This window comes from Pseudomonas oryzae, from assembly GCF_900104805.1.
Lineage (GTDB): Bacteria > Pseudomonadota > Gammaproteobacteria > Pseudomonadales > Pseudomonadaceae > Geopseudomonas > Geopseudomonas oryzae.
The window spans coordinates 3742501-3969014 of record NZ_LT629751.1; the positions used below are offsets into that span (position 1 = coordinate 3742501).

Here is a 226514-nt window from a genome sequence, read left to right on the forward strand (position 1 = left end):
TGCTCCCCACGCTTTCGCACCTCAGTGTCAGTATCAGTCCAGGTGGTCGCCTTCGCCACTGGTGTTCCTTCCTATATCTACGCATTTCACCGCTACACAGGAAATTCCACCACCCTCTACCGTACTCTAGCCCAGTAGTTTTGGATGCAGTTCCCAGGTTGAGCCCGGGGCTTTCACATCCAACTTGCTGAACCACCTACGCGCGCTTTACGCCCAGTAATTCCGATTAACGCTTGCACCCTTCGTATTACCGCGGCTGCTGGCACGAAGTTAGCCGGTGCTTATTCTGTTGGTAACGTCAAAACTGCAGGGTATTAACCGGCAGCCCTTCCTCCCAACTTAAAGTGCTTTACAATCCGAAGACCTTCTTCACACACGCGGCATGGCTGGATCAGGCTTTCGCCCATTGTCCAATATTCCCCACTGCTGCCTCCCGTAGGAGTCTGGACCGTGTCTCAGTTCCAGTGTGACTGATCATCCTCTCAGACCAGTTACGGATCGTCGCCTTGGTGAGCCATTACCCCACCAACTAGCTAATCCGACCTAGGCTCATCCGATAGCGTGAGGTCCGAAGATCCCCCACTTTCTCCCGTAGGACGTATGCGGTATTAGCGTTCCTTTCGAAACGTTGTCCCCCACTATCGGGCAGATTCCTAGGCATTACTCACCCGTCCGCCGCTGAATCAGGAAGCAAGCTCCCCTCATCCGCTCGACTTGCATGTGTTAGGCCTGCCGCCAGCGTTCAATCTGAGCCATGATCAAACTCTTCAGTTCAAATCAATCCGGGTTTTGAGAAAACCCTAAACTTGGCTCAGCAATCGCAAAAAACTCTCGAATTCACGAGTGTTGCTTGTGATGCTGATAATCTTGCGATCACCAGTCTTACCCCACAAGCACCCACACGAATTGCTTGATTCAACTTGTTAAAGAGCGTTTCGGTCAGACCCAGCGGAAGCTTTCGTCTCAACCGAGGCCGCGCATTCTACAGCAGCCTTTCAACCTGTCAAGCGACTTTCGAAAATTTTCTTTTCGATTCAACCGCTTGCGCTTCAGCGAACAACCAGGCCACCGAAGCGAGGGAGATGAATCATACAGCAACCGGAGCCACTGTCAACCTCACCTCTGCGGCGCCATCCGCTTCGCGGAACAGCGCCGACAAGACCGAAGCCTTGCCACTCCCGACCACAACCTGAATACAACTCCTTGATTTTCAAGGATTTTCAGCTCACCGCCGGGAGTGGCGCGCATTATAGGGCGGCAAATCTGGGCGTCAACGCTTTTTTCATCAAGTGCCAGTTACAGCAGCGGATAGCCGCCACGAACAGCCAACCAATGAATAACTATTAAGGAAGCCAAAGGCGATCCCAGGAAGCACGGCCATGAAACAAAAAGGGCCTGCGCAACGCGCAGGCCCTTTCTTTGTATATGGCGCATCCGGCGGGATTCGAACCCACGACCCCTGCCTTCGGAGGGCAGTACTCTATCCAGCTGAGCTACGGATGCTTGTCGCCTGCTGTCGACCGAGAGGAGCGTCGCAACAGTGCGGGCGCCATCATACGCATCTTGCCCAGAGTCGTCCATGGCGCCGGATCCTGTTCGCGATCCCACACACAGCAGGGATCGACAAGGCGCATGACCTTGAAAAATTTACGATCCTCCCCGCTATCGTTGTTTTTTCTGCACACCCTATTGCGCGCGAGCTCAGTCGACCATAGGATTGTTTGACATTTCGAACATCTAGCCGGAGACCGCGATGGAACTGAAAGACCCCAGCCTGTTCCGCCAGCAGGCCTATGTGAACGGTCACTGGTGCGAAGCCGACAGCGGCGAACGCACCGACATCTTCAACCCGGCCACCGGTGAGAAGCTGGGCAGCGTGCCGAATATGGGCCGCGCGGAAACCCGCCGCGCCATCGAGGCGGCACGCCTGGCCCAGCCGGCCTGGCGCAAGCTGACCGCCAAGGAGCGCGCAGCCAAGCTGCGCAAGTGGTACGAGCTGATCCTGGCCAACCAGGAAGACCTGGCGCAAATCATGACCGCCGAGCAGGGCAAGCCGCTGGCCGAAGCCCGTGGCGAAGTGGCCTACGCCGCCTCCTTCATCGAGTGGTTCGCCGAGGAAGCCAAGCGCGCCTACGGTGACGTGATCCCGGCCCATGCCGCCGACAAGCGCATCCTGGTACAGAAGGAGCCGGTCGGCGTGACCGCGGCGATCACCCCGTGGAACTTCCCCAGCGCAATGATCACCCGCAAGGCCGGCCCGGCGCTGGCGGTGGGCTGCGCAATGGTGCTCAAGCCGGCACCGCAGACGCCCTTCTCCGCCCTGGCCCTCGCCGAGCTGGCCGAACGCGCCGGCATTCCGGCCGGCCTGCTCAGCGTGCTGCCGGCGGACGTCGCCACCAGTCGCGAGGTGGGCGCCGAGCTGTGCGAGAACCCGGTGGTGCGCAAACTGTCGTTCACCGGCTCGACCGGCGTCGGCATCAAGCTGATGGAGCAGTGCGCGCCGACCCTGAAGAAGCTGTCCCTGGAGCTGGGCGGCAACGCCCCCTTCATCGTCTTCGACGACGCCGATCTGGATGCCGCGGTCGAAGGCGCGATGATCTCCAAGTATCGCAACGCCGGGCAGACCTGCGTCTGCGCCAACCGCATCTATGTGCAGGACAAGGTCTACGACGCCTTCGCCGCCAAGCTGGCCGCCGCGGTGGCCAAGCTCAAGGTGGGCAACGGCGCCGAGGCCGGGGTAACCACCGGCCCGCTGATCGACGCCAATGCGGTGAACAAGGTGCGCCAGCATCTCGACGACGCGCTGGGCAAGGGCGCGCGGGTGATCGCCGGCGGCAACGGCCTGGGCGGCAACTTCTTCGAGCCGACTATTCTGGTCGATGTACCGACCAGCGCGCGAGTCGCCAAGGAGGAAACCTTCGGTCCGCTGGCCCCACTGTTCCGCTTCCGCGACGAGGAAGACGTGATCGCCCAGGCCAACGACACCGAGTTCGGCCTGGCCGCCTACTTCTATGCCCGCGATCTCGGCCGCGTGTTCCGCGTCGCCGATGCACTGGAGTACGGCATGGTCGGCATCAACACCGGCCTGATCTCCACCGAGGTGGCGCCGTTCGGTGGCATGAAGGCCTCCGGCCTCGGCCGCGAGGGCTCCAAGTACGGTCTCGATGAATATCTCGAGATCAAGTACCTGTGCCTCGGCGGCATCTGATTCGTACGAACTCCGGGCCACGGCCCGGGGTGGGTGAGGGCCGTGTTTTGTCGGCGACGGTCCTTCACCCTTCTTTTCCGGCCGACCTGCCGCATTGGCAGGCCGGCCCCGACCGCCGCTCCGACTGTCCTGCGTGAGAATGCCATGAGCCAGACCAACGCCTCCCTGCTGCAACGCCGCCAAGCTGCCGTCGCCCGCGGCGTCAGCCAGATCCATCCGATCGTCGCCGAGCGCGCCGAGAACGCCACCGTGTGGGACGTCGAGGGCCGCGAGTACATCGACTTCGCCGGCGGCATCGCCGTGCTCAACACCGGCCATCTGCATCCGAAGGTGGTGGCCGCCGTGCAGGAGCAGCTGACCAAGCTGACCCACACCTGCTTCCAGGTGCTGGCCTACGAACCCTACATCGCCCTGTGCGAGGAAATCGCCAAGCGCGTCCCCGGTGACTTCGCCAAGAAGACCCTGCTGGTCACCACCGGCTCCGAGGCCGTCGAGAACGCGGTGAAGATCGCTCGCGCCGCCACCGGCCGCGCCGGGGTGATCGCCTTCACCGGCGCCTACCACGGCCGCACCATGATGACCCTGTCGCTGACCGGCAAGGTGGTGCCCTACTCCGCCGGCATGGGCCTGATGCCGGGCGGCGTGTTCCGCGCCCTGGCGCCGTGCGAACTGCACGGCATCAGCGAGGACGACGCCATCGCCAGCATCGAGCGCATCTTCAAGAACGATGCCCAGCCGCAGGACATCGCCGCGATCATCATCGAGCCGGTACAGGGCGAAGGCGGCTTCTACGTCAACTCCAAGCCGTTCATGCAGCGCCTGCGCGCCCTGTGCGACCAGCACGGCATCCTGCTGATCTGCGACGAGGTGCAGACCGGCGCCGGCCGTACCGGCACCTTCTTCGCCACCGAGCAGCTGGGCATCGTCCCGGACCTGACCACCTTCGCCAAGTCGGTCGGCGGCGGCTTCCCGATCGCCGGCGTGTGCGGCAAGGCGGAAATCATGGACGCCATCGCCCCCGGCGGCCTCGGCGGCACCTACGCCGGCAGCCCGATCGCCTGCGCCGCGGCCCTGGCCGTGCTCGAAGTGTTCAAGGAAGAGAACCTGCTGGAGCGCAGCCAGGCCGTCGGCGAGCGCCTGAAGGCCGGCCTGCGCGAGATCCAGGCCAAGCACAAGGTCATCGGTGACGTGCGCGGCCTGGGCTCGATGGTCGCCATCGAACTGTTCGAGGACGGCGACGTGCACCAGCCGGCCGCCGAACTGGTCGGCAAGATCGTCGCCCGCGCCCGCGACAAGGGCCTGATCCTGCTGTCCTGCGGCACCTACTACAACGTGATCCGCTTCCTGATGCCGATCACCATCCCGGACGCCCAGCTGGACCAGGGCCTGGCGATCCTCGCCGAGTGCTTCGACGAACTGGCCTGATCCGCCATCGGGCCGGCACTCCAGCCGGCCCACCTATGCAACGCCAAGCCCGCGACCTCGTTCGCGGGCTTGGCGTTTCTGCGTGCAGGCCAGCGCAACGGTCGACGGCTGTGCTACAACTGGCGCCAGCCGGACAGGGCGTCGCCGCCACGAGCCGGCATCGATTCGTCGCAAGGAGCCGCACCGATGACCGTTTCCCCCCTCGCCCGCCGAGGCGCCGATGCCCAATCCTGATCTGCTGCTGGTCGGCGCCGGACACAGCCACCTCGGCGTGCTGCGGCGCTGGGCGCGCGGCGAACGGCCGCCGGGGCGCCTGCTGCTGCTCAGCGACTCGCCGCACGCCTGGTACGCCGGCCGGGTGCCGGCCCTGCTCGCCGGCCGGCTGCGCGCGAGCGACTGCCGCATCGACCTCGCGCCACTGTGCCGCGCCGCCGGCGTCGAGCTGCTGCAGGGGACGGTGACAGCGCTGGACGCCGACCGTCGCGAACTGCAACTGGCCGACGGCAGCCGCCTGCAGGCCGGCTGGCTGTCCCTCGACGTCGGCGCCGCACCACCGCTGCCGCAGCAGCACGGCGCGGGCATGCAGGTGGTGGCGGTGAAGCCGTTCGCCGGCTTGCTCGAATGCTGGCGGCAGTGGCAGGCGGATCCGCAGCCACTGGCCTTGGTCGGTGGCGGCGTCGCCGGTGTCGAACTGGCCCTGGCGCTGGCCGGCCAGGTGCCGCAACTCAGTCTGTTCAGCGCCGGGCCGTTGCTCGACGGCCATTCGCCAGGGCTGCGCATGCGCGCCCACGGCCTGCTGCGCCAGCTCGGCGTGCACTGCCGCGAGCACTGCCCGATCAGCCACATCGACGGCGACACCCTGTACAGCGAGGCCGGCGCCGTCTGGCACGGCCCGCGCCTGCTGCTGGCCAGCGGCAACCAACCGCTGCCCTGGCTGGCGGACAGTGGCCTGGCCTGCGCCGAGGATGGTTTCATCGAGGTCGACGCCACCCTGCAGAGCCGCAGCCACCCGCGGATCTTCGCCAGCGGCGACTGCGCCAGTCTGACCGGCGCCGAGCGCAATGCCTGGCAGGCCATGCGTCAGGCGCCCCGCCTGGCCGCCAACCTCGCCGCGAGCCTGCAGCAGCGCCCCCTGCAACGCTACCGGGCGCCGCGCCAGTCGCTGCTGCTGCTCACCACCGGCGATGGCGGGGCGCTGCTCGACTGGCGCGGCTGGTCCGCCGGCGGTCGCCTGTGCGGCTGGTGGCGCGAGCAGCGCGATCGCCAGTTCATGCTGCGCCACCAACTCTGAGCCGGCTCAGGCCTCCTGCGCCGCGAACTCTCCCTCGGCGAGCGGCGCCAGCACGCAGCGATCGCGGCCACTGCGCTTGGCCACCAGCAGGGCCGCGTCGGCACGATTGAGCACCTGCGAATAGCCCTCCCCCGGCCGGCACTCGGCCACCCCGAGGCTGACGGTGAGCGTCACCTCCGCCTCGCCGTGCAGTACCCGCAGGTTGCGCACCGCCGCACGCAGGCGTTCGATCAGCGGACTCACCTCGACCAGCGCCGTCTCGGTGAGCAGCAGCAGGAACTCCTCGCCGCCCCAGCGTCCGCACAGGTCGCAACCGCGCACGCTGTCCTGCAGGGTGCGGGCGATCTGGCTCAGCGCGTGGTCGCCGACGTCATGCCCCCAGCGGTCGTTGATCTGCTTGAAGTAATCGACGTCGACCATCGCCAGCACGAACGGCCGGCCGCTGCGCTGGCTACGCAGCTCCTCTTCGCGCAAGCGCTCCATCAACATGCGCCGGTTGGCCAGGCCGGTGAGCACGTCGCGCTGCGAGGCATCGCGCAACGCCTGATTGAGATCGCGCAGCATGTCCTGGTAGCGGTCGGAGATGCGCGCCACCTTCTCCAGCTGGCGCAGCTGACGATGGTAGCGCTCGGACAGCGACAGGTTCTGCTCGCGCGCCAACGCTTGGTAGCCGTCGGAAATGCGCGCGATGCGCTCGAGCCGCGACAGCTGCTCGAGGTTCTGCTGCTGCAGGCGCGCCAGCGCCTCGCGCAGCGGGTGACCATAGTAGGCCGGATCGCTCAGCAGGCTTTCCACCAGCTGGTCCAGCTCACGCTCGCCGCTCATGGCGCGCTCACTCGCCAAACGGCAGGATGGCGAAGGGGAAACTGCAGTCCTCGCGGAACTCCTCGGCCAGCTCGGCGACCCTCTCGTTGCGGCTGTCGTAGTGCCAGCTGACACTGACCGGCAGGCCGTCGCGGTGGGCCTCCTCGAGCAGGTCGAAGATGTCCATCAGCGCCTTGATCGAGCTGGTGTTGAGGTACAGCAGGCGCAGCTCCAGCGCCAGCGGCCGGGACTCCTCGCGCAGGAAGCGCTCGACCCAGTCGATCACCTGGCCGAACAGTTCGAAGGAATTTTCCGGATAGGAGTCGCCCTGCATGGCCAGCACGCCGGCTGCCCAGTCGCCGCGGATGGTCGGCGTGGACTGGGTACCGGGAATGTTCAGTTCAGTCATGATGGTACTCGTGCAAAGTGGTTCAGATCACGGCGCGCAGGCTGAAGAAGGCGCGCCCGTCGGCTTGTTCCTTGAGGCTGGCGAGCAGCGGCGCGCTCGACTTGCGGGCGATATCGAGCAGGCCGAGACCAGCGCCGCTGGCCCGCTCGTCGCTGCGCGGCTTGCGCAGCTGCTCCTTGTAGGCCGCCTTGAGCTGGACCTTGTCCAGCCCGGCGAGGCCCTCGACCCAGTCGACCAGCTGGCGGCCGTCCTCGACTTCCACCAGGTTGCCGGCCGCCACCACGTAGCGACCCTCGTCGTCGCGGGAAATCGACACCGTGGCCGCCGCGTCCTGCTCGGGATAGTTCATCCGCGTGGCGTAGTGACGGATGTTCTGGGTCATCTCGATGTACACGGCGAACACGTCCATCGCCGCCGAGGGCTGCGCCTGTTCGGCGGCCAGGTAGTTGCGCAGGGCGTTGCCGATCTCCTCGATCAGGCTGCGCGAGATCGGCCCGTTGAAGCAGAGCATGATGCGCTGGCGATTGTAGTGCTCGCGCATCGCCAGCAGGTCGTAGTTATCCATCGGCACTCCTGTATCCAGCTAGTCGAAACGAAAGGACAGCACGGTGATGTCGTCGAGCTGCGGCCGCTCGCCGCGGTAGGCGGCCAGGCGGGCGACGAAGCGCTCGGCCTGCTCGGCCAGCGGCCGCCGCGCGTGGCTGCGCAGCAGGTCGCCGAAGCGCCGGTTGCCGAAACCGAACCCCAGCTCGCCGCCGGTCTGATCGAGGAAACCGTCGGTGCACAGGTAGAAGGTCCAGCCCGGCTCCAGCTCGATGTCGAGATCGGCGTATTCGCCGCGGCGCTTGTCGGCCAGGGCGCGACGCCCGCCCTTGTACTCGCGCACCTCGACGCCGTCACTGGCGAACAGGGCGATGCGCGCGCCGGCGAAGCGCAGACGACGACTGGCTTGGTCGAACCAGACCAGGCCGGCATCCATGTTGGTGGCCAGCGCTCCCTGCTGCTCGCCCAGCATGCCACGGACAGTGGCGTCGGTCTCGTGCAGGATCGCCGCAGGGTCGCTGGCCCCGGCCACGCCGATCGCATGGTCGATCGCGGCGCGCGCCAGCATGGTCATCAGCGCGCCCGGCACGCCGTGGCCGGCACAGTCGACCACGCCGAGCAGGCAGCCGCCGGCACCCTCGCGGTACAGGTAGAAGTCGCCGCCAACCACATCGCGCGGCAGCCACAACGCGTGCTGGCGCTCGCCGAGCGCCGCGGCCAGCTCGCGGTCGGGGAGGATGGCGCGCTGGATCAGGCTGGCGTAGTCGATGGAGTCGTCGATCTGCTTGTGCGCGGCGGCCATCTCGCGGTTGGCGCGCTCCAGTGCCTCGGTGCGCTCGCGCACCTTGCCCTCCAGTTCGCTGGTGTGCCGGCGTACCTGCTCGGCCATGCTGGCGAAGGCCGCCGACAGCTCGCCGATCTCGTCGCGGCGCGGCGGCGGCAAACGGGTGGCGTAATCGCCGGCGGCGATGGCCTTGGCGGTCTGCTGCAGGCTGCGCAGCGGCAGCAGCAGCAGGCGATCCACCACGTAGGCGAACCCCAGCAGCAGGCTGCCGAGCAGCGCGGCGAGGGTGCCGACCAGCGGCCACAGCCAGCGCTCGTCGAGCACCCGCGCGGCGTGCAGATCGATGGCGGTGAGCAGGTGCCAGCGCAGTGGCGCGATGTAGCTGAGCGCCAGCAGCTGCTCGCGGCCGTCCAGCCGCGCACGCAGGATCTGCACGCCGTCGCTGGCGATCTCGGCGCGGCGCATAGCGGCCTGCAGCGCCTCGGGCGCAGCGGGCTCGGCGAGCAGGTCGAAGACCCGTGAGCCGCTGCCGCCGCCGGTGACCCCGGAGTTGTAGGCGATGCGCGCCGGATCCGGGTGCGCCTGGATGGCACCGTCGGCGGCGAGGATCATCGGCGTCACGCCGGGCTCGCGGGACACCACGAACTGCTCGAGGAAGGCGCTGAGGTCCATGCCGGTACCGGCCAGGCCGAGCACGCGACCACCGTCGCGCACCAGCATGTTGATCCAGACCTTGGTGACCCTGAGCTTCTCATCGACGTTAACGTTGAGGTTGAGGTCGGCGCTGCCGCGGATGCTGGCGAAGAACCAGGCGTCCGCGGGATCGGCGGGGTCGAGCCGGTAGCGCGGCCGCTCACTGACCGGCTGGCTGGCGTCGTTGAAGTAGTAGTGCCGCGAGTCGGCGGGAATGACGAACCAGGAGTGGTCGCGGAAGTCGCGCTGGTAGCCGGCGGCTTCGGCGAAGAACTGCCCACGGCGCTCGGCATCGTCCTCGGCCTGCAGCCAGCGGCGGGTCAGCTCGGCGTCGGCGAAGCGCCGCGCCAGCGCCAGCTCGCGCGTCAGCGGGGCGAGGATGCGCTCGCGCTGCAGCAGGGTGAAGTTGCGCGCATAGGCCTCGCCGAAATGCTCGCGAATCTCGTCCATGGCGCGCCAGCCGAGCCAGGCCGCCGGAATCAGCGCCACCGCACACGCCAGCAGCAAGGCCAGTACCGACTTGCTGCGCAGCCCCCAACTCACCGCCATCCCAAACTCCCTGTCGCGTGGCCGCCGCTGGCCCCATGGCAAGCCGGCATTGTGCTATGCCGCCGAATTGACCGGCAACAGGAGCGTTGACCGAGGGCGCTGCCGCGCGCCGGCACCGGGCCCCGGCTGGCGGGCGACAAACCGCGGGCCAGAGCCATCACGCTCGTGCCGGCCGGGGCCGGACGTGTCAGTGGCGCCCCTCCTATACTGCTGTAAAGGACGTGCAGTGACCGCCGTAGCGACGAGCTGCCAGACCCTCACCCGCCGTGACGGCACTGGTGCCCTGTGCGCCAGCGCGTCCCTGCCCTTCCCCCGTAGCAGACGAGGTCAGCATGCACCTGCCGACGACAGACATCGGTGCTTCCCCCTCGGACTCGCGCGCCAGCCTCGCGCCGGGGGCATGAGGCATGGCGCCCGGCCCATCGCAACTCTCCACCATCGCCTGGCTGAGCGGGCAACTGTGGCCGGTGATCTGCGCCTACTGGCGCAGCGGCCACAAGTGGCGGGTACGTGGCGCCGTGCTGCTGCTGATCCTGCTCACCGAGGCGCAGGTCGGCCTGGCGATCTGGCTGAGCTACTGGAACCGCGAGCTGTTCGACGCCCTCGAGGCGCGTTCGCTGAGCGCCCTGCTGCTGCAGGTCAGCACCTTCGTAGTGATCTTCGTGCTGACCATGCTGGTCACCGCCGTGCACCTGCACGTCAAGCGCTGGCTGCAGCTGGACTGGCGGCGCTGGCTGACCCGGCGCCTGCTCAACCAGTGGCTGCCGCATGCCCACCACTACCAGCTGCAGTTCACCAGCGGCGAGCATGACAACCCCGACGGGCGCATCGCCGAGGACATCCGCATCGCCACCGAGACGGCGGTCGGTCTGGCGCTGTCGCTGCTCTATTCGCTGCTGATCCTCGGCAGCTTCATCGACATCCTGCTCAGCGTCTCCGGCAGCGCGCAGCTGCCCGGCAGCGACCTGGTGGTGCCCGGCTACCTGGTGCTGCTGGCCTTCCTCTACGCCGGCGCCGGCACCGCCTTCGGCCTGCTGCTCGGCCGCCCGCTGGTCAACGCCACCAACCGCCTGCAGGCGATGGAGGCCAACCTGCGCTTCGGCCTGGCGCGGGCGCGGGAGAACGCCGAGTCGATCGCCCTGATGCACGGCGAAGGCATCGAACAGCAGCAGGCGGCGCGACTGTTCGCCGACGTCGGGCGCGGCTGGAACCGGCAGACCCTCGGCTACCTCGGCATCGTCGCCTTCTCCACCGGCTACGGCACCCTGCTGCCGGTGTTCCCGCTGCTGGCCGCCGCGCCGCAGTACATCGCCGGGACCATGACCCTCGGCATCCTGATGCAGGCGGCGCAGGCCTTCCAGCGCCTGACCTCGGCACTGTCCTGGCCGATCGACAACCTCGGCGAGCTGGCCAGGTGCCGCGCTTCGGCCGACCGCGTGGCCAGCCTGTACCACGACCTGCGCGAGCTCGAGGAGCTCGCCAGCGCGCCGGTCGAGCACCGCATCGACCGCCATCCCGGCAGCGGCGACGAACTGGTGCTGCGCGATCTCAGCCTGGCCGGGCCGGACGGGCGCGTGCTGGTCGAGCACCTCGACGAGGTCTTCCGGCGCGGCGAACGGGTGCTGATCGACGGCGACGCCAGCGCCGCCAGCAGCCTGTTCAAGGCGGTGGCCGGACTGTGGCCGTGGGGCAGCGGTGAGATCCTCCTGCCCGCCAACGAGGACATCATGTTCCTGCCGCAGCGGCCGTTCCTGCCGGACGGCAGCCTGCAGGCGGTGCTCAACTATCCGCATCCTCCAGGGCATTTCCCCGTCGCCGCCCTCGAGCATGCGTTGCACTGCGCCGGCCTGGACTGGCTAGCGCCGCGCCTGAACGACAGTGACCGCTGGGACACCGTGCTGCCACTGCGCGCTCAGCAGCGCCTAGGCATCGCCCGCCTGCTGCTGCAGCGCCCGGCCTGGGTGTTCATCGAGGAAGGCACCGACGCCTTCGACCCGCGCACCGAGGATTGCATGACCGGCATCCTGCAGCGCGAGCTGCTCGATTCCACGCTGCTCACGGTCAGCCTGCACGGCAGCCTGGAGCGCTACTTCACCCGCCGCCTGAGCCTCGCACGGGTGCCCGAGGAACGCTACCTGGCCTGCGCCGAGCAGGCGCCGGTTCCCTGCGCGCTACGCAAAGCGTGACGGCAGCCAGCCGCGCTCCACGCATTCGCGCAAGCTCCAGGCCGGAGTGGTCTCGGTCTTGTAGTTCCAGAAGAACCAGCCCCGATACTTCTCGAAGGTGGCCAGCTGCGCGGCGGCATAGCCACGGTAGGCGACCGCCTCCTGGAAGGCGTCCATGTGTTCGAGGGCATGGTTGAACGGCCCTTCGGCCCACAGCGACACCACCTTGAGGTCCAGGCCGAGGCTCCACTCGCCGCAGAAGGTCGGCAGGCCCAGCTCGGTGATGATGGCGTCGGCCTCCGCCTTCCACTCGCCGGCGGCCTTGCGCAGGTGGCCGTAGATGTCCATGTCGATGTCGCCGCGCTCGAAGCACTGGTAGCGGTGGATGTCGAACATCACGTTGCGGTACTCCGCACCCTGCATGAAGCCCAGGTACTCGCGGAAATCACGGAAGCCGTCGTGGAACACCACCGCGACGCGCTCGGCCGGGCAGTGCCGGCGGATGCGCGCGTAGGCGGCCAGGTAGTAGGCCTTCAGGTAGGCGGTGGGCACGTCCCAGCGCGGCTCGTTGAGCACCTCGATGGCGTGCAGCGCCGGATGCTCGCGGTAGCGTTCGGCCAGGCGCTCCAGCACGTTCAGCGAATGCTCGAGGTACTCGGGCCGGGTGTGCCACTCGCAGACGTCCTTGATGCCGCCGTTGTCGAAGCCGTTCTGGCAGCCCGGCGCGGCGTGCAGGTCGAGCACCACGTGCAGGCCGAACTCCGCGGCCCAGGCCATGGCGCGGTCGAGCACGGCGATGCCGCCCTCGACGAAGGGATAGCGGTGGGCGCCGTAGCTGCGGTGGTGCGGGTAGTCCGGACCGAAGATCCAATGGCCCAGCGGGATGCGCACCGCATTGAGGCCGCGCTCGGCGAGCCAGGCGAAGTCCGCGCGGGTGATGAAGCTGTCCCAGTGGCGGCGCAACCGCGCGCCGGCCGCCGGGCCCAGCTCGGCGCACCAGGTGGTCTCGTCGGTGGCGGCCAGCCCGGCGAACAGGCTCGGCACCATCCACTTCTCCAGCACCAGCCAGCTGCCCAGGTTGACCCCGCGCAGCTTCAGGTCAGCGTTGCTCATCGTCGCCCTCCTCGTTCCGTGGCCGTGCGACTCAAGCTAGCAGATCCGCGCCGGCAGCGAGCCTGCAGCGGCGACATCCGTGTCGTCTGGCCGGCTCAGCCGGACCGGACGCCTCAGGGCGCCGGGTTGGGCTGCTCGGTGTGGATCCGCTCGATGCCGGCGAGCAGTTCCGCGCTGAGCGGCAGGTCGAGGCTGGCGATGTTGCTGTCCAGCTGCTCCAGCGTGGTGGCGCCGATGATGTTGCTGGTCACGAACGGCCGGCTGGTGACATAGGCCAGCGCCAGCTGCGCCGGATCGACACCGTGCTCGCGGGCCAGGGCGACATAGGCGCTGGCGGCGCGGCGGGCGCGCGGGTTGTTGTAGCGCTGGAAGCGCTCGAACAGGGTCAGCCGGGCATTGGCCGGCCGGGCGCCGTCCTCGTACTTGCCGGAGAGCAGGCCGAAGGCCAGCGGCGAGTAGGCCAGGAGGCCGACCTGCTCGCGAATGGCCATCTCCGCCAGGCCCACCTCGAAGCTGCGGTTGAGAAGGTTGTAGGGGTTCTGGATCGACACCGCCCGCGGCCAGCCGCGGCTCTCGGCCAGCTGCAGGAAGCGGTGCAGGCCCCAGGGCGTCTCGTTGGACAGACCGATGTGACGGATCTTGCCGTCCTGCACCAGCTCGGCGAGCACCTCCAGCGACTCCTCGATGGGGGTGATGTGGGCAGCCGGATCGTGCTGGTAGCCGAGTTGACCGAAGTAGTTGGTCTGCCGGTCCGGCCAGTGCAGCTGGTAGAGGTCGATGTAGTCGGTCTGCAGGCGGCGCAGACTGCCGTCCACCGCGGCGATCAGGTTGGCGCGGTCGTGGTGCGGACGACCGCCGCGGATGTGGCTGATGCCGTTGCCCGGCGCCGCCGCCTTGCTGGCGATGATCCACTGGTCGCGACCGCCGTGACGCCTGAGGTAGTTGCCGATCACCGTCTCGGTGGCGCCGCAGGTTTCCGCCCGCGGCGGCACCGGGTACATCTCGGCGGTATCGATGAAGTTGATCCCGGCGGCGCCGGCACGCTCGATCTGCGCGAAGCCCTCGGCCTCGCTGTTCTGCTCGCCCCAGGTCATGCTGCCGAGCGCCAGCGCGCTGACGCGGATGTCGGTCTTGCCCAGTGAACGGTAAAGCATCGCAAACTCCTCTCGATGGCAGGCCAGGTCGGCAAGGGTACTACCAAACGGCGCCGCGGATGAGCGCCGGCCGCCCAGGCGCAGCCGCGTGGCGTTGTAGACAAGGCTACACAGGCGCTCGTCGTTATAGTGTCTGCTACACAGCCAGGCAGACCGTCAGCCGCCCCGGGCAGACCGGCAGAGCATTGCTCGGCAATGACTCAGTGTCATGACGCGGCGACTGGCAATCTTTTTGCTGATACACCAGCGCAGCGCGATCGCTCTGCCAGCCGAGGCCAGCACGACAGAATCGCACCGCCCCTCGCCCCCGACCGCCCCATGGAGACCGTCATGTCCAATCCCCTGCCACGCCTGCTCGGCCCCCTGCTGCTCGCCCTGGCGCCCTTCGGCCTCGCCCACGCCGGCGAGGTACAGGTGGCGGTGGCCGCCAACTTCGCCGCGCCGATGGAGGCGCTGGCCAGGGACTTCGCGCAGAGCAGCGGCCACCAGGCCAAGCTGGCGTTCGGCGCCACCGGCAAGTTCTACGCGCAGATCAGCCACGGGGCGCCCTTCGAGGTCTTCCTCAGCGCCGACAGCAAGACGCCGGCCAGGCTGGCCGGCGAAGGCTACGCCGTCGCCGGCAGCCAGTTCACCTACGCCACCGGCCAACTGGTGCTGTGGTCGGCCCGGGCGGACCTGGTGGATGGCGAAGGCGCCGTGCTCCGGCAGGGCCGCTTCGCCCACCTGGCCATCGCCAACCCGAACACCGCGCCCTACGGTGCCGCCGCGCTGCAAACCCTGCAGGCCCTCGACCTGCAAGACGCGCTCAAGGGCAAGCTGGTGCAGGGCGAAAGCATCGCCCAGGCCCATCAGTTCGTCGCCAGCGGCAACGCCGAGCTGGGCTTCGTCGCCCTGTCGCAGGTCTACCAGGACGGCAGGATCACCGCTGGCTCGGCCTGGCAGGTGCCGGCGCGGCTGCACGCCCCGCTCACCCAGGACGCCGTGCTGCTCAAGGCTGGCGCCAGCAACCCGGCGGCGCGGGAGCTGCTCGACTACCTGCGGACGCCGCAGGCCAGAACCGTGATCGCCCGCTACGGCTACGTCGTGGACTGAGGCGATCAGCCGGCCGCGGCGGCCTCGGGCGGCTCGAGCGGAGCGGCCGGCCGCGCCTGCAGGTGTTCGGCGACGAAGGCGTCGAAGTCGAACGGCGCCATGGGGCGACCGAACAGGTAGCCCTGCACCTCGTCGCAGCCCAGGCGCTCCAGCTCGGCGAGCTGAGCGACGCCCTCCACCCCCTCGGCGATGGTGCGCATGCCCAGGCTCTTGGTCATGCGGATGATCGCCCGCACGATGGTCTGGTCGTGGCCGTCCTGGTTGATATGGCGGACGAAGGACTGGTCGATCTTCAGCTTGTGCACCTCGAACTGCTTCAGGTAGCTCAGCGAGGAGTAGCCGGTGCCGAAGTCGTCGATGGCCAGCAGCACGCCCAGCGCGCGCAGGCGGCGCACCACGGCGATGGCCGCCGCCGGATCGTGCATCGCCACGCTCTCGGTCAGCTCCAGCTCCAGGCAGTGTGCCGGCAGGCCGCTTTCCGCCAGCACCTCAGCGACCAGCTCGACCAGTCCGGGGTGGCGGAACTGCGCCAGCGACAGGTTGACCGATACCGTCATCCCCGGCGGATAGCCCTGCTCCAGCCAGGCCTTCATCTGCCGTACCGCGCCGCGCAGCACCCACTCGCCGAGCGCGACTATCTGGCCGCTGCCCTCGGCGATGGGGATGAATTCGGCCGGGCTGATCGGCCCCAGCTGCGGATGGGTCCAGCGCAGCAGCGCCTCGGCACCGACCAGACGCAGCTGGCCGAGCGCCACCTGGGCCTGGAAGCACAGGTGCAGCTCGCCGTTGGCCTGCGCCCGGCGCAGGGCGCTTTCCAGCTGCAGGATGCGCGCCGACTGGCGCTGCATCTCGGCGGTGAAGAAGCGGTAGCCGTTGCGCTCCTCCTGCTTGACGCGATGCATGGCGATATCAGCGCGCTGGGCCAGGGTGTCGAAGTCGTGGCCATCCTCGGGGAACACGGCGATGCCGATCGAGGCGGTGACCACCAGGCTGTGCTCGCGTACCTGGCAGGGCGCGGCGATCAGCGCCCGCAGGCGCTCGGCGGCATGCGCCGCCTCCTTGGCGCCGGCGTAGGGCAGCACCAGCACGAACTCGTCGCCGCCCTGGCGCGACAGGGTGTCGCCGTCGCGCAGCGCACCCTTGAGGCGCTGGGCGATCTCGACCAGCAGCGCATCGCCATTGCGATAGCCGAGCGAGTCGTTGATGTGCTTGAAGTGATCGAGGCCCAGATACAGCACCGCCAGCGGCTGGCCGCTGCGCTCGGCGAGGCCCAGCGCCTGCTCGAAGCGTGCGGCGAACAGCTTGCGGTTGGGCAGATCGGTCAGCGCATCGAAGTGCGCCAGACGCTCGATACGCTGCTCGTCCAGCTTGCGCTGGGTGATGTCCTCCTTGATCGCCAGGTACTGCACCGGCTGGCCGGCGGCGTCCAGCACCGGCGAGATCAGCACCGCCTCGATGTACTCGCTGCCGTCCTTGCGCCGGTTGACGAACTCGCCGCGCCAGGAGTGGCCGCCGAGCAGGTGCTGCCACATGTCGGCGTACACCGCCGGCGGGGTCTTGCCCGAGCCCAGCAGGCGCGGATTGCGGCCGAGGGCCTCCTCCAGGCTGTAGCCGGTGCTGCGGGTGAACGCCTGGTTGGCGTAGACGATGCGCGACTCGAGGTCGGTGATCAGGATGGTGCTCGGGCTCTGCTCCACCGCCTGACTCAGCCGGCGCAGCATGGCCTGATCCTGGGTGCGCGCGGTGATGTCGCGCGACAGCATGACGAATCGCGGCGCGACACCGGCCTCGGCCGGCATGGCCGACACCGACAGCTCGAACCAGCGCGGACCGTCGGCCAGCGGGATGCACACCTGACGGCCGGCGCAATGGCCCTGCAGGCGGGCATCATGCAGTGCCGCCAGGCACACCTGCGCCGCCTCGGCCGGCAGCGCCTCGTGCAGGGTACGGCCGAGCAACTGGTTGCGGCTGGCGACCAGCAGCTCGGGACTCGGTGCATGCACCTGCAGGTAGCGGCCGTCGCCGTCGAGCTCGAACAGCAGGTCGGGAATCGCGTCGAGGATCGCCTGGGAATGGCGGCGGGTGGTGCTGAGGGCACGATAGGGGGCGGTGATCATCTCGACGAACACCGCCCGGTAGAGCAGCAGGTAGGCCAGTACCTTGTACAGGTGACCGAGCAGATTGAACAGGTCGGTGGCCGAGGCGTAGAGGGTGAAGAACACCTCGCTGAAGATCATCGCCGCCACCGCGCCGAGCAGCAGCGCGACGTTGCAACCGCTGGGCTGGCGCAGACGACGCAGCAGCACCGCGAGGGTCAGCAGGTGCACGCCGATCACACCGTACTCGGCGCCGAGCTTGAAGGCGGTGAGGCCCTGGCCGGGGACGAAGGTGGCCGGCAGCCAGTGCGGATGATAGAGGAATACCCAGTGCGCCAGCGCCACCAGCAGGAGGACACAGGACAGCGGCACGAAACGGCTGGCGCGCGGGCGCGGCACCGGCTCGCCGGCCACCGGCGGCCAGGGCAGCCAGACCGCCACCAGCAGAGCGGCGGCGGCCACGTAGCGGGCCACCAGCCAGAAGTGGATGGCCTTCTCCACCCCGCTGGGCGTGACGTAGTCGGGCATGCCGCGGTACGACAGCATGTGGGAGAAGTCCAGCAGGGCCACGCCGAGGAAGGCGCAGGAGAGGAACAGCACGTTGCGCTGCGGATGCAGGCTGTGGGTGTTCCAGCCAACGGCGAACACCAGGATCGCCACCGCGATGGCAGTGGTTTCCAGCAGCATGTGCCAGGCCAGGTACTCCCCCACCGGCGGCACCGCCGTGGCGATCCGGCCGATCAGCAGCAAACCGGCCAGCAGGCCCAGCACGACCGCCAGGGGCAGGCGGAGTGAATCCCGGTGTTGCGGATGAACCCACTGCAAACCCAATCGCACGCCTGGTGCCCCTTTTCTTGCCGGTTTCGTTTGTCGTTATCGCTGCGGAGCGATCCGGCACCAACCTGGCAGGACCCCGAGCACTTTTGCGAGCGGCGAATGTGCCTGTCCGCACCGCGCGCGTCAACGATTGGTCAACCAAGGTCTGAAGGTGCGAAAGCAGCCCGCCACCGGCGAGAATGAGCCGTTTTTTTGACGCCTGTTAGTCATGCGTTGACCGCTGCAGGGCGGGGGCACATGCCCCCGCGCATCAGGGCCGGTACAGGTCGGCGCGACTCCAGGGCAGATCGTGGGAGCCATCGGCACGCGGGCGCACGGCGAGGATCTGGTGCAGGTTGATCCATTCGCGCTCGAAGCCGTAGGCGCAGCCGGCGAGGTACAGGCGCCAGATGCGCAGTGCCCGCTCGGGCACCAGCTGGCGCGCCTCGTCGAGACGCTGCTCGAGGCGCTCGCTCCAGAAGTGCAGGGTACGCGCGTAGTGCAGGCGCAGGCTCTCCACGTCGACCACCTCCAGCCCGGCCTCGCTCATCCCCGCCACCGCGGTGGCCAGGTGCGGCAGTTCGCCATGGGGGAACACGTAGCGGTCGATGAACTCGCCGCCTCCCCGTCCGACCGGGCGGCCGTCGGTGTGCTTGGCGGTGATGCCGTGGTTCAGCACCAGACCACCGGGCTTCACCGCCCGGGACAGGGTGGCGAAGTACAGCGGCAGGTTGGCATGGCCGACATGCTCGAACATGCCGACGCTCACCACCTTGTCGAAACGGCCGTCGGCCGGCAGATCGCGGTAGTCGAGGTAGTCCAGCCGCACGCGGTCCTGCAGGCCCTCGGCGGCCACCCGCTCGCGCGCCAGCCTGAGCTGCTCGCGGCTGAGGGTGATGCCGTAGACCTCGACGCCGAACTCGCGCGCGGCGAAGCGTGCCAGCCCGCCCCAGCCGCAGCCGACGTCGAGCAGGCGCTCGCCGGGCTCGAGACGCAGCTTGCGGCACAGATGGCGCAGCTTGGCCTGCTGGGCGGTGTCGAGGTCCTCGCTGCCTGTTGCGTAGTAGGCGCAGGAATAGACCATGTCACGGTCCAGCCACAGCCGGTAGAAGTCGTTGGACAGGTCGTAGTGGTAGTGGATGTCCTCGGCGTCGGTGGCCTTGTCGTGGGCCGGGCGGCTAGGCGCGCAGGCACTGTCGGCGCCCAGCAGCGCGGTACTCAGCTCGTCGGCCAGCCGGATCACCGCCCGGATGGGGCCCTGGATGTCCATCGCGCCCTCGACGTAGGCGCTGCCCAGCAGGTCGAGGCTGGGCTGGCCGAGACCGAGCAGCAGCTTGGGATCGCGCACCACCAGGGTCACCTCGGGCTCGGGGCCGAGATCCAGTTGAAAACCGTCCCACAGTCGCACCCGCAACGGCAGTTGCAGACTGCGCAGGGCCGACGGAAGCAGCGCCAGCATGTCCTATCCCCCGTTCGATGGAAGCCTTTCCAAGGGTAGACCAGTCTCGGCGGGTTGGCGGAACCGCCCGGGACAAATGTTCCACGTGGAACACATTGCGACGCGCGGGCCATGAACGCCGATGCCCGGCAAGGCCGGGCATCGGGGTAACGCATGCAGCTGCGAGGATTTACTCGACGGTCACGCTCTTGGCCAGGTTGCGCGGCTGGTCGACGTCGGTGCCCTTGAGCACGGCGACGTGGTAGGACAGCAGCTGCAGCGGGATGGTGTAGAGGATCGGCGCCAGCAGGTCGTGGATGTGCGGCATGGCCACCACGTGGGTGCCCTCGCCGTTGCCCATCCCCGCCTGGCGGTCGGCGAAGACGATCAGTTCGCCACCGCGGGCGCGCACTTCCTGCAGGTTGGACTTGAGCTTCTCCAGCAGCTCGTTGTTCGGCGCCACGGTGACCACCGGCATGTCGCTGTCGACCAGCGCCAGCGGGCCGTGCTTGAGCTCGCCGGCCGGATAGGCCTCGGCGTGGATGTAGGAGATCTCCTTGAGCTTGAGCGCGCCCTCCATGGCCACCGGATACTGGGCGCCGCGGCCGAGGAACAGGGTGTGGTGCTTCTCGGCGAACAGCGCCGACACCTGCTCCACGGTGCGGTCCATGGCCAGGGCGTCCTGCAGGTTGCCCGGCAGGCCGCGCAGCGCGGAAACCAGCTCGGCCTCGACGCCGGCGGTCAGGCTGCCCCTGACCTGACCGAGCGCCAGGGTCAGCAGCAGCAGGCCGACCAGCTGGGTGGTGAACGCCTTGGTCGAAGCCACTCCGATCTCCGGGCCGGCATTGGTCAGCAGCACCAGGTCGGATTCGCGCACCAGCGAGCTGGTGCCGACGTTGCAGATCGCCAGGCTGGCCAGATAGCCGAGCTGCTTGGCGTTGCGCAGCGCGGCCAGGGTGTCGGCGGTCTCGCCGGACTGGGAGATGGTGACGAACAGCGAGTCGGGTTGCACCGCGACCTTGCGGTAGCGGAACTCGCTGGCCACCTCGACCTGGCAGGGCAGTCCGGTCAGCTCCTCCAGCCAGTAACGGGCGACCATGCCGGCGTGGTAGCTGGTGCCGCAGGCGACGATCTGCACGTTGCGCACCTTGGCGAACAGCTCGGCGGCCTGCGGACCGAAGGCCTGCACCATGACATGATCGCTGCCCAGGCGGCCTTCCAGGGTGCGTTGCACCACCTTGGGCTGCTCGTGGATTTCCTTGAGCATGTAGTGACGGTACTCGCCCTTCTCCGCCGCCTCGGCACCTTCGTGGAACTGCACGGTCTCGCGCTGTACCGCGCCGCCCGCGGCGTCCCAGATCTGCACGCGATCCTGGCGGATCTCGGCGATGTCGCCCTCCTCCAGGTAGACGAAGCGATCGGTGACCTGGCGCAGCGCCAGCGGGTCGGAGGCGAGGAAGTTCTCGCCCAGGCCCAGACCGATCACCAGCGGGCTGCCACTGCGCGCGGCGAGGATGCGGTCCGGCTGCGCGGCCGAGATCACCGCCAGACCGTAGGCGCCGTGCAGCTCCTTGACCGCGGCCTTGAGCGCATCGCCAAGGTCCGGCAGGGTCTTCAGGGTATGGTGCAGCAGATGGACGATGGTCTCGGTGTCGGTCTGCGAGCTGAACACGTAGCCGAGGCCCTGCAGGCGCTCGCGCAGCTGTTCGTGGTTCTCGATGATGCCGTTGTGCACCACTGCCAGCTCCTCGCCGGAGAAGTGCGGGTGGGCGTTGGCCTCGCTGGGCACGCCGTGGGTGGCCCAGCGGGTATGCGCGATGCCCAGGCGGCCGAGCAGCGGCTCCTCGGCCAGCGCCTGCTCCAGCGCGGCAACCTTGCCGATGCGCCGGCTGCGGCGCAGCTGGCCATCATTGGTGTAGAGCGCCACCCCGGCACTGTCGTAGCCGCGGTATTCCAGGCGCTTGAGGCCTTCGATGAGGATGGCGGCGACATTGCGCTCGGCAACGGCTCCTACGATTCCGCACATGGGCAAATCTCCTTAGCTGGGCTCGACGGCGGCACACACCAGTTTGATGCCGCGCGCCAGGATCTGTTCGCGCGCCCCGCTGTCGAGGCGCTCGTCGGTAATCAGGGTGTGGATGCTGCTCCACGGCAGCTCCAGATTGGGCATGCGCCGGCCGACCTTGTCGGCCTCGGCCATGACGATCACCTCGCGCGCCACCTCGGCCATCACCCGCGACAGGCCGAGCAGCTCGTTGAAGGTGGTGGTGCCACGCGCCTGGTCGATGCCGTCGGCACCGATGAACAGCTGGTCGAAGTCGTAGGAGCGCAGCACCTGCTCGGCGACCTGGCCCTGGAACGATTCGGAGTGCGGGTCCCAGGTGCCACCGGTCATCAGCAGCACCGGCTCATTCTCCAGCTCGCGCAGGGCGTTGGCCACCTCCAGCGAGTTGGTCATCACCACCAGGCCGGCGGTGCGGCCCAGTTCGGGGATCAGCGCGGCGGTAGTACTGCCGCTGTCGATGATGATCCGCGCATGCTCGCGGATGCAGGCGGCGGCGGCACGGGCGATCGCCTGCTTGTACGGCGACACCGCCTGCGCCGGCTCGGCGACCAGCTCATGGGGCACCGGCACCGCGCCGCCGTAGCGGCGCAGCAGCAGACCGTTGCTCTCCAGCGCGGCGAGATCCTTGCGGATGGTCACTTCCGAGGTTTCGAAACTGCGGGCCAAGGCCTCGACGTGCACTTCACCCTGCTCGGCGAGCAGGGCGAGGATGGCGTGGCGCCGCTGCGGCGTATTGCGCTTGGACATGCAGAAGTTTCGATTCGAAAGTTTCAGGGAGCGAATCAAAACCCAGCAGGCCACGGCAGTCAAGTGTCGGCGGACGAAACCATCCACAGGCAGGACGCCGGTGGGCAAAACCGGCTGTGGACAACGCACACCAAGCATTATCCACAGCGCGCCCCATCCCCGGACGGCAACGCCCTGTGGAAAACCGCAGCATGCAGTTGTCCACAGCGCGTGGGCAGAACGTCATCCACATTCCGCCGGCGGGGTTCAGGCCTTGGGCTTCTTCACCGGTCGCTGCCAGCCGTCGATGTTGCGCTGGCGCGCGCGACCGACGGCCAGCGCCGCCGCCGGTACCTCGCTGGTGATCACCGAGCCGGCAGCGGTGGTGGCGCCGGCGCCGATGGTCAGCGGCGCCACCAGCGAATTGTTGGTGCCGATGAAGGCATCCTCGCCGATCACCGTGCGGTGCTTGTTGGCGCCGTCGTAGTTGCAGGTGATGGTGCCGGCGCCGATGTTGCTCGCCGCACCGATCTCGGCGTCGCCCAGATAGGCCAGGTGGCCGGCCTTGGCGCCCGCGCCCAGCACGGCGTTCTTCAGCTCGACGAAGTTGCCGACGTGGGCGCCGGCGCCCAGCACGCTGCCCGGACGTAGACGGGCGAACGGCCCGCAGTCGGCGCCCTCGCCCAGCTCGGCGCCGTCCAGGTGGCTGTTGGCCTTGACCACCGCGCCGCGGCGCAGTGTGCTGTTGCGGATCACGCAGTTGGCGCCGATCTCGACCCCGTCCTCGATGACCACCCGGCCCTCGAGGATCACGTTGACGTCGATCAGTACATCGCGGCCGACCGTCACCTCGCCGCGCACATCGAAGCGCGCCGGGTCGAGCAGGGTCACGCCCTGGGCCATCAGCCGCCGCGCGGCACGCTGCTGGTAGTGGCGCTCGAGCTGGGAGAGCTGCAGGCGGTCGTTGGCACCCTGCACCTCCATGGCGTCCTCCGGCTGCGCGGTGGCCACCGTCAGGCCGTCGGCCACCGCCATGGCGATCACGTCGGTCAGGTAGTACTCGCCCTGGGCGTTGTCGCTGGACAGCCGGCCCATCCAGTCGGCCATGCGCGCCGCCGGCATGGCGAGGATGCCGGTGTTGCCCTCGCGGATGGCGCGCTGCGCGGCCGTCGCGTCCTTCTGCTCGACGATGGCGGTGACCCGGCCGTCGGCGTCGCGGATGATCCGCCCGTAACCGGTCGGGTCCTCGAGCAGCACGGTGAGCAGCGCCAGCTGCGCCGGGCCGGCGTGAGCCAGCAGGCGTTGCAGGGTCGGCGCCTCGATCAGCGGCACGTCGCCGTACAGCACCAGCACCTGTTCGGCCTGGATGAACGGCAGCGCCTGGGCCACCGCGTGGCCGGTACCCAGCTGTTGCTCCTGCAGCACGAAGTTCAGATCGTCGGCTGCCAGGCGCTCGCGCACCGCTTCGGCGCCATGACCGATCACCACGTGGATGCGCTGCGGCTGCAGCGCCCGCGCGGTGTCGATGACGTGGCCGAGCATCGGTTTGCCAGCCACCGGGTGCAGCACCTTGGGCAGCGCCGAGCGCATGCGGGTGCCCTGACCGGCGGCGAGAATGACGATTTCCAGACTCATGGGTGTACTTCCCTATGCGGCCCCAGACCCGGGCTGGAGCGGAATGGACAGAAACAGGTGGACGGTCGCGCAGGCATGCCGCAGTGCCGCCGAAAATAAAAAAAGGGGATAGCCAAGGCTACCCCCCTTTGTCGTGAACCTGATGACCGGACCGCGAGGCGGCTCAGTGCATCGGACCACCGTACTTCTTGCGCAGTTCCTGAATGGTCCGCAGCTGCGCGGCAGCTTCGGCCAGACGGGCGGAGGCGGTCGAGTAGTCGAACTCGGCGCCCTTCTCGCTGAGGGCCTTCTCGGCAGCCTTCTGGGCTTCGATGGCGGCGGCCTCGTCGAGGTCGGCTGCGCGGATCGCGGTATCGGCCAGGACCTTCACCATGTTCGGCTGCACTTCCAGGAAGCCGCCAGAGATGTAGAAGACTTCCTGCTCGCCACCCTGCTTGATCACTCGCACCGGACCCGGCTTGAGATCGGTCAGCAGCGGCGCGTGGCCCATCAGGATACCCAGATCGCCCTGGTTACCGTGAGCAACGACCATTTCCACCAGGCCCGAGAACAGCTGTTCTTCTGCGCTGACGATGTCGCAGTGGACTGTCATAGCCATATTCATGCCTCGGTTGACAGGTCAGGCGGGGAGCGGACCCCCCGCACCGCCCTGATTGTGCCCGCGAACGGGCACGCCAGTTACAGTTTCTTGGCCTTCTCGATGGCTTCGTCGATGCTGCCGACCATGTAGAACGCCTGCTCCGGCAGGTGGTCGTAGTCGCCATTGAGGATGCCGGAGAAGCCGCGGATGGTTTCCTTCAGCGGCACGTACTTGCCCGGCGAACCGGTGAACACTTCGGCCACGAAGAACGGCTGGGACAGGAAGCGCTGGATCTTACGGGCGCGGGACACCAGCTGCTTGTCGGCTTCGGACAGTTCGTCCATGCCGAGGATCGCGATGATGTCCTTCAGCTCCTTGTAGCGCTGCAGCACGTACTGCACGCCGCGGGCGGTGTCGTAGTGCTCCTGGCCGATCACCAGCGGATCCAGCTGGCGGGAGGTGGAGTCCAGCGGATCGACGGCCGGGTAGATACCCAGGGAGGCGATGTCACGGGACAGTACCACGGTGGCGTCGAGGTGGGCGAAGGTGGTCGCCGGGCTCGGGTCGGTCAGGTCGTCCGCGGGAACGTAGACGGCCTGCACCGAGGTGATCGAGCCGTTCTTGGTGGAGGTGATGCGCTCCTGCAGAACGCCCATTTCCTCGGCCAGGGTCGGCTGGTAACCCACCGCGGACGGCATACGGCCCAGCAGCGCGGACACTTCGGTACCGGCCAGGGTGTAGCGGTAGATGTTGTCGACGAACAGCAGAACGTCGCGGCCTTCGTCACGGAACTTCTCGGCCATGGTCAGGCCGGTCAGGGCGACGCGCAGACGGTTGCCCGGCGGCTCGTTCATCTGGCCGTAGACCAGGGCGACCTTGTCCAGAACGTTGGAGTCCTTCATCTCGTGATAGAAGTCGTTACCTTCACGAGTACGCTCACCCACGCCGGCGAACACGGAGTAACCGCTGTGCTCCATGGCGATGTTGCGGATCAGCTCCATCATGTTCACGGTCTTGCCCACGCCGGCGCCGCCGAACAGGCCGACCTTGCCGCCCTTGGCGAACGGGCAGACCAGGTCGATCACCTTGATGCCGGTTTCCAGCAGCTCGTTGCCGCCAGCCTGCTCGGCATAGGACGGGGCAGCGCGGTGGATGGTCCAGCGCTCTTCCTCACCGATGGGGCCCGCTTCGTCGATCGGGTTGCCCAGCACGTCCATGATGCGGCCCAGGGTGGCCTTGCCGACCGGCACGGCGATGCCGGCGCCGGTGTTGCTCACGCTCAGGCCACGCTTGAGGCCTTCGGTGGAACCCATCGCAATGGAACGAACCACGCCGTCGCCCAGCTGCTGCTGGACTTCCAGGGTGGTGGCCGCGCCTTCTACCTTCAGCGCGTCATAGACGTTCGGCACCTGATCGCGCGGGAATTCCACGTCGATAACGGCGCCGATGATTTGAACGATACGTCCGCTACTCATATCTGGTTCCTCTGAATATTTGAACCTGTTTAAACCGCGGCAGCGCCGCCGACGATTTCCGAGATCTCTTGCGTGATCGCAGCCTGACGTGCCTTGTTGTAGATCAGCTGCAGATCCTTGATCAGCTGACCGGCGTTGTCGGTGGCGTTCTTCATGGCGATCATTCGAGCCGCCTGCTCGCAGGCGTTGTTCTCGACCACAGCCTGGTACACCTGGGATTCGACATAGCGAACCAGCAGGGCATCCAGCAGTTGCTGGGCGTCGGGCTCGTACAGGTAATCCCACAGCCCCTTCTTCGCGCCGTCGTCGGCCTCGGAAGTGGGAGCCAGGGGGAGCAATTGCTCAACCGTGGGCTTCTGGGTCATGGTGTTCACGAACTTGTTGGACACCAGGTACAGGCGGTCCAGATTGCCTTCGTTGAACCGATCCAGCATGACCTTGACGCTGCCGATCAGGTCGTTGACCGACGGCGCTTCGCCCAGATGGCTGATCGCAGCGATGACGTTGCCGCCGTAGCTGCGGAAGAAACTGGCACCCTTGCTGCCGATGACGCAGAAATCCGCCTCGACGCCAGCATCACGCCAGTCCTTCATGTTTTTGATCAGGGCCTTGAACAGGTTGATGTTCAGGCCACCGCAGAGACCACGATCACTGGACACCAGGATGTAGCCGACGCGCTTGACCGGACGCTCCACCATGTACGGGTGGCGGTATTCCGGGTTCGCCTTGGCCAGGTGACCGATCACCGCGCGGATATGCTCCGCGTAGGGACGGCTGGCAGCCATGCGCAGCTGAGCCTTGCGCATCTTGCTGACCGCCACTTTTTCCATGGCGCTGGTGATCTTCTGCGTGCTTTTGATGCTCGCAATCTTGCTGCGAATCTCTTTTGCGCCTGCCATTTGACACCTTTCGGGTTAGCAGGCGGGGGCCTCGCGGCCCCCGCTGCGGCTTACCAGCTCTGAGTGGCCTTGAACTTCTCGATACCGGCCTTGAGGCCTGCGTCGATTTCGTCGTTGAAGTCGCCCTTCACGTTGATCTTCGCCATCAGGTCGGCGTAGTCGCGGTTGAAGAAGGCGATCAGGGCCTGCTCGAAGGCGCCGACTTTCTTCACGTCGACGTCGGTCAGGAAGCCACGCTCGGCAGCGTACAGGGACACCGACATGTCGGCGATGGACATCGGCGCGTACTGCTTCTGCTTCATCAGCTCGGTGACGCGCTGACCGTGCTCGAGCTGCTTGCGGGTAGCCTCGTCGAGGTCCGAAGCGAACTGGGCGAAGGCCGCCAGTTCACGGTACTGGGCCAGAGCGGTACGGATGCCACCGGACAGCTTCTTGATGATCTTGGTCTGGGCCGCGCCACCGACGCGGGATACCGAGATACCGGCGTTGACGGCCGGACGGATACCCGAGTTGAACATGGCGGATTCCAGGAAGATCTGACCGTCGGTGATCGAGATCACGTTGGTCGGAACGAACGCAGATACGTCGCCGGCCTGGGTTTCGATGATCGGCAGTGCGGTCAGCGAACCGGTCTTGCCCTTCACTTCGCCCTTGGTGAACTGCTCCACGTACTCCTCGGAAACGCGGGAAGCGCGCTCCAGCAGACGGCTGTGGAGATAGAACACGTCGCCCGGGTAGGCTTCGCGGCCCGGCGGACGGCGCAGCAGCAGAGAGATCTGGCGGTAGGCGACAGCCTGCTTGGACAGGTCGTCGTACACGATCAGGGCGTCTTCACCGCGATCGCGGAAGTATTCGCCCATGGTGCAGCCGGAGTACGGCGCCAGGTACTGCAGGGCAGCGGATTCGGAAGCGGAAGCGGCCACCACGATGGTGTTGGCCAGCGCGCCGTGCTCTTCCAGCTTGCGCACCACGTTGGCGATGGTCGACTGCTTCTGACCGATGGCCACGTAGACGCAGCGGATGCCGCTGTTCTTCTGGTTGATGATGGCGTCGATGGCCATCGCGGTCTTGCCGATCTGGCGGTCGCCGATGATCAGCTCGCGCTGGCCACGGCCGACCGGGATCATGGCGTCGACCGACTTGTAGCCAGTCTGCACCGGCTGGTCGACCGACTTACGCCAGATCACGCCCGGAGCGACCTTCTCGACCGCGTCGGTGGCCTTGGCGTTGACCGGGCCCTTGCCATCGATCGGGTTGCCGAGGGCGTCGACCACGCGACCCAGCAGTTCCGGACCGACCGGAACTTCGAGGATGCGGCCGGTGCACTTGGCGCTCATGCCCTCTTTCAGACCCTGGTAGCTGCCCAGGATCACGGCGCCGACGGAGTCCTGCTCCAGGTTCAGCGCCATACCGTAGACGCCACCCGGGAACTCGATCATTTCGCCGTACATTACATCGGCCAGGCCGAAGATGCGCACGATGCCGTCGGAAACGCTGACGACGGTGCCTTCGTTACGGGCCTGAGCGGAGACATCAAGCTTAGCGATGCGCTGCTTGATGATTTCGCTAATTTCGGAAGGATTCAGTTGCTGCATGCCATGCCCCTCAAATCAGGATTTCAACGCTTCGGCCAACTGGTTCAGTTTGCCGCGGACCGAACCGTCGATTACCAGGTCACCCGCACGAATGATCAAACCGCCGATGAGGGCGGGATTGACGATCGGGGTAGGCTGGACGGTGCGATCTAGCCGCTTCGACAAGGCGGCAGCCAGAGTCTGGAGTTGTTCAGCGCTCAGTTCGTGCGCGGTTTCGACCTCGACGTCGAGCGAACGCTCGGCTTCCGCCTTGAGCATCTCGAACTGGTCACGCACGGTCGGCAGCAGTTCCAGGCGATCGTTCTCGCCCAGCGCCACCACGAAATTGCGGAACGACTCGTCGATGCCTTCAGCGCACAGCTGAACCAGAACCTCGGCCTTGCGGTCGCGGGTCAGGGCCGGATTGCGCAGCTGGGCGATGACTTCGGGGGACTCCACGAAGGCGGCGCTCAGCGCCAGCATGTTCGACCAGGCATCGTTCTGTTTGGCTGCGGAAGCGAACTCGAAGGCGGCTTTCGCATAAGGCCGAGCAAGCGTATTGATAGTTGCCATCGCTCGCCTCGCTTAGAGTTGGGAGGCCAGTTTTGCGACCAGATCGTTGTGTGCCTTGGCGTCCACGGAGGACTCCAGGATCTTCTCGGCACCAGCGACGGCGAGAGCCGCTACCTGGGCGCGCAGTTGATCCTTGGCGCGATTCACTTCAACCTCGATTTCAGCCTTGGCGCTGGCAAGCAGGCGCTCGCCTTCGCCACGGGCCTGCTGCTTGGCTTCTTCGACGATCGCGTTGGCGGTCTTGTTCGCCTTGTCGAGAATCTCGGCAGCCTGCTCCTTGGTTTCACGGAGCGTCTGGGCAGCTTTTTCCTGGGCCATCTGCAGGTCGCGCTGAGCACGGCCGGCGGCATCCAGACCTTCGGCAATTTTCTTCTGGCGGGCTTGCATGGCGGCGGTGATCGGCGGCCATACAAACTTCATGGTGAACCAGACGAAAATAGCGAAGGCAATCGTTTGACCGAACAGCGTCAAGTTAATGTTCACAGCGATTTACCTCGTGCTATCTCGTGGGTCCGGGTAGTCAGAGCCTCGGCAGGCCGGACCGCGCACGGCGCAGCCCAGCCTGGAATCCGCGGATGCCTGAACTTAGCCGGCAACAACGAAGATGAGGTACATCGCGATACCAACGCCGATCATCGGCACGGCGTCGAGCAGACCAGCCATCAGGAAGGTCTTGGTTTGCAGCTGGGCGCCCAGCTCCGGCTGACGGGCGGTGGATTCCAGCAGCTTGCCGCCCAGCAGGGCGAAGCCGATGCCGGTGCCCAGAGCACCCAGACCGATCATGATGGCGGCGGCGATGTAGACGAGTTCCATAACAGCTCCTGAGGTTTTCTAAAGGTTAAGGTTTCTTGGTTAAAGCTAGGGTTGGTCCACTGTTCAGTGGTGGTCTTCGTGGGCGGCGCTCAGGTAGACCACCGTCAGCACCATGAAGATGAAGGCCTGCAGCGGGATCACCAGGATGTGGAAGATCGCCCACGGCACATTCAGGGCCCACTGTGCCCAGAACGGCAGCAGGGCGATGAGGATGAACACCACCTCACCGGCGTACATGTTGCCGAACAGACGCAGGGCGAGACTCAGCGGCTTGGTCAGCAGGCCGAGGATCTCGAGGAACAGGTTGAACGGAACCAGCGACCAGTGGTTGAACGGGGTGAACGCCAGCTCCTTGGTGAAGCCACCGAAACCCTTGACCTTGACGCTGTAGAACAGGATCAGGATGAACACGCCGAGGGACAGACCGAAGGTGCCGTTCGGATCGGCGGTCGGCACGATCTTGAAGTAGGGCACGCCGAGCAGGCTGGCCAGACCCGGGATGTAGTCGACCGGGATCCACTTCAGGCTGTTCATCAGGAACACCCAGACGAAGATGGTCAGCGCCAGCGGGGCGATCACCGGGTTGCGGCCGTGGAAGGTGTCCTTGACCACGCCCTCGACGAACTCGAAGCACATTTCCACCAGGTTCTGCAGCCCGGTGGGCACGCCGGCGTTGGCCTTCTTGGCCACGCTGCGGAACAGGAACAGGAACACCAGGCCCATCAGAACCGACCAGCCGAGGGTATCGACGTGGATGGCCCAGAAGCCCATTTCCTTGACTTCTTCGTGGTTCTGGGCAAAGACCCAGCCCTTCTCCGGATGGGATCCGAAGACCAGGTTCTGCAGGTGGTGCTGAATATACTCAGCCGGTGTGTTAGCCATAGTCGCCTCAATGCTCAATGCTTCGGAAAGCCTTTCACCAGCAGGAGCGAGCAGGCGGCGGTGCCCAGCACCAGTGCGTAACCGGCAAACAGCGCCGCCACGTTCAACCGCTCAACCCCTGCGAACACCAGCGCAAACAACGCTGCCGTCAGAAACAGTTTGCCCATCTCGCCCGACCAGAAGGACTGGACGATGGCCTTGACCGAACGGGCACCAAAGTAGCGGAACGCCTTCATCGCGAAGTACACGTTCGGCACCCAGGCGATCAGGCCGCCGAGCAGTGCGGAATATCCGGCTACCGGATCCTTCCACCCCCAGCCCGCGACACCGGCCAGCACGGCCATCCCCAGCTCGACGAGGAGCAGCGGAAACACCGGCAGGCGATGCAGGGGGGTCTTGTTGCGGATCTTCACCACGCTGCCCCACCTGTCCGTTGCTCGGTAACCGGACGCGCCGGCCTGGAACCGGCCAAAATTGCGGCGGGAGTATAGGTGGCTAAGCCCCCCCATTCAACTGCCGGGTAGTCGAAATTGCTCATTCGCTACAAGGTCGGTGCATCAGCGGATATGCGCCAGCACACCCTGCAGCTCGTCCAGCGAGCCGTAGCGGATCACCAGCTGGCCCTTGCCCTTGTCGCCGTGACGGATCTCCACCTGGGCGCCAAGCCGCTCGGCGAGGCGCTGTTCGAGGCGGGCGATGTCCGGGTCGGCCTTGGCCGGCGCGGTCTCGGGCTTGTCGCTGAGCCACTGGCGCACCAGCGCCTCGGTCTGACGAACGGTCAGGCCGCGTGCGACAACGTGCCGCGCCCCTTCCGCCTGGCGCGCCGCCGGCAGACCGAGCAGCGCACGGGCATGGCCCATCTCCAGATCGCCGTGGGCGAGCAGGGTCTTCACCTCCTCGGGCAGGGCCATCAGGCGCAGCAGGTTGGCGATGGTGACGCGCGACTTGCCGACCGCATCGGCGACCTGCTGCTGGGTGAGCTGGAAGTCCTGCTGCAGCCGCTGCAGCGCCGCGGCCTCCTCGATCGGATTGAGGTCCTCGCGCTGGATGTTCTCGATCAGCGCCATGGCGATCGCCGCCTCGTCGCTGACCTCGCGCACCAGCGCCGGGATGCGCTCCAGGCCGGCCAGCTGGCAGGCGCGCCAGCGCCGTTCGCCGGCGATGATCTCGTAGCGCTCCTCGTCGAGCGGACGCACCACCACCGGCTGCATCAGGCCCTGGCGGCGGATCGACTGCGCCAGCTCATCCAGCGCCTGCGGATCCATGTCGCGGCGCGGCTGGTACTTGCCGCGCTGCAGCAGTTCCACCGGCAACTGTTGCAGCTCCTCACGCGGCACCCGGGTCGCCTGCTCCTGCAGGGCGCTGACGCTGGTGCCGCCGAGCAGCGCGTCCAGGCCGCGGCCCAGGCCTCGTTTCTTCACAGCCATGTGCGGCTCCTCAAGCGGGGGTGGCGGCGCGCTTGGCGCGGCGCTGACGGGCGACCAGTTCCTTGGCCAGTTCCAGGTAGGCCTTGGCGCCGCGCGAGCCCTTGTCGTAGGCCAGCGCCGGCATGCCGTGGCTGGGCGCCTCGGCCAGGCGCACGTTGCGCGGAATGGTGGTCTCGTAGAGGGCATCGCCGAAGTGCGCCTGCAGCTGGGCGGTGACCTCGTTGGTCAGACCGATGCGGCCGTCGTACATGGTGCGCAGGATGCCCTCGATGCGCAGGCTCGGGTTGAGCAGCGCACCGATGCGCTGGATGCTGTTGACCAGGTCGGAGACCCCCTCCAGCGCGTAGTACTCGCACTGCATGGGGATGATCACCGCGTCGGCGGCGACCAGTGCGTTGACGGTCAGCATCGACAGCGCAGGCGGGCAGTCGATCAGGATGTAGTCGTAGTTGTCACGGATCGGCGCCAGCGCCTGGCGCAGGCGCTGCTCCTTGTTCGGCAGGTCGAGCAGGGTGACTTCCGCGGCGGTCAGGTCGCGGTTGGCCGGCAGCAGCTGGTAGCCGCCGTGTTCGGACGTCTGCATGGCCTGGGCCAGGTCGCACTGGCCGACCAGCACGTCGTACACGGAATGCTCGAGGGCGAGCTTGTCCACCCCGCTGCCGGAGGTGGCGTTGCCCTGCGGATCGAGGTCGATCAGCAGCACGCGGCGCTGGGTGGCCACCAGCGATGCGGCCAGGTTGACGCAACTGGTGGTCTTGCCCACCCCGCCCTTCTGATTGGCGATCGCAAATACTTTAGCCATGCTTGGCAGTCCCCCTCATGCGCTGCGGCGCAGTATCAGCAGATGGCGCTGGCCCTGGCAACCCGGCACCTGCAGCAGGTGCTCGGCTTCGACGCGGAAATCCGCCGGCAGGGCGGCCAGTTCGTCGTGCGGATACTGACCCTTCATCGCCAGCCAGCGGGTCTCGCCGTCGCCGAGGTGACGGGTCCACTCGGCGAAGTCGGCCAGCGAACTGAACGCCCGCGAGACGATGCCGGCAAACGGCTGCTCCGGGCGGAAGTTTTCCACACGACTGTGGACAACCTCGAGGTTGGCCAGCTTGAGTTCGAGCTTCACCTGGGTCTGGAAGCGGGTCTTCTTGCCGTTGGAATCCAGGGTGGTGAAACGTCGCTCGGGAAACAGGATGGCCAGCGGGATGCCGGGCATGCCGCCGCCGCTGCCGACGTCCAGCCAGTCATCCCCGCCCGCGGCGACGTGGGACACGATGCTCAGGCTGTCGAGCAGGTGGCGCGAGACCATCTCGTCCGGGTTGCGCACCGCGGTGAGGTTGTAGGCCTGGTTCCACTTGATCAGCAGGGCCAGGTAGGCCAGCAGCTGTTCCTGCTGGCTGGCGGTGAGCTCTACCCCGAGCTCGGCGGCGCCACGCGCCAGTTCGGCGGCGTGGGCCGGGGTTACGGCGGACATCAGGCGTTCTGCTCCAGCTGGCGGCCGGCGCCGCGCTTCTTCAGGTGAATCAACAACAGGGACACTGCAGCCGGCGTGACCCCAGGGATGCGCGAGGCCTGGCCGAGGGTCTGCGGTCGGGCGGAGGACAGCTTGCCCTGGATTTCCTTGGACAGGCCGCCGATCGCGGCGTAATCGATGTCGTCCGGCAGCACGGTGTTCTCACTCGCGCGCAGGCGCTCGATCTCCTCCTGCTGGCGGTCGATGTAGCCGGCGTACTTGATGCGGATCTCCACCTGCTCGGCGACCTGCGGGTTATCCACAGCCTCGCCGGTGATCTCGGTGAGCGCCGCGTAGTCGATCTCCGGACGCGCCAGCAGGTTGTGCAGGTTGTACTCGTGGGCCAGCGGGGTGCCGAAACGCGCAGCGATCGCCTCGCCCTGGGCGGTGCCCGGACGCACCCAGGTGCTCTTCAGACGCTGCTCCTCGCGCTCGATGCCCTCGCGTTTTTCACAGAACGCCGCCCAGCGACGCTCGTCGACCAGACCCAGTTCGCGGCCCTTCTCGGTCAGGCGCAGGTCGGCGTTGTCCTCGCGCAGGATCAGCCGGTACTCGGCGCGCGAGGTGAACATGCGATACGGCTCCTGGGTGCCGAGGGTGATCAGGTCGTCGACCAGCACGCCGATGTATGCCTCGTCGCGGCGCGGGCACCAGGCCTCGCGGCCCTGCGCGCGCAGCGCGGCGTTGGCGCCGGCGAGCAGGCCCTGCGCGCCGGCTTCCTCGTAGCCGGTGGTGCCGTTGATCTGCCCGGCGAAGAACAGGCCGCCGATCACCTTGGTCTCCAGCGAGTACTTGAGATCGCGCGGATCGAAGAAGTCGTACTCGATGGCGTAGCCCGGGCGCACGATATGCGCGTTCTCCATGCCGCGGATCGAGCGGACGATGGCCAGCTGCACGTCGAACGGCAGCGAGGTGGAGATGCCGTTGGGATAGATCTCGTGGGTCGACAGGCCTTCCGGTTCGAGGAACACCTGATGGCTGTCCTTGTCGGCGAAGCGATGGATCTTGTCCTCGATCGACGGGCAGTAGCGCGGGCCGACGCCCTCGATGATCCCCGAGTACATCGGCGAACGGTCGAGGTTACCGGCGATGATCTCGTGGGTGCGCGCGTTGGTATGGGTGATCCAGCAGCTGACCTGAGGCGGATGCTGCGCACGCGAACCGAGGAACGACATCACCGGAGTAGGCGTGTCGCCCGGCTGTTCGCTCATCACCGAGAAGTCGATGGAACGGCCGTCGAGGCGTGGCGGTGTGCCGGTCTTCAGCCGACCGACGCGCAACGGCAGCTCGCGCAGACGCCGCGCCAGGGCCAGCGCCGGCGGATCGCCGGCCCGACCGCCGGAGTAGTTCTCCAGGCCGATGTGGATAAGTCCGCCGAGGAAGGTGCCGGCGGTCAGCACCACGTTGTCGGCGTGGAATTTCAGGCCCATCTGGGTGACCACGCCGCGCACCTGTTCGCCCTCGACGATCAGGTCGTCGGCGGACTGCTGGAATATCCACAGGTTCGGCTGGTTTTCCAGGATGCGGCGGATCTCCGCCTTGTACAGCGCGCGGTCGGCCTGGGCGCGCGTGGCGCGTACCGCCGGCCCCTTGCGGCTGTTCAGCACGCGGAACTGGATGCCGGCGACATCGGTGGCTTCGGCCATGGCGCCGCCCAGGGCATCGATTTCCTTGACCAGATGGCTCTTGCCGATACCGCCGATGGCCGGGTTGCAGCTCATGTGGCCGAGGGTTTCCACGTTATGCGAGAGCAGCAGGGTCTTCACCCCCATGCGTGCGGCTGCCAGTGCCGCCTCGGTACCGGCATGGCCGCCACCGATGACGATCACATCAAAACGGGAAGGGAAATCCACCACGCACCTCGTGCCTGTTCGGGAAGGGAATTCGGAGAGCCGCGCAGTATAGAGGCTTCTCCGGGGTGAATGAAGCAGTGTGGCCAAAAAATAGCCAACTGGCAGCCGGCTGACCGGTCAACAGAAAAAATAGATAGAACGGATTTTTAAAAAGACTGTTTTAGAGCTTGTTTTAGGTGTGCACAAATTCTGTGGATAAGCCTTCTTAACCCTTAGAGATCAATGATTTATACACTGAATAACCGTGTACACAGGTCCGCCTGAGGTCTCTGGACAACCTTGCAGTAGCTGTGTGTGGACAAGTCGTTTATCCACAGGCGGAGTTATCCCCAGGCGGACGACGGTCTTATCGAAAGAGCTGCGCCGCGGTTATCCACATGGCTCAGCCGCGGCTGGCCGGCTGTGTGGACAAGCGTGGTTGAGGCGCCGCGCAGGCAGGACTGACGGTGCGCACGAGGCGCCCGGGGAGGTGGGGTATGCGAGGGGCAGGGGGAACAGCGACCAGGCGGGCTTGCGCCTGGCCGCCGGAGCTTACTTGCCGATGCAGAAGCTGGAGAAGATCCGCCCGAGCAGGTCGTCGGGGGTGAACGCGCCGGTGATCTCGCCGAGGGCCTGGTGGGCCATGCGCAGGTCCTCGGCGAGCAGTTCGCCGGCACCCAGCACGGTCAGCTGCTGGCGACCGTGGTCGAGGCAGGCGCCGGCCTGGCGCAGGGCGTCGAGGTGGCGGCGCCGTGCGCTGAAGCTGCTCTCGGTGGTCTGCTGGTAGCCCATGCAGGTCTTCAGATGCTCGCGCAGCAGCTCGAGGCCGTCGCCGCAGCGCGCCGACAGACTGAGGGTGACGTGGCCGTCGGCGCAGGTTTCCAGTCCCACCGCCTCGCCGGACAGGTCGGCCTTGTTGCGGATCAGGGTGACCCGTGCCGGATCGGGACGCTGGTCGAGGAATTCCGGCCACAGGGCGAACGGGTCGGCGGCCTCGGGCGCGGTGGCGTCGACCACCAGCAGCACGCGGTCGGCCTCGCCGATGGCCTTGAGCGCGCGCTCGACGCCGATGCGCTCGACCAGGTCGGAGGTCGCGCGCAGGCCGGCGGTGTCGACCACGTGCAGCGGCATGCCGTCGATGTGGATATGTTCGCGCAGCACGTCGCGGGTGGTGCCGGCGATGTCGGTGACGATCGCCGCCTCGCGCCCGGCCAGGGCGTTGAGCAGGCTCGACTTGCCGGCGTTGGGCCGGCCGGCGATCACCACGGTCATGCCGTCGCGCAGCAGGGCGCCCTGCCCCGCTTCGCGCTGCACCGCCAGCAGCTCGGCGCGCACGCCGTCGAGCTGGCCGAGCACGTGGCCGTCGGCAAGGAAGTCGATCTCCTCCTCGGGGAAGTCGATGGCCGCCTCGACGTACATGCGCAGCTCGATCAGCCGGTCGGCCAGACGCTGCACCTTGCGCGAGAACTCGCCCTGCAGCGAGCGCACGGCGTTGCGCGCCGCCTGCTCGCTGCTGGCCTCGATCAGGTCGGCGATCGCCTCGGCCTGGGCGAGGTCGAGCTTGTCGTTGAGGAAGGCGCGCTCGCTGAACTCGCCGGGGCGCGCCAGGCGTGCACCCAGCTCCAGGCAACGGCGCAGCAGCATGTCGAGCACCACCGGGCCGCCGTGGCCCTGCAGTTCGAGGACGTCCTCGCCGGTGAACGAGTTGGGCCCGCGGAAGTACAGCAGCAGGCCCTGGTCGATCACCTCGCCGTCGTCGGCGAAGAACTCGCAGTAGTAGGCGTGGCGCGCTTCCGGCTCGCGGCCGCTGAGGCTGATGGCGATCGGCCGGGCGCGCGGCCCGGAGACGCGGACGATGCCCACGCCGCCCCGGCCCTGGGCGGTGGCGACGGCGGCGATGGTGTCACGGACAGGTTGCATGGCGGCCTCCGGAAGGCGGATAGCAAGACGCCCCACGAGGGGGCGTCTGCGTCTGGAACATCAGGCGGGGCGGGCGCTTCAGGCCTTGTTCATGGCCCCTTCGATCTGCCGGGTAATGTACCACTGCTGGGCGATGGACAGGACGTTGTTGACCACCCAGTACAGCACCAGACCGGCCGGGAACCACAGGAAGAAGAAGGTGAAGATGATCGGCATCAGCTTCATCACGCGGGCCTGCATGGGGTCCGGCGGGGTCGGGTTCAGGCTGGTCTGCACGAACATGCTGACGCCCATGATGATCGGCAGGATGAAGTAGGGATCCTTGATCGACAGGTCGGCGATCCAGCCCAACCACGGTGCCTGGCGCATTTCCACGCTTTCCAGCAGCACCCAGTAGAGGGCGAGGAACACCGGCATCTGCACCAGGATCGGCAGGCAACCGCCCAGCGGGTTGATCTTCTCCTTCTTGTACAGCTCCATCATCGCCTGGGACATCTTCTGGCGATCTTCGCCGAACTGCTCCTTGAGCGCCTGCAGCTTGGGAGCCACCGCACGCATGCGCGCCATGGACTTGTAGCTGGCCGCCGACAGCGGGAAGAACGCGAGCTTGATCACCACGGTGAGGGCGATGATCGACCAGCCCCAGTTGCCGAGCAGGCTGTGGATAAGTTGCAGCAGCCAGAAGATCGGCTGGGCGATGAACCACAGGAAGCCATAGTCGACGGTCAGCTCCAGACCCGGCGACAGCTCCTCGAGGATGCCCTGCGACTTGGGACCGGCGTACAGGGTGGCGCTGGTCTCGGCGCTGGCGCCGGCCGGCACGTTGAGCACCGGGCCGGTGAAGCCGATGATGTAGTTGCCCTGGCTGTCCTTGCGGGTGGTGACCAGGTTGCTGTCGTCCTTGTTCGGCACCCAGGCGGTGACGAAGTAGTGCTGCAGCCAGGCGATCCAGCCACCCTGCACGGTTTCGCGCAGGTTCTTGTCGTCCATGTCCTTCATGGCGACCTTCTTGTACGGCTCGTCCTGGGTCCACAGGGCGGCGCCCAGGTAGGTGGCCATGCTGGCGCCGCTGGTCGCCGACGGGTCGGCGCTGGCATCGCGCTTGAGCTGGGCGAACAGGTTGCCGCTCCACGGTGCAGCGCTCTGGTTGTCGATGCGATGGCTGACGGCGAAGTCGTACTGGCCGCGCTTGAAGGTGAAGCGCTTGAGGTAGTCGACGCCGGCCTCGCTGAACTTCAGCTCGACCACCAGTTCGTCCTGGCCGTCGGCCAGCTGGTAGCTGCTCTTGTCGCTGGCGTACAGCGGGCGGCCGCTGGCGCGCGCATCGGGACCATTGGCGCCGGTCAGGCCGCTCTGCGCCACGTAGTTGCGCTCGGCGCCGTTGTCGAACAGGGTGAAGGGCACGTCGCGGTTCTGCAGGCTGCGCGGATATCCCGGCAGGGCCAGCTGCACCACGTCACCGCCCTGCGGATCGATGGCCAGCTTGAGCACGTCGGTCTGCACCTGGATCAGCTGCTTGCTCGGCGCGGCGGCGACCGCCGGCTGGCTGGCCTGCTCGCCGGCCACCGGCACATCGGCCTGGCTGGTCTGGGTCGGCACGTTGTCGTTCGGCAGCGCCGCAGTGGCCGCACCGGCCACGGCCTGCGGCGGCAGCTGCGGCTGGCCGTAGTCCTGGTTCCACTGCAGAACCATCAGGTAAGACACGATTGCCAGAGCGACGATCAGTATCGAGCGTTGAATGTCCATGATTTTATTCGGCCATCGATGAGGGTCGGGACGTGCGGGACTGTGGCACCGGGTCATAACCACCGGCATGCCAGGGGTGGCAGCGGGACAGCCGACGCAGGGTCAGCCAGCCACCGCGGGCGAGGCCATGCGTAGTGATGGCTTCGTGAGCGTAGCAGGAACAGCTGGGGTAGAAGCGACAGCGACTGGCCATCAGGGGACTGATGGCGTAGCGATAGAACTGGATCAGGGCGAGGGCCAGTTTACGCATGGGATCCGTCGGCCAGCGGTTGTTCGGGACGGGCTTGCGGCCGTGGCCGGCTGCGCGCCAGGCGTTTCCAGAGCTTGGCGAACTGCTGGTGCAGCTCGGGATTGTCCGGATCGCCGAGACCTTTGCGCGCCACCACCACGATATCCAGACCACCGAGCATCTCCTGATGCAGGCGGAAGGAATCGCGGATGATGCGCTTCAGTCGATTGCGCTCGACGGCAAGCTTGGCGCTCTTCTTGCCGATCACCAGGCCGAGGCGGGGGTGATCGAGCCCGTTGTCACGGGCCAGCAACAGGACGCTCCTGCCGGGAGCCTTGGCGGTGGGGGAGTCGAAGACTGCCGCGAACTGTCGGGACGTCAGCAGTCGCTTGTCCCGGCCGAAACTCCGACTCACCACCCGTACCGGGCAATCAAACGGTGGTCAGACGCTTGCGGCCCTTGGCGCGGCGACGCGACAGGACGGCGCGGCCGTTCTTGGTGGCCATACGGGCACGGAAACCGTGGGTGCGGGCGCGCTTCAGATTGCTGGGCTGAAAAGTACGTTTCATGAGTCGGTTACCTGGTAATCGCAGGGCTCCGTGAGGGGGCCCCAGTTAAAGAGACCGGCGATTCTAGTGAAAGCCTCGGCACAGGTCAATTTCCAACCAGCCCTCTTCTCCGGTAATCCACAGGCCGCTCGCCATCTTTCCGTTGGCCACTGACGACTTGTCCGCATGGGCGGTTGCCTACCGCACTTTCCGTCAGCCGAGGAGCGTCGTCATCCACCGTCCACAATCAACATAAAAGGACAAAGGTTTAAAAGATCGTGTTGGTAATGATGTATGGGGCACCCCGTTTCTGTGGATAACCTGCGCCAGGCCTTTATCCACAAGCCTTGCCGGGAATGACAAGCCTGTCGAGAATGGGTGCGGGGGATGTGCGGCTGCTTGGGGCAAGCTGGGGATGGAAGCGGGTTTTATCCACAGGCGGATTGTCAACCGGCTTTTCCCGAGGGTTGCGGCCGGGTTTGCGACGCGGTTATCCACACCGCTCGTCAGCGCATGGAAAATCCGTGGCGGCCCGTTCGCCGTCGGCATGTGGATAACTCCAGGCCGCGTCGCTACAATGTGCGCTTTGCCTCGTCGTTCGGGGCACCTTTCCAAGCGAGGGAAACCGAGTGTCCGTGGAACTGTGGCAGCAGTGCGTGGAGGTCCTGCGCGACGAGCTGCCTTCCCAGCAATTCAACACCTGGATCCGTCCGCTGCAGGTCGAGACGCATGGCGACGAGCTGCGCGTGTACGCCCCCAACCGTTTCGTGCTCGACTGGGTCAACGAGAAGTACATCAGTCGCCTGCTCGAGTTGATGAATGAACGCAGTGACGGTCAGGTGCCGGCGCTGGCGCTGCTGATCGGCAGCAAGCGTCCCACCCCGCCGCGTCCGGCGCCCGCCCCGGCACCGGTGGTCGCGCCTGCGCCGGTGGTCGAGGCACCCGCGCCGTCCACCGCGCCGCTGGTGCTCGACCAGGAGCCGGCCATCGAGGTCGCGGAAGTCGCCGAGCTGCCGCGCACCGAGCGCAGCGTGCAGGTCGAGGGCGGCCTCAAGCACACCAGCTACCTGAACCGCAACTTCACCTTCGAGAACTTCGTCGAGGGCAAGTCCAACCAGCTGGCGCGCGCCGCCGCCTGGCAGGTGGCCGACAATCCCAAGCACGGCTACAACCCGCTGTTCCTGTATGGCGGCGTGGGCCTGGGCAAGACCCACCTGATGCACGCGGTGGGCAACCACCTGCTGAAGAAGAACCCGAATGCCAAGGTGGTCTACCTGCATTCCGAGCGCTTCGTCGCCGACATGGTCAAGGCGCTGCAGCTCAACGCGATCAACGACTTCAAGCGCTTCTACCGCTCGGTGGACGCCCTGCTGATCGACGACATCCAGTTCTTCGCCCGCAAGGAGCGTTCCCAGGAGGAGTTCTTCCACACCTTCAACGCCCTGCTAGAGGGCGGCCAGCAGGTGATCCTCACCAGCGACCGCTATCCCAAGGAGATCGAGGGCCTGGAGGAGCGCCTGAAGTCGCGCTTCGGCTGGGGCCTGACCGTGGCGGTCGAACCGCCGGAGCTGGAGACCCGGGTGGCGATCCTGATGAAGAAGGCCGAGCAGGCGCGGGTCGACCTGCCGCACGACGCCGCCTTCTTCATCGCCCAGCGCATCCGTTCCAACGTGCGCGAACTGGAAGGCTCGCTGAAGCGGGTGATCGCCCACGCCCACTTCACCGGCAGCGACATCAGCATCGAGCTGGTGCGCGAGTCGCTGAAGGATCTGCTCGCCCTGCAGGACAAGCTGGTCAGCATCGACAACATCCAGCGCACCGTGGCCGAGTACTACAAGATCAAGATCGCCGATCTGTTGTCCAAGCGCCGCTCGCGCTCGGTGGCGCGTCCGCGCCAGGTGGCCATGGCCCTGTCCAAGGAGCTGACCAACCACAGCCTGCCGGAGATCGGCGACGCCTTCGGCGGTCGTGATCACACCACCGTACTGCACGCCTGCCGCAAGATCGCCGAACTTCGCGAGGAAGACGCCGACATTCGCGAAGACTACAAGAACCTGCTGCGCACCCTGACCACCTGACGGATGCGCCCCGGAAGCCGAGACTGAAGATGCATTTCACCATTCAACGCGAAGCCCTGCTCAAGCCGCTGCAACTGGTCGCCGGTGTCGTCGAACGCCGGCAGACCCTGCCGGTGCTGTCCAACGTGCTGCTGGTGGTGCAGGGCCAGCAGCTGTCGCTGACCGGTACCGACCTCGAGGTCGAGCTGGTCGGCCGCGTCGCCCTCGAGGAGCCGGCCGAGGCCGGCGAGATCACCGTGCCGGCGCGCAAGCTGATGGACATCTGCAAGAGCCTGCCGGCCGACGCGCTGATCGACATCCGCGTCGACGAACAGAAACTGCTGGTCAAGGCCGGGCGCAGCCGCTTCAGCCTGTCCACCCTGCCGGCCAACGACTTCCCCTCGGTGGAGGAAAGCCAGGGCTCGCTGACCTTCGCCGTGGCGCAGAGCAAGCTGCGCCGGCTGATCGAGCGCACCAGCTTCGCCATGGCCCAGCAGGACGTGCGCTACTACCTCAACGGCATGCTGCTGGAGGTCAACGCCGGGCGCCTCAGCGCGGTCGCCACCGACGGCCACCGCCTGGCGCTGTGCGCGCTGGACGCCGGCCTCGAGGCGCCGGACAAGCACCAGGTCATCGTGCCGCGCAAGGGCATCCTCGAGCTGGCGCGCCTGCTCACCGAGCCGGACGAGCCGGTCAGCATCGTTCTCGGTCAGCACCACATCCGCGCCACCACCGGCGACTTCACCTTCACTTCCAAGCTGGTCGACGGCAAGTTCCCCGACTACCAGCGCGTGCTGCCGCGCAACGGCGACAAGATGGTGCTCGGCGACCGTCAGGCGCTGCGCGAGGCGTTCAGCCGCACGGCGATCCTCTCCAACGAGAAGTACCGTGGCATCCGCCTGCAGCTGGCCAGCGGCCTGTTGAAGATCCAGGCCAACAACCCCGAGCAGGAGGAGGCCGAGGAAGAGGTGCAGGTCGACTACTTCGGCGACGCCCTGGAAGTCGGCTTCAACGTCAGCTATCTGCTCGACGTGCTCGGCGTGATGACCGCCGACCAGGTGCGCATCACCCTGGCCGATGCCAACAGCAGCGCCCTGCTGCAGGAAGCCGACAACGACGATTCCGCCTACGTCGTGATGCCGATGCGCCTGTGACCTGCCTGGGCGGATCCTGTGGATAAGATGTCGATGACCCTGCCACAGGGTCTGCCCTGCCGCGGATTTCGCGTGCTACACGCCGAACGACCTGTGGATAACACTGTGCGCAAGTCCCCGGGAGCCTTTGTCCACAGCGGTCCGATACCATGTCCCTCGTGCGTCTGAACGTCAGCGCCATCCGCAACCTGCAGCCGCTGGAGCTCTCGCCCTCGCCGCGCATCAACCTGCTGCACGGCGCCAACGGCAGCGGCAAGACCAGCGTGCTGGAGGCGATCCACCTGCTCGGTCTGGCCCGCTCGTTCCGCAGCACGCGGCTGACCCCGGTGATCCAGCACGAGCAGGAGCGCGCCCTGGTGTTCGGCCAGGTGCGCCTGGCCGACGGTCGGCTGAGCCAGCTGGGCATCGCCCGCGAGCGCAGCGGCGACTGCCAGATCCGCATCGACGGGCAGAACGCGCGCAGCGCCGCCCAGCTCGCCGAGCTGCTGCCGCTGCAGCTGATCAACCCGGACAGCTTCCGCCTGCTCGAGGGCGCGCCGAAGATCCGCCGGCAGTTCCTCGACTGGGGGGTGTTCCACGTCGAGCCGCGCTTCCTCGGCGCCTGGCAGCGCCTGCAGGGCGCCCTGCGGCAGCGGAACTCCTGGCTGCGCCATGGTAGAATCGACGCCGCTGCGCAGGCCGCCTGGGACCGCGAACTGACGCTGGCCAGCGAGGCCATCGACGAGTATCGGCGTGCCTACATCCAGGCGCTCAAGCCGGTGTTCGAGCGCACCCTGGCGCAACTGGTCGAACTGCCGGAACTGACCCTCAGCTACTACCGCGGCTGGGACCGCGAGCGCAGCCTCGACGAGGTGCTGCAGGCGGGCCTGGCGCGCGACCAGCAGCTCGGCCACACCCAGGCCGGACCGCAGCGCGCCGACCTGCGCCTGCGCATCGCCAGCCACAACGCCGCCGACATCCTCTCGCGCGGCCAGCAGAAGCTGGTGGTCTGCGCCCTGCGCATCGCCCAGGGCCACCTGGTCAACCAGGCCAAACACGGGCAGTGCGTCTACCTGGTGGACGACCTGCCCTCGGAACTCGACGAACAGCATCGTCACGCGCTGTGCCGCTTGCTGGAAGACCTCGACTGCCAGGTGTTCATCACCGGCGTCGACGGCGAAACCCTCAAAGACGGCTGGCGCACGGATACGCCGGTCGCCATGTTCCAGGTGGAGCATGGCCGTATTGAATCCTCGGGAGTGAAGGCATGAGCGAGAACAACACGTACGACTCCTCCAGCATCAAGGTGCTGAAAGGTCTGGACGCCGTACGCAAGCGCCCCGGCATGTACATCGGCGACACCGACGATGGCACCGGTCTGCACCACATGGTCTTCGAGGTTGTGGATAACTCCATCGACGAGGCGCTGGCCGGCCACTGCTCGGACATCAGCATCACCATCCACACCGATGAATCGATCACCGTGCGCGACAACGGCCGCGGCATCCCGGTGGATATCCACAAGGAAGAAGGCGTCTCCGCCGCCGAGGTCATCATGACCGTGCTGCACGCCGGCGGTAAGTTCGACGACAACAGCTACAAGGTCTCCGGCGGCCTGCACGGCGTCGGCGTGTCGGTGGTCAACGCGCTGTCCGAGCAGCTGGTGCTGACCATCCGCCGCAGCGGCAAGGTCTGGGAGCAGACCTACGTGCACGGCGTGCCGCAGGCGCCGCTGGCCGCGGTCGGCGACACCGAGGGCACCGGCACGCAGATCCACTTCAAGCCGTCGGCCGAGACCTTCCACAACATCCACTTCAGCTGGGACATCCTCGCCAAGCGCCTGCGCGAACTGTCGTTCCTCAACTCCGGGGTCGGCATCGTCCTCAAGGACGAGCGCAGCGGCAAGGAAGAGGAGTTCCGCTACGAGGGCGGCCTCAAGGCCTTCGTCGAGTACCTCAACAACCACAAGACCGCGGTCAACCAGGTGTTCCACTTCAACGTGCAGCGCGAGGAAGACGGCGTCGGCGTGGAAGTGGCGCTGCAGTGGAACGACAGCTTCAACGAGAACATCCTCTGCTTCACCAACAACATCCCGCAGCGTGATGGCGGCACCCACCTGGCCGGCTTCCGCTCGGCGCTGACCCGCCACCTGAACAACTACATCGAACAGGAAGGCCTGGCCAAGAAGTTCAAGGTCGCCACCACCGGCGACGACGCCCGCGAAGGCCTCACCGCGATCATCTCGGTCAAGGTGCCGGACCCCAAGTTCAGCTCGCAGACCAAGGACAAGCTGGTCTCTTCCGAGGTGAAGACCGCGGTCGAGCAGGAGATGGGCAAGTTCTTCGGCGACTACCTGCTGGAGAACCCCAACGAGGCCAAGGCGGTGGTCGGCAAGATGCTCGACGCCGCGCGCGCCCGCGAGGCCGCGCGCAAGGCCCGCGAGATGACCCGCCGCAAGGGCGCGCTGGACATCGCCGGCCTGCCCGGCAAGCTGGCCGACTGCCAGGAGAAGGACCCGGCGCTGTCCGAACTGTACATCGTCGAGGGTGACTCCGCCGGCGGCTCGGCCAAGCAGGGGCGCAATCGTCGCACCCAGGCGATCCTGCCGCTCAAGGGCAAGATCCTCAACGTCGAGAAGGCGCGCTTCGACAAGATGCTCTCCTCCCAGGAGGTCGGCACCCTGATCACCGCGCTGGGCTGCGGGATCGGCCGCGAGGAGTACAACATCGACAAGCTGCGCTACCACAACATCATCATCATGACCGATGCCGATGTCGACGGTTCGCACATCCGCACCCTGCTGCTGACCTTCTTCTTCCGCCAGCTACCCGAGCTGATCGAGCGCGGCTACGTCTACATCGCCCAGCCGCCGCTGTACAAGGTCAAGAAGGGCAAGCAGGAGCAGTACATCAAGGACGACGAGGCCATGGAGGAATACATGACCCAGTCGGCCCTCGAGGATGCCAGCCTGCACGTCAACGACAGCGCTCCGGGCCTGTCCGGTGCGGCGCTGGAGAAGCTGGTCGGCGACTACCGCGCGGTGATGAAGACCCTCGCCCGCCTGTCGCGCCTGTATCCGCAGGACATCACCGAGCACTTCGTCTACCTGCCGCGCGTCGGCGTCGAGCAGCTCGCCGACCAGGCCGCCATGCAGGGCTGGATCGCCGCCCTCGGCGAGCGTCTCAAGGCGGTGGAGAAGTCCGGGCAGAGCTACCAGGTCAGCCTGCGCGAGGATCGCGAGCGCCACCTGTGGCTGCCCGAGGTGCAGATGGTCGCCCACGGCCTGTCCAGCTACGTCACCTTCAACCGCGACTTCTTCGCCAGCAACGACTACCGCACCGTCACCGACCTCGGCAGCCAGCTCAACAGCCTGCTCGAGGAAGGCGCCTATGTGCAGCGCGGCGAGCGCAAGAAGCCGGTGGCGACCTTCAAGGAGGCGCTCGACTGGCTGATGACGGAAAGCACCAAGCGCCACAGCATCCAGCGCTACAAGGGCCTCGGCGAAATGAACCCCGAGCAGCTGTGGGAAACCACCATGGACCCGGCGGTGCGCCGCATGCTCAAGGTGACCATCGAGGACGCCATCGCCGCCGACCAGATCTTCAACACCCTGATGGGCGATGCGGTGGAACCGCGCCGCGATTTCATCGAGAGCAACGCGCTGGCGGTATCGAACCTGGACGTGTGATCGCGGCCTGTGGGTAACCCGGTTATCCACAGCAGTGCCGACAAGACCCCCGGCCGACAGCTGTCGCCGGGGGTTTTTGTTGGTCCCGACCAGCCAGTTGCCGGGAACCGGGCGCGCTTAACATCTGTCCAACCGCGAAGATTGCGACAATATCACCACGTCTTTCTTCGAGGTTGGCACCATGCGTAAGGCACTTTCCGTTCTCACCCTCAGCCTGCTGTTCGCCCAGGGCGCGATGGCCGGCGGTACCACCCAGGCGGCCCTCGGCGGCGGCGTCGGCGGCGCGCTGGGCAGCGTGCTCGGTCAGCAGCTCGGCGGCAGCACCGGCGCGGTGGTCGGTGCCGGCCTGGGTGGCGCTGCGGGTGGCGCCGCCACCGCCAAGAGCGGCAGCAAGACCAAGGCCGCGGTCGGCGGTGGCCTGGGCGCCGCCGGTGGTTCGCTGCTCGGCAAGACCCTGGGCGGCAGCACCGGTTCGGCGATCGGCGCCGGCCTCGGCGGCGCGGCGGGTGCGGCGATCGGCAGCAAGTAAGGCCGCCATGACGGAGGGTTGTCCGACTGTGGATAACCTTCCCGGCGCAGATGCACAGCCCCGGCTCAGTCCGGGGCTGTTCGTTTGTGGATAACTGCAGCGTCGCGAGCGGATGAAACTGTCCACAGGGCGCGCTGCCGCGGCGGGCGAAACCCGAAGATCGAGTTGTCCACAGGACTAGGGCGTCCTGAACCGGTAGGAGTGCTGCGAGGGGCTGACCAGGCGGTTGTTGGCGCTCGGCTGGCTGGCGCTCCACTCGGTGACCCGCTCGCGGCCGTCGAGGGTGAAGCGGGCGCGCACGCTCCAGAAGTAGTGGCGGCGCGGGCTCAGGGGGCTGAGCAGGGTGTGGCTCGGCTCGTCGAGTCCTTCGCTGCGATAGACGATGCGTGCCGGGGCGAGATGGCGCTCCTCGGCGATGAGCAGGTCGTAGCGCACGCCGTCGATCCGCTGCATGTCCGCCGCGGCCGCGCGGACGTCGCCCGGCCGCGGGAAGGCCTGCCAGCGCAAGGTGGGGCGCAGCGAGGCGACCTGGCTCCAGTCGCGCTGCCGGCTGCGGCGGTCTTCGCTGGGCTGGCGGTCGGAACTGGGCGGCGCGACGGGGGCGAGACCGAAGGCCGCCGGGCTACCGTCGCTGGCGAGTACCCGGCGATCGGGGAACGGATAGAGCATGAACACGTGCTCGTGGATGTGCGTGCCGAGCGCCGCGTAACCGGCCTGCAGGGCCTGCACCAGGCGCGTGCCGCCGCCGGCGGCCCACTGCGCCTGCAGGTTGCGCTCGCCCTGGTAGAGGAACTCGTCCGCGCGCAGCTCGCGATTGTCGGCCGTGCGGATCAGGCGCACCCGGGCCTGCATCAGCAGCTGCAAGGGCTGGTCGATGGCGGGGCCGAGGGTGGTCACCTCGCTCAGCGCCACCTCGAGCACGCTGTCCACCCCGCTGTCGGCCAGCGGCCGGTAGTCGCCTTCACGCGCGGCGGCGCGAGCGACCGGCGCCTCGACGCTGACCGCCGCGTCGCCATGCGCCACCGCGGCCTGCTCCACCTGGCGGCGCAGCGCCTCCTGGATTTCGCCCGCCTCGACCGCCTTGTGCAGGTCTCCCTCCGCCTGGTGCACGGAGCGGCCGCTTGGCGCCTTGACCGCGCCGACCACGCCGCCGACCATCCCGGCGACGCCGCAGACCCCGAACCAGAGAATCAGCACCGCACCGCAGAAGTCGCCGCTGCAGTGCGACTGGCCGATCGGTTCCAGGCAGTGGACGAAGGTGCTGCCGGCGCTGCTGGCGGCGCCGGAGAGCTTGTTGCGGGCGAAGCCCTCGAGATGGATGTCCGGCTGGTGCCCGGCGGCGATCACCGCGACCCTGCCGAGATCGGCTTGCCGGCGCGTGTCCGGCGCGGCCGCCATCTGCTGCAGCCCGGCGCAACCGCTCTGCAGCGACAGGGCGAGACACAGCCCGGCACAGAGCAGGCGTCGGGCGGGAGGCGATGCGGGGTCGGGGATGCTCCGGAGCATGTGCCGCACCTGACGGCAAGAGAGGTGGTTACCAGTCTTGGTCAGGTGGGCGGGTTTTGCACGCAGGCGCTGGTCGGGGACTCAGCGCAGCACGGCGCGCAGGTCGAGGCGGCCGTCGCGCACGGGCGGGCACCAGTAGTAGCCGCCGCTGGTCGGTCGACTGAAGCGGAACAGCGCGTCGACGATGCCGTCTTCCAGGCCGGCCATGCGCCGCAGCTGCACCTCGAAGGCGTCCAGGCTGTGGCCGAAGGCGAGGAACAGCAGGCCGGCCTGTTCGCCGTCGCTGAACGGCATCGAGCGGCGCACCACGAAGGCCTCCGGCTCGAAGCTCTCCTGGGCGGTGCGCTTGACGTGGGCGGATGCGGGGGCGTCTGCCAGCTCCTCGTTGTCGCTCTTGCGCCGGCCGATGATGTCGTCCTGCTCGCCCTGCGGCAGGGCGGCGAAGTGATCGAGGTCGTGCACCCAGTGCTGCACGGCGGCGAAGCTGCCGCCCTGCAGGCCTTCGCCGCCGCCGTTGACGATGGCGGCGGCGACCGCCTCCGCGTCCACCGGGTTCTCGGTGCCGTCCTCGTAGCCGGTCAGGTCGCGGCCATCGCGGTAGCGGAAGGCGTCGCTGGCCTGCACCAGGCGCAGCGCCGGGGCCAGTGCGGCGACCAGCTCGCGGCTGCGCAGCAGCAGCTCGCCGCGATCCGCGCCGCGCAGCCAGCACCACAGCGCGTGCTGGGTGGACGGCACGTCGACGCCGGCGCCGCTCAGCGCCGGGAAGGTGCGCAGGCCGGCGAGCGGCTGGTCGAGGGCCTGCAGCAGCGACTCGCCGAGACCGGCGACGATGGCTTCGCCGTCGGCCAGTTCGGCCAGGCTGGTCAACGCCTGCGGCAGGCCGGCGGGATTGTCCAGGGCGAAGAACAGGTGGCGGGCCTGCGGCGGAACGGGGCTCGCGAGGATGCCGGGCTGGCAGGGCGTCATGGGCAACTCCTGTAGACGGAAAGCCCTCATCTTAACCGCTGGTCGGCGTGCTGGGGTGGCTGTCGGCCGCCGCGCCGCAGTGCACCGCCAGCCACACGGTCGGCTGGTCGGCGGCGGTGGCCTCGACGCGGTGGCGCTCGCCGGCGGGGATCAGCAGGTGGTCGCCGGGCGCGAGGGTCACGGGCGCGGTCCGCGAGGCCAGGCGCAGCACGGCGTGGCCGGCGAGCAGCAGCACCCATTCGTCCCAGGCCTGGTCGTACCAGAAGCCCGGCGGGCTGGCCTGGCCGTGGGAGACGATGCGCTCCACCCGGCAGCCGGGGCGGCGCAGCAGGTCGTCGAAGCATTCGCCGGTGCGGGCGTCCGGCAGCGGCTGGAACAGGTTGGCGAGGGGGGCGGACATCGGCGGCTCCGGTCGGGCATGGCGGCAACCGCGATCTTACCCCGCCCGGCCGTCTTCACCAGTCCAGCTGCAGGCGGCTGGCGAACCGGCGCGGCGCGCCGCTCAGCGGATCGTCGAAGGCCAGACTCTGCGCCAGCAGCTTGAGCGGGCGGGCATGGTCGTCGGCGGCGTCGGCGGGCTGCGCCAGCGGGTAGAAGGGATCGTTGCAGATCGGTGCGCCGAGCGCGGCCAGGTGCACGCGCAGCTGGTGCTGGCGGCCGGTGACCGGGAACAGCGCGTAGCGCCACAGCGCGCCGTTGCGCTCGACGACCTGCATCAGCGTCTCGCTGTTCGGTGTGCCGGGCGCTTCGCGCATGCGGAAGAACGGCTCGCCGCGCACCATCCGGCTCGTGTGCCGGTAGGGAAAGTCGAGCTGCGGCAGCGCCGGGGCGATCGCCTCGTAGCGCTTGTCGATCTGCCGCTCGCGGAACAGCGCGTGGTAGCGGTCGCGGCTGGCCGGGTTGGTGGAGAACAGCACCAGTCCGGCGGTGTGGCGGTCTATGCGGTGCAGCGGCACCAGTTGCGGATTGCCGAGGCGCCGGGTGAGGCGCGCCAGCAGGGTTTCCTCGACGTAGCCGCCCGAGGGAATCACCGGCAGGAAGTGCGGTTTGTCGACCACCAGCAGGTGTTCGTCGTGGTGGAGGATCTGCTCGACGAAGGGGATCGGCGTTTCCTGCGCCACCTCGCGGAAGTAGTGCACGCGCAGGCCCTCGCGGTACGGATGCGCGGCGTCCAGGGCACGGCCGTCGCCATCCAGCACCTTGCCGCGCTGCATGCGCGACAGCCAGGTGGCGCGGTCGATGGCCGGGAAGCGCGCGCACAGGCAGTCGAGCACGGTCGCCCAGTCGCCCGGCGGTAGGTGCAGGGTGCTCGGGCGCGGCAGGGATGGCGGCGGCTGGGACATGGCGGCTCGGCGGGGATGACGGCAGCGCATTAGGCCGCAGATGCCGCCTGCTCGTCAAAACGCCGCGCGCGGCGGGCGACGAACGCGGCCGTCCGGCCGGATACCGGCGCCGTGCTAGGCTCAAGGAACCAGAGCAGCCAGGGAGATCTGCCATGCGTATCGGGGTACCCAAGGAAATCAAGAACCACGAATATCGCGTCGGCCTGACCCCGCAGTCGGTGGCCGAACTGCGCGCGCTCGGCCACGAGATCTGGGTGGAAACCCAGGCCGGCGCCGCCATCGGTTTCAGCGACGCCGACTACATGAAGGCCGGTGCCCACATCGCCCTGGAGGCGGTGAAGGTCTTCGCGGAGGCCGAGCTGATCGTCAAGGTAAAGGAGCCGCTGGCCTCGGAGCGGATGCGTCTGCATCCGGGGCACACGCTATTCACCTACCTGCACCTGGCGCCTGACCGCGCGCAGACCGACGAGCTGCTGGCCAGCGGCGCCACCTGCATCGCCTACGAGACGGTCACCGACGCCCAGGGCCGCCTGCCGCTGCTGGCGCCGATGTCCGAGGTGGCCGGGCGCATGTCCATCCAGGTCGGCGCCAGCTGCCTGGAGAAGGTGCATGGCGGGCGCGGCGTGCTGCTCGGCGGCGTGCCGGGCGTGGCGCCGGGCAAGGTGGTGATCCTCGGCGGCGGCGTGGTCGGCAGCCAGGCGGCGGCCATGGCCATCGGCCTGGGCGCCGACGTCAGCATCCTCGACAAGAACATGGACACCCTGCGGCGCCTGGACGCCCAGTACGGCAACCGCATCACCACCCTGTACTCGACCGGCGCGGCGGTGCGCGAGCAGGTGCTGGCCGCCGACCTGGTGATCGGCAGCGTGCTGATTCCCGGCGCCACCGCGCCCAAGCTGGTCAGCGCGGCCATGGTCCGGCAGATGAAGCCCGGCGCGGTGCTGGTCGACGTCGCCATCGACCAGGGCGGCTGCGCCGAGACCTCGCGGCCGACCACCCACACCCACCCGACCTACGTGGTCGACGAGGTGGTGCACTACTGCGTGGCCAACATGCCCGGCGGCGTGGCGCGCACCTCGACCCTGGCGCTGAACAACGCCACCCTGCCCTTCGTCATCGCCCTGGCGGACAAGGGCACGCGCCGCGCCCTCGAGGCGGACCTGCACCTGCGCCACGGCCTCAACGTGGCGGCCGGCGCGGTCACCAACCCCGGCGTGGCGGCGGCGCACCAGCTGCCCTGTGTGCCGGCGGAGGAGGTGCTGGCGCGTCTGTAGTGCCGCTCGGCGGCTCGCGGACCTGGTAGGGTGGCGCGGAGACTGGTTTGCCCCTGGCAAGCACAGCCTCGGCGCCACCCTTTGCTTGTCTGCCTTACTGTCGCCTGGCTGCCTGTACGGAATCTTGAGCGCCGGCATGTTCCACGTGGAACAACCGGGCGTCAGCCGTCGAGCTTCTTCAGCCGGTAGGCCAGCGCCGGACGGGTCAGGCCGAGCAGGCGCGCGGCGCGCGACACGTTGTCCTTGCTGCGGCGCATGGCCTCGCGCATCAGGTCGGCCTCCACCGCGTCCAGGCTGATGCCCGCGGCGAGGATCTGCTCCAGCCAGTGCTGTGCCGGCGCGGGCGTGCCGTGCACCAGCGCGCCGGCGCTGGACAGCCGCTCGCCGCTGTCCTCGCCCTCCAGCGGCAGGCCGGGGAACAGCGCCTCGACGCTGACGCTCTCGTTGCTTTCGGTGAGGATCACCCCGCGCTCGATGACGTTCTCCAGCTCGCGGATGTTGCCCGGCCAGGCGTAGTGCTGGCAGGCCTCCAGGGCGCGGTCGGAGAGGCCGAGGGTCTTCTTGCCGTACTGGGCGTGGAACTTCTTGAGGAAATGTTCGGCGAGCAGCGGGATGTCCTCGCGGCGCGCGCGCAGCGGCGGGATCTGCACGGTGAACACGTTGAGCCGGTAGAACAGATCGGCGCGGAAGCGCCCGGCCTGCACCGCCTGGGCCAGGTCCTCGTTGGTCGCGGCGATCACCCGCACGTCGATCTGCCGCGTGCGGTCGCCGCCGACCCGCTCCAGCTCGCCCTCCTGCAGCACGCGCAGCAGGGTGGCCTGGGCGCGCGGCGACAGCTCGACCACCTCGTCGAGGAAGATGGTGCCGCCGTGGGCGCGCTCGAAGCGCCCGGCGCGCGACTGCTGGGCGCCGGTGTAGGCGCCCTTGTCGACGCCGAACAGCTCGGCCTCGATCAGGTCGGGGGGGATGGCCGCGCAGTTGACCGCGACGAACGGCTGCTCGGCGCGCGCGCTGCGCAGGTGCACGCTGCGCGCGATCACCTCCTTGCCCACCCCGGTCTCGCCCTGCAGCAGCACCGAGACCTTGCCGCGCGCCGCCTTGTCGATGGTCTGGCAGATGCGCTGGTAGGCCGGCGACTGGCCGATGCCGTAGTACTGGCCGTCCTGGGTGTGCAGGCGGCTGCGCAGGGTGGCGACCTGCGACTGCAGTTCGTAGAGCTCCTCGATCACCGGGTCGCTCTTGAAGTAGGCCTTGAACTCGGCGGCGTCGTCCCACTCCTCGGCCGGCTTGCCGATCACCCGGCAGCGGTCGTCGCCGCAGCCGCGGCAGCTCACCTCGCGGAAGATGATCTCGCGGCCCATGAACGCCGAGGTGTAGCTGCAGGCGTAGCCGAGCAGGGTCCAGCAGGCCGGCTGGTCGATCAGGCCCAGCTCGGTCTGGCAGATCTCCACCTCGAAGGAGTCCTGCCACTCGATCTCGGCGTAGAAGCGCCCCTTGTCGATGTCGATGTCGACCTCGATCGGCCGCGAGCGCAGCATGCCCTTGAGCATGTGCAGCTGCGGCCCGGCGAGGAAGATGTCCAGCTCGCTGGCGTCCGGGCGCAGTTTGCGCGCCAGCTCGGCGTCCTTCAGGCCGGACTGGTAGCCCAGGCGCAGGAAGAAGCCCTTGGCCCGCTCGATGCCGAGCAGGTCGATCATCTCGCGGCGGAAGTTGGCCAGCGCCGACAGCGGCATCAGCAGCATGCGCTGCTCGCCGAGCCAGATCTTGCCCTCCTGGCTGACGAAGCGGATCTGGTTACTCAGGTCCTGCAGGTCGGGGTAGCGCAACTGGGGCTTGTAGGTGATGGCCATCGGGGGGGTCCGCTGTTGTTGTTATCGGCGCCGGCGCGGCGCTCATGCCTGCATGGAAGCCGCTCGCCAGGAAAAATTCAACCAAATGATCAAAAAATCCGCCACTTGAGCATTTGCTCAACTGCCCGCCGGCACCCGGCAGGGCTCTGCGGCGCACTCCGGGCGTCGGGCCCGCCGCTGGAATTGATCATATGGTGAAAATCTCCCGCCGGTCGGCGCTCGTCCGCGCCGGCAGTGGCGTCCAGGCAGCTCCGGCGGCACCTGGCATCATCATAAAAATCCTTTTGAATCAGTAACTTGCAATAAATCCCGGATTGTCATGCGGGGCTTTGGCACAGCCGTTGCTGAAGCACTGCCACCAGGCATGCCGGTCGCTGCTGTCACGACCGCGCTGCCCGGGCCAGCCGCAGACAATAACAACGACGGTACGCTCGCCATGCCCATCGCCATCCTGCCGCGCCCCGCGCGTCATCCCTCCCCGCCCGCCGCCGCCGTGTCGGGTGCCGTCCTGCCCCTTCCCTACCGTTCGCAGCGCGTGCCGCGCTGAGCTGCGTCATGGCCCGCGGATCCGCGCGCGGATCCAAACCCGTTTGATCCGACAACAAAGACAAGAGGTGTCGAGATGAAGAAAGGAGTGATGCGCCCCGGGCACATCCAGCTGCGCGTGCTGGACATGGCCCAGGCCCTGGAACACTACGTCGAGCTGCTCGGCCTGATCGAGGTCGACCGCGACGACAAGGGCCGCGTCTATCTCAAGGGCTGGACCGAGGTCGACAAGTTCTCGGTGGTGCTGCGCGAGGCCGACGAGGCCGGCATGGACTTCATGGCCTTCAAGGTGCTCGACGACGCCACCCTCGGCCGCCTGACCGAGGAGCTGGTGGCCTTCGGCTGCGCCGTGGAGAGCATCCCCGCCGGCGAGCTGAAGGGCTGCGGCCGGCGCATCCGCTTCAGCGCGCCGACTGGCCACCGCTTCGAGCTGTTCGCCGAGAAGGAGCAGACCGGCAAGTGGGGCCTCTCCGAGGTCAACCCGGAAGCCTGGCCGCGCGGCCTCAAGGGCATGAAGGCGACCCGCTTCGACCACGCCCTGCTCTACGGCGGCCACCTCGACGAGACCCTGCGCCTGTTCACCGAGGTGCTCGGCTTCGACCTGGCCGAGCAGGTGGTCGACCCCGAGGGCAAGCGCGTCGCCCAGTTCCTCAGCGTCGGCATGAAGGCCCACGACGTGGCGTTCATCCTGCATCCGGAGCAGGGCAAGCTGCACCACGCCTCGTTCTTCCTCGAGACCTGGGACGACGTGCTGCGCGCCGCCGACCTGATCAGCATGACCAACACCTCGATCGACATCGGCCCGACCCGCCACGGCCTGACCCACGGCAAGACCATCTACTTCTTCGACCCGTCCGGCAACCGCAACGAGGTGTTCTGCGGCGGCGACTACCACTACCCGGACCACCCGCCGGTGACCTGGACCGCCGACCAGCTGGGCAAGGCGATCTTCTACCACGACCGCGAGCTCAACGAGCGCTTCCTCACCGTCCTGACCTGATCCCGAGACTGCATCCATGAAAGAGATCAAGCACTTCATCAACGGCGAATACGTCGGCTCCGCCAGCGGCAAGCTGTTCGACAACGTCAACCCGGTCAATGGCCAGGTGATCGCCAAGATCCACGAGGCCGGCGAGGCCGAGGTCGACGCCGCGGTCAAGGCCGCCCGCGCCGCGCTCAAGGGCCCGTGGGGCAAGATGAGCGTGGCCGAGCGCACCGAGATCCTGCATCGGGTCGCCGACGGCATCACCGCGCGCTTCGACGAGTTCCTCGAGGCCGAGTGCCTGGACACCGGCAAGCCGAAGTCGCTGGCCTCGCACATCGACATCCCGCGCGGTGCCGCCAACTTCAAGGTGTTCGCCGACCTGGTGAAGAACGTGCCGACCGAGGCCTTCGAGATGGCCACCCCGGACGGCACCGGCGCGCTCAACTACGGCGTGCGCCGCCCCAAGGGCGTGATCGGCGTGATCAGCCCGTGGAACCTGCCGCTGCTGCTGATGACCTGGAAGGTCGGCCCGGCGCTGGCCTGCGGCAACACCGTGGTGGTCAAGCCCTCGGAAGAGACCCCCACCACCACCGCCCTGCTCGGCGAGGTGATGAACGCCGCCGGCGTGCCGGCCGGCGTGTACAACGTGGTGCACGGCTTCGGCGGCAACTCGGCCGGTGCCTTCCTCACCGCCCACCCGGACGTCGACGCCATCACCTTCACCGGCGAGACCGGCACCGGCGAGACCATCATGCGCGCCGCCGCCAAGGGCGTGCGCCAGGTGTCGCTGGAGCTGGGCGGCAAGAATGCCGGCATCGTGTTCGCCGACTGCGACATGGACAAGGCCATCGAGGGCACCCTGCGCTCGGCCTTCGCCAACTGCGGCCAGGTCTGCCTGGGCACCGAGCGCGTCTACGTCGAGCGGCCGATCTTCGACGAGTTCGTCGCCCGCCTGAAGGCCGGCGCCGAGGCGCTGAAGATCGGCGAGCCGAACGACCCGAGCGCCAACTTCGGCTCGCTGGTCAGCCACAAGCACCGCGAGAAGGTCCTCAGCTACTACCAGAAGGCCAAGGACGAGGGCGCCACCGTCGTCACCGGCGGCGGCGTGCCGGACATGCCGGCGCACCTGGCCGGCGGCGCCTGGGTGCAGCCGACCATCTGGACCGGCCTGCCCGACGACTCGGCGGTGGTCACCGAGGAAATCTTCGGCCCGTGCTGCCACATCCGTCCGTTCGACACCGAGGAGGAAGCCATCGAGCTGGCCAACAGCCTGCCCTACGGCCTGGCCTCGGCGATCTGGACCGAGAACAGCTCGCGCGCCCACCGCGTCGCCGGGCAGATCGAGGCCGGCATCGTCTGGGTCAACAGCTGGTTCCTGCGCGACCTGCGCACCGCCTTCGGCGGCAGCAAGCAGTCGGGCATCGGCCGCGAAGGCGGGGTGCACTCGCTGGAGTTCTACACCGAGCTGAAGAACATCTGCGTGAAGCTGTAAGTCAGCCATGAACCGCGGCGGCGAGGCGCGGGCGATTGCGCCCGGCCTCGCCGCCGCCGCCAACCTTCAGGAACAATGCGCATGAACCAAGAACTGATCAACCAGCTCGGCGACGAGCTCTACCAGGCCATGCAGAGCCGCGAGGCCGTGGCCCCGCTGACCAGCCGCTATGACCTGACCATCGACGACGCCTACCAGATCTCCCTGCGCATGCTCGAGCGCCGCCTGGCCGCCGGCGAGCGGATCATCGGCAAGAAGATCGGCCTGACCAGCAAGGCCGTGCAGACCATGCTCGGCGTCAACCAGCCGGACTTCGGCTACCTGACCGACGCCATGGTGTTCAGCAGCGGCGCGGTGATGCCGATCAGCGACCGCCTGATCCAGCCCAAGGCCGAGGGCGAGATCGCCTTCATCCTCAAGAAGGACCTGATGGGCCCCGGCATCACCAACGCCGACGTGCTGGCCGCCACCGAGTGCGTGATCCCCTGCTTCGAGGTGGTCGATTCGCGCATCCAGGACTGGAAGATCAAAATCCAGGACACCGTCGCCGACAACGCCTCCTGCGGCCTGTTCATCCTCGGCGACCAGGCCGTCTCCCCGCGCCAGGTCGACCTGGTCACCTGCGGCATGGTGGTGGAGAAGAACGGCCAGCAGATCAGCACCGGCGCCGGCGCCGCCGCGCTGGGCTCGCCGGTCAACTGCGTGGCCTGGCTGGCCAACACCCTCGGCCATTTCGGCATCGGCCTGAAGGCCGGCGAAGTGATCCTCTCCGGTTCCCTGGTGCCGCTGGAGCCGGTCAAGGCCGGCGACTTCATGCGCGTCGAGATCGGTGGCATCGGCAGCGCCAGCGTGCGTTTCACCTGACCGAACAAGAACAGGGGAAAGACCCATGAGCAAGAAACTGAAAGCGGCGATCATCGGCCCGGGCAACATCGGTACCGACCTGGTGATGAAGATGCTGCGCTCCGAGTGGATCGAGCCGGTGTGGATGGTCGGCATCGACCCCGAGTCCGACGGCCTCAAGCGCGCCCGCGAGTTCGGCCTGAAGACCACCGCCGAGGGCGTCGACGGCCTGCTGCCGCACGTCATCGCCGACGACATCCGCGTCGCCTTCGACGCCACCAGCGCCTACGCCCATGCCGAGAACAGCCGCAAGCTCAACGAGCTGGGCGTGCTGATGATCGACCTGACCCCGGCCGCCATCGGTCCGTTCTGCGTGCCGCCGGTGAACCTCAAGGAGCACGTCGGCAAGCTGGAGATGAACGTCAACATGGTCACCTGCGGCGGCCAGGCGACCATCCCGATGGTCGCCGCGGTGTCGCGCGTGCAGCCGGTGGCCTACGGCGAGATCGTCGCCACCGTGTCCTCGCGCTCGGTCGGCCCAGGCACCCGCAAGAACATCGACGAGTTCACCCGCACCACCGCCGGCGCCATCGAGAAGGTTGGCGGGGCGAAGGAAGGCAAGGCGATCATCATCATCAACCCGGCCGAGCCGCCGCTGATGATGCGCGACACCATCCACTGCCTGACCGAGAGCGAGCCGGACCGCGATGCCATCACCGCATCCGTGCACGCCATGCTCGCCGAGGTGCAGAAGTACGTGCCGGGCTACCGCCTGAAGAACGGCCCGGTGTTCGACGGCAACCGCGTGTCGATCTTCATGGAGGTCGAGGGCCTGGGCGACTACCTGCCCAAGTACGCCGGCAACCTGGACATCATGACCGCCGCCGGTCTGCGCACCGCCGAGATGTTCGCCGAGGAAATCGCCGCCGGCACCATCCAACTGCCGAGCCGCGAAGCTGCACTGGCCTGAGGGGAATAGCACGATGAATCTGCAAGGCAAGCAAGTCACCCTGCACGACATGAGCCTGCGCGACGGCATGCACGCCAAGCGCCACCAGATCAGCCTCGAGCAGATGGTCGCCGTGGCCACCGGCCTCGACGCCGCCGGCATGCCGCTGATCGAGATCACCCACGGCGACGGCCTCGGCGGGCGCTCGATCAACTACGGCTTCCCGGCGCACAGCGACGAGGAGTACCTCAGCACGGTGATCCCGCAGCTCAAGCAGGCCAAGGTCTCCGCCCTGCTGCTGCCGGGCATCGGTACCGTCGACCACCTGAAGATGGCGGTGGACTGCGGCGTGTCGACCATCCGCGTCGCCACCCACTGCACGGAAGCGGACGTCTCCGAGCAGCATATCGGCATGGCGGCGAAGATGGGCGTCGACACCGTCGGCTTCCTGATGATGGCGCACATGGCCAGCCCGGAGAAGGTGCTGGAGCAGGCCCGCCTGATGGAAAGCTACGGCGCCAACTGCATCTACTGCACCGACTCGGCCGGCTACATGCTGCCCGACGAGGTCAGCCAGAAGATCGGCCTGCTGCGCGCCGAACTGAACCCGGCCACCCAGATCGGCTTCCACGGCCACCACAACATGGGCATGGCCATCGCCAACTCGCTGGCCGCCATCGAGGCCGGTGCGGTGCGCATCGACGGCTCGGTGGCGGGCCTCGGCGCCGGCGCCGGCAACACCCCGCTGGAGGTGCTGTGCGCGGTGCTCAAGCGCATGGGCGCCGAGACCGGTATCGACCTGTACAAGATCATGGACGTCGCCGAGGACCTGGTGGTGCCGCTGATGGACCAGCCGATCCGCGTCGACCGCGATGCCCTGACCCTGGGCTACGCCGGCGTGTACAGCTCGTTCCTGCTGTTCGCCCAGCGCGCCGAGAAGAAGTACGGCGTGCCGGCCCGCGACATCCTCGTAGAACTCGGCCGCCGCGGTACCGTCGGCGGCCAGGAAGACATGATCGAAGACCTGGCCCTCGACATGGCCAAGGCCCGCCAGACCCAGAAGGTGACCGCATGAACCGTACCCTGACCCGCGAACAGGTGCTGGCCCTGGCCGAGCACGTCGAAGGCGCCGAGCTGAATGTCCACGACATTCCGAAGATCACCAACGACTATCCGGCGATGACCTTCGCCGACGCCTACGACATCCAGTGGGAGATCCGTCGCCGCAAGGAAGCCCGCGGCAACAAGACCGTCGGCCTGAAGATGGGCCTTACCTCCTGGGCGAAGATGGCGCAGATGGGCGTGGAGACGCCGATCTACGGCTTCCTCTCCGACTACTTCAGCGTGCCGGACGGCGGCGTGGTCGACTGCTCCAAGCTGATCCACCCGAAGATCGAGGCGGAAATCTCCGTGGTCACCAAGGCGCCGCTGCACGGCCCGGGTTGCCACATCGGCGACGTGATCGCGGCGATCGACTACGTGATCCCCACCGTCGAGGTGATCGACTCGCGCTACGAGAACTTCAAGTTCGACCTGATCAGCGTGGTGGCCGACAACGCCTCCTCGACCCGCTACATCACCGGCGGCCAGATGGCCAACCTGGCGGACGTCGACCTGCGCACCCTCGGCGTGGTGATGGAGAAGAACGGCGAGGTAGTGGAAGTCGGCGCCGGTGCTGCGGTGCTCGGCCATCCGCTGTCCAGCGTGGCCATGCTGGCCAACCTGCTGGCCGAGCGCGGCGAGCACATCCCGGCCGGCACCTTCATCATGACCGGCGGCATCACCGCCGCCGTGGCGGTTGCGCCGGGCGACAACGTCACCGTGCGCTACCAGGGCCTGGGCAGCGTCTCCGCGCGCTTCGTCTGAGTTAACCCCTATTGCCCCGGCCGCCGGCCGGGGACTTTTTCGCGAGGAACCGTCTCATGCCGATTGCCCATGTGCACATCATGGAAGGCCGCAGCGCCGAGCAGAAGGAAGCGATGATCCGCGAGGTCAGCGAGGCGCTGGCGCGCACCCTCGACTCGCCGCTGGACCGCGTGCGGGTGCTGATCAGCGAGGTGCCCAAGGATCACTGGGGCATCGGCGGCGAGCCGGCCAGCAAGGTGCGCCGCTGAGTGCGCCCCTGCCGGGCCTGTTCCACGTGGAACAGATGCAGCAGTGGACCTGCCGCTAGCGGATGTTCCACGTGGAACCATTCAAGCCGGGCGCAGGAACAGGGCGCGCCGCGCCAGCGCCGGCAGGTAGCAGAGAGAGACGACGTCCAGCCACAGCCACCATGCACCGCCACAGGCGAAGAGCCGTCCGCGATCATCCGGGGTGATCTGCAGCGGCGGGCTGGAAAACATGCCCATTGTCACCTGCAGCACGGCGCCCTGCTCGGGCAGCTCCAGGTGACAGCGCTGGCCGCCGCACAGCGTGGCAAGCTTGCGGCCATCGGCGAGGACGTCCAGTGCCATCGAGCTTGCGAAGTAACCGCGCTGGCGGTGGAGTTCGATCTGCATGGCTAGAAGTAGCGCAGCACCAGGTAAGCGATTGCCGTGATGCAGACGAGGATGCCCGGCACGGCGATCCGGGTGATCGCGCTCTGGCGCTGCAGGGCCAGCTTCTGCAGGCCGATGGACTCCTCGACTTTCTCCCGCGAGCGGGCGAGCTGTTCCTCGGCCAATGCGCGCTGGGCAGCGAGCTGGGCGAGGATCTCGCGCTGGCCGTCGCGGATCTCGCGCAGCACGGCGAGGGAGGCGTGGCGGTACTCTTCGTCGGTCATGGGATGCGTCCCTGGCGGTGAGTGGCGGGCTGGGAAGATGTGTCTCGGGAGTGCCCGGGCAGTTCGCGAAGGTAATCCCGGGCGACATGCATGTGCAAACGGCGCCGATGCCTTGTCCAGTTGTAGTAGTTCAGCGGCGCCGAAATCAGCAGCGGAAGAGCGTTGATGAATGGGTTGCCGTGGCCGCTGACGATGAGTGCGGCTGGAATCAGTCCGCCGAGGAACAGCAGCAGGTGCTGCCACCATCCGCTTAATGCGACGCCGATGATGTTGCGCTGACTGAAGTGTATGAGGCGGCGGGTTGTCCACCAGGCCAGGAGCAGTACCGGCAGGCAGGCGATTGGCCAGAGGATCAGCAGGCCGGCAATGAAACCGAGCAGCCAGGGCACCGCATGGATACCGGAGATCAGTTCGTAGCGGCGCACGGTCTGTCGCTGGATTTCTGCCCGGTGCATGTCGCGGAAGCGGGGATTCATGGCGTGTTCTGTGCTGGTGTCTCCTGAGCGTTCGGCTCAGGTTGCCAGTGGTTCACGGGTGACTGGCGGGGGGAGCTGGAGAGTCGCACAGCGATGCCGCGCCGGCTGGTCGGCGGCGTCCTGATCTCGCGAGCATCACAGCGGATGACCAGCCGGTCTGCCGCCTGCCAAGCGATGGCCGCCTCGCCTTGGCAGTAGCTGGCAAAGACCAATTCGCCGAAGCGCTGTGGCAGCGGCAGCCACGCCGGGGCGAGGAACACATGCAGACCGTAGGGTGCATGGCCTGGCTTGCTGCTCTCGCTGTTCAGGCTCATCAGGTGGGCGGTGGTGTCGCCGGCCGGGGATTGGCTGCTGGCCCGGTTCCCCCAGATGGCGAAGTTCTCGAGCCAAAACAGGAAGGCGAACCAGGCGAGCGGCAGCAGACCCAGGCGGACCAGCGGATGCTTCGGCAGCATGGCTGTTGCTCGTTCAGCGCAGCTGCTGGCGCGCCTGCGCCACCAGCTCGCGGTTGTCCGGATGCACCGTGATGGCGTTGTTCAGATCGACCACCGGCAGCAGGTAGCGGCGCACCTCGAGCCCGGCGTTCTGCATGCGCCGGTGCAGCAGGTCGGACACCGCCGGCTCGTCCACCGAGTGGTACCGGTAGCGGATACCGGCCTGGTTGAGCTGGCGCAGGGTGGCCTGGGTGTAGCCGCAGGCGTCACGGCCGTAGACGGCCAGGTAGGGCCCGGCGTGCAGCGGGACGTTGCTCTCGCGGGAGAAGTGTTCCCAGGCCTGGTAGCCGCCACCACACAGGGCGAGCAGCAGGAGAAGGTTGCGCATGGACAATTCCGTTTGTCGAAGGCGAGCGCTCACTCTAGCAGAGCCAGGCGGCGCGGGTTGCGCGCTGCCTGGCAGAGTGCGGCTCAGGCCGCCGCGAGCGGCAGACGCAGGTGGATCAGCATGATCGGCTGCTGCTGGCCATCCAGTCGCTCCTCCAGGGCGAACGGCGTGTAGCCGAGGCGAGCGTACAGGCGCAGGGCGGCGGTGTTGGGGTTGAAGCAGGACACCCGCAGCTCGCCGGCGGCGTGGCGCTCACGGGCCAGCTGGGCCATGCGCTGCATCAGGAAGCCCGCCACGCCCTGGCGGCGCGCCTCGGGTGCCACCGCGACGTTGCCGACCCAGCAGGCGCCCGCCTCGCGCTTGTAGATGTTGGCGAAGCCCAGCACCGCATCGCCGCGGCACACCACGCTGGAGTCGCTGCGCTGGGCGATGCTGGTCGCCAACTGCTCGACGGTGAGCGGGAAGCTGGCGCGCGGGGCGAGGTAGTAGAGCTCCTCGGCGCTGCGCGCGAAGGCGCAGATGGCGGCGAGGTCGGTGTCGCGCACGGGGCGGAAAGCGAGGGCGGTGTTCATCCTGAACTCCTGGGGTTGTGCTTGGGGAGGCGGCGGAGCACGGGCGCCGCCGCCGTCGACCATAGCACGGCCGGTTCAGCCGCGCGCCTCCTCCCTGCCCCGCCACTGCGCGAGCCGGCGCGTCACCCCCGGCAGGCGCAGCGCCAGCAGGAGCAGGGCCCAGGCGCAGTACAGGCTCCACGCGCCGAGGTCCGCGCGCACCACCCAGAGCATGTGCAGCAGCGCCAGGGCGAGGGCCGCATAGGCCAGCCGGTGCAGCGGTTTCCAGCGCCTGCCGAGGCGGCGCATGCTGAAGCGGTTGGAGGTCAGCGCCAGCGGCAGCAGGGCGCACCAGGTCAGCGCGCCGAGCAGGATGTAGGGGCGCTCGCCGAGCTCCTCGCCGAGGCGGGCGAACTCCAGGCCGAGGACGAACAGCAGGTAGCTGGCCAGATGGCCGCAGGCGTAGGCGAAGCTCCACAGGCCGAGCTGGCGGCGCACCGCCGCCCAGCCGCTCCAGTGCGTCGCGCGCTGCAGCGGGGTGAGGCTGAGGGTGAGCAGCAGGAGGATCAGGCTGCCCTGGCCGAGGCGCTCGAGCAGCACCTTGCCCGGGTCGGGGCCGAGGGCGAAGGTCCATGCCTGGTAGAACCACAGCGGCGGCGGCAGCAGCGCGGCGGCGAACACGGCGGCGCGCCAGAGCGGATGCTTCATGGTCAGTAGTCCTTGCGCAGGTCCATGCCGGCATACAGGCCGGCGACCTCCTCGGCGTAGCCGTTGAACGGCAGGGTATCGCGCAGGTTGGGGCTGAACAGGCCGCTCGGCAGGCGCCGTTCGCGCTTCTGGCTCCAGCGCGGGTGGTCGACGGCGGGATTGACGTTGGCGTAGAAGCCGTACTCCTCGGGGGCCATGCGGTTCCAGGTGGTGGCCGGCGGCTGTTCGCTGAGGCTGATGCGCACGATCGACTTGATGCTCTTGAAGCCGTACTTCCACGGCACCACCAGGCGCAGCGGTGCGCCGTTCTGCTTGGCCAGCACGCGGCCGTACATGCCCACGGCGAGGATGGTCAGCGGGTGCATGGCCTCGTCGAGGCGCAGGCCCTCGCGGTACGGCCAGTCGAGCAGGGCGAAGGCCGAGCGCTGGCCGGGCATGTGCTCAGGGTCGACCAGCGTCTCGAAGGCCACATAGCGGGCGCTGCCAGCGGGCTCGGCGCGCCTGAGCAGCTCGCCGAGGGGAAAGCCCAGCCAGGGGATGACCATCGACCAGCCCTCGACACAGCGCAGGCGGTAGATGCGCTCCTCCAGCGCGTGCGGGCGGACCAGGCTTTCCAGGTCGTAGCGTCCCGGCTTGCCCACCGCGCCGTCGATCAGCACGCTCCACGGCTCGGTGGGCAGCTGGCCGGCGTGGGCCGCCGGGTCGCCCTTGTCCGGGCCGAACTCGTAGAAGTTGTTGTAGGCGGTGGCGTCGCGGAACGGCGTCAGGCTCTCGCCGGGCGCCTCGACCGCCCGCCAGCGGGTGGTCGCCAGCTTGTCGGTGAACCAGGCCGGCGCCGTGGCCGGCTCGACCCCGGCGTAGTCCTCGGCCGCGGTCCACGCCCAGGCGGGCAAGGCGGCGGCGCCGAGGGCCGCAGCGCTGGCGCCGAGGAAGCGGCGGCGCGACAGGTAGATGGCCTCCGGAGTGATCTCGGAGGACAGGCACTGCGAACGGGGCGGTAGCTTGATCAGCATGAGGGGCTCTCGGCTCGGTCTGCGGCGGTTGGCTGGGATTGGATCGCGCCAGGTGGGAAAAGTTACTCCGCCCGGCACGCGCATGCAGCACGCCGCGGCCAGTCGCGCGCGGCAACTAGCGAGCGTCCGGCGAACGGCGGCGCCGGCTCAGCCAGTAGCCGAAACCGCCGATGGCGCCGATCACGAAGCCCAGCGGGCCGGTGATGAAGAAGCCGAGCAGCGGCCCCTGGTTGGCCTCGGGGGCGAGCAGCAGCGGGCCGAAGAAACCGGCGCAGAAGCCGATGCCGCCGAGCGCCAGGGCGCCGTAAGCCATCGCCACCAGCGGGCTGCGCCCGGGATCGGCGCTGCGGGTCCAGACGAAGCGTCCGGCCAGCACGGCGCACAGCAGCGCCACCAGGCTGGCGACCCACTGGCGCTGCTCCTGCGGCACGAAGGCGAACGGCAGCCAGTAGACGAAGCAGTAGACCGCGGCAACCACCACGAGCAGCAGCAGGATACGGGCGAGGTGGTGCATGGCGGACTCCCGGCGAGAGGTGGAACGGGGCCTGGCCGACCCCGTGTCAGAGCCTAGCCCAGCCGGCGCTCCCCTGCCCTACAGCAGCTCGGCGTCGCGCATCACCTTGAGTTCGGCCTCGTCGGCGTGGAAGCCGCGCGCCAGCTTGCTGCGCAGGGTCAGGTCGGTGCGCGAGTCGGCGTGGCGCAGCGCCTCGTCGAGGCTGATGCGCCCGGCCTGGACCAGGGTGTAGAGGTGCTGGTCGAAGGTCTGCAGGCCGAGTTCCTGGCCGCGGCCGAGGGCGGTCTTGATCTCGTCGAGCTGGTCGCGCTGGATCAGGTCGGCGATGTACGGGGTCTTCAGCAGCAGCTCGACGGCGGCGACGCGCCGCTCCTCGCGGCCCGGCACCAGGCGCTGGCCGACGATCGCCTGCAGGTTGAGCGCCAGGTCGCCGAGCACCTGCGCCCGCGCTTCCTTGGGGAAGAAGTTGCAGATGCGCTCGATGGCCTGGGTGGTGTTGGTGGCGTGCAGAGTGGCCAGGCACAGGTGGCCGGTCTCGCTGTAGCGCAGGGCGTGCTGCATGGTGGCGAGGTCGCGGATCTCGCCGATCATGATCACGTCCGGCGACTCGCGCAGCACGTTGAGCAGCGCCTGCTCGAAGCTGCGGGTGTCCAGGCCGACCTCGCGCTGGTCGATGATCGCGCGCTGGTGGCTGTGGATGAATTCGATCGGGTCCTCGATGCACACGATGTGCCCGCCGCGCGAGCGGTTGCGCAGGTCGAGCATCGACGCCAGGGTGGTCGACTTGCCGGAACCGGCGGCGCCGACCACCAGGATCAGGCCGCGGTCGAGCAGCGCCAGCTCGCTGAGCTTGCTCGGCAGGCCGAGTTCCTCGATGCCGGGGATCTGGCTCCTGATGTGGCGCACCACCATGGCCACGTCGCCGCGCTGGTAGTAGACGTTGACGCGGAAACGCCCGGCGCCGTCGAGGCCGATGGCCAGGTTCATCTCCAGGTCGCGCTCGAACTCGGCGATCTGCTTCTGGTTCATCATCTGGTAGGCCAGCTGCTGCACCGATCCGGGCGGCAGCGGGGTCTTGCCGATCGGCAGGCTCTGGCCCTCGCGCTTGAGCTGCGGCGGCGCGCCGACGCTGAAGAACAGGTCCGAACCGCCCTGCTCGACCATCAGATGCAGGTAGCGAAACACATCCATGCCGTTCACCTCCGCGCGGGAATGTCCGCCCTCCCCCACCGGCGGGAGAGGGCGCGGGTGTTCAGTTTGCCTGCTCGGCGCGTGCCGTGCCGTTGATTCGCTGCATGGTTTCGGCGATCCACGCCTCGGCACGCGCGCTGAGCTCGGCGACCGCGCGCGGACCCTCGCCCTCGGCCTGCAGTGGCTGGCCGATCACCACCTTGATGGTGCCCGGGTATTTGGCCCAGCCGTCGCGCGGCCAGCACTCGCCGGCGTTGTGGGCGATCGGCAGCACCGGCAGGTTGGCGCCGACCGCCAGCGACGCGCCGCTGCGCGAGAACTTGCCCATCTCGCCGGCCGGTACGCGGGTGCCTTCGGGGAACACCAGCAGCCAGAAGCCCTGGCCGAGGCGTTCGTGGCCGATGCTGGCGACCTGCTTGAGCGCCTGCTTGGGGTTGTCGCGGTCGATGGCGATCGGCTTGATCAGCGCCATCGCCCAGCCGAAGAACGGGATGCGCAGCAGCTCGCGCTTGAGCACCAGGGCCAGCGGGGCGAACAGCCCGGTGAGGTAGAAGGTCTCCCAGGTGCTCTGGTGCTTGGCCAGCACCACGCAGGGTTGGGCGGGGATGTTGTCCAGGCCCTCGACCTCGTAGCGGATGCCGAGCACCATGCGGGTCAGCCCCACGGCGAAGCGGCACCAGCTGCGCGCGATCAGCACGTAGCGGGCGTGCAGCGGCAGGAACGGGGCGATCGGCAGGCACAGCAGACACCAGATCACCGCGCTGAGGCCGAGCAGAACATAGAAGACGACGGTACGCAGACCCTGCATGGTCGGTTCAGGCCTCCTCGGCCAGCAGATGGGCGGCCACCGCCGCCAGGTTGTCGAAGACCTTGACGCCGTCCGGCAGGCCCTTGGCCAGGGTGCGCTCACCCTTGCCGCTGCGCACCAGCACCGGCTGGCAGGCCACCGCCCGGGCGGCGGCGAGGTCGCCGGGGCTGTCGCCGACGAACCAGACGCCGTCGAGGGCGACGTCGTAGTGGCGGGCGATCTGCACCAGCAGGCCGGGCAGCGGCTTGCGGCAGGCGCAGCCCTCGTCCGGGCCGTGCGGGCAGTGGACGATCAGGCCGAGCTCGCCGCCCTGTTCCGCCACCAGCTGGCGCAGGCGCGCGTGCATGGCCGCGAGGGTGGCCTCGTCGTAGTAGCCGCGCGCCAGACCGGACTGGTTGGTGGCCACCGCCACGGTCCAGCCGGCGCGGCTCAGGCGGGCGATGGCCTCCACCGAGCCGGGGATCGGAATCCACTCGGCGAGCGACTTGATGTAGGCGTCGGAATCCTCGTTGATGACCCCGTCGCGGTCCAGAATCAGCAGTTTCATAACGGCAGCCCCGAGCTGCGGAGGATGGAGCGGAGCGTAGGGTGGGTCAGGCCGCAGGCCGTAACCCACCAACCGGCCGCCAGGCCGGCGTCGTCCAATGGATGCCTGACGGCATCCTTGGTGGATTACGCCGCGGGGCGGCTAACCCACCCTACGTGACTACGTTCTGGCCCTATGGATAAGATCCGGAAGAAATATCCACAATGCCGACAATCCAGTATCTGTGGATAACGGCCTGGGCCGTTATCCACAGGCACTTGGCCTCAGCCGAGCAGCGAGATGTCCGCCACGCCGAGGAACAGGCCGCGCAGCTGGGCGAGCAGCGCGTAGCGGTTGGCGCGCACGGCGGCGTCTTCGGCGTTGACCAGCACTTCCTCGAAGAAGGCGTCCACCGGCGCGCGCAGCGCGGCCAGGCGTTCCAGCACGGCGCGGTAGTTGCGCGCCGCGGCCAGCGGGGCGACCGCCTCGGCGGCCTGGCTGATCGCCAGGGCCAGGGTCTGCTCGGCGCTCTCGACCAGCAGGGCGCTGGTGACCTGCGCCGGCACCTCGCCTTCGGCCTTGGCCAGCAGATTGGATACCCGCTTGTTGGCGGCGGCCAGGCTGGCGGCCTCGGCCAGCTGGCGGAAGGCCTGCACGGCCTGCACGCGCTGGTCGAAGTCCAGCGGCGCGCTCGGCGCCAGGGCGCGCACCGCCTGGTACACGGCGACCTCGACGCCCTCGTCCTCGTAGCGCGCACGCAGGCGGTCGAACACGAAGTCGAGCACCTGGGCGGCCAGGCCCTCGGCCTTGACCTTGTCGCCGTACTGCTCGACGGCAAAGGCCACCGCGGCGGCCAGATCCAGGTCCAGCTGCTTCTCGATCAGGATCCGCAGCACGCCGAGGGCGGCGCGGCGCAGGGCGTAGGGGTCCTTGGAGCCGGTCGGCAGCATGCCGATGCCGAAGATGCCGACCAGGGTGTCCAGCTTGTCGGCCACCGCCACGGCGGCGCCGGTCAGGGTGGACGGCAGCTCGGCGCCGGCGCCGCGCGGCATGTACTGCTCGTTGAGCGCCAGGGCCACGTCGGCCGGCTCGCCGTCGTGCAGCGCGTAGTAGTAGCCGGCGATGCCCTGCATCTCCGGGAACTCGCCGACCATCTCGCTGGCCAGGTCGCACTTGCAGAGGATGCCGGCACGCGCGGCGCGCTCGGCGTCGCCACCGATGCGCGCGGCGATGAACGCGGCCAGCGCGGACACCCGCTCGGCCTTGTCGAACACGCTGCCCAGCTGGGCCTGGAACACCACGTTGGCCAGGCGCTGGTTGTTGTCTTCGAGGGCGTGCTTCTTGTCCTGCTTGAAGAAGAACTCGGCGTCGGTCAGGCGCGGGCGTACCACCTTCTCGTTGCCTTCGATGATCTGCGTCGGGTCCTTGGACTCGACGTTGGCCACGGTGATGAAGCGCGGCAGCAGCTTGCCGCCTTCGTCGACCAGGCAGAAGTACTTCTGGTTGTCCTGCATGGTGGCGATCAGCGCCTCCTGCGGCACCTCGAGGAAGCGTTCCTCGAACGAGCAGACCAGCGGCACCGGCCACTCGACCAGCGCGGTGACCTCGTCGAGCAGGTCGGCCGGGACGATGGCGCGGCCGTTCTGCGCGCTGGCCAGTTCGGCGACACGGGCGTCGATCAGCGCGCGGCGCTCGGCGAAGTCGGCGAGCACGTAGGCGCTGCGCAGATCCTCGGCGTAGCTGGCCGGGGTGGAGATGCGCACCACGCCGTCGTGGTGGAAGCGGTGGCCGCGCGAGGTGCGGCCGGCTTTGCGGGTGAGGATCTCGCAGTCGATGACGCTGTCACCGAACAGCATCACCAGCCACTGGGTGGGGCGGACGAACTCCTCGCGGCGGGCGGCCCAGCGCATGCGCTTGGGGATCGGCAGCTCGTTCAGCGAAGCCTCGACGATGCCCGGCAGCAGGCCGGCGGCCGGCTGGCCGGGGATGCTCTGCACGAACTTGAGCTTGGGGCCGCTCTTGTCGATCTGCTCGAGGTCGACGCCGCACTTGCGGGCGAAGCCCAGCGCGGCCTGGGTCGGGTTGCCGTCCTTGTCGAAGGCGGCCTGCAGCGGCGGGCCGTCGAGGTTGACGGTGCGGTCCGGCTGCTGGGTGGCCAGCTGCTCGACGTACACCGCCAGGCGGCGCGGCGCGGCGTAGTGGCGCGCGCCGGCGTAGCTCAGGCCGGCGGCCTTGAGGCCCTTCTCGATGCCGGCGAGGAACGCCTCGGCGAGGCTCTTCAGCGCCTTGGGGGGCAGCTCTTCGGTGCCCAGTTCGACCAGAAAATCTTGTGCACTCATTCCGCGGCCTCCTTCTGAACTTTGTTGCCCTGGACTTCGTCCGAAATCAGTCCTGACTCCTTCAGCTTGGCCAGTACTTCGTCACGCAGTTCGGGGGTGGCCATCGGGAAGCCGAGCTTGGCGCGCGCCTGCAGGTAGCTGTGCGCCACCGCGCGGGCCAGGGTGCGCACGCGCAGGATGTACTGCTGGCGCGCGGTCACCGAGATGGCGCGGCGGGCGTCGAGCAGGTTGAAGGTGTGCGAGGCCTTGAGCACCATCTCGTAGGTCGGCAGCGGCAGCTCCAGCTCGATCAGGCGGTTGGCCTCGGCCTCGTAGAAGTCGAACAGCTCGAACAGCTTGTCGACGTTGGCGTGCTCGAAGTTGTAGGTGGACTGCTCCACCTCGTTCTGGTGGAACACGTCGCCGTAGGTCACCTTGCCGAACGGACCGTCGGCCCACACCAGGTCGTACACCGAGTCGACGCCCTGCAGGTACATGGCCAGGCGCTCGAGGCCGTAGGTGATCTCGCCGGTCACCGGGTAGCACTCGATGCCGCCGGCCTGCTGGAAGTAGGTGAACTGGGTGACTTCCATGCCGTTGAGCCAGACTTCCCAGCCCAGGCCCCAGGCGCCGAGGGTCGGCGATTCCCAGTTGTCCTCGACGAAGCGGATGTCGTGGACCAGCGGATCGACGCCGATGGCGCGCAGCGAGCCGAGGTACAGCTCCTGGAAGTTCTCCGGGTTGGGCTTCAGGACCACCTGGAACTGGTAGTAGTGCTGCAGGCGGTTGGGGTTCTCGCCGTAGCGGCCGTCGGTGGGACGGCGGCTGGGCTGCACGTAGGCGGCGTTCCAGGTCTCCGGACCGACGGCGCGCAGGAAGGTGGCGGTGTGGAAGGTGCCGGCGCCCACTTCCATATCGTAGGGCTGCAGCACCACGCAGCCCTGCTCGGCCCAGTAGCTTTGCAGGGCGAGGATCAGGTCCTGGAAGGTGCGCACGGCAGGCGTAGTCTGGCTCACGGAATCACCTGTTCTGAGGCTTGCGTAAAACCGGCGAGTATAACCGATGGCGGTGCTCGTGGAGGTGCGCCGATGCTGGCTGGAGACGAAAGCGGGGGCCGGCCACGAAACTATCCGCAGCCCGCGGAACAGTCATTTGCCGACTACCGGAAGCCGCGCGCTTGCCCTCCCCAGGGGGAGTGCCTCGACTTGGCGGTGATTCTGTCGAGGCCACGCCCTTCTTGATCCTGCTGGTAGACGCGTCGATAGGTGGCTACGTTGGACTCGGTGCTGCCGCGGGGGCCGGCATGTCGGTCGAAGTCCTTACCGGTCCACTCCACGGGCTTGCGCAGGCTGCTGAAGCTGAGCTGGTTCCTCAGACGGTCCTTTGCACGTTTAGCCCGCGTTCACGCTCCAGATCGACCAGTCGACTGGTCGGGCCGTCCGGGCGTAGCCGCTCCTCCACCACCTTGGGCCAACTCTTGCGAGGCCGACGCCTGGCGATGCTGTTGGTGAACTCGTGCACCCAGTTCATCGGATAGAACAGAAGGTTGCCGATCAGCATCGCGGCATCCAGCCCGCTCAGGTAGTTCTTGCCCTGGCTCTCGGCCTTGTCCTTGCGGATCTTTTCCAGGGTGTGCTTGTGCCAGTCGGTGCGCTTGATCCGTGCCGACTGCAGGCGCTTCACGTAGGCATCGGACTCGCTGTGCCGGCCGTCCTTGTCGAACCACGGACCGTTGTTCATGTAGGCGCGGATGTACTCCCAGAGGCTCTTCTGCAGGGACAGCGTCTTGCCCATGGGCAGGCCGAGGCCGACCAGGATCTGCTCCTGCGGATGCTCGAAGCGATGCATCAACACCTCCAGCGAGGCGCAGCGCATGCCCCCCATCTGCGGACCGATGATCATGAACTCGCCGGCTATCGCTTGGATATCGTCCCAAGGAGTGTGGTAGAGCGTACCGCTCTGTTCGAAGTAGACCTCGCGAGTGCGGCGGTTGAACAAGACTGGCAGCGGCAGGGGGCGTAGGGTTTCCCAAGCAAAAGGAATCAGGAACATCGGAATACCCAGAGCTAGCAGCAACGATAAGGCGTACCACTTGCTCCCGAACAACATGACAAGTGAAAGGCCGCCGCACACCATAAGGCCCCCCCCCCTACAGTTCCAGTTATGAGGCCTCTGTCTGAATCACCTCCAGCGTTGAGAGCTAGATAGTTATCTGTATGCTCCTCTACGAGAAACAGGCCCATCGGTATCTCGCCGGTTGTCTGGCCAGAACTCAGCACCTCCATTGGATTCTTTTCAAACTTCGCTCGAGCTTGTTGTAGCAGTTGGTTGAAACTCATATCCAAGCGGCTTCCTTGAGAATTGCCAACGAAAAGCCAAGCCGGTTCAGGCGGCTTCCTGCCGTTCCAGATCGATCAGCCGGCTGGTCGGGCCGTCCGGGCGCAGCCGCTCCTGCACCACCTTCGGCCAACCCTTCCGAGGGCGACGCCTGGCGACGCTGTTGGTGAACTCATGAACCCAGTTCATCGGATAGAACAGAAGGTTGCCGATCAGCATCGCGGCATCCAGCCCGCTCAGGTAGTTCTTGCCCTGATTCTCGGCCTTGTCCTTGCGGATCTTTTCCAAGGTGTGCTTGTGCCAGTCGGTGCGTTTGATCCGTGCCGATTGCAGGCTCTTCATGTAGGCATCGGACTCGCTGTGCCGGCCGTCCTTGTCGAACCACGGACCGTTGTTCATGTAGGCGCGGATGTACTCCCAGAGGCTCTTCTGCAGGGACAGCGTCTTGCCCATGGGCAGCCCGAGGCTGACCAGAATCTGCTCCTGCGGATGCTCGAAGCGATGCATCAGCACCTCCAGCGAGGCGCAGCGCATGCCCCCCATCTGCGGGCCGACCATCATGAATTCGCCGGCTATCGCGCGGATATCGTCCCAAGGGGTGTGATAAAGCGTGCCGCTCTGTTCGAAGTACACTTCTCGAGTGCGACGATTAAACAAGATTGGCAGCGGCATGGGGCGTAGTGTCTCCCAAAGGAACGGAGGTACCGAAAAAAGAAGGACAAACATCAGACCGGTCAGTGCGGACGTCCAATCCTGATCCAAGGCAAAAAGTACAACAAAGACCATAAGTCCTAATGCACCGAAGCCTACCAATGCTCCAGTAACCAAGCCCCTGTCACTGTCTCCCCCAACATTAAGTGTAAGGAAGTCTAAGGTGTGTTCCTCCACGAGAAATAAATCCATCGGCACTTCGCCCGTTGGCTGACCGGCGCTCAACACCTTCACGGGATTGTTTCCAAACTTCGCACGAGCTTGTTGCAGCAGTTGGCTGAAACTCATATCCAAGCGATTTCCTTGATGGTTATGGGCGGCAACGCCAGGCCCGGAACCGGATAGTAAGTAAGTTTGCCGCTGATCTGGTTAAGTTCCTGCCCGTTTTCCTCGTGATACACGCGCCGGAAAGTAGCGACACCGATCTCCGCCTGCACGCGGGTGCCGCTATGACGATCGAAATCCTTGCCGGCCCACTCCACAGCCTTTTTCCGGCTGCCAAAGCCCAAAATACCGCCCCAGACTTCCTCGCCCTTGAAGTGGATCATTTCATTGGTGAGAGACATCTGGCCCGGCAGGCGCAGGATCAGGTAGGTGGTTTCCACCATGCCGGTGTATGGGTTGAGTTCATTGAGGCGGTAGGCGTCGAAGCTGACCGGGAAGACCACCTTGTAGAACTCCAGCATGCTCTTCGTATAGCTGTTGGCCCAATCCGCCGGATGGGTGCCAAAGCGCGTGCCTTTTACCCAGGCCTCCAACGGCGTGTCTTTGGTATAGAGCCGCATGAAGACGCCAGCGAAGATGGTCAGCGCCAGCCCCAGCGCCTTGGGCGCCAGATGGGGCATTACGCCGAGTCCCCTTGCCATTGCAGCAGCTTCACCGGCCAGTACTGCGGCCCGAGCGGCACGGTAGGCCCGGAAGGCCTGTACCATCAGCGTCAGATTGGCGGCGGAGGCAACAGTGAGTCCGGCGTTGATTGCAGCGGTATCCAGATCCCCGGCGCGGTAGGCCTCCAAGACTTCCATGCCGTAGACCACGGTATCCAGACCGGAAACGATGCCCTGCAAGGCAAAGGTGCCGGCTCCCAATCCCAGTGCATTGGCCAAGGTTGCCTGGGCGGAAACTGACATGCTCCCCGTCGCTTTAACGGCAGCGTCCCAATTCAGTTCGACAACCTTCTGGAGAGTAGCGCTACCGGCGGATAGCACCCCAAACCCACTACTTGCAGCGTTGAATAGCCCTTTGACCGAAGCAGCATCGTAGAGCTGCTTACCACCCACCGTCAGATTCCACCCCGCCATCATCACCAGCAAACACTTGAGCGGAGCTCGACTCACAGCCTCCTTGCCCATGCTAAGAAGATCGCCCGGATGGGTAGCGGCCAGTTGCGGGTCCAGTGGCAGCAACTTGGCTGTCGCCTGTACCGTTTGAGCCGGCACCAGATGGAAGAATGGCAGGGCCTCCTTCACCGCCCCTGCCAGAGGCGTGAGTTTGAACTTGCTCGGTAGTTGGGACCGCGTCCCCATCTGCTCGCTGAGCCATTCACCGATCTGGCGGGGGTCGGCGGCATGCACGGCGAGGCGTTGGCCGCTACGCGCCAGGGATGCCGCCATGAAGGCCTTGGCCGCGGCATTCAGCGGCTGCTCAGCGTTGGCGTTATGCAGGTGCACACCCGCTACCGGAGATAGTGCGATGAACAAGGCCTCCGAGGCGTCGGCCAGTCTTCGTTGAGCGAACTTGTTGGCGGCCAGGTTGATCATCGCCGTGAGCGCCAGCGCACGCCCCATCTGAGCGCCGGATTTGGCCGTGGCGCCGAGGTTGTCGTTCAGGTTGTCGCCGCTATCGAGCAGCGTTTTGAGCTCGGGCACGCTCGCGCGCTCGTACAGCCCCAGCAGGGCCCAGAGCAACCAGGGCCTGGCATCGCCAAGGCTCGAGTAATCGAGCGCCCTGGTCAGGGATTTGACCCCGAGGGAGGTCTCCGCCGGGCCCAGGCAGCCAGCGGCAAAATTCGCCTCCAGCAACGCGCGTGCTTCCGGTTGAGTGATATCGAAGTGGCCGCAGGCGGTCTCGAGACTCGCTGGCGTTTTCTGGCCGAGTGTCTCGAACCAGCCGACCCAGAGTGTGGCGAGGCGACGCATGTCGTTCGCGTAGGCGGCCTCTTCGTCCTGCTGTTGTTTCCATGCCGCCTGAAGCCTGTCGAAGCGCGTCATGCTCGGCATGTTCTGACGAAGCTGGTTGTCGCTGTCGCTCAACTGCTTCAGTACGTCGGCGATGGCCCATTCTTCGGAGTGTTTGGTGCGAAACGCGTCGAAGCCTGCCTTGCGCCGGCGCAGCAAGGCGGCCAGGTCCAGCAGCACGCCCCATGCATCGTCGACCACCGCGTAGGCCTGTTGTTCGCAACGGCCCATGTCATTCAGCGTCCGCGCCCAGTCTGGCAGTCCGGGTGACGCCTCGCAGCTCCACCCGAAGCCCTGGGGCGAGAGATAGTCGCCCTGCGCAGGTCGGATCCCGTCAGGCTTGCCGCTGAACGGAGCGACACCCGGCGTCAAGGTCCGCATGATTCGCTGGCGTACCTTGGCGTTGGTCTTGGCTGCATGGAACTGCGCATCGCTCCATTGCGCGGGCGACCAGACCAGGCCCAGCGCAGCGCCAGCGGGTACCAGCAGATAGGGCCGGGCACTGGCATCGATGACCTTTCCGCCTCGAGACGTTTCCGTGAGCCGAGCAGTGCTGACCTTGTATTCGAGCAGACGCTTCTGACCGGCCTGCCAGACATAAAGCCAGCCATCCCTGAGCAACCTTGCCGTGTAGTTCAGGGGCTGCCCCTGTCCATCGTCATACGCCTCCCCCAGTGGTGGAAAGTTTCCCGTCAGTGCGGGTAACTCAAAGGCGGAGGTATCGATGGCCGGTGTCGTGCCGATGGCATAGCGCATGGGCCAGACGGCGCTCAACAACGGGCATGCCGCAGGTTTGAAGTTGGCAGGAGCCGCCATCAGTCCACCTCCTGTGGATCAGTCGCCGACAACGTCTGAAGCAGCGGCCAGTCCAGAGCGACCTGGGCGTCCAGAGGGTTGTCGGTAGGTCGGGTACAGTCACGTTCGGGTGAGGGGTTGTTCCATGCGCAATGAACGGCCCCCGCGTGGTGCAGCCAGACGCTGTCAACGCCGTACCAGAAGCCGTCCGGCCATTGCTGATGCGCTTTCCAGGCCTGGCGCAGCGGCTCAGCCATGCCCAGGCGCAGCCAGAATTCGCGCCTGTCCGGGGCAAGCACGCGCAGGCGCCGCTGCAAAGCGGTGAAAAGTGTCTGGATCGGAACCCGGTTCTCCAACCAAACAGCATCCGCCATTTCGTTCGTGCCGGCCTGCCAGTGTCGATGGATGGGGCTGCCAATCGACGCCCCAATAAGAATGGGGCCCGCTTCGGCAATGGGGTCGTAGTCAGTGCCGCGGAGCAACGGCAGCGGAGTGACGTCGGTGTACTGGCGATAAATCCATTGCACGGCGTCATCGAAAGCGGCTCCATCCATGAGCAAGGCGCCGGAAAACTTGCGTCCGTTCATTTGCGCTCTCCTTGCGCCTTGGCCGCTTCACACACCTCACAAACCCCCGACTTGCTCTGACGGAAAACCAGGAGCTGCTTCACCAGCGCCTCAAGGGGCAGGCCCGGTTTGTCCGTATCCGCCTGCTGCAGCGGCCCTGGCAGCAATGGTGCCGCCGATGTCCCCGTGCCGGGGCTGCCGCCGCTGTTGATCCTCACCGTGGCGCCGCTGAGGGTCACTCCGCTGCCGTCCAGTTTGACGAAGCTGCCCCCTGCCTTGAAGGTCAGCTCGCTGCCGGCCTCCAGCACCACCTTGAGGCCGCTGGACAGGTGGATTTCCTGCCCAGCCTCGACGAACTGGCCGCTGCCCAGCTTCACGTGCTGGCTGGCGCCGATGGTCAGGTGATCGTTGGCGCGTACTTCGCTCTTGCGATCAAGCTGGGTGGTGCGGTGTTCCTCGGCCTTGAACTCGCTATAGCTATTGGCCTCGACGGTGTCGTGGCGTTCATGGCCGATGCGGAGCTTCTGGTCGTGCTCGATGTTCTGGTCCCAGTCGCGCTGGGCGTGGAGGTAGATCTGCTCCTGGCCCTGGCGGTCCTCGATGCGCAGTTCGTTGTAGCCGCCACCGCCGGGGGTGCTCAGGGTCTTGAATACGCTGCGGGTCTTGTTGGCCGGCAGGTCGTAGGGGACCACGTGCTCCTTGTGATACAGGCAGCCGGTGACCAGCGGCTGGTCGGGGTCGCCTTCGAGGAAGCTGACCAGCACTTCCATGCCGACCCGCGGGATGGCGATGCCGCCGTAGCGGTCGCCGGCCCAGCTGCTGGAGACGCGCAGCCAGCAACTGGTGGCGTCGTCGGCCTGGCCTTCGCGGTCCCAGTGGAACTGCACCTTCACGCGGCCGTACTGGTCGCAGTGGATCTCCTCGCCCTTGGGGCCGGTGACCACGGCGCTCTGGCTGCCGAGCAGGCGTGGCTTGGCATGGGCCAGCGGCGGGCGGTAAGGGCTGTCCCAGGGCGTGGCCAGGAAGCGGTTGCGGTAGCCCTGCTGGAAACCGTCGCCGGTCGCCACGTCGCTGGTGATCGATTCCTCCAGCACCTGCGGCTGCTTGCCTTCGTGGTGCAGCTCGGTGAGCAGCCACAGCTGGTTCCAGTCGGCGCGCGGATGCTCGCCGAGTTCGAGGAAGTGGCCGCTGCGCAGCAACGGCTGGTCGCTGGCGCCCTCGGCCAGCTGGTGGTCGGCACGCTGGCGTTCCAGGGCGCGGCGAGCCAGGTGCCGGCCGCGGGTGCGGTCGGTGAAGCGGCCGGGGTAGTCGTAGTCTTCCAGATCCGGTTCGAACTCGCTGGCGAAGGCGCTCTCCAGTTGCAGGCGCGGCTGTTCGAAGTCGTAGTCGCGGCGGGTGACCCTGCTGGTGCGGGTTTCCAGGCGCACGCCGAAGCGCTTGGCCACCGGGGTGTCGGCGACCAGGCCGGAGTCCTGCTGGTAGCTCACTGGCGCCAGCCTGGGAAACACGGTCTGGTCGTCGCCGAACACCAGCAGGTGGCCGTCCGGAGTGTGGCGGAAGTGGTAGTGGATTCCTTCCTCCTCGCACAGACGCTGCACGAAGTGCAGGTCGGACTCGGCGTACTGCACGCAGTAGTCGCGCTGGGGGTAGAGGGTCGGGCCGAGCTGGAAGCGATAGCCGTCGCCGGCGAGGATGCCGTGCTCCTCCAGCACCCGGGCGACGATCTGCGGCACCGTGAGGTGCTGGAAGATGCGCTGGTTGACCCGCTGGGCCAGATAGGCGAGGCGCGGCACGAGGCTCAGCCGGTAGCGGGTCAGGCGCTGGCCGGAGTCGCCCTGGGCGATGTGGTGGATCAGACCGTGCACACCGGCACCGTCCGGAGCGAAGGCGAGGAAGGCCGGGCGGTTGAGCAGGGCTTCGAGATCGAGGTCGGCGCGCTCGCTGACCAGTTCCAGGTCGAAGCGCCAGGGCTGGCTGATGGCTTCGCGGCCGTGAAACTCGAGGACCTGCAGGTCGTCGTTGAGGCCGTCGATGTGCAAGGTGAAATGGGCGGCGTTGGCCGGAGCGAACATCCGTTGTTCCTCGTCGGTCTTCCATGAACGGGGCGTTGTTTTACGTCATCTGCCCGGGTGTGGACAGGAAGCGCTCGGCATTTCGGGCCAGTCGCGGCCCGCAAACGGCATCGGCCAGAGAGCCTGGCCGATGCGTGGACTGCGAGGGGCGAGCCGCGATTAGGCGGAGATCGGCGCGCGCCAGTCGTCGGAGCCGGAGGTGCCGGAAACCTCGTGGGTCCAGACGATCTTGCGGTAGGTGAAGTAGACGTCCTCCAGGTGGGTGAAGTGCGCCATGTTCGGGTCCTGGCAGTTGGGCATGCGCGACTGAACGTCGACGATGATGGCGTCATGCAGTTCGATGGTGAAGTAGTGCTCTTGGGTGCCGGTGGCCGAGGTGCGGTACCACTCCAGGCGGCACTTGCTCAGGCGCTCGCCGGAGGTCAGGGCGTTGAAGATCAGCGGCGAGGACTTGTCGAACACCTTGGTGATCATCAGCGGCTTGTGCACGCGCTGGCCGGTGGGCTGGCCGGACTGCGGGTCACGCGGGATGATGACCTGGTGCTGGAATGCCTCGACGAGGATCTGGTCCTCATGACCTTCCTGGTAGATGTTGCCGACCGAGTCCTCGGTGAAGGTGCCTGCGGTGATCAGGCCCTGTTTGGTGCCTTCGATGGACAGGTACGCGGGGGTTGGCATGGGTGCTCTCCTTTGCCTGGGTCATGGACCGGAGCGGTCCGGTAGTCCGGGTGATAGCAAGCACCATGCCAGACGAATTTATTCTTTTAAAAACAATGAGTTGTGCTTAATTTTCGGGACCTGTCGTGGCGCGGTGTGGTCTGCATCACCAAAGTCTGCGCAAGATCCTGCGCAGCGCCGTGCAGGAAGTTGCGCAGGCTGCCCGAGGCCAGGCGGGGCCTGGGCTGGCGCGGCTTTCCCGCGGCCGGCGCCGGCGCCGCTGGGCAAGGAGTTGCGCAGTCGCTGGCCCGCCTGTCGGCGGCGGGCCGATCAGGTGCAGCGGGCTGAAGTGGCGTGCTTTGCTGCCCCGAAGGGTACAATGGTCGCCCTGTCCAATCACGGGAGAATCCTGTGGAGAAGATCAAAGGCGCCCTGGTGGTGGGTGCGCTGCGCCTGGTCGCCGCCCTGCCCTGGCCGGCCGTGCAACGTCTCGGCGCGGCGATCGGCTGGCTGCTGTGGAAGCTGCCCAACCGCTCGCGCGAGGTGGTGCGCATCAACCAGGCCAAGTGCTTTCCCGAGCTGAATGCAGCCGAGCGCGAGGCGCTGCTCGGGCGTACCCTGCGCGACATCGGCAAGACCTTCGCCGAGAGCGCCTGCGCGTGGATCTGGCCGCCGCGCAGGTCGCTGGCGCTGGTCCGGGAGGTCGAGGGCCTCGAGGTGCTGCAGGCGGCGCTGGCCAGCGGCAAGGGTGTGGTCGGCATCACCAGCCACCTGGGCAACTGGGAGGTGCTCAACCACTTCTACTGCGACCAGTGCAAGCCGATCATCTTCTACCGCCCGCCCAAACAGAAGGCGGTCGACGAGCTGCTGCAGCAGCAGCGCGTGCAGATGGGCAACCGCGTGGCGCCGTCGACCAAGGAAGGCATCCTCAGCGTGATCAAGGAGGTGCGCCGCGGCGGCGCGGTGGGCATCCCCGCCGACCCGGAGCCGAGCGAGGGCAGCGGCCTGTTCGTGCCGTTCTTCGCCGTGCAGGCGCTGACCAGTAAGTTCGTCCCCGGCATGCTCGCCGGCCACAAGGCCGAGGGGGTGTTCCTGCATGCCATCCGTCTGGAGGACGGCAGCGGCTTCAAGGTGATCATCGAGGCGGCGCCGGAGGACATGTACAGCACCGATCCGGCGGTCGGGGTGGCGGCGATGAGTCGGGTGATCGAGGGTTACGTGCGGCGCTGGCCGAGCCAGTACATGTGGAGCATGAAGCGCTTCAAGAAGCGCCCGGAGGGCGAGCGGCGCTGGTACTGAAGCCGCTCAGGCTTGTCGTGCTGGCATATGGCCGGTAGCGTCTGACCTCCTCCGCAGACAGGACGATCCCGAACATGGAAAACCGTCGCGTGCATGTGCGCACACCGATGCAGGTTCCGCTGTGCATCGAGCATCCGCAGCTCGGCAGGTTGCAGGTCACCACCCGCGACATCTCCGATGGCGGGGTGTTCGTGCTGATCGACGAGCCCCATGGCTTCATGCAGCCCGGCGAGCTGGTCTGTGGTCAGGTCCAGGGGCTGCCGGGAGAGGCTCCGCTGGTGCGCATGCGTGTGCTGCGTTGCGAGAGCGGCGGCGTGGCGCTGGCTTTCGTCGGCGACTGAAGTCGCGCTCGGGCTGCCGGGCGGGCGCTGGCCAGCGCCGGCGGCCCGGGTGTCACGCGGCAATCCGCAACACCGCGGCTCCGTTCCGAGGGGCAGCGGCGTTGCTGCTGCAGCGCACGGTGCGACAGCCGGGGCGGCTCGGGTCCGCCCCGCTACGCTTCAGAAGGCCAGGCTCGGCACGCGGGCGGCGGGCGCTGCCGGCAGCGCCGCAGTATCCGGGATGGGCGGGGCGCCGGCGTGGCTGTCGAGGCGGAACACCGCCATCGCCGCAGCCAGCGCCTCGGCCTGCTGCTGCAGGCTGTGCGCCGCCTGGGCGCTGTCGGTGACCAGCTGGCGGTTGATCTGGGTGGTGCGGTCCATGTCCACCACCGCGCGGCTGACCTGCTCGACTGCCATGCTCTGTTCGCGGCTGGCGGTGCTGATCTCGCTCATGATCTGCGAGACGCGGGCGATGGCGGTGACGATCTCCGCGGTGGTGTGCCCGGCGTCGTCGACCAGTCCGGCGCCGCGCTCGACGCTCTGCAGGGTTTCGCCGATCAGCGCCTTGATGTCCTTGGCGGCCTCTGCGCTGCGCTGGGCCAGATGGCGTACCTCGTTGGCCACCACGGCGAAGCCGCGGCCCTCCTCGCCGGCCCGTGCCGCCTCGACCGAGGCGTTGAGGGCGAGGATGTTGGTCTGGAAGGCGATCCCGTCGATGATCGTCACGATGTCGGCGACCTGCCGCGAGCGGCTGTTGATGTCGCCCATGGTCGTCACCACCGCCTGCATCAGCTCGCCGCCGCGGCTGGCCACGCTGGCGGCCGAGGCGGCCAGCTGGTCGGCCTGGCGGGCGTTGTCGGCATTCAGGTGCACGGTGGCGCCGAGTTCTTCCATGGCGGCGGCGGTGGCGGTCAGCGCGCTGACCTGCTGCTCGGAGCGTTCGCTCAGCTCGTCGCCATGCCGGGAGATCTGCGTGCTGCCGACCGACACCGCGTCGGCCGCCTGGCGCACCCGCGCCACGGTGTCCTGCAACTGGGCGGCCATCGCCAGCAGGGCGGCCAGGATGCTGTCGGTGTGCCCGCGGGGCTGGCCGCCGACGGCCAGTTCGCCGCGGCCGATGGCGGCAGCCAGTTCGCGCACCTCGTCCGGTTCGGCACCCAGCTGGGCCAGCAAGCGCCGGGTGATCAGGACGGCCAGCAGCACGCCGCAGAGCAGGGCGGCGCTGCAGAGCACGATCATCAGCCAGGAGAAGCTGTAGGCGATCGCGGTGGCCGTCTGCGAGTCGCGGCGGATCTCGCCTTCCTGCAGGTCGATGAAGGCGTTGATGCTGGCCAGCCAGTCGCTGAAGGCCGGTGCGGCCTGTTCGAGCAGCAGGGTGCGGGCCTCGTCCGGCCGGCCGTTGCGCTCGGCGGCGATCACCGCATTGGCCAGCGGCAGGGTGCGCTGCTCGACCTCGCGGATCGCCGCGGCCAGTTCGCGCTCCTTCTGCTGGACCCCGCTGCTCTTCTGCAGCAGGCCGTCGAGCACGCGTTGCGCCTCGGCATAGCGATCGGCCAGGCGCTGGATCTCGGCGAGGGCGGCCTGCTGCTCGACGGCCGAGCGGGCCAGCACCACGTCACGCAGGGCGATGGCGCGGTCGTGCACGCTGCCGCGGAAGTTGATCGCCTGCCGCTGTTTGACGCTGTGCGCCTCGTTGATGGCGACCAGGCTGTTCCTGATCACCCCCACGCGATTCACGCCGATCAAGGTGAGCACCACCATCATCGCCAGAATGACGGCGAAACCGAGGGCCAGGCGCTGGCCGATGCTGAGTCTTCTGCTGGTGGAGGCCGGCATTGTGGTGATCCGCTATGACAGGTTTAAGTTGTACAGATTTAACTGTTTATACAATATTTTGTACAACTTTTTGTGAGCGCAGGGTAAGGGCCGGGCAAAACCACAGCCGCCACGGCCGGTCAGGTCCGTGGCGGCTGGAGCGCGGTGTGGCGCTGATGTCGTGGCGGGGCGGCGTCGGGCGCCGAAGCAGGTGGCCCCGCAGGGCGAGCCGTGCGGGTACTAGACCAGCACCTGGCGGGTGCTGGCGATCAGCTCGTGCACCTGCTGCTCGACCTGCGCGCTGGCGGGCGTTGCCGGCCCGCGGCCGCGCGGGCAGGGCAGGCTCGGCGTGGTGCCGAACAGGCGGCAGATCAGCGGGCGTTCGTCGTACACCTCGCAGCCCTGCGGACCGAGGTGCACGCAGTTCCACTCGGCCAGCGCCGCGTCATGCTCTGCGGCACTCTTCACCGGCAGGCGCGACATCTCCTCGGAGGAGGCGGTGACCGGCCCGCAGCAGTCGTGGCAGCCCGGCTCGCAGGCGAAGCCGGGGATCTGCCGGCGCAGGCGGTCGATCCTGCGGCTGGTGCAGTTCATCGGGCGGCCTCCGCGGCATTGCCGGGACTAGCCGGCACGCGGCTTGTCCAGCTTTTTCAGGAACACCGTCATCTCCTTCTCCGCCTGCTTGTCGCCGCGGCGGCGGGCGGCCTCCAGGCCCTGCTGCCAGGCGGCGCGCGCCGCGTCCGTGGCGCCGAGCGCCGCATGGGCCTTGCCCAGCAGCTTCCAGGCCGCCGAATAGTCGGGGTCGAGTTCCACGCAGCGCGCGAGGTGCAGCGCCGCCTGTGCGGCGTCGCCGGCGTCGAGGTGGGCGTTGCCCAGGCCGAAGCGCAGCAGGGCGTTGTCGCGGCCGGCGGCCAGCATCCTTTCCAGTGCGGCGATGGTGGTCATGGGCATTCCCCTGTGGTGGCTGGACGATTGCGCAGCGGCCGGCGGTGGACCGCGCCGCGCGCTCGTCCACCCTACCGGAGTGCGCCTCAGTAGCGCCAGAAGCCTGGTGACAGCAGCACCACCAGCGAGAACACCTCCAGGCGGCCGAGGATCATCGCCAGGCTGAGCAGCAGCTTGGCGCTGTCGGGCAGAGGCGCATAGTGGGCGGTGGCTTCGCCGAGCGCCGGGCCCAGGTTGTTCATGCACGAGGCCAGGGTCGAGAAGGCGGTGATCGGGTCGATGCCGGTGCCGAGCAGCAGCAGCATGAGGCCGAAGAAGGTGACCATGTACATGGCGCAGAAGCCCCACACCGACTCGATCACCCGGTCCGGCACCTTGCGTCGGCCCATCTTCACCCCGAACACGCCGCTGGGGTGCAGCAGGCGCTGGATCTCGCGCTGGCCCTGGCGCACCACCAGCATGGCGCGCATCACCTTCATGCCGCCGCCGGTGGAGCCGGCGCAGGCGCCGATGAAGGTGGTGTAGATCAGCAGGAACGGCAGGAAGCTCGGCCAGACGCTGAAGTCGTCGACGCCGAAGCCGGTGGTGGTGAACACCGAGACTACCTGGAAGGCGGCGAAGCGCACCGAGTCCACCGGGTCCTCGTGGTGGCCGTAGACCAGTAGCACCAGGGTGGTGATTGTGAACACCGCGGCGAGCAGCTTGAGGTAGGTCATGCACTCGGGGTCGCGCAGGTAGGCGCTCAGCGAGCGGCTGCGCAGGGCGAGGAAGTGCAGGGCGAAGTTCATCCCCGAGGCGGCCATGAAGAAGATGCAGATCGCCTCGATCAGCGGGCTGTCGAAGAAGGCGATGCTGGCGTCGTGGGTGGAGAAGCCGCCGATGGCGATGGTCGCGAAGCTGTGGCCGATGGCGTCGAACGGGGTCATGCCGGCCAGCCAGTAGGCCAGCGCGCAGGCGACGGTCAGGCCGCAGTAGATCAGCCACAGGGTCTTGGCGGTGTCGGCGATGCGCGGCGACAGCTTGTTGTCCTTCAGCGGGCCGGGCATCTCGGCGCGGTACAGCTGCATGCCGCCGATGCCGAGCATCGGCATCACCGCCACCGCCAGCACCACGATGCCCATGCCGCCCAGCCACTGCAGCTGCTGGCGGTAGTAGAGGATCGAACGCGGCAACTCGTCGAGGCCGGTGAGCACGGTGGCGCCGGTGGTGCTGAGGCCGGAGAAGGCCTCGAACAGCGCGTCGACCGGAGCCATGTGCGGCTTCTCGCCGAGCAGGAAGGGGATGGCGCCGAAGGTGCCGAGGACGAACCAGAACAGCGCGGTGATCAGGTAGCCGTCGCGCACGCGCAGTTCGCCGCGCGCCGCGCGGTTGGGAAACCAGATCAGCGCGCCGGTGACCAGGGTGATGGCGAACGACCAGACGAAGCTGCGCCAGGTGTCGTCGCCGTCGTGCACGCCGAGCAGCATGGGCGGCAGGTGGGTGACGCTGAAGATGGTCAACAGCAGGCCGAGGATCCGGCAGATGACGGCGTAGTGCATGGCGGCGATTCACGGCGATGCGCCGCGCCGCCGCCCGGGGCGCGGCGGCGGGCGGTGCGGGTTCAGAAGAAGGTCAGGCCGGCCTGGAACAGCCGTTCCACGTCGCGGATGTGCTTCTTGTCGACGAGGAACAGCAGCACGTGGTCGCCGGACTCGATCAGGGTGTCGCCGTGGGCGATCAGCACTTCCTCGTCGCGGATGATGGCGCCGATGGTGGTGCCCGGCGGCAGCGGCACGTCGGCCACCTTGCGGCCGACCACCCGGCTGGACTTGGCGTCGCCATGGGCGATGGCCTCGATCGCCTCGGCGGCGCCGCGGCGCAGCGAGTGCACGGCGACGATGTCGCCGCGGCGCACGTGGGTCAGCAGGGTGCCGATGGTGGCCTGCTGCGGGCTGATGGCGATGTCGATCTCGCCGCCCTGGATCAGGTCGACGTAGGCCGGGTTGTTGATCAGGCTCATCACCTTGCGCGCGCCGAGGCGCTTGGCCAGCAGCGAGGACATGATGTTGGCCTCGTCGTCGTTGGTCAGGGCGAGGAACAGGTCGGCGTCGGCGATGTTCTCCTCGACCAGCAGGTCGCGGTCGGAGGCGCTGCCCTGCAGGACGATGGTGCTTTCCAGGGTGTCGGACAGGTAGCGGCAGCGCGCCGCGTTCATCTCGATGATCTTCACCTGGTAGCGGGTCTCGATGGCCTCGGCCAGGCGCTCGCCGATATGGCCGCCGCCGGCGATCACCACCTTGCGGTAGCTGTCCTCGACCCGGCGCAGCTCGCTCATCACCGCGCGGATGTGGCTGCGCGCGGCGATGAAGAACACCTCGTCGTCGGCCTCGATCACCGTGTCGCCCTGCGGGATGATCGGCCGGTCGCGGCGGTAGATGGCCGCCACCCGGGTGTCGACGGTGGGCATGTGCTCGCGGATCTGCTTGAGCTGCTGGCCGACCAGCGGGCCGCCGTAGTAGGCGCGCACGCCGACCAGCTGGGCCTTGCCCTCGGCGAAGTCGAGCACCTGCAGGGCGCCGGGATATTCGATCAGGCGGCGGATGTAGTTGGTCACCACCTGCTCGGGGCTGATCAGCACGTCGACCGGGATCGCCTCGTTGCTGAACAGGCCGGCGCGGGTCAGGTAGGCCGCCTCGCGCACCCGGGCGATCTTGGTCGGCGTGTTGAACAGGGTGTAGGCGACCTGGCAGGCGATCATGTTCGACTCGTCGCTGTTGGTCACAGCCACCAGCATGTCGGCGTCGTCGGCGCCGGCCTGGCGCAGCACGGTCGGGTACGAGCCCTTGCCCTGGATGGTGCGGATGTCCAGACGGTCGCCCAGATCGCGCAGGCGCTCGCCGTCGGTATCCACCACGGTGATGTCGTTGGCCTCGCTGGCCAGGTGCTCGGCCAGGCTGCCGCCGACCTGGCCGGCGCCGAGAATGATGATCTTCATCCGACTACTCCTTGTGGGCGGGTCCTGGCCCGCCGCGTTCTTGTTGGGGCGCAGCCCACCCCGTCGATGCCGTCAGGCCCGCGGCGCCGCGGCGATCTTGATCAGCTTGGCATAGTAGAAACCGTCGTGGCCATTGACCTGGGCCAGCAACTGGCGACCGTGCGGCTGTTTCAGCCCGAACGGGCCGGGGATGTCCAGCTCGCGCGCGCCGGGGGTGCGGACGAGGAAGGCGTCGATCACCGCGGTGTTCTCGGTCGGCAGGCTCGAGCAGGTGGCGTACAGCAGCACGCCGCCGACCTCCAGGGTCGGCCACAGGGCGTCGAGCAGCTCGCCCTGCAGGCTGGCCAGGGCGGCGATGTCGCCTTCTTGGCGGGTCAGCTTGATGTCCGGATGGCGGCGGATCACCCCGGTGGCCGAGCAGGGCGCATCGAGCAGGATGCGCTGGAACGGTCGCCCGTCCCACCACTCCCCCACCGCGCGGGCGTCGGCGGCGACCAGCCGGGCGTCGAGCTGCAGACGGGCGAGGTTCTCGCGCACTCGCTGCAGGCGGCTCTCCTCGAGGTCGACGGCGGTGACGCTGAGCGAGGGCTCGGCCTCCAGCAGGTGGCAGGTCTTGCCGCCTGGCGCGCAGCAGGCGTCCAGCACGCGCAGGTTCGGCTTGAGCTCGAGCAGGTCGGCGGCCAGTTGCGCCGCTTCGTCCTGCACGCTGACCCGGCCTGCGGCGAAGCCCGGCAGGGCGGTGACGTCGCAGGGGCTGGCCAGCTGCACGCCATCCGGGCTGAACGGGCAGGCCGTCGCCGCGATGCCGGCGGCGGCCAGTTCGGCCAGGTAGGCGTCGCGCGTGCCATGGCGGCGGTTGACCCGCAGGGTCAGCGGCGGATGGCTGTTGTTGGCGGCGCAGATCGCTTCCCAGTCCGCCGGCCAGTGCGCCTTGAGCGCCTTCTGCAGCCAGCGCGGGTGGGCGGTGCGCGCCGCCGGATCGCGCTCCAGTTCGGCGAGCAGCGCCTCGCCCTCGCGCTGGGCGCGGCGCAGTACGGCGTTGATCAGGCCCTTGGCCGAGGATTTCTTCAGCTTGTCGACGCAGCCGACCGTCTCGCCGATCGCGGCGTGGGCGGGGATTCGCGTGTACAGCAGCTGGTACAGGCCGACCAGCAGCAGTGCCTCGAGATCCGTGTCGGCGGCCCTGAACGGCTTCTGCAGCAGCTTGCCGGCCAGCAGCGCCAGGCGCGGCTGCCAGCGCGCGGTGCCGAAGGCCAGTTCCTGGGTCAGGCCGCGGTCGCGCGGCTCGACCTTGTCCAGCTGCGCCGGCAGCGCGCTGCCCAGCGAGGCCTTGCCGGCCAGCACGGCGCCGAGCGCGCGGGCGGCGGCCAGACGTGGATTGACGGCCATCAGACCAGCACCTGGCCGGGCGCGAACTGCTCGCGCCGGCTGTTGTACAGATCGGCGAAGGCCAGCGGCTTGCCGCCGGGCAGCTGCAGGCGGGTCAGGCGCAGCGCGCCCGCGCCGCAGGCCACGGTGAGACCGTCGCGGCTGGCTTCGAGGATTTCACCCGATGCGCCCTGCCCTTGCGCCAGCTCGGCAGAATGCACCTTGAGCGCCGCTTCGCCGAGCGTGGTATGGCAGATCGGCCAGGGATTGAAGGCGCGCACCAGGCGTTCCAGCTCGTCGGCCGGGCGGCTCCAGTCGAGGCGCGCCTCGTCCTTGTCGAGCTTGTGCGCGTAGGTCGCCAGGGTGTCGTCCTGCGTCTCGCCGACCAGGGTGCCGGCGGCCAGCTGCGGGATGGCCGCGACCACCGCGGCGGCGCCGAGCGCGGCCAGGCGGTCGTGCAGGCTGCCGCCGGTGTCGTCGGCGCCGATCGGCGTGCTGACCTTGAGCAGCATCGGCCCGGTGTCCAGGCCGGCCTCCATCTGCATCACGGTGACGCCGCTCTCGGCGTCGCCGGCCTGCACCGCGCGCTGGATCGGCGCGGCGCCGCGCCAGCGCGGCAGCAGTGAGGCGTGGCTGTTGATGCAGCCCAGGCGCGGGATGTCGAGCACCGCCTGCGGCAGGATCAGGCCGTAGGCCACCACCACCAGCAGGTCGGGCTGCAGCGCGGCCAGTTCGGCCTGGGCTGCCGGGTCGCGCAGGGTTGCCGGTTGCAGCACCGGGATGTCGTTCGCCACGGCGAGCTGCTTGACCGGGCTGGCCATCAGCTTCTGGCCGCGGCCGGCCGGGCGGTCGGGCTGGGTGTACACCGCCACCGGGGTCTGGCCGGCATCGAGCAGGGCCTGGAGGTGGACGGCGGCAAATTCCGGGGTACCGGCGAAGACGATGCGCAGGGACTGGCTCATGGATTCTCGCTGAAAGAAAAAGGCTTGCCGCGGCAAGCCTTCCGGTGGATCAGGAGTGTTGCAGGCGATGCTGTTTTTCCAGCTTCTTCTTGATCCGGTCGCGCTTGAGGCTGGACAGGTAGTCGACGAACAGCTTGCCGTTGAGGTGGTCGCACTCGTGCTGGATGCACACCGCGAGCAGGCCCTCGGCGACTTCCTCGAACGGCTGGCCGTCGCGGTCCAGCGCCCTGATGCGCACGCGCAGCGGGCGGTCGACGTTCTCGTAGAAGCCGGGCACCGACAGGCAGCCTTCCTGGTAGGGGCCGAGGTCCTCGGTCAGCGGCTCGAGTGCGGGGTTGATGAACACCCGCGGCTCGCTCTTGTCCTCGGACAGGTCCATCACCACCACGCGCAGGTGCACGTTGACCTGGGTCGCCGCCAGGCCGATGCCCGGGGCCGCGTACATGGTCTCGAACATGTCGTCGATCAGCTGGCGGATGGAGTCGTCCACCGCCGTCACCGGCTTGGCGAGGGTGCGCAGCCTGGGATCGGGGAATTCGAGAATGTTCAGGATCGCCATATGCGTTTGTGATGCACTTGTGGAATCAATCGAAAACCGGCTGATAAGATGCCGGGCAGCTCGAAAACCGGCTTGAAACCGCGTATTTCGCCGGCGCGCGCACTGCGGCGACCGTCGGCACATGATAAAGGGATTCACCTCATGAGGAAATCATTAGTCGCCCTGCTGCTGATGGCGGCTGGCAGCCTGGCTCAGGCCCAAGTCCAGCTCAAGGACGGTCATCCGCAAACCTATACGGTGACGCGCGGCGATACCCTGTGGGACATTTCCGGCAAGTTCCTGAGTCAGCCGTGGAAGTGGCCGCAGATCTGGAAGGCCAATCCGCAGGTGCAGAATCCGCACCTGATCTATCCGGGCGATGTCCTCAATCTGGTCTACATCGACGGCAAGCCCTACATCATGCTCAACCGTGGCGAGTCGCGCGGCACCATCAAGCTGTCGCCCAAGGTGCGCAGCACCCCGCTGGCCGAGGCGATCCCGGCGATTCCCCTGGAGAAGATCAACAGCTTCCTGCTCAGCAACCGCATCCTCGACAGCGATACCCCGCTGCAGCTGGCGCCCTACGTGGTGGCCGGCAATGCCGAGCGGGTGGTCAGCGGCGCCGGCGACCGTCTGTATGCGCGCGGCGCCTTCTCCGGGAGTGGCGAGGGTCAGGTCTACGGCATCTACCGCCAGGGCAAGACCTACACTGATCCGCAGACCAAGGAAGTCCTCGGCATCAACGCCGACGACATCGGCACCGGCGAGGTGGTGGCCGAGGACGGCGATGTCGCCACCCTGGTGCTCAGCCGCACCACCCAGGAAGTGCGCATCGGCGACCGCCTGCTGCCCACCGAGGAGCGTTCGGTCAGCTCCACCTTCATGCCCAGCGAGCCGGCCGCGCCGATCGATGGCGTGATCCTCGACGTGCCGCGCGGCGTCAGCCAGATCGGCCAGCTCGACGTGGTCACCCTCAACAAGGGCCGTCGCGACGGCCTCGAGGAAGGCAACGTGCTGGCGGTGTACAAGACCGGCGAGACCGTGCGCGACCGCGTTACCGGCGAGTCGGTGAAGATCCCCGACGAGCGCGCCGGCCTGCTGATGGTGTTCCGCGCCTACGACAAGCTCAGCTATGGCCTGGTGCTCAACGCCAGCCGCCAGCTGGCGGTGCTCGACAAGGTGCGCAATCCGTAACGGCTGCGCCGCCAAGCCAACGCCCCCGTCCGGGGGCGTTGTCGTTTCTGCCGCGCCATCCCAGGCTGCAGCCAGCTCTCCCTCCCGATCAAGGATGATCGCCATGCCCTGTCCAGACGCTCTGTCGCCGGCCGAAGCGGAAGCCCGCCTGCGCCTGCATGCCCTGCCGGAAATCGGCCCGCGCCGCTTTCGCCAGTTGCTCGCCGCCTTCGGTTCGGCGGGCGCCGCCCTCAGCGCCCCGGCCAGCGCCTGGCGCGCGCTCGGCCTGCCCGCCGCCGCCGCGCTGGCGCGGCGCAGCACCGCGGTGCGCGAGCAGGCCGCCGCGGCCCTGCGCTGGCTGGAAAGGCCCGATCAGCACCTCTTGGGGCACGACGATCCGCGCTACCCGGCCCTGCTCGCCGAGCTGTGCGACGCCCCGCCGCTGCTGTTCGTCGCCGGCGCGCCGACGCTGCTCGAGCGCCCACAGCTGGCCATGGTCGGCAGCCGCCAGGCCAGCCGGCCCGGGCTGGACACCGCCGCGCGTTTCGCCCGCAGCCTGGCCGGCGGCGGCTTCGTGGTCACCAGCGGCCTGGCGCTGGGCATCGACGGCGCCGCCCATCACGGCGCGCTGGAGGTCGGTGGCGCCACCGTGGCGGTGCTCGGCACCGGTCTGCAGTGCCTGTATCCCCGGCGCCACCTCGGCCTGGCCGGGCGCATCGTCGCCGAGGGCGGTGCGCTGGTGTCCGAGCTGCCGCTCGCCACCCCGCCGCAGGCCGGCAACTTTCCGCGCCGCAACCGCATCATCAGCGGCCTGTCGCTCGGCGTGCTGGTGGTCGAGGCCAGCCCGTCCAGCGGCTCGCTGATCACCGCACGGCTGGCCGCCGAACAGGGTCGCGAGGTGTTCGCCATCCCCGGCTCGATCCACCACCCGGGCGCGCGCGGCTGCCACCAGCTGATCCGCGAGGGCGCCCAGCTGGTGGAGACGGTGGAGGACATCCTCGCCGCCCTGCGCGGCTGGCAGCTCCCGTCGCCAGCGCCGGCGCCGCCCTGCGCGCCGACGGACGAGCACCCGCTGCTCGCCCTGCTGCGCGCCGCACCGCAGAGCAGCGAGGCGCTGGCCGCCAGCAGCGGCCTGGCCCTCCCCGATCTGCTGGCCCAGCTCACCGAACTGGAGCTGGACGGGCGCATCGTCTGCGAGGCGGGTTGCTGGGTGTGCTGTAGCGGGCGCGGATAAATCTGCTTACAGGCAGCCCGTCGGGCCCGCTGCCGCTGGCGAGGCGAACGGATACACTGCGCCGCACTTTTTTCCAGCGAGCAGAGGTGGTCATGGTCGGGCAGTGGCGGGTGCAGCAGGCGGCGCGGGTGGTGCGTGCGGGCGGAGTGATCGCCTATCCCACCGAGGCGGTCTGGGGGTTGGGCTGCAATCCCTGGGACATGGCTGCGGTCTACCGCCTGCTCGAACTCAAGGACCGGCCGGTGGAGAAGGGCCTGATCCTGGTCGCCGCCGACATGGCGCAGTTCGACTTCCTGCTCGCCGACCTGCCGCAGGCCTGGCGTGCCCAGTTGCAGCTCAGTTGGCCGGGGCCGAACACCTGGCTGGTGCCGCACCAGGGCCGCCTGCCCGAGTGGATCAGCGGGATGCACGACAGCGTGGCGCTGCGCGTCAGCGACCATCCGCTGGTGCGCGCGCTGTGCGCGCACACCGGACCGCTGGTGTCGACCTCGGCCAACCCCGCCGGGCGCCCGGCGGCGCGAAGCCGCCTGCGCGTCGAGCAGTACTTCGGCGGCGAGCTGGACGGCGTGCTCGGCGGCCAGCTGGGCGGGCGGCGCAATCCCAGCCTGATCCGCGACCTGCGCACGGGACAGGTGATCCGCCCGTCCTGAGCGACGGGCGGCGCCCGGTCACAGCAGCAGGATGGTCGAGCCGGTGGTCTGCCGGGAGGCCAGCGCGGTCTGCGCCTGGGCGGCGTCGGCCAGGGCGTAGCGCTGGCCGATGTCCACCTGCAGGGTGCCATCGACGATCAGCCCATACAGCTCGGCGGCCATCGCGCGCAGGCGCGCCGGGGTGTCGGCGTAGCCGGCCAGGGTCGGCCGGGTGACGTACAGGCAGCCCTTCTGCGCGAGGATGCCGAGGTTGACCCCGGTGACCGGCCCGGAGGCGTTGCCGAAGCTGACCAGCAGGCCGCGCTTGGCCACGCAGTCCAGCGAGGTCTCCCAGGTGTCCTTGCCAACCGAGTCGTAGACCACCGGGCATTTCTCGCCATTGGTGAGCTCCAGCACCCGCTGCACCACGTTCTCGCGGCTGTAGTCGATGGTCGCCCAGGCGCCCAGCGCCTCGGCGCGCGCGGCCTTCTCGGCCGAACCCACGGTGCCGATCAGCTTCACCCCGAGCGCCCTGGCCCACTGGCAGGCCAGGCTGCCGACGCCGCCGGCGGCGGCGTGGAACAGCACGGTTTCGCCGCCCTCGAGCTGGCCGATCTGGCGCAGCAGGTACTGCACGGTCAGGCCCTTGAGGGTCGCCGCGGCGGCCTGCTCGCAGCTCACCCCGTCGGGCAGCGCCACCAGCACGTCGGCCGGCACGCAGTGCAGTTCGGCGTAGGAGCCCTGCGGGCCGGTGCAGTAGGCCACCCGCTCGCCGACCCGGAACTCGTGAACCTCGGCGCCGACCGCCTCGACCACCCCGGCACCCTCGCTGCCCAGGCCCGCGGGCAGGTTCAGCGGGTACAGGCCGCTGCGGTAGTAGATGTCGATGAAGTTGAGGCCGACGGCCTGGTTGCGCACCAGCACCTCGCGCGGGCCGGGCGCGGCCGGGGTGAAATCGACGTATTCGAGCACTTCGGGGCCGCCGGTGCGGCTGAGCTGGATGCGTTTGGCCATGGCCGTGATCCTCGTGGGAGAGCAAGGCGTCCATCCAACCCGGCGCACCGACCTGCGTCAAGCGCGAGGCGCCGGCGGCGGTGGTATGCTTGCCGCCTGTTTCGCGCCGCAGGCCACGCGCTGCGCGGCCCAGTCTGGATTCGAGGTGACTTGTGACTGATCGTATCGCCGCCGTGAAGGCCTACCTGCTCGACCTGCAAGACCGTATCTGCGCCGCCCTCGAAGCCGAGGACGGCGGCGCACGCTTTCGCGAGGAGACCTGGGAGCGTGAGGGCGGCGGCGGCGGCCGCACCCGGGTGATCGAGAACGGCGCGCTGATCGAGAAGGGCGGGGTCAACTTCTCCCACGTGTTCGGCGACGGCCTGCCGCCGTCGGCCAGCGCCCACCGTCCCGAACTGGCCGGGCGCAGTTTCCAGGCCCTCGGCGTGTCGCTGGTGATCCATCCGGAAAACCCCCACGTGCCCACCTCGCACGCCAACGTGCGGCTGTTCTGCGCCGAGAAGGAAGGCGAGGAGCCGGTGTGGTGGTTCGGCGGCGGCTTCGACCTGACTCCCTACTACGCCCACGAGGAAGACTGCATCGAGTGGCACCGCGTGGCGCGCGCCGCCTGCGAGCCGTTCGGCGCCGACGTCTACCCGCGCTACAAGGCCTGGTGCGATCGCTACTTCCACCTCAAGCACCGCGGCGAGCCGCGCGGCATCGGCGGCCTGTTCTTCGACGACCTCAACGAGTGGGACTTCGACACCTGCTTCGCCTTCATCCGCGCGGTGGGCGACGCCTACATCGAGGCCTACCTGCCGATCGTCCAGAAGCGCAAGGCCACCCCGTTCACCGAGCAGCAGCGCGAGTTCCAGGCCTACCGCCGCGGCCGCTACGTCGAATTCAACCTGGTGTTCGACCGCGGCACCCTGTTCGGCCTGCAGTCCGGCGGGCGCACCGAGTCGATCCTCATGTCGCTGCCGCCGATCGTGCGCTGGGGCTACGACTGGAAGCCGGAGCCGGGCACCCCCGAGGCGCGGCTGACCGAGTACTTCCTGCAGGACCGCGACTGGCTGGGCGAAAACGCCTGAACCCCGTAGGGTGGAAGACGCGCGCAGCGATCTTCCACCGCAATGCCCCCAGGTGGACAAGGCTGCGCCGTTGTCCACCCTACGGTATCCGCCTGCTCCGAGGATTCCCATGGACCGTTACGCCGTATTCGGCAACCCCATCGGCCACAGCAAGTCGCCGCTGATCCACCAGATGTTCGCCGCGCAGACCGGCGAGCAGCTCAGCTACGAGGCGCTGCTGGCGCCGCTGGACGGCTTCAGCGCGTTCGCCCGCGAGTTCTTCCGCGAGGGGCGTGGCGCCAACGTCACCGTGCCGTTCAAGGAAGAGGCCTATCGCCTGGTCGACGAGCTGACCGCGCGCGCCGCCCGCGCCGGCGCGGTGAACACCCTGAAGAGGCTGGAAGACGGCCGCCTGCTCGGCGACAACACCGACGGCGCCGGCCTGGTGCGCGACCTCAAGAACGCCGGAATCGAGCTGCGCGGCCGGCGCATCCTGCTGCTCGGCGCCGGCGGCGCGGTGCGCGGCGTGCTGGAACCCTTCCTCGCCGAGCAGCCGCTCGAGCTGGTGATCGCCAACCGCACGGTGGCCAAGGCCGAGGAGCTGGCGCGCCTGTTCGCCGACCTCGGCCCGGTGGTCGCCAGCGGCTTCGACTGGCTGGACGTGCCCTTCGACCTGATCGTCAACGGCACCTCGGCGAGCCTCGCCGGCGAGCTGCCGCCGCTGGCGCCCAGCCTGATCCAGCCGGGCCACACCGTGTGCTACGACATGATGTACGGCAAGGACACCACCGCCTTCAACCGCTGGGCGCAGACCCAGGGCGCGGCGCGCACCCTCGACGGCCTGGGCATGCTGGTCGAGCAGGCCGCCGAGGCGTTTTACCTCTGGCGCGGCGTGCGCCCGGACAGCGCCCCGGTGCTGGCCGAGCTGCGCCGCCAGCTGGCGGGCTGAGACGATGGCCGACTACCTGGACAGCGCGCGCATCCGCGGCTGGCACGCCCACGTCTACTTCGACGCCGGCACCCTCGAGCAGGCGCGCGCCCTGTGCGAGGCGGCTGCCGCGCGCTTCCCGGGGCTGAAGATGGGTCGCGTGCACGAGAAGCCGGTCGGCCCGCATCCGGACTGGAGCTGCCAGCTGGCATTCCGTGCCGAGCTGCTGGCCGCTGTGCTGCCGTGGCTGGCGCTCAACCGCCAGGGGCTGACCGTGTTCGTCCACCCGATCAGCGGCGAGGATCTCGCCGACCACCGCGACCGCGCCATCTGGCTCGGCAGCGTGCGCCCGCTGGATCTGTCGGTGCTGCCGGAGACCTCGGTGGTCTACGACCTCTGAGCCGCCTGCTCACTCCTCGAACTGCAGCGGGCACTCCCCGGGCGCCGTCAGCTTGAGCAACTCTTCGCGCACCTGCGGACGTGCCCGGCGCAGCACCAGGCGGCCTTGTCTGGCCTGCAGGCGGCGCGCTTCCTGGTGCAGCATCACCACCCCGGCGTAGTCGATGAAGTTGACGTGATGGGCGTCCAGCACCAGGCGGGCCGCCTGGCTGCGCTGGATCTGCCGCTGCAGGAACGGGCAGGCGCCGAAGAAGATCGAACCCTCGATGGCCAGCACCTCGTCCGCCCCTTCGCGGCAGCGGCGCAGGCGCGGTTGCGAGGTGCGCTTGAGGTAGACGAACAGCGAAGCCAGCACCCCGGCGAAGATCGCCGTCTGCAGCTCCAGCAGCAGGGTGGCGGCGCAGGTCAGCGCCATCACCGCGAACTCCGCCCGGCTCACCCGCCACAGCGCGCGCAGCGCCGGGGCGTCCACCAGGCCGCGGCAGATCAGCAGGATCGACGCGGCCATCGCCGGCAGCGGGATGTGCGCGATCAGCGCCGCGCCGGCGAGGGCGAACAGCGCTACCCACAGCGCCGAGCACACCCCGGCCAGCGGCGACTGGGCGCCGGCCTGCTGGTTGAGCGCCGAGCGGGTGAAGGAGCCGGCCGACAGGTAGCCGGCGAACCACGGCCCGACCATATTCGACAGGCCCTGGCCGCGCACCTCGGTGTCGACGTCGAGCACCTGCTGCGACTGGCTGGCCAGGGCGCGGGCGATCGACAGGCTGGTGACCAGGCCGAGCAGGCCGAGCGCCGCCGCCGCCGGCAGCAGCTCACGCGCGCTGGTCAGGTCGAAATGCAGGGGGGTGAACGGCGGCAGGTTGCCGGCGAAGGCCTCGACCTGCGGTACCGCGGCGAACCAGCCGGGCAGCAGCCAGACCAGCGCGCTGCCGGCGCCTATCGCCAGCAGCAGCGCCGGCAGACGCGGCCACAGGCGGCGCACGCCCAGCGCCACAGCGAGGGTCAGCACGCCGACCAGCAGCGAGGGCCACTGCACTGCGCCGAGGTGCATGAACAGCTGCCACACCCCCTGCAGCGCGGTGGCCTGGCTGGGCAGCTCGAGGCCGAGCAGGTTGGGCAACTGGCCGAGGGCGATCACCAGCGCGGCGCCGAGGGTGAAGCCGAGCAGCACCGACTGCGAGACGAAGTTGACCAGGCTGCCCAGGCGCAGCGCGCCGAGCAGCCACTGCAAGAGGCCGGCGAGGAAGCTCAGCAGCAGCACCAGGGCGACGTAGTCCGCGCTGCCCGGCGTGGCCAGCGGACTGACGCTGGCGAACAGCACCACCGAGACGGCCGCGGTCGGCCCGCCGATCAGGTGCAGCGACGAGCCCCACAGGCAGGCGACGATCACCGGCACCACCGCGGCGTACAGGCCGTACTCGGCCGGCAGGCCGGCGATCAGCGCGTAGGCGATCGACTGCGGCAGGGCGAGGATCGCCCCGGTCAGGCCGACCAGGGCGTCGCGGCCGAGGCTGCGCGCGGTGGTCTGCGGCAGCCAGCGGAGCAACGGCAGCAGGGTGTAGCGATCGGGCATGACGGGGGTGACCTGGCGTGGGATGGGCACAGGGTAACCGAGCGGCGCCGCAGGCGGGCGGCGCCACGTGCATTTACAGCCGGGCCTTGACCGCCGCCAGGCCGTCGCCGCCGTCGCGGGTGGTCACCCCCTCGAGCCAGCCGTCGAGCGCCGCCGGATTGCTCTTCAGCCAGACGCGGATCGCCAGCGTCTGGTCGACGTTGCGGTTGAGCACCTCGTCCATGATGGCGTTCTCCATCTGCTGGGTGAACTTGAGGTTGCCGAGCAGGCGGGCGACGTTCGGGCACTGCGCGGCGTAGCCCTTGCGCGCCAGGGTGTTGACCGTGCCGCTGGCGCCGAAGTACTTCTCGCCGCCGCGCAGGTAGCGCATGTCGTGCTGCACGTTCATCGGGTGCGGGGTCCAGCCGAGGAACACCACGAACTGCTCGTTTTTCACCGCGCGGCCGACCTGCACCAGCATCGCCTGCTCGCTGGACTCGACCAGTTTCCAGTCGCCGAGGCCGAACTCGTCGGCGGCGATCATCTGCCGGATCGACTCGTTGGCCGGCGAGCCGGAAGCGATGCCGTACAGCTTGTGGCCGAAGCGCTCGGCGAAGCGGTCGAGGTCGGCGAAGCTGTGCACGCCGGCGTCGTGGACGTAGCGCGGCACCGCCAGGGTGTACTCGGTGCCGCCGAGGTTCTCCGCCAGGCGCTCGACCAGCCCGCTGGCGACGAACTTGTCGTAGTTGCTCTGCTGCGCCGGCATCCAGTTGCCGAGGAAGGCGTCGACCTGGCCCTTGTGCAGGCCGGCGTAGATGATCGGCACCGCCAGGGTCGGCGTCTCGGTGCGGTAGCCCAGGCCGTCGAGGAGCAGGCGGGCGACGCCGTTGGTCACGGCGATGTCGCTCCAGCCGGGATCGCCCAGGCGCACGGTGGCGCAGGCGGCCTCCTCGGCCTGGGTCTGCAGGGTGACGCCGGCGAGCAGCACGCCGCCGGCCAGTACCGCGCTGAGTGTCTTCATGTCGTTCTCCGGGTGAACCGATGAGGATAGGGCAAAGCGTTCAGGGCCGCGGGAAGCGCGCGCGCCGCTCGAGGTCGTCGAGGTCGATGTGGTTGCGCATGTACTGCTGGCTGGCGTCCACCCAGGGCTGGTGGTCCCAGCTCTTCAGCTTGCCCTGCTGCAAGGCCTCGGCCACCAGGCGGCGGCGGCGCTGGCTGGCCAGGGTGGCCTGGTGGATCGCCGGGATGTCCCAGCGCGCCCGCGCCTCGGCGAGGAAGTCGGCGAGCAGCGCCTGGTGATCCGCCGAGCCGGCCAGGTTCTCCCGCTCCAGCGGATCGTTGCTGAGGTCGAACAGCAGTAGCGGGTCCTGCTCGGAGTAGATGAACTTGTACGGCCCACGGCGGATCATCATCAGCGGGCTGGTGGTGCCCTCGGCCATGTACTCGCCGAACACCTCGTCGTGGCCGCCGGTGCCTTGCAGGTGCGGCAGCAGCGAGCGGCCGTCCAGCGGCAGGCGCGGGTCGACGCTGCCGCCGGCCAGCTCCACCAGGGTCGGCAGCAGGTCGGCGGTGGACACCGCCTGGCTGACCCGGCGCGCGGCGAAGCGGCCGGGGGCGTGTACCAGCAGCGGTACGCGGGCGGCCATCTCGAACCAGTGCATCTTGTACCAGAGGCCGCGCTCGCCGAGCATGTCGCCGTGGTCGCCGGAGAACACGATGATGGTGTCGTCGGCCAGGCCGCAGTCGGCCAGGGTCTGCAGCAGGCGGCCGATCTGCGCGTCGACGTAGCTGCAGGCGCCGAAGTAGGCGCGCCGCGCGGCGCGGATGCGCTCCTCGGGGAGCGGCTGGTCCCACAGGTCGATGACCTTGAGCAGACGCTGCGAGTGCGGGTCCTGGGCGTGCTGGTCGAGGTGCAGGCGCGGCAGGGGGATTTCCTCGTCGCGATACAGGTCCCAGAACTCGCGGGTGATGCTGTAGGGATCGTGCGGGTGGGTCAGCGACACGGTCAGGCAGAACGGCTGCGCGGGGTGTTCGCGCACGTGGTCGTAGAGGTACTGGCGCGCCTTGAACACCACCTCCTCGTCGAAGTCCAGCTGGTTGGTGCGCACGCAGGGGCCGGCCTGCAGCACCGAGGACATGTTGTGGTACCAGCTCGGCCGTACCTCCGGCGCGTCCCAGTTCACCGCCCAGCCGTAGTCGGCCGGATAGATGTCGCTGGTCAGGCGCTCCTCGTAGCCGTGCAGCTGGTCGGGGCCGCAGAAGTGCATCTTGCCCGACAGCGCGGTGCGATAGCCGAGGCGGCGCAGGTAGTGGGCGTAGGTCGGCACGTCGGCGGGGAAGTCGGCGGCGTTGTCGTAGGCACCGATCTTCGACGGCAGCTGGCCGCTGACCAGGGTGAAGCGCGACGGCGCGCACAGCGGGCTGTTGCAGTAGGCGGCGTCGAACAGCACGCCCTCGGCCGCCAGGCGGCTGAGGTTGGGCAGGCGGATCGGCGAGTCGCCGTACAGCGGCAGGATCGGCGCGGCCATCTGGTCGGCCATGATGAACAGGATGTTGGCTGGTTTCATTGTCCGCGTATCCATATGATCGGCTGATGCGAAAGCGCTGGCCACGATCATGGAAGTTCAGGGCTGGTGGCGTAAACCGCACGCCAACACATGACTCGGATAAGCAGGTCTTATGTCAGAGCGAACCCCCGAGGTGTCCCTCGAGCTGCTGCGCGCGTTCGAGTCGGCCGCCCGCCAGCTGAGCTTCACCGCCGCCGCCGTCGAGCTGGGCACCACCCAGCCGGCGGTCAGCCAGCAGATCCAGCGCCTCGAGCGTCAGCTCGGCGCGCGGCTGTTCGACCGCGTCTATCGCGGCATCGTCCTCACCGACGCCGGGCGCCTGCTGCTCGCCCACGTGCAGGACGGCCTGGCGACCATCCGTGCCGGGCTGGTCGCGGTCGGCGCCCAGGCGCAGCACGAGGTGCTGCAGGTGGCCACCGACTTCGCCTTCGCCGCCTACTGGCTGATGCCGCGCCTGCCGCGCTTCCACGCCGCGCACCCGGAGATCGACGTCAGCCTGGTCACCAGCGAGCGCAGCCCGCACCTGCTGCGCGCGGAGATCGACGTGGCGATCGCCTTCGGCGACGGCCGCTTCAAGCACGGCGAGGCGCTGCCGCTGTTTCGCGAGGAAGTCTTCCCGGTGTGCAGTCCGCGCCTGCTGGACGAGCCCGGCGCGCTGCCGGTGGCGGCGCTGGCCGGCCTGCCGCTGCTGCACCTGGCGGCCGAGGGGCGCGCCCGCTGGTTCGACTGGGACGGCCTGTTCCGCGCCCTCGGCGTCCCCGGCGCGCCGGCCGCCGGCCAGCTGCGTTTCGACAACTACACCCTGCTGGTCCAGGCCGCCATCGCCGGCCAGGGGGTGGCCATCGGCTGGCGCCACCTGGTCGACGACCTGCTGGCGCAGGGCCTGCTGACCCGGGTGACGGCGGCCAGCGCATGCTCCGAGTTCGGCTACTGGGTGGTGCTGCCCGAGCGCAAGCGCCGCGCGCGGCTGGTGCAGCGCTTCGTCGACTGGCTGCAGGACGAACTGGGCGGATCGCCGGCCCGGGAGCCGGAATAAAAAAACCGGGCGTGCGGCCCGGTCAAAGCAATCCCGAGGCTGGGACTGACGCTCAGATCACCCCGCGCGCGCGCAGGGCGGCGATGGCGGTGCCGTCCAGGCCCAGGCGCTCGGCCAGAATGGTTTCGGTGTGCTCGCCGAGCAGCGGCGGCGCGTTGCGGTACTCCACCGGGGTGGCCGACAGGCGCAGCGGGCTGGCCACCCCCGGCGCGCTGCCGGCCAGCGGATGCGGCAGGTCGACCCGCAGATTGCGGGCCAGCACCTGCGGGTCGCTGAACACCTGGGCCAGGTCGTTGATCGGCCCGCACGGCACGCCGGCCGCCTCCAGCGCGGCGACCCACTCGGCGGTGGTCTTGAACACCGTGGCCTGGCGGATCAGCGGGATCAGCTCGCCGCGGTGGGCGACCCGCGCACTGTTAGTGACGAAGCGCGGATCGTCCGCCCACTCCGGGTGGCCGGCGACCTCGCAGAACTTGCGGAACTGACCGTCGTTGCCGACGGTGAGGATGAAGTCGCCGTCGGCGGTGGGGAAATCCTGGTACGGCACTATGTTCGGGTGGGCGTTGCCCAGGCGGCGCGGTGGCACGCCGGTGGTCAGGTAGTTGAGCGCCTGGTTGGCCAGGCAGGCCACCTGCACGTCGAGCAGCGCCAGGTCGATATGCTGGCCTTCGCCGCTGCTGTGCCGGTGGTTGAGCGCGGCGAGCACCGCCACCGTGGCGTGCAGGCCGGTGAGGATGTCGGTCAGCGCCACGCCGACCTTCACCGGGCCGGCGCCCTCCTCGCCTTCGCTGCGCCCGGTCAGGCTCATCAGCCCGCCGAGGCCCTGGATCATGAAGTCGTAGCCGGCGCGCTGGGCGTAGGGGCCCTGCTGGCCGAAGCCGGTGATCGAGCAGTAGATCAGCCGCGGGTTGATCGCCTTCAGGCTCGCATAGTCGAGGCCGTAGGCGGCCAGCCCGCCGACCTTGAAGTTCTCCAGCAGCACGTCCGACTGCGCCGCCAGCTCGCGGATCAGGCGCTGGCCCTCGGCCTGGGTGAAGTCGACGGTCAGCGAGCGCTTGTTGCGGTTGGCGCACAGGTAGTAGGCCGCCTCGCGGGTGTCGCGGCCCTCGGCGTCCCTGAGGAACGGCGGGCCCCAGTGGCGGGTGTCGTCGCCCGAGCCGGGGCGCTCCACCTTGATCACGTCGGCGCCGAGATCGGCGAGCATCTGCCCGGCCCAGGGGCCGGCCAGCACGCGGGACAGGTCGAGGACGCGGATATTGGCCAGGGCGCCGGACATGGAGTCTCCGTAGGGTGCGCCACGCGCACCGGATAGCGAAGGATGTTGCGCGGAGAGCCGTACGCGCCGGGAGTTCCCCCGGTGCGCACGGCGCACCCTACGCTCAGAAGAACGCCTGGATGCCGGTCTGCGCGCGGCCGAGGATCAGCGCGTGGATGTCGTGGGTGCCCTCGTAGGTGTTGACCACCTCGAGGTTGACCAGATGCCGCGCCACGCCGAACTCGTCGCTGATGCCGTTGCCGCCGAGCATGTCGCGCGCCAGGCGGGCGATGTCCAGCGCCTTGCCGCAGCTGTTGCGCTTCATGATCGAGGTGATCTCCACCGCCGCGGTGCCCTCGTCCTTCATCCGGCCCAGGCGCAGGCAGCCCTGCAGGGCCAGGGTGATCTCGGTCTGCATGTCGGCCAGCTTCTTCTGGATCAGCTGGTTGGCGGCCAGCGGGCGGCCGAACTGCTGGCGGTCCAGCACGTACTGGCGGGCGGTGTGCCAGCAGGCCTCGGCGGCGCCCAGCGCACCCCAGGCGATGCCGTAGCGCGCCGAGTTCAGGCAGGTGAACGGACCCTTGAGGCCGCGCACCTCGGGGAGCATGTTCTCTTCCGGCACGAACACGTTGTCCATGACGATCTCGCCGGTGATCGAGGCGCGCAGGCCGACCTTGCCGTGGATCGCCGGGGCGGACAGGCCCTGCCAGCCCTTCTCCAGCACGAAGCCGCGGATGTCGCCGGCGTCGTCCTTGGCCCAGACCACGAACACGTCGGCGATCGGGCTGTTGGTGATCCACATCTTGCTGCCGGTCAGGCGGTAGCCGCCGTCGACCTTCTTGGCGCGGGTGATCATCGAGCCCGGGTCGGAGCCGTGGTTCGGTTCGGTCAGGCCGAAGCAGCCGATCCACTCGCCGCTGGCCAGCTTGGGCAGGTACTTCTGCTTCTGCGCTTCGCTGCCGAACTCGTTGATCGGCACCATCACCAGCGAGGACTGCACGCTCATCATCGAGCGGTAGCCGGAGTCGATGCGCTCGACCTCGCGGGCGATCAGGCCGTAGCACACGTAGTTGAGGCCGCTGCCGCCGTACTCGACCGGGATGGTCGCGCCGAGCAGGCCGGTCTCGCCCATCTCGCGGAAGATCGCCGGATCGGTGTGCTCGTGGCGGAAGGCTTCCAGCACCCGCGGCGCCAGCTTGTCGGCGGCGAACTTCTGCGCGCTGTCGCGCACCATGCGTTCCTCGTCGGTCAGTTGCTGGTCGAGCAGCAGCGGGTCTTCCCAGTTGAAGCGGGCGTTGGCAGCCATGGGTGCAATCCTCGAATGTTGTTGTGGCGCGCCAGCTCCGTACGAAAAGTGCCTGCGCTCGGTCATGCTGCGTTGAAAAGCGGCTCGGAATGCTCATTTACGACCAGTAAACTCCGCTTCCTCGCCGCTTTTCGCGGGGCCGCCTAGGCCTTGCCTGACCTTCGCTCGGCTGACTTTTCGTACAGGCTGTAGGGCGATGTCCTGATCCTAGGCGCCCACCGGGCACCCGGCAACCGAGGAATTCGCACGCTGTTGTGCTGTTCGCTCACTCCGAAACTGCTGTAGAGTCAGTTCCAACGCCCAGCCAGTGAGCCTGCCGCACATGCGTCGCAAGATCCCCAGCACCGCCGCGCTGGTCGCCTTCGAGTCGGCGGCGCGCCACCAGAGCTTCACCAAGGCCGCCGAGGAGCTGGCGCTGACCCAGAGCGCGGTGTGCCGGCAGATCGCCGCACTGGAGGCGTTCCTCGGCGTCGAGCTGTTCCGCCGCACCCGCCGCGGCGTGCGCCTGACCGAGGAGGGCCTGTCCTACGGCCGGCGCATCGCCGCCCAGCTCGACGCGGTGGAGCGCGACACCCTGGCGGTGATGGGCCAGCAGGGCAGCACCAGCCTGGAGCTGGCGGTGGTGCCGACCTTCGCCACCCAGTGGCTGCTGCCGCGCCTCAAGGACTTCCAGCGTCTGCACCCCGAGGTCACCGTCAACCTGACCAACCGCACCCGGCCGTTCCTGTTCGCCGACACCGAGTTCGACGCCGCGCTGTACTTCGGCGACGCCGACTGGCCGGGCACCGCCGCCGACTTCCTGATGCGCGAGAACCCGGTGCCGGTGTGCAGCCCCGAGCTGGTCGCTCCGCACACCAGCCTGGATGCCCGGGCGATCGCCGCCCTGCCGCTGTTGCAGCAGAGCACCCGGCCCTACGCCTGGCGCCAGTGGTTCGGCTCGCTCGGCCTGCAGATCGAGGGCGACCTGCGCGGGCCGCGCTACGAGCTGTTCTCCATGCTCGCCCAGGCCGCCATGCACGGCATGGGCGTGGCGCTGATCCCGCCGCTGCTGATCCAGCGCGAGCTGGCCGAGGGCCGGCTGATCGTGCCGCTCGAGCACGCCTACCTGAGCGACAAGGCCTACTACCTGATCGTCCCCGAGCGAAAGGTCGAGTCGGCGGCGCTGCGCGCCTTCCGCGACTGGCTGCTCGCGCAGGCGCAGGCCTACCGCCGTGAACACGGCCTGGAGTGAAGATGCCTAGCCTGTCCTCGCGCCAGCGCGTCGTCCTCGTCCTGCTGCTGATCCTCGCCGGCCTGGGCGTCAGCGTCTGGCTGGCCGGGCGCGCCGCGGAAAGCCGCCAGTGGCACGCGCGCAGCGTCGAGGCGCGCGGCCAGCTGGAGCTGTACGCGCAGTCGCTGCGCATCCTGGTCGAGCGTTACCGCGCCGTGCCGGCGATCGTCGCCCACGACAGTGAGGTGCTCGCCACCCTGCGCGCCGGCGCCGATGCCGAGCGCCGCCAGCAGCTCAACCGGCGCCTGCAGCGCCTCAACGCCGAGGCCGGCTCGGCGATGCTCTACGTCCTCGACGCCCGCGGCGAGACCATCGCCGCCAGCAACTGGGACGAGCCGACCAGCTTCGTCGGCAACAACTACGCCTTCCGCCCCTACTTCCAGGACGCCCTGCGCCACGGCAGCGGCCGCTACTTCGCGGTCGGCGTGACCACCGGGGTGCCCGGCTACTTCCTCTCCTGGCTGGTGCGCGACGACGACGGCACGCCGCACGGCGTGGTGGTTCTCAAGCTGGAGATGGAGGAGCTGCAGCGCGGCTGGGTCGGCCAGCCGGGCACCCTGCTGGTCACCGACCGTCACGGCGTGGTGATCCTCGCCAATCGCCCGCACTGGCGCTTCCGCCACCTGCAGGGCGATGCCGCCGCGCCAGCGCTGCAGCCGGCGGACGCCCGCAAGTACGCCGGCGAGCACCTGCAGCCGCTGTTCCTGCAGCCGCTGCGGCGCTTCGACGAGCAGGCCGGGTTGCAGCGCGTCGACGGCCCGGACGGCCGCCGCGACTACCTGTGGCTGCGTCACGCGCTGGTCGAGGACGACTGGACCCTGCACCTGCTGCACGAGGCCGGCGCGGCGGACGCCGCGGTGCGCAGCGCCGGCCTGGCCGCCGGCGGCGCCTGGCTGGCGCTGGCCTTCCTGCTGCTGTTCCTCGTCCAGCGCCACAACAACCGGCGCCTGCGCCAGCGCTCGCGCGCCGAGCTGGAGCGCCTGGTCGAGGCGCGCACCGCCGAGCTGCGCCAGGCCCAGGACGAGCTGGTGCAAGCGGCGAAGATGGCCGCGCTGGGGCAGATGTCCGCCGCCATGGCCCACGAGATCAACCAGCCGCTGACCGCCATGCGCATGCAGCTCGGCAGCCTCGGCCTGCTGCTGGCGCGCAACGACGCGCAGGCCGTGCAGACCTGTCTGGCGCGCATCGACGGCCTGCTGACCCGCATGGCCGCGCTCACCGGCCACCTGAAGACCTTCGCCCGCAACAGCCCCGGCGGCCTGCGCGAGCGCCTGCAGCCGGACAGCGTGGTCGACCACGCCCTGCTGCTGCTCGAGCCGCGCATCCGCCAGGACGGCGTGCTGGTGCTGCGCCAGCGCAATGCCGAGGCCTGGGTCGAGGGCGACGCCATCCGTCTCGAGCAGGTGCTGGTCAACCTGCTGCACAATGCCCTCGACGCCATGGTGGACAAGGACGTGCGCGAGCTGCGCATCGACCTGCGCCGCGACGGCGCCGACTGGCTGCTGAGCGTGGCCGACAGCGGCGGCGGAATCCCGGCCGAGGCGCTGGCGCGGGTGTTCGAGCCGTTCTTCACCACCAAGCCGGTGGGCGATGGCCTGGGCCTCGGCCTTGCCGTGTCCTACGGCATCGTCCGCGAGCTGGGCGGCCAGCTCGAAGCGCGCAACGCTGGCGACGGCGCGCTGTTCAGCCTGCGCCTGCCGGCCGTGGCGGCGCCGGGTACACTGCCGGCAGCGCAGCAGGAGTGAACATGCAACCGATCATCTTCATCGACGACGAGGCGCCGATCCGCGAGGCGGTGCAGCAGTGGCTGGAGCTGTCCGGGCTCAGCGTGCGCACCTGCGCGCGCGCCGAGGAGGCGCTGGCGCTGCTCGACGCCGACTTCCCCGGCGTGGTGGTCAGCGACGTGCGCATGCCCGGCATCGACGGCCTGGCGCTGCTGGCGAAGCTGCAGGCGCTCGATCCCGAGCTGCCGGTGATCATGGTCACCGGCCACGGCGACGTGCCCATGGCGGTGGCCGCCATGCAGCAGGGTGCCTACGACTTCATCGAGAAGCCCTTCACCCCCGAGCGCCTGCTCGCCAGCCTGCAGCGGGCCCTCGACAAGCGCCGGCTGGTCGGCGAGAACCGCGCCCTGCGCCGCCAGGTCAGCGAGCGCGGGCGCATCGAGGGCCAGTTGCTCGGCGTGTCGCCGGCGATGGTCGAGCTGCGCCGGCAGATCCTCGAACTGGCGCCCACCGCGGTCAACGTGCTGATCCGCGGCGAGACCGGCAGCGGCAAGGAACGGGTGGCGCGCTGCCTGCACGACTTCGGCCCGCGCGCGAAGCAGGCCTTCGTCGCCCTCAACTGCGCGGCGATCCCCGAGGCGCTGTTCGAGAGCGAGCTGTTCGGCCACGAGAGCGGCGCCTTCACCGGCGCCCAGGGCAAGCGCATCGGCCGCATCGAGCACGCCGACGGCGGCAGCCTGTTCCTCGACGAGGTGGAGAGCCTGCCGCTGGCCCAGCAGGCCAAGCTGCTGCGCGTGCTGCAGGAGAAGAGCCTGGAGCGCCTCGGCTCCAACCGCAGCATCGCCGTCGACCTGCGGGTGATCGGCGCGGTCAAGCCCGACCTCGCCGCCGAGGTGCGCGCCGGGCGCTTCCGCGAGGACCTCTACTACCGCCTCAACGTCGCCGAACTGCAGATCCCGCCGCTGCGCCAGCGGCGCGAGGACATCCCCCTCTTGTTCGAGCACTTCGCCCGCGAGGCCGCTGCCCGCCACGGCCGCGAGCCGCGCCCGCTGTCCGCCGCCGATCTGGCGCGCCTGCTGACCCACGACTGGCCGGGCAACGTGCGCGAACTGGCCAATGCCGCCGAACGCCACGTCCTCGGCCTCGGCCGCGCCCCGGCGACCCCTGCCGCCGGCCCGTCGCTGGCCGAACAGCTCGACGCCTTCGAGGCCCAGTGCCTGCGCCAGGCCCTGCAGCAGTGCCGCGGCAACATCGTCGAGGTGATGGCCCTGCTGCAGCTGCCGCGGAGGACGCTGAACGAGAAGATGCAGCGGCATGGGATCAGTCGGGGGGAGTTCGTCAGGGATAGTGAAAACTGAACGAAGCGCCCGATAGCACCTATGGGGGTTTGCCGGCAAGCGAGCTAACCCTTCACGAGCCTGGGTGGCATCCCGGAGCCTTCCAGCGGAACTCCCGAGGTTCATGATTGGGTGAGGGTGCCCTGGGCCAGCTCCGCTGGGTGACTCACCGGTCCGTGATCGATACTCCCACCAGGTTGCGCCTCAGCTTTCCGTATCGACGTACTTCGCCATGATCGCCCGGACATCTTCGGTTCGCGCGAGCAGGGCCTGTACGCACGTGCGGTCGAGCTTGCCTTGTTCGACCAGGCTGCGCAGTTCGCCAAAGGCATCCTCCACGGGCCACTCCGGCTTGTAGGGCCGCTTGGCTGTCAGGGCGTCGAAGATGTCCGCGACGGCCACGATGCGCGCCTCAAGGGCGATCTGCTCGCCACGCAGGCCGCGCGGATAGCCCGAGCCGTCGAGCATTTCGTGATGGCAGAGCACGATGTTGCGCAGTAGCCGCGAGTCCGGGAGGGCGTTCAGGCCGTTCTTGCCCATCATGCGCTCGATGATCTCCATGCCCTTCTGCACATGGGTTTCCATGATCGCGCGCTCGCTGTCATCCAGCTTGCCGGGCTTCTGCAGAACCCGGTCGGGGATGCCGATCTTGCCGATGTCGTGCAGCGGGGCGAAGAGGTAGACGTTCTCGACGAACTCGTCGTCCAGTCCGTAGCGTGGAGCGACTTCCTGGGCGATCAGGCGGGAGAAGCGGGCCATGCGCTCCAGATGGGCGCCTGTTTCGAAGTCGCGGAACTTGGTGAGCTGGCTGGCGACCCGAGCGCTCTCGATGGTCATCTTCACCGCGGAGATTTCATTGCTGATCGACATGCCGATCAGGCTGGAGTACAGCGCCAGATCACGCTGCACCGGCGCCGTGAAGGCGGCAGGCTGCAGGGCGTCGAAGAACACGAAGCCGAGAAGCCCATTGGCATCGTAGATCGGCACGGTGAACGACGAATGATAGCCCTGCTCGCGGAGCCATTGTGAATGGGCCGTATTGGAGTCGAGGATCGTGGAAAGCTCGTCGAGCACCCGGAAGTCGCCGGTCTGCGCCAGCTCCTGGAGGGAGCGACTGGCGGAGAGGCGATATTCGTAGCCGCTGATAGTGTGGCCGCTGCGCGTGCTGTTGATGAAGGTCCTGAGGGTGTCCTCGCCGGCGTCGTACAGCGCGCAGGCGATGCGGTCCACACAGGGCACGCTGGCGAGCAGTCGGCTGTGCAGGGTCGCCAGGCGCGTGGTGAGCGTTTCGGAGTTTTCTACCAGCTTGCGGACCGGGCTGTTCATGGGGGATGGGAACCGTCGGCGATGTGCTCTTTGGCCGGCATCTTTCCACGATGCCGCGGCTGATGCCATCCGTCATCGCGTTGGTCGCGCGCCAGCCTCCATGGCTGCTGCCGGCCTGTGCGGCGAGCATCGGCGGACTCTTGCTCGCGAGGGTATCGGCATCGGCAAGAATCCGCCTATTCATTCCCCCCGTCTAGTCAGACAGCCCCATTCCAGAGCCATCCGCCCATCTGGCACGCCGCCTGCTAAGTGAGCTCACCCGGCCGGAGCGCCCCTCGCCCGTCCGGACGAATCCAAGAACAAGCACAACAAAGACGGAGAAACGCCATGACCCTGAGCAAACGCCTCGGCCTGTTCGCCGCTGCCGCCGCCCTGACTGCCAGCACCGCCAGCTTCGCCGCGCCGACCTTCATCAACGTCCTCACCGGCGGCACCAGCGGGGTGTACTACCCGGTGGGCGTGGCGCTGTCGCAGGTGTACAGCACCGGCATCGACGGCTCGAAGACCTCGGTGCAGGCGACCAAGGCCTCGGTTGAGAACCTCAACCTGCTGCAGGCCGGCCGCGGCGAGCTGGGCTTCTCGCTGGCCGACTCGGTGGACGACGCCTGGAAGGGCGTCGCGGACGCCGGCTTCAAGGAGCCGCTGACCCGCCTGCGCGCCATCGCCGGCACCTACCCGAACTACATCCAGATCGTCGCCAGCGCCGAATCGGGGATCAAGACCCTGGCGGACCTCAAGGGCAAGCGCATCTCGGTCGGTGCCGCCAAGTCCGGCACCGAGCTGAACGCGCGGGCCATCTTCAAGGCCGCCGGGCTGTCCTACGAGGACATGGGCAAGGTCGAGTTCCTGCCCTTCGCCGAGTCGGTGGAGCTGATCAAGAACCGCCAGCTGGACGCCACCCTGCAGTCCTCGGGCCTCGGCATGGCGGCGATCCGCGACCTGTCGTCGGTGATGCCGCTGAACTTCATCGGTGTGCCGGCGGAGGTGGTGGCGAAGATCGGCAGCCCGGCCTATCAGGCCAGGATGATTCCGGCCGGCACCTACGACGGGCAGAGCGAGGACGTGCCGACCGTGGCGATCACCAACATCCTGGTCACCCATGAGAAGGTCTCCGACGAGGTGGCCTACCAGATGACCAAGCTGATGTTCGACAACCTCGGCCGTCTGGCCTCCTCGCACTCGGCGGCCAAGGACATCCAGCTGCAGACCGCCACCGAGAACCTGCCGATCCCGCTGCACCCGGGCGCCGAGCGCTTCTACAAGGAAGTCGGCGTGCTCAAGTAAGACGCCGAGCCGGTCGGGGCGCCGCCTGCGGCGCTCCGACGGTGCATGGCCGCGGACGCTGCGCCGCGGCCTGCCCACAGAGGTGCCAGCAAAGCCAGCGTGCACGCGCACGGCAGGTTTTGTTGGCGGCTCTCGTCCCTTCCGATTTCCCGCTCCGAGGTATCCCATGAGCGAAAGCCAAGGCATGTCCGCCAGCCCGAGCCAGTGGCCGCGGGCGCTGTTCACCGTCGCCCTGCTGTTCTCCATCTACCAGATCGTCACCGCCGCCTTCCATCCGGTGTCCAGCCAGGTGCTGCGTGCCGGCCACGTCGGCTTCCTGCTGCTGCTGGTATTCCTCTGCTATCCGGCGCGCGGCAGCGCGCGGCCGTTCCAGCCGCTGGCCTGGCTGCTCGGCCTGGCCGGCATGGCCACCTTCGCCTACCAGTGGCTGTTCGAGGCCGACCTGATCCAGCGCTCCGGCGAGCTGATCGGCGCCGACATGGCGGTCGGCGTGCTGCTGATCGTCCTGGTGTTCGAGGCGGCGCGGCGGGTGATGGGCATCGCCCTGCCGATCATCTGCCTGCTGTTCCTCGCCTACGGGCTGTTCGGCGAGTACCTGCCGGGCGACCTGGCGCACCGCGGCTACGGCGTCGACCAGATCGTCAACCAGCTGGCCTTCGGCACCGAGGGCCTGTACGGCACGCCGACCTACGTGTCGGCCACCTACATCTTCCTGTTCATCCTGTTCGGCGCCTTCCTCGAGCAGGCCGGGATGATCAAGCTGTTCACCGACTTCGCCCTCGGCCTGTTCGGCCACAAGCTCGGCGGCCCGGCCAAGGTGTCGGTGGTGTCCTCGGCGCTGATGGGCACCATCACCGGCTCCGGGGTGGCCAACGTGGTGACCACCGGGCAGTTCACCATCCCGCTGATGAAGCGTTTCGGCTATCGCCCGGCGTTCGCCGGCGCGGTGGAGGCGACCGCCAGCATGGGCAGCCAGATCATGCCGCCGGTGATGGGCGCGGTGGCCTTCATCATGGCCGAGACCATCAACGTGCCCTACGTCGAGGTGGCCAAGGCGGCGCTGCTGCCGGCGCTGCTGTACTTCGGCTCGGTGTTCTGGATGGTCCATCTGGAGGCCAAGCGCGCCGACCTGCGCGGCCTGCCGAAGAGCGAGTGCCCGAACGCCTGGGCGGCGGTGAAGGAGCGCTGGTTCCTGCTGATCCCGCTGGTGGTGCTGGTCTGCCTGCTGTTCGCCGGGCGCACGCCGATGTTCTCCGGCACCGTGGGCCTGGCGCTGACCGCGATCGTCATCCTCGGTTCGGCGATCATCCTCAGGGTGTCCTCATGGGGCCTGCGCATGGCCTTCTGGATCGCCTTGGGCGTGCTCTGCGCCGGCTTCTTCAGCCTCGGCATCGGCGTGGTGTTCGGCGTGATCGGCCTGCTGGTGGCGGTGTGCTGGTTCATCAAGGGCGGCCGCGACACTCTGACCCTGTGCCTGCACGCGCTGGTCGAGGGCGCCCGCCATGCGGTGCCGGTGGGCATCGCCTGCACCCTGGTCGGGGTGATCATCGGCGTGGTGTCGCTGACCGGCATCGCCACCACCTTCGCCGGCTACATCCTCGCCATCGGCCAGGACAACCTGTTCCTCTCGCTGCTGCTGACCATGCTCACCTGCCTGGTGCTGGGCATGGGCATCCCGACCATCCCCAACTACATCATCACCAGCGCCATCGCCGCGCCGGCGCTGCTGGAGCTGGGCGTGCCGCTGATCGTCTCGCACATGTTCGTCTTCTACTTCGGGCTGATGGCCGACCTCACCCCGCCGGTGGCGCTGGCCGCCTTCGCCGCGGCGCCGATCGCCCGCGAGAGCGGCTTCAAGATCAGCCTGTGGGCGGTGCGCATCGCCGCGGCCGGCTTCGTGGTGCCGTTCATGGCGGTCTACGATCCGGCGCTGATGCTGCAGGGCGACAGCTGGGCGGCGATCGCCTACATGCTGTTCAAGGCGGCGCTGGCGATCGCCCTGTGGGGCGCGGCCTTCACCGGCCACCTGCAGCGCGACCTGTCCGCCTGGGAGCGCCTGCTGGCGTTCGCCGCCGGCGTGGCGCTGATCCTCGCCCTGCCGCTCAGCGACGAACTGGGCTTCGCCCTCGGCGGCCTGTTCCTCGCCCAGCACTACTGGCGCGCGCGCCGTGCCCCGGCGGTGGCGGCGTGATCGGCCTGTGCCTGGGGTTGGCCGGCGCGGTGTGGGCGAGCCTGCCCGTGTCGGCCTTCACCCTCGCCTGGACCCACACCATCGAGAAGGTGCGCTGGGAGGAGGACTACCGCGTCACGCCCGAGGGCCTGGTCCTCGGCGAGGCGCGGGTGCGTGGCAACGGCGCCGGCATGGAGATCCCCGACGGCGCCGTGCTGCAGGGTGGCAGCTGGCACTACCGCCGCCAGTTGCCGCCGCTGCAGCCGTTGCGCGTCGGCCGCACGCCCGAGGCCGGCGACTACCAGCTGTGCTTCGCCGGCGCCTGCCAGCCGCTCAGCGAATGGCTCGGCCCGCCGACGGCGGAGCGTCCGGCGCTGGAGCTGTGGAGTTGTGCGCCGCCTGCGCCTGCCGCCTGAAGCCGACCCCCCGGGCGACGCCAGTCCCCGGGGGGTTTCCGTGCTGCGCGCGACGGGGTGCATCTCATTTCTGATACTTAATCTCGAATAAGATATTTTCTCATTTGCCTTGACGGATGTGCTGTCCCGGTGAAATCATTTTTGAGAATCGTTCGCATCGGTGGTCGCGCCGCCCACCGCCTGCCTCTCAAAGACCTCCGGAGCCCTTCCCGTGACCTTCCGCAAGACCGCCCTGGCCCTCGCCTGCGCCCTGCACGCCGGCCTGTTGTCCGTCGCCCACGCTGTCGCGGCGGACGACGCCCTGCAGCTCGACGCCTCGACCATCGTCGGCCAGGCTGACGACGCCGCCGCCGAACGCGACTCCTATCAGGCCAAGCCGAGCAGCGCCGCCACCAGGCTGGAGCTGACCCCGCGGCAGACCCCGCAGTCGGTTTCGACCATCAGCCGCGCCCAGCTCGACGACTTCAGGCTGACCAGCGTCAACGGCGCGCTCAAGCACACCCCGGGCATCGCCGTCGAGGAAGTGGAGACCGACCGCACCTACTTCACCGCGCGCGGCTTCGACATCACCAACTTCCAGTACGACGGCATCGGCGCCCCGTTCGTCTACGGCAACCTCGACGGCAGCATTGACACCGCGCCCTTCGAGCGCATCGAGGTGGTGCGCGGCGCCAACGGCCTGATGTCCGGCACCGGCAACCCCTCGGCGACCGTCAACTTCGTGCGCAAGCGGCCGACCGCCACGCCGCAGGCACGCATCGACCTGACCGCCGGCTCCTGGGACCAGCGGCGCATCGACACCGACGTCTCCGGGCCGCTCAGCGAGTCCGGCAACCTCCGCGGCCGGCTGGTCTATGCCCACGAGGACAAGAACTCCTACCTGGACCGCTACTCGCGGGAGAAGAACCTGTTCCACGGCGTGCTCGAGGCCGACCTCGCCGCCGGCACCACCCTGAGCCTGGGCCACACCCTGCAGAAGACCGCCGCCGACAGTCCGATGTGGGGCGCCCTGCCGCTGTACTTCCGCGACGGCTCGGCCACCGACTTCTCGCGCTCGACCAGCACCGCCGCCGACTGGGCGTTCTGGGACAACCAGGAAAGCCGCACCTTCGTCGAGCTGGAGCACGACCTGGGCAACGGCTGGCAGGCCAGGGGCGTGCTGACCCGGGTGGAGAAGGAGGGCGACGCGCGGCTGTTCTACGTCTACGGCACCCCGGACGCCGCCAGTGGCCTCGGCCTGTTCAGCTATCCGTCGCTGTACCAGGACAAAAACACCCAGTGGCTGGCCGACCTCTACGTCAGCGGGCCGTTCGCCCTGCTCGGCCGCGAGCACGAACTGGTCGCCGGGGTGAACGGCTCGAAGTCCGAACTCGACGACGTCTCCCACTACGGCCGGGGCATCGGCACGCCGCTGCCGCCGCTGCAGGACTGGCGCGGCGACTACCCGCTGCCGGCCTTCGACGCCGCGGTCGCCGGCAGCGCCTTCGACGACCGGCAGAAGAGCGTCTATGCCGCCAGCCGCCTGAGCCTGGCCGACCCGCTGACCCTGATCGCCGGTGCGCGCGCCACCTGGGTGGACAGCGAGGGCGAGAGCTACGGCCGCGCCCGCGCGCGCTCCGACGACGCGCTCACGCCCTACGCCGGCCTGGTCTACGACCTGACCGAACAGTACTCGGTCTACGCCAGCTACACCGAGATCTTCGACCCGCAGACCCGCCTGGACGCCAGCGGCGCGCGTCTCGATCCGGTCGAGGGGCGCAGCTTCGAGCTGGGCGTCAAGGGCGAGCTGTTCGACGGCCGCCTCAACGTCGCCGCCGCCACCTTCAAGACCTACCAGGACAACATGGCCGAGTCGGCCGGCTTCGTCGGCGGCCGGCAGGTCTACGCGGGCGTCGACTATCTGAGCGAGGGCTACGAGCTGGAGCTGTCCGGCGAGCTGCTGCCCGGCCTGCAGGCCAGCGCCGGCTACACCTTCGTCGACGTGCAGGACGCCGAGCACCGCCACGCCAAGACCTACGCGCCCAAGCACCTGCTGCGCGCCGCCACCACCTACCGCCTGGCGCAGCTGCCGCAGCTCAAGGTGGGCGCCAATCTCAGCTGGCAGGACGCCATCCACCGCGACGTCACGCTGGCCGATGGCAGCGCCGGCAAGATCGAGCAGGACGCCTACGCGCTGGTCGGCCTGATGGCCAGCTACGACATCGACCCGAACTGGAGCGTGGCCGCCAACCTCGACAACCTCACCGACGAGAAGTACATCAGCAGCCTGTACTGGGAGCAGGGCTACTACGGCGCGCCGCGCAACGCCAGCATGACCGTCAGCTGGAAGTACTGACCGCTTGCACCTCGACCGCCCCGCGCGCCATCCGGCGGGCGGGGCCGGTCATTTTCCCGACCCGGAGTACCGCCCATGCGCCCCCTGCTGGTTTTGCTGCACCGCTGGTGCGGCCTGTTCATCGCCCTGTTCCTGTTCGTCGCCGGCCTCACCGGCGCGCTGATCTCCTGGGATCACGAACTGGACGAGTGGCTCAACCCCCAGCTGTTCGAAGCGCGCAGCAGCGGCCCGGCGCAGGCGCCGCTGGCGCTGGCCGACGCCCTCGAGGCCAGCGACCCGCGCCTGCGCGTTTCCTGGCTGCCGCTGGCCGTCGAGCCCGGCCATGCGCTGGGGGTGAGCGTCGACCCGCGGGTCGATCCGGCCACCGGCAAGGCCTTCGCGCTGGGCTTCAACCAGCTCGCCCTCGACCCGGTCAGCGGTGCGGTGCAGGGCAGCCGCCAGTGGGGCGAGATCTCGCTGAGCCGCGAGAACCTCTTGCCGTTCCTCTACAAGCTGCACTACAGCCTGCACATCCCCGACGGCTTCGGTCTGGAACTGGGCGTGCTGCTGTTCGGCATCGTCGCCATCGTCTGGTGCCTCGACTGCCTGGTCGCCCTCTGGCTGTCCTTCCCCAGCCGCCGCACCTGGCGCAAGTCGTTCGCCTTCCGCTGGCGGCGCGGCGGCTACCCGCTCAATTTCGACCTGCACCGCTCCGGCGGCGTCTGGGTCTGGGCGCTGCTGCTGGTGCTGGCGGTCACCTCGGTGTCGATGAACCTCAACGTGCAGGTGATGCGCCCGCTGGTCGAGCTGTTCTCGCCGCTCTCGCCCAGCCCGTTCGCCAGCCGCACGCCGGTCACCCTCGACGAGCAGCGCGAGCCGGCGCTCGGCCGTGTCGAGATACTGCAGCGCGCCGCGGCCGAGGCGCAGCGCCTGGGGCTCGACCTGCCGGCGGGCGGCATCTTCCACTCCGCCGAATACGACCTCTACGGCGTCGGTTTCTTCACCCTGGAGAACGAGCACGGCGATGGCGGCCTGGGCAATCCCTGGCTGTACCTCGACGCCCAGGACGGCCGCCTGCTCGGCACGCAGATCCCCGGCCGCGGCAGCGCCGGCGACGTGTTCATGCAGGCGCAGTTCCCCCTGCACTCCGGGCGCATCCTCGGCCTGCCGGGGCGCATCCTGGTGTCGTTCATGGGCCTGATGGTGGCCGTGCTGTCGCTGACCGGCATCGTCATCTGGCTGAGGAAGCGCGCGGCGCGACTCCAGCAGGCCCGCGTGGCGCTGGCGGGCCTGCAACGGGTCTGACCGGCGCGGGCGGGCTCAGTCGTCGGCCCGCCGCCAGCGGCTCTCGGCCACCGCGTCGTGGGCGTGCAGGCTCTCGGCGTGCACCACGCGCACGCCGAACGGGCTGGCGCAGCAAGGCGGCGTGCAGGCGCCGCGCGGCGTCCTCGCAGAACATCAGGTTCTGCCCGTTGGCCAGGGCGAAGGCCTGCTCGTCGGCGCGCTTCACCGCGGTCTGCAGGGCGGTGCCCAGCGCCGCCTCGGCGCGCTCGATCAGCTCGACCAGCGGCAGCTCCGCGGCCTCGCGCGCCAGGCTGACCCGCAGCGTGGCGGTCGAGCGCTGGCTGTGCGGGGTGGCCAGGCTGCCGGCGCTGCTGCCCAGCCACTCCAGCACCGCATCCCGCTCCAGTTCGCGGCCGGCGAAGTCGGCGGCGAAGCGCTGCTGGAGCAACTGGCAGGCCAGCGCCGCCGAGCACGGGCAGGTCGACGAGTAGCCGACCGCCACCTCCAGTTCCACCGCCAGGCCAGCGCCGTCCAGGCGCGCCTCGACCGCGAACGGGTAGCCCTTCCAGCCGGCCAGCGGGCTGACCAGCGCCGGCCGCCGCAGCAGCGCCTCGCCACGGATCTCCAGCTGGGCGCGCGCCGACAGCCCGGCGTGGCTGGCGAGGAACTCGTCGAGCAGCCGCGCCAGCAGCGCCGGGGTCAGCTCCTCCTCCTCCAGCGCCGCCAGCGCCAGGTACAGTCGCGACATGTGGATGCCGCGCGCCGCGGCGGCGTCGAGGCTGACCCCGGCACTGACGCGGGCGGCGATACGCTGGCCGTGGAGGACGACCGGCTGGGCGATGCCGGCCATGCCGACCCAGTCCAGCGGCAGGTGGGCGGCGGCGGTTTGCGCGGCGATATCCGGCAGGGTCGAGGCGTTCATCGGCAATCCCTTGATGGTCAGGCGGGAGAAAATGTTATGTTATAACTCAAAATTAACCAAGCAGCGCCGTCTGCCATTCCGAGGTCACCGATGGATTCCCGCCTTCCCGTCACCGTGCTGTCCGGCTTCCTGGGCGCCGGCAAGAGCACCCTGCTCAACCACGTGCTGAAGAACCGCGAGGGTCTCAGGGTCGCGGTGATCGTCAACGACATGAGCGAGGTGAACATCGACGCCGCCGCCGTGCAGCAGGGCGTCAGCCTCAGCCGCGGCGAGGAGAAGCTGGTGGAGATGAGCAACGGCTGCATCTGCTGCACCCTGCGCGAGGACCTGCTCGAGGAGGTCGCCCGCCTGGCCGGCGCGGGGCGCTTCGACTACCTGCTGATCGAGTCGACCGGCATCGCCGAGCCGCTGCCGGTGGCCGAGACCTTCACCTTCCGCGACGAACAGGGGCAGAGCCTGGCCGACCTGGCGCGGCTGGATACCATGGTCACCGTGGTCGACGGGGTGAACTTCCTGCGCGACCTGCACGAAGCCGAGGCGCTCGCCGAGCGCGGCGAGAGTCTCGGCGAGGACGACCAGCGCTCGGTCACCGATCTCTTGATCGATCAGGTGGAGTTCGCCGACGTCATCCTGGTCAGCAAGAGCGACCTGATCTCCAGCGCCGAGCGCGCCGAGCTGCTGGCCATGCTCGCGCGCCTCAACCCGCAGGCCGAGGTGCTGCCGATGGTGATGGGCCAGGTGCCGCTTTCGAAGATCCTGAATACCGGGCGCTTCGACTTCGAGCGCGCCGCCCAGGCGCCGGGCTGGCTGGCCGAGCTGCGCGGCACGCACGTGCCGGAGACCGAGGAATACGGCATCGCCTCCACCGCCTGGCGCGCACGCCGGCCGCTGCATCCGCAACGCTTCTTCGACTTCCTGCACCGCGAGTGGGACAACGGTCGCCTGCTGCGCTCCAAGGGCTGGTTCTGGCTGGCCAGCCGGCCGGCGGAGGCCGGCAGCTGGTCGCAGGCCGGCGGGCTGATGCGCTATGGCTACGCCGGGCGCTGGTGGCACGCGGTGCCGCAGGCGCAGTGGCCGCAGGATGAGGAAAGCCAGGCGGCGATCCTCGCCAATTGGGACGAGACCTGCGGCGACCGCCGCCAGGAGCTGGTGTTCATCGGCCAGCATATCGACTTCGCCCGCCTGCACGCCGAGCTGGACGCCTGCCTGCTGACCGATGCGGAACTGGCCCTCGGCGAGGACGCCTGGCAGGGACTGGAGGATCCGTTCGACGCCTGGCTGGCCGACGCCGAGGAGGCCGCCTGATGCACGCCCTCAAGCTCGTGCCGCCGCCACGCCAGCTGTGTGGCGACGCGCCCGAGGTGCTCGCCGAGGTGCTGCGCGACGGGGTCAACCTGGCGGTCTGGCAGCGCACCCTGCAGCCGGCGGTGGCCGGCTTCGTCGCCGCCCTGCTGGCGCGCGGCACGCCGCTGGCCGAGGCGCTGAGCCTCGAACTGGCCGATGGCGAGCGCGAACCCGAGCTGCGCGGCCTGGCAGGGGAGTTCGTCGCCCTGCCCGGCCATGCCGCGTTCGTCGCCGACGTCGCCTGGCTGCTGCGGGCCTATGCCTGCCTGCTCGATACGCGGCGCGTCGGCCTGCGCCTGCGCGTGCTGGACAGGGCCATGTGCCCGCGCTTCCACGTCGACCGGGTGCCGCTGCGCCTGGTCACCACCTACGCCGGGCCGGGCAGCCAGTGGCTGGCCGAAGGCGCGCTGGCGCGCGCACGGCTCGGCGATCCCGCGGCCGAGCCGCCAGCGCAGGCGATCCGCACGCTGCAGGCCGGCCATGTGGCGCTGCTCAAGGGCGAGCGCTGGGAAGGCAACGAGCACACCGCCATTGTCCATCGCTCGCCGCCGCTGGCCGCTGGCGAGCGGCGCCTGCTGCTCACCCTCGACTGGCTGGAGTGACTCAGGGCGTGCGCCACGCCCCGCCGCTCTGCTGCTCGCAGAACGGCTTGAGGTAGCGGGCGTCGCTGGCCACGCCGTAGTAGTGGATGTTCTGCCGGTAGGCGGCATTGCCGGCCTGGGCGCCGCCGCATACGCCGAAGGCGCCGCTCGGACACTGCTCGACGAACTCGACCCTGACCTCCTGGCCCTTGAGCTGCGGCTTGCAGAAGCCGGTGCGGAACAGCTCGCGGGGGATGCTGACGTTCTCCTGGCAGACCTGCACGGACACCCCCTCGCCCTGGCTGTGCACCACGCAGGCCTCGGCGAGGGCCGGCAGCGGCAGGGCGGCGAGCAGGAAGGGCAGGATCTGGCGCATGGTCGGGCTCCGGTTGGCTGGCGGCGGCTCCGCAGCGGAGCCGGCGCGCAGTTTACCCGCCGCCGCCGGCGCTGGCGCGGGCGGCCATCGCGCTTTGCCGGTAAGCTGGCGCAGATGACGCTCGTGTGCAGTTGTCCACAGACCTGCACAGCTTACCCCCAGGCTTATCCACAGGCGGCCATGCTCAAGCACATCCCCACCCACCTGATCGCCGGCCCGCTGGGCGCCGGCAAGACCACCCTGATCCGCGAGCTGCTGGCGCAGAAGCCGGCCGGCGAGCGCTGGGCGATCCTGATCAACGAGTTCGGCCAGGTCGGCCTGGACGCCGCGCTGCTGACCACCGGCGCCGATGGCATCGCCCTCGGCGAGGTGGCCGGCGGCTGCCTGTGCTGCGTCAACGGCGCGCCCTTCCAGGTCGGCCTCGGCCGCCTGCTGCGCCAGGCGCGGCCCGACCGCCTGCTGATCGAGCCGTCCGGCCTCGGCCACCCGACCGAACTGCTGCGCCAGCTGCACGAGGCGCCGTGGCGCGAGGTGCTCGCCGTACAGCCCGGCGTGGTTGTGCTGGACGCCGCCGCGCTGGCCGCCGGGCGGCCGCTGCCGGCGGCGCAGCAGGCGGCGCTGGACGGCGCCGGGCTGTTGCTGCTGAACAAGAGCGAGGGCCTCGACGCCGCCGCCCGCGCCCGGCTCGCCGCCCGGCTGCCGGCGCGGCCGCTGCGCTGGATCGAGCAGGGTCGTCTGCCGCTGGCCGAGCTGCCGGGCATCGAGGTCCGCGCAGAGGCTGGCGGTGGGCAAGAAAAGTTACCCACAGGTGCTGGCAGTCTGCCAGCGCTGTGGAGCGATCCGACGCAGCCGCTCTGCCAGATCCACGCCGAGGACGGCGGCTGGAGCATCGGCTGGCGCTGGCACCCGAGCCAGCGCTTCGACCGCCAGCAGGTCGCCGCCTGGCTGGCCGTCCTGCCCTGGCGCCGCGCCAAGCTGGTGCTGCACGATGCGGACGACGGCTGGCACAGCGCCAACGCGCTGGACGGCGCGCCGCTCAGCTGGCGTAGCAGCGAGTGGCGCAGGGACTCGCGGCTGGAGCTGATCTTCGCCGCGGAGCAGGACGCCGCGGCGCTGCAGGCGGGGCTGGCGGGGTGTCGGGCACGCTGACGAGGCGATCCGTAGGGTGGACAACGGCGCAGCCTTGTCCACCGGGGCGGGCTGGCGGTAGAAAACCGCTGCGCGGGTTTTCTACCCTGCGAGTCTGATCTTTGCCGCCGAGCAGGATGTCGCGGCGCTGCAGACGGGGCCTGGCGGGGTGTCGGGCGGTCTGAAACGAACCAGGCGCCGACCTTGCGGTGGGCGCCTGGTTCTCCGTCGCGTAGGGTGCGCCGTGCGCACCGGCGCCGTTGCCGTGGCCTGTGGGTGCGCATGGCGCACCCTACGGGCGTTGCTCCGTCCTACTCCGGCTTCTTCAGCTTCGGATTGGGGAAGAACTGCACGGGCTGCACCTTGGGATCGGCCGCCTTGGGCTTCAGCGCGCTGGTGTTGACCCGCGTCGGCAGTTCCTTGGGCACCGAGTTGCCGCGGGCGTCGAGGGTGTCGGCGTAGCCGCAGACCACGCAGTGGCGGTTCGGCGTGCCGTCCTCGTCCCACATCTGGATGGTGTCCATCGCCTCGCAGGCCGGGCACACCGCGCCGGCGATGAAGCGCTTCACCGGCGCCCCCAGGTTGTACTCGCTCATGCCGCCTCCTCGCTCAGGCCGCTGTGACGCAGCAGGGCGTCGATGGAAGGTTCGCGGCCGCGGAAGTCGACGAACAGCTGCATCGCCTCCTGCGAACCGCCGCGGGCGAGGATCGCCTCGCGGAAGGCGCGCCCGGTTTCCGGGTTGAGTACGCCTTCCTCCTCGAACCTGGCGAAGGCATCGGCGGACAGCACCTCGGCCCACTTGTAGCTGTAGTAGCCGGCCGCGTAGCCGCCGGCGAAGATGTGCGCGAAGCTGTTGGCGAAGCGGTTCCAGCGCGGCGGCTGGAATACCGACACCTCGTCGCGGATCGCCTGCAGCACCTCGAGCACGCCGCGGCCGTCGCCGTGGCTGGCGTGCAGCTCGAAGTCGAACAGCGAGAACTCCAGCTGGCGCAGCATCATCAGGCCGGACTGGAAGTTCTTCGCCGCCAGCATCTTGTCCAGCAAATCCTGCGGCAGCGGCTCGCCGCTCTCGAAGTGGCCGGAGATCAGCGCCAGGCCTTCCGGCTCCCAGCACCAGTTCTCCATGAACTGGCTGGGCAGCTCCACCGCGTCCCAGGCCACGCCGTTGATGCCGGACACGCCGGCGTAGTCGACGCGGGTCAGCAGGTGGTGCAGGCCGTGGCCGAACTCGTGGAACAGCGTGGTGACCTCGTCGTGGGTCAGCAGCGCCGGCTTGCCGGGCGCGGCCGCAGTAGCGACTGGCGGAGTGAAGTTGCACACCAGGTTGGCCACCGGGCTGATGCGCTCGCCGGCGGCGTTGCGCCAGTGGTCGCGGGCGCCGTCCATCCAGGCGCCGCCGCGCTTGTTGGCGCGGGCGTAGAGGTCGAAGAAGAAGCGCCCGACCTGCGCGCCGTGCTCGCGGATCTCGAACAGGCGCACGTCCGGGTGCCAGCTGTCGAAGCCGGACAGCTCCTCGATCTGGATGCCGTACAGGCGCTCGACGATGGCGAACAGGCCCGACAGCACCTTGTCGACCGGGAACCACGCGCGCACCTGCTCCTGGGAGATCTCGTAGCGCTGGTGGCGCAGCTTCTCGCTGAAGTAGCCGACGTCCCAGCTGGCCAGATCGCTCACGCCCTGGCTGGCGGCGAAGGCGCGCAGCTCGGCCAGATCCTGCTCGGCGAACGGCTTGCTGCGCACGGCGAGATCCCTGAGGAAGCCGAGCACCTGGTCGGTGGACTCGGCCATCTTGGTGGCCAGGCTCAGCTCGGCGTAGTGCTGGAAGCCGAGCAGCTGGGCCAGTTCCTGGCGCAGGTCGAGGATCTCGGCCATCAGCGGGCCGTTGTCGTGCTGGCCGGCGTTGGGGCCCTGGTCGGAGGCGCGGGTGCTGTAGGCGGTGTAGACCTCCTCGCGCAGCGCGCGGTCGTCGGCGTAGGTCATCACCGCGTAGTAGCTGGGGAACTCCAGAGTCACCAGCCAGCCGTCGAGGCCCTTGGCCTGGGCGGCCTGCTGCATCTGCGCGCGGGCCGACTCCGGCAGGCCGGCCAGCTGCGCCTCGTCGGCGATCTGCCTGGTCCACGCCTGGGTGGCGTCGAGCAGCTGGTTGGAGAACCTGCTGGACAGCTCGGCCAGGCGCATCTGGATGGCGCCGTAGCGCTGCTGCTGCTCGGCCGGCAGGTCGATGCCCGACAGGTGGAAGTCGCGCAGGGTGTGCTGGACGATGGTCCGCTGCGCCACCTCGAAGCCGGCCGCCGCGGGGCTGGCGGCCAGCGCGTGCCAGGCGTCGTAGAGCGCGCGGTTCTGCCCCAGCTCGGTGTAGTAGGCCGACAGCTTGGGCAGGCAGGCCTCGTAGGCGGCGCGCAGCTCGGCGCTGTTGCATACCGCGTTGAGGTGGCTGACCGGGCTCCAGGCGCGGCCCAGGCGGGCGTTCAGCTCGTCGAGGGCGAGCACCAGGCCGTTCCAGTCGGGGCTGGCGCCCTGGCTTTCGAGGATGCGCGCGATGGCGGCGCGGTTGTCGGCGAGGATCTGGTCGACGGCCGGCTCGACGTGTTCCGGGCGGATCGCCGAGTAGGGCGGCAGATCGAAGGCTTGCAGCAGCGGGTTGGTGGCAGTCACGGCGTTTGACCTTGAGTCGAGAGATTCACTGGGTCATGTTAATGAGAATTGCCCGACAACGCAGCTCAGGAGCTCTCTATCGTGTCCATCAGAACCTTCCAGGGCCACCGCCCGCAGCTCGGCGCGCGCGCCTTCGTCGACCCCAGCGCGGTGGTGCTCGGCGACGTGACGCTCGGCGACGACTGCTCGGTGTGGCCGCTGGCGGTGATCCGCGGCGACATGCACCGCATCCGCATCGGCGCGCGCACCAGCATCCAGGACGGCAGCGTGCTGCACATCACCCACGCCGGGCCGTTCAACCCGGACGGCTACCCGCTGGAGATCGGCGACGACGTCACCGTCGGCCACAAGGTGACCCTGCACGGCTGCCGGATCGGCAGCCGCGTGCTGGTCGGCATGGGCGCGATCGTCATGGATGGCGCGGTGGTCGAGGACGAGGTGGTGATCGGCGCCGGCAGCCTGGTGCCGCCGGGCAAGAAGCTGGAGAGCGGCTACCTGTACGTCGGCAGCCCGGTGAAGCAGGCGCGCCCGCTGAACGACAAGGAGCGCGCGTTCTTCGCCTACAGCGCGGCCAACTACGTGAAGCTCAAGGACCAGCACCTGGCCGAGGGCTACCAGGCGGAGTGAGCACGCCCCCGTCAGCACCTGGTGGAAAATCGCTGCGCGAGTTTTCCACCCTACGGGTTGGCCGAGGGCTATGGCGGCTGAGCGAGCCATCGTTCCAGCCGTAGGGTGCGCACGGCGCACCCTACGGCTGGAACCTCAGCGATTGACGTCCACCACCACCCGTCCGCGCACCTTGCCGGCGAGCAGGTCGCCGGCCACCGCGATGGCGTCTTCCAGACCGATGGTGCGGGTGATCGGCGCCAGCAGGCGCTTGTCCAGATCGCGCGCCAGGCGGCTCCAGGCCTCCAGGCGGTCGGCGCGCGGGCGCATCACGCTGTCGATGCCGGCGAGGGTCACCCCGCGCAGGATGAACGGTGCCACCGTGGCGGGGAACTCCATGCCCTGGGCCAGGCCGCAGGCGGCCACGCAGCCGCCGTAGCGGGTGCTGGCGCAGACGTTGGCCAGGGTGTGGCTGCCCACCGAGTCGATCGCCCCGGCCCAGCGCTCGCGGCCCAGCGGGCGGCCCGGCTCGCTGAGGCTGGCGCGCTCGATGAGTTCGGCGGCGCCGAGGCCCTTCAGGTAGTCGGCCTCCTCGGGGCGGCCGGTGGAGGCCACCACCCGGTAGCCGAGGCGCGCCAGCAGGGCGACGGCGAAGCTGCCGACGCCGCCGCTGGCGCCGGTGACCAGCACCTCGCCGCGGTCGGGCGTCACGCCGTGGCGCTCCAGGGCCAGCACGGAGAGCATCGCGGTGTAGCCGGCGGTGCCCACCGCCATCGCCTCGGCGGCGGAGAAGCCTGCGGGCAGCGGGATCAGCCAGTCGCCCTTGAGGCGCGCCAGCTGGGCCAGGCCGCCCCAGTGCGTCTCGCCGACGCCCCAGCCGTTGAGCAGCACGGCGTCGCCGGCCTGGAAGTCGGGGTGACGGCTCTCCTCCACCACGCCGGCCAGGTCGATGCCCGGCACCATGGGGAACTGGCGCACCACCGGGCCCTTGCCGGTGATCGCCAGGGCGTCCTTGTAGTTGAGGGTGCTGTGGCTGACGCGCACGCACACCTCGCCCTCCGGCAGGCGGGTCTCGTCGAGCTCCTGCAGGCTGGCGCGGTAGCCGTGGTCGTCCTTGTCGATCAGGATGGCGCGGAACATGGAATCACACCTCTCTGGTTAATAGACCGGTCGTCTAGAAATGGGCGATAAAAAACTCAGCGTGGCAGCAGGGCGAGGAAGCCGCGGATGAAGGTCGCCAGCGGCGCGTCGCTCTGCACCAGGCGGGCGCGCAGCACGGCGCCTTCCCAGCCGATCCAGAAGAACGCCGCCAGCTCGTCGCAGTCCACCGTCGGCGCCAGGCTGCCGTCCTGCTGGGCGGCGCGCAGGCAGGCGGCCAGGCGCGCCTGCCAGTCGCACAGCACCGCTTCCAGCTGCTCGCGGAAGCCTGCCGGCAGCTGGGTCACCTCCTGGCCGAGGTTGCCGACCAGGCAGCCGCGGCGGAAGCCGTGGCGGGCCATGCCGGCGCGGGCGTCGGCGACGAAAGCCTCCAGGCGCGCCAGCGGCGGCCGCGAGGCGTCGCCCAGCCAGCGCTCCAGCTTGGTGGCGAAGTAGCCGGCGTAGCGCTCCAGCACGGCCAGGCCGAAGGCCTCCTTGCTGGCGAAGTAGTGGTAGAACGAGCCCTTGGGCACGCCAACCTCCCTGAGCACCGTGTCGATGCCGGTGCTGAGGAAGCCCTGCTCGGTGAGCAGGCGCATGCCGGCGTGCAGCAGCGCCTCGCGCGTTTCGCGGTTGTCGCGGTCGAGCTTGGGCGGGCGGCCGCGGCGCGGCTGGAGGGCGGGAGCTGTCATGCGCCGATTATTGGACCGGTCGTCTCGAAAAATCAACCGGCCGGTTTGGCGGCGAACTTCTCCGCGCGCAGCACCTCCACCTCGGCCAGGTAGCAGATCATCGCGAAGTTCGCGTAGTAGCGTTCCTGCAGGTGGCGGGCGATGCGTTCGGCCAGCTCGCGCTCGCAGAGGATCTCGGCGCGGATGTTGCCGGCGGTGTCCCAGTCGGCGCGGCGCAGGCCGTGGGAGCCGCGGCCGCGCACGTCGGACAGGGTCCAGCCGGGCGCGCCGAGCTGTTCCAGGTCGGCGACCAGCTTGTGCTCCAGGGCCGCTTCGCAGATCACGGTGAGCAGGGTGGTGTGGGCCATGTCAGAGTCCCCAGGCGATCAGTTGCTCGGCCAGCGCCAGGTACAGCGGTATGCCGATCAGGATGTTGAACGGGAAGGTGATCCCCAGCGCGGCGGTCAGCGACAGCGAGGGGTTGGCTTCCGGCAGGGCCAGGCGCATGGCCGCCGGTACGGCGATGTAGGAGGCCGAGGCGGCCAGGGTGGCGAGCATCGCCGTGCCGCCCAGCGACAGGCCCATCAGGCGCGCCAGCAGGGCGCCGATCAGCGCGCCGAGCAGCGGCATGCACAGGGCGAAGGCGGCCAGGCGCATGCCGTACTGGCGCAGCGAGCCGAGCTGGCCGGAGGCGATCAGGCCCATCTCCAGCAGGAAGAACGCCAGCACCGGCTTGAACATGCCGGTGTACAGCGGCTCCAGCGGCTTGATCGCTTCCTTGCCGGCCAGCGCGCCGATCACCAGGCCGCCGAGCAGCAGCATGATGCTCTTGCCGAGGAAGATCTCGCGGCCCAGTTCCTTCCAGTGGGTGTCACGGGAGATGCCCTTGGCCAGCAGGATGCCGACCAGGATCGCCGGGATCTCGAGGATCGCCACGAACAGCGGCATGTAGCTCTCGAAGAAGATCTGCCGCGAGGCCAGGTAGGCGACCACCACGGCGAAGGTACCGGCGCTCACCGAGCCGTAGTGCGCCGCCACGCTGGCGGCGTTGATCCGGTCGAAGCGCAGGACGCGCAGCAGGGCGAAGGCCAGCAGCGGCAGGACGATGCCCAGGCCCAGCACCAGTGCCGACTGGCCGAGCAGCGCCGGGCTGGCCTGCTCTGCCAGTTCCACGCCGCCGTGCAGACCGATGGCCAGCAGCAGGATGATGGACAGGGTCTCGTACAGCGCCGGCGGCAGCTTCAGCTCGCTTTTCAGCAGGCCCGCGGTCAGGCCGAAGACGAAGAACAACACCACCGGATCAAGACTCATCTACCCCTCCTCGGGTTTGCGGACAGTTTACGTGCATGGTTGTGGGTACATAGTACAGGTAAAAAAAAGGGGAGCCATTCGGCTCCCCTCAAGGGACTTATTCTCCAATCTCGATGAGTACCTCACCAGGATTGACCCTGTCGCCCTTGACCACATGGATGGCCTTCACGGTGCCGGCGATCGGCGCCTGCACCTCGGTCTCCATCTTCATTGCTTCGGTGATCAGCACCGGCTGGCCGGCCCTGACCACATCACCTTCCTTCACCAGCACGTCGACGATGTTGCCCGGCATGGTGGTGCTGACATCGCCTGGACCGGCACTCTGCTTGCGCTTGCCGCCGGCGGTGCCGCCGACGAAGGCGTTCAGCGGCTCGAACACCACCTCTTCCGGCATGCCGTCGATGGCCAGGTAGAAGTGGCGCTTGCCGTCGGTCTTCACGCTGACCCCGGTGATGTCGACGCGATAGCTCTCGCCGTGCACGTCGACCACGAACTCGGTCGGCACGCCTTCCTGGGCGGCCGGGCGGCCGGCGGCATCCGGCTGCGGCAGCAGGGCTTCCGGCTTGAGGGTGCCGGCGGCGCGCTCCTCGAGGAACTTGCGGCCGATGTCGGGGAACATGGCGAAGGTCAGCACGTCCTCCTCGGACTTGGCCAGGTTGCCGATTTCCTCGCGCAGGCGGGCCATCTCCGGCTTGAGCAGGTCGGCCGGGCGCACGTCGATGACGTCCTCGTGGCCGATGGCCTGGAAGCGCAGCTTCTCGTTGACCTCGCCCGGGGCCTTGCCGTAGCGGCCCTGCAGGTACAGCTTCACCTCGTTGGTGATGGTCTTGTAACGCTCGCCGGCGAGCACGTTGAACACCGCCTGGGTGCCGACGATCTGCGAGGTCGGGGTGACCAGCGGCGGGAAGCCGAGGTCGGCGCGTACCCGCGGGATCTCCTCGAACACCTCGTTGATGCGGTGCAGGGCGCCCTGCTCCTTCAGCTGGTTGGCCAGGTTGGACATCATGCCGCCCGGCACCTGGTTGACCTGCACGCGGGTGTCGACGCCGGTGAACTCGCTCTCGAACTGGTGGTACTTCTTGCGCACGTTGTAGAAGTACAGGCCGATCTCCTGCAGCAGCTCCAGGTCCAGGCCGGTGTCGAACGGGGTGCCGCGCAGCGCGGCGACCATCGACTCGGTGCCCGGGTGGCTGGTACCCCAGGCGAAGCTGGAGATGGCGGTGTCGATGTGGTCGGCGCCGGCCTCGATGGCCTTGAGCTGGCACATGGCGCCCATGCCGGCGGTGTCGTGGGAGTGGACGAACACCGGCAGGTCGATCTCGGCCTTCAGCGCCTGCACCAGCTCGGCGGTGGCGTAGGGGGTGAGCAGGCCGGCCATGTCCTTGATGGCGATCGAGTCGACGCCCTTCTCCTGCATGCGCTTGGCCAGCTCGACGAAGGCGGCGGTGGTGTGCACCGGGCTGGTGGTGTAGGCGATGGTGCCCTGGGCGTGCTTGCCGGCGGCCTTGACCGCCTCGATGGCGGTGCGCAGGTTGCGCACGTCGTTCATCGCATCGAAGATGCGGAACACGTCGATGCCGTTGACCGCCGCCTTGGCGACGAAGGCCTTGACCACGTCGTCGCTGTAGTGGCGGTAGCCGAGCAGGTTCTGGCCGCGCAGCAGCATCTGCAGGCGGGTGTTGGGCAGCGCGGCCTTGAGCTGGCGCAGGCGCTCCCACGGATCTTCCTTGAGGAAGCGCACGCAGGCATCGAAGGTGGCGCCGCCCCAGACTTCCAGCGACCAGTAGCCGACCTGGTCGAGCTTGGCGCAGATCGGCAGCATGTCCTCGAGGCGCATGCGGGTGGCGATCAGCGACTGGTGGGCGTCGCGCAGGATGGTATCGGTGACGGTGATCTTCTTGTTCATCTCAATTCCTCACAGGCCGGCGTGGGCGGCAATGGCGGCGGCGATGGCCAGGGCCAGCTCTTCGGGCTTGCGCTTGACCGAGTAGTTGATCAGTTCCGGATGGGCTTCGACGAAGCTGGTGTTGAACACGCCGCTGCGGAACTCCGGATTGCGGAGGATTTCCTGGTAGTAGGGCGCGGTGGTCTTCACGCCCTGCACGCGCATGTCGTCCAGCGCGCGCAGGCCGCGGTCCAGCGCCTCTTCCCAGGTCAGTGCCCAGACGATCAGCTTCAGGCACATCGAGTCGTAGTACGGCGGAATGGTGTAGCCGGTGTAGATCGCCGTGTCGGTGCGCACGCCGGGGCCGCCGGGCGCGTAGTAGCGGGTGATCTTGCCGAAGCTGGGCAGGAAGTTGTTCTTCGGGTCCTCGGCGTTGATGCGGAACTGGATCGCATAGCCGCGGTGGATGATGTCTTCCTGCTTGACCGACAGCGGCAGGCCCGAGGCGATGCGGATCTGCTCGCGGACGATGTCGATTCCGGTGATTTCCTCGGTGATGGTGTGCTCCACCTGCACCCGGGTGTTCATCTCCATGAAGTACACCTCGCCCTCGGCGAGCAGGAACTCCACGGTGCCGGCGTTCTCGTAGCCGACTGCCTTGGCCGCCTTGACCGCCAGCTCGCCGATGTAGGCGCGCTGCTCGGGGGTCAGCTGTGGGCTGGGGGCGATCTCGATCAGCTTCTGGTTGCGGCGCTGGATCGAGCAGTCGCGCTCGAACAGGTGCACGGTGTTGCCGAAGCTGTCGGCGATGATCTGCGCCTCGATGTGCTTGGGGTTGACGATGCACTTCTCGAGGAACACCTCGGCGCTGCCGAAGGCCTTGGTGGCCTCGGAGATCACCCGCGGGTAGGCCTGTTCCAGCTCTTCCTGCGAGTTGCAGCGGCGGATGCCGCGGCCGCCGCCGCCGGAGGTGGCCTTGAGCATCACCGGGTAGCCGATGCGCTCGGCTTCACGCAGCGCTTCCTCGAGGTCGGCGACGTTGCCTTCGGTGCCGGGGGTGCAGGGTACGCCGGCGGCGATCATCGAGCGGCGCGCCTCGGTCTTGTCGCCCATGCGGCGGATCACCTCGGCGCTCGGGCCGATGAACTTGATCCCGCGCTCGGCGCAGATCTCCGCCAGTTCGGCGTTCTCGGAGAGGAAGCCGTAGCCCGGGTGCAGGGCGTCGCAGCCGGTCTCCACCGCCAGGTTGACCAGCTTGCGCGGGTTCAGGTAGCCGGCCAGCGGCTCGTCGCCGAGGTTGTGCGCCTCGTCGGCGCGCTTGACGTGCAGCGCGTGACGGTCGGCTTCGGAATACACGGCCACCGAGCGGATGCCCATCTCGGCGCAGGCCCGCACGATACGCACGGCGATCTCGCCACGGTTGGCGATGAGGATTTTTCTTATCACGGAGGTCTCCCTCGGCTGGACTGGCTGACCCGGCCGGTCAGGCGGCAGGTGCATTCACCCTAGCGCCGAGGGGTGAATTAAGAAAAATGAATATTTGTTAGGTTGAGCATAAACTACAGCTTATGATCAGGTGGAGGCCCCGGATTTCCTGGGCTGCAGCCGACCGCCAGACCACAGCGAGCCGCTCGTCGCTACATGTTGCACGCGTGCCGTAGGGGGCGCCATGCGCACCGCGAGGGGCGGCAGGTTCGATGGTGCGCGCGGCGCACGCACCCCACGACTGCGGAGCCCCTTCCCATGCGCAAGTCCCTGATGCGTCTTACCCTGCGCCAGCTGCAGGTGTTCCGTGCGGTGTGCGAGACGCGCTCGTACAGTCGCGCCGCCGAGGAGATGGCGCTGACCCAGCCGGCGGTCAGCCTGCAGATCCGCCAGCTCGAGGAGCTGGTCGGCCAGCCGCTGTTCGAGTACGTCGGCAAGAAGCTCTACCTGACCGACGCCGCCGAGGCGCTGCGCCGCGCCGGCGCCGACATCTTCGGCCGCCTGGAGAGCCTCGACATGCAGCTCTCCGACCTGCAGGGCTCGCTGCAGGGCCAGCTCAGCCTGACCGTCGAGTCCAGCGCGCAGTACTTCGTGCCCCACCTGTTCGGCGAATTTCGCCGCGAGCACCCCGAGGTCGGCCTGCAGCTCACCGTCGCCAGCCACGCCCAGGTGCTGCGCCGCCTTGGCGTCAGCCGCGACGAGCTGATGATCCTGTCCCAGGTGCCGACCGGGATGAACCTGGAGTTCAATCCCTTCCTCACCAACCAGATCGTCGCGGTGGCGCCGCCCGGGCATCCGTTGTGCCAGCGCGACACCCTGAACCTGGCGGATCTGACCGCCTGGCCGCTGCTGGTGCGCGAGCCGGGCTCGGGCACCCGCCAGGCCTGCGAGGCGTTCTGCCACGACAAGCGCGCGCACTTCGCCCAGACCCTGCAGCTCGGCTCGCTGGAGGCGCAGCGCGCCGGCGTGCTGGCCGGCCTCGGCCTGGCCCTGCTGCCGCGTCACGCGGTGAGCCTGGAGCTGGCCAGCGGCCGCCTGCGCGAGCTGCCGGTGGTCGAGCTGCCGCTGCAGCACAGCTGGTGCGTGGTGCACCCGCGCGACCGCCGCCTGAGTCCGGTGGCCAGCGCCTTCGTCGAGTTCATCCGCGCCAACCGCGCGGCGATCAACGCGCTCAACCTGCGCCTGTGAACGGCACCGCGCCGTTTCGTAGGGGGCGCCCTGCGCACCCTACGCGCGGGGCTGGCGGCGCGCGGCGTTGCGTAGCGAACGCACGTAATTGATGGCGATCAGCTCGGGAAAATCATGCATTTCCTGATCCAGGCGGCGCTCCTCGTTGTAGCGCTCGATGGCCCGGCGAAAGGCCATGCGGCGCTGGTCTTCCAGCTTGCGGCGGGCCTTGGCGTCCAGCTGTGGGATGGCGGAGTTGGCGTCGACAGCATGGTGGCGGGGCATGGCGTCTCTCCCATCGCGAATGATCCAGGGAGTTCGAGCATGCCGCAGCGGGCGTGACGGCTTGACGGCAGGCGGGTGACGCCGGCGTGACAGGCGCGCCCTCGCCCGGGCGGGCGAGGGGGGAAGAGGGTTCAGGCGCCGCTCGGGCCGTCCTCGGCGGGCTTGGCGGTCTTCGGCGACAGGCGCAGGCTGCGCAGGCTGCGCTTGACGCTCTTCAGGTGGTTGACCAGGTCCGGGCCGCGGGCCATGGCCACGCCCATCGCCAGCACGTCGATCACCACCAGGTGGGCGATGCGCGAGGTCAGCGGGGTGTAGATCTCGGTGTCCTCCTGCACGTCGATGGCCAGGTTGACCGTGGCCAGGTCGGCCAGCGGGGTCTGGCTCGGGCACAGGGTGATCAGCGTGGCGCCGCTCTCGCGCACCAGGTTGGCGGTGGTCAGCAGATCCTTGGAGCGCCCGGACTGCGAGATGCAGATCGCCACGTCGCCGGGCTTCAGGGTCACCGCGCTCATCGCCTGCATGTGCGGGTCGGAGTAGGCGGCGGCGGTCAGCAGCAGGCGGAAGAACTTGTGCTGGGCGTCGGCGGCCACCGCGCCGGAGGCGCCGAAGCCGTAGAACTCGACGCGCGAGGCGTTGGCGATGGCGTTGACCGCGCGCTCCAGCGCCTGCATGTCGAGGTGCTCGCGCACCTCCATCAGGGTGTGCAGGGTGGTGTCGAAGATCTTCAGGCTGAAGTCGGCCAGCGAGTCTTCCTCGTGGATGGCGAACTGGCCGAAGCTGGCGCCGGCGGCCAGGCTCTGCGCCAGCTTCAGCTTGAGATCCTGGAAGCCGGTGCAGCCGATGGCGCGGCAGAAGCGCACGATGGTCGGTTCGCTGACCCCCACCTCGTGGGCGAGATCGGCCATCGAGCTGTGCATGACGGCGGCCGGGTCCTGCAGCACGTAATCGGCGACCTTGAGCTCGGACTTGCGCAGCAGCGAGCGGGACTGGGAGATATGTTGCAACAGATTCACGGTGCGGACTCGGTTATGATCGGCTCAAGCCGGAGGTAGTGACCTTGTAGTTATACTACAAAAACTGCGCCAGCGCCCAGGCAAACCGTGTCGGAGACATCCCGTGCCGTCCTCTTCACCCGTTCTTCCCTGCGACATGCTGGTGTTCGGCGGCACCGGCGACCTGGCCCTGCACAAGCTGCTGCCGGCACTCTATCACCTGCACCGCGAGCAGCGCCTGCCCGCCGACCTGCGCATCCTCGCCCTGGCCCGCTCCGCGCTGGACCGCGACGCCTACCGGGCACTGGCCGAACGGCGCTGCCGGGCGCAGATCGCCCGCGCCGACTTCGACGCCGACACCTGGCAGGGCTTCGCCGCCCGCCTCGACTACTTCGCCATGGACGCCGCGCAGAGCGCCGACTTCGGCCGCCTGGCCCGCCGCCTCGGCGACGCCGGCGCGCGCGCGCGCATCTACTACCTGGCCACCGCACCGCAGCTGTTCGCCCCCATCGCCGCGCACCTGGCCACCGCCGGGCTGGCCGGTGCGCACACGCGCATCGTCCTCGAGAAGCCGATCGGCCACTCGCTGGAGTCGGCGCTGGCGATCACCCAGGCGATCGGCAAGGTGTTCGACGAGTCGCAGGTGTTCCGCATCGACCACTACCTGGGCAAGGAGACGGTGCAGAACCTGATGGCGCTGCGCTTCGCCAACGCGCTGTTCGAGCCAGTGTGGCGCGCCGGGCACATCGACCACGTGCAGATCAGCGTGCTCGAGACCCTCGGCGTGGAGAACCGCGGCGCCTACTACGACCGCGCCGGGGCGATGCGCGACATGCTGCAGAACCACCTGCTGCAGCTGCTCTGCCTGGTGACCATGGAGGCGCCGGTGCGCTTCGACGCCGAGGCGGTGCGCAACGAGAAGGTGAAGATCCTCCAGGCGCTCAAGCCGCTGTCCGGCCTCGACGTGCGCGACAAGACCGTGCGCGGCCAGTACACCAGCGGCCGGATCGGCGGCCAGGAGGTGCCGGCCTACTACTTCGAGAAGCACGTCGACAACGACAGCGACACCGAGACCTTCGTCGCCGTGCAGGCGGAGATCGACAACTGGCGCTGGGCCGGCGTGCCGTTCTACCTGCGCACCGGCAAGCGCCTCAAGCGCAAGTGCTCGGAGATCGTCATCCAGTTCAAGCCGGTGCCGCACCGCCTGTTCCCTGGCGCCAGCGAGCAGGCCAACCGCCTGCTGATCCGCCTGCAGCCGGAGGAGCGCATCAGCCTGCAGCTGATGGCCAAGACCCCCGGCAAGGGCATGACCCTGGAGCCGGTCGAGCTCGACCTCAACCTGGCCACCGCCTTCTCCCGCCAGCGCCGCTGGGACGCCTACGAACGCCTGCTGCTCGACGTGATCGAGGGCGACCCGACCCTGTTCATGCGCAAGGACGAGGTGGACGCCGCCTGGCGCTGGGTCAGTCCGATCCTCGACGGCTGGGGCGAGTATTATCAGAAGCCGCGCCCCTACCCGGCCGGCTCCAGCGGCCCGGAACAGGCGCACAGCCTGCTCGAGCTGGCCGGCCGCGCCTGGCACGACTGAGGGGCCCTCCAACCGGCCGCCCTGGCGGCAGGGAGCGAAGCGATGGAGCACAGCCTGATCCGCGAGCCCTACGCCGAGTTCGCCCTGCTGCTGCTGATCTCGGCGATCGCCGGCGGCATCGCCGTGCGCCTGCGCCAGCCGGTGCTGGTCGCCTACGTCGTGGTCGGCATCCTGGTCGGCCCGGCGGTGTTCGGCGTGGTCCGCGCCCACGACCAGATCGCCCTGCTCGCCGAGGTCGGCGTCACCGTGCTGCTGTTCGTGGTCGGCCTCAAGCTCGACCTGCACCACATCCGCCACATCGGCCCGGTGGCGCTGGCCACCGGCCTCGGCCAGCTGGCCTTCACCACCGTGTTCGGCTTCGTGCTCATCCTGCTGCTCGGCAAGGGCCCGCTGGAGGCGCTCTACGTCGCGGTGGCGCTGACCTTCTCGAGCACCATCATCGTGGTCAAGCTGCTCTCCGACAAGCGCGAGCTGGACGCGCTGCACGGGCGCATCGCGGTGGGCTTCCTGATCGTCCAGGACCTCGCCGTGGTGCTGGCGATGATGGCCATGAGCGCCCTGCGCGGCGCCGGCGAGGCGCAGCTGACCGAGGTCGCCGGCTCGCTGCTGCTGCGCCTGAGCGCCGCCGCGGCGCTGCTGTTCCTGTGCATGCGCTACCTGCTGCCGCCGCTGGTCGACACCATGGCGCGCTCCCTCGAGCTGCTGCTGGTGTTCGCCATCGCCTGGGGCACCGGCCTGGCCGCGCTCGGCGAGTGGGCGGGCTTCAGCAAGGAGGCCGGCGCCTTCCTCGCCGGCTTCTCGCTGGCCTCCACCCGCTACCGCGAGGCGATGAACGCGCGCCTCACCGGCATCCGCGACTTCCTGCTGCTGTTCTTCTTCGTCGACCTGGGCACCCGCCTGGATTTCTCCAGCCTCGGCGGCGAGCTGCTGCCGGCCGCGGTGCTGTCGCTGTTCGTGCTGGTCGGCAATCCGCTGATCGTCATGGCGATCATGGGCTACATGGGCTACCGGCGGCGTACCGGCTTCCTCGCCGGGCTGACCGTGGCGCAGATCAGCGAGTTCTCCATCGTCTTCGTCGCCATGGGCATCAGCCTCGGCCACGTCGGCGTCGAGGCGCTCGGCCTGACCACCCTGGTGGGGCTGGTCACCATCATGGTGTCGACCTACATGATCCTGTTCTCCCAGTCGCTCTACGAGCGTCTGGAACCCTGGCTGCAGCCGTTCGAGCGCAAGCGTCCGTTCCGCGAGCTGGAGGTCGAGCAGCCCGGCCGTGCGGTCGGCCAGCCGGCCATCGTGGTGTTCGGCCTCGGCCGCTACGGCGGCCGCCTGCTGCTGCAACTGCGCCATGCCGGCGTCGAGGTGCTCGGCGTCGACTACGATCCGGAGATCATTCGCCGGCTGAGTCGTCACCACCTGCCGGTACGCTACGGCGACGGCGAGGACCCCGAGTTCCTCGCCTCGCTGCCGTTGCGCCAGGCCGCCTGGGTGGTCACCACCTTCCCGCAGTGGGAGGCCAATCGCGCCTTCCTCGACGCCCTCGACCAGGCCGGCTTCCAGGGCCGGGTCGCCGGCGTGGTGCGCGACGAAGAGCATGGCGCGGCGCTCGACGCCGCCGGTGTGGCGCGCGTGCTCAATCCGTTCAGCGATGCCGCCGATTTCGCCGCCCGCAGCTTCGCGGCCGAACTCGCCGGCGACAAGGAGACCGTCAGATGACCCCGATCCGTACCATCCTCGCCGCTACCGATCTGTCCGTGCCCTCGCGCCACGCCGCCGAGCGCGCCGCGCTGATCGCCCGCGACTGCGCGGCCGCCCTGACCCTGCAGCACGTGGTGCATACCGGTGCGCTGGAGATGCTGCGCCAGCTGTTCGCCGCCGCGCCGGCCGACCTGCATCAGCGCCTGCTCGACGAGGCGCGCGAGGAGTTGCGCGCGCAGGCCGGCGAGCTGCACCTGCGCTTCGCCACCGCAGCCGAGCTGCACCTGTCGGCCGGCGCGGTGGTCGCCGAGATCGCTGCCCAGGCCGATGCCCTCGACGCCGGCCTGCTGGTGCTGGGCGCGCGCGGCGCCAGCCTGGTGCGCGACCTGACCATCGGTTCGACCACCGAGCGTGTGCTGCGCCAGACCGCCCGCCCGCTGCTGGTGGTGCGCCATGCCGTGCATCACGGCTACCGCCGCGTGCTGCTGCCGGTGGACTTCTCGCCGCGTTCGCTCCGGGCCATCCGCATGGCCATGAGCCTGGCGCCGCAGGCCGAGCTGGTCCTGCTGCACAGCTTCGAGGTGCCCTTCGAGGGCCGCCTGCGTCACGCCGGGGTCGGCGAGGACGAACTGGCCCTGCTGCGCGCCCGCGCCCAGCGCGAGGCCGGCGAGCAGATGGCCGAGCTGGTCGCCGCCGCCGGCCTCGAGCCGGACAGCGTGCGCAGCGTGCTGCTGCATGGCGAGGCCGGCGTGCACATCCTCGATCAGGAGCAGCTGCAGGGCTGCGAGCTGATCGCCATCGGCAAGCGCGGCCAGGGACCGGTCGAGGAGCTGCTGCTGGGCAGCGTGACCCGCCATGTGCTGACCCAGGCGCGCGGCGACGTGCTGGTGATCTGAGACGAGCGACGGCGCGCTGCTGCCGTGCCAGGCCATGGACGCCGCCCCGGCAGGCCGGCTATCTTGCGCCTACCCTCAAGGACGACCCCGGCGACGGAGCCCGCCATGCCCTCGATCTACCAGCTCAAGCCCCGCTTCCAGGCCCTGCTGCGCCCCACGGTGCAGCGCCTGCACGCCCGCGGCGTCACCGCCAACCAGGTGACCCTGGCCGCCGCCGGCGTCTCCGTGCTGCTCGGCACGCTGGTCGCCGCCTTCGCCGGCTACCTCTGGCTGTTCGCCCTGATCCCGCTGTGGATGCTGCTGCGCATGGCGCTCAACGCCATCGACGGCATGCTCGCCCGCGAGTTCGCCCAGCAGTCCACCCTCGGCGCCTATCTCAACGAACTGTGCGACGTGATCGCCGACAGCGCGCTGCTGCTGCCCTTCGCCGTGCTGCCAGAGGTGTCGACGCTGTGGGTGGTGCTGGTGACCCTGCTGGCGGTGTTCGTCGAGTACGCCGGGGTGATGGGCCCGCTGGTCGGTGCCGGGCGCCGCTACGACGGCCCCATGGGCAAGAGCGACCGCGCCTTCGTCTTCGGCGTGCTAGGCGCCGGCATCGCCACGGGGTTGCTGCAGCAGGCCTGGCTCGACGGCCTGTTCCTGCTGATCGCCCTGCTGCTGCTGTGGACCCTGGCCAACCGGGTGCACCAGGGCATCGCCGAGGCCGCGCGCCTGGCGCCGCCGGCCTGAACGCCGAATCCATCGCCGCAAGGAGCACGCCGATGAACGACACCCCGATCCCGCCGCCCGGCGAGGACCTGCCGCCACCCCCCCCAGCGCCGCGTCCGTCGAGCGGCCTCGCCCAGCGCCTGCTGGCGCGCGCGATCATCGGCTTCGCCCGCCTGCTCACCGGCGCGCGCAGCCTGTGGCGCGGCTGCCTGCCGGAGGCGCGCCAGCGCATCTACTTCGCCAACCACAGCAGCCACGCCGACTTCGTGCTGCTGTGGTCGTCGCTGCCGCCAGAACTGCGCGCGCGCACCCGCCCGGTGGCCGGCGCCGACTACTGGCTGCGCGACGCCGTGCGCCGCTTCCTGATCCACCGGGTATTCCACGGCGTGCTGGTCGACCGCGAGCGCCAGGGCGCGCAGCACAACCCGCTCGAGCCGCTGCTCGCCGCGCTGCACGCCGGCGACTCGCTGATCCTGTTTCCCGAGGGCACGCGCAACCTGACCGAGCAGCTGCTGCCGTTCAAGAGCGGCATCTACCGCCTGGCCCGGGCCTGCCCGCAGGTCGAACTGGTGCCGGTGTGGATCGCCAACCTCAACCGGGTGATGCCCAAGGGCCGCGTGCTGCCGCTGCCGCTGCTGTGCACGGTGACCTTCGGCGCCCCGCTGAGCCTCGCGGACGACGAGGGTAAGGAGGCCTTCCTCGCCCGTGCTCGCGACGCCCTGCTCGAACTGGCTGCGGAGGCCGACTGACATGGACCGTGACACCCTCGCCCTGTTCGCCGGCATCGGCGCCCTGCTGGCGCTGGCCTCGCTGATCGGCTTCGTCCTCAAGTGGCGCAGCCGCGGCGCCGCCAGCCCGGTGATCGACAACCTCAACGCGCGGATCAACGCCTGGTGGGTGATGGTCGCGGTGCTCGGCACGGCCTTCTGGCTCGGCCAGGGCGCGGTGATCGGCCTGTTCGCCGCCATCTCCTTCTGCGCCCTGCGCGAGTTCATCACCCTCGCGCCGACCCGTGGTGGCGACTACCCGGCGCTGGTGGCGGCCTTCTACCTGGTGCTGCCGGTGCAGTACCTGCTGATCGCCGCCGACTGGTACGGGCTGTTCTCGATCTTCATCCCGGTCTACGTGTTCCTCCTGCTGCCGATCCTCGCCTCGCTGGGCGGCGACACCACCGGCTTCCTCGAGCGCGCGGCCAAGGTGCAGTGGGGGATGATGATCGCGGTGTTCTGCATCTCCCACGTGCCGGCGCTGCTGACCCTCGACATCCCCGGCTTCGCGGGGCGCAACCTGCTGCTGATCGCCTGGCTGGTGCTGGTGGTGCAGCTTTCCGACGTGCTGCAGTACGTGTGCGGCAAGCTCTTCGGCAAGCGCAAGATCGCCCCGCGGCTGTCGCCGTCGAAGACCGTGGAAGGCTTCGCCGGCGGCGTGGCGCTGGCCAGCCTGGTCGGCGCCAGCCTGTTCTGGATCACCCCGTTCGGCTTCTGGCAGGCGCTGGGCATGGCCTTCGTCGTCACCCTGCTCGGCTTCTTCGGCGGCCTGGTGATGTCGGCGATCAAGCGCGACCGCGGGGTGAAGGACTGGGGCCACATGATCGAGGGTCACGGCGGCATGCTCGACCGGCTGGATTCGGTGTGCTTCGCCGCGCCGATCTTCTTCCATGTGCTGCGCTACGGCTGGACCTGAGCGGCGCCCCGTGGCCTGCGCACCATCCGGGCGCGGCGGGATTCGCGGTGCGCAGGGCGCACCCTACGGACGGTGCGGCGACGAGTGCCACGTGGGCCGGGCGCTGATGTAGGGTGCGCCGTGCGCACCACCCGGGCGCAACGGGATTCGCGGTGCACAGGGCGCACCCTGCGGACGGTGCGGCGACGAGTGCCACGTGGGCCGGGCGCTGATGTGGGGTGCGCCGTGCGCACCACTTGGGCGCACCCTAGGCTGGGCGTCCGTCGCCGATTGCCTCAGAACTCCAGGCAGATCTTGCCGAAGTGCTGGTTGCTTTCCTGGTAGCGGAACGCCGCGACGATCTCCTCGAGGGCGAAGCGGCGGTCGATCACCGGGCGCAGGCCGTTGGCGTCGATGGCGCGGATCATCGCCTGCTGCTGGGCGCGGCTGCCGACCAGCACGCCCTGCAGGCGCAGCTGCTTGAGCAGCGCCGGCACCAGCGGCAGCTCGCCGGCCACGCCGCTGAGGATGCCGATCACCGCGATGTGCCCGCCGACCCGCGCGGCGGCCATCGACTGCACCAGGGTCGCCGGGCCGCCGACCTCGATGACGTGGTCGACGCCGCGCCCGCCGCTCAGCTCGCGGGCGGTCTCGCCCCAGGCCGGATTCTCGCGGTAGTTGATCACATGGTCGGCGCCCATGGCCTTGAGGCGCTCGAGCTTGGAGGCGCTGGACGAGGTGGCGATCACCGTGGCGCCGGCCAGCTTGGCGAACTGCAGGGCGAAGATCGACACGCCGCCGGTGCCCTGCACCAGCACGCTGTCGCCGGCCTTCAGCCCACCGTCGACCATCAGCGCGCGCCAGGCGGTGAGGCCGGCGGTGGTCAGGGTGGCCGCCTCGGCATGGCTCCAGCCGCGCGGCGCGCGGGTGAAGGCGCTGGTGCGGGCGGTCACCACTTCGCGGGCGTAGCCGTCGACGCCGTCGCCCGGCACCGTGGCGAAGCCCTCGACCTGCGGCTCGCCGTCCAGCCAGTCGGGGAAGAAGGTGCTGACCACATGATCGCCGACGGCGAACTCGTCGACCCCTTCGCCCACCGCGATCACCTCGCCGGCGCCGTCGGCCATCGGGATGCGCGGCTCGCTCGGCCCCCACATGCCGCTGACCACGGCGAAGTCGTGGTAGTTGAGCGAGCTGGCGTGCAGGCGCACGCTGATCTCGCCCGGACCCGGGGCGGCCGCGCTGCTGCTGCCGACGCTGACCTGGTCGTAGCCGCCGCCCGGCTGGACGTAGATGGCCTTGCCTTGCATGGGGAATCTCCTTCGATGGCATGGTTGCGGAACTGACCGGTTGATCTGACCGGAGCCGGGGCGCGCTGTCCAGTCGCGCGGTGTGCCGGCGCCGCGAGGGCGGCATGATCCCGGTCAATACACGCGGCTACCGCGGTGCCAGTATGAAACCAAGATGCACGTCACGCTTTCCCGGTGCTGCGGCCATTTCGGCAGCCCGACCCTTCGCTGTAGCCATGAACCAGGAGTTTCCATGTTCCCCGAATATCGCGACCTGATCACCCGCCTGAAGACCGAAGATGCGCACTTCACCCGTCTGTTCGACGAACACAACGAGCTGGATCAGCGCATCAAGAACCTCGAGGCACGCATCGAGCTGGGCACCGATGCCGAGATCGAGACCCTGAAGAAGGAGAAGCTGAATCTCAAGGACCAGCTCTACGTGATCCTCAAGGACGCGGCCGTCGCCTGACGCGGGCGACCCGCCGTGCCGACACAGCCCGCCATCCGGCGGGCTGTGTGCTTTCCGGCCCCTGCAATCGCGCCGCTCTGCCGCGCCTCAGCCGCGCAGCCAGGGCGGCGTCGGCTCCTCGCGCTGTGCCGGCGCGTCCGCGGCCTCCAGCGCCGCCTTGCGCCGCGCCTCGTCGGCCAGCGCGGCCTGGATCTCGCGCAGCACCGCATCGAGATCGGCGGCTTCCTCCGGCTCGGCGAACTCGCCGGTCAGCACGGTGGTCGGGGTCAGCTTGCCGGCCTCGTACAGTGCCCACATCTCCTTGGCGTGCCTGCAGGCGAGCAGCTCGGGGGCGAAGTGGCCGAAGTAGGCGTTCATGTTGGCGACGTCGCGCTCGAGCATCTTGAACGCATGGTTGTTGCCGGCGGCGTCCACCGCCTGCGGCAGGTCGATGACCACCGGGCCGTCCGGGCCGAGCAGCACGTTGAACTCGGAGAGGTCGCCGTGCACCAGGCCGGCGCAGAGCATCAGCACCACCTGGCGGATCATGAAGGCATGGTATTCGCGCGCCTGCTCGGCGCTCAGCTCGACGTCGTTGAGGCGCGGCGCGGCATCGCCGTCGGCGCCGGCGACCAGCTCCATCAGCAGCACGCCATCGAGGAAGTCGTAGGGCTTGGGCACGCGCACGCCGGCGCCGTCCAGGCGGTAGAGCGCGGCCACCTCGGCGTTCTGCCAGGCTTCCTCCTGCTCGCGGCGGCCGTACTTGCTGCCCTTGGCCATGGCGCGGGCGTCGCGGCTGTTGCGCACCTTGCGGCCCTCCTGGTACTCGGCGGCCTGGCGGAAGCTGCGCTTGCTGGCCTCCTTGTAGACCTTGGCGCAACGCAGTTGGTCGCCGCAGCGCACCACGTACACGGCGGCCTCCTTGCCGCTCATCAGCGGACGCAGGACCTCGTCTATCAGGCCGTCCTCGACCAGGGGCAGAAGGCGTTTCGGGGTTTTCATCGGTTCGTGCGGTGCTCGTGGTGGCGCGGAAAATTCCAGCCCCCCTTATACGGCAATCCGCGGCCGGCGCGCAGCCCGGCCGGCCCTCCGTTCAGCGGCCGAGCACGGCGCCCAGCGCCGTGCGGGCCAGCGGTGCGGTGCCGGCGAGCGCGCTGCCGGCCAGCGCGCCGAGACGACCGAAGCCGCAGCGCCACAGCTCGACCTCGCCAACATACGGGTTGCCCCAGCCCATCTCGCAGGCGATCGCCTGGTTACGCCGGCGTTCCTCGTCGTCGGCCGGATACTGGCGGTGCCAGGCCTCGTAGAGCTGGCGATCCTGCTTCGACAGAAGCAGCCGGTAGCGCTCGTGCATATACAGGTAGGTGCGCGCGATGGCGCCACGGGTGTGTTCCGGCGGCATCGCCTTGCGCGCGCGGAAGTCGACCACCATCTGGCACTGGCCGTACTGGTGCGGCCGGGTCGGCAGCAGGGCGAAGGGGAAATTGCTGCGGTCGCCGTTGACCTCGCCGATCGCCGGCACCAGGTTGTGCAGGTCGGCTTCGGCGCGGGCGAACAGCGGATCGCTCTTGCTGCAGTGCTCGCGCCCGCCCCGCTGCCAGCACTGGCGCTGGTGGCCGATCACCCAGGCCGGCACCACGTGTTCCCACTCGATGCGCGCCGCGCGCTCGCGATTCTTGCGTGGGCGGTAGCCGCAGCTGGCCAGGTCGACGCGGTTGTCCTGGTAGGCGCAGCCGCAGTAGAAGGTCCGACCTTGCTCGCCGTGGATCTGCCGGGCGAGCTGCTTGGCTTCCGGGAAGCTGTCCGGCGCCTGCGGCGGGATCAGCAGGGTCGCCGCCAGCGCGGCCAGCAGGCCCAATGCCAGTCCGAGCAGGCGGCTGGCGGGTTTCTTTCTGGCCGATTTCCGTCTGGCCGGTTTGCGCATGACGAGCCTCGCTCCACTCTGTCGGGGGCGCGACTCTAGGCGGCGCGGCGCCCCGGGGCAAGGCCGCGCCCGTCGCGCGGCGGCCGGGCGGGCGCGCATTCGTGGCCAATCCACAGTAAAATGCTGCGTTTTTCGCCGCCCCTGCGAGTCGCCGCGCCATGACCACCGCCTTCCGCCCCGAACTGCTCTCCCCCGCCGGCACGCTGAAAAGCATGCGCTACGCCTTCGCCTACGGCGCCGACGCGGTGTACGCCGGGCAGCCGCGCTACAGCCTGCGGGTGCGCAACAACGAGTTCGACCACGCCAACCTCAAGCTGGGCATCGACGAGGCGCACGCGCAGGGCAAGAAGTTCTACGTGGTGGTCAACATCGCCCCGCACAACGCCAAGCTGAAGACCTTCATCAAGGATCTCGAGCCGGTGGTGGCGATGGGCCCGGACGCGCTGATCATGTCCGACCCGGGGCTGATCATGCTGGTGCGCGACCACTTCCCGCAGCAGGTCATCCACCTGTCGGTGCAGGCCAACGCGGTGAACTGGGCTTCGGTGGAGTTCTGGCGGCGCATCGGCGTCAGCCGCATCATCCTCTCGCGCGAGCTGTCGCTGGAGGAGATCGGCGAGATCCGCGAGCAGGTGCCGAGCATCGAGCTGGAGGTGTTCGTCCACGGCGCGCTGTGCATGGCCTACTCCGGGCGCTGCCTGCTGTCCGGCTACCTCAACCACCGCGACCCCAACCAGGGCACCTGCACCAACGCCTGCCGCTGGGAGTACAAGGTGCACGAGGGCAAGGAGGACGAGCTGGGCAACGTCGTCCACGTCCACGAGCCGATCCCGGTGATGCAGCTCGACCCCGCCGCCGTCGAGCCGACCCTGGGCGCTGGCGCCCCGACCGACCAGGTGATGCTGCTCGAGGAGAGCAACCGTCCCGGCGAGTACATGGAGGCGTTCGAGGACGAGCACGGCACCTACATCATGAACTCCAAGGACCTGCGCGCCGTGCAGCACGTCGAGCGGCTGACCCGGATGGGCGTGCACTCGCTGAAGATCGAGGGGCGCACCAAGAGCCACTACTACGTGGCGCGCACCGCCCAGGTCTACCGCAAGGCGATCGACGACGCGGTGGCCGGCCGGCCGTTCGACATGAGCCTGATGGACACCCTCGAATCGCTGGCCCACCGCGGCTACACCGAGGGCTTCCTGCGCCGCCACGTGCATGACGAGTACCAGAACTACCAGCACGGCTACTCGCTATCCGAGCGCCAGCAGTTCGTCGGCGAATTCAGCGGCGAGCGCAAGGACGGCCTGGCCGAGGTGGCGGTGAAGAATCGCTTCCAGGTCGGCGACCTGCTCGAGCTGATGACCCCGCAGGGCAACCTCAACTTCCGCCTCGAGCACCTGCTCAACAAGAAGGGCGAAGCGGTCGAGGTGGCGCCGGGCGACGGCCACACCGTCTACCTGCCGGTGCCGGAAGGCGTCGAGCTCAAGTACGCGCTGCTGATGCGCCACCTCGACGGCGGCAGCACCCGCGGCTGAGCGGCGTTTGCGCCGCCGTCGGCGTAGTTGGTCTACCGACACCGGCCCCGCTGGAGGGCAATCGCTGCGCGAGTTGCCCACCCTGCGTTCTCGCCCTCGCGCCTCAGCGCCGTAGGGTGGATGGCCACTCCGTAGAAAACCCGCGCAGCGGTTTTCTACCGGTCGCCGCGCTGTCTCAGGCGGGCACGCCGACCGCGTGGCCCTGCGCGCTCAGCAGCGCGGCGAATGCGGCGGCCTCCAGCGGCCGGCTGATCAGGTAACCCTGGATCTCGTCGCAGCCGTGGCGGCGCAGGAAGTCCAGCTGCGCCGGCTGCTCGACGCCCTCGGCGACCACTTCCAGACCCAGGCTGTGCGCCATGGCGATGATCGCGCGGGTGATCGCCGCGTCGCCGCACTCCTCGCTGCCGTCCAGCTCGCGGATGAAGGTCTGGTCGATCTTCACCACGTCCACCGGCAGGTGCTTGAGGTAGCCGAGCGAGGAGTAGCCGGTGCCGAAGTCGTCGATCGCCAGGCGCACGCCCAGCGCGCGCAGCTGGCGGAACTGCGCGGCGACGTCCTCGACGTTGTCCGACAGCTGGGTCTCGGTCAGCTCCAGCTCCAGCAGCGGCGCCGGCAGGCCGGTTTCCTCCAGCACCGCGGCGATGCGCGCGACGAAGTCGCTCTGGCGCAGCTGCTGCATGGAGATGTTCACCGACACGCGCAGCTCGGCCAGGCCGTCGCGCTGCCAGGCGCGCGCCTCGGCGCAGGCGCGGCGCAGCACGAAGTCGCCGATGGCATTGATCTGCCCGGTTTCCTCGGCCAGGGCGATGAAGCCGCCCGGGGTGACCAGGCCGTAGTCCGGATGGCGCCAGCGCACCAGCGCCTCGGCGCTGAGCAGGCGCTCGACGCCCAGGCTCAGGCGTGGCTGGTAGAACACCTCGAGCTGGCCGCGCACCAGCGCCTTGTCCAGCTGCGCCTCGAGTAGCAGGCGTTCGCGGCTGCCGCCCTGCAGACTGTCGCGGTAGAACTGCACGCTGTTGCCGCCGAGCTGCTTGGCGTGGCGCATGGCGATGCTCGCCTGGTTGAGCAGTGTGGCCGGATCGCCGGCGGCGCCGGACAGCAGGGCGATGCCCAGCGAGGCGCTGATCACCAGCTCCTGCTCGCCGACCACGATGCCTTCGCGCAGCAGGGCGAGCAGGTGGCGGGCCAGCGGCTCGAGGCCGTCGTCGCCCTCGCGCACCTCGAGGAGGATGGCGAACTCGTCGACGGCGATGCGCGCGATCAGCTCGGCCTGATGCAGGCAGCCCTCGATGCGTCGCGCCATCTCGCGCAGGATGCCGTCGGCGGCGGCCAGGCCGAGGCTGTCGTTGAGGCGCTTGAAGCGGTCGAGATCGAGGTGCAGCAGGGCCAGCTCCTGGCCCGGCCGCGGCGGGCACGCGGCCAGCGCCTCCAGGCGCTGCAGCAGCAGGCTGCGGTTGGCCAGCCCGGTCAGCGCGTCGTGGTTGGTCAGGTACAGGCGCTCGGCCTCCTCCTTGCGCCGCGCCAGTTCGCTGGCGGTCAGCGCGCGGGTGCGCTCGCTGACCCGCTCCTCCAGCGCCCGCTGCGCCGCGCGCAGCTGCGCCTCGACGCGCTGGCGCTGGCGCACCTCGCTGGCCAGCTCGAGGTTCATCTGCACGCTGGCGCGGCGCGCCTGCTCCTGGAACTCGAGCAGCGCCTGCTTCTGGAAGCGCTGCACCAGGTGGTGCTGCCAGTTGCGGTTGATCTGCCAGGCGCTGAGCAGCAGGGTGGGCAGCAGGATCAGGCCGAACACGCCCCAGCCCTGCAGCTGCGGATCGGCGTGGCGCAGCAGGTACAGGCTGGAGGGCAGCAGGCCGGGCAGGGCGAAGGCGAGGAAGGTGCGCGGGCTGGCGGCGTAGGACACGCTGGCGGAGATGATCGCCGCAGCCAGCAGGCCGTAGACCAGTGCCTGCTGGCGCGGCTCGGCCAGCGGCATGAGCAGCACGCCGATCACCGCCAGGGTCATCCCCGAGGCGGCGACGCCGAGCAGGAAGGTGTGGCGCCAGGCGGGCGCGGCCTGCTCGCCGGCGCTGGCGCGCTGGAAGGCCGCGGTCTGCCACAGGCGCAACAGCGCCAGCAGGGTCAGCCAGCCGAGCAGGGTGCCCAGCAGGGCGTGGTGGGCGTGGCTCCACAGCAGGCTGACGCAGCTCAGGCCGCTGAGCAGCATCAGCAGCGTGGGCAGACCCGAGCCGCGATAGAGCTGGCGGGTCAGCGCCGCCTCGATCTGCTGGCCGTACTCCCGGCGCACCGCGTCCGGCTCGAGGACCGGGGGCTTGACGTCGGGCGAGAAGAGAAAGGTCATGGGCGCCTGGGCCCCTGTCGGCTGTCCTGAGTGAGTGTCTGACCGCCTGCCTGGCAGTCCCCGTCGTGAAGCTGCGCAGAGTTTGCCCCGTCTTCGCGCCGGCCGCTAGAATGCCTCGATGCGCGAAGACCTATCCTTTCTGCTCAGTTCCCTCAACGATGCCCAGCGCCAGGCGGTGGCCGCGCCGCTCGGCCGCCAGCTGGTGCTGGCCGGCGCCGGCTCGGGCAAGACCCGCGTGCTGGTGCATCGCATCGCCTGGCTGATCGAGGTCGAGAATGCCGGTGCGCACTCGATCCTCGCCGTCACCTTCACCAACAAGACTGCCGCCGAGATGCGCGCGCGCATCGAGCAGCTGCTCGGGGTCAATCCGGCCGGCATGTGGGTGGGCACCTTCCACGGCCTGGCCCACCGCCTGCTGCGCGCCCACTGGCAGGAGGCGGGGCTGGCGGAGAACTTCCAGATCCTCGACTCCGACGACCAGCAGCGCCTGGTCAAGCGGGTGATCCGCGAGCTGGGCCTTGACGAGCAGCGCTGGCCGGCACGCCAGGCGCAGTGGTTCATCAACGGCCAGAAGGACGAAGGCATCCGCCCGGCGCACATCCAGCCAGCCGGCGACCTGTACCTGGCCACCATGCTCAACATCTACAGCGCCTACGAGGCGGCCTGCGCGCGCGCCGGGGTGGTCGACTTCGCCGAGCTGCTGCTGCGCTCGCTGGAGCTGTGGCGCGACAACCCGGGCCTGCTCGAACACTACCGCCAGCGCTTCCGGCACATCCTGGTCGACGAGTTCCAGGACACCAACGCCGTGCAGTACGCCTGGCTGCGCCACCTGGCGGCGCCTTCCGGCAGCGCCGGTAGCAGCCTGATGGTGGTCGGCGACGACGACCAGTCGATCTACGGCTGGCGCGGCGCGCGCATCGAGAACATCCAGCAGTTCAGCCGCGACTTCAGCGATGCCGAGACCATCCGCCTGGAGCAGAACTACCGCTCCACGGCGAGCATCCTCAAGGCCGCCAACGCGCTGATCGCCCACAACCAGGGGCGTCTCGGCAAGCAGCTGTGGACCGAGGGCGACGAGGGCGACCCGCTCAGCCTGTACGCCGCGTTCAACGAGCATGACGAGGCGCGCTTCATCGTCGAGCGCATCCAGGAGGCGGTGCGCAAGGACGGCCTCGAGCGCCGCGAGATCGCCATCCTCTACCGCTCCAACGCGCAGTCGCGGGTGCTCGAGGAAGCCCTGCTGCGCGAGAAGATCCCCTACCGGATCTACGGCGGCCAGCGCTTCTTCGAGCGCGCCGAGATCAAGAACGCCATGGCCTACCTGCGCCTGATCCGCCAGCGCGACGACGACGCGGCGCTGGAGCGGGTGCTCAACCTGCCGCCGCGCGGCATCGGCGAGAAGACCGTGGAGACCCTGCGCGAGGTGGCGCGCAGCCAGCAGCTGTCGCTGTGGCGCGCGCTGCACCAGGCGGTCGGCCAGAAGCTGCTGCCCGGCCGCGCCGCCGGCGCGCTGAACGCCTTCGTCGAGCTGATCGACGGCCTCGCCCTGCGCGTCGAGGCCATGCCGCTGCACCTGTTGACCCAGACGGTGATCGAGCAGACCGGACTGATCCCCTTCCATCTGGCCGAGAAGGGCGAGAAGGGCCAGACCCGCGTCGACAACCTCGAGGAGCTGGTCAGCGCCGCGCGCTCGTTCGAGAGCGCGGAAGACGAGCTGTCGCCGCTGGCCGCGTTCATCGACCACGCCGCCCTGGAGGCCGGCGACGCCCAGGCCGACGAGGGCGAGGACAGCGTGCAGCTGATGACCCTGCACAGCGCCAAGGGCCTGGAGTTCCCGCTGGTGTTCCTCGCCGGCATGGAGGAAGGCCTGTTCCCGCACAAGATGAGCCTGGAAGAGCCCGGCCGCCTCGAGGAGGAGCGCCGCCTCGCCTACGTCGGCCTGACCCGCGCCATGCAGCGCCTGGTGCTGACCTACGCCGAGACCCGCCGCCTGTACGGCAGCGAGACCTACAACAAGGTGTCGCGCTTCGTCCGCGAGATCCCGCCGGGGCTGATCCACGAGGTGCGCCTGGCCGGCAGCGTCAGCCGGCCCATGGCCGCGCCGCGCAGCGTGGCCAGCCCGTTCGCCGGGGCCGGCGTGCCGGACACCGTGTTCGCCCTCGGCCAGCGCGTGCGCCACGCGCTGTTCGGCGAGGGGGTGATCCTCAACTACGAGGGCAGCGGCGCGCAGGCGCGCGTGCAGGTCAATTTCGATGGCGAAGGCAGCAAGTGGCTGATGCTCTCCTACGCCAAGCTGGAAGCGCTCTAGAACAACAACACGCGGCCGCTGGCCGCCCCGTCGAGAATGGAGAAAACCCGATGAATCGTCGCCAACTGTTCGGCGCTGCCGCAGCGCTGCTGGCCGCCCTCGGCCTGGCCGGCTGCAAGGATGAACCCGCCGCGCAACAGAACGCCGCGCAACCGGCGGCCGCGCCGGCGCAGAGCTTCACCTGGAAGATGGTCACCTCCTGGCCGAAGAACTACCCGGGCCTGGGCACCGGCGCCGAGGGCTTCGCCCAGCGCGTCAACGCCATGAGCGGCGGCCGCCTGACCATCAAGGTCTACGCCGCCGGCGAACTGGTCCCGGCCCTGGAAGCCTTCGACGCGGTGTCCCAGGGCACCGCCGAGCTGGCGCACACCACCCCCTACTACTGGAAGGGCAAGACCCCGGCCGCGCAGTTCTTCACCGCCGTGCCGTTCGGCCTGTCGACCCAGGAGATGCACGCCTGGCTGAGCCACGGCGGCGGTCAGGCGCTGTGGGAGGAGGCCTATGCGCCGTTCGGCGTCAAGCCGCTGGCCGCCGGCAACTCCGGCATGCAGATGGGCGGCTGGTTCAACAAGGAGATCAACAGCCTGGAGGATCTCAAGGGCCTGAAGATCCGTACCCCGGGCCTCGGCGCCGAGGTCTACAACCGTCTCGGCGCGACCACCGTCAACCTGCCCGGCGGCGAGGTGTTCACCGCCATGCAGACCGGCGCCATCGACGCCACCGACTGGGTCAGCCCGTACAACGACCTGGCCTTCGGCATCCACAAGGCCGCCAAGTACTACTACTTCCCGGGCTGGCAGGAGCCGCAGGCGGTCATCGAGCTGCTGCTCAACAAGAAGGCCTGGGACAGCCTGCCGGCCGACCTCAAGGCGATCGTCGAGGAAGCCGCGCGCGGTTCGGTGCAGGTCATGCTCGAGGAGTACGCCTTCAACAACGCCAAGGCGCTGGCCGAGCTGAAGAACCAGGGCACCGAGCTCAAGCGCTTCCCCGACGAGGTGCTGGCCGCCATGCGCCACGAGTCCGAGCAGGTGCTCGACCAGCTGGCCAGCCAGAACGAGCTGAACGGTCGCATCTGGGCGTCGATGAAGGCCTTCCGCGAGCAGGCCGTGGAGATGAGCAAGGTCTCCGAGAAGCAACTGCACAACTGGCGCTGAGCCGGTTCGCGGCGCGCCGCTGTCCTCGCGGCAGCGGTGGCGCCCGCGCGGCATGCAACAGTCCGAAACACACTGCGGCTGGTCGTCGGCCCGCCCCTGGGCAAAGATGGCGCGCGTGAACCCCCCACACCGAGAGCACTCTCACATGCAACGAATCCTCAGCCTGGCGATGGCCCTGTGCCTCAGCCTGACGCTCAGCGTCGACGCCTTCGCTGCCAAGCGCTTCGGCGGCGGCAAGTCCTTCGGCTCCGCGCCGACGCATCAGACCCAGCAGCGCCAGACCCAGCAGGCCGCCCCGGCGCCGACCGCGCCGAGCGCCGGCGCCATGGCCGGTGCCGCCGCCAAGCCGAGCGGTGCCTCGCGCTGGCTCGGCCCGCTGGCCGGCATCGCCGCCGGTGGCCTGCTCGCCTCGATGTTCATGGGCGACGGCTTCGAGGGCTTCCAGTTCCTCGACTTCCTGATCCTCGGCCTGATCGCCTTCCTGGCCTTCCGCTTCTTCGCCCGTCGCAAGATGCAGGCCCAGACTCCGGCCTACGCCGGCATGGGCAACGCCCAGGCCTACCAGGCGCCGCAGCAGCCGGCCTACAGCCCGGCCGCCAATACCGTGTTCGGCGGCGCCGCGCAGCCGGCGCGCACCTTCCAGGCGCCGGCCTGGTTCGACGAGCAGCGCTTCCTGGCCGCCGCCCGCGAGCACTTCCTCAGCCTGCAGCAGCACTGGGACGGCAACGAGATGGACAAGATCGCCGAGTTCGTCACCCCGCAGCTGCTCGAATTCCTCAAGCAGGAGCGCGCCAGCCTGGGCGACGGCTTCCAGTCCACCTACATCGACCAGCTGCAGGTGCGCCTGGACGGCATCGAGCAGCAGGGCGGCAAGACCCTCGCCACCCTGACCTTCGACGCCGTGGCCAAGAGCTCGCGCTTCGACCAGGGCGAAGCCTTCAGCGAAAGCTGGGCCATGGAGCGCCTGGACGGCGACAACCAGCCCTGGCTGCTCGCCGGTATCCGCCAGAACGGCTGAGCCGCGCGGCGCTTACGAGAAAACCCGGGCTTGCCCGGGTTTTTTCATGTCTGTCGTCGGCCCGTGGCGCAGCGGCGTCCGACTGTCACCTTTCCGTCGTCTTGCCTCGCTACGGTCAGGCTTGCGTCGCCAGTCCCATGACCGAGGAACCGAACCGTGAGCCGCGAATCCGACCACGCCGTGCTGTTTGGCAACGGCGATGAACTGCCCAGCAACCCCTCCGCCAATCCGCACCTCGGCGAGCTGATCGACCAGCGCCGCCGCCAGCTGCTCGCCGGCGGCGCCGCCCTCGGCCTGCTCGGCTTCCTCGGCGTCAGCCCCTGGGCAGCCGCGGCCCAGCCGGCCGGTGCGCCGCCGTTCGCCCGGCGTCACGGCCTGGCGTTCGACGCCGTGGCGGTGACCCGCGCCGACAGGGTCACGGTGCCGGCCGGTTATCGCGCCACCCCGCTGATTCCCTGGGGCACGCCGATCACCGGCAGCTACCCGGCGTTCCGCGCCGACGCCGGCAACAGTGCCGCCGAGCAGGCGGAGCAGACCGGCATGCACCACGACGGCATGCACTTCTTCCCCATCGACGGTCAGGGCGGTGGCGGCCAGCGCTCCGACCACGGCCTGCTGGTGGTCAACCACGAATACATCGATGCCCCGCTGCTGCACCCCGACGGCCCGACCGTGGTCGACGGCCGGCGCACCAGCGCCGAGGAAGTGCGCAAGGAGATCAACGCCCACGGCGTGTCGGTGGTGGAAATCCGCCGCGATGCCGGCGGCGACTGGCAGGTGGTGCCCGGCCCGCGCAACCGCCGCATCACCGCCGCCACGCCGATGCAGATCACCGGCCCGGCGCGCGGCCATGCCCTGCTGGCGACCGCCTGGAGCCCGGACGGCACCGCCACCCGCGGCACCCAGAACAACTGCGCCAATGGCTTCACCCCCTGGGGTACCTACCTGACCTGCGAGGAGAACTGGGCCGGCTACTTCGCCAGCCGCGACGCCGCCAAGCCGCGCGAGCTGAGCCGCTACGGGGTGGCGAGCAGCAGCCGCTACGGCTGGGAAACCCTCGAGGGCGACGAGTTCCGCCGCTTCGACGCCAGCCGCACGGCCGGCGACGCCAGCGGTGACTACCGCAACGAGCCGAACCACTTCGGCTGGATCGTCGAGATCGACCCCTTCGACCCCGAGTCGGTGCCGGTCAAGCACACCGCCCTCGGCCGCTTCGCCCACGAGGGGCTGATCTTCGCCAATCCGCAGCCGGGCAGGCCGCTGGTCTGCTATTCCGGCGACGATTCGCGTGGCGAGTACATCTACAAGTACGTCAGCCGCGACAGGTACGCCCCCGGCCGCGCCGACGGCCGCCTGCTCGACGAGGGCACCCTGTACGTCGCGCGCTTCAACGCCGACGGCAGCGGCGCCTGGCTGGCGCTGGACATCGAGGATGCGGAGTTCCGCGTCGCCTGCGCCGCCGCCGGGGTGAGCTTCGCCGACCAGGGCGATGTGCTGATCAACACCCGCAGCGCCGCCGACGCGGTCGGCGCCACCAGGATGGACCGTCCGGAGTGGGGCGCGGTGCACCCGCAGAGCAACGAGGTGTACTTCACCCTGACCAACAACACCAACCGGACCGCGGCCGACGCCGCCAACCCGCGGATCAACAACGCCTACGGCCACATCGTGCGCTGGCGCGAGGACCAGGCCGACAACGCCGGCCGCCGCTTCGCCTGGGACATCTTCCTGCTCGCCGGCCCGCAGGGCGACAGCCAGGGCCCGGACGGCCAGGCGCTGGACGCCGACAACATCCTCGCCAGCCCGGACGGCCTGTGGTTCGACCCGCAGGGCCGCCTGTGGATCCAGACCGACATGAGCGGCAGCCAGCTGAGCAGCGGGCCGTTCGGCAACAACCAGATGCTGGTGGCCGACCCGGCCAGCGGCGAGGTCAAGCGCTTCCTGGTCGGCCCGCTGGGCGCCGAGGTGACCGGCATCGCCGCCACCCCGGACATGCGCACCCTGTTCGTCAACATCCAGCATCCGGGCGAAGGCTCGACCGCGACCAACCTGCTCAGCAGCTGGCCGGACGGCCCGGGACGGCGGCCGCGTTCGGCCACCGTGGCGATCCGCCGCGAGGACGGCCAGCGCCTGCTGTGACGCGCGCGGGGCGCCGAGCAGCCACGGCCGGGGCGGCCCGCCGCGGGCTTCGCGCCCGGCCACTTGTGCCCACGGCAGGCGCAGGGTAAAAGGCGCGCAGCGCTCGGCTACCCTCAAGCCGACCATCGCCTTGCCTGGAGAGCCACCGTGGAAGACATCATCGACAAGCTGCACGAACTCAACGAGCCGGTACCGGTGCCGCTGGAGCTGCCGGACGAGGACACCCTGGTGGAGATCCAGGAGCAGATCCTCATCCACCTGCCGTTCGAGCTGCGCGAGTACCTGCTCAAGGCCAGCGACGTGGTCTACGGCCAGCTCGAGCCGGTTACCGCCAGCGACCCGCAGTCGCACACCTACCTGCCGGACGTCGCCGCGCGCGCCTGGGACGAGGGCCTGCCGCGCTACCTGGTGCCGCTGTGCGAGGACCGCGGTCGCTACTACGCGGTCGATCCGGAGGGCCAGGTGCTGCTGTGGGACGGCGAGATCGACGAGGAGCAGAGCTGGGACTCGGTGTGGCAGTGGGTCGAGGAGGTCTGGCTGGAAGGCGCCTGAAGCCGGCAGGCGGGCGTCGCGCCGCCCGCCACTGTCGCCCGCCGCCCTGTCGCAAAGCCGACAAGGCCCGCGTCCCGCTCGCCGCCGCCGCCCACGCAGCCCTTGCCAGCCGTGGCCCTGGCGGTGTGGTATCGCTCTTGCAGTGACCTTTCCCAGGCCTCCAGGAGCGTGCCGAGCCATGCCGACCCAGCCCCCGTCCGCCACCACCGCCATGCAGGTGGTGCGCGACTACCACCAGCGCACCAAGCACCGCCTGACCGGTTATGCGCGCGGCCCCGGCAGCCTCGACTGGGACGCCCAGCCGGCACCGTTCCGCCATTTCGACGGCGCCGCGCAGCTCGCCTTGCCGCGTCTGGCCGCGCTGGACCCGGGCAGCGCCCTGCACGCGGCGCTGACCCGGCCGTTCGCAGCGCTGGCGAGCCAGGCGCCGCTGCCGGCCGATCTGGCCAGCCTCGGCGCCCTGCTGCAGCTGTCGCTCGGCCTCACCGCCTGGAAGAGCTACGGCCCGGACCGCTGGGCGCTGCGCGCCAACCCCTCCAGCGGCAACCTGCATCCCGCCGAGGCCTACCTGCTGGTCGGCGGCATCGACGGGCTGGCCGACGGTCTCTACCACTACCGTCCGGAGAATCATGCGCTGGAGCTGCGGGCCGCCCATCCCGCCGGCTGCGGCGGCCCGCGCCTGGCCGTGCTGCTGACCTCGGTGATCTGGCGCGAGGCCTGGAAGTACGGCGAGCGTGCCTTCCGCTACTGTCAGCTGGACTGCGGCCACGCCGCCGGCGCCCTGCGCTACGCCGCTGCCGCCCTCGGCTGGACGCTCGCCGAGCAGGCGCAGGTCGGCAGCGCCTGCCTGGCGCGGCTGGCCGGCAGCGACCGCCTGGCCGAGTTCCCCGCCGTCCGCCGCGCCGAGACGGAGCTCGAGGAGGCGGAGATCCTCCTCGCCGTCGGCCTGGACGGCGCGCCGCCGACACCGTGGGTCGCCACCGAGCTGCGTGCGCTGGCCGATGCCGCGCAGTGGCACGGCGTCGCCTCGCCGATCGACCGTCAGCCGATGTACGCCTGGCCGGTGCTCGCCGTGGTGGCCGAGGCCAGCCGCCGTGTGGACGGCGAGCCGCCAGCCCTCGCCGCACGGCCGGCGCCGCGCCCGCGCGCGCCCGGCGAGGCGCCCCAGGCGCTGCGGACGCTGATCGACGGCCGGCGCAGCGCACAGCGCTTCGATCCGCGCCACACGATGAGCCTCGCCCAGTTCGCCGCCATCCTCGCCCGCCTGCAGCCCGCCGGCCTGCCCTGGGATGTGCTCGCCGCCCCGTCGCGCGTCGCCCTGCTGCTGTTCGTCCACCGCGTCGACGGCCTGGTACCCGGCCTCTACCTGCTGCCGCGCAGCGCGGCGCAACTGGACGCCCTGCGCCCGCTGCTGGCCGGGCGCTTCCGTCTCGGGCCGATCCCCGGCGTCGACGCGCTGCTGCAGCTCACCGCCGTCGAGCCGGCGGCGCTGGCGCGCATCGCCCGCGCCCTGCATTGCCACCAGGAGCTGGCCTCCAGCGCCTGCTTCGCCGTCGGCATGCTCGGCGAGTTCGACGCCGCCCTGGCGGAGGGCCCGCACGCCTACCGCGCGCTGCATCGCGAGTGCGGCCTGCTCGGCCAGGTGCTCTACCTCGAGGCCGAAGTCCACGGCCTGCGTGGCACCGGCATCGGCTGTTTCTTCGACGACCCGGTGCACGAGCTGTTCGGCCTGTCCGGTACGGCCTGGCAGAGCCTCTACCACTTCACCGTCGGCCGGGCGCTGGACGATGCGCGCATCGAGTCCGCCCCGGCCTACCCCGACTGACCCGCCTGCGGAGACGCCCCATGGCCCTCGCCCCCCGCGTTCCCTTCCAATGCCTGTCCGCGGCCGAGGCCGCGGCGCTGGTCCGCGCCGAGCCGGACCTCGTCCTGTTCGACGTGCGCGACCGGCACAGCTACCAGCAGGAACATCTCGACGGCGCCATGCACCTGACCGAGGACCGCGTGCCGCTGTGGGTCGCTCGCCTGGAGAAGAGCGCGGCGCTGCTGGTCTACTGCTACCACGGCAACGCCAGCAAGACCTTCGCGCAGATGTTCAGCGACTTCCGCTTCGCCCGCGTGTACAGCGTCGACGGCGGCTACCGGCCGCTGGCCAGCGCCCTGGCCGCGCCCGCCGAGGAGGCGCCGAGCGACAGCCCGAGCGCGGTGCTGGCCGGCTTTCTCGCCGACTGGGGCTACCCGGCCGGCGGGCTCGACACCCGCGGCGCACATGGCCTGACCCCGCTGATGCGCGCCGCCCTGCTCGGCCGCCGCGAGATCGTCCAGGAGCTGCTGGCTCTCGGCGCCGACCTGCAGGCGCGCAACGACGACGGCAACACCGCACTGTGGCTGGCCTGCGTGTCGCGCGACGCCGGCCTGGTGCAGGACCTGATCGAGGCCGGCAGCGAGCTGGACAGCCGCAACGACGCCGGCGCCACCGCGCTGATGTACACCGCCTCCAGCGATCGCGCCGAGCTGCTCGCGCTGCTGCTTGCCGCCGGCGCCGACCCGCAGCTGCGCAACTGCGACGACCTGCGCGCGGTGGAGCTGGCTGCTTCGCGGGATTGCCTCAGGCTACTGCGGCATACGGCGACATGAGTCGGCTGGGAATGCGTTGGGGACGGCGGCAGGATGGGCGTCCGGGGCGGGGAGCGCCTGGCGGCGCCACAAAGCACAAGGGGGAGCCATTGGCTCCCCCTGCAGTCGGTCGTGCTTTGTTCTTCTTGTGTACAGGCTTGTTGTTGTTGTCGGTTGCCTGCCGGACGTCATGGTCCTGTGCTGGTCCCAAGCCGGGACTCAAGAACAAGCGGATTCCTTTGGACGCTGATATTGCCGCCACCCTTACGGGTCTGACCGGTGCTGGCCGCTGCCTCGGGGCAGTTTTATCGTTCTCGGGCCGGTCGGGGGAGAACCCAGTCGGGCAACTCCTCTCCAAAAGAATCAGTTTGTTGCGCCTCCACCCTGTTGTTCTTGTTGTGTTGGAGTCGTTACGTCTTGTTTTTGTTGTGTTGGTTCAGCGTTGTTGTTTTTGTTGTGGCGCAGATAAAGCAGATCCTGTGCCAACTTTTTAAAACCCTTTTAAATCAAGCAGTTAGCTTGTTTTAGAGGATACCTGTAGTGCCGATCAGGGGCTGCTACGTTACCGAGCTGCCCAGCTGGCGTTACGCCATGGCCGGCGTGGTAACACCGCGCCGCCGCCGCGCGGACCGACGCGCCGTCTCGTCGGGGACCCCATGGCCCATCCTCTGCCTGCCGATCGTCGCGCGGCCCCGCTCCTGGTCCTTGCGGCGGCTCGACGCTGCCGGAGCGTGCGGCCTATGATCCGCGCCCCGTCGTCGCGAGCCGTACCGTAGATGCCATACCTGCTGATCGTCACCCTGCTCTGGGCCTTCTCCTTCAGCCTGATCGGCGAGTACCTCGCCGGCCAGGTGGACAGCGACTTCGCCGTGCTGGCGCGGGTGCTGGTCGCCGCCCTGGTATTCCTGCCATTCACCGTCTGGCGCGGCCTGCCTATGCGGCTGCTGGGCGGCCTGTGGCTGGCCGGCGCGCTGCAGTTCGGCGTCACCTACCTGTGCCTGTACCGCAGCTTCACGGTGCTGACGGTGCCCGAGGTGCTGCTGTTCACCGTGCTCACGCCGATCTACGTGACCCTGATCGACGACGCCCTGGCGCGGCGCTTCAACCGCTGGGCGCTGCTCGCGGCGGTGGTGGCGGTGGGCGGCGGGGCGATCATCCGTTTCCGGCCGCTGGAGGGCGACTACCTGCTCGGCTTCCTGCTGCTGCAGGTGGCCAACGCCACCTTCGCCGCCGGCCAGGTGCTGTGCCGCCAACTGCTCGCCCGCCATCCGGTGGCGCAGCCGCTGCCACGCTTCTTCGGCCACTTCTTCCTCGGCGCGCTGCTGATCGCCCTGCCCTCGTTCCTGCTGTTCGGCAATCCCGCCAGGCTGCCGCACACCGCGGTGCAGTGGGGCGTGCTGCTGTGGATGGGCCTGTTCGCCACCGCGCTGGGCATGTACTGGTGGGTGAAGGGCAGCACCCGGGTCGATGCCGGCACCCTGGCGGTGATGAACGAGCTGCACGTGCCGGCCGGCCTGGTGGTCAACCTGCTGATCTGGAACCGCGACGCCGACCTGCCGCGGCTGGCCGCCGGCGGTGCGGTGATCCTCCTCGCCATGGCGCTCAACCACCTCGGTCGGCGCCGCTGGGCCGCGCCCAGCCCGGCCTAAGCTGTGTACGAAAAGTGCCTGCGCGCGGTCATGCTGCGTTGAAAGGCGGCTCGGATGCTCATTTGCGACCAGTAAACTCCGCGTCCTCGCCGCTTTTCGTCGTGCCTGACCTTCGCTCGGCTGACGCTTCGTACAGGCCCTGGCGGGTGAAGCGCGCCGGCACCAGCCGGCGCAGCTGGCGGCCGGCCACGGCGCGGAAGCGCACGCTGTGGATGCAGGCGCCGCCGGCCAGGCCGACCACACAGCCGAGCAGGGTGTCGTAGAAGCGCGCCTCGATCAGCGGGGCGACCGGGCTCTGGCCGAGGGTGGCGGCCTCGGCGAGGAGGATGGTCATCGGCGTGATGAAGATCACCGCGAAGCCGTAGTGGCGCACCACCGCCGTCTCCACCACGAAGACCAGCAGCATCATCGCCAGGACGATGTTCCAGCGCTCCAGCGGCAGCAGCAACAGCCCCCAGGCCAGCAGCAGGCCGATGGCGGTACCGAGCAGGCGCTGCAGGTGGCGGTTCCACACCGCCTGCAGCGAGGCGCCCTGGATCACCGCCAGGCAGCTGACCGGCACCCAGTAGGCCTTCTCCAGCTGCAGCAGCTGGGCGATGGCCAGCGCCAGGCCGACGCACAGGCCGATCACCACCGCGTCGAACACCACGAAATCGAAGGTCGGCGCCGGCAGCGGCGGCGCCGGATCGGGCTCGCGCGAGCGCAGAATGTAGGCGCTGTAGAAGAAGGCGATCAGGCAGGCCAGCAGCGCACCCATGGCCAGCAGGCCAACCATCAGCGGCACCTGCTCCCAGGGCAGCGGCGTGTAGGCGCCGATCGACGCGGCCATGACGAAGAACAGGCTGCCCGGCGGGCCCAGGCCGTAGAAGCGGCTGGCCATGGTCACCAGGATGGTGACGAACACCAGCGTCGGCATCATCAGCAGCGGCACCAGGTGGCTCAGCAGGCCCAGGGTATAGCAGGCGATCATCGCGAAGGCGCAGCTCATCACCGTCAGCATGCGGTGGTACAGCGGCGTGCGCGGCGTGTACAGGTAGACCAGCCCGCCCAGCGCCGCGACCAGCCCGTAGTCCATACGCCCGAGCAGCGTGCCGATCAGCAGCGGCAGGCCGCTGGCCAGCGCCGCGGCGAACGGCTTCTGCCAGGGGCGGTCGCTGGGGTTGATGGTCACCAGCTGCCGCCACTGCGCCAGCAGCAGTCGTTTCAGTTCCGCCCGTTTGCCCTGCATCGTCCGCTCCCCTGCCGCGCTGCGCGCCCTGCTCCCTTATCGCGGCAACGCTCCGGCGACGCAAGAGGGGGCCGGCCGGGTTGCTCCGGCGGCGCTACGTCCGGTCTTGCCGTCGTCAGGCCGCGGAGCCCCGGTCGGCTGATCGCCAAGCGTTTCCGCCGGGCTCGCCGGGAGTGACCACCGGCCGTGATCTATGCTGAAAAAGGTCAACGCGGCGAGATGCTGGTTGCAGACCGACGCTCCGAAGCACAGGCGGCGCAGTCGTGCCGGGTTTCGTGTGGAGCCTGGCATCCGCGTGACCCAAACAGCTCTAGCAGTCATTCCTTGCAAGCCGCATCGAACAGGCGTTTCTGCAAGGAGTAAGCTGGTGGTCTATGTGGTTAGCGGGTTAACCCAAGTTCGGCTGACCGTGGTTCCGAGACAAGTCGCCGCTACGAGCCATGGCAGGATCATGGCGAGGTGCGGCACGCAGTATCGGGAGCATGGGCGCCCAACTTGACCAACTGGGCTAACCAGACGGGCCACCAGCTAGTCAGTCACGGCGAGGCATTCGTAATGGCAACCTTGATCGGCGTTTCCAATACCGGGGCCTTCGATCCCGGTTTCGAGTATTCCAGTTTCTGGCAGGGTATCGAGGACTCCAGTGATGAGGCCCTCGCCCTGCTCGACCAGCTATCGGATCCCATCAGTGTCCAGCCCTATGCCGGTGGATACAGCCTGGACTTCAGTGATGGAACGAATATCTGGTTCGCCGGCAGCATCGGCTCGGATCGCATCACCATCCGTGAGTTCGATCTGGACAGCGGCGATCTCGATCTGGGCTTCCGAGGCAGGTTCACCATCCGGGACGATCAGGACAGCTTCCCGCCGGTCAAGGTCAAGGAAGTCTGGGTCGGCAATATCGGCGGTTATCAGCTCGATCTTCGCGGCTCGCTGGGGGTTACGGATGACGGCATATCCGGCAGCGTCAAAGAGTTCTACATGTTCTCCGCCAACGGCTCCGGGCCCGGTGGGTTCGATTACGTCAGGTTCACCGGCAAGGTGTCCATGAACGCGCAGGGCGACATCTGGGGCGGCAAGGTCAAGGGTGTCGAGTGGGGTCGGATCAATTTCGTCGATGGCCAGATCACCAATGCGGTGACCTACGGCAAGATGACGGGCACCAATATCGACGCCGTCGCCCTGGCAGCCGCGCTGGACGGCCAGGGATTCGACGGCCTGATGCCGTTTGTCACCACGGGTAGCGACAAGATCACCGGAACGGGCGGCGACGATTTCCTCGACGGCGGGGCCGGCAACGACAAGATCTACGGCGAAGCGGGCGACGACACCATCTACGGCAACACCGGCAACGACCAGCTGTTTGGCGGCGATGGCGACGACATCATCGATGGCGGTGCCGGTCAGGACAGGATCAGCGATCTTTCCGGCAACAACACCATCTCCGATCTTGAGGGCAAGGCCCGGATTACCACCGGTGCCGGGGATGACCAGATAACGACCGGATCCGGAAACGACAAGATCGTTGCCGGCGATGGTGACAACAACGCCAATGCCGGTGCAGGCAACGACAACATCACCACCGGAAGCGGCAATGACCTCATCGAGGCGGGTGCCGGCAATGACAAGATCACTGCCGGAGCGGGCAACGATACGGTGTCTGCCGGTGCAGGAAACGACAAGGTGGTGGCCGGTGCCGGCAATGACCTCATCGATGGCGGAGAGGGCTCCGACATCCTCACCGGCGGCCCGGGCAGCGATACCTTCGTCTTCTCCAACATGGCCGTTGGCGGATTCGACAAGATCACCGACTTCGCCGATGGAGACGTCCTCGCCTTCGATACCGGCGTGTTTACCCAGTTGGCTGGCGCGACGGCCGAGAATTTCACCCTGGGCTCGGCCGCGGTGGATGGCAACGACTACCTGATCTACAACGCTGCCAAGGGCGCGCTGTACTACGACGCCGATGGTGCCGGTGGTGCAGCGGCCATCCAGATCGCCGGCATCAAGGGCGCGGGTGCCAGCTCGATCGCTTTCGATGATTTCCAGTTCGTCTAGCGCCAACCGTCATCGGTAGGTACCGGCCAAAAGCCCGGCGATTCTCGCCGGGCTTTTCTTGTCGGCGCGGGATCCCGCCCACCCGCCCGCCGGCAGCCTACAGATACCAGCGATACTCCCGCGCACTGACCTCGTGCATGAAGTCGAGGTGGTCGTGGCGCTTGTTCGCGCAGTACACCATCACGAATTCGCTGCCGAGCAGGTCCCTGACCACCGCGTGCGATTCCATCGCCGCCACCGCGGCCAGCATGTCGCGCGGGAAGTCGATGCCGCTGGCGCGGTCCTCGTGGAGCGGCGCGATCGGCTCGCGGCCCTGCTCCAGGCCGTACTCCATGCCGCTGAGGATGGCCGCCAGCACCAGGTAGGGATTGGCGTCGGCGCCGGCCAGGCGGTGCTCGATGCGCAGGTTGCGGCCGTCCGACTCGGGGATGCGCAGGCACGCGTCGCGGTCCTCGAAGCCCCAGCTGGCCTTGCTCGCCGCGTTGACCCGCGCGCCGTAGCGGCGGTAGGCGTTGTGGTTGGCGGCGAAGATCGGCATGCAGTGCGGCAGCAGCGCCAGGCAGCCGGCCACGGCGTGGCGCAGCGGGCGCTGGCCGTCCTGGTCGAGCAGGTTGCGGCCATCGCGGTCGTACAGGCTGACGTGCACGTGCATGCCGCTGCCGGGCGCATCCAGGTAGGGCTTGCTCATGAAGCTGGCGCGGTAGCCGTGCTGCATCGCCACGCCACGGGTGCTGCGGCAGAACAGCGCGGCCTGGTCGGCGGCGCGCAGGCCGTCGTCGCAGTGGGCGAAGTTGATCTCGAACTGGCCGGGGCCGATCTCGGCGGTGATCACATTGGCGTCGACGCCCTGCTCCTGGGCGGCCTCGACCATCTCGTGCAGCACGTGGGAGAAGCGCGACAGGCGCTCGATGTGCATGTTCGGCTGGTCGTCCTCGTCTTCGGTGAGCGGGTCGCGCGGGAAGCGCGGCAGGCCGCCGTCGAGCTTGCGGTCGAACAGGTAGAACTCCAGCTCGAAGGCCACCACCGGGCGGATGCCCTTGGCCTGCAGGCGCCGGAGCACGCGGGCCAGCACCTCGCGCGGCTCGAACTCGATGGGCGCCGCGGTGCCGTCGGAGCTGATCAGCATCTGCCCCAGCGGCTGGCCCTCCCAGCGCACCGGCTTGAGGGTGCCGGGGATCAGCCGGCGCGGCGCGTCCGGGTCGCCGTCGCCGAAGCAGTAGTCGCCGATCGGATGCAGGCCGCCCTGCACGCCGAGCAGCACGCAGTTCTGCGGCAGCTTCAGCGGGCTGCCGGCGGCGACCTTTTCCAGCATGTCGAGCGGGTAGCGCTTGCCGTAGAAGTGCCCGGGGATGTCCAGGCAGATCAGGTCGACGTAGCGCACGTCGGGATGGGCGGCGCGGAAGGCGCGGACTTCGCTGAGCAGATCGGGGAAAGCTGAGGTCATCTTGTTGTCCTTGTTCTCATCAATATCCGGCAGGTTCGGCTCTGGGGCGTCAGGCGCGCGGTGGGTTTCGCCCGTAGTTCAGGTGAATACCCACAGCACGCGGGTCGGCTGCTCGCCGAGGTTGGCGTAGCGGAAGCGGGCATGCGGCGGCAGCTGGAAGCTGTCGCGCGGGCCGAGGGTGACCGGCGTGGCGTCGTCGCCGTACCACAGGGTCAGCTCGCCCTCGAGGACGAAGCCGCCCTGCTCCGAGCTGTCGTTCAGGTGGCCCTCGCCGCTGGTGGCGCCCGGCTCGAGGAAGCTCTCCAGCATGGAGAAACCGCCGGACATGGTCGGCGAGGCCAGCACGTCGGTGATGCCGCCGGCGTAGTACAGCGTGCGGCGCTCGTCGGGACGGGTCACCCAGCGCACCGCGCGCGGCCGGCCCGGGTTGTAGAAGTAGGTGGTCGGCACGCCGAGGGCCTCGCTGATCGCGGTCAGATCCGCCACCGTCGGCCGCGACAGGCCGCGCTCGACCTGGGAGAGGAAGCCCACCGAGCGGCCGATGCGCTCGGCCAGCTCGCCGAGGGTGACGTTCTTGTGCTTGCGCAGGTCGCGCACCAGGATGGCGAGGCCTTCGATTTCGTCCTGTCTGTCCATGTGTCTCTCGATATTCGTTGCGTCCGCTCCGGCGGGAGCGGGTCAGAGGTTGTCGCGCAGGCGGTACCAGGCCTTGCCCACCGCCTCCAGCGGCGCGCGCAGCAGCTCGCCGCCGGGGAAGCGCGGATTGGGGATGGCCTGGTACAGCGCCAGCAGGCGCTCGTCGCCGAGGATGGCGTCGCTCACCGCCCGCGCGCCGGCCAGGGTCGGCAGCACGCCGTGGCCGGAGAAGCCCTGCAGCCAGTACCTGCCGCCCTGGCGGCCGATGTGCGGGGTGCGGCGCAGGGTGCAGTCGATATGCCCGCCCCAGCCGTAGTCGATCCGCACGCCGCGCAGCTGCGGGAACACCCGCTCGAGGAACGGCCGGGTGGCCGCCGGCACGTCCCTGGGGATGCCGCCCAGGTAGGTGCAGGCGCCACCGAACAGCAGGCGGTGGTCCGGGGTCAGGCGGAAGTAGTCGGGGACGAACTGGTTGTCGATCACGCAGCTGTTCTGCGGCAGCAGCGAGCGGGCCAGCGCCGGGTCGAGCGGCGCGGTGGCCACCTGCCAGGAACCGACCGGCAGCAGGCGCGCCGAGAGGTCGCGGTCGAGGCGGTCGATGTAGGCGTTGCAGGCCAGCACCAGCACGTCGCTGTGCACCTCGCCGTGCCCGGTGTGGGCGACATGGCCCTCGCCCTGCTCGCGCCAGTCGAGCACCTGGCTCTGTTCGAAGATGCGCCCGCCGGCCTGCTCGATGGCGGCGGCCAGGCCCTGGGCCAGCTTGAGCGGGTTGAGGTGGGCGCCGAGCGGGTCGTACAGCGCCGCCTGGTAGCGCTCGCTGCCGATCCACTCCGGCAGCTCTTCCTTGGGGATCAGGCGCATCACCTCGTAGCCCCACTTGGCCACCGCCTCCTCCTGCGCCTCCTGCAGCAGGTGCACACGCTTGGGCCGCACCGCGGTCCACAGGCTGCCGGTGCGGTAGTCGACGTCGAAGCCGTGGCGCTCGGGCAGCTGGCGCAGCTCTTCGGCGGCCCAGCGCATGCTGTCCCACAGCTCGCGGGCGCGCCCGGTGCCGAGGGCCTGCTCCAGCGGCGGCATGTCGCACGACCAACCGAGCAGCGCCTGCCCGCCGTTGCGCCCGGAAGCGGCCCAGGCCACCCGGCTGGCCTCCAGCAGCACCACCTTCTTGCCGGCCATGGCCAGGCGCAGCCCGGTGTGCAGGCCGCTGAAGCCGGCGCCGACGATCAGCACGTCGCAGTCGACGCGGCCTTCCAGGCGTGGACGCAGCGGGATGGGGCCGTAGTCGGCGGCGTACCAGGTCCCGACGTGCTGGGCGGATTGCTTGAACATGGCGGCCTCGTGAAAATTGTTATTTGAATTTTCATGAAAAAATACATGATAAAATTCATAAGGCCAAGCCCGGGTACTCCTCGGTCTCGCCGGGCCCTGCGGCACTCCATATCGGGGGCGGTCGTGTCAGGGCGCATGGCTAGCTGGTGGCGTCAGTAAATACAGTCGCGCGGTGATCGTGACTGCGCATCACGCCATCAGCTTGCGTCTACCCAGGTCGATACCGATGATGCCGCTCAGTTCATAGCGATGAATTGCGTAAACAAAACACCCTGCGAAAGGCTGGCTCTCGCAGGGTGTTAGAGGTGCGCCGGACCGCAACCACGCTATAGCCGGCAGGTTGCTGCGCTTTCCGGGTTGGCCGACGTCAGAGGATGAAGTCCGCCGTCGACAAGGCGGTGATGCCGGTAAGCTGAATGGCGAACTCGGCAGTGCTGTCGGCATCGGTGTTGCCGTAGAGCACGCCACTTACCACCTTCAGCTGGCCGGCAGCGGTAAAGGCGGTGGCGCTGCCGATGACCATGGTGAAGGCTTCGTTGGTGGTGGTAGTGTCGGTATTGGCATCCAGCTTCGACAGATCGATCTTGTCCTGTCCCCTGACGAAGTCGGTGATGACGTCCCAAGTGGTGCTGGACAGCCCCATTTCACTGAGGAGGTCGAAGGCGAAGGTGTCGTTGCCATCGCCACCGGCGAGGGTGTCCTTGCCGTCGCCGCCAGTGAGGCGGTCGTTACCGAGCCCGCCTTGCAGGGTGTCGGCGCCGGACCGCCCGCTCAGAATGTTGTTAAGCGAGTTGCCAATGATCGTGTTGTTGAGTTCGTTGCCGGTTCCGTTGATGTTCAGCGCGCCCTTGAGGGTCAGGTTCTCGACGTTGGCGGTGAGCGTGTAGGTAATCGAGCTCTCGACAGTATCCAGCTCTGTGGTTGCCGTGCTGACGATGGTTTCGGTGACGACATCAGCGACATGATCGACGATGTAGAGGTCGGCGCCTTTGCCTCCGTTCATGGTGTCGGCATCCTTGCCGCCGTTGAGCACGTCTGCGCCATCCCCACCCTCCATGAAGTCGGTACCGTCGCCGCCATTGAGCGAGTCGTTGCCCGCGTCGCCGCCCAGCGTATCGTTTCCGGCCCCACCGTTGAGGACGTCGTTGCCGTTCAGTCCCTGGAGGATGTCGTTGCCGGCCAGACCGGCGAGCAGGTTGGCGCCAGAATTACCGAGTATGGTGTTGGCCAAGCTGTTGCCGTAGCCGTTGATGGCTGACGAGCCCAGCAGGGTGAGATTCTCGACGTTGGCCTCGCTGAGGGTCCAGGTGAGGCCGCTCTCGATGGTGTCGATCTCCAGGCTCGAGTTGTTGGCCTCGAGCACGACATCGTCGATGCTGTCGACCACATACACGTCGTTGCCCGCGCCGCCATCCATGATGTCGGAGCCGCCGCCGCCGATCAGCCGGTCGTTACCGCCCAAGCCAAAAAGCTGGTTGGCCGCGGCGTTGCCGGTGACGACGTTGGCTAGTTCATTGCCTCGCCCCACGAGCAGCTCGGTACCCAGCAGGGTGAGGTTTTCGAGATTGCTGCCCAAGGTCCAGTCGAGCCAGCTCTCGACTGTGTCGATTTCGGCGGTGACCGGCGTGGTCTTGGTAACGATGATGGGCGAAGTGCTGGTCGACACCGCCGTTTCGGTGATGCTGTCGGCGAGGCTGTCGACAACATAGGTATCGTTGCCGAGACCGCCTTGCAGGTTGTCGTTGCCCCTGCCGCCGTCGAGTCGGTCGTTGCCGTTCCCGCCGCTGAGCAGGTTGCCAGCACTGTTGCCGACCAGGAAGTTGTCCAGCGCATTGCCCGTACCGTTGATCGCCGCGGTGCCCGTGAGGAACAGGTTCTCGAGATTGTTACCCAGCGTGTAGCTGAGACCGATGCGTACCGTGTCGATTTCGGTCTTCGAGGTTCCCGTCTCGGTGACTACATCGCTCAGAGAATCGAGGATGTAGACATCGTTGCCCGCGCCGCCGTTCATGTTGTCGATGCCTGCGCCGCCGTCGAGGGTGTCGTTGCCCGCGCCGCCGAGCAGGGTATCGTTGCCCTGCAGACCGCGCAGCAGGTTGTTCCCCGTATTGCCGGTGATGGTATTGGCCAACGCGTTGCCGTAGCCATTGATGGCCGCCGAGCCGGTCAGAGTGAGTCTTTCCAGGTTGGCTCCCAGCGTCCAGGTGATCACGCTTTCCACCGTGTCGATTTCGCTGGCGGTCGTTGTGCTTTCGTCAATCACATCGTCGACATTGTCGACCACGTAGGTATCGTTGCCGGTACCGCCAATCAGGAGGTCACTGCCGGCGCCGCCATCGAGTCGGTCGTTTCCGGCCAGGCCGGTGAGGATATTGTCAGATGCGTTCCCGGTCAGCCGGTTGGCCTTGGCGTTGCCGGTGCCCTCCAGGGCATCACCGATCAGCGTCAGATTTTCAATGTTATCGTGGGCTACCACATTCAGCGTCCAATCGATGCTGCTCTGCACTTCATCGATTTCGGTGGACGATGTTGAGGTCTCGATCAGCCTGTCGCCCGCATTATCGACAATATAAATGTCATTGCCGGCACCGCCATCGAGCGTATCCTGCCCATAGCCACCATTCAAAATGTCGTTGCCGAGCGCGCCGATCAGCTGATTGTTACCCGCGTTACCGATGATTAGGTTGTTGCGCTCGTTGCCGGTCCCGCTGTTCGAGAAGGTGCCGGACAAGGTCAGATTTTCAAGGTTGGCGCCAAGCACCCAGTTGATACCGCTTTTGACAACCACGGTATCGATTTCGGTGAGCGTTGTGCCGTCTTCGAGCAGGCTGTCGCTCAGGCTGTCGACGACATAGGTGTCATTGCCGGCACCGCCGGCCATGACATCGTTTCCAGCGCCGCCGTCGAGCAGATCCTTGCCTTCTCCGCCTTCCAGCGCATCGTTGCCGTCGCCGCCGCTCAGGGTGTCGTCGCCCCCCCCACCATTGAGCTTGTCTGCGCCGGCCGCGCCGAATAGGGCATTCTGGGCGCTGTTGCCATCAATGGTGTTGTTGAGCGCGTTGCCAACGCCGACGCTGGCCAGGATCCCGCTCAAACGGAGGTTCTCGAGGTTGCTGCCCAGCGTCCAGCTGGTACTGCTCACTATCGTATCTACTTCGCTGGCCAGCGCGCTGGCTTCGATTACGACATCGGCCGCAGAGTCCACCACATAGGTGTCATTGCCGGCGCCACCGATCAGCGTATCGCTTTCGTCCTGTGTTGAAGCGTCATCTGCGCCGTTGAGGAAGTCATTTCCGGCGCCGCCATTGAGGATGTCGTTGCCGGTACCACCATCCAGGGTATCGTCACCGCTCTCGCCATAAATCGTATCGTCGCCGGCCATCCCGTACAGCTTGTTGGTTACGGAGTTGCCATAAATGAGATTGTTGAGTGCGTTACCCGAGCCATCGATGAGAGCGCTGCCGGTGAGGGTGAGGTGCTCAATGTTCTCATTCCCCGCCGAGCTCAGCGACCATGTTATGGAGCTGAACACCTTATCGATTTCGGAAGCGAGCAGGCTGGTCTCGACAATGGAGTCCGCTGCGTTATCAACGTAATAAATGTCGTTTCCCACGCCGCCATCCATCTTGTCCTTTCCGGCGCCGCCGTTGAGCGTGTCGTTCCCGCCAAGACCAATCAACACGTCATCCAGGCTGCCGCCTAAAAGAGAGTCATTGACGTTACTTCCGGTGTATGTGGTCATACTCTTTTCTCATTCGATAGATTACCCGGGCTCTTCTTGGTAGTAGAGCGGGCTTCGGGATCGCGAGTCATCCAGCTGGCAGAGTGCTACGCCATGCGTAATGGCGGGCTGTCAGTCGTGATTGGCTGATCGCATGTGCTGGCCCTGCCGAGTGTTTGCGAGCGAACAGGGTAGGCGACGGCTCAAGGCAGTTTCGAGGCGTACGGCGGTCATGAGGTCGTCCTTGGCACTCACAAAGATGGGGCTGGGTATCGCCCTGCAAATCTAGCACCTGCTATGTGGTGAAGAACAGCTCCCCTGTTCGCAGTGCAGTGGAATTTCCAATGTCGTTCACCGTGGTTCGCATCGGCATACTGACAAGAAGTCCGCTGGGTGCGGAGGAAGGCAGCGGCTCGGGTCTTGCGTGCGGCGTCAGAGGATGAATTTCGAGAGCGATACGCTGGAGATACCGTTGATCCGGATGGCGCATTAAGGCATTGCTGTCCATGTCGGTATTGCCGTAGAGCACTCCGTTAGTCTGGTTCAGTTAGCCAGCCACTCCAGAGGTGGCGGTGCTGTCGATGATGGCGGTGAACGGCTCGTGCTTATTGGGCGTGGTCAGATTGGCATCTAGAGTGTGAGGATAAATCTTCTCTTGCTCTTCGGGGCGGCAATTATGTTCAAGGTTGTACCGGATCCTTCCGTCATCGCTGATGGTATTGAACGCCAATAGTTCGTTGTCTAGGTGTGTAGTCCCGGGATGAGGTGGTGCGGGTCAAGCCTGAAACGGTTCGGCGTTCGAGTCCAGGCATCACAGATCGTTTTGACCGGAGTACGCCACCGAGGGCTTCCAGATGCTTGGCAAAGTTGCATGCCGTAACGAAGGCCAGCACATGGGCTTTCAGCGCATCGAAATCCGGGTATAGGAACGACTTGATGGTGGCCTCCTTCACGGTGCGGTTCATGCGCTCGGCCTGTCCGTTGGTCCACGGGTGATCGGGTTTGGTGAGCATGTGCTTGACGCCATGCGCTTGGCAGGCACTGTCGAAAATATGCCCACCAAACCGATTGGTCAGGCCGTTTCGATACTGTGGCTGCTCGGTGAACGTCACGCCGTTGTCTGTGAGAGCGGTGTGAATGGTGCCGGGATATGTCGTCACCACCTCTTCGAGAAGCGCCGCCCCGTCCGGCTCTCTGCCAGGCAGCCTGGTGATGCCATGGCATACCAGGCAGCGATGCAAGGCACTGCGAGTCAGTTGAGGAGGGTTTCACGCAGATCCCCCAGCAGGTCATTCAAGGGACGCAAGGTGTGGCGCCTGAGCTCGACCACCATCGCTTCTTCAGCATCCGAGAGTCGGACGCTACTCGGCTTGGCAGGCACCATAGGCTTGTCAGCTGTCGTCGAGCGCGAACGATATTGGGGTACGGTCTTGACGTTCAGTCCGTAACGAGCGGCAAGGGCGCGCGTCGACTCTTGCGACGCTAGCAGTTCGGCTCGAACTCGCGACGTTGTGCGGCCTGAGCCATGAAGACCTGTTGCCATGGCGCATCTTCTTGATGGGGGTTCAAGAATGCACCATGACTTCCCGGGACGGCATACCTAGGGCTGGCAGGGCTATGATCACCCCCAAAGGCCGCTAATTCCTCTCGGGAATAGCGGCATTTCTCATCTCTGGCTTAATTGAGGTGAACGCTTAAATTCTTGCCTTCCTCACCCCCTCAGCCAACTCCCGACAAAGCCCCAGCACATCCCCAATCGCCTGCTCCTTCGACGAAGCCTTGGCAATCCGATCAATCAACGCCGACCCCACCACCGCACCATCGGCGCGCTTGGCCACTTCGGCGGCGTGTTCGGGGGTGCGGATGCCGAAGCCGATGCACAGCGGCAGGTCGGTGTGGCGGCGCAGGCGGGCCACCGCTTCTTCCACCTGATCCATGGTCGCCGCGCCGGCGCCGGTGACGCCGGCCACCGAGACGTAGTAGACGAAGCCGGAGCTGCCGTTCAGTACGGTCGGCAGGCGGGCGTCGTCGGTGGTCGGGGTGGTCAGGCGGATGAAGTCGATGCCGGCGGCCTGGGCCGGGTCGCACAGTTCGTCGTTGTGCTCCGGCGGCAGGTCGACCACGATCAGGCCGTCTACGCCGGCTTCCTTGGCGTCGGCGATGAAGCGTTCCACGCCGTAGCAGAAGATCGGGTTGTAGTAGCCCATCAGCACCAGCGGGGTGTCCTGGTTGCCCGCGCGGAACTCGCGGACCATCTGCAGGGTTTTCGCCATGTTCTGGCCATTGCCGAGGGCGCGGATGTTGGCCAGCTGGATCGCCGGGCCGTCGGCCATCGGGTCGGTGAACGGCATGCCCAGCTCGATGACGTCGGCGCCGGCTGCCGGCAGGCCCTTGAGGATCTCCAGCGAGGTGGCGTAGTCCGGGTCGCCGGCGGTGACGAAGGTGACCAGGGCGGCGCGGTTTTCTTGCTTCAGTGCGGCGAAGCGGCTCTGCAGGCGGCTCATGCGCGGGTCTCCTCGTCCAGATTCAGGTAGTGCATTACGGTCTGCATGTCCTTGTCGCCGCGGCCGGACAGGTTGACCACCATCAGGTGGTCCTTGGGCAGGCTGGGCGCGCGCTTGAAGGCTTCGGCCAGCGCGTGGGAGGACTCCAGCGCCGGGATGATGCCTTCCAGGCGGCAGCACTGCTGGAACGCCTGCATGGCTTCGTCGTCGGTGATCGGCACGTACTCGACGCGACCGACCTTGTGCAGCCAGGCGTGCTCGGGGCCGACGCCGGGGTAGTCGAGGCCGGCGGAGATCGAGTGGGCGTCGGTGATCTGACCGTCGGCGTCCTGCAGCAGGTAGGTGCGGTTGCCGTGCAGCACGCCCGGCGCGCCGCCGGCCATGCTGGCGGCGTGCTTGCCGGTGTCGATGCCGTGGCCGGCCGCTTCGACGCCGACGATCTGCACGCTCGGCTCGTCGAGGAATTCGTGGAACAGGCCGATGGCGTTGGAGCCGCCGCCGATGCAGGCGACCAAGGAATCCGGCAGACGGCCTTCGTGGTCGAGGATCTGCGCGCGGGTTTCGCGGCCGATCACTGCCTGGAAGTCGCGGACCATCGCCGGGTAGGGGTGCGGGCCGGCGGCGGTGCCGATCAGGTAGAAGGTGTTGTCGACGTTGGTCACCCAGTCGCGCAGCGCCTCGTTCATGGCGTCCTTGAGGGTGCCGGTGCCGGCGGTGACCGGGATGACCTTGGCGCCGAGCAGCTTCATGCGGAAGACGTTGGCCTGCTGGCGGTCGATGTCGGTGGTGCCCATGTACACCACGCACTCGAGGCCGAAGCGCGCGGCCACGGTGGCGCTGGCCACGCCGTGCATGCCGGCGCCGGTCTCGGCGATGATGCGCTTCTTGCCCATGCGTTTGGCCAGCAGGATCTGGCCGATGCAGTTGTTGATCTTGTGCGCGCCGGTGTGGTTCAGCTCCTCGCGCTTGAGATAGATCTTCGCGCCGCCGAAGTGCTCGGTCAGGCGCTCGGCGAAGTACAGCGGGCTGGGGCGGCCGATGTAGTCGCGCTGGAAGTAGGCGAGTTCTTCGAGGAACGCCGGGTCCTGCTTGGCGGCCTCGTACTCGGCGGCCAGGTCGTTGATCAGCGGCATCAGGGTTTCGGCGACGAACTGGCCGCCGAACGGGCCGAACAGGCCGCGCTCGTCGGGGCCGTGGGAATAGCTCTGGGTCATGGCTGGCTCCAGTGGGGAATGGGGGCGACAGGGACGGGCAGGGCGCGCGCCTGGGCAGTGGCTACACGGTAGCCAATGGCGGGCGGCGGGAAAAGCGATAAGATCGCCCTGACCTGTCAGGAAAACTCACCGATGAGCCAGCCTCGCGACCTTCCTCCGCTGAACGCCCTGCGCGCCTTCGAGGCCACCGCCCGGCTGGGCAGCGTCAGCCGCGCGGCCGCGGAGCTGCACGTCACCCACGGGGCGGTGAGTCGCCAGTTGCGCGCGCTGGAGGAGCACCTCGGCGTGGCCTTGCTGGCCAAGGACGGACGTGGCGTGAAACTCACCGATGCCGGCCAGCGGCTGAGCGCAGTGGCCGCCGCGGCCTTCGATGACCTGCGCAATGTGTGCTTTGAGCTGCGCGAGGGTCGCGCGCAGGCGCCGTTCGTGCTCGGCTGTCCGGGCAGCCTGCTGGCGCGCTGGTTCATCCCGCGTCTCGACCGCCTGCAGCGCGACCTGCCGCAGCTGCGCCTGCAGCTCTCCGCCAGCGAGGGCGAGCTGGACCCGCGCCGGCCGGGGCTGGACGCCACCCTGTGGTTCGCCGCACCGCCGTGGCCGGCGGACATGCAGGTATTCGAGCTGGCCGAGGAGTGCATCGGCCCGGTGCTGTCGTCCCGCCACGCGCGCTACGCCGCGCTGCGCGAGGCGCCGGCGAGTGCGCTGCTCGGCGAGCCGCTGCTGCACACCGCCTCGCGCCCGCAGGCCTGGCCGCAGTGGGCGCGTGCGCAGGGGCTCGATCCGGCCGGGCTCGGCCTCGGCCAGGGTTTCGAACATCTCTACTACCTGCTGGAGGCGGCGGTGGCCGGCCTCGGCGTGGCCATCGCGCCGCAGCTCTTGGTCGCCGACGATTTGGCCGCCGGGCGGCTGGAGGCGCCTTGGGGTTTCGTCGCCACGCCGGCGCGGCTGGCGCTGTGGGTGCCGGCGCGCGGCGGCGACCGCCGGGCGGTGGAGCTGGCGGCGTGGCTGCGGAGAGAGCTGGCGTAGGGTGCGCCGTGCGCACCGTTGGGCGTGGTGTTCTACTGGTGGTGCGCATGGCGCACCCTACGGCTCGGCCGCTCGTTGGTTACAGGTTACGTGCGGGGCTGGGTAGGGTGCGCCGTGCGCAGCATTTGGCGTGGCGGAACAGCATCGCCAGCCTGCTGGCTCCTACTGGGTGATGCAGTGCCACTCCTGGCCGTCGGCCAGGCGCTGGCCGCCGGCATCCTCGAGCCAGGATTCGGTCTGGAACTGCCAGTGGCGCGCCTGCAGGCGGTAGCGCTGGCCGGCGGCGAAATGCGCGTAGTCCAGGCGCAGGTAGCAGAGCATGTACACCGGGTCGCTGTTCAGCAGCGGGCCGATGAACACCTCGAAGCGGTAGCTGGTCTCCAGGCGATGGGCTCCGGGGGTGACCTGGAAGTAGCGGCCGTCGTTGAGGCGCTTGCCGTCGATCTTCTCGGCCATCAGCAGCTCGCCGGGCTCGGTGCGCAGTTCGATCCAGGCCTGTTGCGGATCGGGCCGGGGCAGGGGACTGGCGCAGGCGGCGAGCAGCGCCGGCGCGGCAAGCAGGAGGAGGGCGCGCATGGCGGGCTCCGGGCAGGGACTGGACAGCTTCAGGATAGCGCCGGGGCGTCGCTGGCGGCAGGCGCGACTATCGGTTAGCTTCCCGGGGAAACGGCCCGCGCGTACCGCCATGTCGATCCTCCGCCTGCTTCCGCTGCTGCTCCTGCTCACCGGCTGCTCCAGCCTCGGCTACTACGCCCAGCTGGCCGAGGGGCAGTGGCAGCTGCTGCGCGCCCGTCAGCCGGTGGCCGAGCTGCTCGCCGACCCGCAGCAGCCCGCCGAGCTGCGCCAGCGCCTGCGCCTCGCCCAGGACGCCCGCGCCTTCGCCAGCGCGCAGCTGGCCCTGCCGGACAACCGCAGCTACCGTCTGTACGCCGACCTCAAGCGCCCCTATGTGGTGTGGAACCTGTTCGCCACCCCCGAGTTCTCCCTCGAGGCACAGACCCACTGCTTCCCGATCGCCGGCTGCGTGGCCTATCGCGGCTACTTCGACGAGCAGCGCGCCCGCGGCGCCGCCGCGCGGCTGCGTCTGCAGGGGCTGGATACCGAGGTGGCCGGGGTCGAGGCCTATTCCACCCTCGGCTGGTTCGACGATCCGCTACTCAACGGCATGCTGGACTGGAGCGACGAGCGGGTGGCGGCGCTGATCTTCCACGAGCTGGCCCACCAGCGCCTGTACCTGCCCGGCGATACTGCCTTCAACGAGTCCTTCGCCCGCTTCGTCGAGGAGGAGGGGCTGCGCCAGTGGCGCCGTGCCCGTGGTCTGCCGCCGCCGCCAGCGCATTTGCAGCGCCAGCGCGAACAGTTCGTCGCCCTGATGCTGGCTAGCCGCGCGCGTCTGGAGGCGCTGTACGCCCAGTTGCTGGACGCGGAGGCGCTGCGCGCGCGCAAGCAGGCCGAGTTCCAGCGCCTGCGCGGCGAGTATGCGGCGCTGCGCGACGGCCCCTGGCTGGGTGACCGGCGCTTCGACGGCTGGTTCGCCCGCCCGCTGAACAACGCCCGCCTGTTGCCGTTCGGCCTCTACGAGCAGTGGGTGCCGGCGTTCGCCGCACTGTTCGCCGAGACCGGCGGCGACTGGTCGCGTTTCTACGCGCGGACCGCCGCGCTGGCCGCGCTGGGCGAGGCGGAGCGCCGGCAGGCATTGGCCGCGTTGCAGGCGTGCGACGGATTTGCCGGTCCGCCGAGGCTTGACTAGCGTTCAGGAGACCCCCGTCACCACAGGAGCGCCGTCATGTCGGATCACCACACCTACAAGAAGATCGAACTGGTCGGTTCGTCGCGTGCCAGCATCGAGGACGCCATCAACAACGCCCTGGCCGAGGCGGCCAAGACCATCCATCACATGGACTGGTTCGAGGTGGTGGAAACCCGTGGCCATATCCAGGACGGTCTGGTCGGTCATTATCAGGTGACCATCAAGGTCGGCTTCCGCATCGTCGGCAGCTGAGATCGCGCCTGCGATCGGCAGCGCGGCGGCCATGCAACGCCGGCAGTCGGCTGCGAATGCCGATGCGCCGCGAGCAAGCCGCCGAGGCCGCGTCTGACGCAGGCCCGCCGGACTCCCCGAGATCGTTCAATACGCCCCGCAGCGCACCACCTCGGCGCGCGCCAGGCGCCTGCCCTCGGCATCCAGCAGGCGGCCCATGGCACGGTGGGCGATGCGCCGTACCTCCAGGTGGTAGTGTGCCCCGGCGGCGAACTCCGCGTAGTCCACGGCGAGGATGCAGGTGCGCCAGGCCGGCCCGCTGCCCTGGCCGAAGCCGCCGCTGGGCACCTCGAAACCGAAGCGCACCTGCAGGCGGTGGGCGCCGGGGCTGACCTGGAAATAGCGCCGATCCGGCCAGTAGCGGCCATCGAGCTCGTCGGCACCGAGCTGGGTGTCCGGCTGTCCGCGCATGTCGATCCACGCCTTGCCCGGATCGTGTGGCGGCAGCGGGGTGGCGCAGGCGGCGAGCAGCAGGCTGGCGGCGAGGGGCAAAACGGGCAGGAGCGGCTGGCGCATGATGGTCTCCGAGCAGGTTTCTGCTGGTCACCATAGCCTCTGGAGAGCAGGCTTGACGATGTCATGCCTCGGGCGATCGCGTACGTGCTTGCGGCAGAAAGGAGCGGAAGCCCCGGCAGGCATGGCCCGCCGGAGCTGATCAGACGGCAGTGAATTGCGGCCGCACGGGTGACGGCTCTTCAGGGTCAGAGGATGAAGTCTGCCGTCGACAGGCTGCTGATTCCGGTGAGCTGGATGGCGAACTCGGCAGTGCTATCGGCATCGGTGTTGCCATACAGCACGCCGCTCACCACCTTCAGCTGGCCGGCTGCAGTAAAGGCGGTCGTGCTGCCAATCACTGCGCTGAATGCATCATTGGTGGTGGTGGCGGTGTTGGCATCCAGAGTCGACAGGTCGATCCTGTCCTGCCCACGGACGAAGTCGGTGATCACGTCCCAGGTCGTATTGGTGATCCCCGTTTCGCTGAGGGCGTTGAAGTCGAAGATGTCGTTGCCTGCGCCGCCGCTGAGACTGTCCTTGCCGGCTCCGCCGACCAGGATGTCGTTACCGCTATCCCCGAACAGTTGATCCGCACCGTCATACCCATACAACTGGTCGTTGCCGGCAAGCCCGTACAGCTTGTTCACCGCAGCGTTGCCGATGAGCTTGTTGGCTGCGAGGGAGCCGACCCCGTTGAGCGCTGTGGTTGTCGTGGTGTTGAGGCCCAGGTTGAGATTCTCGATCTGGCTGAGGACGACACTATTGGTCAGGCCGCTGACCGCTCCGCCAAGGGAGGCTGTCGAGCCGGCGACGGCGACGGTATAGACCACCGTATCAACATCGCTGCTTTGTGGGTCGGCGATGATCTCTTCCAGGACCTTGTCCAGATTGGAGTCGACGTAGTAGATGTCGCTGCCGAAACCGCCCAGCATGATGTCATTGCCGGTGCCGCCATCGAGAACGTCATTGCCATTGCCGCTGAACAGGCGGTCATTGCCGCCCATGCCATACAGCTTTTCCTGGAGCCCCATGTCGCCGTAGGGGTCGACCGAGATCTTGTTGGACAGATCGTTGCCCTTGGCCGTCATGATCGAGGGCGTGCCCGACGTCATCCAGTGGAATACGCTGAGGTTCTCCACGTTGGCTGCCAGGGTATAGCTCAGCAGGCCTTGTCCATTGTTGAACTCCACCCTGTCGCGTGCGCCTGCTCCGGCCGCTTCGATGACCTTGTCGCCAGCGTTGTCCACGACAAACACGTCATCACCAGCTCCCCCGGACATGCTGTCGGCTCCGGCGCCGCCATCCAGCCAGTCGTTGCCATTGCCACCATTCAGGACATCCGAGCCTGCGACGATCGAGTCCGAGTCGTAATCCCACTCCCAGCTGTCGCCAAACAGTTCATCGTCACCATCGCCACCGTTGAGGGTATCGTTGCCGCCAAAGCCGGCCATTTCGTCGTCGCCGGCACTGCCATTGAGGGTGTCGTTGCCATTGAGGAGGAAGTCGACACCTCCGTGGTAGCCCGTTTCCAGTGCGCTTACGAACCCCGCCAGGCTGTGATTGAGGCCGCTGCCATCCACGACAAGGGTTGTTGCCGGGTTGCCGGATGCATAGTCGTAACCGTATACCTTGACACCGGTGATGGTGCCGAGCGGCGCACCGGAGGTGCCGACGGCGAAACTGGTTCCGGTGAGCACGATCTGGAATTCCGCGCCTTCGAGAGTGATCTGCGAACTGGAGAACTGCGTGACTATCCAGTTGCCTGATTCGACATAGAGGTCGTCGAGGTAGGTGTTGAACTTGAAGGTGGCCATCTGCTGTCCTTGATCGGTTGACCGATGATTGTTGGGTGAGGGGTAGGCGGGGCGCTTGGGAGTCCCCCGTCATCTGGTGGCTTGGAGTCGTGCCGTCGCGACGGATCACTTGTGAAATCGGCAGGGCCGGCTTCCCGCTCCAACTGAGCCTGATGGGAAAGGACAAATATCATGTCATATTGATATTTGCATGAGCTGAATCAACGGCCAGGCATGTTCCCGACACGACGCTCCCGGTGGGTGAAGGGAGCAGAGGATTCCGCTGTGCCCCCCGCTGAGGTCGAGCGATGACTCTCGGTATCCAAGACTGACGCTGCCGATGGGGTGGATGATGGGCTCGGCGGTGCTGGCGGCATCTGTGTTCGTGTTGCCGCAGGTGTTTCTGTCAGCCACCTTCGCGGCGGTGCCGGGTGCATCGTCCGCCGATGCCGCGTTGGGCGCCGCGGGCTGCTGTGTGGTGGTGTCATCGTCCAGACCCCGGTCGGGCTCGTCGATGACGTGTTCCGGTTTTGCCGCGTGCGTTGGCATCGAGGACGTCTGGCGCAAGTGCTTCAGACCGACGAAGTTGCGCAGTCCATCCTCGAAAGCCGAATCTTGCCGGGTGTTATTGAAGCGCAGTCCATAACCTGACAGGCCTTCCGCATGCCCCGGTTACTGGCAGCTCCTCGGGCGAGCGGAGCAGCGCATCGGCTCCGCTGTCGTCGATTGCCGCACGGGGACAGCTGCCGAGGCCGATGGTGGAGATGGGCTATGGCAGGTAGGGGCAGAGCCCCTAGCGTCCACCCCCCGCCACCAGCCACTCGTTGGCCTTGCGGATATCCTCGTCGACCAGGGTGCCGCTCCAGCGGTGCAGGACCAGCACGCTGGTGATGAAGTCGTACTGCGCCTTGAGCAGATCGCGGCGGGCGCGGTATTCCTCCTTGACGGTATCGAGCACGTCCACGGCGTTCATCACGCCGAGCTCGAAGGCGCGTTCGGCGGCCTGGCGGGCCTTTTCCGCGGAGGTCTGCGCGGTGCGCCCGGCGGCGATCCGGCTCAGGCTGGTCTCGGCGCTGAAGTAGGCCTCGCGGGTCTCGCGCACCAGCTGACGGCGGGCGGTCTCGTAGGTGTGCTCGGCCGCCATCAGCTGCTCGTACATGGAGGCGGTGCGCGCGCTGGTCGAGCCGCCGCTGTAGATGGGCACCTGCACGCCGACGCTGGCGACGTAGGTGTCGGTGCGCGGGTTGGGACTGTTCTCGTAGCCGATGTCGCTGCGCTGCCCCATGAGGTTGAGGTTGACCGTCGGCAGGTGGCCGGCGCGGGCCTGGCGCACGCTGGCCTGGGCGGCGTCCACCGCCTTCCTGTGCGACTGCAGGGCGGGGTTGAGCTCCAGCGCCGTGCGCACCCAGTGCTCGCGCTCGTGCGGCGGCAGGCTGAAGGCGGGGTTCGGCCCGAGCCGGCGCAGATCCTCGGTGATCGGTCGGCCGACCAGTTCGGATAGCGCTTCGCGGCTCACCGTGACCCGGTTGGCGGCCTCGATCTCCGACGCCTTGAGGGCATCGACCCGGGCGGAGATTTCCAGCACGTCGGTGATCATCGCCAGCTGGCGCTTGAACAGCGACTGGACGCGCTCCAGGTTACGTTCGGTCGCGCGCAGCTCGGCCCTGACCAGCTCGTGCTCGTCCTCGGCGGCCAGCGCGGCGAAGTAGCGTTCGACCAGGTCGACGCTGGCCTGCTCCAGGGTATTGCGCGCCTCGGCTTCCTGCTGGCCAGCGAGGGCGGTGAAGCGCTTGTAGTTCTGCCAGGCTTCCGGGTCGTAGAGCACCTGGTTCAGGCCCAGGGCGTAGCGCTCGCCGTTGTAGTAGGCCTCCAGGCGCTCGGTCTCGCTGTAGGTGCGGTTGAAGGTGCTGCTCAGCCCCACCTGCGGGAGCATCTGGCCGAAGGCTTCGCGCTGGCTCCAGGCGGCGCTGCGGCTTTTCGCCTGGGCGGCGAGGATGCGCGGGTCGGCGCTCTGCGCCTCTTGGAACAGTTGCCAGAGGTCGACGGTCTGCCCGGCGGCAGCGCTGTCGCCGGCTTCGGGCGCCACGGCGGCGATGGCGGGGCTCGCCAGGCAGGCGAGCAACAGCAGGGTAGGGCGGAATGCGGTCACCGGTTCAATCCTCGATCAGCGAACGGGCGAAGGCGTTGGTCGCCGGTTGCACCAGGTAGCTCAGCAGGGTGCGCTCGCCGGTGTTGAGCAGCACTTCGGCCGGCATGCCGGGCACCAGCAGCAGCTTGCCCAGATCCTGACGGCCCTGCTCGGTCAGCTCGACGCGGCCGAGGTAGTAGGGCACGCCGGTTTCCTGGTTGACCAGGCGATCGGCGGAGACATGGGTCAGGCGGCCCTCGATCACCGGGGTGGTCGCGTGGTTGAAGGCGCTGAAGCGGATGTCGGCCAGCTTGCCGGGGGCCACGCGGTCGATGTCGATCGGCGAGATCTGCACCTCGACGATCAGCTCCTCGCTGGCCGGCACGATGTCCAGCAGCGGCGTGCCGGGGTTGATCACCCCGCCCACCGTGTGCACCTGCAGGCCGAGCACCATGCCGGCCTCGGGGGCGCGGATCCGGGTGCGGCGGGCGCGGTCCTCGGCGGCGGCCAGACGCTCGCGCAGGTCGAACACCTTGGTCTGCACCTCGGCCAGCTGGTCGACCACCTCGGTGGCGAACTCCTTGTTCAGCTGGACGATCTGCAGCTGGGTCTCGCCGATCTGCAGGCGGGCGCGGGCGATCGAGGACTGCAGGTCGGCGATCTCCGCGCGCAGCAGGGCCAGGTTGCGCTCCTGCTCGCGCAGGCGCTGCTTGTCGACGAAGCCTTCGCTGAGCAGGGCGCGCAGGTCGCCGACCTCCTCGCCGTAGGACTTCGACAGTTCCTGCTTGCCGGCGATGACCGCCTGGAAGCCGCGGATCTGCTCCTCGAGCTGGACGATGCGCTTGCTCAGCACGTCGACCTCGCCCAGGCGCGAGATGCGCCGGGCCTGGAAGATCTGCGCCTCGCCGTCCTGGGCTTCGCGCACGCGCCGATCGGTCGAGGCGGCCTCGGCGAATGCCACCGTCTCGCGGCCGTCGCGCTCGGCGAGCAGGCGCGCCTCGAGGGCGCGGGCGGCGATCAGCTGGCTGCGCACCATCTCCTGCTCGGCGGCGGCCTGGGTGTCGTCCAGTTCGATCAGCACCTGGCCGGCGGCCACCTGGTCGCCGTCGCGGACATGCAGGGCGCGGACGATGCCGCCTTCGAGGTGCTGCACCGTCTTGCGGTAGCTTTTCACCGTGACCACGCCGGGGGCGAGGGCGGCGCTGTCCAGCGGGGCAAGCGCCGCCCAGGAGCCGAACAGGCCGAAGGTGACGAAGAGGATGGCGTAGCCGATCCGGCGGATCGAGCGGTCGCTGGTGGGCAGCTCGTTCGCGGTGGCGAGAGCGTCGTTGCGGGTATCTGACATGCCTGCGTTCATCTCTCTCATCGCACGCTGTTCGTCGGGGACACGGCGGCCTGTGGCTGGCCACCCTGCAGTTCGCTCAGCACCTGGTCGCGCGGGCCGTAGAGGGCCAGCATGCCGTCGCGCAGCACCAGCAGCTTGTCGATGCAGCTGAGCAGGCTGGTGCGATGGGTGATCACGAACAGCGTGGTGCCGCGGACCTTGAGCTCCTGCAGGGCGGTGAGCAGGGCCCGCTCGCCGACGTCGTCGAGATTGGAGTTGGGCTCGTCGAGGACGATCAGCTTCGGCTTGCCGTACACGGCCCGTGCCAGGCCGATGCGCTGGCGCTGGCCGCCGGACAGCGCGCCGCCGTTGGCGCCGATCAGGGTGTCGTAGCCCTCGGGCAGGCGCAGGATCAGCTCGTGCACCCCGGCCAGGCGCGCGGCCTCGACCACGGCGACCGGGTCGATCTCGCCGAAGCGGGCGATGTTCTCGCTGATGGTGCCTTCGAACAGCTCGATGTCCTGCGGCAGGTAGCCGACGTGCGGGCCCAGCTCCTCGTTGCGCCAGGCGAACACGTCGGCGCCGTCCAGGCGCACCTTGCCCTGCGCTGCCGGCCAGATGCCCAGCAGGGCGCGGGCCAGAGAGGACTTGCCCGCGCCGCTGGGACCGATGATGCCCACCACCTCACCGGCAGCCACGCGCAGGTTGAGGCCGCGCAGGGCCGGTTGCTGGGCGCCGGGCGGCACCACGCTGAGGCTCTCCAGGCTGATCTCGCCGCGTGGCGCCGGCAGCGGCATGCGCTCCGGTTCGACGGCGATCTTCTGCAGCAGCTCGTCGAGCCGCTGGTACTGGCCGCGGGCGGTGGAGAAGCCCTTCCACACGCCGATCATCAGGTCGATCGGCGCCAGCGCCCGGCCGAGCAGGATCGAGCCGGCGATCATCAGGCCGGGGCTGATCTCCTGTTCCAGCACCAGCCAGGCACCCACCCCGAGGATCAGCGACTGCACCAGCAGGCGGAAGGTCTTGGACAGGGCGGTGACGGTGCCGGCGCGGTCGCTGGCCTGCGACTGCAGCAGCAGCACCTGGTTGTTCCGCGCCTGCCAGCGCCGGCGCAGTTGCGGCAGCATGCCCATCGAGGCCACCACCTCGGCATTGCGCAGGTTCTTCGCGGTGAAGGCGGTGGCGGCGAGGTTTTCCTTGTTGGCCTGCTGCAGCGACTGGTTGGTCAGGCGCTCGTTGACGTAGGCCAGGGCGATCAGCACCAGCGCGCTGAACACGCCGAACCAGCCGAACCAGGGGTGGAACATGAACATCACCGCCAGGTAGATCGGCAGCCAGGGGGCGTCGAAGAAGGCGAACAGGCCGTTGCCGGTGAGGAACTGGCGCAGGCCGGTCAGGTCGCTGAGGGGCTGCGCCGAGGCGTTCATGCCGCCGCTGAACAGCGCCTGGCGGAAGCTGGCGTCATACAGGCGCGGACCGAGCAGGGTGTCGAGACGGGTGCTGATCCGCACCATGATGCGCGAGCGTACCCATTCCAGGGCGCCCAGGGTGGCGATCAGCAGCAGCAGGATCAGGGTCAGCATCAGCAGCGTCGATTCGCTGCCGGACGCGATCACCCGGTCGTAGACCTGCAGCATGTAGAACGCCGGCACCAGCATCAGGAAATTGACGAACAGGCTGAAGAAGCCAACCGTCAGGAAGCTGCCCTTGCAGGTCGCCAGTACCGTTTCGAGACTGCTGGAGGTGTGGGGGGCCTTGGGTGGCATCTGGGGAACTCTTGCGTCCTGGCAAAGGATTGAGGATACAAAAGAAAAGGGCTTGAGGTTCATGTCGCTTCGACATTTCGCCTGCTGAGTTGTCGCGGCAGCGCCGCGCTTTTCGGCCGGACGGTACGGCCGCGGGGAGTGTGATCCCGTCCGGGCCCGCGCGCGTCTATGGTTCTCCAACAACAACGATGCCGTCCCGCCCCCATGCACCAGCTCCTCAACGCAATCCTCGACGAAGTCCGCCCGCTGATCGGCCAGGGCAAGGTCGCCGACTACATCCCCGCGCTGGCCGGTGTGCCGGCCGACCAGCTGGGCATCGCCGTGTACGGGGTGGACGGCCAGCTGTACAGCGCCGGCGATGCCACGACGGCGTTCTCCATCCAGAGCATTTCCAAGGTGTTCGCCCTGGTGCAGGCCATCCGCCACTCCGGCGAGGCGATCTGGCAGCGTCTCGGCCACGAGCCGTCCGGCCTGCCGTTCAACTCGCTGGTGCAGCTCGAGCTGGAGCGCGGCAAGCCGCGCAACCCGTTCATCAATGCCGGCGCGCTGGTGATCAGCGACCTCAACCAGTCGCGCTTCGCCGCACCGGCGCTGTCGATGCGCGACTTCGTTCGGCGTCTGTCCGGCAACCCGCAGATCGTCTCCGACGCCAGGGTGGCCGAATCCGAATACCAGCACCGCGCGCGCAACGCGGCGATGGCCTACCTGATGCAGTCGCTGGGCAACTTCGACAACGAGGTGGAGGCGGTGCTGAAGAGCTACTTCCACAACTGCGCGCTGGCGATGAGCTGCGAGGACCTGGCGCGCGCCTGCGCCTTCCTCGCCAACCAGGGTGTCTGCCCGCACAGCGGCGAGCAGGTGCTGAGCGCGCAACAGACCCGCCAGGTGAATGCGGTGATGGCCACCTGCGGGCTGTACGACGAGGCCGGCAGCTTCGCCTACCGGGTCGGCCTGCCGGGCAAGAGCGGCGTCGGCGGCGGGCTGGTGGCGGTGGTGCCGGGGCGCTTCGCGGTGTGCGTGTGGTCGCCGGAGCTGAACGCCTCGGGCAACTCGCTGGCCGGTCTGGCGGCGCTGGAGAAGCTCAGCGAGCGGATCGGCTGGTCGGTGTTCTGATCGGAGCGAGCATCCGGCTTGCACTTTTTCCGGTTGATTCAGGTCATTTTCCCCTGGAAGTGCCGTGAAAAGTGCAACAGCAACTGCGTTGCGTGCATTTATCGACACTTTTTGTGTGGCCAATAATCCCCGTGCGTTTCCGATCCGCAGCAGGGATCAAGGTCCCCGCCGCGCGGCGCCAAGGGCGCCGGCGGCGGGGCACGGGACTTTCCGAATGGCCACCAAGAACAAGTCGAGGCTGCAATGACCAAGCACAATCCGATTCTCGAAGACCTCAAGGCGATCCTCCCGCAGATCGCCGCCAATGCCGCCCGCGCCGAGCGCGAGCGCCAGGTCCCGGCCGAGAACATCGCCCTGCTGAAGAGCATCGGCCTGCACCGCGCCTTCCAGCCCAAGGCCTACGGCGGCATGGAGATCTCCCTGCCCGAGTTCGCCGAGTGCATCGTCGCCCTGGCCGGCGCCTGCGGCGGCACCGCCTGGGCCTTCAGCCTGCTGTGCACCCACAGCCACCAGCTGGCGATGTTTTCCAAGCAGCTGCAGGACGAGATCTGGGGCGACAACCCGGATGCCACGGCGAGCAGCAGCATCGCGCCGTTCAGCACCATCGAGGAAGTCGAGGGCGGCGTGCGCCTGAGCGGCGAGATGGGCTGGAGCAGCGGCTGCGACCACGCCGAGTGGGCCATCGTCGGCATGCGCCGCAAGAATGCTGCGGGCGAGCTGGTGTACAGCTTCGGCGTGCTGCCGCGCAGCGACTACCAGATCCGCGACGACTGGTTCGCCATCGGCATGCGCAGCAGCGGCTCGAAGACCCTGGTGATCAAGGACGCCTTCATCCCCAACCATCGCATCCAGGCGGCCAAGGACATGATGGAGGGCAGCTCCGCCGGTTTCGGCCTGTACCCGGACAGCAAGATCTTCTACGCGCCGTACCGCCCGTACTTCGCCTGCGGCTTCGCCGCCATCAGCCTGGGCGTGGCCGAGCGCATGCTGGCCGCGTTCAGGGAGAAGCAGCAGAACCGCGTGCGCGCCTACACCGGCGCCAGCGTCGGCACCGCCACCCCGGCGCTGATGCGCCTGGCCGAGTCGACCCACCAGGTCGCCGCGGCGCGGGCCTTCCTCGAGAAGACCTGGCAGGAGCACGCCGAATTCGCCGAGCGCCACCAGTACCCGACCCGCGCCGAGCTGGCCTACTGGCGCACCAACCAGGCCTACGCGGTGAAGCTGTGCATCGAGGCGGTTGACCGTCTGTTCGCCGCCGCCGGGGCGATGAGCTGGTTCGAGGGCAACGAGATCCAGCGCCTGTTCCGCGACTCGCACATGACCGGCGCGCACGCCTACACCGACTACGACGTCTGCGCGCAGATCCTCGGCCGCGAGCTGATGGGCCTGGAGCCGGACCCGAGCATGGTCTGAGCCACGCCCGGCGCCTCGGACACGCCTCCTGCGGGAGGCGTGTCCGTTTTGGCGCGGGCGGCCCCCGCGGCGACGCGCGGCTGCTTCATCGCGCCGAGGGCGACGCTCCCACAGCTTTGCGCCTCAGTGACCGAGCAGCACCAGCAGCAGCGACAGGCTGGCCAGCGAGCCGAGGGTCGACAGCAGGATGCTCCGCGACACCCGGGCGGCGTCGCGCCGGTAGTACTCGGCGAGCATGAACGGCCCGGTGCCGGTGGGCAGGGCGCTGAGCAGCAGCGCGGCGTGCGCCCACAGCGGCGGCAGGTCGAGCAGGACGAAGGCGATCAGCCAGGTCAGCAGCGGCTGGACGACCAGCTTCAGCGCCACCAGCGGCAGCACGCCGTCGCGCGGTCCGGGCTGCGGCTGGGCGAGGAACAGGCCGAGCGAGACCAGCGCGCAGGGCACGGTGGCGCCGCCGAGCAGCTGCAGGAAGCGCTCCAGCGCCGCCGGCAGCGGCGCCCCGCCGAGGTTCCAGGCGGCGCCGAGCAGCGGCGCGATCACCAGCGGATTCTTCAGCAGGGCCAGCGTCACCTGGCGCACCGCGCGGCCGATTCCCGCGCCGCTGTGCAGGGCGACCTCGATGCACACCAGCGCCAGGCCGAACAGTCCGCAGACCACCAGCAGGGTGGCGATCAGTGCCGGCGCCATGCCGTCGTCGCCGAGCACCAGCAGGCACAGCGGAATGCCCAGGTAGCCGGTGTTGGCGTAGGCGGCGCCGAGGCCGTCGATGCTGGCGTCGGCCAGCGGCGTGCCGGATCGCCAGCGCCACAGCAGGGCGAGCCCGAACACCGCGAGGCTGCCGCCGGCGAAGGCGAGCAGGAAGCCCGGTTGCCAGATGGCCGCCCAGTCGGCCCTAGCGGTGAGGCCGAACAGCAGCGCCGGCAGGCCGAGCCAGACCACGAAACGGTTGATCTCCGAGGCCGCGCCCGGCCCCAGGCGGTTACTGCGTCGGCACAGCCAGCCGGCGAGGATCAGGCCGAAGATCGGCAGCAGGACGTTGAGCACGTAGGACATGGCGGCAGGTAGGGCGGCAAAAGACCGAGCCTAGGCGGCCTGCCGCGGGCCGTCCAACACTATCGGCCGCCGGGCGAACATCTTCTGGCCTCTGCCGCCGTAGGGTGCGCCATGCGCACCATGGGCTGCGAACTGTTCCCGGTGCGCACGGCGCACCCTACGCGGAGCCGTATCGGGACGGCGGGGCTGTGCCGGGCCGGATCAGTGCCAGCGTGCCGGCGAGTTGCTCCGGAACCCGGCGCCACCGCCGTAGGGTGCGCCATGCGCACCATGGGCTGCGAGCTGTTCCCGTTGCGCACGGCGCACCCTACGCGCGGTCGCGTCGGGGCTCAGTCGCGCAGTTCGCCGCACAGATCGACGGCGAACCAGCGCTCGACCTCGGCCTGGCCCAGGCCGGCGCCGAGCAGGGCGAACAGCTTGGCCAGCGCCGCCTCGCGGGTCATGCCGCCGCCCGAGACCAGGCCGGTGGCGGCCAGCTGGCTGCCGGCGGCGTAGACGCCGAATTCGATGTGGCCTTCGGCGCACTGGCTGATCGCGCCGAGCACCACGCCGCGCGCGTGCGCCTCGCGCAGGGCTTTGATCAGCGCCGCGTCGTCGGCCGGGCCGGTGCCGCTGCCGTAGCACTCCAGCAGCAGGGCCTCGACGCCGCTGGCGAGCAGTGCCTGCACCTGGGCGGCCTGCACGCCGGGGAACAGCGGCAGCACGGCGAGGCTCACCGGACGGCGCGGCTGGCTCCAGGACAGCGTGGCCGGCAGCGCCGCCGCCGCCTCGCCGTGGCGCGGCCGGGCGACCTCGGCGAAGGCGTCGAACGCCTCGCTCCTGATCTTGCTGGCGCGCGCGCCGTGCAGCAGGCGACCGTGGAAGTACAGGTGCACGCCGGGGGCGAGGCCCTCCGCCAGCGCGGCGAGGGCGCCGAACAGGTTGTCCCAGGCGTCGCTGCCGTCCACCCCGGCCGGCAGCATCGAGCCGGTGAGCAGCACCGGCACGGGCAGGCCGAGCAGCAGGAAGGACAGCGCCGCGGCGCTGTAGGCCAGGGTGTCGGTGCCGTGCAGCAGCAGCACGGCGTCGCAGCCGTCGCGTTCGACCGCCTCGGCCACCGCGTCGCGCATCGCCAGCCAGTGGGCCTGGCTCATGTTGGCGCTGTCCAGCGGTGGCGTCAGCTCGCGGAACACCCAGGCCGGCACCGGCCGCTCCGGATGGGCGGCCTGCGCGGCGCGCAGGCGCGCCTCGAAGCCGGCGGCCGGCGCCAGGCCGTCCGCACTCATCTGCATGCCGATGGTGCCGCCGGTATACAGCACCAGCAGCTTGTGGGGGGCGTTCATCGCATCAGCTCCCGGGTGTCGAAGGGGTGAAGTGGCCGGCATTGTCGCAGGTCGTCCGCGCGGCGGCAGCTAGCCGTTAGCAATGCTCGGGATGGGCCGCGCAGCTGCTCCAGCCTTCCTTGCGCATCTGCTCGAGGGTCTGCTGCAGGTGGCGGACCAGGGCGTCAGGGGTGTCCTTGTGCAGCGCCAGGTACATCGGGTCGCTGCGCAGGGTCAGCACCTCCTGCAGGTCGCCGGCGCCGGCTTCGCGGGCCAGGTGGCGCCACACCGGCGCCGAGGTGGCCCACAGGTCGATCTGCCCGCCGTGCAGCTTGGCGATGTTGTCGCGGTCGTTGAGGGTGGCGTGGGCAGCGATGCCCTGGCCGCTCAGCAGCTCGCTGACCGCGCCGCTCTTGTAGGCGCCGATGCGGTAGCCGCGCGCCTGCTCCAGGCTGCGCAGCTCCAGCTGCCGGCCGGTAGTGGCGACCAGCACGGTGTCGTAGCTGGCGATCGGCCCGACCCACTTGAACAGCGCCTCGCGCTCGGCCGAGCGGGTGGTGGAGAACACCGCGCTGCCCGGGTGCTCGAGCGCGTGGCGGTACACCCGGTCCCAGGGGAAGCGCAGGGTCAGGCTGTAGCTCACCCCGGCGCGGCGGAACAGTTCGCGCACCAGCTCGGCGCTCTGCCCGACGACCTGGGCGTCGCGGGCGAAGTTGCGGCCATCGGCGGCCATGTTGAACGGCGGGAAGTTCTCGGTCAGCAGGTCGACGTGCTGGACGACCGGGGCTTCGGCGCGGGCCGCGCCGGTGGCCAGCAGCAGGGCGAGCAGCGGCCCGCCAAGGCGTTTCGGCATGAGGGGAGGCTCCGGGAAGAGAGAATCAGGCTCCGCTGGCCGCTACAGCGACCGACAAAAAGGGGGAGGCCAGCGGTGCCTGAGGGGGGACGGCCGGCAGGTGTCTGCCGGCCGGTAGTTCACTGCCGCGCGGCGACGCCGGCGCCGGTCGGCGGGGTGGCCTCGCGGCTCTGCTGCCAGACGCTCGGGTCGAGGTCGAGGTCGGCGTAGTCGCGGCGGTCGAGCAGCGGGTGGGCGACGCCGTCGTCGATCTGCTTGTCGTAGTCGCGCATCAGGCGCAGGGCGACCTTGTACAGCAGGGCCAGGGCGATCAGGTTGACCAGCGCCAGCAGGCCCATGGTCACGTCGGCGAAAGCGAACACGGTGGACAGGTCCTGCACCGAGCCCCACAGCACCAGGGCGATCACCAGGGCGCGGTAGACCTTGACCAGCGCCGGTTTCTGGCTGAAGAAGCCGAGGGCGTTCTCACCGAGGTAGTAGTTGTAGACCAGGGTGGTGAACACGAACAGCAGCAGCGCCAGGCTGACGAAGATCCGCCCCCACTCGCCGACCAGCGCGGCCAGGGCGGTCTGGGTCATCACCACGCCGGCCATCTCGGTGCCCGGCTGGTAGACGCCGGAGAGCAGGATGATCAGCGCGGTGCTGGTGCAGATCAGCAGGGTGTCGATGAACACGCTGAGCGACTGCACGATGCCCTGCGAGGCCGGGTGCGGCACCTCGGCGATGGCGGCGACGTTCGGTGCGCTGCCCAGGCCCGCCTCGTTGGAGAACAGACCGCGCTTGACGCCCATCAGGATCGCCGCGCCGACGCTGCCGGCGAAGGCTTCCTCGAGACCGAAGGCGCTCTTGACGATCAGCGCCAGGGTGGCCGGCACTTCGCTGATGTTGGTGACGATGACGAACAGCGCCATGGCGATGTAGGACAGCGCCATGATCGGCACCAGCACGTCGGCCATGCTGGCGATGCGCTTGATGCCGCCGAAGATGATCAGCGCCATGACCACGGCGAGCACCACGCCGGTGGCCACGGTCGGCACGCCGAAGGCGTCCTGCATCGAGCTGGCCAGGGTGAAGGACTGCAGGGCGTTGAAGCCGAACCCGAAGGTGACCAGCAGCAGCACCGAGAACAGCACCGCCATCCAGCGCTGGCCGAGACCGTGCTGGATGTAGTAGGCCGGGCCGCCGCGGTAGGTGCCGTCGGCGTTGCGACGCTTGTACAGCTGGGCCAGCGAGCACTCGAAGTAGCTGGTGGCCATGCCGAGCAGGGCTACCACCCACATCCAGAACACCGCGCCCGGGCCGCCGAGCATGATGGCCACCGCCACACCGGCGATGTTGCCGGCGCCGACGCGGCCGGCGACCGACAGCATCAGCGCCTGGAACGAGCTGAGCTGGCCTTCCTTGCGCACGCTGGCGCTGGCGAAGATGCGGAACATGTCGCCGAAGTAGCGCAGCTGCACGGCCGACGAACGCACGGTGAAGAACAGGCCGAGACCGACCAGGGTGACGATGAGGACCTTGCTCCAGAGCAGGTCGTTGAGGAGATCGAGCATGACGAGAGAGCCTCTTGTTGTTCTCGGAAGCGCCGGGGCTTCGGCGTCCGGAATCTTTGGGGAACACGGCCTCCGCTGCAATTTCGCGGGTGGCGGCGAAGTGATGCGAGTTGATGCTAGAATCGCGTCGTTCGCATCACCGGTGCCCGCGTCATGTCCGAATCCCTCGGCCACAACCTCCGCCTGCTGTGCAGCCACTACCGGTCGATCGCCGAGGTGTGCCGCAAGCTGGGTCTCAACCGTGCCCAGTTCAACAAGTACCTGGCCGGGCAGAGCCGGCCGACGCCCTACAACCTCAAGCGCATCTGCGACTTTTTCGGTGTCGAGGACTACGAACTGGGCCTGCCGCCCGAACAGTTCGCCCGCCTGGTCGGCGCCCGCGGCGGCGAGGCGGGCCAGCCGGCGGCCGGCGATCCGTTGCTCGACCTGTGGCAGCCGCTGCGGGAGCACAGTTCAAGCCTAGCCCGTTATTGCGGCTACTACTTCGAGTACGCCAACTGCATGTCGGTGCCGGGGCAGATCCTGCTGTCGCTGGTGCAGCTGCGCCAGGAGGGCGGCGACTTCCTGTTCGAGCGCCAGGAGCGCCAGGGGCGCGGGCGCGAGGGCGAGGCGGAGGACTGGGTGCGCTGCCGCTACCTGGGGGCGGCCTTCTACCTGCAGGACCGCCTGTTCCTCATCGACTACGAGTCGCTGACCGGCAACGAGATGAGCCAGACCATCCTCATCCCCAGCTTCAAGAGCCGCATCGGCCGCCTCAACGGCCTGAAGACCGGCGTCTCCAGCGGCGACCGGCGCACCCCGGCGTGCACCCGCGTGGTGTGGGACTACCTCGGGCCGGAGATCAACCGGGTCAGCGCCTATCGCCAGGTGATGCTGTACAGCCCGGACGACCCGCGCATCGACGCCGACATCCGCCAGCGCCTGGCCGGTGCGCAGATCCGCGACGGCTTGTTCGAGATCGAGTGAGCGTGGCGAGGCGGTGGTGCGCAGGGCGCACCCTGCGCGGCAGTCCATCCGAGCCGATGGCGGCCGCTCGAGCAGGATGGCTCATGCTTCGCGAGTAGGGTGCGCCGTGCGCACCCGCGGGAATCCGCCGGAGCAGCGGTGCCGCGTGCCTCCGGCGGGGTCAGCCGCGCAGCTCCTCCAGTCGGTGTCGCTGCCGGCCGTCGGCAGCGAAGTTGTCCGCCGCCAGCCAGCGCTCGAAGGCCGCCCGGCAGCGCGGCCACTCGTGGTCGAGCAGGGCGTACCAGGCGGTGTCGCGGTTGCGTCCCTTGACCACCAGGTGCTGGCGGAACAGCCCCTCGGCGACGAAACCCAGGCGCTCGGCGGCGCGCATCGAGCGCGCGTTCAGCGCATCGCACTTCCACTCCAGACGCCGGTAGCCGAGGTCGAACACCAGCCGGGCCAGCAGATAGATCGCCTCGCTGGCACCCGGCGTGCGCTGCAGGGGCGGGGCGAACAGCACGTGGCCGATCTCGATGCAGCCGTGGGCGGGGGTGATGCGCATCAGGGCGAGCTGGCCGACCACGTTGCCGCCGGCCTGATCGCGCACGGCGAAGAACAGCGGGTCGCGGCCGGCGGCGAGGCCGGCCAGCCAGGCGTCGAACTCGGCGCGCGCGGCGAACGGCCCGTAGGCCATGTACTGCCACTGCTGCGGATCGGCGGGCGGCTCGTGCAGCGCCGCCCACAGCTGGTCGGCGTGGCGCGCCGCGTCGAGCGGCTCGAGGCTGACGAAGTGTCCGGCCAGCGGCGCGTGCGGCGGCAGCGGGCAGGGCTGCCAGTGGGCGAGGTCGGTCACGGGCATTTCTCCTTCACAGCAGCTGGCGGTACTGGATGAAGCCGGAGCGCTCGGCCAGGCGGTCGTAGAGCTGGCGGCCGGCGTAGTTGGTTTCCTGGGTCAGCCAGTGCACGCGGCTGGCGCCGGCGGCGCCGGCCTGGGCGTGGACGTGCTCGATCAGCGCGCGGCCGATGCCGGCGCCGCGCTGGTCCTCGGTCACGTACAGGTCCTGCAGGTAACAGTAGTCGCCCGCCGTCCAGCACGAGCGGTGGAAGATCCAGTGCACCAGGCCCACCGCCGCGTCGTCGCGCCAGGCCAGGGCGGCATGCATCGGCTCGGCCGGGTCGAGGAAGCGCTGCCAGGTGACGGCGCTGGTCGCGGCGGGGATTTCCGCGTTGTAGAAGCGCTGGTAGGCCTGCCACAGCGGCAGCCAGGCGGCGTGGTCGGCGGCGTCGAGCGGGCGGATTGCGAGTGGTGTGCGGGACATGCGGGCTCCTTTCCGTGGGTGGGTCAGTCGGCGGTCATGCGCGCGGCCAGCTCGCGGTCGCGCGGATCGCTCGAGGCGGCCAGGCCTGCGCGCACGCCGTTGCGGTCGTCCTGGCGGAAGGCGGTGGCAGGTACATGGCGGTTCTCCGGATGCGATGTGCCCATCCTGAACGGGATATTGGTCTGCTGTAAGATCCATTTCACGTCACTTCGATGGGGCCAATCCATGCCGTTGCCGCCGCCCCTGCCGGTCGACCTGTCCGGCATCCAGCTCGACCCGCGCCAGGGGCTCGCCCGCCAGCTGTACCTGGCGCTGCGCGAGCGCATCCTCGACGGCCGCCTACCCGCCGGCGCGCGCCTGCCGGCCAGTCGCGAACTGGCCGGCCTGCTCGGCGTGTCGCGCAACACCGTCACTCGCGCCTTCGACCAGCTGTACGCCGAGGGCTACGTGGACGGGCGGGTCGGCGCCGGCACCTACGTCAGCGGCAGTGCCGGCGCGTTGCGCCCGCTCGCCGCGCCGGCCGGCGGCGCTGCGGCGACCCCGGCATTGCGGCACCTGGCGGCGCACCACCTGCCCGCGCCGCCGCCCGGCGCGCCGCGCGCCTTCCGCGTCGGCGTGCCGGCCTTCGACCTGTTCCCCTTCGAGACCTGGGCGCGGCTGTCGGCGCGTTTCTGGCGCCGCCCCTCGCCGGCGCGCCTGGGTTACGGCGATCCGGCCGGCGAGGCGCAGCTGCGCGAGCTGATCGCCGCCTACCTGCGCAGCAGCCGCGGCCTGCACTGCGAGCCGGCGCAGATCGTGATCACCTGCGGAGCCCAGCAGGGCATCGCCCTGTGCGCGCAGTTGCTGGTCGCTCCGGGCGAGCGGGTGGCCGTCGAGGACCCCGGCTACCGCGCCGCCGGTGCGGCCTTCGCCATGGCCGGGGCGCATCTGCAGGGCATCGCGGTGGATGGCGAGGGCCTGGATGTCGCGGCGCTGGAACGGCTAGGCGATTGCCGGCTGGTCTACGTCACCCCGGCGCACCAGTACCCCACCGGGGTGACCCTGTCGCTGGCGCGGCGCCTGCAGCTGCTCGACTGGGCCGAGCGCCACGACGGCTGGATCGTCGAGGACGACTACGACGGCGAGTACCGCTACAGCGGCGCGCCCCTGGCGCCGTTGGCCGCGCTCGATCGCCGCGGCCGGGTGATCCATGTCGGCACCTTCTGCAAGATCGCCTTTCCCGCCCTGCGCCTCGGCTACCTGGTGCTGCCGCCGGGGCTGGCGCAGCCGTTCGCCCGGCGCCGCGCCTTGGACATGCGCCACTCGGACCTCGGCAGCCAGGCGGTGATGGCCGAGTTCATCGCCGCCGGGCACTTCCAGCGGCATATCCGCCGCATGCGCGCGGCCGCCCGGCAGCGCCGCGACGCCCTGCTGGCCGGCTGGCCGCAGGGGATTCCCGGCTGCGCGCCGCTGCCGGCGGTGGAGGCCGGCCTGCACCTGTGCGTGCGGGTCGACGGCCTGGCGCGCGAGCGCGCGCTGCTCGCCGCGGCGGCGCGGGTCGGCGTCGAGCTGAACGGTCTGAGTCGCTACTGGCTGCCGGATGGCGAGGTGCCGGACGACCGCCGCGCCGGCCTGGTGCTGGGCTTCGCCGCCGTGCCGGAGGACGAGATCGCCCGCGCCCTGCTGGCGCTGCGCCAGGCCTGGGATGTCGCGGGGTAGGCGGCAAAAAAGAACCCGCGCGGAAGGAGCACTCCGCGCGGGTGTGAAGAAATAAAAAAGGGACGAGCCGTAATCGTCCCAAGGGCAAAGGAGGACCCGTCCTCCTCGACCGGTGAGTGGCGCGCGCCGCGCCCGCAGGCGCCGCGCGGCGCAAATGGATCAGGCGTCGCCGGCCGCTTTGTTGTGCCGACAAAAAGAAGGCCGGCGGCGCCTGATGAGACGGCGGGCCCGGCGCACGGCCGGGCCGGGAGATCAGCCCTTCAGCGGCACCAGGCGCGGGGCGATCATGTTTTCCGGGCGGAGGATGTCGGCGAGCATCTCGTCGTCGAGCAGCTGCTCCTCGCGCACCAGCTCCAGTACGCCGCGGCCGCTGTCCAGCGCCAGCTTGGCGATGCGCGTGGCGTTCTCGTAGCCGATGTACGGGTTGAGCGCGGTGACCAGGCCGATCGAGTGCTCGACCAGGCGCTGGCAGTGCTCGGCGTTGGCGGTGATGTCGACCACGCAGTGCTCGCGCAGCATGTCCATGGCGCGCTGCAGCAGGCGGATCGAGTCGAACATCTTGTAGGCGATCAGCGGCTCCATGACGTTGAGCTGCAGTTGGCCGGCCTCGGCGGCCATGGTCACCGCCATGTCGTTGCCGATCACCTCGAAGGCCACCTGGTTGACCGCCTCGGGGATCACCGGGTTGACCTTGCCCGGCATGATCGAGCTGCCCGGCTGGCGCGGCGGCAGGTTGATCTCGTTGATGCCGGTGCGCGGGCCGCTGGACAGCAGGCGCAGGTCGTTGCAGATCTTCGACAGCTTGACCGCGGTGCGCTTGAGCATGCCCGACAGCAGCACGAAGGCGCCCATGTCGTAGGTGGCCTCGATCAGGTCGGCGGCCGGCACCAGCGGCTGGCCGCTGATCGCGGCGAGGCGGGTGACCGCCAGCTTCTGGTAGCGCGGGTCGGCGTTGATGCCGGTGCCGATCGCGGTGCCGCCGAGGTTGACCTCGGTGAGCAGCTCGGGCACCAGGCGCTTGAGGCGGTCGAGGTCTTCGCCGAGGGTGGTGGCGAAGGCGCGGAATTCCTGGCCGAGGGTCATCGGCACGGCGTCCTGCAGCTGGGTGCGGCCCATCTTGAGGATCGCGGAGAACTCCTCGCCCTTGGCGGCGAAGGCCTGGATCAGGCTGTCCAGGCTGGCCAGCAGGGTGTTGTGGCCGAGCAGCAGACCCAGGCGGATGGCGGTCGGGTAGGCGTCGTTGGTCGACTGCGCCATGTTCACGTCGTTGTTCGGGTGCAGCGCCTTGTAGTCGCCCTTCGGCCGGCCCATGGCTTCCAGCGCCAGGTTGGCGATCACCTCGTTGGCGTTCATGTTGGTCGAGGTGCCGGCGCCGCCCTGGATCACGTCGACCACGAACTGGTCGTGGTGCTCGCCGCGGATCAGCCGCGCGCAGGCCTGGCTGATCGCCGCGTGCTTGGCGTCGTCGAGGTGGCCCAGCTGGTGGTTGGCGTCGGCCGCCGCCTGCTTGACCATCGCCAGGGCGATCACCAGTTTCGGGTAGTGCGACAGCGGCACCCCGGACAGGCGGAAGTTCTGCACGGCGCGCAGGGTCTGGATGCCGTAGTAGGCATCGGCGGGGACTTCGAGGGTGCCGAGCAGGTCTTTTTCGAGGCGGAAGGATGCAGCAGCGGACATGATGGCGTGAGGTTCCGAAGGATGGCGGTGAGCACCGCGACGCCCATAGATTAGGGCTCCTGGCCTGGCGGCGGCCAATGCTGTTGCTTGCTGGGTCATGCCGAATCGGCATAATGGCGCTGTAACGGCAAATTGACGCCGGCGACCCGGCCGGCCCGGCGGAGGCGCGATGAATCTGGAAACCAAATGGCTGGAGGACTTCGTCGCCCTGGCCGCCACCCGCAGCTTTTCGCAGGCGGCGCAAAAGCGCTTCGTTACCCAGCCGGCGTTCAGCCGGCGCATCCGCTCGCTGGAGGAAGCCCTCGGCCTGACCCTGGTCAACCGCGCGCGCACCCCGGTGGAGCTGACCGAGGCCGGCCAGCTGTTCCTGGTCACCGCGCGCAGCGTGGTGGCGCAGATCGGCGAGGCGGTGCGCCACCTGCACGACCTCGAGGGCGACCAGGGCGAGGTGCTGCAGATCTCCGCCGCCCACTCGCTGACCCTCGGCTTCTTCCCGGCGTGGATCGCCGGCCTGCGCCGCGCCGGTCTGGCGATCAAGAGCCGCCTGGTGGCGAGCAACGTCGGCGAGGCGGTGCTGGCCCTGCGCGACGGCACCTGCGACCTGATCCTCGCCTACCACGACCCCGACGCCGCCCTGCAGCTCGACCCCGAGCTGTTCCCCTCGCTGCACCTGGGTGCCACCGCCATGCTGCCGGTGTGCGCGGTGGACGAGGGCGGCCGCCCGCTGTTCGACCTCGACAGCGGGCAGAGCGTACCGCTGCTGGCCTACACCGCCGGCGCCTTCCTCGGCCGCTCGGTCAACCTGCTGCTGCGCCAGCGCGCCCTGCGCTCGACCACCGTGTACGAGACGGCGATGGCCGACAGCCTGAAGAGCATGGCCCTGCAGGGCCTCGGCGTGGCCTGGGTGCCGCGCCTGTCGGTGACCAGCGAACTGGCGCGCGGCGAGCTGGCGGTGTGCGGCGGCGAGCAGTGGCAGGTGCCGCTGGAGATCCGCCTGTACCGCTGCGCGCTGCTGCACAAGCCAGCGGTCAGGCGGCTGTGGAAGGTGCTGGAGGAGGGCCAGGCGGCTCCTGCCGGGCTGGCGGAAGGCGTCGTGCCCGGCGGCTGACGGCGCGCTGCGAGCACCTCTCGGCGTTTCCCGGCTCAGCTGCCGCAGGCGACCTTGCTGGCCCGGGCTGCCGGCTGGGCGGCGCTCGGGGCCGGCGCGGCGCCGTACAGGCCGAAGCGCTCCACCTGCGCCGGGATGCGCTGCATCAGCACCTTGCCGTGGCGGATGGAGACCCGCACCTGGCCCTGGCTGCGCAGCAGCTCGTAGTCGCTGGGCGCCGAGAGGATCAGCAGGTTGGCCGGGCGGCCGACCTCGATGCCGTAGCGCTCGCCCAGGTGCAGGGCCCTGGCGCCGTTGTCGGTGACCAGGTCGAGGGCACGCTGCAGGTCCTCGTAGCCGAGCATGTGGCAGATGTGCAGGCCGGCTTCCAGCACGCGCAGGATGTTGCCGTTGCCCAGCGGGTACCACGGGTCGACGATCGAGTCCTGGGCGAAGCAGATGTTCATCCCGGCGCGGTCGATCTCGGCGACGCGGGTCAGGCCGCGGCGCTTCGGGTAGCTGTCCATGCGCCCCTGCAGGTGGATGCTCTCGGTCGGGCAGGAGATGAAGTTGATCTTCGAGCGCTTGAGCAGGCGGAACAGCTTGTAGCAGTAGGCGTTGTCGTAGGAGCCCATGGCGCAGGTGTGGCTGGCGGTGACCCGCTCGCCCATGTCGCGCACCCGCGCCTCCTCGGCCAGCACCTCGAGGAAGCGCGACTGCGGATCGTCGATCTCGTCGCAGTGCACGTCCACCAGTCGGCCGCTGCGCTCGGCCAGGTCCATGAGGAACTTGACCGAGCTGACGCCCTGGTCGCGGGTGTATTCGAAGTGCGGGATGCCGCCGATCACGTCGGCGCCCATGGCCACCGCTTCGGTCATCAGCTCGCGGCCGCCCTTGAACGATTCGATGCCCTCCTGGGGGAAGGCGACGATCTGCAGGTCGACCAGATGACGGGTTTCCTCGCGCACCTCGAGCATGGCCTTGAGCGCGGCCAGCGACGGGTCGGTCACGTCGACGTGGGTGCGCACGTGCTGGATGCCGTTGTCGACCAGCATGTCGATGGTGCGCTTGGCGCGGCTCTTGGTGTCCTCGTGGGTGACCAGCGCCTTGCGCTCGGCCCAGCGCTCGATGCCCTCGAACAGGGTGCCGCTCATGTTCCAGCTCGGCTCGCCGGCGGTAAGCGCGGCGTCGAGGTGGATGTGCGGCTCGACGAAGGGGGCGGTGACCAGGTTGCCCTCGGCGTCCAGGTCGCCGGCGGCGAGCGGGGCGATCAGGCCCTGCTGCTCCTCGATGGCGGCAATCAGCTGGCCGTGCAGCTCGATGCGGAACAGGCCGTCACGGCCACGCAGGCGGGCGTTGATGATGTTCATGAGTGACTCCGGGAGGGCTGGGTGGAAAACAGGCGACGGATCATCAGCGCGACGGCGATGTCGAGACGCGCGTGGGGATCGTCGAGGCTGCGCCCGGTGAGCGTCTCGAAACGCTGCAGGCGGTAGCTCAGGGTGTTGCGGTGCACGCCCAGGCGCTGGGCGGCGAGGGCGAGGTTGCCGTTCTCCTGGGTCCAGGCCTCCAGGGTCGGCAGCAGCACCGGTTCGTGGCGCAGGTCGTCGCCGAGCGCCGCGCCGAGCACCTCGGCGACGAACTGGTCGAGCAGGTGGCGGTCGCCGATCGCGCCGAGCAGGCGCAGCACCCCCAGCTCGCTGAAGCAGCACAGGCCGAGGCGCTCGGGAAAGCCCTGTGCCGCCTGCAGCGCCTGGCGCGCCTCGCGCAGTCCCGCGGCATAGCGTTCCGGGCGGTGTGCGCCGCTGCTCAGGCCGAGGAACAGGCGCAGCGGCGCCAGCTCCGTCCTGAGGGCTGCGAGGAAGTCCACCATTCGCTGGCGGTTGCGCGCCGCGGCCTGGCTGTCGGCACAGGGCAGCAGGGCGATCCAGTGCTCGCCCTGCGGCACCAGCGGCAGTTCCGCGCCCAGCTCGCTGAGGGCCTGCTGCAGGCTGAGCTGCACGCGCTGGCGCCGGGCCTGCAGCTGCTGCTCGGCCTCGCCGGCGGACTGCGTGGCGAACAGCGCCTCGCTGCCCTCCAGCTTGAACAGCGCAATCTGCTGCGGCGCGCTCAGCGACAGCTGCACCGCGTCGGCCCGCTGGTGCAGCAGGTCGAGGGAGTGGTAGTCGCCCTCGAGCAGCTGCTCCAGCACATGCTGGCGCGAGCGGCCGAGCATCTGCGCCTGCACCAGCGCCGTGCCGATGCTGTGGGTGACCAGCACCAGTTTCAGCGCGTAGGGCTGCTCCAGCAGCGGCAGGCCGAGGCGTTCGGCGGCGGCGCTCACCGACTCGGGGATGGCGTGGATGTAGTCCCCGCCGGTGAGGATCACCAGGCCGGCGCACAGGCTGTCGTGGGCTTCCTGCACCAGGCGCAGCAGGCTGGCCTCGTCGCGCGGGTGGTTGATGCCGGTGACGAACACCAGCTCGCCGCCCAGCACCCACTCGGCGATGGACTCGTTCTCCGCCACGTAGGGCCAGCTGATCTGGTTGTGCAGGCGGGCCTGCCCGGCCCGCAGGCTCAGGCTCTCCAGGCCGGGCAGGGCGAGCACGTCGGCGACGCAGAGGCTCATGCGCTGGGCACCTCGACGCGCTGGGCCAGGGCGATGCGGCGGATCTCGTAAAGGGCGATGTAGCTGAAGAAGGCCGCGGCGATGCCGGCGATGGGCGCCAGCCAGGGCGAGACGTAGGCGCAGGCCACGCCGATGGCGTAGGCACTGAGGCCCAGCAGGTTGAACTTCGGCAGGCTGGCCTCGGCGAGCTTCGGATAGCGGCCCTTATGGGCATGGAAGTAGTCGGCCATGATCACCCCGCCCAGCGGCGGAATCACCGAGCCGAGCAGGATCAGGAAGGGAATCAGCATCTCGTACATGCCGCCGATGGCCAGCAGGGTGCCGATGGCGGCGCCGCACAGGGTGATGGTCTTGCGGCGATCGCTGCGCACCAGGTTGCAGCCGGCGGCGGCGAAGTTGTAGATGGTGTTGTCCTGGGTGGTCCAGATGTTGAGGAACAGCAGCACCACCGCGGCCATCGACAGCCCCTGCAGGACCAGCACTTCGACGACGTCCGGCTGCTGGTAGATGATCGCGCCGTAGGCGCCGGTGACGATCATCAGGCCGTTGCCGATGAAGAAGCCGAACAGGCTGGAGAGCACCGCCACCCGGCCGCTCCTGGCGAAGCGGGTCCAGTTGGTGGCCTGGATGGCGCCGCTGACGAAGGTGCCGAAGACCATGGTGATGGCCATGTTCAGGCTCATGCTTTCCTGCGGCTGCACGGCCAGCAGCCGGTCCAGCCCGCCGATGTCGCGGGTGGCGATCCACAGCGAGATGCCCAGCAGGATCAGCATCGCCGGCACGGCGAAGCGCGACAGGAGGTCCATGCCCTTGTAGCCGATGTAGGCGGTCAGGCAGAAGCCGAAGCCGAACAGCACCATCAGCGGGATGGTCCAGCCTTGCGCCAGGCCGAGCAGCTTGACCAGCACGATGGCGATGGTCGCGGTGCCCCAGGCGTACCAGCCGATCTGGGTGAAGCCGAGCAGGACGTCGGACAGCTTGCTGCCCAGCTCGCCGAAGCAGAAACGGCCCATCAGCACCGAGTTCAGGCCGCTGCGACAGGCGATCAGGCCGAGCACCGCCGCATACAGGCCGAGCAGGCAATTGCCCAGCACCGCCGCCCACAGCATGGTCTTGAAGTCGAACGCCAGGCCGATCTTGCCGCCGGCGAACATGGTGGCGGTGAAGAAGGTGAAGCCGAACAGCAGGAGGGTGGTGGACCACAGCCCCTGGCGCGCGCCGGCGGGCACTTCGCTGAGGGGGAAGTCACTGTCTGTCTGGGTCATGACGGGTGCTCCGTAATGGGTGGGGATACGGAGTCTTTTGCGAAGGCCGTGCCAGGTCGGGAATTCGGCGTTGTGCCTCAGTGGTTTTGTGCAGGTTGCACAAAGAATTGGCCGTTTATCGGTATCTTCTCCGCTGTTTTACGGTCATTTCCGACAAGGTGCTTCGCCGTGGGGCGGGGTGGTGGCTTTTTGCACCAATTCGGGAAGGATGGGTGGTCGTCGTCAGATGGGGCTCGGCGTTGCCTGGGAATCGCGCCTGTTGGCGAGCTGGCGGGGTGCGACGGCAGAGGTCGGTGCTGGAGAAGAGGCAAGGCAGGGTAGGCGCGTTGTTCGCCGCGGCTTTTTTCCACATGGCGTAGACATCGGGGGCTGCCCCGCTTTTTCCTGGAAACCAGAGGCGTTTAATCGACCTCTCTTGCCGAAGTGATACGATCCAGACTCCACCCACCCAAGGACGAGTGCTTCATGGAATTCATAGAAAAACTCAGCGGTCTGGCTACCAAGATCCGTCAGCAGGGAACAGCCATCCAGACAGAGGAAGCCACGAAGAACGCCTTCGTGATGCCGTTCATTCACTCTGTTTTGGGTTATGACGTATTCGATCCAACGGAAGTTATTCCCGAATACGTCTGTGACGTGGGTACCAAGAAGGGGGAGAAGATCGACTACGCCATCCTGAGTGCTGGCGACGTGCAGATCCTAATTGAGTGCAAGAAAATCGGAGAGCCACTCAGCCTCAATCATGCCGGGCAGCTGTTCCGCTACTTCCACGTCACAAATGCGCGGATTGCGATCCTCACGAACGGGCAGGTCTACAAGTTCTTCACTGACCTTGATGCGCCAAACAAGATGGACGAGAAGCCATTCCTAGAATTGGATCTACTCGACATAGATGATCATGTTTTGCCTGAGTTGGTGAAGCTCACTAAGACGGCATTCGATGTTGAGTCGATCATCAGTGCGGCAGGCGAGCTCAAGTACGTCAGCCAAATCAAGAAGATCCTGGCGGCGCAACTCAGTAACCCGGACGACGACTTCATCAAGCTTATCGCCACCCGCGTTTACGACGGTGTGATCACCCAAAAGGTGCGCGAGCAGTTTGGGGTGCTTACACGCAAAGCGGCCTCTCAGTTCCTCAGTGATCAAGTAAACGACAGGCTCAAGTCGGCAATGAGTGGCACGGCTGTGGCCGCTTCTGTCTCGGCTACAGCGGGCACGCCTCCTGCAGAGGCTGATGCGAACGACACAGAGCAGGACTCTGCTGCTGATCGGGTGGTGACGACCGAGGAAGAACTGGAAGGTTTCCACATCGTGAAGGCCATCGTGCGTAGCGTCATTGACGTCAAGCGCATCACCATGCGTGACACGCAGAGCTACTGTGGAGTCTTGCTTGACGACAACAACCGAAAACCGATCTGCCGGCTTCATTTCAATCGTGGCCAGAAATACATTGGCATTTTTGACCAAGACAAGGCTGAAACACGCCATCCGATTGAGGCGGTTGATGACATCTACAGCTTCATCGAACAGCTAACTGAAACCGCAAAAAGGTACGATCAGGCTGTTTGAGCAATAGGGGGAAGGCCCCGGTTTCTCTCGCGGAAAACGGGGCCGGAAAGGGGGGCTGCCCCCCCTTTTCTTCCGCTACCCCCCCAACCCCCGCATCGACGACCGCAACTTGTACCTATCCCCCGGATGGATCAGCCGCGCGTAGCTGATCAGGTTCTCCCCCGACCAGGTGCGGCGGATCACCGACAGGCAGGGCGCGGCGGTGTCGATGCCCAGCGCGGCGGCGGTGGGCCGGTCGACCAGTACCGCCTCGACCACGTGCTCGACGTCGGAGATCGGGCAGGCGGCGACCAGCACCTCGTTGGGGGTATGTTTCGAGAAGTCGGTGCTCAGGTAGTCGGGCACCCAGCGCGGGTTGACGAAGCGTTCCTCGAGCTGGATCGGCAGTTCGTCCTCGCGGTGCACGAGGATGGTATGGAACACCGGGCTGCCCAGGCGCACGCCCAGGCGCAGGGCCACTTCGTCGTCGGCGGCGATGGCTTCGCAGCGCAGCACGTCGTTGGAATAGCGGTGGCCGCGGCCGCGCACCTCGGCGGCGATGTTGAGCACTTCCTGCAGCGAGGATTCGGCTTTGCGGTCGGTGACGAAGGTGCCGAGGCCGGCCTGGCGCACCAGGTAGCCCTTCTGCACCAGGTCGCGGATCGCCTTGTTGGCGGTCATCCGGCTGACGCCGAAGTCGCGGGCCAGCTGCTCCTCCGGCGGGATCTGGTGGTGCGCCGGGTAGGCGCCGCTGTCGATCCGCTCGAGCAGGAAGTCCTCGATCTGCTTGTAGCGCGGTGTGCTGGTCACGGCTGATTCCTTCATGTTCGCGGCTGGCGGGATGATACCCGGCTCGCCGGGGCAATCGCAGGGGGCCGGAAAGCCGTAGGGGCGAATTCATTCGCCTGACGGGGGCGCGTCGGCGAATGAATTCGCCCCTACAGGGTCATGCGTTGACCCGGGCGAGCACGGCGCTCCTCACAGCACCATCGCCGCCACCCAGCCGAAGGCCAGCAGCGGCAGGTTGAAGTGCAGGAAGGTCGGCACCACGGTGTCCCAGATGTGGTCGTGCTGGCCGTCGGCGTTGAGGCCGGCGGTCGGGCCGAGGGTCGAGTCGGAGGCCGGCGAGCCGGCATCGCCGAGCGCCGCGGCGGTGCCGACCAGCGCGACTATGGCCAGCGGCGAGAAGCCGAAGCCCAGCGCCAGCGGCACGTAGATGGCGGTGATGATCGGCACGGTGGAGAACGACGAGCCGATGCCCATGGTGATGAACAGTCCGACCAGCAGCATGACCAGCGCGGCCATGGCGCGGTTGTCGCCGATCAGCTGCACCGAGTCCTCGACCATCTGCGGGATGCCGCCGGTGGCCTTCATCACCGCGGCGAAGCCGGCGGCGGCGATCATGATGAAGCCGACCTGGGCCATCAGGCGCATGCCCTGGACCACCACGTCGTCCTGCTCGCGCCAGGCGATCACCCCGCTCAGCGAGATCACCGCGAAGCCGACCAGGCCGCCGAAGATCATCGAGTCGGTCCACAGCTGCACCACCAGCGCCAGCAGCAGGGCCAGGCCGATCATCCCCACCTGGCGGCGGCTCAGGCTGCTGCTGGCCTCCTCACTCGGCTCACCGCTAGCCACCACATTCTGGTAGCTGCGCTTGTGCCGGTAGCTGAAGGCGGCGATGGCCAGACCCGCGACCATGCCCAGCGCCGGCAGCAGCATGGCCTGCGGGGCGATGTCGCGGGTCACGCTGAAGCCCTGGGCGGCGCCGGCCTGGTTGATGTTGGCGATCAGGATGTCGTTGAGGAAGATCGCGCCGAAGCCCACCGGCACCGCCATGTACAGGGTGGTGATGGCGAAGGTGATGGCGCAGGCCACCAGACGGCGGTCGAGGTGCATGCGGTTCATCACGTACAGCAGCGGCGGCACCAGCAGCGGGATGAAGGCGATGTGCACCGGGATCAGCGTCTCGGCCAGGGCGCCGGCGACGATCAGCGCGGCGAGCATGCCCCACTTGATCAGCACCAGGTTGTTGCCGGCCTGCTCGCCGTGGCCGAGATGGGCGACCACGCGCGCCGACAGGCGCTGGGCGATGCCGGTGCGCGACAGCGCCACGGCGAAGGCGCCGAGGGCGGCGTAGGCCAGCGCCACCGGGGCGCCGCCGCCGAGGCCGTCACCGAAGGCGGCGACGATCTTGTCCATCGGCATGCCGGCAACCAGGCCGCCGACCACCGCGGCGATGATCAGGGCGAACACCACGGAGACCCGCAGCATGGCCAGGACGACCATCACCACTACGGCCAGAACGATTGCATTCATTGGGTTTTCCACTCGCTAGTTGTTGTTGTCGGGGAAAAACAAGCACGAGCGGCCCCAGGGCCGGGGCGCAGGGCCCCGGCCACGGGTACGCAGGTGGCGGTCAGCCCAGGGAGGGCAGCAACCCGGCCGGCATCAGCGCGTTGAGGCCGCGCGCGGCGAGCAGCGCGCTGGCCGCCTCGATGTCCGGGGCGAAGAAGCGGTCTTCCTGGTAGTAGGGGACCCGGTCGCGCAGCAGGCTGCGCGCCTGTTCCAGCTTCGCCGAGGTCTTCAGGCCGGTGCGGAAGTCGAGGCCCTGGCAGGCGCCCAGCCATTCGATGGCGAGGATGCCGCGCACGTTGTCGGCCATGCTCCACAGGCGCTTGCCGGCGTTCGGCGCCATGGACACGTGGTCCTCCTGGTTGGCCGAGGTGGGCAGGCTGTCGACGCTGTGCGGATGGGCGAGGGCCTTGTTGTCGCTGGCCAGCGCGGCGGCGGTGACCTGGGCGATCATGAAGCCGGAGTTGACCCCACCATTGGCGACCAGGAACGGCGGCAGCTGCGACATGTGCATGTCCATCATCAGCGAGATGCGCCGCTCGGACAGCGAGCCGATCTCGGCGATGGCCAGCGCCAGGTTGTCGGCGGCCATGGCCACCGGCTCGGCGTGGAAGTTGCCGCCGGAGATCACGTCGCCTTCGGCGGCGAACACCAGCGGGTTGTCCGACACGGCGTTGGCTTCGATCTGCAGCACCTCGGCGGCCTGGCGCAGCTGGGTCAGGCAGGCGCCCATCACCTGCGGCTGGCAGCGCAGCGAGTAGGGGTCCTGGACCTTGTCGCACTTCTCGTGGGAGCGGGCGATCTCGCTGCTGGCGCCGAGCAGCTCGCGGTAGGCGCTGGCCACGTCGATCTGCCCGCGCTGGCCGCGGGCGGCGTGGATGCGCGCATCGAACGGGGCGCGCGAGCCGAGCATGGCCTCGACGCTGAGGCCGCCGCACACGGTGGCGGCGGCGAACAGGTCCTCGCCCTCGAACAGGCCGCGCAGGGCGTAGGCGGTGGAGGCCTGGGTGCCGTTGAGCAGGGCCAGGCCCTCCTTGGCGGCCAGGGTCAAGGGCTCGAGGCCGGCTACCGCCAGCGCTTCGCGGCCGTCGATCCACTGGCCCTGGTAGCGCGCGCGGCTCTCGCCGAGCAGCACCAGCGACATGTGCGCCAGCGGGGCGAGGTCGCCGGAAGCGCCCACCGAGCCCTTCAGCGGGATGTGCGGGTAGACCTCGGCGTTGATCAGGGCGACCAGCGCGTCGATCACCTTGCGGCGGATGCCGGAGAAGCCGCGCGCCAGGCTGTTGACCTTGAGCAGCATGATCAGGCGCACCATGGCGTCGTCCAGCGGCTCGCCGACGCCGGCGGCGTGCGACAGCACCAGCGAGCGCTGCAGCTTCTCCAGGTCGGCCGGGGCGATGCGGGTCGAGGCCAGCAGGCCGAAGCCGGTGTTGATGCCGTAGGCGGTGCGGCCCTCGGCGATGATGCTCTCGACGCAGGCCACGCTGGCGTCGATGGCGGCGTGGCAGCTGTGGTCGAGGGTCACGCGCAGCGGCTCTTGGTAGGCGGCGCGCAGCTGGGCCAGGGTCAGCTGGCCGGGGACGAGATGCAGAGTGGTGGTCATGGGTCAGGCTCCCTTCACCGGATTGATCATCGGCAGGTCGAGACCCTGCTCTTGGGCGCAGTCGATGGCGATCTGGTAGCCGGCGTCGGCGTGGCGCATCACCCCGGTGCCCGGGTCGTTGCGCAGTACGCGGCCGAGGCGGGCGTGGGCGTCCGGGGTGCCGTCGGCGACGATCACCACCCCGGAGTGTTGCGAATAACCCATGCCCACGCCACCGCCGTGGTGCAGCGACACCCAGGTGGCGCCGCCGGCGGTATTCAGCAGGGCGTTGAGCAGCGGCCAGTCGGACACCGCGTCGGAGCCGTCGAGCATGGCCTCGGTCTCGCGGTTGGGGCTGGCCACCGAACCGGAATCCAGGTGGTCGCGACCGATGACGATCGGCGCCTTCAGCTCGCCGTTGGCGACCATCTCGTTGAACGCCTGGGCCAGACGCGCGCGGTCCTTCAGGCCGACCCAGCAGATGCGTGCCGGCAGGCCCTGGAAGCTGATGCGCTCGCGGGCCATGTCCAGCCAGCGGTGCAGGTGCGGGTTGTCCGGGATCAGTTCCTTGACCTTGGCGTCGGTCTTGTAAATGTCCTCCGGATCGCCGGACAGCGCCACCCAGCGGAACGGGCCGATGCCCTGGCAGAACAGCGGACGGATGTAGGCCGGAACGAAGCCGGGGAAGTCGAAGGCGTTGGCCACGCCTTCTTCCAGGGCCATCTGGCGGATGTTGTTGCCGTAGTCGAAGGTCGGCACGCCCATCTTCTGGAAGTCGAGCATGGCCTGCACGTGCACGGCCATCGAGCGCTTGGCGGCCTTGGCCACCGCTTCCGGCTCGACCTTGCCGCGCTCGACGTACTCGTCCCAGCTCATGCCCAGCGGCAGGTAGCCGTGCAGCGGGTCGTGGGCGCTGGTCTGGTCGGTGACCATGTCCGGGCGCACGCCGCGACGCACCAGTTCCGGGAGGATCTCGGCGGCGTTGCCGCACAGGGCGATGGACACCGCCTTGCCCTGGCTGGTGTAGCGGTCGATGCGCGCCAGGGCGTCGTCGAGGTCAGTGGCCTGCTCGTCGACGTAGCGGGTGCGCAGGCGGAAGTCGATGCGCGACTGCTGGCATTCGATGTTCAGCGAGCAGGCGCCGGCCAGGCTGGCGGCCAGCGGCTGGGCGCCACCCATGCCGCCGAGGCCGGCGGTGAGCACCCAGCGGCCGGTCAGGTCGCCGTTGTAGTGCTGGCGGCCGGCCTCGACGAAGGTCTCGTAGGTGCCCTGGACGATGCCCTGGCTGCCGATGTAGATCCAGCTGCCGGCGGTCATCTGGCCGTACATGGCCAGGCCCTTGCGGTCCAGCTCGTTGAAGTGCTCCCAGGTGGCCCAGTGCGGCACCAGGTTGGAGTTGGCCAGCAGCACGCGCGGGGCGTCCTTGTGGGTCTCGAACACGCCGACCGGCTTGCCGGACTGGATCAGCAGGGTCTGGTTGTCTTCCAGGCGCTCGAGCACCTCGACGATCTTGTCGTAGCACTGCCAGTTGCGGGCGGCGCGGCCGATACCGCCGTAGACCACCAGATCCTCGGGTTTTTCCGCCACGTCCGGGTGCAGGTTGTTCATCAGCATGCGCAGCGGCGCTTCGGTCAGCCAGCTCTTGCAGCGCAGGGTGGTGCCGGTCGGGGCGGCAATCTTGCGGCTCGGGTCGTGGCGCGGATCGATGGTGCTCATCGGGGTACCTCTGTCGATTGTTGTTGTCGTGGCGTGTGGGTTGGGTTCAGCCGTGCAGGGACAGCTTGTGGATCAGGCGCGCCGCCACCCGGGCGGTGCGGTGGTCGATGTCGTGTTCGGGGTTCAGTTCGGCCAGCTCGGCGAGCAGCAGCTTGCCGCTGGCGGCGAGGCGCTCGATCAGCGGCTCGAGCAGGGCGAGCGGCACGCCGTGGGCGGCCGGTGCGCTGACGCCGGGGCCTTCCCAGGCCGGCAGCACGTCGAGGTCGATGGTCAGGTAGACGGCGTCGCACTCGGCGATGAAGGCGTCCAGCTCGGCGCCGATGCTGGCCAGGGTGCTCTCGCGGATCTCGAAGTCCTCGCGCACCAGCACGCCCAGCTCGCTGGCGCGCTGGAACAGCGCGCGGGTGTTGGCGGCGCGGCTGACGCCGAGGCAGGCGTAGCGGAACGGCCAGCCGCGCGCGGCGCAGGCCTCGGCGATCTGCGCGAAGGGCGTGCCGGAGGAGTGCACATGGGCCGGGTCGCGCAGGTCGAAGTGGGCGTCGAAGTTGACGATGGCCAGACGCGGCGCGCGGCCCAGCCGGTTGGCCAGGTGCGCGGCGACGCCCTGCCAGCTGCCGTAGGCCACCTCGTGGCCGCCGCCGAGGACCACCGGCAGGTGGCCGGCGCCGAGCAGCTCGCCGACGCTGGCGCCGAGGCGCTGCTGGGCGCCGTCGAGGTCACCGTCGGCGCAGCAGATGTCGCCGGCGTCATAGGTCGGGCCGCGGCGGTGCCAGGCCAGGTTGGCGAGCATCTTGCGGATCGCTGCCGGGGCGCTCGCGGCGCCGACACGGCCCTGGTTGCGGCGTACGCCCTCGTCGCAGGCGAAGCCGAGCAGGGCCAGGCCCGGCTGCTGGCTCTCGCACAGCGGCTGGATGCGCTGGTGCCAGCGCGGGCTGTCGGCCTCGGGGTCGACGCGGCCGCTCCAGGCGTCCATGTTCAGGCGATCAACGTTCATTCGTAACGACTCCATTGAAGATGCGCTGGCGCAGACGCCCGGCCTGCACCGCGTAGGCCAGCTCGGCGGCGCGCGCGACGTCCCACAGGCACAGGTCGGCGGGCAGCCCCTCGGCGATGCGGCCGAGCTGCGGCTGGCCGAGGGCGCGCGCGCCCTGGGCGGTCATGCCGGCCAGCGCCTCGCGCGGGGTCAGGCGGAACAGGCTGCAGGCCAGGTTGAGCAGCAGGGTGGGCAGGAACAGCGGCGAGGTGCCGGGGTTGGCGTCGCTGGCCACCGCCATCGGCACGCCGTAGCGGCGCAGCAGCTCGATCGGCGGGCGCTGGGTTTCGCCGAGCACCAGGAAGGCGCCGGGCAGCAGGGTGGCGACGGTGCCGGCTGCGGCCATGGCGGCGACGCCGGCCTCGTCGAGGTATTCGATATGGTCGGCCGAAAGCCCTTTGTGGCTGGCCACCAGCGCGCTGGCGCCCTGGTTGGAGAGCTGTTCGGCATGGGCCTTGACCGGCAGGCCGTGGCGTTCGGCGGCGGCGAATACCCGCTCGCACTGTTCCGGGCTGAAGGCGATGTTCTCGCAGAACACGTCCACCGCATCGGCCAGCCCCTCGGCGGCAGCCGCCGGGATCATTTCCTCGCAGACCAGCTCGATGTAGGCGTCGGCGCGGCCGGCGTATTCGGTCGGCAGGGCGTGGGCGCCGAGCAGGGTGGTCAGCACCCGCACCGGCAGCTCTTCGCCGAGGCGGCGGGCGACGCGCAGCAGCTTCAGTTCGCCTTCGACCGACAGGCCGTAGCCGGACTTGATCTCCACCGTGGTCACGCCGTCGGCGAGCAGCGCCTCGAGGCGCGGGCGGGCCAGGGCGAACAGCTCGTCCTCGCAGGCGGCACGGGTGGCGCGCACGGTGCCGAGGATGCCGCCGCCGGCGCGGGCGATCTCGGCGTAGCTGACCCCTTCCAGGCGCTGCTCGAACTCGCCGGCGCGATTGCCGGCATACACCAGGTGGGTGTGGCAGTCGACCAGCCCGGGAGTCAGCAGCCCGCCGCGGCCGGCGAGGGTGGCGCCGGCAACACGCGCCTCGTCCAGCTCGGACATCGGGCAGAGCAGGGCTATGCGGCCGTCCTCGACCAGCACGGCCATCGGCTCGGCGAGTTCCTGCAGGCCGTCGAAGACGCTGACGTCGCGCCACAGCAGGCGGGGGGTGGAGGTTGCGGACATGGACTCGATGACCTTCGGCTGGTGTTGTTTGTATATACAATATGGGGCGGTACGCAGGTCGTCAACAGCCGCCAGTGCCGTTGGTCCGGCAGATTCCCAGCACATGCCGCGGTGGCTACCGGGCGTGCCGCTGGAAGGCTGATGAATCAGAGGGTCTTGGCACGGAGTCGTCGGGCGGCGCAGTAGATCTGGCAGCCGTGGAAGCGGTCGGCAGGGCGGCGATCTGGAATGTCGGTGGTTGCGCAGCAGTAGTTTATGTATATACATTTGCCGCGCGCCGATAGGGCCTGCCCGTACAGAGGAGCACTGCAGTATGCGCAAGATCAGCCTGGCCGCCGCGCCGTGCCGTCCGTGGAAGAACGGCGGCGGTGAAACCCGCGAGCTGGCCGTGGCGCCGCCCGGTAGCGGCCTCGACGATTTCGACTGGCGCATCAGCTGTGCGCAGGTGGCCAGCGGCGGGCCGTTCTCGGCCTTTCCCGGCGTCGACCGCAGCCTGGCGGTGCTGGAGGGCGGCGGCCTGCGCCTGGACTTCAGCGGCAGCGAGGCGCTGACCCTGCAGGTGGATTGCGCGCCGCTACAGTTCGCCGGCGAGCAGCCAGTCACGGCCGCGCTGCTCGACGGCCCGGTCGGCGACTTCAACGTGATGACCCGCCGTGCGCGCTGGCGCCACCGCCTGCAGGTGCTGACGCTGCACGGCCGTCAGGCTCGGCGCCGTGATGCCGAGCTGGAGCTGCTGTACTGCGCGGCCGGACGCCTCGACGGCTGGCTGGCCGACGCCCGGCCGTTCGCCCTGGCCGCCGGCGAGGGCCTGTTGTTCGATGCGGGCGCAGCAGCGAGCGCAGCTGCAGATCCGCTGACCGACGCTGGCGGGCTGCTGCTGCTCGAGGCCACGGCATCGGCCCGCCTGCTGCGGGTGCAGCTGTGGCGCCGCTGAGCCACGCCACGGCGGTGCCCTGACGGGTGGTCGCGAGCTGGCCTTGTGCCTCGCAAATATTGTACAAATACTGTACTTGCTGTGCTTAATGTACAAATTAATGCGAGGTGAGCGCCATGAACCTGCACGACCTGTCCACCCATGCCCTGGCCGGGCACATCGACAGCCTTGACCTGATTTCCTTGGAAGGCGGCATCTACGTGCTGGAGGCGCACATGGACGGTCGTCCGCACAGCCTGGTCGACGAGCAGGGCCGGGTCTGGCACCTGCGTTCGGTCGAGCACGCCCGCGACCTGCTGCAGGAGGTGCCGCTGCTGCCCTTCCATCTGGTGCACCAGTCGCCCTACGACGAGATGTGCGGCCTCGCCGAAGGGCGCCGCGAGCCGCTGCGCGTGCCGATCGGCATGCGTTCGCACTGGTGAGTGCCGCGCGCCTGCCGGCGGCGCTGTCGCGCCCACTGGCGGTGCTCGATGTGGAAACCACCGGCCTGCATCCGCAGCGCGACGGCATCTGGGAGGTCGCCGTGCTGCTGGTCGACCGGGGGCAGGTGAGCGGCCGGCGCAGCTGGCTGCTCGATCCCGGCCAGCCGCTGCCCGCCGGTGTCGCCGCCCTCGGCGGGGTGCTGGATGCCGAGCTGCGCGTGCAGCCGCGTTTCGCCGAGATCGCCGGCGAACTGCTGTCCCTGCTGCAGGGCAGGCTGCTGGTCGGCCACAACCTGCGTTTCGACCTGGCCTTCCTGCGCTGTGGCCTTATGGCGGCCGGTTTGCGTCTGCGCGCCCGCCAGCTGTGTACCCTGCGCCTGGCCCGCCAGCTGCATCCCGAACTGCCGGCCCACGGCCTCGACGCGTTGTGCGCGCAGTTCGCCATCCCGCGCTTCATCGCCCATCGCGCGCCGGCCGATGCTGAGGCCACCTGGCAACTGCTGCAGCATCTGGCCAGCCATCCGGCCTGCGTCGAAAGCCTGGACGGCCAGTTGCGCAAGAGTGCGGTACCGCCGGGACTCAGCGCCGCGCGGCTGGCCGAGCTGCCCGAGCGTCCCGGGGTCTACTACTTCCATGGCGAGGGCGGCGCGTTGCTCTACGTCGGCAAGAGCCGCAACCTGCGCCGCCGGGTGCAGTCGCACTTTCACAATGATCACGCCAGCCGGCGCAGCCTGCAGATGGCCCAGCAGGTGCGCGAGATCCGCGTCACGCCGACCGCCGGCGAGCTGGGCGCGCTGCTGCTGGAGGCCGCCGAGGTGGCGCGCCTGCAGCCGCTGTACAACCGTCAGTTGCGCCGCCAGCGCGAGCTGTTGTCCTGGACCCTGCAGGCGGCTGACGGTGGCCTGCGTCCGCAGCTGCAGGCGCTGGCACGACTGGAACCGGGTGTCGAGCACGCCGGGCTGTTCCGCGCCCGCCGCGATGCGCTGGAGTGGCTGCGCGGCCAGGCCCGCGAACATGGCCTGTGCCTGCGCCTGCTCGGTCTGGAGAGCGGCCAGGGCGCCTGCTTCGCTGCCCAGCTCGGCCAGTGCCACGGCGCCTGCTGCGGGCGCGAGCCGCGCCGCGCGCACGACGCCCGCCTGCGCGCGGCCTTCGGTGGGCGCCGGCTGGCGGCCTGGCCGTGGCGCGGCCCGGTGGCGCTGGTCGAGCGCGATGCGGCCCACGACCTGTGCGAATGGCACGTGCTGGATGGCTGGCGGCACCTGGGCAGCGTCCGTGATCCGGCGCGGATCGCCGCGCTGCTGGCCAGGCCCGCCGCGCCCTTCACCCGCGACACCTACCGCATCCTGCGCGGCCACCTGCGCCGCCACCCCGAGATGGAGATCGTCGAGCTGTGAGTCCTGCCCCATGAGCATCGCTGCCCTGCGCCTGGTCCTCGGCGACCAGCTGTCCTTCGACCTCGCCTCGCTGGTCGATCTCGATCCGGTCCGCGACCACGTGCTGCTCGCCGAGGTGGTCGAGGAGGCCGGCCACGTGCCGCACCATCCGCAGAAGATCGCCTTCCTGTTCAGCGCCATGCGCCACTTCGCCGAGGAGCTGCGCCGGCGCGGGGTGGCGGTGGACTACGTGACCCTCGACGATCCGGACAACAGCGGCAGTCTGTCCGGCGAGCTGGCGCGCTTCGCCGCGCTGCACCGACCCGCCGAGATCCACGTCACCGAGACCGGCGACTGGCGGGTCGAGCAGGCGCTGAAGGCCAGCGGCCTGTCGCTCACCTGGCATGCCGACACGCGCTTTCTCTGCTCGCGCGCCGAGTTCGCCCGCTGGGCACGGGGCCGCAAGCAGCTGCGCATGGAGTTCTTCTACCGCGAGATGCGCCGCAAGAGCGGCCTCTTGCTGCACCCGGACGGCTCTCCGGAGGGCGGTGCGTGGAACTTCGACGCCGACAACCGCAAGAGTCTGCCGCAGGGGCTGCGCGGCCCGATGCCGCTGCGTTTTACGGCGGACGCCATCACCACCGAGGTGCTGGCGCTGGTCGCCAAGCGTTTCGCCCACCACTACGGGCGGCTGGACGGCTTCGACTACCCGGTGACCCACGCCGACGCCGAGCAGCTGTGGGCGCATTTCCTCGACTTCGGCCTGGCTGCCTTCGGCGACTACCAGGATGCGATGGCCTGCGGCGAGCCTTACCTGTTCCACGCGCGGATCAGCGCCGCGCTGAACGTCGGCCTGCTCGATCTGCGCCGTCTGTGCGCCGACGTCGAGACGGCCTATCGGGAAGGGCGGGTGCCGCTGAACGCCGCCGAGGGCTTCATCCGTCAGCTGATCGGCTGGCGCGAGTACGTGCGCGGCATCTACTGGCTGCAGATGCCGGACTACGCCAACCGCAACGCCTTCGCCAACCGCCGCGACCTGCCGGCCTTCTACTGGACGGGCGACACGCGGATGAACTGCATGCGCCAGGCCATCGGCCAGACCCTCGAATACGCCTACGCCCACCATATCCAGCGCCTGATGGTCACCGGCAACTTCGCCCTGCTCGCCGGCATCGAGCCGCGCCAGCTGTGCGACTGGTACCTGGCGGTGTACATGGACGCTTTCGACTGGGTGGAGCTGCCCAACACCCTGGGCATGGTGCTGCACGCCGACGGCGGCTATCTCGGCTCCAAGCCGTACTGCGCCAGCGGCCAGTACCTCAAGCGGATGTCCGACTACTGCAGCGGCTGCGCGTATCGGGTGAGTGAAAGCACCACGGATGACGCCTGCCCGTTCAACGCGCTCTACTGGCACTTCCTGATACGCCACCGCGAGCGGCTGCAGGGCAATCCGCGGATGGGCATGGTCTACCGGAATCTGGCGCGCATGCCCGAGGCGAAACAGCAGGCGCTGTGGGCGCGCGGCGAGCAGCTGCTGGCGCGGCTGGATGCCGGGGAGGCGCTGTGAGGAAGAAGGGCGAGCTGCCGGTGAAGACCTGCGCGCGCTGCGGCCTGCCGTTCGCCTGGCGCAGGAAGTGGGCGCGTTGCTGGGACGAGGTGCGCTACTGCTCGGAGCGCTGCCGGCGCGGCGGCGTCCGCCGCCCCGCGTAGGGTGCCGGCGGTACGCACGATGATGGGCGGGTATGCCCGCGGCCGGTGCCTTGCGTTATACTTGGCGGCTTTCTCTGGTCGGGCAAGCGCTCCGGCCGGCATTGATCCTTCGCAGACAAGCCACGCGCGGTCCCTCCGGCGTGGCTTGTTGGTTTTTGTCGCGCCGGACGGCGCAGAACTAGAGGCACGACGATGAGCGCACTGGTAGGCGTGATCATGGGCTCCAAATCCGACTGGAGCACCCTCAGTCACACCGTCGACACCCTGGAGAAGCTCGGCATTCCCCACGAAGTGAAGGTGGTGTCCGCCCACCGCACCCCGGACCTGCTGTTCCAGTACGCCGAACAGGCCGAGGCGCGCGGTCTGGAAGTGATCATCGCCGGCGCCGGCGGCGCCGCCCACCTGCCGGGCATGTGCGCGGCCAAGACCCACCTGCCGGTGCTCGGCGTGCCGGTGCAGTCGTCGATGCTGTCCGGCGTCGACTCGCTGCTGTCCATCGTGCAGATGCCCGGCGGCATCCCGGTCGCCACCCTGGCCATCGGCAAGGCCGGCGCCATCAACGCCGCCCTGCTGGCGGCGAGCATCCTCGGCGGCAAGCACCCGCAGTTCCACGCGGCGCTCAAGGAGTTCCGCGAACAGCAGACCCAGAGCGTTCTCGACAACCCGGACCCGCGCGAAATCTGAGGCGAACACCCATGAAGATCGGCGTAATCGGTGGCGGCCAGCTGGGCCGCATGCTGGCCCTGGCGGGCACCCCGCTGGGCATGTCCTTTGCCTTCCTCGACCCGGCGCCGGACGCCTGTGCCCAGGCGCTCGGCGAGCACATCCGTGCCGACTACGGCGACCAGGACCACCTGCGCCAGCTGGCCGACGAAGTCGATCTGGTGACCTTCGAGTTCGAGAGCGTGCCGGCCGAGACCGTGGCCTTCCTCTCCCAGTTCGTGCCGGTGTATCCCTCCGCCGAGGCGCTGCGCATCGCCCGCGACCGCTGGTTCGAGAAGTCGCTGTTCCGCGAGCTGGGCATCCCCACCCCGGAATTCGCCGACATCCAGTCGCAGGCCGACCTCGACGCCGCGGCGGCCGCCATCGGCCTGCCGGCGGTGCTGAAGACCCGCACCCTGGGCTACGACGGCAAGGGCCAGAAGGTCCTGCGCAAGCCCGAGGATGTGGTCGGCGCCTTCGCCGAGCTGGGCAGCGTGCCGTGCATCCTCGAGGGCTTCGTGCCCTTCACCGGCGAGGTGTCGCTGGTGGCGGTGCGCGCCCGCGACGGCGAGACGCGCTTCTACCCGCTGGTGCACAACACCCACGTGGGCGGCATCCTCAACCTGTCGGTGGCCAGCAGCGCGCATCCGCTGCAGGCGCTGGCCGAGGACTACGTCGGCCGCGTGCTGGAGAAGCTGAACTACGTCGGCGTGCTGGCCTTCGAGTTCTTCGAGGTCGACGGCGGCCTCAAGGCCAACGAGATCGCCCCGCGCGTGCACAACTCCGGGCACTGGACCATCGAAGGCGCCGAGTGCAGCCAGTTCGAGAACCACCTGCGCGCCGTCGCCGGCCTGCCGCTGGGCTCGACCGCCAAGGTCGGTGAGAGCGCCATGCTCAACTTCATCGGCAGCGTGCCGGCGGTCGACAAGGTGGTGGCCATCGCCGACTGCCACCTGCACCACTACGGCAAGGCGTTCAAGGCCGGGCGCAAGGTCGGCCACGCCACCCTGCGCTGCCAGGACCTGGCGACCCTGCAGGCGCGCATCAAGGACGTCGAGGCGCTGATCGAGGGCTGAGGCCCTTAAACGGGGCGTAGGGTGGGTAACTCGCGCAGCGATTACCCACCAACCGGCCCGCCAGGCCGGCATGCTGGATGCCAGGCGGCATCCTCGGTGGGTTACGCCGCGGAGCGGCTAACCCACTACCGCCACGATTCCGGCAACGAGCGCCCGCGCAGGCTAGGCTCAAGGCAATGCCATCCCTGCGGAGCACTCGCCATGGGCATCCTCGGCACCATCCTCATCGGCCTGCTGGTCGGCGTGATCGCGCGCTTTCTCAAGTCCGGCCACCAGCCGATGGGCTGGATCATGACCATCCTGCTCGGCATCGGCGGCTCGCTGCTGGCCACCTACGGCGGCCAGGCGCTGGGCATCTATCGCATGGGGCAGACGGCCGGTTTCATCGGCGCGGTGGTCGGCGCCATCATCATCTTGGTAGTGTTCGACTATCTGAAGAAACCCTGAGGCGCCGCCGCGGCGCCGCGAGACCCGCATGCGCCTGCAGTTCGCCCTCTGCCTGACCCTGATCGCCACCCTCGCCCACGCCGAGCCGCCGGCCACCGACTGGCTGGAGCTGTTGCCGCCGGAGGACCTGGCGGCGCTGGAGGCGATGCCGGAGATCGAGCACGCCGGCGCCGAGGGCGACAGCGCCTTCTACGGCGACGGCGGCCTGCGCCAGCGCGCCGACCTGCCGGCGGTAATGTACTCGACTCGCACGGTGGCGGCCCTCGACGGTCGGCAGATCCGCCTCGGCGGCTATCCGGTGCCGCTGGAAAGCACGCCCGACGGGCGCTTCCGCACCTTCTTCCTGGTGCCCTACCCGGGCGCCTGCATCCATGTGCCGCCGCCGCCGCCGAACCAGATCGTGCTGGTGCGCTATCCGCAGGGGGTGGCTCTCGAGGATATCTACGCGCCGCTGTGGGTCAGCGGCACGCTGCGTGTCGAGCAGGTCGGCAACCAGTTGGCCGAAGCCGCCTACGCCCTCGATGCCGAGGGCGTGCAGACGGTGGAGGAGGCCGAGCTGTGAGGCGCGTGCGCGTTCAGGGCTGGCCGGCCAGGCGCAGCTGCTGGATGCGCTGCTGCTTGTAGGAGCGCGCCGCCGCCGGGATCGGCGTGCTCTTGCCGGTTTCCAGCCATTGCCGCACGCGGCTGGCGTCGCCGATGTGGGTGCGCTTGCCGAAGGTGCCGAGCAGCACCATGGCCACCGGACGCTGGTCGACGCGGGCGAGCATGGCCAGGCAGTGGCCGGCCTCGTTGATGAAGCCGGTCTTGGTCACCTCGATGCTCCAGGCGGGATTGCGCACCAGCGGATTGGTGTTGAAGAAGCTCTGCGCGTAGTTGGGCTTCTGGAAGCGCGCATCGCGGTTGGGCGAGGTACTCAGCTCGCGGATCAGCGGGTACTGGCGGGCGGCCTTGAGCAGGGTCACCAGGTCGCGGGCGGTGGAGACGTTCAGCTCGGACAGGCCGGTCGGTTCGACGAAGCGGGTGCTGCTCATGCCCAGGGCCCTGGCCTTGGCGTTCATCGCCGCGACGAAGCGGCCATGGCCGCCCGGGTAGTTGTGCGCCAGCGCCGAGGCGGCGCGGTTCTCCGAGGACATCAGTGCCAGGCGCAGCATCTCCTTGCGGCTGATCTGGCTGCCGACCCGCACCCGCGAGTACACCCCGCGCAGCTCGCGGGTGTCGTGGATGGTCACCGGGATCACCTCGTCCATCGGCAGGTTGGCGTCGAGGGTGACCACCGCGGTCATCAGCTTGCTGATCGAGGCGATCGGCACCACCGCGTCCGGGTGGCTGGCGAACAGCACCTGGTCGCTGGCGAGGTCGACCACCATGGCGCTGCTGGAGGCCAGTTCCAGCTTCGCCGGGTCGGGGCTGCTCACCGCCGCCCGGGCCGGCTGGACGGCGCCGACCAGCGGGCTCAGGCCCAGACATGCGCACGACAGCACCAGGCCGATTATCGAAGAACGGAATTTCATACTCATGGCTGATTACTTCGCATGATATGGAAGGAAAAACGGGGGAAACATGGGTGACAGTATAGTGACCGGGCGCGCATTTTGCGGGATGCGCAGCCCTTTGTCGCACGGCTTTTCCCCGCATTGACTTTTCCCCGGCGGTTCCATGAGGATGTGCAAAAAAAGCAACGAGGTGTTCGACATGAGCTCCAGTGGAATCGCCGAACAGGCCGTGGAAGTCCTGCGCAACCGTGAGCGCCAGCGCTTTCTCGAGAGCAATCCGCGCTCCGTGGCCCTGGCCGAACGCGCCCGCCATTCGCTGTTCGGCGGTGTGCCGATGCACTGGATGAGCGACTGGTCCACCCCGGTGCCGCTGTTCGTCGAACGCGCCCAGGGCGCGCGCTTCCACGACGTCGACGGCCACGAGTACGTCGACTTCTGCCTGGGCGACACCGGCAGCATGTTCGGCCACTCGCCGGCGCCGGTCGCGCAGGCGCTGCGCGAGCAGGCCGGCAACGGCCTGACCACCATGCTGCCCGGCGAGGACGCGGTGGTCTGCGGCGAGCTGCTGGCCGAGCGCTTCGGCCTGCCCTACTGGCAGGTGGCGACCACCGCCACCGACGCCAACCGCTTCGTCATCCGCTGGGCGCGGGCGATCACCGGGCGCAAGACGCTGCTGGTGTTCGACGGCTGCTACCACGGCACCGTAGACGACGTCATGGTGCGCTACCGCGAGGGCCGTACCGTGCACCGCTCCGGGCTGATCGGCCAGGCGCGCAACCTGGCCAAGACCAGCCGCGCGGCGCCGTTCAACGACCTGGCGGCGCTGGAGGCGGCGCTGGCCCAGGGCGATGTCGCCGCGCTGCTCTGCGAGCCGGCGATGACCAACATCGGCATGGTGCTGCCCGCGCCGGGCTACATGGCCGCGGTGCGCGAGCTGACCCGCCGCTACGGCACCCTGCTGATCATCGACGAGACCCACACCATCTCCACCGGCCCCGGCGGCTGCACCCGCGCCTGGAACCTCGCGCCGGACTTCGTCACCCTCGGCAAGCCGGTCGCCGGCGGCGTGCCCTGCTCGGTGTACGGCTGCAGCGCGGAGATGGCCCGGGCCATGCAGCTGGTACGCCAGCGCGCCAGCGAGCTGAGCCACGGTCACGGCCACAGCGGCATGGGCACCACCCTGTCGGCCAACGCCCTGGCCCTGCACTGCATGCGCGCCAACCTCGAGCAGGTGATGACCCCGGCCGCCTACGAGCACATGCTCTGGCTGGCGGCGCGCCTGGCCGCCGGTTTCCGCACGCTGATCGAGCGGCACCAGCTGCCCTGGTCGGTGACCGAGCTGGGCGCGCGCTGCGAGTTCCAGTTCTGCGCCACGCCGCCGCAGACCGGCGCCGAGGCCGAGGCGGCGTTCCACGATAGCCTGCAGATGACCCTGCACCTGTACCTGATCAACCGCGGCATCCTGATCACCCCGTTCCACAACATGACCCTGTGCTGCCCGGACACCAGCGCGGCCGACGTCGACCGCCTGATCGCCACCCTCGACGCGGCGCTGACCGAGCTGCTGGCCATTCCCGGCGCGCGGGAGTCCTGAGGCATGGCCCTGTATCCTTCCGGCATCGCGCCCGGGCGCGGCTGACCTCCGGCGCGGCCCATGGCCGCCCGCAGGGTGCGCCGCGCGCACCGCCACGCCCCGGGTGCGCACGGCGCACCCTACGCACTGCCCTGTTGCCAAAGGATTTCCCCCATGCGCTTCGCCGATCTCCAGGAAGTCGACGCCTTCCTTGCCGCCCATCCCGACGTCCATAGCATCGAACTGTTCATCATCGACCCCTGCGGCGTGCCGCGCGGCAAGCTGCTGCGCCGCGAGGAGCTGCGCGCCATCTACCAGGGCGGCCGGCCGCTGCCGAGCAGCATCCTCGGCCTGACCATCCGCGGCGAGGACGTCGATGCCACCGGTCTGGTCTGGGAGGTCGCCGACGCCGACTGCTGGGCCTTCCCGCTGCCCGGCAGCCTCGCCCTGCAGAGCTGGCGTGCCCAGCCGACCGCCCAGGTGCAGGTGTCCATGCATCCCGCGCAGGGTTTGCCGGCCAGCGGCGCCGACCCGCGCCACGTGCTGGCGCGCCAGGTCGAGCGGCTCAAGGCCGACGGCTACCACCCGGTGATGGCCGCCGAGCTGGAGTTCTACCTGCTCGACCAGGCCCGCGACGCCGACGGCCGCCCGCAGCCGGCGCGCCAGGCCAACGGCGTGCGCCCGCAGGCGCCGCAGGTCTACGGCGTGCTCGAGCTGGAGCAGCTGGCGCCGTTCCTCGACGACCTCTATGCCGCCTGCGCCGCCCAGGGCCTGCCGGCGCGCACGGCGATCTCCGAGTACGCGCCGGGGCAGGTGGAGATCACCCTCGAGCACCGCAGCGATGCGCTGCAGGCGATGGACGAGGCGGTGCGCTACAAGCGCCTGGTGCGCGGCGTGGCCCACAAGCATGGGTATCAGGCCTGCTTCATGGCCAAGCCGTTCGGCGAGCTGGCCGGCAGTGGCCTGCACATGCACGTCAGCCTGGCCGACGAGGCCGGCAACAACCTGTTCGCCAGCGAGGAGCCGACCGGCACCCCGCTGCTGCGCCAGGCCATCGCCGGCCTGCTGGAAACCATCGAGGACGGCCTGGCGGTGTTCTGCCCCAACGCCAACTCGTTCCGCCGCTTCCAGGCCAACAGCTACGCGCCGCTGGCCAAGAGCTGGGGGGTGAACAACCGTACCGTGTCGCTGCGCGTGCCGGGCGGTGCGGCGGCCAGCCGGCACGTCGAGCACCGCATCTGCGGCGCCGACGCCAATCCGTATCTGGCCGCCGCGCTGCTGCTGGCCGGCATCCACCGTGGCCTGCGCGAAGGGCTCGACCCCGGCGCGCCGATCGAGGGCAACGGCTACGCCCAGGTGCGCGAGACCCTGCCGACCGACTGGCTGACCGCCCTGCGCACCCTGGAGCGCTCGGCCTGGGCGCGCGAGGCGCTCGGCGAGGACTTCCACCGCGTCTACCTGGCGATCAAGCAGGAGGAGTACCGCCAGTTCATGGGCGAGGTCGGCGAGCAGGACTGGCGCTGGTACCTGGGCCACGCCTGAGGCCGCGCGCGCCGCAACGCCGCTGCCGGCGGCGCGGCGGCAGCCCCGGGCGACACGGGTAGCGCACGGATTGTTGCGCCCGGGGTGAATGTCCTTGTCGGCGGGCCGCTGATCGTCGACCATGGCGCGTAGCAGAGATTTTCGGAAATTGGCGGAACGCGACATTTGGTCGCAGTTTCGCGGGTGATGCCGGGCTGTTCGTCGCCGTGCCCGGCGAGCCCGGAAAACCGGCGCCAGCCCGCGCCGGCCGCGGCCTGGCGGGGCGGGCAAATTGCTCGACACAGAGGGTGCGCATTCGACTAAAGTAGAGCACCCTCCCCCATCCCGATGAGCCCGATAGACCCATGCAATCCGGCAATGCGCAGCTGACCATGACCGTCCTGATGACCCCGGACAAGGCCAACTTCTCCGGCAACGTCCATGGCGGCACCCTGCTCAAGTACCTCGACGAAGTCGCCTATGCCTGCGCCAGCCGCTACGCCGGTCGCTACGTGGTCACCCTGTCGGTTGACCAGGTGATCTTCCGCCAGCCGATCCACGTCGGCGAGCTGGTCACCTTCCTCGCCTCGGTCAACTACACCGGCAGCACCTCGATGGAGATCGGCATCAAGGTGGTCACCGAGGACATCCGCAACCAGTCGGTGCGCCACACCAACAGCTGCTTCTTCACCATGGTGGCGGTCGACGGCCACGGCAAGACCGTGCCGGTGCCGCCGCTCAATCCGCAGACCCCCGAGCAGAAGCGCCGCTTCGCCCAGGCCGAGCAGCGCCGGGCGATCCGTCGCGAACTGGAAGAGCGCTACAAGGCGCTGATGAACCACGACTGAGGATCGCCCATGCCGTACCGCCACGCGCTTCGCCCGCTGCCTGCCCGGAGGCGTGCATGCTGACGCTCGGCGAGCTGGCGGTACTGTTGCTGGCCGGCGGCGTGTGCGCCTGGCTGTGGCACGCGCATGGCATCCACGAGCACGCCCTGCGCCTGGTGCGCCAGGCCTGCCTGCGCGAGGACGTGCTGCTGCTCGACGACAACGTGGCCTTCCGCCGCCTGCGTCTGCTGCGCGACCGCAGCGGCCGGCTGCGTCTGGCCCGCGAGTACGCCTTCGAGTTCACCGTCACCGGCGAGCAGCGTCATCCCGGGCGCCTGGTGCTGCTCGGCCGTATCCCGGCGCAGATCGAACTGGCGCCTCATCCGTTCCGCGTCCCCGAGCGCGACGACGACGCCGACGGCGAGGCCGCGCGGGTGGTCGATCTCGACGCCTGGCGGCGTCGCCAGCCACCCCGCGAGCGCTGAGCCCGCAGCTCAGCCACCCAGCAGGAAGGCGCCGATCCGCTGTGCCGCCTCCTGCGGCTGCTCCTGCATGAAGCAATGCCCGCCGGCCACCCGCTGCGCGCTGACCCGGTGGTTGAGCGCGCACCAGCGCGCCACGCCCTGGCCGACGAAGGGGTAGCTGTCCACTCCGTGCAGCACCAGGCTCGGCGTGCTCACCTGCGCCAGCGAGCGCCATAGCCGGCGCGGGTAGGAGGCGAAGATCTCCGCCTCGCGGCCCGGCCGGCACTTGAGTTCCACCCCGTCCGCCACTGCACGCAGCGCGTGCTCGACGTAGGCGTGCAGCGCCGCGTCGCTCCAGCCGCGGAAGATGCCGCGGCCATGCAGGCCCGCGCGGGCTGCGGCGCGGTCCGGCCAGCGCTCGCGGCGGCCGCGCGCCTGGCGCACCAGCGCGCGGCGCTCGTGCAGGCCGAGCAGCTCGGACAGCGCCATCACCCCGATCATCGCCGGCGGGAACAGCACCGGATCGAGCAGCACCGCGCGGCGGAACAGCGCCGGCTCGGCGGCGAGGATCAGGCCGCTGAGCACGCTGCCGAAACTGTGTCCGCAGGCGAAGTACGGTACCGCGCCGAAGCGCTCGCGGCCGGCGACGAAGGCCTCCACCGCCAGTTCGGCGCTGCGGTTCCAGCCGAGGAAGCGCCCGCCGTGGTCGCTGTCGCCGTGGCCCTGCACGTCGCACAGCCAGAGGTCGAAGTCCGCGCTCAGCAGGCGCAGCAGCGGCTCGTAGGCGCGTCCGCAGAAGCCGTTGCCGTGCAGGAAGTGCAGCAGCGGCTTGCCGGAGGGCGCGCTGTGCCAGCCGCGCAGGGTGAAGCCGGCGGAGCTGGGGTGGGACCAGGGCAGCAGGTGCATCGCGGGGCTCCGTTCAGGCCAGCGCCGCCAGCAGCAGCGGCAGGCTGAGGGCGGCGAGCAGGGTCTGCAGGGTGATGATGCCGGCCATCAGGTGGCTGTCGCCGCCGAGTTGGCGGGTCAGCACGTAGGCGGTCGGCGCGGTGGGCAGGGCGAAGAACAGCACCAGCAGGGTGCTTTCCATGGCCGGCAGGGCCAGCAGTCGGGCGACCAGCCAGGCCAGCAGCGGCATCAGCAGCAGGCGCGCCAGGCTGTTGCCGATCAGCGCCGGTACCTCGCCGCGCAGCTCCTGCGGGCGCAGCGCGGCGCCGACGCAGAGCAGGCCGAGCGGCAGGCTGGCGGCGGCGAGCAGGCCGAGCAGGCGCTCCGTGCCGCCGGGCAGGCCGATGCCGAACAGGTTGAGCAGCGCGCCGCCGAGGCAGGCGAGGATCAGCGGATTCCTCACGATCGGCAGCAGCAGGCTGCGCGCGCTCACCCCGTTCCCGGCGCTCAGCGCCCAGACCGACAGCACGTTCACCGCCGGCACCATCAGCGCCAGCATCAGTGCCGCCAGGGTCAGCCCGCTGGCGCCGTACAGACTGCCCACGGCGGCCAGGCCCAGGTAGGTGTTGAAGCGCAGCGCGCCCTGGACGATGGCGCCGAAGCGCGCCGCCGGCCAGCCGCGCCAGCGGCGCAGGGCGAGCAGGCCCAGCCAGCCGGCGGCCAGGCCGAGCAGCACCGCCAGTGCCAGGCGTGGCAGCGCCGGGTTGTCCAGCGGCGCGCGGGCCAGGCTGCTGAGCAGCAGGGCGGGGAACAGCAGGAAGTAGTTGAGCCGCTCGGCGCCGGGCCAGAAGGCCTCGCCGGGGAAGTCGCTGCGGCGCAGCAGGTAGCCGGCGACGATCAGCGCGAACAGCGGCCAGAGGGCGAGCAGCAGGGTGGACATGGCAGCTCCGTTGCAGGGTGGCGTGGCGGCGCCGGGGATGGGGTTGTCCGCAGTCTAACGGCAAACCGCGCCAGCGGAGCGTTTCACGGCAGCTGCAGGCCGCCGCCGGCGCGGTGCAGTTCGCGCAGCTGGGCGCCGAGCGCCTTGAGGTTGGCCTCGCCGTCGTCCAGCTCGCGGCGCCGCGCCGGTTCGAGCAGGCTCAGCAGCTGCGCGTCGAGCTGGTCGCTGAGCTGGCGCAGCTGCGCCTGGCGCTGGCTGCTCTCGCGCTCCAGGCGCTGCCATTCGCCGGGCTGCGGCAGGCCGTAGCCGCCGTCGAGCAGCTCGGCCGGGCGGCTGAGGAAGCCGCTGCCCGCCAGCAGCTGCTCGAGGGTGCGGTCGGCGCCGGCGTTGTCCCGGCCGTGGGCGCGGCGGCCGAGGTAGGCCTGCTTGAG

At 68.8% G+C, this 226514-nt stretch carries 197 protein-coding genes, 1 tRNA gene, 1 rRNA gene and 3 pseudogenes (2 of these 202 only partly in view); 79 read left to right on the forward strand and 123 right to left on the reverse strand.

The features are described from left to right. Positions 1–774: ribosomal RNA gene (locus BLT78_RS16995) — 16S ribosomal RNA — on the reverse strand (it extends 763 nt beyond the left edge of the window). Between the two features lie 652 nt (positions 775–1426). Then, positions 1427–1503 (reverse strand) — tRNA-Arg (locus tag BLT78_RS17000). 250 nt (positions 1504–1753) lie between these two features. Between BLT78_RS17000 and gabD the strand changes: the two genes are divergently transcribed. From gabD to BLT78_RS17015, 3 genes are all read left to right on the forward strand, one after another. Continuing rightward, positions 1754–3208: an NADP-dependent succinate-semialdehyde dehydrogenase gene (gabD, locus tag BLT78_RS17005; RefSeq protein WP_090350798.1), complete on the forward strand. Its 1455-nt coding sequence runs from the start codon at positions 1754–1756 to the stop codon at positions 3206–3208. A 144-nt stretch (positions 3209–3352) separates the two neighbouring features. Then, positions 3353–4633 (forward strand): 4-aminobutyrate--2-oxoglutarate transaminase, encoded by a 1281-nt coding sequence (gabT, locus tag BLT78_RS17010; protein ID WP_090350800.1) that lies wholly within the window; start codon positions 3353–3355, stop codon positions 4631–4633. 220 nt (positions 4634–4853) lie between these two features. Continuing rightward, on the forward strand, positions 4854–5924 hold the full coding sequence (locus tag BLT78_RS17015; RefSeq protein ID WP_090350802.1) for an FAD-dependent oxidoreductase: 1071 nt from the start codon (positions 4854–4856) through the stop codon (positions 5922–5924). 6 nt (positions 5925–5930) lie between these two features. Here the strand turns inward: BLT78_RS17015 and siaD are convergent, their stop codons facing one another. Genes siaD through siaA form a run of 4 tightly spaced genes read right to left on the reverse strand, consistent with a single transcriptional unit; the run spans position 5931 to position 9706 of the window. Next, complete coding sequence (siaD, locus tag BLT78_RS17020) at positions 5931–6749, reverse strand: biofilm regulation diguanylate cyclase SiaD (protein WP_090350804.1); 819 nt, start codon at positions 6747–6749, stop codon at positions 5931–5933. A gap of 7 nt (positions 6750–6756) precedes the next feature. After that, a complete protein-coding gene (gene siaC / locus BLT78_RS17025; RefSeq protein WP_090350806.1) occupies positions 6757–7137 on the reverse strand; it encodes a biofilm regulation phosphoprotein SiaC in 381 nt (126 codons plus the stop codon). A 22-nt stretch (positions 7138–7159) separates the two neighbouring features. Beyond that, a complete protein-coding gene (siaB, locus tag BLT78_RS17030) occupies positions 7160–7702 on the reverse strand; it encodes a biofilm regulation protein kinase SiaB (RefSeq protein ID WP_090350809.1) in 543 nt (180 codons plus the stop codon). Between the two features lie 18 nt (positions 7703–7720). After that, the gene (gene siaA / locus BLT78_RS17035) at positions 7721–9706 is read right to left on the reverse strand and encodes a biofilm regulation protein phosphatase SiaA (protein ID WP_090350811.1); all 1986 of its coding nucleotides are present in this window, start codon (positions 9704–9706) and stop codon (positions 7721–7723) included. 407 nt (positions 9707–10113) lie between these two features. Here siaA and BLT78_RS17040 point away from each other — a divergent pair, with 407 nt between their 5' ends. Beyond that, entirely contained in the window at positions 10114–11892 is a 1779-nt protein-coding gene (locus BLT78_RS17040; protein WP_090350813.1) for an ABC transporter ATP-binding protein/permease, read from the forward strand. On the opposite strand, the gene BLT78_RS17045 is transcribed toward BLT78_RS17040, so the two are convergent. Beyond that, positions 11878–12984, reverse strand: coding sequence for a glycoside hydrolase family 5 protein (locus BLT78_RS17045; protein WP_090350815.1), 1107 nt, complete (start codon positions 12982–12984; stop codon positions 11878–11880). The two genes, BLT78_RS17040 and BLT78_RS17045, sit on opposite strands and share 15 nt — an antisense overlap. Positions 12985–13097: 113 nt before the next feature. After that, positions 13098–14138 carry an NADP(H)-dependent aldo-keto reductase gene (locus tag BLT78_RS17050; protein ID WP_090350817.1) on the reverse strand — a complete coding sequence of 347 codons (1041 nt, stop codon included), beginning with the start codon at positions 14136–14138 and terminating at the stop codon, positions 13098–13100. Between the two features lie 330 nt (positions 14139–14468). On the opposite strand from BLT78_RS17050, the gene modA reads away from it, so the two are divergent. After that, positions 14469–15230, forward strand: a complete 762-nt coding sequence (modA, locus tag BLT78_RS17055; protein ID WP_090350819.1) for a molybdate ABC transporter substrate-binding protein — start codon at positions 14469–14471, stop codon at positions 15228–15230. A 5-nt stretch (positions 15231–15235) separates the two neighbouring features. Here the strand turns inward: modA and BLT78_RS17060 are convergent, their stop codons facing one another. The 23 genes from BLT78_RS17060 to rpmH all read right to left on the reverse strand — a co-directional run bounded on the left by BLT78_RS17060 (position 15236) and on the right by rpmH (position 40029). Continuing rightward, the gene (locus tag BLT78_RS17060) at positions 15236–18097 is read right to left on the reverse strand and encodes a bifunctional diguanylate cyclase/phosphodiesterase (protein ID WP_197673121.1); all 2862 of its coding nucleotides are present in this window, start codon (positions 18095–18097) and stop codon (positions 15236–15238) included. Between the two features lie 316 nt (positions 18098–18413). Further along, positions 18414–19601 carry a C17 cyclopropane fatty acid synthase CfaB gene (gene cfaB / locus BLT78_RS17065; protein ID WP_090350821.1) on the reverse strand — a complete coding sequence of 396 codons (1188 nt, stop codon included), beginning with the start codon at positions 19599–19601 and terminating at the stop codon, positions 18414–18416. 169 nt (positions 19602–19770) lie between these two features. After that, positions 19771–21606 (reverse strand): glutamine--fructose-6-phosphate transaminase (isomerizing), encoded by a 1836-nt coding sequence (gene glmS, locus BLT78_RS17070; RefSeq protein ID WP_090350824.1) that lies wholly within the window; start codon positions 21604–21606, stop codon positions 19771–19773. Between the two features lie 12 nt (positions 21607–21618). Next, on the reverse strand, positions 21619–22392 hold the full coding sequence (locus BLT78_RS17075; protein WP_090350826.1) for a DeoR/GlpR family DNA-binding transcription regulator: 774 nt from the start codon (positions 22390–22392) through the stop codon (positions 21619–21621). 246 nt (positions 22393–22638) lie between these two features. Next, positions 22639–24006, reverse strand: coding sequence for a bifunctional UDP-N-acetylglucosamine diphosphorylase/glucosamine-1-phosphate N-acetyltransferase GlmU (glmU, locus tag BLT78_RS17080; RefSeq protein ID WP_090350828.1), 1368 nt, complete (start codon positions 24004–24006; stop codon positions 22639–22641). A gap of 163 nt (positions 24007–24169) precedes the next feature. After that, complete coding sequence (locus tag BLT78_RS17085) at positions 24170–24604, reverse strand: F0F1 ATP synthase subunit epsilon (protein ID WP_090350830.1); 435 nt, start codon at positions 24602–24604, stop codon at positions 24170–24172. Between the two features lie 80 nt (positions 24605–24684). Then, positions 24685–26061: a F0F1 ATP synthase subunit beta gene (gene atpD, locus BLT78_RS17090; RefSeq protein WP_090350832.1), complete on the reverse strand. Its 1377-nt coding sequence runs from the start codon at positions 26059–26061 to the stop codon at positions 24685–24687. A gap of 29 nt (positions 26062–26090) precedes the next feature. Continuing rightward, positions 26091–26960 carry a F0F1 ATP synthase subunit gamma gene (atpG, locus tag BLT78_RS17095; RefSeq protein WP_090350834.1) on the reverse strand — a complete coding sequence of 290 codons (870 nt, stop codon included), beginning with the start codon at positions 26958–26960 and terminating at the stop codon, positions 26091–26093. Between the two features lie 50 nt (positions 26961–27010). Then, positions 27011–28555: a F0F1 ATP synthase subunit alpha gene (gene atpA / locus BLT78_RS17100; protein WP_090350835.1), complete on the reverse strand. Its 1545-nt coding sequence runs from the start codon at positions 28553–28555 to the stop codon at positions 27011–27013. 15 nt (positions 28556–28570) lie between these two features. Beyond that, complete coding sequence (locus tag BLT78_RS17105) at positions 28571–29107, reverse strand: F0F1 ATP synthase subunit delta (protein ID WP_090350838.1); 537 nt, start codon at positions 29105–29107, stop codon at positions 28571–28573. 12 nt (positions 29108–29119) lie between these two features. Further along, positions 29120–29590 carry a F0F1 ATP synthase subunit B gene (locus BLT78_RS17110; RefSeq protein ID WP_090350840.1) on the reverse strand — a complete coding sequence of 157 codons (471 nt, stop codon included), beginning with the start codon at positions 29588–29590 and terminating at the stop codon, positions 29120–29122. Positions 29591–29692: 102 nt separating this feature from the next. Further along, positions 29693–29920 carry a F0F1 ATP synthase subunit C gene (gene atpE / locus BLT78_RS17115; RefSeq protein WP_072325766.1) on the reverse strand — a complete coding sequence of 76 codons (228 nt, stop codon included), beginning with the start codon at positions 29918–29920 and terminating at the stop codon, positions 29693–29695. A gap of 63 nt (positions 29921–29983) precedes the next feature. Then, positions 29984–30802: a F0F1 ATP synthase subunit A gene (gene atpB / locus BLT78_RS17120; protein ID WP_090350842.1), complete on the reverse strand. Its 819-nt coding sequence runs from the start codon at positions 30800–30802 to the stop codon at positions 29984–29986. A gap of 14 nt (positions 30803–30816) precedes the next feature. Then, positions 30817–31215 carry a F0F1 ATP synthase subunit I gene (locus BLT78_RS17125; protein ID WP_231975822.1) on the reverse strand — a complete coding sequence of 133 codons (399 nt, stop codon included), beginning with the start codon at positions 31213–31215 and terminating at the stop codon, positions 30817–30819. A gap of 144 nt (positions 31216–31359) precedes the next feature. Continuing rightward, on the reverse strand, positions 31360–32229 hold the full coding sequence (locus BLT78_RS17130; RefSeq protein WP_090350847.1) for a ParB/RepB/Spo0J family partition protein: 870 nt from the start codon (positions 32227–32229) through the stop codon (positions 31360–31362). Positions 32230–32239: 10 nt separating this feature from the next. Continuing rightward, positions 32240–33031, reverse strand: a complete 792-nt coding sequence (locus BLT78_RS17135) for a ParA family protein (RefSeq protein WP_090350849.1) — start codon at positions 33029–33031, stop codon at positions 32240–32242. Between the two features lie 15 nt (positions 33032–33046). Continuing rightward, on the reverse strand, positions 33047–33694 hold the full coding sequence (gene rsmG / locus BLT78_RS17140; protein WP_090350852.1) for a 16S rRNA (guanine(527)-N(7))-methyltransferase RsmG: 648 nt from the start codon (positions 33692–33694) through the stop codon (positions 33047–33049). Further along, positions 33694–35586 (reverse strand): tRNA uridine-5-carboxymethylaminomethyl(34) synthesis enzyme MnmG, encoded by a 1893-nt coding sequence (mnmG, locus tag BLT78_RS17145; protein ID WP_090350854.1) that lies wholly within the window; start codon positions 35584–35586, stop codon positions 33694–33696. The genes rsmG and mnmG overlap by 1 nt, the downstream gene beginning before the upstream one ends. Before the next feature lie 531 nt (positions 35587–36117). Continuing rightward, positions 36118–37485, reverse strand: a complete 1368-nt coding sequence (gene mnmE / locus BLT78_RS17150) for a tRNA uridine-5-carboxymethylaminomethyl(34) synthesis GTPase MnmE (protein WP_090350856.1) — start codon at positions 37483–37485, stop codon at positions 36118–36120. Positions 37486–37563: 78 nt separating this feature from the next. Beyond that, a complete protein-coding gene (gene yidC, locus BLT78_RS17155) occupies positions 37564–39231 on the reverse strand; it encodes a membrane protein insertase YidC (RefSeq protein WP_090350858.1) in 1668 nt (555 codons plus the stop codon). 4 nt (positions 39232–39235) lie between these two features. Further along, a complete protein-coding gene (gene yidD, locus BLT78_RS17160) occupies positions 39236–39481 on the reverse strand; it encodes a membrane protein insertion efficiency factor YidD (protein WP_090350859.1) in 246 nt (81 codons plus the stop codon). Continuing rightward, positions 39474–39878 (reverse strand): ribonuclease P protein component, encoded by a 405-nt coding sequence (gene rnpA, locus BLT78_RS17165; RefSeq protein WP_090350862.1) that lies wholly within the window; start codon positions 39876–39878, stop codon positions 39474–39476. The genes yidD and rnpA overlap by 8 nt, the downstream gene beginning before the upstream one ends. Before the next feature lie 13 nt (positions 39879–39891). After that, positions 39892–40029 carry a 50S ribosomal protein L34 gene (gene rpmH / locus BLT78_RS17170; protein WP_090313513.1) on the reverse strand — a complete coding sequence of 46 codons (138 nt, stop codon included), beginning with the start codon at positions 40027–40029 and terminating at the stop codon, positions 39892–39894. A 608-nt stretch (positions 40030–40637) separates the two neighbouring features. Here rpmH and dnaA point away from each other — a divergent pair. The 5 genes from dnaA to BLT78_RS17195 all read left to right on the forward strand — a co-directional run bounded on the left by dnaA (position 40638) and on the right by BLT78_RS17195 (position 47415). Next, positions 40638–42086 (forward strand): chromosomal replication initiator protein DnaA, encoded by a 1449-nt coding sequence (gene dnaA, locus BLT78_RS17175; protein ID WP_090350864.1) that lies wholly within the window; start codon positions 40638–40640, stop codon positions 42084–42086. Positions 42087–42115: 29 nt separating this feature from the next. Next, positions 42116–43219 (forward strand): DNA polymerase III subunit beta, encoded by a 1104-nt coding sequence (gene dnaN / locus BLT78_RS17180; RefSeq protein WP_090350866.1) that lies wholly within the window; start codon positions 42116–42118, stop codon positions 43217–43219. 149 nt (positions 43220–43368) lie between these two features. Then, positions 43369–44469, forward strand: coding sequence for a DNA replication/repair protein RecF (recF, locus tag BLT78_RS17185; RefSeq protein ID WP_090350868.1), 1101 nt, complete (start codon positions 43369–43371; stop codon positions 44467–44469). Then, positions 44466–46886 (forward strand): DNA topoisomerase (ATP-hydrolyzing) subunit B, encoded by a 2421-nt coding sequence (gene gyrB / locus BLT78_RS17190; protein WP_090350870.1) that lies wholly within the window; start codon positions 44466–44468, stop codon positions 46884–46886. Before recF ends, gyrB begins: the two co-directional genes overlap by 4 nt. A 181-nt stretch (positions 46887–47067) precedes the next feature. Then, on the forward strand, positions 47068–47415 hold the full coding sequence (locus BLT78_RS17195; RefSeq protein ID WP_090350872.1) for a bacteriocin: 348 nt from the start codon (positions 47068–47070) through the stop codon (positions 47413–47415). A gap of 177 nt (positions 47416–47592) precedes the next feature. On the opposite strand, the gene BLT78_RS17200 is transcribed toward BLT78_RS17195, so the two are convergent. The 4 genes from BLT78_RS17200 to BLT78_RS17215 all read right to left on the reverse strand — a co-directional run bounded on the left by BLT78_RS17200 (position 47593) and on the right by BLT78_RS17215 (position 51230). After that, positions 47593–48921, reverse strand: a complete 1329-nt coding sequence (locus tag BLT78_RS17200; RefSeq protein ID WP_090350874.1) for a hypothetical protein — start codon at positions 48919–48921, stop codon at positions 47593–47595. A gap of 81 nt (positions 48922–49002) precedes the next feature. Then, positions 49003–49887, reverse strand: coding sequence for a Dyp-type peroxidase (locus BLT78_RS17205; RefSeq protein ID WP_090350876.1), 885 nt, complete (start codon positions 49885–49887; stop codon positions 49003–49005). A gap of 31 nt (positions 49888–49918) precedes the next feature. After that, entirely contained in the window at positions 49919–50287 is a 369-nt protein-coding gene (locus BLT78_RS17210) for a cupin domain-containing protein (RefSeq protein ID WP_090350878.1), read from the reverse strand. Positions 50288–50342: 55 nt separating this feature from the next. Beyond that, positions 50343–51230: a pseudouridine synthase gene (locus tag BLT78_RS17215; protein WP_090350880.1), complete on the reverse strand. Its 888-nt coding sequence runs from the start codon at positions 51228–51230 to the stop codon at positions 50343–50345. Positions 51231–51382: 152 nt separating this feature from the next. Here BLT78_RS17215 and ald point away from each other — a divergent pair, with 152 nt between their 5' ends. Then, positions 51383–52504, forward strand: a complete 1122-nt coding sequence (ald, locus tag BLT78_RS17220) for an alanine dehydrogenase (protein WP_090350882.1) — start codon at positions 51383–51385, stop codon at positions 52502–52504. Positions 52505–52665: 161 nt separating this feature from the next. Here ald and BLT78_RS17225 read toward each other — a convergent pair whose 3' ends face one another. Beyond that, entirely contained in the window at positions 52666–54354 is a 1689-nt protein-coding gene (locus BLT78_RS17225) for a sigma-54-dependent Fis family transcriptional regulator (RefSeq protein ID WP_090350884.1), read from the reverse strand. A gap of 622 nt (positions 54355–54976) precedes the next feature. Between BLT78_RS17225 and BLT78_RS17230 the strand changes: the two genes are divergently transcribed. The 7 genes from BLT78_RS17230 (at position 54977) to BLT78_RS17260 (ending at position 61283) form a co-directional block, all read left to right on the forward strand. Then, a complete protein-coding gene (locus tag BLT78_RS17230) occupies positions 54977–55900 on the forward strand; it encodes a catechol 2,3-dioxygenase (protein WP_090350886.1) in 924 nt (307 codons plus the stop codon). 16 nt (positions 55901–55916) lie between these two features. Further along, positions 55917–57377, forward strand: a complete 1461-nt coding sequence (locus BLT78_RS17235; protein ID WP_090350888.1) for a 2-hydroxymuconic semialdehyde dehydrogenase — start codon at positions 55917–55919, stop codon at positions 57375–57377. 81 nt (positions 57378–57458) lie between these two features. Next, positions 57459–58241, forward strand: a complete 783-nt coding sequence (dmpE, locus tag BLT78_RS17240) for a 2-oxopent-4-enoate hydratase (RefSeq protein WP_090350891.1) — start codon at positions 57459–57461, stop codon at positions 58239–58241. A gap of 25 nt (positions 58242–58266) precedes the next feature. Beyond that, the gene (locus tag BLT78_RS17245; RefSeq protein ID WP_090350892.1) at positions 58267–59190 is read left to right on the forward strand and encodes an acetaldehyde dehydrogenase (acetylating); all 924 of its coding nucleotides are present in this window, start codon (positions 58267–58269) and stop codon (positions 59188–59190) included. Positions 59191–59203: 13 nt separating this feature from the next. Beyond that, a complete protein-coding gene (gene dmpG, locus BLT78_RS17250; RefSeq protein WP_090350894.1) occupies positions 59204–60244 on the forward strand; it encodes a 4-hydroxy-2-oxovalerate aldolase in 1041 nt (346 codons plus the stop codon). Then, positions 60241–61035 (forward strand): 2-oxo-3-hexenedioate decarboxylase, encoded by a 795-nt coding sequence (gene dmpH, locus BLT78_RS17255; protein ID WP_090350896.1) that lies wholly within the window; start codon positions 60241–60243, stop codon positions 61033–61035. Before dmpG ends, dmpH begins: the two co-directional genes overlap by 4 nt. An 11-nt stretch (positions 61036–61046) precedes the next feature. Further along, the gene (locus BLT78_RS17260; protein WP_256015935.1) at positions 61047–61283 is read left to right on the forward strand and encodes a 4-oxalocrotonate tautomerase; all 237 of its coding nucleotides are present in this window, start codon (positions 61047–61049) and stop codon (positions 61281–61283) included. Positions 61284–61364: 81 nt separating this feature from the next. On the opposite strand, the gene BLT78_RS17265 is transcribed toward BLT78_RS17260, so the two are convergent. The 20 genes from BLT78_RS17265 to BLT78_RS17360 all read right to left on the reverse strand — a co-directional run bounded on the left by BLT78_RS17265 (position 61365) and on the right by BLT78_RS17360 (position 80196). Further along, entirely contained in the window at positions 61365–61670 is a 306-nt protein-coding gene (locus BLT78_RS17265; protein WP_090350899.1) for a hypothetical protein, read from the reverse strand. Between the two features lie 2 nt (positions 61671–61672). Further along, positions 61673–61933: a hypothetical protein gene (locus tag BLT78_RS17270; RefSeq protein ID WP_090350901.1), complete on the reverse strand. Its 261-nt coding sequence runs from the start codon at positions 61931–61933 to the stop codon at positions 61673–61675. Then, positions 61930–62409 (reverse strand): hypothetical protein, encoded by a 480-nt coding sequence (locus BLT78_RS17275; protein ID WP_090350903.1) that lies wholly within the window; start codon positions 62407–62409, stop codon positions 61930–61932. The genes BLT78_RS17270 and BLT78_RS17275 overlap by 4 nt, the downstream gene beginning before the upstream one ends. Then, positions 62406–62864, reverse strand: a complete 459-nt coding sequence (locus BLT78_RS17280; RefSeq protein ID WP_090350905.1) for a hypothetical protein — start codon at positions 62862–62864, stop codon at positions 62406–62408. Before BLT78_RS17280 ends, BLT78_RS17275 begins: the two co-directional genes overlap by 4 nt. 13 nt (positions 62865–62877) lie before the next feature. Further along, positions 62878–63231 (reverse strand): glutaredoxin family protein, encoded by a 354-nt coding sequence (locus tag BLT78_RS17285; RefSeq protein WP_090350907.1) that lies wholly within the window; start codon positions 63229–63231, stop codon positions 62878–62880. Positions 63232–63314: 83 nt separating this feature from the next. Continuing rightward, positions 63315–63803, reverse strand: coding sequence for a GNAT family N-acetyltransferase (locus tag BLT78_RS17290; protein ID WP_090350908.1), 489 nt, complete (start codon positions 63801–63803; stop codon positions 63315–63317). A 75-nt stretch (positions 63804–63878) separates the two neighbouring features. Further along, complete coding sequence (gene msrQ, locus BLT78_RS17295) at positions 63879–64490, reverse strand: protein-methionine-sulfoxide reductase heme-binding subunit MsrQ (RefSeq protein ID WP_090350910.1); 612 nt, start codon at positions 64488–64490, stop codon at positions 63879–63881. A 2-nt stretch (positions 64491–64492) separates the two neighbouring features. Next, entirely contained in the window at positions 64493–65503 is a 1011-nt protein-coding gene (msrP, locus tag BLT78_RS17300) for a protein-methionine-sulfoxide reductase catalytic subunit MsrP (protein ID WP_090350912.1), read from the reverse strand. Positions 65504–65618: 115 nt separating this feature from the next. Continuing rightward, positions 65619–66017 (reverse strand): hypothetical protein, encoded by a 399-nt coding sequence (locus BLT78_RS17305; RefSeq protein WP_090350914.1) that lies wholly within the window; start codon positions 66015–66017, stop codon positions 65619–65621. A 78-nt stretch (positions 66018–66095) separates the two neighbouring features. After that, positions 66096–67208, reverse strand: coding sequence for a PilT/PilU family type 4a pilus ATPase (locus BLT78_RS17310; protein WP_090350916.1), 1113 nt, complete (start codon positions 67206–67208; stop codon positions 66096–66098). 61 nt (positions 67209–67269) lie between these two features. Beyond that, a complete protein-coding gene (locus BLT78_RS17315; protein WP_090350918.1) occupies positions 67270–68016 on the reverse strand; it encodes a lysophospholipid acyltransferase family protein in 747 nt (248 codons plus the stop codon). A gap of 7 nt (positions 68017–68023) precedes the next feature. Further along, the gene (gmhB, locus tag BLT78_RS17320) at positions 68024–68563 is read right to left on the reverse strand and encodes a D-glycero-beta-D-manno-heptose 1,7-bisphosphate 7-phosphatase (RefSeq protein ID WP_090350921.1); all 540 of its coding nucleotides are present in this window, start codon (positions 68561–68563) and stop codon (positions 68024–68026) included. A 263-nt stretch (positions 68564–68826) separates the two neighbouring features. Beyond that, on the reverse strand, positions 68827–70881 hold the full coding sequence (gene glyS, locus BLT78_RS17325; protein WP_090350922.1) for a glycine--tRNA ligase subunit beta: 2055 nt from the start codon (positions 70879–70881) through the stop codon (positions 68827–68829). Then, positions 70878–71876, reverse strand: a complete 999-nt coding sequence (glyQ, locus tag BLT78_RS17330) for a glycine--tRNA ligase subunit alpha (protein WP_090350924.1) — start codon at positions 71874–71876, stop codon at positions 70878–70880. Before glyQ ends, glyS begins: the two co-directional genes overlap by 4 nt. A 355-nt stretch (positions 71877–72231) precedes the next feature. After that, positions 72232–72858: a hypothetical protein gene (locus tag BLT78_RS21750; RefSeq protein ID WP_231975647.1), complete on the reverse strand. Its 627-nt coding sequence runs from the start codon at positions 72856–72858 to the stop codon at positions 72232–72234. 387 nt (positions 72859–73245) lie between these two features. After that, the gene (locus tag BLT78_RS17340; RefSeq protein WP_090350926.1) at positions 73246–74196 is read right to left on the reverse strand and encodes a DUF6708 domain-containing protein; all 951 of its coding nucleotides are present in this window, start codon (positions 74194–74196) and stop codon (positions 73246–73248) included. Continuing rightward, entirely contained in the window at positions 74193–76901 is a 2709-nt protein-coding gene (locus BLT78_RS17345; RefSeq protein ID WP_090350928.1) for a toxin VasX, read from the reverse strand. Before BLT78_RS17345 ends, BLT78_RS17340 begins: the two co-directional genes overlap by 4 nt. After that, a complete protein-coding gene (locus BLT78_RS17350; RefSeq protein WP_231975648.1) occupies positions 76901–77467 on the reverse strand; it encodes a DUF4123 domain-containing protein in 567 nt (188 codons plus the stop codon). Before BLT78_RS17350 ends, BLT78_RS17345 begins: the two co-directional genes overlap by 1 nt. Beyond that, entirely contained in the window at positions 77464–79518 is a 2055-nt protein-coding gene (gene tssI / locus BLT78_RS17355; RefSeq protein WP_090350929.1) for a type VI secretion system Vgr family protein, read from the reverse strand. The genes BLT78_RS17350 and tssI overlap by 4 nt, the downstream gene beginning before the upstream one ends. A 159-nt stretch (positions 79519–79677) precedes the next feature. Next, entirely contained in the window at positions 79678–80196 is a 519-nt protein-coding gene (locus tag BLT78_RS17360; protein ID WP_090350931.1) for an Hcp family type VI secretion system effector, read from the reverse strand. A 390-nt stretch (positions 80197–80586) separates the two neighbouring features. Between BLT78_RS17360 and BLT78_RS17365 the strand changes: the two genes are divergently transcribed. Beyond that, positions 80587–81474 (forward strand): lysophospholipid acyltransferase, encoded by an 888-nt coding sequence (locus BLT78_RS17365; RefSeq protein WP_090350932.1) that lies wholly within the window; start codon positions 80587–80589, stop codon positions 81472–81474. Between the two features lie 74 nt (positions 81475–81548). After that, positions 81549–81815, forward strand: a complete 267-nt coding sequence (locus BLT78_RS17370) for a PilZ domain-containing protein (RefSeq protein WP_090350934.1) — start codon at positions 81549–81551, stop codon at positions 81813–81815. Between the two features lie 159 nt (positions 81816–81974). On the opposite strand, the gene BLT78_RS21990 is transcribed toward BLT78_RS17370, so the two are convergent. The 9 genes and pseudogenes from BLT78_RS21990 to def form a co-directional block, all read right to left on the reverse strand. Continuing rightward, complete coding sequence (locus BLT78_RS21990; protein WP_408003116.1) at positions 81975–83033, reverse strand: methyl-accepting chemotaxis protein; 1059 nt, start codon at positions 83031–83033, stop codon at positions 81975–81977. Positions 83034–83105: 72 nt separating this feature from the next. Beyond that, positions 83106–83630: pseudogene (locus BLT78_RS21995) on the reverse strand (MCP four helix bundle domain-containing protein); the annotation flags it as partial. Positions 83631–83849: 219 nt separating this feature from the next. After that, the gene (locus BLT78_RS17380) at positions 83850–84203 is read right to left on the reverse strand and encodes a YkgJ family cysteine cluster protein (protein WP_090350936.1); all 354 of its coding nucleotides are present in this window, start codon (positions 84201–84203) and stop codon (positions 83850–83852) included. A 27-nt stretch (positions 84204–84230) separates the two neighbouring features. Continuing rightward, positions 84231–84554 carry a tetratricopeptide repeat protein gene (locus BLT78_RS17385; RefSeq protein WP_090350938.1) on the reverse strand — a complete coding sequence of 108 codons (324 nt, stop codon included), beginning with the start codon at positions 84552–84554 and terminating at the stop codon, positions 84231–84233. Positions 84555–84640: 86 nt separating this feature from the next. Then, entirely contained in the window at positions 84641–86092 is a 1452-nt protein-coding gene (locus tag BLT78_RS17390) for a TrkH family potassium uptake protein (protein WP_090350939.1), read from the reverse strand. Between the two features lie 62 nt (positions 86093–86154). Continuing rightward, complete coding sequence (gene trkA / locus BLT78_RS17395) at positions 86155–87528, reverse strand: Trk system potassium transporter TrkA (protein ID WP_090350941.1); 1374 nt, start codon at positions 87526–87528, stop codon at positions 86155–86157. 72 nt (positions 87529–87600) lie between these two features. Continuing rightward, positions 87601–88917 (reverse strand): 16S rRNA (cytosine(967)-C(5))-methyltransferase RsmB, encoded by a 1317-nt coding sequence (rsmB, locus tag BLT78_RS17400; protein WP_090350942.1) that lies wholly within the window; start codon positions 88915–88917, stop codon positions 87601–87603. Next, positions 88917–89858 (reverse strand): methionyl-tRNA formyltransferase, encoded by a 942-nt coding sequence (gene fmt, locus BLT78_RS17405; RefSeq protein WP_090350944.1) that lies wholly within the window; start codon positions 89856–89858, stop codon positions 88917–88919. Before fmt ends, rsmB begins: the two co-directional genes overlap by 1 nt. Positions 89859–89907: 49 nt before the next feature. Continuing rightward, positions 89908–90417, reverse strand: coding sequence for a peptide deformylase (gene def / locus BLT78_RS17410; protein ID WP_090350946.1), 510 nt, complete (start codon positions 90415–90417; stop codon positions 89908–89910). A gap of 141 nt (positions 90418–90558) precedes the next feature. On the opposite strand from def, the gene BLT78_RS17415 reads away from it, so the two are divergent. The 3 genes from BLT78_RS17415 (at position 90559) to BLT78_RS17425 (ending at position 93453) form a co-directional block, all read left to right on the forward strand. Further along, on the forward strand, positions 90559–91590 hold the full coding sequence (locus BLT78_RS17415; RefSeq protein ID WP_090350948.1) for a LysM peptidoglycan-binding domain-containing protein: 1032 nt from the start codon (positions 90559–90561) through the stop codon (positions 91588–91590). Positions 91591–91693: 103 nt separating this feature from the next. Further along, positions 91694–92803, forward strand: a complete 1110-nt coding sequence (gene dprA / locus BLT78_RS17420) for a DNA-processing protein DprA (RefSeq protein ID WP_090350949.1) — start codon at positions 91694–91696, stop codon at positions 92801–92803. A gap of 92 nt (positions 92804–92895) precedes the next feature. Further along, positions 92896–93453: an L-threonylcarbamoyladenylate synthase gene (locus BLT78_RS17425; RefSeq protein ID WP_090350951.1), complete on the forward strand. Its 558-nt coding sequence runs from the start codon at positions 92896–92898 to the stop codon at positions 93451–93453. Between the two features lie 18 nt (positions 93454–93471). Here BLT78_RS17425 and BLT78_RS17430 read toward each other — a convergent pair whose 3' ends face one another. Then, on the reverse strand, positions 93472–94446 hold the full coding sequence (locus BLT78_RS17430; protein WP_090350953.1) for a quinone oxidoreductase family protein: 975 nt from the start codon (positions 94444–94446) through the stop codon (positions 93472–93474). Between the two features lie 152 nt (positions 94447–94598). On the opposite strand from BLT78_RS17430, the gene hemF reads away from it, so the two are divergent. From hemF to BLT78_RS17445, 3 genes are all read left to right on the forward strand, one after another. After that, positions 94599–95516: an oxygen-dependent coproporphyrinogen oxidase gene (gene hemF / locus BLT78_RS17435; protein ID WP_090350955.1), complete on the forward strand. Its 918-nt coding sequence runs from the start codon at positions 94599–94601 to the stop codon at positions 95514–95516. Between the two features lie 109 nt (positions 95517–95625). After that, on the forward strand, positions 95626–96444 hold the full coding sequence (aroE, locus tag BLT78_RS17440; protein ID WP_090350957.1) for a shikimate dehydrogenase: 819 nt from the start codon (positions 95626–95628) through the stop codon (positions 96442–96444). 4 nt (positions 96445–96448) lie between these two features. Beyond that, the gene (locus BLT78_RS17445; protein ID WP_090350959.1) at positions 96449–96823 is read left to right on the forward strand and encodes a DOPA 4,5-dioxygenase family protein; all 375 of its coding nucleotides are present in this window, start codon (positions 96449–96451) and stop codon (positions 96821–96823) included. Positions 96824–96832: 9 nt separating this feature from the next. On the opposite strand, the gene BLT78_RS17450 is transcribed toward BLT78_RS17445, so the two are convergent. The 3 genes from BLT78_RS17450 to betC form a co-directional block, all read right to left on the reverse strand. Beyond that, positions 96833–98395, reverse strand: a complete 1563-nt coding sequence (locus tag BLT78_RS17450) for a SulP family inorganic anion transporter (RefSeq protein WP_090350961.1) — start codon at positions 98393–98395, stop codon at positions 96833–96835. Positions 98396–98468: 73 nt separating this feature from the next. Next, complete coding sequence (gene choX / locus BLT78_RS17455; RefSeq protein WP_090350963.1) at positions 98469–99395, reverse strand: choline ABC transporter substrate-binding protein; 927 nt, start codon at positions 99393–99395, stop codon at positions 98469–98471. 40 nt (positions 99396–99435) lie between these two features. Beyond that, complete coding sequence (gene betC / locus BLT78_RS17460; protein ID WP_090350964.1) at positions 99436–100941, reverse strand: choline-sulfatase; 1506 nt, start codon at positions 100939–100941, stop codon at positions 99436–99438. A gap of 112 nt (positions 100942–101053) precedes the next feature. Between betC and BLT78_RS17465 the strand changes: the two genes are divergently transcribed. Continuing rightward, the gene (locus BLT78_RS17465) at positions 101054–101977 is read left to right on the forward strand and encodes a choline sulfate utilization transcriptional regulator (RefSeq protein WP_090350966.1); all 924 of its coding nucleotides are present in this window, start codon (positions 101054–101056) and stop codon (positions 101975–101977) included. A 52-nt stretch (positions 101978–102029) separates the two neighbouring features. Here the strand turns inward: BLT78_RS17465 and BLT78_RS17470 are convergent, their stop codons facing one another. Together BLT78_RS17470 and BLT78_RS17475 are read right to left on the reverse strand one after the other, a co-directional pair. Beyond that, positions 102030–103253, reverse strand: coding sequence for a CaiB/BaiF CoA transferase family protein (locus BLT78_RS17470; protein WP_090350968.1), 1224 nt, complete (start codon positions 103251–103253; stop codon positions 102030–102032). Between the two features lie 103 nt (positions 103254–103356). Further along, a complete protein-coding gene (locus tag BLT78_RS17475; RefSeq protein WP_090350970.1) occupies positions 103357–104538 on the reverse strand; it encodes an acyl-CoA dehydrogenase in 1182 nt (393 codons plus the stop codon). A 322-nt stretch (positions 104539–104860) separates the two neighbouring features. On the opposite strand from BLT78_RS17475, the gene BLT78_RS17480 reads away from it, so the two are divergent. From BLT78_RS17480 to BLT78_RS17490, 3 genes are read left to right on the forward strand one after another with little or no spacing between them, the layout of a single operon-like run. Beyond that, positions 104861–105769, forward strand: a complete 909-nt coding sequence (locus BLT78_RS17480; RefSeq protein ID WP_090350972.1) for a LysR family transcriptional regulator — start codon at positions 104861–104863, stop codon at positions 105767–105769. A 2-nt stretch (positions 105770–105771) separates the two neighbouring features. Beyond that, entirely contained in the window at positions 105772–107553 is a 1782-nt protein-coding gene (locus tag BLT78_RS17485) for a sensor histidine kinase (protein WP_090350974.1), read from the forward strand. Between the two features lie 2 nt (positions 107554–107555). Further along, positions 107556–108890 (forward strand): sigma-54-dependent transcriptional regulator, encoded by a 1335-nt coding sequence (locus tag BLT78_RS17490; RefSeq protein WP_090350976.1) that lies wholly within the window; start codon positions 107556–107558, stop codon positions 108888–108890. A 183-nt stretch (positions 108891–109073) separates the two neighbouring features. On the opposite strand, the gene BLT78_RS17495 is transcribed toward BLT78_RS17490, so the two are convergent. Next, the gene (locus tag BLT78_RS17495; protein WP_090350978.1) at positions 109074–110195 is read right to left on the reverse strand and encodes an HD-GYP domain-containing protein; all 1122 of its coding nucleotides are present in this window, start codon (positions 110193–110195) and stop codon (positions 109074–109076) included. Positions 110196–110522: 327 nt separating this feature from the next. Here BLT78_RS17495 and BLT78_RS17500 point away from each other — a divergent pair, with 327 nt between their 5' ends. The 5 genes from BLT78_RS17500 to BLT78_RS17520 all read left to right on the forward strand — a co-directional run bounded on the left by BLT78_RS17500 (position 110523) and on the right by BLT78_RS17520 (position 117684). After that, positions 110523–111479, forward strand: a complete 957-nt coding sequence (locus BLT78_RS17500) for a TAXI family TRAP transporter solute-binding subunit (RefSeq protein ID WP_090350980.1) — start codon at positions 110523–110525, stop codon at positions 111477–111479. Between the two features lie 166 nt (positions 111480–111645). Next, a complete protein-coding gene (locus tag BLT78_RS17505) occupies positions 111646–113670 on the forward strand; it encodes a TRAP transporter permease (RefSeq protein ID WP_090350982.1) in 2025 nt (674 codons plus the stop codon). Then, positions 113667–114065 (forward strand): DUF1850 domain-containing protein, encoded by a 399-nt coding sequence (locus BLT78_RS17510; protein ID WP_090350984.1) that lies wholly within the window; start codon positions 113667–113669, stop codon positions 114063–114065. The genes BLT78_RS17505 and BLT78_RS17510 overlap by 4 nt, the downstream gene beginning before the upstream one ends. A 211-nt stretch (positions 114066–114276) precedes the next feature. Then, positions 114277–116400: a TonB-dependent siderophore receptor gene (locus BLT78_RS17515; protein ID WP_231975649.1), complete on the forward strand. Its 2124-nt coding sequence runs from the start codon at positions 114277–114279 to the stop codon at positions 116398–116400. A gap of 75 nt (positions 116401–116475) precedes the next feature. Then, positions 116476–117684 (forward strand): PepSY-associated TM helix domain-containing protein, encoded by a 1209-nt coding sequence (locus tag BLT78_RS17520; protein ID WP_090350985.1) that lies wholly within the window; start codon positions 116476–116478, stop codon positions 117682–117684. A 15-nt stretch (positions 117685–117699) separates the two neighbouring features. Here BLT78_RS17520 and folE2 read toward each other — a convergent pair. Continuing rightward, a pseudogene (gene folE2 / locus BLT78_RS17525) lies at positions 117700–118585 on the reverse strand (GTP cyclohydrolase FolE2). A 90-nt stretch (positions 118586–118675) separates the two neighbouring features. On the opposite strand from folE2, the gene zigA reads away from it, so the two are divergent. Next, a complete protein-coding gene (gene zigA / locus BLT78_RS17530) occupies positions 118676–119890 on the forward strand; it encodes a zinc metallochaperone GTPase ZigA (protein WP_090350987.1) in 1215 nt (404 codons plus the stop codon). Then, on the forward strand, positions 119890–120531 hold the full coding sequence (locus tag BLT78_RS17535) for a DUF1826 domain-containing protein (protein WP_090350989.1): 642 nt from the start codon (positions 119890–119892) through the stop codon (positions 120529–120531). The genes zigA and BLT78_RS17535 overlap by 1 nt, the downstream gene beginning before the upstream one ends. A 1-nt stretch (position 120532) precedes the next feature. On the opposite strand, the gene BLT78_RS17540 is transcribed toward BLT78_RS17535, so the two are convergent. Continuing rightward, positions 120533–120886 carry an NADH:ubiquinone oxidoreductase gene (locus BLT78_RS17540; RefSeq protein ID WP_090350991.1) on the reverse strand — a complete coding sequence of 118 codons (354 nt, stop codon included), beginning with the start codon at positions 120884–120886 and terminating at the stop codon, positions 120533–120535. Positions 120887–121066: 180 nt separating this feature from the next. Between BLT78_RS17540 and BLT78_RS17545 the strand changes: the two genes are divergently transcribed. After that, positions 121067–122035, forward strand: coding sequence for a CobW-like GTP-binding protein (locus tag BLT78_RS17545; RefSeq protein ID WP_090350992.1), 969 nt, complete (start codon positions 121067–121069; stop codon positions 122033–122035). Positions 122036–122325: 290 nt separating this feature from the next. Here the strand turns inward: BLT78_RS17545 and BLT78_RS17550 are convergent, their stop codons facing one another. After that, positions 122326–122610, reverse strand: a complete 285-nt coding sequence (locus tag BLT78_RS17550; protein ID WP_090350994.1) for a YheV family putative zinc ribbon protein — start codon at positions 122608–122610, stop codon at positions 122326–122328. Further along, the gene (prlC, locus tag BLT78_RS17555; RefSeq protein ID WP_090350996.1) at positions 122607–124670 is read right to left on the reverse strand and encodes an oligopeptidase A; all 2064 of its coding nucleotides are present in this window, start codon (positions 124668–124670) and stop codon (positions 122607–122609) included. The genes BLT78_RS17550 and prlC overlap by 4 nt, the downstream gene beginning before the upstream one ends. 81 nt (positions 124671–124751) lie before the next feature. On the opposite strand from prlC, the gene BLT78_RS17560 reads away from it, so the two are divergent. Beyond that, on the forward strand, positions 124752–125297 hold the full coding sequence (locus BLT78_RS17560; RefSeq protein WP_090350998.1) for a gamma carbonic anhydrase family protein: 546 nt from the start codon (positions 124752–124754) through the stop codon (positions 125295–125297). 135 nt (positions 125298–125432) lie between these two features. Here the strand turns inward: BLT78_RS17560 and acuI are convergent, their stop codons facing one another. The 6 genes from acuI to BLT78_RS17590 all read right to left on the reverse strand — a co-directional run bounded on the left by acuI (position 125433) and on the right by BLT78_RS17590 (position 131726). Beyond that, on the reverse strand, positions 125433–126416 hold the full coding sequence (acuI, locus tag BLT78_RS17565) for an acrylyl-CoA reductase (NADPH) (protein ID WP_090350999.1): 984 nt from the start codon (positions 126414–126416) through the stop codon (positions 125433–125435). Between the two features lie 56 nt (positions 126417–126472). After that, positions 126473–127105 carry an acrylate utilization transcriptional regulator AcuR gene (acuR, locus tag BLT78_RS17570; RefSeq protein WP_090351001.1) on the reverse strand — a complete coding sequence of 211 codons (633 nt, stop codon included), beginning with the start codon at positions 127103–127105 and terminating at the stop codon, positions 126473–126475. Positions 127106–127137: 32 nt separating this feature from the next. Beyond that, on the reverse strand, positions 127138–127452 hold the full coding sequence (locus BLT78_RS17575; RefSeq protein ID WP_090351003.1) for a P-II family nitrogen regulator: 315 nt from the start codon (positions 127450–127452) through the stop codon (positions 127138–127140). Position 127453: 1 nt separating this feature from the next. After that, positions 127454–128395, reverse strand: coding sequence for a sodium-dependent bicarbonate transport family permease (locus BLT78_RS17580; protein WP_090351004.1), 942 nt, complete (start codon positions 128393–128395; stop codon positions 127454–127456). 97 nt (positions 128396–128492) lie between these two features. Next, complete coding sequence (gene oadA, locus BLT78_RS17585; RefSeq protein ID WP_090351006.1) at positions 128493–130301, reverse strand: sodium-extruding oxaloacetate decarboxylase subunit alpha; 1809 nt, start codon at positions 130299–130301, stop codon at positions 128493–128495. Between the two features lie 9 nt (positions 130302–130310). Next, positions 130311–131726 (reverse strand): acetyl-CoA carboxylase biotin carboxylase subunit, encoded by a 1416-nt coding sequence (locus tag BLT78_RS17590; protein ID WP_090351008.1) that lies wholly within the window; start codon positions 131724–131726, stop codon positions 130311–130313. A 297-nt stretch (positions 131727–132023) separates the two neighbouring features. Between BLT78_RS17590 and BLT78_RS17595 the strand changes: the two genes are divergently transcribed. After that, positions 132024–132953, forward strand: coding sequence for a LysR family transcriptional regulator (locus BLT78_RS17595; protein ID WP_090351010.1), 930 nt, complete (start codon positions 132024–132026; stop codon positions 132951–132953). A 39-nt stretch (positions 132954–132992) separates the two neighbouring features. Here the strand turns inward: BLT78_RS17595 and BLT78_RS17600 are convergent, their stop codons facing one another. Together BLT78_RS17600 and hexR are read right to left on the reverse strand one after the other, a co-directional pair. After that, entirely contained in the window at positions 132993–133217 is a 225-nt protein-coding gene (locus BLT78_RS17600) for a PA3496 family putative envelope integrity protein (protein ID WP_090351012.1), read from the reverse strand. A gap of 131 nt (positions 133218–133348) precedes the next feature. Continuing rightward, positions 133349–134230, reverse strand: a complete 882-nt coding sequence (hexR, locus tag BLT78_RS17605) for a transcriptional regulator HexR (RefSeq protein ID WP_090351013.1) — start codon at positions 134228–134230, stop codon at positions 133349–133351. 136 nt (positions 134231–134366) lie between these two features. Between hexR and zwf the strand changes: the two genes are divergently transcribed. From zwf to BLT78_RS17635, 6 genes are all read left to right on the forward strand, one after another. Continuing rightward, positions 134367–135797, forward strand: a complete 1431-nt coding sequence (gene zwf, locus BLT78_RS17610; protein ID WP_090351015.1) for a glucose-6-phosphate dehydrogenase — start codon at positions 134367–134369, stop codon at positions 135795–135797. Between the two features lie 42 nt (positions 135798–135839). Beyond that, entirely contained in the window at positions 135840–137510 is a 1671-nt protein-coding gene (locus tag BLT78_RS17615) for a cation:proton antiporter (RefSeq protein ID WP_090351016.1), read from the forward strand. Next, positions 137507–138388, forward strand: coding sequence for a universal stress protein (locus BLT78_RS17620; RefSeq protein ID WP_090351018.1), 882 nt, complete (start codon positions 137507–137509; stop codon positions 138386–138388). Before BLT78_RS17615 ends, BLT78_RS17620 begins: the two co-directional genes overlap by 4 nt. A 105-nt stretch (positions 138389–138493) precedes the next feature. After that, entirely contained in the window at positions 138494–139117 is a 624-nt protein-coding gene (locus tag BLT78_RS17625) for a CDP-alcohol phosphatidyltransferase family protein (protein WP_090351019.1), read from the forward strand. 32 nt (positions 139118–139149) lie between these two features. Next, a complete protein-coding gene (locus tag BLT78_RS17630) occupies positions 139150–139845 on the forward strand; it encodes a lysophospholipid acyltransferase family protein (RefSeq protein ID WP_090351021.1) in 696 nt (231 codons plus the stop codon). Position 139846: 1 nt separating this feature from the next. Further along, positions 139847–140779, forward strand: coding sequence for a phosphatidate cytidylyltransferase (locus BLT78_RS17635; protein ID WP_090351023.1), 933 nt, complete (start codon positions 139847–139849; stop codon positions 140777–140779). 275 nt (positions 140780–141054) lie between these two features. Here BLT78_RS17635 and BLT78_RS17640 read toward each other — a convergent pair whose 3' ends face one another. Beyond that, the gene (locus BLT78_RS17640; RefSeq protein ID WP_090351024.1) at positions 141055–142065 is read right to left on the reverse strand and encodes a zinc-dependent alcohol dehydrogenase family protein; all 1011 of its coding nucleotides are present in this window, start codon (positions 142063–142065) and stop codon (positions 141055–141057) included. 232 nt (positions 142066–142297) lie between these two features. On the opposite strand from BLT78_RS17640, the gene BLT78_RS17645 reads away from it, so the two are divergent. Next, positions 142298–142516, forward strand: coding sequence for a YdcH family protein (locus BLT78_RS17645; RefSeq protein WP_090351025.1), 219 nt, complete (start codon positions 142298–142300; stop codon positions 142514–142516). Positions 142517–142603: 87 nt separating this feature from the next. On the opposite strand, the gene BLT78_RS17650 is transcribed toward BLT78_RS17645, so the two are convergent. Both BLT78_RS17650 and BLT78_RS17655 read right to left on the reverse strand, forming a co-directional pair. After that, positions 142604–143497 carry a PA4780 family RIO1-like protein kinase gene (locus BLT78_RS17650; protein ID WP_090351027.1) on the reverse strand — a complete coding sequence of 298 codons (894 nt, stop codon included), beginning with the start codon at positions 143495–143497 and terminating at the stop codon, positions 142604–142606. A 91-nt stretch (positions 143498–143588) separates the two neighbouring features. Then, positions 143589–144419, reverse strand: a complete 831-nt coding sequence (locus BLT78_RS17655; RefSeq protein ID WP_090351029.1) for an endonuclease — start codon at positions 144417–144419, stop codon at positions 143589–143591. 158 nt (positions 144420–144577) lie between these two features. Here BLT78_RS17655 and trhP point away from each other — a divergent pair, with 158 nt between their 5' ends. Continuing rightward, positions 144578–145951 carry a prephenate-dependent tRNA uridine(34) hydroxylase TrhP gene (trhP, locus tag BLT78_RS17660; protein ID WP_090351030.1) on the forward strand — a complete coding sequence of 458 codons (1374 nt, stop codon included), beginning with the start codon at positions 144578–144580 and terminating at the stop codon, positions 145949–145951. A gap of 175 nt (positions 145952–146126) precedes the next feature. Here trhP and BLT78_RS17665 read toward each other — a convergent pair whose 3' ends face one another. Further along, positions 146127–148289, reverse strand: coding sequence for a putative bifunctional diguanylate cyclase/phosphodiesterase (locus BLT78_RS17665; RefSeq protein ID WP_090351032.1), 2163 nt, complete (start codon positions 148287–148289; stop codon positions 146127–146129). Between the two features lie 118 nt (positions 148290–148407). On the opposite strand from BLT78_RS17665, the gene uvrD reads away from it, so the two are divergent. From uvrD to BLT78_RS17705, 8 genes are all read left to right on the forward strand, one after another. Next, positions 148408–150597, forward strand: a complete 2190-nt coding sequence (gene uvrD / locus BLT78_RS17670; RefSeq protein WP_090351034.1) for a DNA helicase II — start codon at positions 148408–148410, stop codon at positions 150595–150597. Positions 150598–150647: 50 nt separating this feature from the next. Further along, a complete protein-coding gene (locus tag BLT78_RS17675; protein WP_090351035.1) occupies positions 150648–151751 on the forward strand; it encodes a TRAP transporter substrate-binding protein in 1104 nt (367 codons plus the stop codon). 145 nt (positions 151752–151896) lie between these two features. Then, complete coding sequence (locus BLT78_RS17680; protein WP_090351037.1) at positions 151897–152769, forward strand: Tim44 domain-containing protein; 873 nt, start codon at positions 151897–151899, stop codon at positions 152767–152769. A gap of 156 nt (positions 152770–152925) precedes the next feature. Beyond that, the gene (locus tag BLT78_RS17685; RefSeq protein ID WP_090351038.1) at positions 152926–154908 is read left to right on the forward strand and encodes a PhoX family protein; all 1983 of its coding nucleotides are present in this window, start codon (positions 152926–152928) and stop codon (positions 154906–154908) included. Between the two features lie 147 nt (positions 154909–155055). Next, positions 155056–155460 carry an SMI1/KNR4 family protein gene (locus tag BLT78_RS17690; protein WP_090351040.1) on the forward strand — a complete coding sequence of 135 codons (405 nt, stop codon included), beginning with the start codon at positions 155056–155058 and terminating at the stop codon, positions 155458–155460. A gap of 178 nt (positions 155461–155638) precedes the next feature. Further along, the gene (locus BLT78_RS17695) at positions 155639–157285 is read left to right on the forward strand and encodes a SagB/ThcOx family dehydrogenase (protein WP_090351041.1); all 1647 of its coding nucleotides are present in this window, start codon (positions 155639–155641) and stop codon (positions 157283–157285) included. Between the two features lie 20 nt (positions 157286–157305). After that, entirely contained in the window at positions 157306–158097 is a 792-nt protein-coding gene (locus BLT78_RS17700) for an ankyrin repeat domain-containing protein (RefSeq protein ID WP_090351043.1), read from the forward strand. Between the two features lie 755 nt (positions 158098–158852). Then, entirely contained in the window at positions 158853–159725 is an 873-nt protein-coding gene (locus BLT78_RS17705) for an EamA family transporter (protein WP_090351044.1), read from the forward strand. Between the two features lie 58 nt (positions 159726–159783). On the opposite strand, the gene BLT78_RS17710 is transcribed toward BLT78_RS17705, so the two are convergent. Further along, positions 159784–160953, reverse strand: coding sequence for an FUSC family protein (locus tag BLT78_RS17710; RefSeq protein WP_090351046.1), 1170 nt, complete (start codon positions 160951–160953; stop codon positions 159784–159786). 555 nt (positions 160954–161508) lie between these two features. Here BLT78_RS17710 and BLT78_RS17715 point away from each other — a divergent pair. Continuing rightward, the gene (locus BLT78_RS17715; protein ID WP_090351048.1) at positions 161509–163011 is read left to right on the forward strand and encodes a calcium-binding protein; all 1503 of its coding nucleotides are present in this window, start codon (positions 161509–161511) and stop codon (positions 163009–163011) included. Positions 163012–163108: 97 nt separating this feature from the next. Here the strand turns inward: BLT78_RS17715 and BLT78_RS17720 are convergent, their stop codons facing one another. The 7 genes and pseudogenes from BLT78_RS17720 to trpB form a co-directional block, all read right to left on the reverse strand. Next, entirely contained in the window at positions 163109–164455 is a 1347-nt protein-coding gene (locus tag BLT78_RS17720) for a glutamine synthetase family protein (RefSeq protein WP_090351049.1), read from the reverse strand. 78 nt (positions 164456–164533) lie between these two features. Further along, complete coding sequence (locus tag BLT78_RS17725; protein WP_090351051.1) at positions 164534–165091, reverse strand: helix-turn-helix domain-containing protein; 558 nt, start codon at positions 165089–165091, stop codon at positions 164534–164536. Between the two features lie 42 nt (positions 165092–165133). After that, the gene (locus BLT78_RS17730; protein ID WP_090351053.1) at positions 165134–166420 is read right to left on the reverse strand and encodes an NAD(P)/FAD-dependent oxidoreductase; all 1287 of its coding nucleotides are present in this window, start codon (positions 166418–166420) and stop codon (positions 165134–165136) included. 367 nt (positions 166421–166787) lie between these two features. Then, positions 166788–170162: a beta strand repeat-containing protein gene (locus BLT78_RS21470; RefSeq protein WP_157719554.1), complete on the reverse strand. Its 3375-nt coding sequence runs from the start codon at positions 170160–170162 to the stop codon at positions 166788–166790. A 720-nt stretch (positions 170163–170882) separates the two neighbouring features. Further along, positions 170883–171684 (reverse strand): annotated as a pseudogene (locus BLT78_RS17760) (integrase core domain-containing protein). A gap of 151 nt (positions 171685–171835) precedes the next feature. Continuing rightward, positions 171836–172645, reverse strand: coding sequence for a tryptophan synthase subunit alpha (trpA, locus tag BLT78_RS17765; RefSeq protein ID WP_090351054.1), 810 nt, complete (start codon positions 172643–172645; stop codon positions 171836–171838). Then, complete coding sequence (gene trpB, locus BLT78_RS17770; RefSeq protein WP_090351056.1) at positions 172642–173859, reverse strand: tryptophan synthase subunit beta; 1218 nt, start codon at positions 173857–173859, stop codon at positions 172642–172644. Before trpB ends, trpA begins: the two co-directional genes overlap by 4 nt. A gap of 132 nt (positions 173860–173991) precedes the next feature. Here trpB and BLT78_RS17775 point away from each other — a divergent pair, with 132 nt between their 5' ends. Further along, positions 173992–174882 (forward strand): LysR family transcriptional regulator, encoded by an 891-nt coding sequence (locus tag BLT78_RS17775; RefSeq protein ID WP_231975650.1) that lies wholly within the window; start codon positions 173992–173994, stop codon positions 174880–174882. Between the two features lie 162 nt (positions 174883–175044). On the opposite strand, the gene BLT78_RS17780 is transcribed toward BLT78_RS17775, so the two are convergent. After that, on the reverse strand, positions 175045–175458 hold the full coding sequence (locus BLT78_RS17780; RefSeq protein WP_090351059.1) for a PA0061/PA0062 family lipoprotein: 414 nt from the start codon (positions 175456–175458) through the stop codon (positions 175045–175047). Positions 175459–175567: 109 nt separating this feature from the next. Between BLT78_RS17780 and BLT78_RS17785 the strand changes: the two genes are divergently transcribed. Further along, the gene (locus BLT78_RS17785) at positions 175568–176632 is read left to right on the forward strand and encodes an aminopeptidase (protein WP_090351061.1); all 1065 of its coding nucleotides are present in this window, start codon (positions 175568–175570) and stop codon (positions 176630–176632) included. Positions 176633–176668: 36 nt separating this feature from the next. Then, entirely contained in the window at positions 176669–176884 is a 216-nt protein-coding gene (locus tag BLT78_RS17790) for a dodecin (protein WP_090351062.1), read from the forward strand. 126 nt (positions 176885–177010) lie between these two features. On the opposite strand, the gene BLT78_RS17795 is transcribed toward BLT78_RS17790, so the two are convergent. The 5 genes from BLT78_RS17795 to BLT78_RS17815 form a co-directional block, all read right to left on the reverse strand. Then, on the reverse strand, positions 177011–177439 hold the full coding sequence (locus BLT78_RS17795) for a PA0061/PA0062 family lipoprotein (RefSeq protein ID WP_231975651.1): 429 nt from the start codon (positions 177437–177439) through the stop codon (positions 177011–177013). A gap of 185 nt (positions 177440–177624) precedes the next feature. Continuing rightward, positions 177625–179232, reverse strand: coding sequence for a calcium-binding protein (locus BLT78_RS21840; protein WP_090351064.1), 1608 nt, complete (start codon positions 179230–179232; stop codon positions 177625–177627). A gap of 772 nt (positions 179233–180004) precedes the next feature. Then, positions 180005–181360, reverse strand: a complete 1356-nt coding sequence (locus tag BLT78_RS17805) for a TolC family outer membrane protein (protein WP_231975652.1) — start codon at positions 181358–181360, stop codon at positions 180005–180007. A 4-nt stretch (positions 181361–181364) separates the two neighbouring features. Continuing rightward, positions 181365–182684 (reverse strand): HlyD family type I secretion periplasmic adaptor subunit, encoded by a 1320-nt coding sequence (locus BLT78_RS17810; protein WP_090351065.1) that lies wholly within the window; start codon positions 182682–182684, stop codon positions 181365–181367. A 17-nt stretch (positions 182685–182701) separates the two neighbouring features. After that, positions 182702–184429, reverse strand: coding sequence for a type I secretion system permease/ATPase (locus BLT78_RS17815; RefSeq protein ID WP_090351067.1), 1728 nt, complete (start codon positions 184427–184429; stop codon positions 182702–182704). Between the two features lie 204 nt (positions 184430–184633). On the opposite strand from BLT78_RS17815, the gene glsB reads away from it, so the two are divergent. Continuing rightward, positions 184634–185542 (forward strand): glutaminase B, encoded by a 909-nt coding sequence (gene glsB / locus BLT78_RS17820; RefSeq protein ID WP_090351068.1) that lies wholly within the window; start codon positions 184634–184636, stop codon positions 185540–185542. Between the two features lie 243 nt (positions 185543–185785). Beyond that, the gene (locus BLT78_RS17825; RefSeq protein ID WP_090351070.1) at positions 185786–186955 is read left to right on the forward strand and encodes a p-hydroxyphenylacetate 3-hydroxylase oxygenase component; all 1170 of its coding nucleotides are present in this window, start codon (positions 185786–185788) and stop codon (positions 186953–186955) included. Between the two features lie 123 nt (positions 186956–187078). Here BLT78_RS17825 and BLT78_RS17830 read toward each other — a convergent pair whose 3' ends face one another. The 4 genes from BLT78_RS17830 to BLT78_RS17845 all read right to left on the reverse strand — a co-directional run bounded on the left by BLT78_RS17830 (position 187079) and on the right by BLT78_RS17845 (position 191715). Continuing rightward, on the reverse strand, positions 187079–188008 hold the full coding sequence (locus BLT78_RS17830) for an AEC family transporter (RefSeq protein WP_090351071.1): 930 nt from the start codon (positions 188006–188008) through the stop codon (positions 187079–187081). A gap of 329 nt (positions 188009–188337) precedes the next feature. Then, the gene (locus BLT78_RS17835; protein ID WP_090351072.1) at positions 188338–189330 is read right to left on the reverse strand and encodes an asparaginase; all 993 of its coding nucleotides are present in this window, start codon (positions 189328–189330) and stop codon (positions 188338–188340) included. Between the two features lie 76 nt (positions 189331–189406). Next, positions 189407–190162: a substrate-binding periplasmic protein gene (locus tag BLT78_RS17840; protein ID WP_090351073.1), complete on the reverse strand. Its 756-nt coding sequence runs from the start codon at positions 190160–190162 to the stop codon at positions 189407–189409. Positions 190163–190281: 119 nt separating this feature from the next. Further along, positions 190282–191715, reverse strand: coding sequence for an alanine/glycine:cation symporter family protein (locus tag BLT78_RS17845; RefSeq protein ID WP_090351075.1), 1434 nt, complete (start codon positions 191713–191715; stop codon positions 190282–190284). Between the two features lie 153 nt (positions 191716–191868). Between BLT78_RS17845 and BLT78_RS17850 the strand changes: the two genes are divergently transcribed. Further along, positions 191869–192681, forward strand: coding sequence for a helix-turn-helix domain-containing protein (locus tag BLT78_RS17850; protein ID WP_090351077.1), 813 nt, complete (start codon positions 191869–191871; stop codon positions 192679–192681). A gap of 160 nt (positions 192682–192841) precedes the next feature. On the opposite strand, the gene BLT78_RS17855 is transcribed toward BLT78_RS17850, so the two are convergent. Genes BLT78_RS17855 through BLT78_RS21600 form a run of 3 tightly spaced genes read right to left on the reverse strand, consistent with a single transcriptional unit; the run spans position 192842 to position 194182 of the window. Beyond that, a complete protein-coding gene (locus BLT78_RS17855; protein ID WP_172830805.1) occupies positions 192842–193519 on the reverse strand; it encodes a GNAT family N-acetyltransferase in 678 nt (225 codons plus the stop codon). 7 nt (positions 193520–193526) lie between these two features. After that, entirely contained in the window at positions 193527–193979 is a 453-nt protein-coding gene (locus tag BLT78_RS17860) for a GNAT family N-acetyltransferase (RefSeq protein WP_090351080.1), read from the reverse strand. 23 nt (positions 193980–194002) lie between these two features. Then, the gene (locus BLT78_RS21600) at positions 194003–194182 is read right to left on the reverse strand and encodes a hypothetical protein (protein WP_197673122.1); all 180 of its coding nucleotides are present in this window, start codon (positions 194180–194182) and stop codon (positions 194003–194005) included. Positions 194183–194204: 22 nt separating this feature from the next. Between BLT78_RS21600 and pdxR the strand changes: the two genes are divergently transcribed. Then, positions 194205–195677 carry a MocR-like pyridoxine biosynthesis transcription factor PdxR gene (gene pdxR / locus BLT78_RS17865; RefSeq protein WP_090351082.1) on the forward strand — a complete coding sequence of 491 codons (1473 nt, stop codon included), beginning with the start codon at positions 194205–194207 and terminating at the stop codon, positions 195675–195677. A 252-nt stretch (positions 195678–195929) separates the two neighbouring features. Here the strand turns inward: pdxR and BLT78_RS17870 are convergent, their stop codons facing one another. After that, positions 195930–197354, reverse strand: coding sequence for an aspartate ammonia-lyase (locus tag BLT78_RS17870; protein WP_090351083.1), 1425 nt, complete (start codon positions 197352–197354; stop codon positions 195930–195932). Between the two features lie 169 nt (positions 197355–197523). Between BLT78_RS17870 and BLT78_RS17875 the strand changes: the two genes are divergently transcribed. Next, entirely contained in the window at positions 197524–198462 is a 939-nt protein-coding gene (locus BLT78_RS17875) for a LysR substrate-binding domain-containing protein (RefSeq protein WP_090351085.1), read from the forward strand. Between the two features lie 35 nt (positions 198463–198497). Here BLT78_RS17875 and codA read toward each other — a convergent pair whose 3' ends face one another. The 3 genes from codA to codB are packed head-to-tail and all read right to left on the reverse strand — an operon-like array spanning position 198498 to position 202314. After that, complete coding sequence (gene codA, locus BLT78_RS17880) at positions 198498–199811, reverse strand: cytosine deaminase (protein ID WP_090351086.1); 1314 nt, start codon at positions 199809–199811, stop codon at positions 198498–198500. Next, on the reverse strand, positions 199808–201049 hold the full coding sequence (locus BLT78_RS17885; RefSeq protein ID WP_090351088.1) for a PucR family transcriptional regulator: 1242 nt from the start codon (positions 201047–201049) through the stop codon (positions 199808–199810). Before BLT78_RS17885 ends, codA begins: the two co-directional genes overlap by 4 nt. Continuing rightward, positions 201046–202314, reverse strand: coding sequence for a cytosine permease (gene codB / locus BLT78_RS17890; protein WP_090351090.1), 1269 nt, complete (start codon positions 202312–202314; stop codon positions 201046–201048). Before codB ends, BLT78_RS17885 begins: the two co-directional genes overlap by 4 nt. A gap of 465 nt (positions 202315–202779) precedes the next feature. Here codB and BLT78_RS17895 point away from each other — a divergent pair, with 465 nt between their 5' ends. Further along, positions 202780–203883, forward strand: coding sequence for a type I restriction endonuclease (locus tag BLT78_RS17895; protein WP_090351091.1), 1104 nt, complete (start codon positions 202780–202782; stop codon positions 203881–203883). A gap of 75 nt (positions 203884–203958) precedes the next feature. Here BLT78_RS17895 and hutC read toward each other — a convergent pair whose 3' ends face one another. The 6 genes from hutC to hutI all read right to left on the reverse strand — a co-directional run bounded on the left by hutC (position 203959) and on the right by hutI (position 211716). Next, entirely contained in the window at positions 203959–204687 is a 729-nt protein-coding gene (hutC, locus tag BLT78_RS17900; protein ID WP_090351093.1) for a histidine utilization repressor, read from the reverse strand. Positions 204688–204840: 153 nt separating this feature from the next. Next, a complete protein-coding gene (locus BLT78_RS17905) occupies positions 204841–206181 on the reverse strand; it encodes a Na+/H+ antiporter family protein (protein ID WP_090351094.1) in 1341 nt (446 codons plus the stop codon). Between the two features lie 100 nt (positions 206182–206281). Then, a complete protein-coding gene (gene hutH, locus BLT78_RS17910) occupies positions 206282–207820 on the reverse strand; it encodes a histidine ammonia-lyase (RefSeq protein WP_090351096.1) in 1539 nt (512 codons plus the stop codon). A 3-nt stretch (positions 207821–207823) separates the two neighbouring features. Further along, a complete protein-coding gene (gene hutU / locus BLT78_RS17915) occupies positions 207824–209515 on the reverse strand; it encodes a urocanate hydratase (RefSeq protein ID WP_090351098.1) in 1692 nt (563 codons plus the stop codon). 46 nt (positions 209516–209561) lie between these two features. Further along, entirely contained in the window at positions 209562–210509 is a 948-nt protein-coding gene (gene hutG, locus BLT78_RS17920; protein WP_090351099.1) for a formimidoylglutamase, read from the reverse strand. Continuing rightward, positions 210499–211716 (reverse strand): imidazolonepropionase, encoded by a 1218-nt coding sequence (gene hutI / locus BLT78_RS17925; RefSeq protein ID WP_090351100.1) that lies wholly within the window; start codon positions 211714–211716, stop codon positions 210499–210501. The genes hutG and hutI overlap by 11 nt, the downstream gene beginning before the upstream one ends. 313 nt (positions 211717–212029) lie before the next feature. On the opposite strand from hutI, the gene BLT78_RS17930 reads away from it, so the two are divergent. The 9 genes from BLT78_RS17930 to BLT78_RS17970 all read left to right on the forward strand — a co-directional run bounded on the left by BLT78_RS17930 (position 212030) and on the right by BLT78_RS17970 (position 218942). Continuing rightward, entirely contained in the window at positions 212030–212650 is a 621-nt protein-coding gene (locus tag BLT78_RS17930; protein WP_090351102.1) for a HutD/Ves family protein, read from the forward strand. 116 nt (positions 212651–212766) lie between these two features. Continuing rightward, positions 212767–213072: a DUF6482 family protein gene (locus tag BLT78_RS17935; RefSeq protein WP_090351104.1), complete on the forward strand. Its 306-nt coding sequence runs from the start codon at positions 212767–212769 to the stop codon at positions 213070–213072. Next, positions 213069–214466: a 3'-5' exonuclease family protein gene (locus BLT78_RS17940; RefSeq protein WP_090351105.1), complete on the forward strand. Its 1398-nt coding sequence runs from the start codon at positions 213069–213071 to the stop codon at positions 214464–214466. Before BLT78_RS17935 ends, BLT78_RS17940 begins: the two co-directional genes overlap by 4 nt. Positions 214467–214476: 10 nt before the next feature. Beyond that, on the forward strand, positions 214477–216012 hold the full coding sequence (locus BLT78_RS17945) for a cryptochrome/photolyase family protein (protein ID WP_090351107.1): 1536 nt from the start codon (positions 214477–214479) through the stop codon (positions 216010–216012). Then, positions 216009–216155 carry a DUF2256 domain-containing protein gene (locus BLT78_RS17950; RefSeq protein ID WP_090351108.1) on the forward strand — a complete coding sequence of 49 codons (147 nt, stop codon included), beginning with the start codon at positions 216009–216011 and terminating at the stop codon, positions 216153–216155. The genes BLT78_RS17945 and BLT78_RS17950 overlap by 4 nt, the downstream gene beginning before the upstream one ends. A gap of 192 nt (positions 216156–216347) precedes the next feature. Beyond that, positions 216348–216839 (forward strand): 5-(carboxyamino)imidazole ribonucleotide mutase, encoded by a 492-nt coding sequence (purE, locus tag BLT78_RS17955; RefSeq protein WP_090351110.1) that lies wholly within the window; start codon positions 216348–216350, stop codon positions 216837–216839. A gap of 11 nt (positions 216840–216850) precedes the next feature. Further along, positions 216851–217933, forward strand: a complete 1083-nt coding sequence (locus BLT78_RS17960) for a 5-(carboxyamino)imidazole ribonucleotide synthase (protein ID WP_090351111.1) — start codon at positions 216851–216853, stop codon at positions 217931–217933. Positions 217934–218134: 201 nt separating this feature from the next. After that, positions 218135–218380, forward strand: coding sequence for a GlsB/YeaQ/YmgE family stress response membrane protein (locus BLT78_RS17965; RefSeq protein WP_090351113.1), 246 nt, complete (start codon positions 218135–218137; stop codon positions 218378–218380). A 28-nt stretch (positions 218381–218408) separates the two neighbouring features. Continuing rightward, positions 218409–218942: a DUF3299 domain-containing protein gene (locus BLT78_RS17970; protein WP_090351114.1), complete on the forward strand. Its 534-nt coding sequence runs from the start codon at positions 218409–218411 to the stop codon at positions 218940–218942. Positions 218943–218955: 13 nt separating this feature from the next. On the opposite strand, the gene pbpG is transcribed toward BLT78_RS17970, so the two are convergent. Then, positions 218956–219891, reverse strand: a complete 936-nt coding sequence (pbpG, locus tag BLT78_RS17975; protein ID WP_090351116.1) for a D-alanyl-D-alanine endopeptidase — start codon at positions 219889–219891, stop codon at positions 218956–218958. A 181-nt stretch (positions 219892–220072) separates the two neighbouring features. On the opposite strand from pbpG, the gene BLT78_RS17980 reads away from it, so the two are divergent. From BLT78_RS17980 to BLT78_RS17995, 4 genes are all read left to right on the forward strand, one after another. Continuing rightward, entirely contained in the window at positions 220073–221467 is a 1395-nt protein-coding gene (locus BLT78_RS17980; RefSeq protein ID WP_090352389.1) for an aspartate aminotransferase family protein, read from the forward strand. Between the two features lie 153 nt (positions 221468–221620). After that, the gene (locus tag BLT78_RS17985; protein WP_090351118.1) at positions 221621–222988 is read left to right on the forward strand and encodes a glutamine synthetase family protein; all 1368 of its coding nucleotides are present in this window, start codon (positions 221621–221623) and stop codon (positions 222986–222988) included. Positions 222989–223332: 344 nt separating this feature from the next. Further along, complete coding sequence (locus BLT78_RS17990; RefSeq protein ID WP_090351120.1) at positions 223333–223815, forward strand: acyl-CoA thioesterase; 483 nt, start codon at positions 223333–223335, stop codon at positions 223813–223815. Between the two features lie 56 nt (positions 223816–223871). Continuing rightward, on the forward strand, positions 223872–224279 hold the full coding sequence (locus tag BLT78_RS17995) for a DUF3301 domain-containing protein (RefSeq protein WP_090351121.1): 408 nt from the start codon (positions 223872–223874) through the stop codon (positions 224277–224279). A 9-nt stretch (positions 224280–224288) separates the two neighbouring features. Here the strand turns inward: BLT78_RS17995 and BLT78_RS18000 are convergent, their stop codons facing one another. The 3 genes from BLT78_RS18000 to BLT78_RS18010 form a co-directional block, all read right to left on the reverse strand. Continuing rightward, positions 224289–225164: an alpha/beta fold hydrolase gene (locus BLT78_RS18000; protein WP_090351123.1), complete on the reverse strand. Its 876-nt coding sequence runs from the start codon at positions 225162–225164 to the stop codon at positions 224289–224291. Positions 225165–225177: 13 nt separating this feature from the next. Further along, positions 225178–226083 carry an AEC family transporter gene (locus BLT78_RS18005; protein ID WP_090351125.1) on the reverse strand — a complete coding sequence of 302 codons (906 nt, stop codon included), beginning with the start codon at positions 226081–226083 and terminating at the stop codon, positions 225178–225180. 83 nt (positions 226084–226166) lie between these two features. Next, on the reverse strand, positions 226167–226514 hold the final stretch of the coding sequence (locus BLT78_RS18010) for a DUF7844 domain-containing protein (RefSeq protein WP_090352390.1). It continues 1590 nt past the right edge of the window; the window shows 348 of its 1938 coding nt (coding positions 1591–1938); the start codon falls outside the window, past its right edge; its stop codon occupies positions 226167–226169.

Bases quoted from the DNA above. Each gene is read 5' to 3' on its own strand.
- purE (WP_090351110.1), top strand. From the start codon at position 216,348: ATGAGCGCACTGGTAGGCGTGATCATGGGCTCCAAATCCGACTGGAGC.
- fmt (WP_090350944.1), bottom strand. From the start codon at position 89,858: ATGAGCCAGTCCCTGCGCATCGTCTTCGCCGGTACCCCGGAATTTGCC.
- BLT78_RS17905 (WP_090351094.1), bottom strand. From the start codon at position 206,181: ATGAATGCAATCGTTCTGGCCGTAGTGGTGATGGTCGTCCTGGCCATG.
- hutI (WP_090351100.1), bottom strand. From the start codon at position 211,716: ATGTCCGCAACCTCCACCCCCCGCCTGCTGTGGCGCGACGTCAGCGTC.
- BLT78_RS17075 (WP_090350826.1), bottom strand. From the start codon at position 22,392: ATGTCCAAGCGCAATACGCCGCAGCGGCGCCACGCCATCCTCGCCCTG.
- BLT78_RS17710 (WP_090351046.1), bottom strand. From the start codon at position 160,953: ATGCAGGGCAAACGGGCGGAACTGAAACGACTGCTGCTGGCGCAGTGG.
- BLT78_RS17680 (WP_090351037.1), top strand. From the start codon at position 151,897: ATGCAACGAATCCTCAGCCTGGCGATGGCCCTGTGCCTCAGCCTGACG.
- BLT78_RS17390 (WP_090350939.1), bottom strand. From the start codon at position 86,092: ATGCACTACGCCGTCATCTGCCGGATCCTCGGCCTGCTGTTGACCATC.
- BLT78_RS17130 (WP_090350847.1), bottom strand. From the start codon at position 32,229: ATGGCTGTGAAGAAACGAGGCCTGGGCCGCGGCCTGGACGCGCTGCTC.
- siaC (WP_090350806.1), bottom strand. From the start codon at position 7,137: ATGACTGAACTGAACATTCCCGGTACCCAGTCCACGCCGACCATCCGC.
- BLT78_RS17135 (WP_090350849.1), bottom strand. From the start codon at position 33,031: ATGGCTAAAGTATTTGCGATCGCCAATCAGAAGGGCGGGGTGGGCAAG.
- BLT78_RS17450 (WP_090350961.1), bottom strand. From the start codon at position 98,395: ATGCCCGATCGCTACACCCTGCTGCCGTTGCTCCGCTGGCTGCCGCAG.
- BLT78_RS17965 (WP_090351113.1), top strand. From the start codon at position 218,135: ATGGGCATCCTCGGCACCATCCTCATCGGCCTGCTGGTCGGCGTGATC.
- BLT78_RS17855 (WP_172830805.1), bottom strand. From the start codon at position 193,519: ATGCCCGTGACCGACCTCGCCCACTGGCAGCCCTGCCCGCTGCCGCCG.
- BLT78_RS17795 (WP_231975651.1), bottom strand. From the start codon at position 177,439: ATGCGCCAGCCGCTCCTGCCCGTTTTGCCCCTCGCCGCCAGCCTGCTG.
- glmS (WP_090350824.1), bottom strand. From the start codon at position 21,606: ATGTGCGGAATCGTAGGAGCCGTTGCCGAGCGCAATGTCGCCGCCATC.
- hutH (WP_090351096.1), bottom strand. From the start codon at position 207,820: ATGACCACCACTCTGCATCTCGTCCCCGGCCAGCTGACCCTGGCCCAG.
- BLT78_RS17305 (WP_090350914.1), bottom strand. From the start codon at position 66,017: ATGCACCACCTCGCCCGTATCCTGCTGCTGCTCGTGGTGGTTGCCGCG.
- BLT78_RS17370 (WP_090350934.1), top strand. From the start codon at position 81,549: ATGGAAAACCGTCGCGTGCATGTGCGCACACCGATGCAGGTTCCGCTG.
- atpA (WP_090350835.1), bottom strand. From the start codon at position 28,555: ATGCAGCAACTGAATCCTTCCGAAATTAGCGAAATCATCAAGCAGCGC.
- def (WP_090350946.1), bottom strand. From the start codon at position 90,417: ATGGCGATCCTGAACATTCTCGAATTCCCCGATCCCAGGCTGCGCACC.
- BLT78_RS17205 (WP_090350876.1), bottom strand. From the start codon at position 49,887: ATGACGCCCTGCCAGCCCGGCATCCTCGCGAGCCCCGTTCCGCCGCAG.
- BLT78_RS17935 (WP_090351104.1), top strand. From the start codon at position 212,767: ATGAACCTGCACGACCTGTCCACCCATGCCCTGGCCGGGCACATCGAC.
- BLT78_RS17215 (WP_090350880.1), bottom strand. From the start codon at position 51,230: ATGTCCCAGCCGCCGCCATCCCTGCCGCGCCCGAGCACCCTGCACCTA.
- BLT78_RS17360 (WP_090350931.1), bottom strand. From the start codon at position 80,196: ATGCCAACCCCCGCGTACCTGTCCATCGAAGGCACCAAACAGGGCCTG.
- BLT78_RS17895 (WP_090351091.1), top strand. From the start codon at position 202,780: ATGGAATTCATAGAAAAACTCAGCGGTCTGGCTACCAAGATCCGTCAG.
- BLT78_RS17465 (WP_090350966.1), top strand. From the start codon at position 101,054: ATGTCAGAGCGAACCCCCGAGGTGTCCCTCGAGCTGCTGCGCGCGTTC.
- BLT78_RS17945 (WP_090351107.1), top strand. From the start codon at position 214,477: ATGAGCATCGCTGCCCTGCGCCTGGTCCTCGGCGACCAGCTGTCCTTC.
- BLT78_RS17270 (WP_090350901.1), bottom strand. From the start codon at position 61,933: ATGACCGACGAAGAGTACCGCCACGCCTCCCTCGCCGTGCTGCGCGAG.
- BLT78_RS17675 (WP_090351035.1), top strand. From the start codon at position 150,648: ATGAATCGTCGCCAACTGTTCGGCGCTGCCGCAGCGCTGCTGGCCGCC.
- BLT78_RS17380 (WP_090350936.1), bottom strand. From the start codon at position 84,203: ATGAACTGCACCAGCCGCAGGATCGACCGCCTGCGCCGGCAGATCCCC.
- BLT78_RS17845 (WP_090351075.1), bottom strand. From the start codon at position 191,715: ATGCTCGATCTCCTCAACGACCTGCTCTGGAGCAAGGTCCTCATCGTC.
- BLT78_RS17655 (WP_090351029.1), bottom strand. From the start codon at position 144,419: ATGCGCAAACCGGCCAGACGGAAATCGGCCAGAAAGAAACCCGCCAGC.
- BLT78_RS17960 (WP_090351111.1), top strand. From the start codon at position 216,851: ATGAAGATCGGCGTAATCGGTGGCGGCCAGCTGGGCCGCATGCTGGCC.
- oadA (WP_090351006.1), bottom strand. From the start codon at position 130,301: ATGAACAAGAAGATCACCGTCACCGATACCATCCTGCGCGACGCCCAC.
- BLT78_RS17350 (WP_231975648.1), bottom strand. From the start codon at position 77,467: ATGAACGGACGCAAGTTTTCCGGCGCCTTGCTCATGGATGGAGCCGCT.
- trkA (WP_090350941.1), bottom strand. From the start codon at position 87,528: ATGAAGATCATCATTCTCGGCGCCGGCCAGGTCGGCGGCAGCCTGGCC.
- mnmE (WP_090350856.1), bottom strand. From the start codon at position 37,485: ATGCAACCTGTCCGTGACACCATCGCCGCCGTCGCCACCGCCCAGGGC.
- BLT78_RS17415 (WP_090350948.1), top strand. From the start codon at position 90,559: ATGAGGAAATCATTAGTCGCCCTGCTGCTGATGGCGGCTGGCAGCCTG.
- BLT78_RS17885 (WP_090351088.1), bottom strand. From the start codon at position 201,049: ATGAGCCTCTGCGTCGCCGACGTGCTCGCCCTGCCCGGCCTGGAGAGC.
- BLT78_RS17345 (WP_090350928.1), bottom strand. From the start codon at position 76,901: ATGGCGGCTCCTGCCAACTTCAAACCTGCGGCATGCCCGTTGTTGAGC.
- glsB (WP_090351068.1), top strand. From the start codon at position 184,634: ATGCACCAGCTCCTCAACGCAATCCTCGACGAAGTCCGCCCGCTGATC.
- BLT78_RS17625 (WP_090351019.1), top strand. From the start codon at position 138,494: ATGCCCTCGATCTACCAGCTCAAGCCCCGCTTCCAGGCCCTGCTGCGC.
- BLT78_RS17045 (WP_090350815.1), bottom strand. From the start codon at position 12,984: ATGAGCAACGCTGACCTGAAGCTGCGCGGGGTCAACCTGGGCAGCTGG.
- pbpG (WP_090351116.1), bottom strand. From the start codon at position 219,891: ATGAAATTCCGTTCTTCGATAATCGGCCTGGTGCTGTCGTGCGCATGT.
- BLT78_RS17545 (WP_090350992.1), top strand. From the start codon at position 121,067: ATGCTCAAGCACATCCCCACCCACCTGATCGCCGGCCCGCTGGGCGCC.
- BLT78_RS17620 (WP_090351018.1), top strand. From the start codon at position 137,507: ATGACCCCGATCCGTACCATCCTCGCCGCTACCGATCTGTCCGTGCCC.
- acuI (WP_090350999.1), bottom strand. From the start codon at position 126,416: ATGTTCCGCGCCATCCTGATCGACAAGGACGACCACGGCTACCGCGCC.
- rsmB (WP_090350942.1), bottom strand. From the start codon at position 88,917: ATGGCCGTCAATCCACGTCTGGCCGCCGCCCGCGCGCTCGGCGCCGTG.
- BLT78_RS17835 (WP_090351072.1), bottom strand. From the start codon at position 189,330: ATGAACGCCCCCCACAAGCTGCTGGTGCTGTATACCGGCGGCACCATC.
- BLT78_RS17875 (WP_090351085.1), top strand. From the start codon at position 197,524: ATGAATCTGGAAACCAAATGGCTGGAGGACTTCGTCGCCCTGGCCGCC.
- BLT78_RS17475 (WP_090350970.1), bottom strand. From the start codon at position 104,538: ATGGCTGCCAACGCCCGCTTCAACTGGGAAGACCCGCTGCTGCTCGAC.
- BLT78_RS17485 (WP_090350974.1), top strand. From the start codon at position 105,772: ATGCCTAGCCTGTCCTCGCGCCAGCGCGTCGTCCTCGTCCTGCTGCTG.
- atpG (WP_090350834.1), bottom strand. From the start codon at position 26,960: ATGGCAGGCGCAAAAGAGATTCGCAGCAAGATTGCGAGCATCAAAAGC.
- BLT78_RS17470 (WP_090350968.1), bottom strand. From the start codon at position 103,253: ATGTCCGGCGCCCTGGCCAATATCCGCGTCCTCGACCTGTCCCGCGTG.
- BLT78_RS17230 (WP_090350886.1), top strand. From the start codon at position 54,977: ATGAAGAAAGGAGTGATGCGCCCCGGGCACATCCAGCTGCGCGTGCTG.
- BLT78_RS17195 (WP_090350872.1), top strand. From the start codon at position 47,068: ATGCGTAAGGCACTTTCCGTTCTCACCCTCAGCCTGCTGTTCGCCCAG.
- BLT78_RS17630 (WP_090351021.1), top strand. From the start codon at position 139,150: ATGAACGACACCCCGATCCCGCCGCCCGGCGAGGACCTGCCGCCACCC.
- BLT78_RS17580 (WP_090351004.1), bottom strand. From the start codon at position 128,395: ATGAGTCTTGATCCGGTGGTGTTGTTCTTCGTCTTCGGCCTGACCGCG.
- BLT78_RS17990 (WP_090351120.1), top strand. From the start codon at position 223,333: ATGCAATCCGGCAATGCGCAGCTGACCATGACCGTCCTGATGACCCCG.
- dmpH (WP_090350896.1), top strand. From the start codon at position 60,241: ATGAACCGTACCCTGACCCGCGAACAGGTGCTGGCCCTGGCCGAGCAC.
- BLT78_RS17635 (WP_090351023.1), top strand. From the start codon at position 139,847: ATGGACCGTGACACCCTCGCCCTGTTCGCCGGCATCGGCGCCCTGCTG.
- BLT78_RS18000 (WP_090351123.1), bottom strand. From the start codon at position 225,164: ATGCACCTGCTGCCCTGGTCCCACCCCAGCTCCGCCGGCTTCACCCTG.
- BLT78_RS17500 (WP_090350980.1), top strand. From the start codon at position 110,523: ATGACCCTGAGCAAACGCCTCGGCCTGTTCGCCGCTGCCGCCGCCCTG.
- BLT78_RS17665 (WP_090351032.1), bottom strand. From the start codon at position 148,289: ATGACCTTTCTCTTCTCGCCCGACGTCAAGCCCCCGGTCCTCGAGCCG.
- BLT78_RS17385 (WP_090350938.1), bottom strand. From the start codon at position 84,554: ATGACCACCATCGCCGCACTGGAAAGGATGCTGGCCGCCGGCCGCGAC.
- BLT78_RS17575 (WP_090351003.1), bottom strand. From the start codon at position 127,452: ATGGCCCACACCACCCTGCTCACCGTGATCTGCGAAGCGGCCCTGGAG.
- recF (WP_090350868.1), top strand. From the start codon at position 43,369: ATGTCCCTCGTGCGTCTGAACGTCAGCGCCATCCGCAACCTGCAGCCG.
- BLT78_RS17445 (WP_090350959.1), top strand. From the start codon at position 96,449: ATGGCCGACTACCTGGACAGCGCGCGCATCCGCGGCTGGCACGCCCAC.
- rsmG (WP_090350852.1), bottom strand. From the start codon at position 33,694: ATGTCCGCCGTAACCCCGGCCCACGCCGCCGAACTGGCGCGTGGCGCC.
- BLT78_RS17730 (WP_090351053.1), bottom strand. From the start codon at position 166,420: ATGTTCAAGCAATCCGCCCAGCACGTCGGGACCTGGTACGCCGCCGAC.
- zwf (WP_090351015.1), top strand. From the start codon at position 134,367: ATGCTGGTGTTCGGCGGCACCGGCGACCTGGCCCTGCACAAGCTGCTG.
- BLT78_RS17040 (WP_090350813.1), top strand. From the start codon at position 10,114: ATGGCGCCCGGCCCATCGCAACTCTCCACCATCGCCTGGCTGAGCGGG.
- BLT78_RS17310 (WP_090350916.1), bottom strand. From the start codon at position 67,208: ATGGATGTGTTTCGCTACCTGCATCTGATGGTCGAGCAGGGCGGTTCG.
- trpA (WP_090351054.1), bottom strand. From the start codon at position 172,645: ATGAGCCGCCTGCAGAGCCGCTTCGCCGCACTGAAGCAAGAAAACCGC.
- siaA (WP_090350811.1), bottom strand. From the start codon at position 9,706: ATGGCGGTGAGTTGGGGGCTGCGCAGCAAGTCGGTACTGGCCTTGCTG.
- ald (WP_090350882.1), top strand. From the start codon at position 51,383: ATGCGTATCGGGGTACCCAAGGAAATCAAGAACCACGAATATCGCGTC.
- siaB (WP_090350809.1), bottom strand. From the start codon at position 7,702: ATGGATAACTACGACCTGCTGGCGATGCGCGAGCACTACAATCGCCAG.
- dmpG (WP_090350894.1), top strand. From the start codon at position 59,204: ATGAATCTGCAAGGCAAGCAAGTCACCCTGCACGACATGAGCCTGCGC.
- BLT78_RS17830 (WP_090351071.1), bottom strand. From the start codon at position 188,008: ATGTCCTACGTGCTCAACGTCCTGCTGCCGATCTTCGGCCTGATCCTC.
- BLT78_RS17085 (WP_090350830.1), bottom strand. From the start codon at position 24,604: ATGGCTATGACAGTCCACTGCGACATCGTCAGCGCAGAAGAACAGCTG.
- BLT78_RS17995 (WP_090351121.1), top strand. From the start codon at position 223,872: ATGCTGACGCTCGGCGAGCTGGCGGTACTGTTGCTGGCCGGCGGCGTG.
- BLT78_RS17235 (WP_090350888.1), top strand. From the start codon at position 55,917: ATGAAAGAGATCAAGCACTTCATCAACGGCGAATACGTCGGCTCCGCC.
- BLT78_RS17425 (WP_090350951.1), top strand. From the start codon at position 92,896: ATGGTCGGGCAGTGGCGGGTGCAGCAGGCGGCGCGGGTGGTGCGTGCG.
- BLT78_RS17210 (WP_090350878.1), bottom strand. From the start codon at position 50,287: ATGTCCGCCCCCCTCGCCAACCTGTTCCAGCCGCTGCCGGACGCCCGC.
- BLT78_RS17540 (WP_090350991.1), bottom strand. From the start codon at position 120,886: ATGCGCCAGATCCTGCCCTTCCTGCTCGCCGCCCTGCCGCTGCCGGCC.
- BLT78_RS18005 (WP_090351125.1), bottom strand. From the start codon at position 226,083: ATGTCCACCCTGCTGCTCGCCCTCTGGCCGCTGTTCGCGCTGATCGTC.
- hutG (WP_090351099.1), bottom strand. From the start codon at position 210,509: ATGAACGTTGATCGCCTGAACATGGACGCCTGGAGCGGCCGCGTCGAC.
- BLT78_RS17870 (WP_090351083.1), bottom strand. From the start codon at position 197,354: ATGTCCGCTGCTGCATCCTTCCGCCTCGAAAAAGACCTGCTCGGCACC.
- BLT78_RS17280 (WP_090350905.1), bottom strand. From the start codon at position 62,864: ATGCTGCCGAAGCATCCGCTGGTCCGCCTGGGTCTGCTGCCGCTCGCC.
- BLT78_RS17700 (WP_090351043.1), top strand. From the start codon at position 157,306: ATGGCCCTCGCCCCCCGCGTTCCCTTCCAATGCCTGTCCGCGGCCGAG.
- trhP (WP_090351030.1), top strand. From the start codon at position 144,578: ATGACCACCGCCTTCCGCCCCGAACTGCTCTCCCCCGCCGGCACGCTG.
- BLT78_RS17720 (WP_090351049.1), bottom strand. From the start codon at position 164,455: ATGACCTCAGCTTTCCCCGATCTGCTCAGCGAAGTCCGCGCCTTCCGC.
- hutC (WP_090351093.1), bottom strand. From the start codon at position 204,687: ATGAAGGAATCAGCCGTGACCAGCACACCGCGCTACAAGCAGATCGAG.
- BLT78_RS17200 (WP_090350874.1), bottom strand. From the start codon at position 48,921: ATGCTCCGGAGCATCCCCGACCCCGCATCGCCTCCCGCCCGACGCCTG.
- hutU (WP_090351098.1), bottom strand. From the start codon at position 209,515: ATGAGCACCATCGATCCGCGCCACGACCCGAGCCGCAAGATTGCCGCC.
- zigA (WP_090350987.1), top strand. From the start codon at position 118,676: ATGGATTCCCGCCTTCCCGTCACCGTGCTGTCCGGCTTCCTGGGCGCC.
- BLT78_RS17715 (WP_090351048.1), top strand. From the start codon at position 161,509: ATGGCAACCTTGATCGGCGTTTCCAATACCGGGGCCTTCGATCCCGGT.
- BLT78_RS17640 (WP_090351024.1), bottom strand. From the start codon at position 142,065: ATGCAAGGCAAGGCCATCTACGTCCAGCCGGGCGGCGGCTACGACCAG.
- glmU (WP_090350828.1), bottom strand. From the start codon at position 24,006: ATGAGTCTGGAAATCGTCATTCTCGCCGCCGGTCAGGGCACCCGCATG.
- BLT78_RS17850 (WP_090351077.1), top strand. From the start codon at position 191,869: ATGTCCGAATCCCTCGGCCACAACCTCCGCCTGCTGTGCAGCCACTAC.
- BLT78_RS21840 (WP_090351064.1), bottom strand. From the start codon at position 179,232: ATGGCCACCTTCAAGTTCAACACCTACCTCGACGACCTCTATGTCGAA.
- BLT78_RS17650 (WP_090351027.1), bottom strand. From the start codon at position 143,497: ATGAAAACCCCGAAACGCCTTCTGCCCCTGGTCGAGGACGGCCTGATA.
- BLT78_RS17520 (WP_090350985.1), top strand. From the start codon at position 116,476: ATGCGCCCCCTGCTGGTTTTGCTGCACCGCTGGTGCGGCCTGTTCATC.
- BLT78_RS17495 (WP_090350978.1), bottom strand. From the start codon at position 110,195: ATGAACAGCCCGGTCCGCAAGCTGGTAGAAAACTCCGAAACGCTCACC.
- trpB (WP_090351056.1), bottom strand. From the start codon at position 173,859: ATGACCCAGAGCTATTCCCACGGCCCCGACGAGCGCGGCCTGTTCGGC.
- BLT78_RS17695 (WP_090351041.1), top strand. From the start codon at position 155,639: ATGCCGACCCAGCCCCCGTCCGCCACCACCGCCATGCAGGTGGTGCGC.
- aroE (WP_090350957.1), top strand. From the start codon at position 95,626: ATGGACCGTTACGCCGTATTCGGCAACCCCATCGGCCACAGCAAGTCG.
- BLT78_RS17825 (WP_090351070.1), top strand. From the start codon at position 185,786: ATGACCAAGCACAATCCGATTCTCGAAGACCTCAAGGCGATCCTCCCG.
- dnaN (WP_090350866.1), top strand. From the start codon at position 42,116: ATGCATTTCACCATTCAACGCGAAGCCCTGCTCAAGCCGCTGCAACTG.
- gabD (WP_090350798.1), top strand. From the start codon at position 1,754: ATGGAACTGAAAGACCCCAGCCTGTTCCGCCAGCAGGCCTATGTGAAC.
- choX (WP_090350963.1), bottom strand. From the start codon at position 99,395: ATGAAGACACTCAGCGCGGTACTGGCCGGCGGCGTGCTGCTCGCCGGC.
- BLT78_RS17790 (WP_090351062.1), top strand. From the start codon at position 176,669: ATGTCGGATCACCACACCTACAAGAAGATCGAACTGGTCGGTTCGTCG.
- BLT78_RS17265 (WP_090350899.1), bottom strand. From the start codon at position 61,670: ATGCAGATCGAACTCCACCGCCAGCGCGGTTACTTCGCAAGCTCGATG.
- BLT78_RS17600 (WP_090351012.1), bottom strand. From the start codon at position 133,217: ATGCCCCGCCACCATGCTGTCGACGCCAACTCCGCCATCCCACAGCTG.
- BLT78_RS17705 (WP_090351044.1), top strand. From the start codon at position 158,853: ATGCCATACCTGCTGATCGTCACCCTGCTCTGGGCCTTCTCCTTCAGC.
- BLT78_RS17285 (WP_090350907.1), bottom strand. From the start codon at position 63,231: ATGCGCAACCTTCTCCTGCTGCTCGCCCTGTGTGGTGGCGGCTACCAG.
- BLT78_RS17275 (WP_090350903.1), bottom strand. From the start codon at position 62,409: ATGAATCCCCGCTTCCGCGACATGCACCGGGCAGAAATCCAGCGACAG.
- yidD (WP_090350859.1), bottom strand. From the start codon at position 39,481: ATGCGTAAACTGGCCCTCGCCCTGATCCAGTTCTATCGCTACGCCATC.
- uvrD (WP_090351034.1), top strand. From the start codon at position 148,408: ATGCGCGAAGACCTATCCTTTCTGCTCAGTTCCCTCAACGATGCCCAG.
- BLT78_RS17860 (WP_090351080.1), bottom strand. From the start codon at position 193,979: ATGTCCCGCACACCACTCGCAATCCGCCCGCTCGACGCCGCCGACCAC.
- BLT78_RS17930 (WP_090351102.1), top strand. From the start codon at position 212,030: ATGCGCAAGATCAGCCTGGCCGCCGCGCCGTGCCGTCCGTGGAAGAAC.
- pdxR (WP_090351082.1), top strand. From the start codon at position 194,205: ATGCCGTTGCCGCCGCCCCTGCCGGTCGACCTGTCCGGCATCCAGCTC.
- BLT78_RS17225 (WP_090350884.1), bottom strand. From the start codon at position 54,354: ATGGCCATCACCTACAAGCCCCAGTTGCGCTACCCCGACCTGCAGGAC.
- BLT78_RS17810 (WP_090351065.1), bottom strand. From the start codon at position 182,684: ATGTCAGATACCCGCAACGACGCTCTCGCCACCGCGAACGAGCTGCCC.
- BLT78_RS17050 (WP_090350817.1), bottom strand. From the start codon at position 14,138: ATGCTTTACCGTTCACTGGGCAAGACCGACATCCGCGTCAGCGCGCTG.
- BLT78_RS17340 (WP_090350926.1), bottom strand. From the start codon at position 74,196: ATGAGTTTCAGCCAACTGCTGCAACAAGCTCGTGCGAAGTTTGGAAAC.
- BLT78_RS17615 (WP_090351016.1), top strand. From the start codon at position 135,840: ATGGAGCACAGCCTGATCCGCGAGCCCTACGCCGAGTTCGCCCTGCTG.
- BLT78_RS17775 (WP_231975650.1), top strand. From the start codon at position 173,992: ATGAGCCAGCCTCGCGACCTTCCTCCGCTGAACGCCCTGCGCGCCTTC.
- tssI (WP_090350929.1), bottom strand. From the start codon at position 79,518: ATGTTCGCTCCGGCCAACGCCGCCCATTTCACCTTGCACATCGACGGC.
- gabT (WP_090350800.1), top strand. From the start codon at position 3,353: ATGAGCCAGACCAACGCCTCCCTGCTGCAACGCCGCCAAGCTGCCGTC.
- BLT78_RS17595 (WP_090351010.1), top strand. From the start codon at position 132,024: ATGCGCAAGTCCCTGATGCGTCTTACCCTGCGCCAGCTGCAGGTGTTC.
- codA (WP_090351086.1), bottom strand. From the start codon at position 199,811: ATGAACATCATCAACGCCCGCCTGCGTGGCCGTGACGGCCTGTTCCGC.
- BLT78_RS17430 (WP_090350953.1), bottom strand. From the start codon at position 94,446: ATGGCCAAACGCATCCAGCTCAGCCGCACCGGCGGCCCCGAAGTGCTC.
- gyrB (WP_090350870.1), top strand. From the start codon at position 44,466: ATGAGCGAGAACAACACGTACGACTCCTCCAGCATCAAGGTGCTGAAA.
- BLT78_RS17645 (WP_090351025.1), top strand. From the start codon at position 142,298: ATGTTCCCCGAATATCGCGACCTGATCACCCGCCTGAAGACCGAAGAT.
- BLT78_RS17785 (WP_090351061.1), top strand. From the start codon at position 175,568: ATGTCGATCCTCCGCCTGCTTCCGCTGCTGCTCCTGCTCACCGGCTGC.
- atpB (WP_090350842.1), bottom strand. From the start codon at position 30,802: ATGGCTAACACACCGGCTGAGTATATTCAGCACCACCTGCAGAACCTG.
- BLT78_RS17550 (WP_090350994.1), bottom strand. From the start codon at position 122,610: ATGAGCGAGTACAACCTGGGGGCGCCGGTGAAGCGCTTCATCGCCGGC.
- codB (WP_090351090.1), bottom strand. From the start codon at position 202,314: ATGACCCAGACAGACAGTGACTTCCCCCTCAGCGAAGTGCCCGCCGGC.
- msrP (WP_090350912.1), bottom strand. From the start codon at position 65,503: ATGCTGATCAAGCTACCGCCCCGTTCGCAGTGCCTGTCCTCCGAGATC.
- BLT78_RS17505 (WP_090350982.1), top strand. From the start codon at position 111,646: ATGAGCGAAAGCCAAGGCATGTCCGCCAGCCCGAGCCAGTGGCCGCGG.
- gmhB (WP_090350921.1), bottom strand. From the start codon at position 68,563: ATGAAACTGCTGATTCTGGACCGCGACGGGGTCATCAACGAGGATTCC.
- BLT78_RS17815 (WP_090351067.1), bottom strand. From the start codon at position 184,429: ATGCCACCCAAGGCCCCCCACACCTCCAGCAGTCTCGAAACGGTACTG.
- BLT78_RS17725 (WP_090351051.1), bottom strand. From the start codon at position 165,091: ATGGACAGACAGGACGAAATCGAAGGCCTCGCCATCCTGGTGCGCGAC.
- BLT78_RS21990 (WP_408003116.1), bottom strand. From the start codon at position 83,033: ATGATCGTGCTCTGCAGCGCCGCCCTGCTCTGCGGCGTGCTGCTGGCC.
- cfaB (WP_090350821.1), bottom strand. From the start codon at position 19,601: ATGCTGGCGCTGCTTCCGTCGGCCCTGCGCAGTCTGCAACTGCCGTTG.
- BLT78_RS17290 (WP_090350908.1), bottom strand. From the start codon at position 63,803: ATGAACACCGCCCTCGCTTTCCGCCCCGTGCGCGACACCGACCTCGCC.
- msrQ (WP_090350910.1), bottom strand. From the start codon at position 64,490: ATGAAGCATCCGCTCTGGCGCGCCGCCGTGTTCGCCGCCGCGCTGCTG.
- BLT78_RS17315 (WP_090350918.1), bottom strand. From the start codon at position 68,016: ATGCAGGGTCTGCGTACCGTCGTCTTCTATGTTCTGCTCGGCCTCAGC.
- glyS (WP_090350922.1), bottom strand. From the start codon at position 70,881: ATGAGTGCACAAGATTTTCTGGTCGAACTGGGCACCGAAGAGCTGCCC.
- BLT78_RS21470 (WP_157719554.1), bottom strand. From the start codon at position 170,162: ATGACCACATACACCGGAAGTAACGTCAATGACTCTCTTTTAGGCGGC.
- BLT78_RS17840 (WP_090351073.1), bottom strand. From the start codon at position 190,162: ATGCCGAAACGCCTTGGCGGGCCGCTGCTCGCCCTGCTGCTGGCCACC.
- BLT78_RS17015 (WP_090350802.1), top strand. From the start codon at position 4,854: ATGCCCAATCCTGATCTGCTGCTGGTCGGCGCCGGACACAGCCACCTC.
- BLT78_RS17535 (WP_090350989.1), top strand. From the start codon at position 119,890: ATGCACGCCCTCAAGCTCGTGCCGCCGCCACGCCAGCTGTGTGGCGAC.
- betC (WP_090350964.1), bottom strand. From the start codon at position 100,941: ATGAAACCAGCCAACATCCTGTTCATCATGGCCGACCAGATGGCCGCG.
- BLT78_RS17985 (WP_090351118.1), top strand. From the start codon at position 221,621: ATGCGCTTCGCCGATCTCCAGGAAGTCGACGCCTTCCTTGCCGCCCAT.
- BLT78_RS17245 (WP_090350892.1), top strand. From the start codon at position 58,267: ATGAGCAAGAAACTGAAAGCGGCGATCATCGGCCCGGGCAACATCGGT.
- BLT78_RS17780 (WP_090351059.1), bottom strand. From the start codon at position 175,458: ATGCGCGCCCTCCTCCTGCTTGCCGCGCCGGCGCTGCTCGCCGCCTGC.
- dmpE (WP_090350891.1), top strand. From the start codon at position 57,459: ATGAACCAAGAACTGATCAACCAGCTCGGCGACGAGCTCTACCAGGCC.
- yidC (WP_090350858.1), bottom strand. From the start codon at position 39,231: ATGGACATTCAACGCTCGATACTGATCGTCGCTCTGGCAATCGTGTCT.
- BLT78_RS17490 (WP_090350976.1), top strand. From the start codon at position 107,556: ATGCAACCGATCATCTTCATCGACGACGAGGCGCCGATCCGCGAGGCG.
- siaD (WP_090350804.1), bottom strand. From the start codon at position 6,749: ATGAGCGGCGAGCGTGAGCTGGACCAGCTGGTGGAAAGCCTGCTGAGC.
- BLT78_RS17970 (WP_090351114.1), top strand. From the start codon at position 218,409: ATGCGCCTGCAGTTCGCCCTCTGCCTGACCCTGATCGCCACCCTCGCC.
- atpE (WP_072325766.1), bottom strand. From the start codon at position 29,920: ATGGAACTCGTCTACATCGCCGCCGCCATCATGATCGGTCTGGGTGCT.
- BLT78_RS17480 (WP_090350972.1), top strand. From the start codon at position 104,861: ATGCGTCGCAAGATCCCCAGCACCGCCGCGCTGGTCGCCTTCGAGTCG.
- atpD (WP_090350832.1), bottom strand. From the start codon at position 26,061: ATGAGTAGCGGACGTATCGTTCAAATCATCGGCGCCGTTATCGACGTG.
- BLT78_RS17980 (WP_090352389.1), top strand. From the start codon at position 220,073: ATGAGCTCCAGTGGAATCGCCGAACAGGCCGTGGAAGTCCTGCGCAAC.
- dprA (WP_090350949.1), top strand. From the start codon at position 91,694: ATGCCCTGTCCAGACGCTCTGTCGCCGGCCGAAGCGGAAGCCCGCCTG.
- acuR (WP_090351001.1), bottom strand. From the start codon at position 127,105: ATGACAGCTCCCGCCCTCCAGCCGCGCCGCGGCCGCCCGCCCAAGCTC.
- rpmH (WP_090313513.1), bottom strand. From the start codon at position 40,029: ATGAAACGTACTTTTCAGCCCAGCAATCTGAAGCGCGCCCGCACCCAC.
- modA (WP_090350819.1), top strand. From the start codon at position 14,469: ATGTCCAATCCCCTGCCACGCCTGCTCGGCCCCCTGCTGCTCGCCCTG.
- BLT78_RS17105 (WP_090350838.1), bottom strand. From the start codon at position 29,107: ATGGCAACTATCAATACGCTTGCTCGGCCTTATGCGAAAGCCGCCTTC.